This window comes from Mycobacterium sp. NGS11 (assembly GCF_059813315.1).
Window position 1 is genome coordinate 1 of the sequence record NZ_JCALEJ010000003.1, and the last position, 227,832, is coordinate 227,832.

Here is a 227,832-nt window from a genome sequence, read left to right on the forward strand (position 1 = left end):
CCCCGTCCCTGCCAACGCGGTCGGCGAACAGGCCGAAGCCCAGGCCGCCGCCAACGGCGCGGTCACCGAACCGCTCGGCACGAACACCGGCGCGGACCGGCCCGACAGCGACGCCGGTGACGATCCCGAGGCCGACGAGGTCGAGGGGCCGCGCCGGCGCGCCCGCCGGGAGCGGGCCGAACGCCGCGCCGCCCAGGCCCGCGCCACCGCGATCGAAGAGGCGCGCCGCGAGGCGAAGCGCCGGGCCAGCGGGCGGCTGATCAACGAGCCCAAACCCGTTGCGCGGGGCGTTGTTCGGGGCCTGAAGATGCTGCTGGCCACCGTTGCGCTGGTGATCGTCGGCGTCGGGCTGGCGCTGATCCTGTATTTCACGCCCGCGATGGCGGCCCGCAACATCGTCGTCGTCGGCACCGGGGTGGTGACTCGGGAAGAGGTCCTGGATGCGGCGCGGGTGCGGATCGGAACGCCGCTGCTGCAGATCAACACGAGCCAGGTCGCCGACCGGGTGGCCGCGATCCGGCGAGTGGCCAGCGCGCGGGTGCAGCGCCAGTATCCGTCGGCGCTGCGGATCACCATCGTCGAGCGAGTTCCGGTGGCCGTCAAGGACTTTCCCGACGGACCGCATCTCTTCGATCGGGACGGGGTGGACTTCGCGACCGGGCCGCCGCCGCCGGCGCTGCCGTACCTCGACGTCGCCGACCCGGGGCCGAACGACCCGGCCACCAAGGCGGCGCTGCAGGTGTTGACCGCGTTGCGGCCCGAAATCGAGAGCCAGGTCGGCCACGTCGCCGCGCAGTCGGTGGCCTCGATCACGCTGACGCTGGGCGACGGTCGGGTGGTGATCTGGGGGACCACCGACCGCACCGACGAGAAGGCCGAGAAACTGGCCGCGCTGCTGACCCAGCCCGGCAAGGTCTACGACGTGTCCAGCCCCGACCTGCCGACGGTCAAGTAGCGATCTTCGTCACGTCGGCGCGCTCGACGCCGTGGGGACCAGCGCACGCGCCGGGCGCGGCGGAAATTGCCCAAAATTTGCGGGGCGCGTGTCGGCGCGCCTGCGTGGTTAGGGCGCGCCATACCCATACCGTTCTGGTTGCGCGGAACTACTTGACATAACTCTAACTCTATGGTTGAGGTTGAGGGTTTGCCACGAGAGCCGCGAAACGTCCGGAGGAGCCCACCGCCGGGAGAGAGCTGAGCCAAGCCCATCAGGGAGGAAGACGAATGATGACCCCCCCGCACAACTACCTGGCCGTCATCAAGGTCGTGGGTATCGGTGGCGGCGGCGTCAACGCCGTCAACCGGATGATCGAACAAGGCCTCAAAGGCGTGGAGTTCATCGCGATCAACACCGACGCGCAGGCGCTGCTGATGAGTGATGCCGACGTCAAACTCGACGTCGGCCGCGAGTCCACCCGTGGCCTGGGCGCCGGGGCGGACCCGGAAGTCGGCCGCAAGGCCGCCGAGGACGCCAAGGACGAGATCGAAGAGCTGCTGCGCGGGGCCGACATGGTGTTCGTCACCGCCGGCGAGGGCGGCGGCACCGGCACCGGCGGGGCGCCCGTCGTGGCCAGCATCGCCCGCAAGTTGGGCGCGCTGACCGTCGGCGTGGTCACCCGGCCCTTCTCCTTCGAGGGCAAGCGACGCGGCAACCAGGCCGAGAGCGGCATCTCGGCGCTGCGCGAGAGCTGCGACACCCTGATCGTGATCCCCAACGACCGGCTGCTGCAGATGGGTGACGCCGCGGTGTCGCTGATGGACGCCTTCCGCAGCGCCGACGAGGTGCTGCTCAACGGCGTCCAGGGCATCACGGACCTGATCACCACCCCGGGCCTGATCAACGTGGACTTCGCCGACGTCAAGGGCATCATGTCCGGCGCGGGCACCGCCCTGATGGGCATCGGTTCCGCCCGCGGCGAGGGACGTTCGCTCAAGGCCGCCGAGATCGCCATCAACTCCCCGCTGCTGGAGGCCTCGATGGAGGGCGCCCACGGCGTGCTGATGTCGATCGCCGGCGGCAGCGACCTGGGCCTTTTCGAGATCAACGAGGCGGCCTCGCTGGTGCAGGACGCCGCGCATCAGGACGCCAACATCATCTTCGGCACCGTGATCGACGATTCGCTGGGCGACGAGGTGCGCGTCACCGTCATCGCCGCGGGCTTCGACGCCGCAGGCACCGGCCGCAAATCCGTGCTCGGCGGCGGTGCCGACAAGGAAGAAAAGGGCGGTGCGCACCGGATCGAGTCGGCGAAGGCGGGCAAGCTCACCTCGACGCTGTTCGAACCGGTCGACGCCGTCAGCGTGCCGGTTCACACCAACGGATCGACTTTGAATATCGGCGGCGATGACGATGACGTCGACGTGCCGCCGTTCATGCGCCGCTGAGGGTCTCAATTTGCTTGCCAGCGCGCGACAAACAGGCCTCGAAATATACGGGCCGGACGGCGCTGCCCCCTGGCAAGCACACCGCTCCGGATACTGGTCACGTGAGCGTTCGCATCAGGCGGGTCACCACCACCAGGGCCGGTGGGGTCTCGAGGCCGCCCTTCGACACCTTCAACCTCGGCGACCACGTCGGGGACGACCCGGCGGCGGTGGCCGAGAACCGGGCCCGGCTGGCCGCCACCGTCGGCCTGCGTGCGGGGCGCGTGGTGTGGATGAACCAGGTCCACGGTGACCGGGTCGAGGTGGTCGACGGAGCGCGTGACACCGCGGTCGACGACACCGACGCGTTGGTGACTCGCACCGCGCGACTCGCCCTGGCAGTGGTCACCGCCGACTGCGTTCCGGTTTTGATGGCCGATGCGCGCGCCGGCGTTGCCGCGGCAGTGCACGCCGGCCGGGTCGGCGCCCAGCGCGGGGTGGTGACCCGAACGGTGGAGGCGATGCAGAAGCTCGGCGCGCAACCGCAAGACATCTCGGCGCTGCTGGGCCCGGCGGTCAGCGGCCGCAATTACGAAGTGCCCGCGGCCATGGCCGACGAGGTCGAGGCGGCGTTGCCGGGCAGTCGTACCACCACCGCCGCGGGAACTCCCGGCCTCGATCTGCGGGCCGGAATCGCCTGCCAGCTAAGGGATCTGGGCGTGACGGCGATCGATATCGATCCTCGGTGCACGGTGGACGACCCGGCGTTGTTCAGTCATCGGCGGGATGCCCCGACCGGCCGGCTGGCCTCACTGGTCTGGATGGAGTGACTGCGATGGCGGTAGGAATGCACGCCGGTGACAGTCGCAGCGACCGCGACTCGGAATTGACCCACGCTTTGGCATCGGTGCGCTCGCGCCTGGCGGCGGCGGCCGAGGCGGCGGGTCGCAATGTCGGTGAAATCGAAGTTCTACCGATTACCAAATACTTCCCAGCAACCGATGTTGTGACTTTGTCGCGCTTGGGTTGCCGAGTCGTCGGCGAATCTCGCGACCAGGAAGCGAGGGCAAAAGTGGCCGAAGTCACCCGATTGCTGGCGGCATCGGCGCACGGGGACGTGGGAAATCCGCGCTGGCACATGGTCGGTCATATCCAGCGGAACAAGGCCAAATCGGTGGCGGGCTGGGCACACACCGCGCACTCGGTCGACAACGCGCACCTGGTGTCCGCGCTCGACAAGGGCGTGGCGGCGGCGCTGGCCGAGGGCCGCCGCACCGCCCCGATGCGGATCTACGTCCAGGTCAGCCTCGACGGCGACGAGTCCCGTGGCGGCGTCGACATATCGCGGCCGGGCGCCGTTGATCAGGTGTGCGATCAGGTCGAGGACTCCAAGAACCTGGACCTGGTCGGGCTGATGGGGATCCCGCCGCTGGACTCGGACCCCGACGAGGCCTTTGACCGGCTGCAATCGGAGCATCGCCGGGTTCTCGAGTCGCATCGCGACGCGGTCGGGTTGTCCGCGGGCATGTCCAACGACTTCGAAATTGCCGTGAAACACGGTTCGACGTGTGTGCGTGTCGGTACCGCGCTATTGGGCCCGCGGCGGTTACCGTCACCGTAAGTAGTCACTGTAGTAACAGCTTTATCACTGACACCAGTACTCCCAGGGGCTAGAAGGGTCAACGCAATGAGCACACTGCACAAAGTCAAGGCCTATTTCGGTATGGCCCCAATGGACGACTACGAGGACGAGTATTACGACGACCACGCTCCGTCCCGTGGTTTTCCCCGGCCGCGATTTGACGACGGATACGGTCGCTACGAGCAAGACGACTACGACGATCCGCGCCGCGAGCCCGCCGACTACCCGCCGCCCGCCGGTTACCGCGGCGGCTACGGGGACGAGCCCCGCTACGGCGCCGTCCACCCCCGCGAGTTCGACCGGGGCGAGCGGGGCGGCCCGCGCTTCGGGTCGTGGTTGCGCAACTCCACCCGAGGCGCGTTGGCGATGGACCCCCGCCGGATGGCGATGATGTTCGAAGAGGGCCATCCGCTCTCGAAGATCACCACGCTGCGGCCCAAGGACTACAGCGAGGCGCGCACCATCGGTGAGCGCTTCCGCGACGGCACCCCGGTGATCATGGACCTGGTGTCGATGGACAACGCCGACGCAAAGCGCCTCGTCGACTTCGCGGCCGGCCTGGCCTTCGCGCTGCGCGGATCCTTCGACAAGGTCGCGACCAAGGTGTTCCTGTTGTCGCCCGCCGACGTCGACGTGTCCCCGGAGGAGCGCCGCCGAATCGCCGAAACCGGTTTCTACGCTTACCAATAGCCACATCGGCCGCCCGCTGCACAGCGGGAGCTCGGATCCTCGACGGCCGGAAGTGCCCACGTGAGATGAGGCCCCTCGCCCGGAGTCGGTACGCTGGCAGGCGCCGCGCTGGTCGGCGGCGCTTGGCTTCTCACGGGTAAGGTCGGGGCACTTCAGTTGGTGTTGTTCTTTCAGATCCTTGGGTTTGCGCTATTCATTTTCTGGCTGCTGCTCATCGCTCGGGTCGTGGTTGAGTTCATCCGCTCGTTCAGCCGGGACTGGCATCCGACGGGGATCACCGTCGTGGTGCTGGAGATCATCTTGTCGATCACGGATCCGCCGGTGAAACTGCTCCGCAGGCTGATCCCGCAACTCACCATCGGAGCGGTCCGCTTCGACCTCTCGATCATGGTGCTGTTACTCGTCGCGTTCATCGGGATGCAGCTGGCGTTCGGCGCGGCGGCTTAGCTCCCCATGGGGCCCGATGGTGTGACCCATTCCGTCCCGGAGACGGTTCGGCCACGCTTTAGCGTCGGTTTGGTACCCGCGATTTAAAAATTCTAAGGTTTCGGATTTTATTGCCTTCAAAGTTTGAAATTGGTCCTTATTTATTGGGCTAATCGGCAACGGTCGCGCCTGGTGTGACAGGATGGACGGCAGTTGCACTACGGCTACCACTGCGTTCTACACTTTCCAGAACGTTCGAGAAGGAACTTGAGGGGACGAAACAATGCCGCTTACACCAGCCGACGTCCACAATGTGGCGTTCAGTAAGCCACCGATCGGCAAGCGGGGCTATAACGAAGACGAGGTAGACGCCTTCCTCGATCTGGTGGAAGCCGAGCTGACGCGGCTCATCGAAGAGAACAGCGATCTGCGCCAGCGGATCGAGGAACTGGACCACGAGCTGTCCTCCGGTGGTGGCTCGGCCACCCCGGCCGCAGCGGCCGCGCCCACCCAGGCGATTCCCGTCCGCGAGCCCGAGCCCGAGCCGGTCAAGCCGACGCCGGCCGCAACGCCGGCCGCGGGGGCCGCCGCGGCCAACAACGAGGAGCAGGCCATGAAGGCCGCTCGGGTGTTGACGCTGGCGCAGGACACCGCCGACCGCTTGACCACCACGGCCAGGACCGAGTCGGAGAAGATGCTGTCCGACGCCCGCGCCAACGCCGACCAGATCCTCAGCGAGGCGCGCAGCACCGCCGAGACCACGGTCGCCGAGGCCCGGCAGCGCGCCGACGCCATGCTCGCCGACGCGCAGACCCGCTCCGAGACCCAGTTGCGCCAGGCCCAGGAGAAGGCCGACGCCCTGCAGGCAGACGCCGAACGCAAGCACTCCGAGATCATGGGCACCATCAACCAGCAGCGCACCGTGCTGGAAGGCCGCCTCGAGCAGCTCCGTACCTTCGAGCGCGAATACCGCACCCGGCTCAAGACCTACCTGGAGTCTCAGCTGGAGGAGCTCGGTCAGCGTGGGTCCGCCGCGCCCGTGGACTCCAGCGCGGATGCGGGCAGCTTCGACCAGTTCAACCGGGGCAGCAACTAGCCTTTCGGACGTGCCGGTCACTCGCCGAGCTTCGGGGTTGGCACACTTGGTCATGAAACCGCGGTCCCACTCGTCGCTTGGAGGATGACTGATGCTCATCATTGCGCTGGTATTGGCGCTTATCGGGCTCGTCGCGTTGGTGTTCGCGGTCGTCACCAGCAACGAGCTGGTGGCGTGGGTGTGCATCGCCGCGAGCGTGGTGGGTGTGGTGTTGTTGATCCTCGACGCCCTGCGCGAGCGCCAGCGGCCTGACGTGGCAGGCGACGAAACCCCAGCTGCCGACGAAGCCCACGAGGACGACTACGTCGACTACCCCGAGGAAGCCCCGGCCGCGGGCGAACCGGCGACCACCGCGGAAACCGCGCAGACCGAGGAGTCCACTGTCGCGGCCGAGGGCCGCGGCGACGAGCCCGCCAAGTAACTCCTGTTTTTTGGCGGTTCGGCGCTCAGCAAGTCGGCGTGGCGAGCAGTTGGCGGACCTCGTCGTCGCTGATCTGATGAAAGTCGTCGTAGACCTGCCCGACGGCTTCGAATCCCGGCGGTGTGGTCGCGCACACCACGTCGTCGGCCTCTCGTAGGAGCTCGCGGCAGGTCGACTCCGGTCCCACCGGGACGGCGACCACGATGGATTTCGGACCGGCGGCTCGGACGGCGCGTACGGCGGCGAGCATGCTTGCGCCCGTTGCGATTCCGTCGTCGACCAGGATGACAATCCGGTCGCGCAAGTCGGCGATCGGGCGACCACCCCGGTAGGCGTGCTCGCGCCGGAGCAGCTCCGCCGTCTCACTGTCGATCACCTCGCGCACCTGCTCGTCGGTGACATGCAGGCTGGCCACCACGTCCCGGTTCATCACCACGCCACCACCGCTGGCCAAAGCGCCCATCGCCAGTTCCGACCACTGCGGCACCCCGAGCTTGCGGACCAGGAAAACGTCGAGCGGCGCCTCCAGGGCGGTCGCGATCTCCCAGGCAACCGGCACGCCGCCACGGGCCAGCCCGAATACCTGCACATCGCCCCGGCCGCGATACGCGGCCAACCACCGCGCCAGTTCGCGGCCGGCCTCGCGTCGGTCGACGAACGTCTTCGGTGATGTCCGCCGGACAAAACGACTCGATGGGTTCATTCGTTTACGCTCCCGGCTGCTAAGCCTCTTTCCAGGCTACGTGCGTCGGGCCGAGCGCGGTGGCAGAGTTCGGGTTGGCTGCAGGCTCAGGCACGACCGAGAGGATCCGCGAGATGAGACGGCGTTACGGCACCTACACGGCCTACAGCATCGCGTGCGCGATCGTCTGGGCGGTCATCTTGGCGGTGGTTTCGACGACGGGCGACGCCGCCAGCCGGCATACGTTCCTGCTGGTGTGCGGCGGCTGGGCGATCGGGTGGCTGTCGGCGACGATCGCCAGGGGCGTCTACCCGCCACCGAAGCGGCGTCTTCGGCAGTGAGTTACCGGGTGTAATCGCGGCTTCGCCGCTCAACACGCTCCATCGGCTCGGAAATGAACGCGAGCATTCATTCCGTTCGCCTCAATCGTGTGTGCTCGCGGCTTTGCCGCTCAACACGCTCCATCGGCTCGGAAATGAACGCGAGCGTTCATTTCCCTCGCCTCAGTCGTGTGTCCGAGGGGGTCTGTGATTCATTGACATAGAGGACGGATGTCTCCCGACATAGAGGACAGCTCCCCAGCGGCCAGTATCACCGACCTACAAGCACAGCTAGACACCTTCACCGAGTACTACAACACCGTGCGCCCCCACCGCTCCTGCGGTCGCCGCACCCCACACGACGCCTACTGCGCCCGACCCCCCGCCGGGCCCGCCACCACCCCCGCTGGCATCCACTGGCGAGTGCGCACCGACCGCGTCGACAGCTACGGCAAGCTCACCCTGCGCCACGCCGGACGCCTCCACCACATCGGCATCGGCCACCGCTGGGCCAACACCCCCGTGCTCATGCTCATCGCCGACCTCAACATCCGCATCATCGCCACCCCCGGCGGCCAACTCATCCGCCAACTCACCCTCGACACCAACAGCGACTACCAACCCCAACAACAGAAAACACCCCCAGCCAACAACTGAGGGTGTTCACTATGTCGCGAGACATCTGTCCTCGATGTCTCGCGACATCACAGTGTGTCCGAGGGGGGACTTGAACCCCCACGCCCATTAGTAGGGCACTAGCACCTCAAGCTAGCGCGTCTGCCATTCCGCCACTCGGACAAGGCCAAACCAGCATGGGTTGGCAGCTAAGGCTATCGGATCGCGCGCCGCGAGCCCAACCCAGCTCCCCGAGACGGCGCGATGATCGGGCAGCACGCCGCCGAGTCGCGGCAATGGTAGGAAAGGTGGTTGTGACCATCCAGAGCGGGGCGACCGAGGCGCCAACCAACCCGAGCGACGACGTGGTCGAGGTTGTCAGCAAGTTGATCCGGTTCGACACCACCAACACCGGCGAACCGGAAACGACCAAGGGCGAGGCAGATTGCGCGCAATGGATCGCCGAGCAGCTCGCCGAGGTCGGTTACGCGCCGCAGTATGCCGAGTCCGGCGCGCCGGGCCGAGGCAATGTATTCGTCCGCCTGCCCGGCGCCGACAGCTCGCGCGGCGCGTTGCTGATCCACGGGCATCTCGACGTGGTCCCGGCCGAGCCCACCGAATGGAGCGTGCACCCGTTCTCCGGCGCGATCAAAGACGGCTTCGTCTGGGGTCGCGGCGCGGTCGACATGAAGGACATGGTCGGCATGATGATCGTGGTGGCCCGCCACTTGAAGCGGGCGGGCATCGTGCCGCCCCGCGACCTGGTCTTCGCGTTCATCGCCGACGAAGAGCACGGCGGCACCTACGGGGCACAGTGGCTCGTCGATCACCGGCCGGATCTGTTCACCGGCGTCACCGAGGCGATCGGCGAGGTGGGCGGGTTCTCGCTGACCGTGCCCCGCCGCGACGGGGGAGAACGCCGGCTCTACCTGATCGAGACAGCAGAAAAGGGGCTGTCCTGGATGAAGCTCATCGCCCGGGGTCCGGCCGGACACGGCTCGATGGTCCACGACCAGAACGCGGTGACCGCCGTCGCCGAGGCCGTCGCCCGATTGGGCCGCCACCAGTTTCCGCTCGTGGTGACCGACACCGTTGCGCAGTTCCTCGCCGCCGTCAGCGAGGAGACCGGGCTGACCTTCGACACCGAATCGGGCGACCTGCGCGGAATGATCGAAAAGCTGGGCCCGATGGCCCGCATGCTCAAGGCGGTGCTGCACGACACCGCGAACCCGACCATGCTCAAGGCCGGATACAAGGCCAACGTCGTACCGGCGATCGCTGAGGCGGTGGTGGACTGCCGCATCCTGCCGGGCCGCAAGGAGGCGTTCGAGGCCGAGATCGACGAGCTGCTGGGCCCCGACGTGACGCGCGAGTGGATCAAGGATTTCTCGTCGTATGAGACCAGCTTCGACGGCGACCTGGTCGACGCCATGAACGAGGCTGTGCTGGCGCATGACCCGGGCGCCCGTACCGTGCCGTATATGCTTTCCGGCGGTACCGATGCGAAATCGTTCGCGCGCTTAGGTATTCGCTGTTTCGGGTTCAGCCCGCTGCGGTTGCCGCCGGATCTCGATTTCACCGCGCTGTTCCACGGTGTCGATGAGCGGGTACCCATCGATGCGCTGCGGTTCGGCACCGACGTGCTGGCCCACTTCCTGACCCACTGCTAGATCACCAAGCCGATCACACGAGAGGACCACCATGAGCACTGCTCCCGACCCGTACGCATCGTTGCCGGAGCTGCCGACCTTCACGTTGACCTCGCAATCGGTTGGCGACGGCCAGCCGCTGGCTAAAGCGCAAGTCAGCGGAATCATGGGTGCGGGCGGCGAAGACGTCAGCCCCCAGCTGAGCTGGTCGGGATTCCCGGACCAGACCCGCAGTTTCGCCGTCACCGTCTATGACCCCGACGCCCCGACGGCCTCTGGGTTCTGGCACTGGGCGGTGGCCAACCTGCCGGCCGACGTCACCGAGTTGCCCGCGGGCGCCGGCGATGGCAGCAACCTGCCCGGCGATGCGCTGACGCTGGTGAACGACGCCGGGCAGCGCCGCTACATCGGGGCCGCGCCGCCGGCGGGCCACGGCCCGCACCGGTACTACATCGCCGTGCACGCCGTGGACACCGACAAGCTGGATCTGCCAGAGGACGCGAGCCCCGCCTTTCTCGGCTTCAACTTGTTCCAGCACGCGATCGCTCGTGCGGTCATCCACGGCACCTACGAACAGAAGTAGGGCAGGGGCTTCGGTCCGCGGCCCGGGTTCCCGGCGCTCCCGCCCGAAGCGGGGGTGCCCGCTCGAAGAGGCGCCCCGGCCGCCTTCCGCTGAAATCACTTGCGCCACTTTCGTCCCGGTGTTCTCATCTGAGCGGATTCTGTCGGCGGGCGGACGTATCATTCGAACATGCGTTCGAGAAATTGGACAGCGATTCGAGCTGACGTTGACGCCTTGAGCGCTGCCCTCTCCCGCTTCCAGGCGCTTTCCTGGGAGTCGCTGAGTCCCGCCGAGTTCGTTGACGCGCTGGAAAAGTACGTGTTTGTGGTCGGCCGGCTGGATGCACTCACCTATGAGCTGTGGAGTCCGTTCGCGCAGCCGAGTGGGCGGCGCAGATGGCTTTGACCGACCGCGACGACATCCAGGACGACGTAGACGCTCTGCGCGCCATCGTCTCTCGCTTCCGTGAGCATTCGTATGAGGCGCTGACCAACCCGGAGCGGTTGCAGCTGCTGGAGACACTCGAGTGCGAGACACGCAAACTTCAAGCGCCTACCCATCAGCTCATCAATCAGCTTGGTGAGCAAGGGGATTCAGCGGAGTTCGGCGGCAAGCTGTCCTGGGCGTTGGCCGATCGGCTGCATATCACTCGCGCCGAGGCCGGACGGCGGATCGCCGAGGCGGCGGATCTGGGTCCGCGCCGGGCGCTGACCGGCGAGCCGTTGGCGCCGGTGTTGCCCGCGACCGCGGCCGCCCAGCGCGACGGGGCAATCGGTGCCGACCACGTGTCGGTGATCCGGCGGTTCTTCCACCAGTTGCCCGAGTCCGTCGACCTCGAGACCTGTGTGCACGCCGAAAAGCAGCTGGCGGTCAAGGCCACAGAATTCCGCCCCGATCAGCTCGCCAAACTCGCCCGGCGCCTGATGGATTGCCTCAACCCCGACGGCAGCTACACCGACGAAGACCGGGCCCGGATGCGGGGTGTGGTGCTCGGCAATCAGCAGGCCGACGGCATGTCGCGCCTGAGTGGATGGCTGACGCCGGAGGCACGCGCCAGCTGGGAGGCGGTGCTGGCCAAGCTGGCCGCGCCCGGCATGTGCAACCCCGACGACGAGACGCCGATAGTGGACGGGGCCCCGTCGGAGGCGGCGGTGCAGGGCGACACCCGCAGCACCGGGCAGCGCAACCACGACGGCCTCAACGCCGCCCTACGCGCCGTCCTCGCCAGCGGAAACCTCGGTCAGCACAACGGCTTACCGGCCAGCATCATCGTGACCACCACCCTCGCCGACCTCGAAGCCGCGGCCGGAAAGGGTTTGACGGGTGGCGGCACCATCCTGCCGATATCGGACGTCATCCGGCTGGCCCGCCACGCACATCACTATCTGGCGATCTTCGACAAGGGCAAGGCGTTAGCGCTGTATCACACCAAGCGCCTCGCGTCGCCGGGGCAACGAATTGTTCTGTACGCCAAGGACCGTGGCTGTACGCATCCCGGCTGCGACGTCTCCGGCTATAAATGCGAGATTCACCATGTCGAAGATTGGGCCAGGACGTACCGCACCGACATCGACCAACTCGCCATGGCCTGCGGGCCCCACCACCGGCTGCTCGAGAAGGGCTGGACCACCCGACAACGCGCTGATGGCGATACCGAATGGATACCGCCGCCGCATCTCGATCGCGGGCAACCGCGAACCAACACCTTCCATCATCCCGAGGATCTGTTGCGCGAGGAGGAAGACGGCGAAGCCGACGATGCAATGGGTGCAGCGTAAGGCGCCGACTCACATGCGCCCATACGCGACGGCCATGACTAGGCCCAAACCCGCCAGCAACAAAAACATGATGGTCACCGGGTCGATTACTTCGAAGATCATGTAATCACCCGTGACCGAGCGGGGCGGTCGACAATGGCCGAGTGGCCACCGGCGTATGCAAGCTACGGGCCTGCCACGCGTGTTGGACGGCGATGGCCAATTCGCTCTGTAGCCGTTCGTAGCCGCGCGGCGAAATCCAGACCGGTTGTGTGCTGGGCATGTTCATTGCTCTCCTCAAGCCATCGTGGCTGGTCTCCGGGACACTCGCTGAGGTACTTGCGCCGCTGTGACGCAGTGGGCTGTCCGCGACCGCGGGACTTTCGCCAGATGCATTTCATACGGCACGGCCTCGAGCAGCGTCACCGGTCGCCCCGACTCACCGGGAATCGAGTAGATGCGTTGGTCGCCCGGCCGCGCGCCGGCTATTGCGCGGCCCAACGGCGACGCCATCGAGTACACCTTGATGTCGGCGCCCTCGCTGCCGCGTCTGCCCAGCAGGAACCTTTCGGTCTCACCGGTGACGTCGTAGCGGATGGTCAAAACCATGCCCGGTTCGGCGACGGGGCCCGCGGTGGGATCGCTAACGACCGCCCGCGCCAACAGGTTCTCGATCTCGCGGATACGTCGTTGTAGCGCTGAGCGTTTCGCGTCGAAATCCATCATGTCGTCAGGGACTTCAACGATCAGCTCCGACCGCAACGCGTTGAGTGTGTTCCGCAGGCGCGTGTACTGGTGTCGGGTCATGCCCATGGATTTGATACCGGTCAATTTTGAGTCGTGTCCTTCCTTTTCTCGGGGGAGCGTCGTCAGAGGCGGGCCGAAGGAGGCAGCCGCCGCTGACGACTCGGACGCCCACGGCGGGCGAAAATCCGTTGCGGTTGAGTGTTTTTCCCTTGCAGTCGTTAATTCCATGGTGGTTAATTCCAGGTGGTTAATTCCATGGTGGCCTGCGGCGACTCGACCGTGTTTGCCGGAAACCGACAAAGGCGGTTCGATGCGTTGTCACACCTCGACAACGCCGCTGTCGAGGCTGCCGGAATCAACGGGCGGGCGCCGCTTATCGCCGCTCGATGAGGCGGTCGAAGCTCTGCTGCCATCGGTCGTAGCGGAGGCGGTCAAGGGTGATGCGTGCACGCACGACTAAGGCCACTGTCAAGAGGCTCACCGCCCACCAGGTCGCCACTGCAAAGGCGACCGCCTCGTCGCGGGCGGTGTTCAGCGGTCGGGCCACCGGCAGGCCCTCGTCATCGACCCAAATTTCAATAGCGTCGCCAATCTTGGCCTTCAGCGGCGCGGTGACGTCACCGGTGCGTTCGGCCCCCGCGGCAAACCATCGGGCAGTGACCGTCACTGTTGGGCTCTCGAGGCTGCGGCGAGGGTGGCTGTCCCCGGTGACAATCGCGGTCACCGGGTGGCGAGTTCGGGCCTGCTCGGCGTAGAGACGGCTACGAGAATCATGGACCGCGGTGCCCACCGCGGCACTGAAGGGCACGGCGATCAGCGACACCGCGACGGCTAACACCACAATCAGCGCCTCCACCCGGTCGGTGGTGCGTATCAGCGGGTTACGGCCGAACAGACGCGCGAACAGCCTCCGCGGCAGCGGCACGGTGAAGGTCTCCATCGCGGCGTCATCATCAGGTCGCCGGTCGGCGATCGGCTGATGATACGGGTCTGAGGTTGACAACGAACAATTCCTATCGGAAGTCGGCATGGCTCACAGGTCTCGCGCGGCCGGGGGGATACCAGCCGTCACTGGAATCTGCCGGCAACCTTCATGATGGTGCGGATAGCCGCCCCAGGCTTTGCCACAGCCAGACAACGACGCTGTCCCGCTTTGTCGAATTGCGACAGCGGTCAGATGTCAGTGGCGAGTTCTATCATCATCGCCAGCCGCTTTCTGGCATCATCCAACGGCAGATTGGTGATCTCGGCCATCTTGCGCAGCCGGTAACGCACGGTGTTCTCGTGCACTCCCAGCCGGTCACCGGCTTCGGCCGGATCGCCCTGGGCCTCCAGCCATGCGCGCAGCGTGGCCACGTAATCGGTCCCGTTGGCGCGGTCATGACGGCCTAGCTCGGCCACCGGCCCACGCGACGGTGACCGGCCTGAGCGCGCCGCCGTGCGCAACCGCTGCAACAGAATGTCAGCCCATGACTCGTCATAGACCGGAGGCATGACCCCTGGGGAATTCTCTTGCAGCGCAAGACATTCCTCGGCTTCCCGGCGTGCGGCGGCGAGCTCGGTCACCTCAGCGGCGCCACTGATGCCGGCCAGCACCGTCACCTGTTCGGGGAGGGCCGCCCGTAGGCCGGTTACCCAGCGCCGCGCCGTCGCCGCCTGCGCGCCGGGAAGCAGCGTGTAGACGATATTGCCCGCCAAGGCGCTGCGCCCCGGCCGTGACCAGCCAAACCCCGTCGTGGCACGCTCGAACGCCAACAACAGAGCGGCATCGCGTTCATCGCCGATAAACGCCTGCAGCGCAATAACCCTCAACCCTTCGTGCGGCAGACCCAGCCTGCTCGCGACCATGGCGGCATCGGCCGTTCCCTCGAGCAACCGAATCACCAGTTCCGATTCGACTTGGCGCTCCAAATCCGCGCTGGCTCGCGAGCGTAGAAGATGCAGTGCCACCGTGTGCGCCCCATCGGCCAAGGCGGTGCGCGCCGCCCCGTCCAGCGGCGCCGAACACGCCACCCAAACCGATCCGATCAACTCGCCCCCGGAGCGCACGGCCACCACCATGCGCCCGATCAAGCCGTGCTCGGCGTCCTCGGGGACAAACAGCGGCTCGTCGGAGACCCGCAGGTGTGCGAATACGCCCCGCGCATCGAACAATGCGCGCAGCTGCTCCGGTGTCTGTCGCTCCAGGATCGTCTGCACCCGCGCCGGGTCGGCATGTTGCTGCAGTTTCGAATACGCCAGCACGCGCAACAGCCGATCGTGGATGACGACTGAACTGCCGATAGCGTCCGCCAGGCTGTCGGCCAGTGCGAAGAGATCCGTTGGGCCACGACCGGATTCAGTCTCGCGACCCTCCAGCACCAGTCCGTAGACGACCGTAGCCACCTCGCTCCAGGTGACGGTCTCGTCGACCACCATCACCGCGCCGACCTCGGCGTCGGCATCACCGTCGATCGCGATCGGCTCGTCACCGTCGCGTACCAACACCACGACAGCACGCGCTGAAGCTGCCCACTGCACCGCTTCGCGAAACGAGCCGGCACCGACGGCCAGCAGTACATCGCCCACCACCACACGATCCGGCGCGGCTTCGTGGATCACCACGCTGCGCAGCTCAGCCGACCTGGGCACCGACGACCAACGCAACCGGACTCCATAACCACCCAGCACATTCACCAGGCGGTCCAACGTGATCACCAGCCGCTCCTCATGCCGAACTGTTGTCAGCCTAACCAGGAGTCAAGCTCGGCTTGACTCAATCCGGTGTGCGTGCCGCCGAGCCGACGGCATCGCCGAGCGAGGCGAAGCCGCCGTCGTGCAGTCGCAGCGCAATGCCCTCGTGAATCCGCTTGGCCCACAAGCCTCCTCCGTAGATGAAGCCCGTATAACCCTGCAGCAGCGATGCTCCCGCGGTGATCCGCTCCCAGGCATCATCCGCGGTCTCGATGCCCCCGACGCTGATCAGCACCAGGCGGTCGCCGACACGGCTGTACAGCCGGCGCAGCACCTCGACGGCGCGGCGTGCCACCGGCGGCCCGGAGATGCCGCCCGGGCCCAGCTCGTCCACGCCCGGTGTGGTCAACCCGCGCCGCGACACCGTGGTGTTGGTGGCGACGATGCCGGCCAGGCCGAGTTCGACTGCCAGGTCCGCGATGTCGTCCACGTCGGAATCGGAAAGGTCCGGCGCGATCTTCACCAGCACCGGCGTGGACGTCTCGGCCAGCACGGCCGACAGGATTGGTCGCAGCGACTCGACCGCCTGCAGATCACGCAGCCCGGGCGTGTTCGGCGAGCTGACATTGACCACGAGATAGGACGCCAACGGGCCGACCAGCCGGGCGCTCGCCCGGTAATCGTCGACGGCCTGCTCGGCCGGCGTCGCCTTCGTCTTGCCGATGTTGACCCCGATCGGCACCTCGGGCCGCTGCCGCGAAAGCCGCATCGCCAGCGCGCCCGCACCGAGATTGTTGAAGCCCATCCGGTTCAGCAGGGCCCGGTCGGCCGGCAGCCGAAACATCCGCGGGGCGGGATTCCCGGGTTGCGGGTTCGCGGTGACCGTCCCAACCTCGGCATGTCCGAAACCCAGCGCACCCCAGGTGAGCAACCCCAAACCGTCCTTGTCGAAGCCGGCCGCCAGCCCCAGCGGCGCGGGGAAGCGCACCCCGAACACCGTGCTGGCCAGCGCCGGATCGGTCGGGGCTAGTAGCCGGTGCAGCACCCGCCGCGTCCACCCGGCCGCGGTGACGGCGCGCAGCAGAGCGAACACCAGCGTGTGAATTCGTTCGGGCGGGATGACGAAAAGCAGCCGTCGCAGCAGGCCGTACATCCGGTGTTCGCCCTCGCGCGGCCGGGCGGGTGTCACAGTTCCGGCTGGTCGGGCCGTCGCCCCTCGGAGCCCGCGCTGTCCAAACGGGACTTCTTGCGGCGCAACAGAACTCGTCTGCTGCCGTCGGTGTAGAGCCGCACCCTAGTCAGCTCCCAGCCGCGGTATTCGGCCTCGATGGACAACCGGGTGGACGCGCTGACCCGCGTCACGTCCGGCGGCAGGCGCAGCGGCGCCCATTCGTATTCATCGGACATCTCGGTGTCCCAACCCGCGGGCAGGCGGCTGCGCCGCGCCGCGGTCAACGCTTGCCCGCCGCGTGCTCGATGACCTGAACTCCCGCACCCGAACCCGACACCACGTACAGGGTGTCTGACGCCTCGTCGAAGGCCAGCGAGTTCGGTTGCTGCACGGTCGGGTAACGCACCTTTTCGACGGGAATTCCGGTGGACAGATCGTAACCAATGACGATATTGGAAACGGTCTGCGAAACCCAGGCTAACGCGCGCGAGCCGGCCAGGCCGTATGGCGCCTGCGGTACCGGGTAGGCCTGACGCAGGATCAGGGGATCGACGCCGTACACCAGCAGCTGGCCACCGCGGGTATCGGCGACCAGCACCCGACCCGCCTGATCGGCGGCCATGGTGGTGGCGCCCCGGCCCGCGCGCAGCGCCTGCTGGGCGTGGCCATCGGCGTCGATCGTCGTCACCGAAGTCTGCCCACGGTCCAGCACCACCGTCGTATTCCCTTGTGTGGCAAGCCAATCGACGCGCGCGAAGATCTTGGTCTTGTTGGCGACGGCCGCGCTGGTCACTGCGCCGGGCACCGGGGAGGCCGGTGTCGGAGAAGTAAGGGTGTAGACGGCGCCGTCGGCGCTGCCCAGCACCAGCCTGCCGTCGGCCCGCTGGGCCACCGCGGTGAATTCGGTCTGGGGAGCGGCGGCGACGGCCACCTGCGCCGCGCGACCGGTGGCCAGGTCCACCGTGTAGTAGCCGCCGCGGGCGGACAGGTAGGCGGTTCCGTGGCCGTCATCGGCCAAGGCGGTCGCCGGTCCCGGGAGTTCGACGACGCGGGGCGTGACCTGCTCGTGGGCGAAGACCGTGACGCTGGCGGGGGCGGCCGGGTCGGCGCCCGGCGTCAAGGCCACCAGCTGATGAGTGCCGCCATCGAAGGCCGCCGCCGCGGCGTGACCGGCCAGCGGCCGCACCGCCCCGGCCGGCCGCTGCGAGGAGGGCGGCGACACCGCCGCACGCGCCGGTTCGATGGTGCGCAGCGCGGTGTCGAGCGGATTCGATGAACATCCCACGGCAGCTCCCAGCAAAGCCGCCAGACCCAACGCACCGCCCCGAGCTGCCAGCTTGTGACGTGATTGTCGTGACGGCAACTTTTTCCCTCGGGGTGTGACGGCGGAACTCAAATTTTAGGAGACCGTCTCGCGTCCGCCGGGGCCTGCCGCCTTCATCCGACCTTACCGGCGAGGTATGGTCAGCTCATGGCCGTCACCGCTGACCGTCATATGACGCATAGTGGGTTTGCTGTCGAGGACATGTCGACAGGGATTGCCGCAAGCGGATATGGACAAGTCGGTGATGGGCGGAGTTTTTCGTTCCACATCGAGAACCGCTCCCTGGTCGTCGAGATTTACCGACCGCGCCTGTCCGGGCCCGTTCCACAGGCCGACGAGGTCGTTGCGAGGGCGGTCCGCAGCGTGATCGAGCTCGATCTCACCGACGAGCGCAGTCTCAGCGCCGCGGTGCGGGACTCCGTGGCGCACGCGGTACCGGTTTCGCACTAGTCATCACGGACCCGTCCACCGGGTACCGTCGTGGTCGATATGACCGTCATCCTGTTACGGCACGGCCGCTCGAGTTCGAACACGGCGGGCGTTCTCGCCGGTCGCTCCGAGGGCGTCGACCTCGACGACAAGGGCCGCGAACAAGCCGACGGCCTGATCGATCGGATCGGCGATCTGCCGATTCGGGCGTTGGTCAGTTCGCCGCTGCTGCGCTGCCGCCGCACGCTCGAGCCGTTGGCCGACGCGCTCTGCCTGACACCGCTCGTCGACGATCAGCTCGCCGAGGTGGACTACGGGGAATGGACGGGTCGCAAGATCGGCGACTTGGTCAGCGAGCCGTTGTGGAAGGTCGTTCAGGCTCACCCCAGCGCGGCGATATTCCCCGGCGGTGAGGGCCTGGCTCAGGTCCAGGCGCGCGCGGTGTTCGCCGTGCGCGAGCACGATCGCCGACTGGCCGCCGAGCACGGCGGCGATGTGCTGTGGGTCGCTTGCACTCACGGTGATGTCATCAAGGCGGTCATCGCGGATGCGTACGGCATGCACTTGGACGGCTTCCAGCGCGTCACCGCGGACCCGGCGTCGGTGAGTGTGATCCGGTACACCGAGCTGCGTCCGTTTGTGTTGCACGTCAACCACACCGGTGCACGCCTGTCGGCCGCCCTGCGGGCCGGCCCCCCCGCGAAAGAAGAGGCGAAAGACGAGGCCAAAGAACAGGCGAAGGGCGAGGCCGACCCCACCTCCAACGGAGAGCCGCAGGAATCGGCCGCCGCGGTACCGACGAGCGACGCGGTGGTCGGCGGTTCCACGGATTAATTCGGCGGCTACCTCCATCGGATCGCACGGCGGTGGCAACAGCCGGTATTTTGGGAAGTGCCATGGCCCGCGCAATTCATGTCTTCCGCACACCCGACCGCTTCGTGGCCGGGACCGTCGGCCAGCCCGGGAATCGAACGTTCTACATCCAGGCCGTGCACGACGCCCGGGTGGTGTCGGTGATATTGGAGAAGCAGCAGGTGGCGGTGCTCTCCGAACGGATCGGTGCGCTGCTGCTCGAGGTGAATCGCCGGTTCGGCACGCCCGTTCCGCCGGAGCCCGCCGAGATCGAGGACCTCGATCCGTTGGTCACCCCGGTGGACGCCGAGTTCCGGGTCGGAACCATGGGCCTGGGTTGGGATTCGGAGGCCCAGACGGTGGTGGTCGAGTTGCTGGCGGTCACCGACGCCGAGTTCGACGCGTCGGTGGTGCTCGACGACACCGACGAGGGGCCCGACGCGGTGCGGGTGTTCTTGACGCCGGAGTCGGCGCGCCAATTCGCCACCCGCTCCAATCGCGTCATCTCCGCGGGACGTCCGCCGTGTCCCCTGTGCGACGAACCGTTGGACCCGGAGGGCCATATCTGCGCGCGCGCCAACGGATATCGGCGCAGTGCGCTGCTCGGGCCTGACGATGACCCCGAGGTCTGACGACCGTGAGGTGTTACGCGACGGCGAGCTGACGGTCATCGGACGGATCCGCTCCGCCAGCAACGGCACCTTCCTGTGCGAATCGACGCTTGGCGAGTCCAGCGTGCACTGCGTCTACAAGCCGGTGGCCGGGGAGGCGCCGCTGTGGGATTTCCCGGACGGGACGTTGGCCGGCCGCGAACGGGCCGCCTATCTGGTCTCCGCGAAGCTGGGCTGGAATATCGTGCCCTACACGATCATTCGGCACGGGCCGGCGGGGCCGGGCATGTTGCAGCGGTGGGTGCAGCAACCCGGCGACGCGGTGGACACCGAGCCGCGGCCGGGGCCGGATCTGGTCGACCTGTTTCCGGCCGGCACCAGGCAGCCGGGCTACCTGCCGGTGTTGCGCGCCCTCGACTACGCCGGCGACGAGGTCGTCCTGATGCACGCCGACGACATTCGCCTATGGCGGATGGCGGTATTCGACGTGCTGATCAACAACGCCGACCGCAAGGGCGGCCACGTGTTGCGTGACCTCGACGGGCACATCTTCGGGGTCGACCACGGGGTGTGCCTGCATGTCGAGGACAAGCTGCGCACGGTGCTGTGGGGATGGGCCGGAAAGCCGATCGACGATCACACGTGCAAGGCCGTCGCCGGCCTCATCGACGCGATCGACGGCCAGTTCGGCGACGAACTGGCCGAGCAGATCACCCGGGCCGAGATCGCCGCGCTGCGCGGTCGCGCGCACGCGCTGCTGGACAATCCGGTGATGCCCGGACCGAATCGGCATCGCCCCATCCCGTGGCCGGCTTTCTAGCGGTGATCGCAGTTGGGTCGCGGCTATCGGTGCAGGCCGCCGTTCGGCGTCGGCGATACTGAAGCAGTGAGCCCCGCCGACGACGAGACGACCGCCGACGGGATAACCGATGCCGCGTTGGCCGCCGATCTCGCCGCAGACGCGGGGGAGTTGCTGCTGAAGGTCCGCGACGAACTCGGCTTCGGATATCCCTGGGCGCTGGGCGATGCGGGCGACAGCCTGGCGAACGCCCTGATCCTGCGGCGCCTGCGCGAGGAGCGACCCGACGATGCCGTGCTCAGCGAGGAGGCGTACGACGACCTGTCCCGGCTGAACCACGACCGCGTGTGGATCATCGACCCGCTGGACGGCACCCGGGAATTCTCGACCCCGGGCCGCGACGACTGGGCGGTGCACATCGCGTTGTGGCAGCGCTCCAGCAACGGCCAGCGCGAAATCACCGACGCGGCGGTGTCGTTGCCGGCCCGCGGAAACATCGTCTACCGCAGCGACACCGTGACCGCCGACGCCGCGCGTGCCGGCGTCACCGACACCATCCGCATCGCCGTCAGCGCAACCCGTCCGCCCGCGGTGCTACACCGGATGCGGCAGACGCTGCCCATCCAGCCCGTCGCGATCGGCTCGGCCGGCGCGAAGGCGATGGCCATCATCGACGGGGATGTCGACGCCTATGTGCACGCGGGCGGTCAGTGGGAGTGGGATTCGGCGGCCCCGGCCGGGGTGGTGATGGCCGCCGGCATGCACGCGTCGCGGCTCGACGGATCGCCGATGCGCTACAACCAACTCGACCCGTACCTGCCCGACTTCGTGATGTGTCGCGCCGAGCTGGCGCCGATCCTGCTGGGGGCCATCCGCGGCGGGTGACTCGGACGTGCCTCGTCGTCGCGCATAGGCTGATTGCCATGCAGTCGTGGTCGTCCCCACAGGTTCCCGTGTTAACGGGGCGCGGTCCGGAGCTTCGACTGTATGACACCTCTGACCGGCAGGTGCGTCCCGTGGCGGCCGGCTCGACCGCCACGATGTATGTCTGCGGCATCACCCCGTACGACGCGACCCACCTGGGCCATGCCGCGACCTACTTGGCGTTCGACCTGATCTACCGGCAATGGCTCGATCTCGGCCACGACGTCCACTATGTCCAGAACGTGACCGACGTCGACGATCCGCTGTTGGAGCGCGCCGAGCGCGACGGCATCGACTGGCGCGACCTGGCCGAGCGTGAGGTGTCGCTGTACCGCGAGGACATGGCGGCGCTGCGCATCCTGGCACCACGCGAGTACGTCGGGGCGACCGAGGCGATCGCCGAGGTCGTCGAGCTCGTCGAGAAGATGCTGGCGTCGGGAGCCGCCTACGTCGTCGACGGCGAATACCCGGACGTCTACTACCGGGCCGACGCCACGCCGCAGTTCGGGTACGAATCCGGCTACGACCGCGACACCATGCTGCGACTGTTCGCCGAGCGCGGCGGCGACCCGCAACGGCCCGGCAAGACAGATGAGCTCGACGCCCTGCTGTGGCGGGCCGCCCGGCCCGGCGAGCCCAGCTGGCCCTCGCCGTTCGGTCCTGGTCGCCCGGGCTGGCATGTCGAATGCGCGGCGATCGCGCTCAGCCGCATCGGCAGCGGTCTGGACATCCAGGGCGGGGGCAGCGACCTGATCTTCCCGCATCACGAATTCACCGCAGCCCACGCCGAATGTGTCCGCGGCGAGCGGAGATTCGCGCGCCACTACGTGCACGCCGGAATGATCGGTTGGGACGGGCACAAGATGTCCAAGAGCCGCGGCAACCTGGTGCTGGTGTCACAGCTGCGGGCCCGGGGTGTCGAGCCGGCGGCGATTCGGCTGGGGCTGCTGGCCGGCCACTACCGCGGGGACCGGTACTGGAGCGATCAGGTGCTCGACGAGGCCATCGCCCGGTTGAGGCGCTGGCGCGACGCGACCGCGCTGCCGGCCGGCCCGGACGCCGGCGATGTGATCGCGCGGGTGCGCCGATACCTGGCCGATGACCTGAACACTCCCAAAGCGCTTGCCGCACTTGATGGTTGGAGCACGGACGCGCTGGAATACGGCGGCCACGACGCCGAGGCGCCCAACCTGGTGAGAGCGGCCATCGATGCGCTACTGGGAGTGGTCGTCTAGCCGAAGTCGCCCGCAACGCCTACGTTGGCAACCATGCAATCGCTGCAGGACAAAGTCGTTTTCATCACCGGTGGCGCGCGGGGCATCGGGGCCGAGACCGCTCGCCGGCTGCACGCCAAGGGCGCCAAGCTCGTGCTGACCGATCTCAACGAAACGGACCTGAAGTCGCTCGCCGCCGAGCTCGGCGAAGAACGGGTCCTGACGGCGGCCGCCGATGTGCGTGACCTGTCCGCGATGGAAGCCGCCGCCGCCCGCGCCGTCGAGCGTTTCGGCGGCATCGATGTAGTGGTGGCCAACGCCGGCATCGCCAGCTATGGGTCAGTGCTGCAGGTCGACTCCGACGCATTCAGACGGGTGCTCGACATCAACGTGCTCGGCGTCTTCCACACCGTGCGCGCCACCTTGCCGGCGCTGATCGAGCGCCGCGGCTACGTGCTCATCGTGTCTTCGCTGGCCGCCTACACCGCCTGCCCCGGTCTGGCGCCGTACAACGCCTCCAAGGCGGGCGTCGAGTTGCTGGCCAACGCCCTGCGGCTGGAGGTGGCCCACCGGGGCGTCACGGTCGGCTCGGCGCACATGTCCTGGATCGACACCGCCCTGGTCCGTGACACCCAGTCCGACCTTCCCGCGTTCAACCAGTTGCTGGCCAGCTTCCCGTGGCCGCTGAACAAAACCACGACGGTCGACAAGTGCGCGGCCGCTTTCGTCAAGGGCATCGCGCGCCGTCGCACCCGCGTGTACTGCCCGCGCTGGGTGGCAGTGTTCCGTTGGTTCAAGCCGGTGCTGTCCAGTCCGGTCGGAGAGGCGCCCCTGCACAAATCCACCGCCGAGTTACTGCCTCAATTGGACGCCCAGGTCGCCGCGCTGGGCCGCTCCACCAGCGCCTACAACCGAGACCTCGGCACGTCCTAGCGGGCCTGGGCCGCGCGCTCGGACGCGACGGCCGCCACCCGGTTGCGCACCAAGAACCATCCGGCGCTCAGCGCCGGGATGACGACCACCACCGTCGCAATGGTCCAGGTGCCGGTCTCCTTGTCGAAGGCCATCATCACCAGGACGCCGGCCAAAAACGCCAGGGTGAGATAGCCCGAATACGGGGCCCACGGCATCCGGAACCGCGGCCGTTGGACAAGCCCGGCCCTGGCCAGCCGGTAGAACCGCAGCTGACACAGCACGATGGTCGCCCAGCACGCGATGATGCCCGGCGCGACGATGTTGAGCACGATCTCGAAGGCCTGGCCGGGGTTGACGGCGTTCAGCCCGATGCCCAGCAAGCAGATGGCGGCCGCCATCGCGATGCCTACGTAAGGCACCCCGTTCTTGGACATCCGGGTCGCGAACCTGGGCCCGCTGCCGCTGAACGCCATCGAGCGCATGATGCGCCCGGTGGAGTACAGCCCCGCATTGAGGCTGGACAAAGCGGCGGTGAGGACCACCACGTTCATCAGGTCGCCGGCGCCATGGAAGCCGATCTTGGAAAAGAAAGTGACGAAAGGACTTTCGGTGGCCTTGTAGGAGGTGTACGGCAACAGCAGCGCGAGCAGCCCCACCGACCCGACGTAAAAGATTGCGATGCGCGCGATCACCGAATTGATGGCGCGTGGCATCACCCTCTCCGGCTCGGCGGTCTCCCCGGCGGCCGTCCCCACCAATTCGATTGCGGCATAAGCGAACACCACGCCGGAGGTGGTCAGCAGCACCGCCAGCACGCCGGTGGGGAACAGTCCGCCATGGTCGCTCCACAGACTCAGCCCGGCGCTGTGACCGTCGATCCGGTAGCGGCCCGCGAGAAAGACGATCCCGACGACCAGGAAGGCGACGAGCGCGAGGACTTTGACCAGCGCCGCCCAGAATTCCAGCTCACCGAACCACTCCACGGAGATCAGATTCATCGACAGCACGACGACGAGGGCGAGCAGGGCCAGGACCCACTGAGGGATCGATTCGAAGGTCGTCCATCGACGCAGGTAGGTGGCGATGGCGGTGGTGTCGACGATGGCCGTCATCGACCAGCCGAGGAAATACATCCAGCCGATGGCGTAGGCGGCCTTCTCGCCGAAGAATTCGCGGGAGTAGGACACGAATGAGCCGGAAGACGGGCGGTGCAGGACCAATTCGCCCAGCGCTCGCAGGATGAGGAAGACGAAAACGCCGCACACCGCGTAGACCAGGAACATCCCGGGTCCGCCCTTGGCCAGCCGGCCGCCCGCGCCCAGGAACAGCCCGGAGCCGATCGCGCCGCCGATGCCGATCATCTGCACTTGCCGGGCCTTGAGTCCCTTGCGGTAACCGGCGTCCTCGCCGCCCGTGCCAGCCACAGGATCTGCGTCGGCTACAGGATTTGGGTTGCCGTCGCCAGGCAACGCGGCCATGAGACATCCAATCGGTAGGTCGCGAAGCGATGCTTCCGCAATCGATCGGTCGACGGCAAGTTCGCCGACGAGTCGGCGGGTTAGCGCCCGAAGCCGGGACGACGGCGGCGCAGGTAGCGCTCGAACTCGGCCGCCAGCGCGTCGCCGTCGATCTTGCCCAGGGCGTCGTTCATGTCAACCTCGGCGTCGCCGCGTTGCTCGAGCGACAGCACATACTCGGCGAGGTCCTCGTCCTCGGCGGTCATCTCGGTGACCGCCTGCTCCCAGTCCTCGGCGTCCGTCGGCAGGTCGGCCAGTGGCACCTCAATGTCGAGCACGTCCTCGACGCGCCGCAGCAGGGCCACGGTCGCCTTGGGGTTCGGCGGCTGCGAGACGTAGTGCGGCACCGCCGCCCAGAACGTCACCGCAGGGATCCCGGCGGCCACGCAGGAGTCCTGAAACACCCCGGCGATGCCGGTCGGGCCCTCGTAACGGCTTTCCTCGAGGCCGAAGCGTTTCGCCGACTCGGGGGAGTAGGCGGCGCCCGACACCGGGACCGGCCGGGTGTGTGGGGTGTCGGCCAGCAGGGCGCCCAGGATCACCACGGTGTCCACGTTGAGCTTGTCGGCGATGGCCACCAGCTCCGAGCAGAAGGTTCGCCAGCGCATGTTGGGTTCCACCCCGTGCATCAGCACGACATCGCGGTCGCTGCCAGGCGGCCGGCAGTGCGAGATCCGCATGGCCGGCCACACCAGCTCGCGGGTCACCCCGTCCACCTGCCGGATCACCGGGCGATTCACCTGGTAGTCGTAGTACGCCTCGTCGTCGATCTCCAAGATCGGGTCGGCTTCCCAGATGGCCTCGAGGTGTTCCAGGGCGTCGCTGGCCGCGTCACCGGCGTCATTCCAGCCCTCGAACGCAGCCACGACGACGGTCTGGTGCAGTTCGGGCAACGCGGCCTTACCACTAGGCAGGCCAAAGGGGGGGCCGTCGGGCGGGGTCACAGAATTAGCGTACGGCCTTCCGCCCGGCGACGATGCGGACCGCGCGCGGTTGGGTGGGTCCCCCCCGGTCGCGGAAGCCAGTCGGGCAATCGGCCAGATGTTCGGGGCGGGCTGGCCGTGGGACTGTCGGCCGATTCGCGGTCAACCGGGGACTTTACATAGGACGACTATTCTTATGGCGTGACTGCCGGCCTGCCCCGCGACGACTTGCGCCACGGGCGCCGACGCGGTCAGCGCGAAATACGCTCGGCTGCGAACTGGTTAACCTTGGTAAGTACTTCGCCGCTGGTATTCGCGAACTGTGGATCGCGGCGATGAGTTGGGCGTCCAGACGTCGATCGGGTGACGACGTACACTTTTCTGGTCGAGAGGCGTTGCAACGGTTCCGGTTCCCGCCGGTAGCCGCCACGCTCGGCAGAGTCGACGTCGTTGACGAGAAGGACGCCTTCCGCTACGGAAGGAACGTACGTGAACGCCTCTGAGTCGAACCGCTCGGCGTCGAAGACATTCGAGCCACAAATCCGCCCGGACTGCACCGACGAGCTGACGGCAGCTCTGCGCCAGCGGATCATGGTGATCGACGGCGCGATGGGCACGGCGATCCAGCGGGACCGGCCGGACGAGGCCGGCTACCGCGGCGACCGGTTCACCGAGTGGCCGACGGCGCTGCAGGGCAACAACGACCTGCTCACCTTGACGCAGCCGCAGATCATCGAGGGCATCCACCGCGAGTACCTGGACGCGGGCGCCGACATCCTCGAGACCAACACGTTCAACGCGAACGCGATCTCGCTCTCCGACTACGACATGGCCGACCTGGCCTACGAGTTGAACTACGCCGGCGCCGCCCTGGCCCGCAAGGCCGCCGACGAGTTCAGCACCCCGGAGAAGCCCCGCTACGTCGCGGGCGCCATCGGGCCGACGACGCGCACCGCGTCGATCTCGCCGGACGTCAACGACCCCGGGGCCCGCAACGTCTCCTATGACCAGCTGGTGGCCGCCTACCTCGAAGCCGCCAACGGCCTGGTCGACGGCGGCGCCGACCTGCTCATCATCGAGACGATCTTCGACTCGCTGAACGCCAAGGCGGCGGTGTTCGCCGTCGAGACGCTGTTCGAGGAGCGCGGCCGCCGCTGGCCGTTGATCATCTCGGGGACCATCACCGATGCCTCCGGGCGGACGTTGTCCGGTCAGGTCACCGAGGCGTTCTGGAACTCCATCAGGCACGCCAAGCCGATCGCGGTGGGCCTCAACTGCGCCCTGGGTGCGCCGGAGATGCGGCCCTACATCGCCGAGGTGTCGCGGATCGCGGACACCTTTGTCTCCTGTTACCCGAACGCCGGCCTGCCCAACGCCTTCGGCGAATACGACGAGTCCCCGGAGCGTCAGGCCTCCTACATCGCCGACTTCGCCGAGGCCGGCCTGGTCAACCTGGTCGGTGGCTGCTGCGGAACGGCGCCGCCACACATCGCCGAGATCGCCAAGGTCGTCGAGGGCACACCCCCGCGCGAGGTGCCGGAGATCGAGGTGGCCACCCGGCTCTCGGGCCTGGAGCCGCTCAACATCAACGACGAGTCGCTGTTCGTGAACATCGGTGAGCGCACCAACATCACCGGCTCCGCCCGGTTCCGCAACCTGATCAAGGCCGAGGACTACGACACCGCGCTGTCGGTCGCCCTGCAGCAGGTCGAGGTCGGCGCGCAGGTCATCGACATCAACATGGACGAGGGCATGATCGACGGCGTCGCCGCGATGGACCGGTTCACCAAGCTGATCGCGGCCGAGCCGGACATCAGCCGTGTCCCGGTGATGATCGACTCCTCCAAGTGGGAGGTCATCGAGGCGGGCCTGAAGAACGTGCAGGGCAAGCCGATCGTCAACTCGATCTCCATGAAGGAGGGCGAGGAGAAGTTCATCCGCGAGGCACGGCTGTGCCGCAAGTACGGCGCGGCCGTCGTCGTGATGGCCTTCGACGAGCAGGGGCAGGCCGACAACTTAGAGCGCCGCAAACAGATCTGCGGGCGCGCCTACCGGATCCTGACCGAAGAGGTGGGCTTCCCGCCCGAGGACATCATCTTCGACCCGAACTGCTTCGCGCTGGCCACCGGCATCGAGGAGCACGCGACCTACGGGATCGACTTCATCGAGGCCTGCGCCTGGATCAAGGAGAACCTGCCGGGGGTGCACATCTCCGGCGGCATCTCGAACGTGTCGTTCTCGTTCCGGGGCAACAACCCGGTCCGTGAGGCGATCCACGCGGTGTTCCTGTTCCATGCGATCAAGGCCGGCCTGGACATGGGCATCGTCAACGCCGGCGCGCTGGTGCCCTACGACTCGATCGATCCGGAATTGCGGGACCGCATCGAGGACGTCGTGCTGAACCGTCGCGAGGATGCGGCCGAGCGGCTGCTCGAGATCGCCGAGCGGTTCAACAGCAAGGACAAGGGTGAGGACCCGAAGGCGGCCGAGTGGCGCGGCCTGCCCGTCCGGGAGCGGATCACGCACGCGTTGGTCAAGGGCATCGACGCGCACGTCGACGACGACACCGAGGAGTTGCGGGCCGAGATCGACGCCGCGGGTGGCCGCCCGATCGAGGTGATCGAGGGCCCGCTGATGGACGGCATGAACGTCGTCGGCGACCTGTTCGGCTCCGGCAAGATGTTCTTGCCCCAGGTGGTGAAGTCGGCGCGGGTGATGAAGAAAGCCGTCGCGTACCTGCTGCCGTTCATCGAGGCGGAGAAAGAGCAGAACGGCACCGCTGCCGCCAAGGACACCAACGGCACCATCGTGATGGCGACCGTCAAGGGCGACGTCCACGACATCGGCAAGAACATTGTCGGAGTCGTGTTGCAGTGCAACAACTTCGAAGTGATCGACCTCGGCGTGATGGTGCCCGCCCAGAAGATCCTCGACGCGGCGAAGGAGCACGACGCCGACATCATCGGGCTGTCGGGCCTGATCACTCCGTCCCTGGACGAGATGGCCAACTTCGCCGTCGAGATGGAACGCGAGGGCTTGGAGATCCCGCTGCTGATCGGGGGCGCGACCACCTCGCGCGCCCACACGGCCGTGAAGATCTCGCCGCGGCGCAGCGGTCCGGTGGTCTGGGTCAAGGACGCGTCCCGCTCGGTGCCGGTCGCCGCCGCGCTGCTGGACGACAAGCAGCGGCCGGCCCTGCTGGAGGCCACCGAGAAGGACTACGCATCCCTGCGGATGAGGCACTCGCAAAAGAACGAGCGGCCGATGCTGACACTGGAGAAGGCGCGCGCGAACCGGACGCCGATCGAGTGGGACGGGTACACGCCGCCGGTGCCCGTTATCGGCGCGGGAGTACGGGAATTCCAGGACTACGACCTCGCCGAGTTGCGCGAGTACATCGACTGGCAGCCGTTCTTCAACGCCTGGGAGATGAAGGGCCGGTTCCCGGACATCCTCAACAACCCATCCTCGGGCGAGGCCGCCCGCAAGCTGTACGACGACGCCCAGCAGATGCTCGACACCCTGATCAAGGAGAAGTGGCTGACCGCCAACGGGGTGATCGGATTCTTCCCGGCGAACGCGGTCGGTGACGACATCGAGGTGTACACCGACGACACCCGCACCGAAGTGCTGACCACACTGCACAACCTGCGCCAGCAGGGCGAGCACCGGGAGGGCATTCCGAACCGGTCGCTGGGCGACTACATCGCTCCCAAGGACACCGGTCTGGCCGACTACGTGGGCGCCTTCGCCGTCACCGCCGGGCTCGGCAGCCAGGAGAAGATCGCGGAGTTCAAGGCCGCCCTCGACGACTACAGCGCGATCCTGTTGGAGTCGGTCGCCGACCGGCTGGCGGAGGCGTTCGCGGAACGGCTGCACCAACGGGTTCGCAAGGAGTTCTGGGGATTCCAGCCGGACGAGCAGCTGGACAACGAGGCGCTCATCGACGAGAAGTACCGGGGAATCCGCCCTGCCCCCGGCTACCCGGCCTGCCCGGAGCACACCGAGAAGGTGACGCTCTGGAAGTTGCTGGACGTCACTGAGCGGACAGGCATAGAGCTGACCGAGTCGATGGCGATGTGGCCCGGCGCCGCCGTCAGCGGCTGGTACTTCTCCCACCCGCAGTCGCAATACTTCGTGGTCGGCCGGATGGCCCAGGACCAGGTCGCGGACTACGCCAAGCGCAAGGGCTGGACTCTGGCCGAAGCCGAGCGCTGGCTCGCCCCCAACCTCGGTTACAACCCGGAGGACTGAGTTTCGGGCGCTACGAGGTCCGCCGGCCCCTTCCCGGTGCTAAACGCGCATCACCGAACCCAGCGCCGACAGCGGGATGTGGGCCTGCACGGTGCCGCCGTCCATGAACCACTGCGGCAGGCCGGGGGAGAAGTTGATCGGCTCGTCGTGGCCGACCGGATAGTCGGGCATGTAGATGATCAACTCGTCGGGCGTCAGCGCCCACGCCTTATACGCGCCCGAGTACACCTTGTCGGGGGTCCAACGGTCGAGGATGAACGGGTAGGTGCCCGGATCATGCGGTGGCGGAGCCTGATTGAGCGCGGTGTCGATGAATGGCGCAGCCAGCGGCGGGATGGCGGTCAGCGGATTCGACGTCGTCAGATCGGCGAGCTGCACCCGTCTGCCCGCCGCCATGTCGAAGGTGAAGGTCCGATAGGCGTTGTTGGGTTTGGGTCCGTCGGCGTGGTAGTCCTCGTGGAACACGGCGCTGAGCAGGTTGCCGTGCCGGAAGACTTCGAAGTTCTCCTCGCCGTAGCTGTCGGCGGCCATGCTGCCGTTGGCGGTCTCCCAGTTGTTGACCAGCGTGCGCAGATAGTCCCGGATCACCGGACCGGTGGTCGGATTGTCGACCAGATCGTCGGGCACGGCGACCTTGATGTCGCGCACGGCGTTGCGTTCCGAGGTCACCGCGGTGTGGCAGTACTGGCCGTCCCAAGTGCCGCCGAGCTCGCCGCAGAAGGACGGCGCGGACGCGTGCGTGGTGGCAGTGCCGGGAATGGTTGCGGCCGCGGCCAATACGACGGCCGCTGACAGTCGCTTGAGCATGAGAGGGCTCCGCTCGGCTCAGAGAAGTTGGACTTTGCTTGCCCGCCAACGACCGTCGACCTTCTCCATGGTCATCTTGATCCTGCTGCGGTCGATGCGCGGGTCTGGTGCGGCCGTGTTGGTGACGGTCTGGTCGATGAAGAGCAGCACGACGACCCTGTCGGTGGATTCGGACTGAATCGCCGAGTCCACCACCACTCCGTGGGCGGTCGCCTTGTTGTCGATCAACAACTGCCGGAGTTTGACGCTGGACTGGGTGTACATGTCCTTGAATTCGCCGGTCGCGCCGTCGAGCACCTGCTTGAAGTTCTCGTCGACCTTGTTCGAGTCGATGCTCGTCAGCACCTGCGCGTAGGCGATGGCCGCCTGTCGGGCCTGTTCACCCGCCGCCTTCACCTGGTGGTCCTGCCATTGCTGCCACCCGAGATAGCCCGAAACGGCAAGGGAGGCAACGAGTAACGCCGGCAGCACGCTGCGCCGCAGATACCGGCGCCAGGGGCGCTTGGCGCGCCCCGCGGTGCGGCTCTTGCGCTTGAGGAGCCCGCCTTCTTCGTCCTCCTCGTCCTCGGCCTCCTCGTCACCCTCGTCCGTGGTTGCCTCGTCCGTGGTTGCCTCGTCCGTGGTTGCCTCGTCGGCCGAATCCTCGGGCGCCGCGGCGGATTCGTCGGCGCGCGCCTGCTCGACTTCTGCGACTTCGGGCGCATCGGCGCCCGATTCGGTTTCGGCTTTCGGATTCCTCTTGGTGGTCACGACCACGATCATCTCCTAAAGGTCGATGGGTTCAATGCTCAGTGCGGCGGTTCGATCGGCAGCTGTGGGCCGCCGTAGGGGGTGGGAATGGTGTAGCGGCCCCGCGGCGTCGGATCGGTTCGCTGGCCCAGGTTCGCCCCCGGCGGGGGACCGGCGGTGTCGTCGCCCCCCGGGCGGGGCGCGTTTTTGGCGCCGCGGATCGAGACCGCCGGGTCATCATCGCGGCAGTAGGTGTACATGAACGGCTCGTAGTAGTCGGCGGCGGACGGCGCGTGCGACGGCGTCCCGTAGTCGCAGACATAGCGGGGATAGAGGTCGGCCGTCGCCCAGACGCCGCCGTCGTGAAAGGCGCTTGTCACCGCGTCCAATACCGACCCGCGGTAGTCGGGGAACAGCGCGTTGAGCGCCGGCACCCGCAGATAGAACAGGCGCGACATGGTCGCCATGCTGCCCAGCAACTGCACCATGGTGTCGGAGTTGTCCGAGAACAGATTGTCGACCGCCGAAAGGGCGCGCGGCGTCTGCTGAGTCAACCGGCGGTAGCCGGCCTGCATCCGGGCCACTCCGGTCAGCGTCTGGTTGAGTTCGGTTGCGGTGGCGCCCAATCCGATGTTCTTGTCGCTGGCCAGGGTGAGAACGACGCGGCTGGTCTTGATGATGCTGGTGGTCTGGGGCAGCACCGAATCCAGCGTCGAAAGCAGGAACGTGCCGCCGTCGACGATGGCGGTCAGCTTCGCCGGGCCCTCCTTGCTCAGGCTCAATTCCTTCTTGATCAGCTCGATCTTGTGCGGGTCGACCTGGGCCAGCATCCCGTCGGCGTCGCCGAGCAACTGCGCCAGGCTGACCGGCACCGTCGTGTGGTCCAGGGCGATGCGGCTGCCGTCGTGCAGATACGGCCCGGCATCGTTTGCGGCTTCGAAGTTGATGAACTGCTCACCTGCCGGCGAGAGCGCCGACACGCGTGCGACGCTGTTCGCCGGTATCCGCACGTTCGACGTGATACTGGCGACCGCGTTCACCCCGTCGTCGGTGATCTGCAGCGACTCGATGCGGCCGATGCGCACGCCGCGCAGCGCGACGTCCTGATTGGGCAACAGGCCGCCCGACTCCGTCAATTGCACGGTGACCCGGTAGGAAGAGGCGAAGGGCTTCACGCGCAGCGCGCCGATCAGCAGATAGGCGGTCGCCACGACCAGGATGAGCACCAAGCCGGCCACCGAGAGCCAAACCTGTTGCCGGTGGCCCGTGCGCACCGCGCGGACAACGACATTGGCGGAGTTGGCGACGGCGCGCATCACGGCTGCGGTCCTGGCTGCGGTCCGGCCGGCGCTGGGGCCGGAGCCGGCGGTGGCGCGGGGGCGACGTCGATCTGGCCCGGGATGTTCGGGTCGGGGATGACCGGAACCTGCGGCGAATTGGGCCCCCGGCCGACCACGCGTTCCTGCAGGCGCCACAGGGTGTACTTGAGGGTGCCGACGAGCAGGTTCACGTTGTAGTGGTGCGGTCCGTGCAGCCCGATGTCACCGGGGAATCCGATATCGGGCAGCGACCCGAGCATGATCTTGTCCACGCCGACGTTCACCGAAATCGAGTTCCCGGCAGTCGATTTGACCAAGGCGGGGATCAGCCGGTTGATCGACAGCCAGCTGGTATCCGGGCTCATGGCGACGTCGTTGGCGGCCCCGGCGATGGTGTTCAGGTCGCGGATGACGCTGCGGCCGCTGGTGTCGGTGCCGCCGATCGACGGGAACCTGGCCAGCAACCGGGAGGTGTCACCGACCTGTACGGCCAGATTCGAGAGCTGACTGGTGTTGTCGGCCAGGGCCGAAGTGGCCGGTTGAGCGGCCGTCATCAGGTCGCTGATGGCCCGATTCTTGTTGTCGAGTTGGTCTGCCAGCGTTGACAATTGGGTCAGCGCGTGCGAAAGCTGGTCGGACCGGGCATCCAACGTTCCGAGCAGCTCGTTGGACTTGCGGATCATGTCTCCGAACGCCTGGCCCTGGTCGCCGGTCGCCTTGCCGAAACCGTTGATGATGTTGGTGAAATTGCGAACCGCCCCGCCGTTCACCAGAATCGCGGCCGAGCTCAGCACCGACTCGACGGTCGCGGCGGCCGCGGTCGAATCCAGGCCGATGGTGTCGCCGTCGCGCAGCAGCGGCGTGTCCGCGGGATCGTCGACCGTTGGCTTGAGAGCGACGAACACGTCGCCAAGCGGTGTCGCGGTGCGTAATTCGGCGGTGCTTCCCCGCGGAAGTTGCACGCCGTCGCGGATGCGCAGCCGGGTGACCGCGGTGTAGTTGCGTGCGACCATCGATTCGAGCTGCCCGACGTCTGCGCCGGCGAGCTTGACCTTGGCGTTCATCGGCAGGTTCAGCGCGTTGGAGAAGACCGCGTTCAGCGAATAGCCTCCCGAGCCCAGCCCCGGGGCCGGAAGGGGCAGGCTGGCAAGGCCGTTCGTGGCGCAACCCGCTGTGACGACCGCCGCGGCCACCGCAGTCAATATGCCCCGCGCGTCCGTCGTCATTTCTGCCCCATGGCGGCCATGCCGTCGAGCACATAGGTCAGCCCGAAATCGGGGCCGAAGTCCTGGATGGTCCCGGTGCTGCAGCCCAGTTGACGAAGGCCCATCAGGTTGCAGATCTCTTTGGTGTACTGGCTGTCGAAGAGCAACCGATCCGTGAGGAATCGGGCCCGCACGCTGCCGTTGGCCCGGTCGATCATGTTGTAGGCGTTGTCCGCCACCAGGGGAGCAAGATCCAGCAGCTCGGCCAGGCCGCGCCGCTGGTCGGTCACCGTCTTCAGCGCGTCATTGCCGTGCAGCACGGTCTGCTTGACGCTGTCCCGGTTTTCGTCGAGCAGGTCGCCGGCCCGCTGGATCAGCCGGTCGAGTTTGTGTCCGGTACTGCCGCTGCCAAGGTCCTCGTCGGCCATGATCTGATTGACTTGGTGGATGGTGGAGGCGAATTCGCGCAACTTCGTGTCATTGGCCGCGACGGCGTCGAACAGCGTGCTGATGTTTTTGACGATCGTGGTGATCTGTTCGCGGGTCGCCGCGCCACCGTCGCTGGACAGCCGCAGCGCCTTGGACAGCTCACCGAGGGCCGCCTTGATCTTCTCGCCGTTGCCGTTGACCACCTGGGCGCCGCCGCCCAGCACGTCGGCGATCGGTCCGCCACCGTGGCCGTCACCCTCGAGCGACTTGGTCACCTTGTCCAAAACGTTGAGGACACTGCTGAATTCGACCGGCGTCTTGGTCCGGGGCAGCCCGATGGTGTCGTGGTTCTCCAGCGCCGGTCCGCCGTGATAGGGCGGCGTGAGCTCGATCTGCCGGTCGGTGAGGATGGAGGTCGACACCGTGACGGCCTGCGCGGTGGCGGGCACTTTGACGTGCCGGTCGACGGTGAACTCGACTTCGACGTAGGCGCCCTTGGCGTTGATCTTGGTGATCTTCCCCACCGGCATCCCCAACACCGCGACCTCGTTGCCCTCGTAAAGGCCCGAGGCGCTGTCGAATTGGGCGGTCAGGGTGATCGTGTCCGCGTCGGAACTCAGGGCCCACCAGCCGATGCCGACCGCTGCGGCGATGACAGCGACCGCGGCGACGATGGCCAGCGCCCTGGCGCCCAGCCCCTTCACTTGCAGTCCTTGAAGTACTGGATCATGCCGAACTGCTTGGCGCGGCCGCTGATTGCGCACATCCAGGAGTCGATCAGCGGGACGTTGGGGGCGTTGAAGTTGATCGCGTTGCCGTCGCCGGTGAGGTTCGCGGCCTCGCGGAAGAAGATCGGGCTGGTCTGCAGCATGCTGTGCAGCAAGTCGTCGTGTTGGGACATCAGGTTGGTGAAGTCGCGCATGTCCTTGATCAGCGCGTCCAGCCCCGAGCGATCGTTGACCACGACCTCGTTCATGGTGTCGACCAGGTTGGACAAGGACTGCATCATCGCGTGGAAAACGGCGCGCCGCGCGACGAATTGGCCCAATAGGTCTTGCCCCTGGTCCACCAGAGCGCCGATGCCGGCTTGCTGGCGTCGCAGCGTGTTGGTCACCTGCTCGGTGCTGCGGAGCAGCTGTCCCAGCTGGTCGCGTCGTACCGCGATGATCGATGACAGTGTGTTGATGTTCGTGATCGCTTGCGGCACAACGGCGGGCAAGCCTTCCAGCTGCTTGCCCAGCACCGCCAGCGACTGCGCGAACCTGTCGGAGTCCACCTGCTCGAAGGTGGTGGTGGCGTCCTGCAACGCGGCCTGCAGGTCGTAGGGCACCTCGGTGTGCGCCAGGTCGAAGGTGTCGTGGGGCAGGCGTGCCGGGCCGTTCGGGTCCAGCGCGAGGTAGCGCGAACCCAGGATGGTGGTCACCCTGATCTGCGCTCGGGAGTCCTTGCCCAGCTTGATGTCGTCCCGGACCTTCAGACCCGCCTCGACGTGGTCGCCGACGAGTTTCATGCTGGTGACGTTGCCCACCGGGATCCCGGCGACCACGATCGGATTACCCACCCGCAGCGAGGCCGCCTGCAGGAATTCCGCGGTGTAATGCCGATAGCCTGCGCCGATCGCATGCACCAGCAGCATGACCGCAATCACCACCGCGACCACCGCGACGGCGATGAACCCGAGCCAGGTCTTGTTGTAGCTTTCCAGCGGACGCTTCTTGTTCCCCGAAAGCCGTTGCCGTACCGACGCGTCAGCCATCGACCGTGCTCCTGCACCTCGGGGTGTGCCAGGCCCGGTTTCCCGGCGTGGCGGCATTGATGATGATCGGCACCACATCGTTGAGTCCCGGGAAGAACCCCATGAAGTTCACGTCGCACACGTATGCATTGCCGTAGGCGCCCTGATTGCCCACCCGGGTAAGGCCTTTCAACAGCAGCGGAATGTTGTCGCCGAAGAACGCAACCTGCGGCTCGACGTCCATGATGTGTTTGGTGACACCGGGCTGACGATCGATGAATTCACGCAGCTCCGGATAGACGTCCGTCGCCGAGGCCGACAGCCGGTCGGTCACCCGGGCCAGCGAACCGACCGAGGCGACCAGGTCCGGACGCCGCCGGTCGAGATCGCCGACGACGCTGCGGGTCTGCGTGATGACCCCGTCGAGATTGTCGTTCTGCTCAGCGAGGTTGCCCACCACCTTATTGAGATTGGTGATCACGCTGCCGAGCGCCTGATCGCGGCCCGCGAAAGTCTCTGTGAGCGTGGAGGTCTGGCCGACCAGTGTGGTGAGCGATGACGTGTCGCCCTGCAGCGAGGAGATGATGCCCTTGGTGAGGTTGTCGGCGTCATGCGGGTTCAGCAGGCTGAACAACGGTTCGTAGCCGTTGAGCAGGGTGGTCACGTCGAAAGACGGTTCGGTGCGTTCCAGCGGGATCGTGCTGCCGGGGGGGAGCAGCTGCGGACTGCCTTCCCTGCCGATGGACAGTCCGAGGTAGCGCTGCCCGACGATATTCTGATAGGTCACCGACGCGAGCGTGTTTCCGAACAGCCGCTGCTCGGACTGGACGACGAACGAGACCTTCGCCAGTTTTCCGTCGAGCTCGACCTTTTCGACGCGGCCCACCCGAACGCCGGCCATGCGGACGTCGTCGCCTTCGCGAAGCCCGTACACGTCGGTGAACGCCGCCGAATAGCTGGCGGTGCTTCCGGCCACGTCACGCCGCAGGCTCACATACACCAGCCAGGTCAGCGTCAACGAGACGATCATGAACAGAGTCAGCGCGATGAGCGGGCCCCGAAATTTCATTTGCCCTCCCCAGGCGGACGCGTCAGCGACACCGTCGTTCCGCGGGCGACCGGACCCAGCAGCAGCTCGGTGGCTTCGGTCGCGGGGGCGCCGGTGATGACCCCGAGCATGTTTCGTTCGTACTGACTCCCAACGGGTCCCACGTTGCCTCCGAAGGAGGCCTTGAAAGACGATTGCGGAATCCAGGGCGCCTTGGGTGCCACCGGCGCGACCCACGGCTGGTGCTCTTGTGGTGTCGCCGGCGCCCCGGGCTTGGGATTGTCGGGATTCGCGCTGCCGGGCACCGGTGGCGACGGCGTAATCCCTGGGGCCAGCGGCGGATTGGGATCGGTCAAGTTGGGAGTGGGGTTGATCAACGGCGGTCCCACCGCGACCAGGTTTCCGTCCGGGCCGATCACGGTGCCGGGCGGCGGGGCCAGATCCTTGGGCGGGTGATAGTTCTGTGGCAGCAGCACCTCGGGCAAATCGGGGCGCACCGGAATCAGCGGTGCGGTAAAGCAGCTGGGTCCCTTGAGCTCCCCGTAGTGGGGACAGTCGGCGCGGGTGTAGGTGGAACTGGGCGTGAAGGTCAGCATCGCGCGCATGTTGCCCAGGTTCGTGCGCGGGTTCCACACCTGTTCCATGAACTGGTTGGCCAAATTGTCCAGCTTGGTGACGGCGGGCACGAAGTTGTTCGACTTCTGCGCCAAGATGCCGAGCACCGGTGTGAAATCGGCGGTGATCTTGATCAGCTGATCGACGTGGTTGTCGAAGGATTGGCGCGTCGTGCCGACGGTGTAGTCGGCGCCCGACAGCAGCGAGGCCAACTGCCCGCGGGTTTCGGCGAAGGTCCGCATCGGCTCGACGGCCTGATGCAACGCATCGAGGAGATCGGGTGCGGTCTGCGCGAGCCCGGTCGTCGCGTCGAGCAGCGCCGACACCGTCGAGGGTCCGTTGTCGGTGCTGACAATCGAATTGAGTTGGTCGAGAGCGCGATTCAGTTGCGCACCGGCGTTCAGTAGGGTGACGCGGCGGTGGTCGGTGGCGGCACCCAGTGCGGCCAGGATCCCGACCGACCGGTCGTCGCGGCCGCGCCCCGCGGCGGCGAGCAGGTCACGTAGCTTACTGACGGTCGTCTGGAACAGAACGGTCGGCAGCCGCTTGTCCTCCGGGATGTGGTCGCCGGGGCGGATTTTCACGCCGGGGCCGTTCCCCACCAACTGGACCGACGATACGGCGAAAACGTTGCTGGGCACCACGCGTGCGGTCACGCTGGCCGGAATCGACTTGGCGTACTCCTCTTTGAGGTCGATGTGGACGTAGTTGGGCTTGCCGTGCGCCGCTGGGACGACGCCGTTGACCATTCCGACGAGCACGCCGTGGTACTTGACGTCGGACTTCTGCGGGAGGCCATCGCCCACGTTGACCAGGTCGGCTACCACCCGGACGTAATCGTTGAGTCTGCCAGTGGATTTGACCAACATCGCGGTGGTGACCAGGGCGCTGACCACCATCAGCGCAATGCCGATGCCGAACAGCTGCCGGTCCGAGGGGCCGCGACCGTCCAGCTCAAAGGAATTGGGCATGTTCCACCGACCTAGCCACCGAACCTTGCGCCGGAGTCGACGCCCCACAGCGCCATGGTGAGCAGCATGTTCACGATGATCACCACGGTGATGCTGGCCCGCATACCGTGGCCCGCGGCGACCCCGACGCCCTCGGGCCCGCCGCTGGCGTAGTACCCGTAGTAGCACTGGATCGTGGACGCGATCCACACGAAGACGACGGCCTTGATCAACGAATAGACGATGTCCTGGCCCGCCAACATCAGCGTGAAGTAGTGCAGGTAGGAACCGGTCGAGCCGCCGCTGCCGATTTCCACCACGATCTGTGTGCTCAGGTATCCGATCGCCAGGCATGCTGCGTACAGCGGGACGATCGCCACCACCGAAGCGATCAGCCGGGTGGTGACCAGGTAGGGGATCGGGCGTATCGCGATCGATTCCATCGCGTCGATCTCCTCGGCGATGCGCATGGATCCCAACTGCGCGGTGAAGCGGCAGCCACCCTGCATGGCGAACGCGAGCGAGGCCATCAGGGGAGCCAGCTCGCGGGTGTTGACCAACGACGAGACGAACCCGGTGGCGGGCCCGAGCCCGAGCAGGTCCAGGAAGTTGTAGCCCTCGATGCCGACGAGGGCGCCAACGGTCATGCCCAGCACGACGGCCACACCGGCGGTGCCCCCGCCGACCACGATCGAGCCGTTGCCCCAGGTGATGTTCGACAGCAGCCGCAGGAATTCGGCGCTGTACTGGCGCAAAGCGAGGGGAACGGCGACCAGCGCCCGGACGAAGAAGACCAGCAGATGGCCGAGCCGGATGATCGGCACCTTGCCCCGGCGGTAGAGCCGGGCGAGCGGCATCGAGATCGGTGCGAAGGGCTGATAAGCGGAGGCCGTCACGTCACAGTCCCGTCCTGGGTGACAACATGATGTAGAGCTGGCTGATGGCGACGTTGACGATCATCAACAACAGGATCGCCTCGACCACAGCGGCATTCACGGAGTTCGCGACACCGGTCGGCCCGCCCTTGGTGGACAGGCCTTTCTGGCTCGACACGATGGCTACGATCGCGCCGAACACGATGGCTTTGATCAGCGCCAAGATCATGTCGCCGGTCGTGGCGAACGACGCGAACGTCGACACGAAGCTGCCCGGCGCCCCGTTCTGGAAGTACACGTTGAACATGTAGCTCGCGAAGAATCCGGCGAAGCACACGACGCCGGTGAGGGCCACCCCGATCATCACCGCCGCGGCGAAGCGGGGGACAACCAAGCGACGGATCACCGAGACGCCCATCACCTCCATTGCGTCGGTCTCTTCGCGCATCGTCCGCGAACCCAGGTCGGCGGTGATCGCCGACCCGACCGCCGACGCCATGAGGACCGCGGCCACCAGCGATGCCCCCTGCCGGATAACCGCGAGCCCGCTGGCCGCCCCGGCCAGCGACGTGGCACCGACCTGGCCGGCCAGCAACGCGAACTGGATCGAGAGTGTGACGCTGATCGGCAGCGACACCAGGATCGTCGGCAACACGGCGGTGCCCGCCATGAACGCGCCCTGCCGGACGAACTCCTGCCACTGAAATCGCCCGGTCAGCAGGTCGTAGAAGAAATATTGAACCGTTCGCACACCGAGAACGAACTGTTCGCCTACCGTCGTCAGCGAGGCGACCGGGTGACGTCTGACGTATCCGACGGACCAGTCCCGGATGGCGGTAACGCCATCGAGTTGTGTCGTCGTCATAGCGGCGCGACCCGCGGTGCGTCTAGCAAACCCATTGCGCAGGCCATCGCGTACCGGCTACCGCCTTCATCGGCGCTCTTCCCCAACCCCTATGCCGTGAGTGCCGAACGGAGGCCGAGGCTCACCGTCAGCGCTATCCTTATTAAAATAATGTCAATAAGCGCCGGAACTCCGCAGCTCATAAGTGTGTGCCGCATCACACTAGCCTACTTGATAGGGACTTTCAATAGTGTAGAGTCACTCACCTCAGTTGGTCGCTGGACGACGCCTTGTTGTTCGACTGTCGAATTGAGGAAGGTGGTGACATGCCCTCAGCAAACGTATCGTTGCGAGACCGGCGCCGCGCTGAGCTGCTTTCCCACATCCAACAGACCGCGCACCAACTGTTCGCCGAGCGCGGATTCGAGGCGGTGACGACCGAGGACATCGCCTCGGCCGCCGGGATCTCGATCAGCACGTATTTCCGGTACGCGCCCACCAAGGAAGGCTTGTTGGTCGATCCGGTTCGGGAGGCGGCCTCTGAGATCGTGGGAGCTTACAGCGCGCGGCCGCCCCACGAGTCTCCGGTTGAAGCGCTGATCCAACTGTTCGTCACGCGCGCGATGGATGTCAGCGGAGTTGACAACCTCGAGACCTGGCGCCTTGCTGTCGCGACGGCGCCCCATTTGTTGACCAAATCCATGTTGGTCAGCGAAACCGATCACGGCACCCTGATCGAGCAGGTCGCTGCGCGGATGAACGTCGATGCGGCGGTCGATATTCGGCCCGCGCTGATGGTCCACACCAGTTTGGCCACCGTGCAATTCGTCCTCGACGGATGGTTGACTTCCGACATCGCCGAGAACCCGCCTTTTCACGAGCAGTTGGAGGAAGCGCTGCGAATCACGCTCGCCGGATTCGACGGACAAAGCAGCTCGAAAGCCGGCCAGGGCTAAACCGCCGTGACTTCGCCAGCCACCGCGTGAAACAATCGCTGGCCGTGAAGACGTTCGAGGATCTGTTCGCCGAACTGGGTGAGCGTGCCCGTAGTCGGCCGGCCGGCAGCGCGACGGTCGCCGCACTTGACGGTGGCGTCCACGGGCTGGGCAAGAAAATCCTCGAGGAGGCCGGTGAAGTGTGGCTGGCCGCCGAACACGAATCCGACGACGCGCTGGCCGGAGAGATCAGCCAGTTGCTCTACTGGACGCAGGTGTTGATGGTCGCCCGCGGCCTGACCCTCGACGACGTGTATCGGAAGCTGTGACCATGTTGCGGGTTGCGGTGCCCAACAAGGGCACGCTGAGCGAACCGGCCAGCGAGATCCTCGCGGAGGCGGGCTACCGGCGCCGCACCGACTCCAAAGACCTCACCGTCATCGATCCGGCCAACCAGGTTGAATTCTTCTTCCTGCGGCCCAAAGACATTGCCATCTATGTGGGTTCGGGGGAACTGGATTTCGGCATCACCGGCCGGGATCTGGTAGGCGATTCCGACGCACCGGTGCGCGAACGCTTGGCGCTGGGGTTTGGATCATCGAGCTTTCGCTACGCCGGACCGGCGGGGCGCGACTGGAAAATCGCCGATCTGGCCGGCAGGCGGATCGCTACCGCGTACCCGAATCTGGTCCGAAAGGACTTGGCGGGCCGTGGTATTGAGGCAACCGTCATCAGGCTCGACGGTGCGGTAGAGATTTCGATACAACTCGGGGTCGCCGACGCGATCGCCGACGTGGTGGGTTCCGGGCGCACGCTGAGCCTGCACAACCTCGTGGCCTTCGGCGACCCGCTCTGCGATTCCGAAGCGGTGCTGATCGAGAGCGAGCAGGCCAGCAAGCAGGGGACGCAGGCTGCGCGCGATCAATTGGTGGCGCGGATCCAGGGCGTGGTGTTCGGTCAGCAATATTTGATGCTCGACTACGACTGTCCCCGCTCGGTGCAGGACAAGGCCACCGCGATCACGCCGGGGCTGGAGTCGCCCACCATCGCACCCCTGGCCGACCCGGACTGGGTCGCCATCCGCGCGCTGGTGCCCCGTCGGGGCATCAACGAGATCATGGACGAGTTGGCCGCCATCGGCGCCAAGGCGATCCTGGCGTCCGACATCAGGTTTTGCAGGTTCTGATTGCGCGCGCGGTGCACAAGCCGCGGTTGTGTTAGCGTCCGCCTCGGGGGACAGCCCGGGTTGGCGTGTGGGCCGTCCCCGCATTCGTCGCCGGTGTTCGTCTCCCAGGAAGGTCTTCCGTGACACACGCACTTCTTGTCTTGCTGGCTTTGCTGATTGGCGTCGTGGCCGGGCTGCGCTCGCTGACCGCGCCCGCCGTCGTCGCCTGGGCCGCCTTCATCGGCTGGGTCGATTTGCACGGCACGTGGGCTGGCTGGATGGCCAGCCTCATCGCGGTGATCATCTTCACCGTTCTCGCCGTGGGCGAACTGATCAACGACAAGCTGCCCAAGACGCCGGCGCGCACCGCGCCGCCGATCTTCGCGGCGCGGATCGTCACGGGCGGACTCGCGGGCGCGGCCCTTGGCGCCTGGCCGCACTGGACATTTACCGCGCTCGGCGCCGGCGTCATCGGTGGGGTGCTGGGCACCCTCGGCGGCTACCACGCGCGCAAACGGCTGGTCGCCGCGACGGGCGGCAGGGACCTGCCGATCGCGCTGCTGGAGGACGCCGTCGCGATCGTGGGCGGGTTCGCCATCCTCGCGGCGACGGGTCACCTGCTGACCGAGTACCTGCTGACGGCGGTTAAGTGACGGAACATTTCGATGCGATCATCGTTGGCGCCGGCCAGGCCGGCCCGCCGTTGGCAGGCCGGCTGACCGCAGCCGGGCAGCGCGTGGCGGTGGTGGAGCGCAAGCTGATCGGCGGCACCTGCGTCAACACCGGGTGCATCCCCACCAAAACGCTGGTCGCCTCCGCGCATGCCGCGCATCTGGCGCGCCGCGGTGCCGATTACGGCGTAGGGACCGGACCGGTCAGCGTCGACATGGCGAAGGTCAAGGCCCGCAAGGACGAGATCATGCTCGGCGACCGCAAGGGCGTCGAGGATTGGCTCGAGGGAATGAACGGCTGCACCGTGTTTCGCGGTCACGCCGTTTTCCAGGATCCGCATACGATGCGGGTCGGTGACGATGTGCTGCGCGCCGACCGCATCTTTCTCAATGTCGGCGGGCGTGCCGTGGTGCCCGACATCCCGGGCTTGTCCGACGTCGACTTCCTGACCAACGTATCGGTTCTCGAACTCGACACGGTGCCAACACATCTCGTCATACTCGGCGGTAGTTACATCGCGCTGGAGTTTGCGCAGATGTACCGGCGGTTCGGGGCCCGGGTGACCGTCGTCGAACGGGGGCCGCGATTGGCGTCGCGCGAGGACGAGGATGTCTCGGCCTCCGTGACAGACATCCTGCGTGCCGAAGGCATCGATATCATCGTCGGTGCCGACGACGTGCGAATAACCAAGACCGGCAACGGGTTCGAGCTGACTCCTCGCGCGGGTGCCGCCCCCGTCGAAGGAAGCCACCTGCTGCTCGCGGTGGGCCGGCGACCGAACACCGACGACCTGGGCCTGGAAGCCGCCGGCGTGCAGACCGACGCCCGCGGCTTCATCGTGGTCGACGACCGCCTCAAGACGAGCGTCGATCACATCTGGGCGATGGGTGACTGCAATGGGAAGGGCGCGTTCACCCACACCTCCTACAACGACTTCGAGATCGTCGCCGCCAATCTGCTGGACGACGACCCCCGCCTGGTTAGCGACCGCATCACCACCTACGCGCTCTACATCGATCCGCCGCTGGGGCGCGCCGGCATGACCGCCGATCAGGTGCGTTCATCGGGGCGCAAGGCGCTGGTCGGCAAGCGGCCGATGACCAAAGTCGGCCGGGCGGTGGAAAAGGGTGAGACACAAGGCTTCATGAAAGTCGTGGTGGACGCAGACACCCACGAGATTCTGGGGGCCGCGATCCTCGGGGTCGGCGGGGACGAGGCCATCCACGGCATTTTGGACGTGATGTCGGCCAAAGCGCCCTACACCACGCTGTCGCGCACGATGCACATCCATCCGACGGTCAGCGAGCTGATTCCCACGATGCTGCAAGACCTCTCGCCGCTCGATTAGGGGCGATCGGGACTGCGGCCTAGCCGGTCGTTTAGGCCGCCGGCTTGCTAGCGTGCGAATTCGTCTGCGCGGCAAGAGATTCCGGCCAACCCGGGTACGGCGGTGGGGTTCCGCCGAACAGCGGGCAGTGCTGCCGATGGGGACACCAGTCGCACAACCGCGACTGGGTGGGACGGAAATCGCCCGTCTGTCCGGCCGATTGGATCGCCCGCCAGATCGCCATCAGCGTCTTCTCGAACCGCAGCAGCTCGTCTTGGTCCGGCGTGTAGTCCAGCACCTGGCCGTCGGCCAGATAGATGAGCCGCAGCCGGGTGGGCTGCACACCTCGCGACCGCAACAGCGCCACCGCATAGAACTTCATCTGGAACATCGCCTTGAACTCGGCCAGGGCGCGTGCTTCCGGCGGCGCCTTGCCGGTCTTGTAGTCGACCACACGAAGCTCGCCGGTGGCGGCGACGTCGATCCGGTCGATGAAGCCACGCAACAGCGTGCCGTCCGCGAGCTCTACCTCCACTCGCTGTTCGCAGCACTCCGGGTTGAAGCGGGTGGGGTCCTCGAGCCGGTAATACCCGGCGAGCAGCGCTTGCGCCTCGACCAACAGCTGGGAGCGCTGCGCCGGATCCAGCTCGGCGGTCACCCCGGGTGTAGCGGCGACGATCTGCTCCCAAGCCGGCTCCACCAGTGACATCGCGGTGTCGGGGCCACGGTGCTCGGCCGGCAGGCCGTAAAGCTGCTGCAGGGCGGCGTGGACCAGGGACCCGCGCAGCTGCGCGGTCGACGGCGCCTCGGGCAACCGGTCGATGGCCCGGAACCGGTACAGCAGCGGGCACTGCTTGAAGTCCGCCGCACGCGACGGCGACAGGGCCGGGCGGTACACCTGGCCCGCCGGGCGCATCTCCGGCTGGGGCGCCTCCGGCTGGACCATCATGTGGGAAGCCTAGGACCGGGCGCCGACAACCCCCAAGCACCTGCGGCGGCGAGTCGGCTGGCACGCTGGACCGCGTGTCCGTAACCGGCCCGTTCACCGAGGGCGAGCGCGTCCAGCTCACCGACGCCAAGGGTCGGCATTACACGGTGGTGCTCACCGCGGGCGCGGAGTTTCATACGCATCGCGGGTCGATTCCGCACGACGCGCTGATCGGGCTGGAGCAGGGCAGCGTGATCAAGTCCAGCAACAACGCCGTGTACCTGGTGATGCGGCCCCTGCTGATCGACTACGTCATGTCGATGCCGCGCGGACCCCAGGTGATCTACCCCAAGGACGCCGCACAGATCGTGCACGAGGGCGACATCTTCCCGGGCGCGCGGGTGTTGGAGGCCGGCGCCGGCTCCGGCGCGCTGACCTGTTCGCTGCTGCGCGCGGTCGGGCCGGAAGGCCGGGTGACTTCCTATGAACAGCGCGCCGATCACGCCGAGCACGCCGAGCGCAACGTGGCGGTGTTTCATGGCGGCCGGGCGCCCGCCAATTGGGAATTGATCATCAGCGACGTCTCCGACTCCGAACTGCCGGACGGCTCCTTCGACCGGGCCGTGCTCGACATGCTCGCGCCGTGGGAGGTGCTGGAGTCGGTCGCCCGCCTGTTGATCCCGGGCGGCGTACTGATCATTTACGTAGCCACCGTCACCCAGCTGTCGCGCGCGGTCGAGGCGCTGCGGGCGCAGCAGTGCTGGACGGAGCCCCGGTCCTGGGAGACGCTGCAACGCGGTTGGAACGTCGTGGGTCTCGCGGTCCGGCCTCAGCATTCGATGCGGGGACACACGGCCTTCCTGATCTTCACGCGACGGCTCGCGCCCGGCGTCGTCGCTCCCGTGCCGTTGGGCCGCAAGCGGGAGGGCCGCGACGGCTAGCGGCGATCGCAAGCGCGGCGTAGCCGGGCGCAGCGGGTCGTCGCCATCGGCTAGGCGAGATCCTCGCTGCGCACCAGGGAGCGACGCACCGACAGCAGCTCGAACTCGGGATGCGCGGCCACCAATCGTTCGGCCGCGTCCAGGACGTCGACGGCATGGCCTCGGTCGCCGGAGACCGTGGCGACGCCAATGCCCGCTCGCCGGTACAGCTCGTGCGAACCCGTCTCGGCCGCCGAGACGCTGAACTTGCGCTGCAACTCCGCGACGACGGGGCGGATGACCGACCGCTTTTGTTTGAGTGATCGAACGTCGCCGAGCAAGACATCGAACTCGAGCCAGCCGATCCACATGCCGCGGGTCAACCCGGCGGGTTTTGCTGATCGGGCGCGGGCTCCGGAGCGGGGGCGGGCTCGGGAGCCGGGGCCGGCGCGGGGGGCGGAGCGGGAGCCGGCGCCGGCGGAGCGGGCGGCGGCGGAGCGGGTGGCGGTGGCGATGGTGGTGGTGCCGGCGGGGCCGGTGCCGGCGCGGGCTCGGGTGGTGGCGGCGCGGGGGGCGGGCCGGGGGGAGGCGCGGGCGCGGGAGTGGCCGTAGTCGGAGCCGTCGCCGACTTCCCCAAGGCCAACAGCATTTCGGCGGTGTGCCGCGATAGCTGCCAACCGCCCTGGAACGGAGCGAACTCCATTGGGAAGGTGAAGTTCGGGTTGTTGGCCTGAGCGGTGTGAACGGCGACGGTGGCCTTCACGTTCGACGGATTCTTGTCCGACCACGCGATGTCGTTTGCGTTGAAGGTCATTGGTAGATATCCGTTGTCGCGCAGCGCGCCGGTGAACTTGTCCAGGGTGGCCGCGCTTTCGGGCGTCGCACCTTCCACCAGGTTCACCTTGCTCGCGCCCGGAACGTTCGGGTCGGCGAGCCGGGTGAGCACGTCGGTCAGGGCTTCGGGCGGCGGCAGGGGAGCCGTGACCGGCGCGGCCACCTGGCTCGACGAGGCAGGTGGCAACGACGAGGTGGCCGGCGATTCAGTCTTCGGGTGAGGCGACGAACATGCCGCGATGCCGGCCGCCGCCAGGGCGGTGGCGGCGCTCAGCGCTACGCACAGTTGCCGGTTCATCCACTCGGTCGGCCGGCTAGGCGGCTCTGGCCGCTTCGTGGAGGACGAAGATCGCTAAGGTCGGTCCGATGGGCAAAACTGAAGTCACACCGGCGGCGGGGGCTACGGCGGCGATGCGGGCCGAGCCGGTGGCGAGGCTTTTTCCGGTCACGCGGGCCCTTTCGATCATCACGATTAGTGGCCGAGATTACCAGCGTGACGAAAATCTTAACTTTTCGTGGGTATTTGACTACGTACATGAGTCGGCAATGGCCGGTAGCTTTGAAGTATCCGCCGCGCCATTTCGGTGTGGGAAAGGAGCGCAAGATGGGTAGCTCAGAGCGTTCTGAAGCTTTTGGATCCCCCCACGGATCAGACGGGTCCAGCGGCGACGAGGCCGAGTTGGAGCAGCTACGTCGCGAGGCCGCGATGTTGCGCGAGCAGCTCGAGCAGACGGTCGGCTCGCACGGCGGCGCCCGCTCCGCGCGCGATGTCCATCAGCTGGAAGCGCGCATTGACTCCCTTGCGTCGCGGAACTCGAAGTTGATGGAGACCCTCAAAGAGGCCCGCCAGCAACTGCTGGCGCTGCGTGAGGAAGTCGATCGGTTGGGGCAGCCGCCCAGCGGCTACGGCGTTTTGCTCGCCACCCACGAGGACGACACCGTCGACGTGTTCACGTCTGGTCGCAAGATGCGGCTGACCTGCTCGCCGAACATTGAAGTCCCGTTGCTGCGCAAGGGTCAGACGGTGCGCCTCAACGAGGCCCTGACGGTCGTGGAAGCCGGCACGTTCGAATCCGTCGGCGAGATCTCCACGCTGCGTGAGCTCTTGGGCGACGGGCACCGGGCCCTGGTCGTCGGGCATGCCGACGAGGAACGCATCGTGTGGCTCGCCGAGCCGCTGGTCGCCGAGAACCTGCCGGACGGCCACCCCGACGCCCTCAACGACGACACCCGGCCGCGAAAGCTGCGCCCCGGCGACTCGTTGCTGGTCGACACCAAAGCCGGGTATGCCTTCGAGCGCATCCCCAAGGCCGAGGTCGAGGACCTGGTGCTGGAAGAGGTGCCCGATGTCAGCTACCTGGACATCGGTGGACTCACTCGCCAGATCGAGCAGATTCGCGACGCGGTGGAGCTGCCGTTCCTGCACAAGGAGCTGTACCGCGAGTACGCGCTGCGCCCACCCAAAGGTGTGCTGCTCTACGGTCCGCCCGGCTGCGGTAAGACGCTGATCGCCAAGGCCGTTGCCAACTCGCTGGCCAAGAAGATGGCCGAGGTGCGAGGCGACGACGCCCGCGAGGCCAAGTCCTACTTCTTGAACATCAAGGGGCCGGAGCTGCTCAACAAGTTCGTCGGTGAGACCGAGCGGCACATCCGGCTGATCTTCCAGCGAGCCCGTGAGAAGGCTTCGGAAGGCACACCGGTGATCGTGTTCTTCGACGAAATGGACTCGATCTTCCGCACCCGTGGCACCGGGGTGTCCTCGGACGTCGAGACGACCGTGGTTCCGCAGCTGCTCAGCGAGATCGACGGTGTGGAGGGGCTCGAGAACGTCATCGTGATCGGCGCCTCCAACCGCGAGGACATGATCGATCCCGCCATCCTGCGGCCGGGACGTCTCGACGTGAAGATCAAGATCGAGCGGCCGGATGCCGAAGCGGCGCAAGACATCTTCTCGAAGTACCTGATCGAGTCGCTGCCGCTGCATGCGGACGACCTCGCCGAGTTCGACGGCGACCGCTCGGCATGCATCAAGGCGATGATCGAAAAGGTCGTCGAGCGGATGTACGCCGAGATCGACGACAACCGGTTCTTGGAGGTCACCTACGCCAACGGTGACAAGGAAGTCATGTACTTCAAAGACTTCAACTCCGGGGCGATGATTCAGAACGTCGTCGACCGCGCGAAGAAGAACGCGATCAAGTCCGTGCTGGAAACCGGGCAGCCCGGTCTGCGTATCCAGCACCTGCTGGATTCGATCGTCGACGAGTTCGCCGAGAACGAGGACCTGCCCAACACCACCAACCCCGACGACTGGGCGCGGATTTCGGGCAAGAAGGGTGAGCGGATCGTTTACATCCGCACCCTGGTCACCGGGAAGAGCTCGAGCGCCTCGCGGGCCATCGACACCGAATCCAACCTGGGTCAGTACCTGTAGGTGCCTAGGCGCCCTGGTGCTTTGGTGCCTGAAGGCGCCGTGGTGCTTTGAGGCGCCGCCGCGACACTTAAACCACGCACACGACACGCCGGGTGGCGGCGCAACGGTTTAAGTCTCGTGGCGGCTTGGCGGGCAAGTTGGCCCAAGAGTTGGCCCGAAAGTCAGTTGGCCACCAGCGAATAGCTGTTGGTCAGGTTGTCCTGTAACACGTGGGCGGGGCGCTGCGTCGTATCCACCCGCAGTTCGTCGGTGAGCACGCGCGGTTGGTAGGCCCATCCGGCCGGCAGGTCGAGCCGATCGGCAAGGCCCGGTAGGTCGGCCCGCGACAAGGTGCCATCGGCGACCTGGCTCCAGGTTTGCATGATCCAGTGCTGACCCTGCGGATCGATGAGTTCATACACCTCTTGGCCGGCGTTGAAGACGAATACCGTGCGGCGGTTGACCGTGTTGGGGATGTAGGGCGCGGGGTTCATCGACGACAACAGGACGGTGGCCTGCTGGATCATTTCGATCCCGCCGAAGGATTTGGTGATCTGCGGGCCCTGGGCGGTTTTCTCGATGGCGTTCATCAGCCAATACCGGGGACCGTTGAGCAGGGCCGCGGCCGCCCCGTGTTCGGTGGCGATGGCGTGCGCGTCCAGCGCCGACCACAGCTCCTGGGGACAGTCGTTGAGCGGGAAGCTGTTGTACACCGTCGCTTGCGGACCCGCCTCGCCGGGTGTTACGAGCAGCACCTCGCCGTATCGCTTCCCGAACAGGTCGAGTGCGTGCTTACCGACGGCGCGGCCGGATTCGGGGGCGGGCACAGGGTGAAATTAATCACTGGCATCGGTGCCGTCAACACGGCGGACGGTCACCCGGCGGCGCAGTGACAGCGATGAACGCCAGCAAGTCGTGTCCAGCTTCTCGATCAACGGGTCGCGGAACGTGGACGGTATTCCGCGTGGCCGCGGACGCGCTGGGCCGGCCCGCCCGCGCCCCGCCGCGCGGGCCGCTTCGTCTCGCGGCCTACGCTTAGTCCATGCAACGGATTATCGGGACGGAGGTCGAATACGGCATCTCATCGCCATCGGACCCGACAGCCAATCCGATCCTCACATCGACGCAGGCGGTTCTGGCGTACGCGGCCGCAGCGGGCATTCAGCGCGCCAAGCGCACCCGATGGGACTACGAGGTGGAATCGCCGTTGCGGGATGCCCGCGGCTTCGACCTGAGCCGCTCGGCCGGCCCGCCCCCGGTGGTCGACGCCGACGAGGTCGGCGCCGCCAACATGATCTTGACCAACGGCGCGCGGCTCTACGTCGACCACGCGCACCCCGAATACTCCGCGCCCGAGTGCACCGACCCGCTCGACGCGGTGATCTGGGACAAGGCCGGTGAACGGGTGATGGAGGCCGCCGCGCGCCACGTCGCCAGCGTGCCCGGCGCCGCAAAGTTGCAGCTCTACAAGAACAACGTCGACGGCAAGGGGGCGTCCTACGGCTCGCACGAGAACTACCTGATGTCGCGGCAGACGCCGTTCTCGGCGATCATCGCCGGGCTGACCCCGTTCCTGGTCTCCCGGCAGGTGGTCACCGGCTCCGGCCGGGTCGGGATCGGGCCCTCCGGCGACGAGCCCGGCTTTCAGTTGTCTCAGCGCTCGGACTACATCGAGGTCGAGGTCGGGCTGGAGACCACGCTCAAACGCGGCATCATCAATACGCGCGACGAACCACACGCCGACGCCGACCGGTACCGGCGGCTGCACGTGATCATCGGCGACGCCAACCTGGCCGAGACGTCGACGTATCTGAAGCTGGGCACCACGGCGCTGGTGCTGGACCTGATCGAAGATGGCCCGGCGCACGGGATCGATCTGAGCGACCTGGCGCTGGCGCGGCCGGTGCACGCGGTCCACGCGATCAGCCGCGACCCTTCGCTGCGCGCCGCGGTGGCGCTGGCCGACGGCCGCGAGCTGACCGGGCTTGCGCTGCAACGGGTTTACCTCGATCGGGTGGCCAAGCTGGTCGACAGCCGCGACCCCGACCCGCGCGCGTCCGATGTCGTCGAGACCTGGGCGCACGTGCTCGACCAACTCGAGCGCGACCCGATGGAATGCGCCGAAATACTCGACTGGCCGGCCAAACTGCGCCTGCTCGAAGGATTTCGGCAGCGCGAAAACCTGAGCTGGTCGGCGCCGCGGCTGCATCTGGTGGACCTGCAATATTCCGACGTCCGGCTGGACAAGGGCCTGTACAACCGGCTCGTCGCGCGCGGTTCGATGAAGCGTTTGGTGACCGAGCACCAGGTGCTCGAGGCGGTGGACAAACCTCCGACGGACACCCGGGCGTACTTCCGCGGCGAATGCCTGCGCAGGTTCGGCGCCGACATCGCCGCGGCCAGCTGGGACTCGGTGATTTTCGACCTGGGCGGCGATTCTCTGGTCCGCATCCCGACGCTGGAGCCCCTGCGCGGTAGCAAGGCGCACGTCGGGGCGCTGCTGGACTCCGTGGACAGCGCCGCCGAGCTGGTCGAACAACTCACCAGCTAGATGCCGGTTAACCGCAGGATCGTCGGGGTCGACCGGTAGGCTAGGCAGGACGAACGGGCAGTGTGGCTTGATCGGTGAGTAAGCCATTCAAAGGGCCCACACAACGCAGGAGGCGGCGATGGCTCAGGAGCAGACCAAGCGTGGCGGTGGTGGCGGCGACGAAGACGACATCGCCAGCAGCACGGCCGCGGGCCAAGAGCGCCGGGAGAAGCTAGCCGAGGACACCGACGATCTGCTCGACGAGATCGACGACGTCCTCGAGGAAAACGCCGAGGACTTCGTTCGCGCGTATGTCCAAAAGGGCGGACAGTGACCTGGCCTTTCTCAAATCGCCTGTCCACCAACTCCGCACTTCCGGGCCCCGCACTGCCGGGCAATACCGCGATAGACCTCTCGTCGTTTGCTGACCTGTTGCGACGACACGCGCCGGAATTGCTGCCGGCAAGCCTGTCCGGCTCGCAATCGGATGCCGCCACGGGCCAGTTGCCGCACGGCACCACGATCGTCGCGCTGAAGTACCCCGGCGGCGTGGTGCTGGCCGGCGATCGGCGCTCAACGCAGGGCAACATGATCGCCGGGCGCGATGTCAAGAAGGTGTACATCACCGACGACTACACCGCCACCGGCATCGCCGGTACCGCCGCCATCGCCGTGGAGTTCGCCCGTCTGTACGCGGTGGAACTCGAGCACTACGAGAAACTCGAAGGCGTGCCGCTCACGTTCGCCGGCAAGGTGAACCGGCTGGCGATCATGGTCCGCGGCAATCTGGCGGCCGCGATGCAGGGTCTGATCGCCTTGCCGCTGTTGGTGGGCTACGACATCGATGCGCCCGACCCCGAGGGCGCCGGCCGCATCGTGTCGTTCGATGCCGCCGGTGGCTGGAACCTGGAAGAGGAGGGCTACCAGTCGGTGGGGTCGGGCTCGATCTTCGCCAAGTCGTCGATGAAGAAGTTGTACTCGCAGGTCACCGACGCCGATTCAGCGGTGCGTGTCGCGATCGAGGCGCTCTACGACGCGGCCGATGACGACTCCGCCACCGGCGGACCGGATCTGGTGCGAGGCATTTACCCCACCGCGGTCACCATCGGTGCCGACGGAGCGCTCGAAGTGCCGGAGAGCCGCATCGCCGAATTGGCCCGCGAGGTAATCCAAAGCCGTTCGCGCGCTGACACTTTCGGCCCCGATGGTGGTGAGAAGTGAGCTTCCCGTATTTCATCTCGCCCGAGCAGGCGATGCGCGAACGCAGCGAGCTCGCGCGTAAGGGCATCGCGCGTGGCAAGAGTGTGGTCGCCCTGGTCTACGCCGGTGGTGTGCTCTTCGTCGCGGAGAATCCGTCACGGTCGTTGCAGAAGATCAGCGAACTCTACGATCGAGTCGGCTTCGCGGCTGCCGGTAAGTTCAACGAATTCGACAACCTGCGCCGGGGGGGAATTCAATTCGCCGACACCCGGGGCTACGCCTATGACCGTCGCGACGTCACGGGCCGCCAGCTGGCCAACGTTTATGCCCAGACCCTGGGCACCATCTTCACCGAGCAGGCCAAGCCCTACGAGGTGGAATTGTGTGTTGCCGAGGTCGCGCACTACGGCGAGACCAAACCGCCTGAGCTGTACCGGATCACCTATGACGGATCGATCGCCGACGAGCCCCATTTCGTCGTGATGGGTGGGACCACCGAACCGATCACCACGGCGCTCAAGGAGTCCTACGCCGAGAACGCCGATCTGCGTGAGGCCACGCGCATCGCCGTGAAAGCGCTGCGGGCCGGTAGCGAGGCCTCGAATGGCGACCAGTCCACGCTCGAGGTGGGCAGCCTGGAGGTCGCCATCCTGGATGTCAACCGGCCGCGACGGGCCTTCCGGCGGATCAATCGCGCCACGCTGGAGAATTTGCTGCGCGAGCTCGACTCCAACGGCTCGGGCGGCGACGGTGAGCCGTCCGATTCCAACGGAGCGCCCTCCGACTAAGCCCGGACGGCGGCGCGGCTTTCCCTAAGGGCTTATGGTCCGAAAGGTGCTGGTGAGCCAGCGAGGACGCGCCGCGCCGGGACGGGTCGATCCACCGGTACGGCCGCCCCGCGTGGCCACCCGGCAGGTCGATGAAACAGTTCGTCGAAGCGATCCGCGCGGCATGCTCACCGTCCAGGTCGGACAACCAGTACCCTCGATTACGTGCAGAGGCGAATCATGGGCATCGAGACCGAGTTCGGGGTCACCTGCACATTCCACGGCCATCGTCGGCTCAGCCCGGACGAGGTGGCCCGCTACCTGTTCCGCCGCGTCGTGTCTTGGGGCCGAAGCTCCAACGTCTTCCTGCGCAACGGCGCCCGGCTGTACCTCGACGTCGGAAGCCACCCGGAGTACGCCACCGCCGAATGCGACAGCCTGGTGCAGCTGGTCACCCACGACCGCGCCGGGGAATGGGTGCTGGAAGACCTGTTGGTCGACGCCGAACAGCGCCTGGCCGACGAGGGCATCGGCGGCGACATCTACCTGTTCAAGAACAACACCGACTCGGCGGGCAACTCCTACGGCTGCCACGAGAACTACCTGATCGTGCGCGCCGGCGAGTTCTCCCGGATCTCGGACGTTTTGCTCCCCTTCCTGGTCACCCGCCAGTTGATCTGCGGCGCAGGCAAGGTGCTGCAGACCCCGAAGGCCGCGACGTTCTGCCTTTCCCAACGCGCCGAGCACATTTGGGAGGGCGTCTCCTCGGCCACGACTCGCAGCCGGCCGATCATCAACACCCGCGACGAGCCGCACGCCGACGCCGAGAAGTACCGGCGCCTGCACGTGATCGTCGGTGACTCCAACATGTGCGAGACCACCACCATGCTCAAGGTCGGCACCGCCGCGCTGGTGTTGGAGATGATCGAGGCCGGCGTTCCGTTCCGGGACTTCTCGCTGGACAACCCCATCCGCGCCATTCGCGAGGTCAGCCACGACACCACCGGCCGCCGGCCGGTGCGGCTGGCGGGCGGACGTCAGGCCAGCGCGCTCGACATCCAGCGCGAGTACTACAGCCGCGCCGTCGAGCACCTGCAGACCCGGGAACCCAACGCCCAGATCGAGCAGATCGTCGACCTGTGGGGCCGCCAGCTCGATGCGGTCGAGAGCCAGGACTTCGCCAAAGTCGACACCGAGATCGACTGGGTGATCAAGCGCAAGCTCTTCCAGCGCTACCAGGACCGCTACAGCATGGAGCTGTCCGACCCGAAGATCGCCCAGCTGGACCTGGCCTACCACGACATCAAGCGCGGGCGCGGTGTCTTCGACCTGCTGCAGCGCAAAGGCCTGGCCGCGCGGGTCACCACCGACGAGGACATCGCCGAGGCGGTCGACAACCCGCCGCAGACCACCCGGGCGCGGCTGCGTGGGGAGTTCATCAGCGCGGCCCAGGCCGCGGGCCGCGACTTCACCGTCGACTGGGTGCACCTCAAGCTCAACGACCAGGCTCAGCGCACCGTGTTGTGCAAGGACCCCTTCCGGGCCGTCGACGAGCGGGTCAAACGCCTGATCGCGAGCATGTAGCCGCGCGTCGGCTCGTCTTCTTCGACTCGACGCCCAAGCGCCGGCAGCAACTAGCGCGACGCGGAGGGCCGGTGGAAGCGCCAGGCGAGGTGCATCGAATAATCTGGAGCCGATGGCGACGTCAAAAGTCGAGCGGCTGGTAAATCTGGTCATCGCCCTGCTGTCCACCCGCGGCTACATCTCGGCGGAGAAGATCAGGTCGAGCGTGGCGGGTTATTCGGACAGCCCCAGCGCCGAGGCCTTCTCCCGCATGTTCGAGCGGGACAAGAACGAGCTGCGCGACCTCGGCATCCCGCTCGAGGTCGGCCGCGCGTCGGCCTGGGACCCCACCGAGGGCTACCGGATCAACCGCGACGCCTACTCGCTCGCACCGGTCGACCTGACCGCCGACGAGGCCGCCGCGGTAGCCGTGGCGACACAGCTGTGGGAGTCGCCCGAACTCATCACCGCGACCCAGGGCGCGTTGCTCAAACTGCGCGCGGCCGGGGTCGACGTCGATCCGGACGCTCCGGTCGCCATCGCGTCGCCGGCCGGAGTTCCGGGCCTGCGCGGCTCGGAAGACGTCCTCGGAATCCTGTTGTCCGCCATCGACTCCCGGCAGGCGGTGCAGTTTCCGCACCGGCCGTCGCGAGCCGAGCCGTACGCCATCCGCACCGTCGAGCCCTGGGGCGTGGTCACCGAGAAGGGCCGCTGGTATTTAGTGGGCCACGACCGCGATCGCGACGCCACCCGCACCTTCCGGCTCTCCCGGATCGGTTCGGAGGTCACGCCGATCGGTCCGCCGGGCGCCGTCGCCGTGCCGAAAGACGTTGACCTGCGCAAGATCGTGGCCCAGACCGTCACCGAGGTTTCGGCGACGCCGACCGTCGGGCAGGCGAGAGTATGGGTGGCCGACGGTCGGGCCACGGCACTGCGGCGCGCCGGCAGGCGCGTGGACGCGCGCCAACTCGGGGGTCGCGACGGCGAGGTGATCGAACTCGACATCTCCTTCGCCGACCAGCTGGCACGTGACATCGCCGGGTACGGCGCCGACGCTCTGGTGCTCGAGCCACAGTCGTTGCGCGACGACGTGCTCGCCCGGCTGCGCGCGCATGCCGGCGCGGACGCGGTCACCGCCGGACAACCGCCCGGCCGCGGCGGAGTGTCCGCATGACGCGCGCCAGCGACGATGCAGAGCGCAGGGATGTGGGGGCACCTCCCGCTTGCGGGGGAGAGGAGTGGCGCCAATGACTCCGATCTCCACCCGCCTGATCCGGCTGCTGAACATGGTGCCGTATTTCCAGGCCAATCCCCGGGTGACCCGGGTCAAGGCCGCTGCCGACCTCGGGGTATCGGCCAAGCAGCTGGAAGAAGACCTCAACCAGCTGTGGATGTGCGGTCTGCCCGGTTACTTTCCGGGCGACCTCATCGATTTCGAGTTCTCCGGGGACACCATCGAGGTGACGTTCTCCGCGGGGATCGACCGCCCGCTCAAGCTCACCTCGCCCGAGGCCACCGGCCTGCTGGTGGCGTTGCGGGCGCTGGCCGACATCCCCGGAGTCGTCGACCCGGAAGCCGCGCGCAGCGCCATCGCCAAGATCGAGGATGCCGCGGGGGCCGTCGGGCAGGACGCCTCAACGGCGGCGTCGGCCGTCGACGAGCCCGCACCGGTGGAGAACCGGGCCGCCGCCGCGGTGCGCGCGGCCGTCCAGTCCAGGCACGCGCTGGCCATCGACTACTACTCCGCCTCGCACGACACCCTGACCAGCCGGGTCGTCGACCCCATCCGGGTCCTGCTGATCGGCGGCCACAGCTACCTGGAGGGCTGGTCGCGCGAGGCCGAGGGCGTGCGGTTGTTCCGCTTCGACCGGATCGTGGACGCCACCGAGCTCGACGAGCCGGCCGCCCCGCCGGAGCCGGCGCTGCATGCGCCGCCGGACACGTCGCTGTTCGACGGCGATCCGTCGCTGCCGTCGGCCAGGCTGCGGGTGGCGCCCGCGGCGTCCTGGATGTTCGAGTACTACCCGATGCGCGACGTGCGCGAATTGCCCGACGGATCCTGCGAGGCGGTGATGACGTACGCCTCCGAAGATTGGATGACGCGCCTGGTGCTGGGCTTCGGGCACGATGTTCAGGTGCTACAACCTGCGTCCCTGGCGCAGCGGATACGGGATGCCGCGACGGCCGCCGTGACGGCGTATGAAGCCCTGAGCTGATAAAAGTCCAGGCGAAATGGGGCGTGGGGCGGCGCGCGCCCGGCACTGCACGGCGCCACTGCGGTAGCATCGGGGGAACGTCTGGAGGTAATCAAAGTGGGCAGTCTTAGTCCGTGGCACTGGGCGATCCTCGCGGTCGTGGTGATCTTGCTGTTCGGTGCCAAGAAGCTCCCCGATGCGGCGCGTTCGTTGGGCAAGTCGATGCGGATCTTCAAGTCCGAGATCCGCGAAATGCAGACGGAGAACAAAGCGGAAACGTCGGCCCTGGGAACGAACACCGCAAGCCAAAGCGAGGCCTCCGCGGCGAACCCCACGCCCGTGCAGTCGCAGCGGGTCGACGCGCCGGCGCCCAGCGAGCAGGGGCACAGCGAAGCACGTCCGGCGTAGCCGCCATCGCCGTCGCGCTGCCCGAGCGCCACTGACCGAGCATCGTGAAAGTCTTCAAGGTTTCAGCGCGCACTTCCGGCCTGCTGAGGCGCCTCAACCCTCGTAACCGGCGCAGCCGAACCAACCCGGATGCGACCATGTCGCTGGTCGACCATCTGACCGAGCTGCGCACGCGGCTGCTGATCTCCCTGGCCGCCATCCTGCTGACCACGATCTTCGGGTTCGTCTGGTACTCGCATTCGATCTTCGGGCTGGAAAGCCTCGGCGAGTGGCTGCGCCATCCCTACTGTTCGCTGCCCCGGTCGGCGCGCGCCGAGATCAGCCCTAACGGCCAGTGCCGGCTGCTGGCCACCGCGCCGTTCGACCAGTTCATGCTGCGACTCAAGGTCGGGCTGACCGCGGGAGTGGTGCTCGCTTGCCCGGTGTGGTTCTACCAGCTGTGGGCGTTCATCACCCCCGGGTTGTATCGGAAGGAACGCCGCTTCGCGGTCGCGTTCGTGATCCCCGCCGTGGTGCTGTTCGTCGTCGGCGCGGTGCTGGCCTACTTCGTGCTGGCCAAGGCGCTGGGCTTCCTGCTGACCGTCGGCAGCGACGTACAGGTGACCGCGCTGTCCGGCGACCGGTATTTCGGCTTCCTGATCAACCTGCTCATAGTTTTCGGCGTCAGCTTCGAATTTCCGCTGCTCATCGTCATGTTGAACGCCATCGGCATCCTGCCCTACGAGCGGCTCAAGGCGTGGCGGCGCGGACTGATCTTCGCGATGTTCGCGTTCGCGGCGATCTTCACCCCCGGATCCGACCCGTTTTCGATGACCGCGCTCGGGTTGGCGTTGTCGGTCCTCTTGGAGTTCGCCATCCAGATCTCCCGGCTGCACGACCGACGGAAGGCCAAGCGTGAAGCCCAGGCCGTGATTCCCGACGACGAAGCGTCCGTCATCGAACCGCCCACCGCGATACCGGAGCCGTCGTTCACCGCCGGGCAACACGACGATGTCACCTGATCCGTCGCCGCCTCAGGACGTCGCCGAGCTTGTTGAGCTCACCAGGTTCACCACCGAACTTCCCTTCGCGCTCGACGGCTTCCAGCGTCGGGCATGCGCGGCGCTCGAACGGGGCCACGGCGTGCTGGTGTGTGCGCCGACCGGCGCGGGCAAGACGGTGGTCGGCGAATTCGCCGTGCACCTGGCGCTGGCGTCGGGCGGCAAGTGTTTCTACACCACGCCGCTCAAAGCGCTGAGCAACCAGAAGCACACCGACCTCACGGCGCGCTACGGCCGCGACCGCATCGGCCTGCTCACGGGCGACATGTCCGTCAACGCCGACGCGCCCGTGGTGGTCATGACCACCGAGGTGCTGCGCAACATGCTCTACGCGGATTCGCCTGCGCTGCATGGACTTTCGTATGTGGTGATGGATGAGGTGCATTTCCTCGCCGACCGGATGCGGGGTCCGGTGTGGGAGGAGGTGATCCTGCACCTGCCCGACGAGGTCCGGGTGGTCAGCCTCTCGGCGACGGTGAGCAACGCCGAGGAATTCGGCGGCTGGATCCAGACCGTGCGCGGCGACACGACGGTGGTCGTCGACGAGCACCGGCCGGTTCCGCTGTGGCAACACGTCTTGGTGGGCAAGCGCCTGCTGGACCTGTTCGATTACGACAACCACCAGCCGGCCGCCGATCGTCAGCCGCGCGTCAATCCCGAACTGCTGCGCCACATCGCGCACCGCCGCGAGGCGGACCGCATGACCGACTGGCAGCCCCGGCGCCGGGGCAACGCGGGGCGGTCGTCGCGTCCCCGCTTCTACCGGACGCCGTCGCGGCCGGACGTGATTGCCAGTTTGGACGCCGAGGGACTGCTGCCCGCGATCACGTTCGTGTTCTCCCGGGCCGGCTGCGACGCCGCCGTCCAGCAATGCCTGCGCTCATCCCTGCAGTTGACCACCCAGGAGGAGCGCGCACAGATTGCCGAGGTGATCGAGCACCGGTGCGGCGATCTCGCCGACGCCGACCTGAGCGTGCTCGGCTACTACGAATGGCGCGAGGGATTGCTGCGCGGCTTGGCGGCCCACCACGCCGGCATGCTGCCCGTCTTCCGCCACACGGTCGAAGAGCTGTTCACCGCCGGACTCGTCCGAGCGGTGTTCGCCACCGAGACCCTGGCGCTCGGGATCAACATGCCCGCACGCACGGTGGTTCTCGAGCGGTTGGTGAAGTTCAACGGCGAACAGCACGTGCCGCTGACACCGGGGGAGTACACGCAGCTCACCGGGCGCGCCGGGCGGCGCGGCATCGACGTCGAGGGCCACGCGGTGGTGCTGTGGAATCCCACCGAGGAAACCACCGAGCCGTCCGCGGTGGCCGGGCTGGCCTCCACCCGCACCTTCCCGCTGCGCAGCTCGTTCGCCCCGTCGTACAACATGACCATCAACCTGGTCCAGCAGATGGGGCCCGAGCAGGCGCATCGGTTGTTGGAGCAGTCATTCGCGCAGTATCAGGCCGACCGTTCGGTGGTCGGGCTGGTTCGCGGCATCGAGCGGGGCGCCGGGTTGCTCGACGAGATCGCCGGCGAGATAGGCGGACGCAAGGCCCCGATCCTCGAATACGCCCGGATGCGCGCCCGCATAACCGAGATGGAGCGCGCGCAGTCCCGCGCGTCCCGACTGCAGCGACGCCAGGCCGCCAGCGACGCGCTGGCCGCGCTGCGCCGGGGCGACATCATCAACATCACCCACGGCCGGCGCGGTGGTCTGGCCGTGGTGCTGGAATCCGCGCGCGATAGCTCCGACCCGCGACCGCTGGTGCTCACCGAAAACCGTTGGGCGGGCAGGATTTCGTCGGCCGACTATTCGGGTTCCTCCGCACGCGTCGGTTCGATGTCACTGCCCAAACGGGTCGAACACCGTCAGCCGCGGGTCCGGCGCGATCTGGCGTCGGCGCTGCGATCGGCTGCCGCCGGGCTGACCGTCCCGGCCCGGCATCGCGGCGGCCGCGGTGACTCCGACGGCGCCTACGAAGCTTTCCATGACCCGGAGCTGGCGTCGCTGCGCGAACAGCTGCGCCGGCACCCGTCGCACCACACGCCCGGCCTGGAAGAGCAGGTCCGGCAGGCCGAGCGGTACTTGCGGATCGAGCGCGACAACGCGCAGTTGGAGAAAAAGGTTGCGGCCGCCACCAATTCGCTGGCACGGACCTTCGACCGAATCGTCGGCCTGCTCACCGAGCGCGGCTTCATCGAAGGACGCGACGGCGATCCCCGCGTGACCGACGACGGCCGGTTGCTGGCGCGCATCTACAGCGAAAGCGATCTGCTGGTCGCTGAATGTCTGCGCACCGGCGCGTGGTCGGGGTTGAAGCCGGCCGAGCTGGCCGCGGTGGTCTCGGCGGTGCTGTACGAAACCCGGGGTGGCGAGGGGCCGGGCGCGGCCTTTGCGGCCGACGCGCCCACCCAGCAAGTGCGGCAGGCGTTGCAGCAGACGTCGCGGCTGTCGATGGCGCTGCGCGCCGACGAGCAAACGCACCGGATCGCCCCGAGCCGCGAGCCCGACGACGGCTTCGTCAATGTGATCTACCGCTGGGCCAGAACCGGAGATCTGGCCGCCGCACTGGCGGCCGCCGACCCGGCCGGCACCGGATCACCCCTGCTCGCGGGGGATTTCGTGCGCTGGTGCCGCCAGGTTCTCGACCTGCTGGACCAGGTCCGTAACGCCGCTCCGGATTCCGAATTACGGGCCACCGCCAAGCGCGCCATCAATGACATTCGGCGCGGCGTCGTCGCAGTTGACGCCGGGTAGGCTAGGCCGGAGCTACCGTTAAGCGCCGATAGCATGCCAAGAAAACACAGGCTGAGGGAGAGAGATGAGCGGACCGCAGGGATCGGACCAGCAGTGGCAGCCGCCCGGCCAAGGTCAAGGCAGCGACCACTCGTCAGACCCGACCCAGGTGGGACCGACCTGGCAGGAGCAATCGAATCAGGAGACGTCGTGGCAGGCCCCGGCGTACACGCCGCCCGCCGACTACCCGCAGTACCAACAGCCGACTGAGCAGGCCTACCCGCAGCAGTACCCCCAGCAGCAGCCGGGCTACGCGCAGCCCGGCCAATACGGCCAGCCCGGCCAATACGGCCAGCCGGGGCAGTACGGCCAGCCGGGGCAGTATGGCCAGCCGGGGCAGTACCCGCAGCCCGGGCAATACCCCCAGCCCGGCCAGTACGGCCAGCCGGGCCAGTACCCGCAATACCCGGGTTACGAGCAACCGGGCAAGAAGCGGCCGGTCGGGCTCATCGCAGGCGTGGGCGGCGCGATCGCGTTTCTGCTCATCGCGGTCGTGCTGGTGCTGGGCTTCTGGCAGCCCGGATTCTTCGTCACCACCAAGCTGGACGTCAATAAGGCGCAGGCCGGGGTCCAGCAGGTCCTCAGCGACGAAACCAACGGCTACGGCGCCAAGAACGTCCAGAACGTCAAGTGCAACCACGGCCAGAACCCAACGGTCAAGAAGGGCGCCACATTCGACTGCGACGTCAGCATCGACGGCGCGCCCAAGCACGTGACCGTGACGTTCCAGGACAACAAGGGCACCTACGAGGTCGGCCGGCCGCAGTAGCCCGCGGCCCGGTCAGTTCGGCAGGCCGTCCAGCGCCTTTTGCAGGCGGGCGACCGACGAGCCCACACCCAGCTCGGTCGCCAGTTCGGCGGTGCGGCGCGGATGGGCGGCGACCAACGGTATTTCGTCGGTGGCCGTCGACAAGGTGACGGGCGCGTCGGTGGCCACCCGTACCACCTTGCCGGCCGCCTCGATGTAGTCCAGCGCTCCCAGCAGCTTCGTGCGGATACCCTTGGCCATTTTGGACTTCGGGTCGTGGGCGGCGGCCAGGATCCGCTGCAGCGAGCCGTGCTGGGCCAGCAGCGTCGCCGCGGTCTTCTCGCCGACGCCTGGGACGCCGGGCAGGCCGTCGGACGGATCGCCACGCAGCAGCGCGAGTTCGGCGTAGGCGGGGCCGGCCCTATCCGCCGGCACGCCATAGTGCTCGGCCACCTCGGCGGGCCCGAACAACGTGGCCTTGCTCAGCCCGCGGCCGAGGTAGAGCACCCGAACCGGCACGGGGTCGTCCGACACCACCTGCAACAGGTCGCGGTCGCCGCTGACCACCACCACCGGGTCCTTGCGTTCCCGGGCCGCCAGGGTGCCCAGCACGTCGTCGGCCTCGTAGCCCACGGCGCCGGCCGTCGGAATCCCGTATGCGTCAAGGAGTTCGGCGATCATGTCGATCTGGGGTGTCAGGTCGTCCGGGACTTCCTCGACGTCCGGCTCGTCCTGCGGATCCAGCACGGCCACCCGGTGGGCCTTGTAGGACGGGACGAGGTCCACCCGGAACTGGGGACGCCAGTCGAGGTCCAGGCAGACGGCCAGCCGGCTGGGCCGCTGCCGGGTGATCACCACTGCCATGGCGTCGATGAACCCCCGAACGGCGTTGACGGGCCGGCCGTCGGGAGCGGTGATCGAGGACGGCACCCCGAAATACGAGCGGAACCACATGCTGGCGCCGTCGAGCAGGACCAGTGGTCGCATGCCGGTTATCGTCTCACGCCGCCGCGAGGCGATGCGCAATCGAGCACTAGCCTGGCTGCCATGCAGTCTCACCGCTTCGACGCAGCAGTGTACGAACGCCGGCTGGCGACCGCCGCCGCGGCGGCCGGTGACGCAGGCCTGGCCGGGCTGGTCATCACCCCGGGATATGACCTGCGCTACCTAGTCGGGTCGCGCGCACAGACCCTGGAGCGGTTCACCGCGCTGGTGTTGCCCGCCTCGGGCGAGCCGACGGTGGTGGTGCCGCGCCTCGAGCTGGCCTCGCTGAAGGGGTCGGCCATCGCCGAACTCGGCCTGGCGGTGCGGGATTGGGTCGACGGCGACCATCCCTACGATCTGGTGGGTTCCGCGCTGGGCGGCGTCCCCGCCGCGACCGCCGTCACCGATGCCATGCCGGCGTTGCACCTGCTGCCGCTGGCCGAAGTGCTCGGGGTGTTGCCGGTGCTGGCCACCGACGTGTTGCGCACGCTGCGGATGGTCAAGGAGGAATGCGAGGTTGACGCGCTGCGCAAAGCAGGGGCGGCCATCGATCGGGTGCACGCCCGGGTGCCGCAGTTCCTGGTCCCGGGCCGCACCGAGGCCGACGTCGCCGCCGACATCGCGGATGCCATTGTGGCCGAAGGGCATTCGGAGGTGGCGTTCATCATCGTCGGATCCGGGCCACATGGCGCCGACCCGCATCACGGATATTCGGATCGCGAACTGCAGGTCGGAGACATCGTCGTCGTCGACATCGGCGGCTGTTATGAACCCGGCTACAATTCCGACTCCACCCGCACCTACAGCATCGGTGATCCGAATCCGGAAGTGGCTGAACAGTATTCGGTGCTACAACGCGCCCAGCGTGCCGCGTATGACGCGGTACGCCCGGGGGTGACGGCCGAACAGGTCGACGCCGCCGCCCGCGACGTGCTGGCCGCCGAAGGACTCGCCGAGAATTTTGTGCACCGCACAGGACACGGCATCGGGCTGTCGGTGCACGAAGAGCCCTACATCGTCGCCGGAAACGATCTGCCGCTGGCCGAGGGCATGGCCTTTTCGATCGAGCCGGGCATCTACTTCCCGGGCCGGTGGGGTGCGCGCATCGAGGACATCGTCGTCGTCACGCCCGATGGCGCCCTGGCCGTCAACAACCGGCCGCACGAACTGATCGTGGTTCCGGTGGCCTGACCGATGTGTCACCGGGTCCGCGTAGGTTGGGGCGTGATGTCAATCCTGGATCTCCCGCTGCTTCCGATTCGCATCGCCCGCCACGTCCTCGACGCGGTGTTGCGCTCCGACGCACCGGCACCGGCGTCAGCACCGGCATCGGCACCGGCGCCGCCTGCTGAGCTCATCGTGGTCGACGGCATGCCCGAGGGGGTGCCGCCGGCGGCGCGGCGAGCCGAGCCCCAGCTACCCGCGCCTGCGGGATGGCCGTTCGGCGAACAGTTTCCACGCACATGCGGCGCCGGTCGAGTGGCCGACGGTGCCCTGTTCTGGACCGACTTTCTCTACGACGACCATGGCGCGACGGGCATCCCGATCGGTGACCTGAAGATTCAGGCACCGCCGCGCGGAACCTACGTCTATCCCGACGGCCCGGCGGCCGGCAACGGCGCCGACATCTTCCGCGTCGCCATCGGGCTCACCGACACCCACACCTGGTGGCGGGTCGACTGGAATACCCTGCTGGACGCCTCGGTGCCCATCGCGCTGTTCACCTTCGACACCGACCCCGCCCGAACGGCCGACGAGCAGTGGCCCGCCGGAGCCGGCATCCGTTCGAAGGGCATCGACACGGCGCTGCTGATCTCGAAGAGCGGCGCCGCGCTGATCGACCTGACGACCCAGGGCAGGATGCCGGTCGAGCACAGCGTCGACATGCAGTCGCGGTCGTTCGTGGCAAAGATCCCGCGGTCGCTGGCCGAACCCACGCGGAGCTGGACGGTCCGCCTGGCCGCCGGGTTGGCCAACGCGGGCGGGGACGGGTTCGCCGACGTGCCCGCCCTGCACGGTGCGCTGCCCGGCCAGGCCAACGTCTACAACGTGGCATTCCGCACCAACGAGCAGGAACCGCCGCACCTGAATTTCTGGTCGGATGCCGCGCAGGCCGCCGCCTTGACGCATGGCGACGTCTCCGAGTTCGCGCTGACTGTGCCGTGGGCTCAGCTTGCGGCGCGCGAAACCGCTCCCGAGCCGGTGATCACCGGTCCATCCACCCGCTGGTACGTGTCGTCGATCGAACTCGGCCAAGGCCTGCAACAAGGTTGGGCCGCCAACGACATCTTGAGCACCAAGCCCCAATTCCTCGGCCGGGTGCAGCCGTATTCGATCTGTTTGCCGTCGAGCTACGCACCGGGTCGCGCGTTGCCGCTGACCCTGCTGCTGCACTCCCTTTCACTTGGGCAGAGCCAGTTCGCCGCGATCGACCCGCGACTGCTGCACCAGGTGTGCGAGGGCCGCGACTCCGTGGTGGTCACGCCGCTGGCCCGGGGGCCATCGACTTGGTACTTCGACAGCGGCGAACTCGATGTCTGGGAGGTGTGGGCGCGAGTTGCCGAACAATTGGGCACCGATCCCAATCGCACTGTGATCTCGGGCTATTCGATGGGTGGGTATGCGACCTACAAGCTGGGGCTGAGTTACCCGCAGGTGTTCTCGCAAGCGGTGGTGCTGGCGGGGCCGCCGACGTGCGGGGTGCGGCTGCTGCCCCACGTCGACATTCCCGCCGACCTCGACCTGGACTCGTCCTGTGCCCGTGAGGGCGACACGTGGAAGCTGCTGGTGAACGCCCGATGGCTGCCGTACGTCATCGCCCATGGGCTGCTCGACGAACTGGTGCCGTTCGCCTCGGCCGCCGAGCAGGTGCTGGAGCTCGACCGGCTGGGTTACCGCCACCGGTTCGATGTCTACCCGCTCGAAGATCACCTCGCCTGGGTGTTGCAGGACAAGTTCGAGGATCCGATTTCCCACATGGGAACCGCGCTGCGCCAAGCGGATCCGGGACACATCACGTTCGCCTGGTATCCGCAATTGGTGCGCGCCGATCTGGGCATCGGGCCGCACCAGGCGTGGTGGCTGTCGGAACTGGCCGCGGCTCCCGAGGTGACCGCGCGGCGCGGGGCCGTGGCGGAGGTCGACGCGCGCTCCTACGCGCGGCCGGACCCCACCCATACCGTCCGGCACCACCGCGGATTCATCCCACATTTCGAGCCGACGCCCGGGCTGTACAGCGAGCTGGACTGGCAAGCGGGACGGCCCGTCGGCCCGCTGCCGTATCTGACGTTGCGCCTCAACGGCGTTGCCAGTCTGAGGGTCGATGTCGAACGTGCCGGGCTGGCCGCATTGCCGGCGTCGACCATCGCGGTAGCCACCGATGGCCCCGCCCAGATCACGCTCGGTGGCTTGCCCGCCGCGGTTGACGTGCGGCTCGATGGGGAACCGGCCGGGCCGGCGGTCACGGTGTCGCCCGGGCGACACCGGATCACGTTGACCGCGGGCGGGGAGGTGAATGAGTTGTCGCGCTAGGTGATCGGGCCTAGGTTGGCGAAGCGATCACGGGGTGGTATTTACTCGCCGCGGTCCAGAAGATCAGACGACCCCAGCACCCGCTCGATCTGAACCTCGATCACCACGCGTCGCGGATTGGGGCGTGGCGTGCGGTAGCGCTGGGCGTACCGCAGCTCGGCGTCGCGCACCGCGTCGACGTCGTTGTTGACCTTGGACCGGCCCTCCAGCGACAACCATCGCGCGCCGTCGACCTGGCTGAGCACGGCCAGCCCGCCGCGATCGGCATTGACCGCCTTCTGCGAACCCCCGGTGGTGATGACCCGCGCAATATGCGTCTTCGGGTCGAAGGTGAAACCGACCGCCACCACGTGCGGGGAATTGTCGGCTCGCAGCGTGGTCAGCATGGCCAGGTGGCGCTCCGACAGAAACGCCAGTGCGTCGTCGGTGAGCCGGGTAGTGGTATTCGCCATCACCGCCCACGCTAGCGCAGGTGATAATCGCAGCCGTGGATGACACGGGCGCTGGTCCAGTACTGATCCTGGGCGGCCGCAGCGAGATCGGGATCGAGCTGGCGCGACTCCTCGCGCCGGGTGCGACGGTCGTGCTGGCCGCCCGCCAGGCCGATCGACTCGCCGAGCAGGTCAACGCGCTCAAAGCCGCGGGTGCCGCGGCGGTCGACACTCGGGAATTCGATGCCGACGACCTAACCTCGCACGGGCCGCTGGTCGCCTCGATCGTCGCCGACCACGGTCCCATCGGCACCGCGGTGCTGGCGTTCGGCATCCTGGGCGACCAAACCCGCGCCGAAACCGACGCAGCGCACGCGGTCGCCGTCGTGCACACCGATTACGTCGCCCAGGTCAGCCTGCTCACCCATCTGGCCACCGCCATGCGCGAGGCCGGTCGAGGCCGGCTGGTGGTGTTCTCCTCGATCGCCGGAGCACGCGTGCGCCGCGCGAACTACGTCTACGGCTCGGCCAAGGCCGGCCTGGACGGCTTCGCCAGCGGCCTGGCCGACGCGCTGCACGGCACCGGGGTCCGGCTGCTGATCGCCCGGCCGGGATTCGTCATCGGTCGCATGACCGAGGGCATGACGGCCGCGCCGCTGCCGAGCACGCCCGAGCAGGTGGCCGCCGCGACCGCGCGGGCGCTCGCGAAGGGCCGCCGCACCGTGTGGATTCCGTGGGCGCTGGGCCCGGCGGCGGCGGTGATGCGATTGCTGCCGCAGTTCGTCTGGCGCAGGATGCCGCGATGATCCGCACCGCGAGCGTTGCAGTGGGGGCACCTCCCGCTTGCGGGGGACGAAGCGATGCGGAGGAGCGGCGCTCATGATCATCGTGATCGGCATCGGCGCCGACGGCATGGCCGGGCTCGGTGAGGTATCGCGCGCCGAACTCCGAAGGGCCGCAGTCATTTACGGTTCCAAGCGACAACTCGACCTGCTCGACGACACGGTGCGCGCGCCCCGGCGGCAGTGGCCGTCACCGATGTTGCCGGCGCTGGAGACGTTGCTCGACGAGAACACGGGCGACGTGCACGTCGTGGCCAGCGGCGATCCTCTGCTGCACGGCATCGGTGGCACGCTGATCCGCCTGCACGGCCGTGACAACGTCAGGGTTCTCCCGCACGTCTCGTCGGTGACGCTGGCGTGCGCGCGGATGGGCTGGAACGTCCACGACACCGAGGTGATCAGTCTGGTCACCGCGCGGCCGCACACGGCGGTCCGCCGCGGCGGCCAGGCGATCGTACTGTCGCAGAACAGTTCGACCCCACCCGAACTCGCCACGCTTCTCACCACGCACGGCCGCGGCGATTCCGAGTTCACCGTTCTCGAACGACTCGGCGCCCCAGACGAGCGCCGCCGCGACGGCACCGCCCGCGACTGGGCCGGCGACCGAGACCTCGACGACCTGAACGTGGTCGCCGTGCGCTACCTGCCCGACGACCGCGTGTCACCCCTGCCCGACGACGCGTTCACCCACGACGGGCAGATCACCAAGCAGGGCATCCGCGCGGTGACACTGGCGGCCCTGGCGCCACGGCCGGGGGAGCGGTTGTGGGACGTCGGCGCCGGCTCGGGCAGCATCAGTGTCCAATGGTGCCTCAGCGGGCCCGGTTGCAGCGCAGTGGTATTCGAACGCAACCAAGAGCGGCGGGGCAACCTGGAAGCCAACGCCGCGGCTTTCGGCGTCGGCATCGAGGTGCGTGGCGACGCCCCCGAGGCGTTCGACGGCGCCGAGCCACCGTCGGCGATCTTCATCGGCGGCGGACTGACCCAGCCCGGCCTGCTCGACGCCTGCTGGGATAACCTGCCCTCCGGTGGCAGACTGGTCGTCAACGTGGTCACGACCGAGTCGGAAGCCGTTCTGACGCAAGCTCATCAGCGCCTGGGTGGCCAGCTGCACCGCTTCCAGCACTACCACGGCGAACCGCTGGGCGCGTTCACCGGCTGGCGCCCGCAGTATCCGGTCACCCAATGGGCGGTGACCAAGTGACGGTGTATTTCATCGGGGCCGGCCCGGGCGCCGCCGACCTCATCACGGTGCGCGGCCAGCGACTCCTGCAAACGTGCCGGGTTTGCCTGTATGCCGGATCGATCATGCCCGACGATCTGTTGGCGTTGTGCCCGCCGGGCGCGAAAGTCGTTGACACCGGCCCCCTGGCGTTGGAGCAGATAGTCACCGAGATCAGCGAGGCGCACGCCGCCGGCCTGGATGTGGCGCGGCTGCATTCCGGTGATCCGTCGCTGTACAGCGCGCTGGCCGAGCAGTGTCGGCGGCTCGACGCCCTGGGCATCGACTACGAAATCGTGCCCGGGGTGCCGGCATTCGCCGCCGCGGCGGCCGCGCTGAAGCGCGAGCTCACCGTCCCGGGGGTGGCGCAGACGGTGACGCTGACCCGGGTGGCGACCCTGTCGACGGCCATGCCGCCCGGGGAAGACCTGGTGACCCTGGCCCAGTCCGGCGCGACCCTGGTCCTGCACTTGGCCGCCGCCCAGATCGACGCCATCGTCCCGCAGCTTCTCGACGGCGGCTATCGGCCCGAAACACCGGCCGCCGTCGTGGCTTTCGCGAGCTGGCCGCAAGAAGCGGTGTTGCGCGGCACGCTCGCCGACATCGCCGGGCAGATGCATCGGGCCGACATCACCAAGACCGCCGTCATCATCGTCGGCGACGCGTTGACCGCCGGCGGATTCACCGACAGCTACCTGTACTCGACCGGACGCGCCCGGGGGAGCAGGCATTGATGCGCATCCTGCTGCTCGGCGGCACCGGCGAAGCGCGCGCCCTGGCGAAAGCTTTGCACCCGCACATCGAGATCATCAGCTCCCTGGCCGGACGCGTTCCGGATCCCGCGCTGCCGGTCGGCCCCGTGCGCATCGGCGGCTTCGGCGGCCTCGACGGGTTACGACGCTGGCTGCGCGACGAACACATCGGCGCCGTCGTGGATGCCACCCACCCGTTCGCGGCGACCATGACGGCGCATGCCGCCGCCGCATGCGGCGAACTGCGGATCCCGCATCTGATCCTGGCCCGCCCGGCCTGGGATCCCGGCAACGCCATGGTCGTCGAGTCGGACACTGCCGCCGCGCAAACCGTTGCCCAGCAAGGCTATTCGCGGATCTTCCTCACCACCGGGCGCTCGGGCGTGCGGGCCTTCGTCGGCAACGACGCATGGTTTCTCATCCGAGCGGTCACCGACCCGGACGCGACTACACTGCCCCGTCATCACCGGGTGGTGCTCTCCCGCGGACCGTATCGCTACCACGAAGAGTTGGCGCTGTTGCGCGCCCACCGCATCGACGCACTGGTCACCAAGAACAGCGGCGGTGATATGACCCGCGCCAAGCTGGATGCCGCTGCGGCGCTGAATGTTCCGGTGGTGATGGTGGCGCGGCCACCGCTGCCCGCCGGGGTGTTGACCGCCCGCACCGTGCATGAGGCCGCCGAATGGGTTGGGGCGCTAGCCGGTTAGGTGGCTGCTCTCACTGTCGGCCAGCAGCGCATCGCGGGCGCGGGCAACGCGGGAGCGGATGGTGCCCACCGGGCAGCCGCAGACGGCGGCCGCGTCAGCGTAGGGCAGGCCGAGCAGCTGGGTGAGCAGAAGCGCTTCGCGCTGTTCGGCGTTGAGGGTGGCGATCATCGCGGTCACCTCGACCAGGTCCTCGAATCCGCGGGCGTGATGGTTTGCGCGCGCCACGTGTTCAGGATCGGCACCCAGCGCGGCGCGCGGCCGCGACTGAAGGTGGCGAATGTGGTCGGCCACCACCCGGCGTGCGATCGAGAGCAGCCAGGTGCGCGCACTGGAGCGTCCGGAGAACCGCTCGATGGCGCCGATCGCGCGCAGGAAAGTCTCTTGAGTCAGATCGTCGGCGTTGCCGGTATCTGACAGATAGGCGACGAACCGCCACACGTCTTGCTGGGTGGCTTTGATGAAGGACTCGAGCGCTCGCGAGTTTCCGCGTGCGGCTGACAACGCAAGTTCGGTTACGGCCTCGTCGTCACTCGGCGCGGTCATGCCCAACCACCTTCGTTGTGCGGGTTGTCCGATTCTACGACGGCTTGTCGTAGAGGATGCCGTCGGGGCCATGGCCGCGCGATTGATGGGTCTCAGGTGACCGCGCCGCCGAGCGCCGGGTGCGTCCGCCGCCCACGCCGGGACGTCGGCGTCGTCTGAAGCGTCGTTGCCGTGCCGTCGGTGCGAGCCCACCCGTTCCCGCGCCACCAGCAATGCGAACGCCAGGCCCAGCAGCAGGGGCATGTGGCTGGTGATGCGGGTGGCGGTGACCTCGCCGTCGAACGCGTCGACGATCACGTAACTCAGCAGCGCAAGGGAATAGACACCGGTGATCGCCGCGACGCCCGACGCGGAGGCGGGCCAGACGCCGGCGGCGACCATGGCCAGGCCCAACGCCAGCAACCATGCCGTCGACTCGTGCATCAGGTGTTCGCCGGACATCGCGCCGTGCATGTGACCGGACACCATGCCGAAATCGATGCCGCTGATCTGGGCGGCGGCGATCGCGACCTGGAAAAGGCCGACGGCGATCAGGCCCCACCGCCGGTAGTGCGTTCGAAGCCACCGCATCCGCGCCTGGTGTCCGGTCGGTTGGTCGCCGATGCTGGCCATGATTTTGTCGACCAGGTCCGGCCCGTCGCCGGGGGTCACCTTGGCCAGCCGGCGCGTCTGCACTGCCGCACCGATCAGCCAGGAGCGGCAGCCGCGGCAGGATTCGAGGTGGGCGTCGATTTGCTGCGCGAGCACCTGGGGACGCTCGCCGTCCAATCGAGCCGACAGCGCTTCGCGCGCAATCTCACACCGCATCCCTGCATCGTTGCGCATGGCACGGCCGCGCGCAAAGACTCAACCGATTTAGCGTCGGAACGAAATCGTGGGGAACTAACCGGCGCCGGCAACCGACCTCTGCTCGTAAGCATCGCCAGCCCATCCGCATGATTCACCGAGAGGTATTCGTGTCCTTGCCTGAAGGCCCCCGACGATGACCGCCCCGATCTGGATCGCGTTTCCCCCCGAAGTGCACTCGACGTTGCTCAGCAGCGGTCCGGGGCCTGGGCCGCTGCTCGCGGCCGCCGCGACGTGGTCTTCGCTGGGCACCCAGTACGCCGAGGCGGCGGAGGAGCTCAGCGCTCTGTTGGGCGCCACGCAGGGTGGCGCGTGGGACGGGCCGAGCGCCGAGCAGTACGTGGCGGCGCATGCCCCCTATCTGAGCTGGTTACTGGAGAGCTCCACCAAGAGCACGGCCGCCGCGGCGCTGCATGAGACGGCAGCGGGCGCGTACACGGCGGCGCTGGCCGCGATGCCGACGATCCCCGAGCTCGTCGCCAATCACGCGACACACGCGGTGCTGGTCGCGACGAACTTCTTCGGAATCAACACCATCCCCATCGCCGTCAATGAGGCCGATTACGCCCGCATGTGGGTGCAGGCGGCCACGACGATGACCACCTACCAGGCGGTCAGCGGATCAGCGCTGGCGGCGGTTCCGGCGACGACGCCCGCTCCGCAGATAGTCGCGCCGGGCGGCGAAGTCCAGGCGGCGGCAACGAATACCGCTTCCGAGACTCCTACCGCCACCTCATGGCAGGACCAGCTAGCGAAGGCGCTCTCGGACTTCACCCAAAACGTCCTCTGGCCGCTCGGGAAGGAGATATACCCCGACGGCTGGCCCATTGACGCGGTTCCGTTCGCCAACGCGGTGTCCTCTTTCTTCATGCAAATTCCCGGCATGAGCCCCGCGCTGGCCACAGCGTTGGGTTGGTTCATCTTTCACTCGTTGATGCTCGTCTGGCCCCTGGTGCAAGCGGCTCAGCTGGGGGTCATGGTGGCTCCATTCATGATCGCGGCTGTTTCCGCCGCCGCCGCCGCAGGCGTGGCCGCGGCAGTCGCCGGCGCTGTGGGTGCCACCGCCGCCGCTGCCGCCCCGGCGGTGAGCGTGCCGGTGGCAACGGCACCGCCGGCGCCGATGGCTACCACGCCGGCTCCCGCGCCGACCATGACCGCCGGCACCCCGGCACACGCCGGCAGCGCAACGGCTTCCAGCCCGGCGCCGAGTGTGGCCACGGCGTCCGGCGGCGGACCGGTCGGCGGCGGTCCGGGCGTCGGTTTCGGTCCGGGCCTCACGGATGGCATCGGCACCGGCATGACCGACATCCAGTACGCGGTCGGCCTCGCGGGGTTGTCGTCGAGCAGCAGCGCCAGCAGTCGCGCGCGCAAAAAGTCCCAGGAGCCCGGGCTCGACGAGGCCGACGAACCGGCCGCCGCCGCGGCGTCGGCCCCTGCCCGGTTGCGCAGTCGTCGACGTCGCGGGGCCGAAGCCAAAGATCACGCCTACCGCTACGAGTACCTGGACCTCGACTCTGACGAATCCCTTCTGGCGTCCGAGGCGGGTGCCGGGCCGCTCGGATTCGCCGGTGCCGCAACCAAATTCGGTGCCGCGCAAGCCGCCGGCTTGGCGACGCTGGCGCGGGACGGATTGAGCGATGGACCCACCGTGCCGATGATGCCGAGCACCTGGGACCGCGACTGACTCAGGCCCGGTACCGCCGCGGGGTGAAGACGCGGTCGGTGGAATCGTGTGAGTACCACTGGGTTTGCGACGACCCGACGATCAGCAGGCAGCGCATGTCGATCTCGGCGGCGTCCAGGTCAGCCAGCCTGACCACGCGGACGTCCTCGTCGGGGCCGGACACGTTGCGGCCGATCACCACGGGAGTGCCGGGTTCGCGGTGGGCCAGCAAGATGTCACGCATCGCGCCGACCTGCCACGTTCGCGTCTTGGAAGCCGGGTTGTAGATCGCCAGCACCAGGTCGGCGGCGGCGGCGGCCTGCAGTCGCGCGCAGATCACTTCCCACGGCTTGAGGCGATCGGACAGCGAGATCACCGCGTAATCGTGCCCCAGCGGGGCGCCGACCCGGCTGGCCACCGCCTGGGCGGCGGTCATCGCCGGGATGACGCGGACCTGCACACCCGGCCATTCTTTGGCCTCTTCGAGCACCGCGGTCGCCATGGCGAACACGCCCGGGTCACCCGACGACACCACCGCCACGGCACGGCCCCGCTCGGCCAGCGCGCACGCCAACCGGGCCCGTTCGGGCTCGTCGCGGTTGTCGCTGGGGTGGCGCCGCTGGCCGTATTGGACCGGCACGCGGTTCAAGTAGCCGCCGTAGCCGATCAAATCCGTCGCCGCGGCAAGCTCTCGCCGGGTCTGCGGCGTCATCCAGTCCATGTCGCCGGGGCCCAGCCCCACCACCGTGACGCTGCCGGCGGCGGGTGTGCGCCGTCCACGCTGCCCGCCCGGCAATATCGCCAGCGAAAAATACGGAACGCCGGCCTCGTCGACCTCGGCGGCGGGCAGTATGCGTTGCGTGGCGGTGCTGGCCCGCTCCACATAGAACGCCTCCTCGAGCTGTCCGGATGCCGAAAGCGCTTCGCGCACAGCGTGATACGAGCGTCCGAGTTTGAGCACGACGGCGGCGTCGGCGTCGGCGAGGCGACGGGTCAGCTCCTCGACCGGCAGCGTGCCCGGCAGCACCGACAGCACCTCGTCGCCGGCCACCAACGGTGTCGCGATGGCCGCCGAGGCCGCGCTCACCGAGGTCACGCCGGGCACGATGACCGCGTCGAACCGTGCGGTCAGCCGGGTGTGCAGATGCATGTAGGAGCTGTAGAACAGCGGATCGCCCTCGGCCAGCAGGGCCACATTGCGACCGGCGTCGAGGTGCGCCGCGATGCGCTCGGTGGCCTCGATGTAGAAGTCCTCGATGGCACCGGCATAGCCGCCGGGATGGTCGGTGGTCTCGGTAGTGACGGGGTACACCAGGTGCTCTTCGATCTGCCCCGGCCGCAGATACGGTTCGGCGATCCCGCGGGCGATGCTGCGGCCGTGCCGGGCGCTGTGATAAGCCACCACGTCGGCCTCGCCGATCACCCGCGCGGCCTTGACCGTCACCAATTCCGGGTCCCCGGGCCCCAGCCCGACGCCCCACAACGTGCCCCTGTGGGTGCTCATTCGCGCTCGCTGGCAATCGCGTTGACGGCGGCGGCGGCCATCGCGCTGCCCCCGCGACGTCCCCGCACCACCAGATACGACGTTCCGCGCGGGTTGTCGATGAGCTCCTGTTTGGACTGCGCCGATCCCACGAAACCCACCGGCCCGCCGAGCACCCCGGCCGGCGGGGCGACTCCGTCGTCGATCAACTCGAGCAGCCGAAACAGCGCGGTCGGGGCGTTGCCGATCGCCAGCACCGCTCCGGGCAGCCGGTCCGCCCACAGCTCCACGCCGGCCGCCGAGCGAGTGGTCTGCCGGCGTGCGGCCAGCTCGGCAGCCCGCGGATCGGCCACCAGGGACACCACCTGGTTGTCGGCCGGCAGTCGCGCGGCGGTGATCCCGGCGGCCACCATCGACGAATCGCACAGCACCGGAGCGCCGCTGAGCAGGGCTGTGCGGACTCGTTCGACGACGTCGTCCGTGAAGGCGACATGCTCGGCGACGTCGACCTGGCCGCAGGTGTGGATCAACCGGACCACCACTTGTGCCACGTCGGCGGGGAAGCGGGCCAGGTCGGCTTCGGCGCGGATCGTCGCGAACGACTGGCGATAGATCTCCGCCGCGTCGCGAATGTAGTCGAGCACTCGCCCACCCTAAAGCTTGGTGGAGTGACGACCCGCTGCGCCCGGTTACAGCCTGCGGTATCCGTCTGGCGTGGCCATCAGCACCTCACCGGCGAGCGGACTGCCGCAGGCCCGGTCGCAGCCGACGAAGTGCCGGTGCACCGTCGAGGCGGCATCCAGGGATTGCGCCGCGTCGGCCCGCACGTCGGCGGCCGAGCGCGCGCAGCCGGGGCTGCCGGTGCACGCGCTGACGGTCAACCAGGGCGAGTTCTCGTCGAACACCAGGCCCAGGGGCGCCAGTACCCGCAGGGCGGTGTCGGCCACCTCTTCGCTCAGATCACACACCAGCACCGAGCGCCACGGCGTGATCACCAACGGCGCCTCGATCGCGGCCAGGTACTCCGCAACGCGTGCCGGCAGCACCCCCAGCGGCACCGCGGCGCCTAGCGTCACCCGACCTTGCTGACCGGGGCAGTCCTGGCCGATCCAGCCCACCGGCGCCGTGGTGACGGCCGGAAAGGACGTGGCGCGCGGGGCGGCGTCGGGTAGCAGTTGCCGAACGTCATCCAATTCCTGGACGCGCCAAGCCGTTCCGCGGATGTCGACGAACCGTAGGGCCAGGGTCGCCAACGTTTTGACCACTTCGCCGGCCGCCAGCCGGACGCCGGTGTCGCGTCCGGCAAGCAACAACGCACACTCGTCGGCGAATGCGTGGACGCCGATGTCGGCGCGCAGCCCCGATACGTCGGCACGCCCGTCGTCCAGGCCGAACCAGAACCGGCCACCCAGCCCGGCGAGCCTGGGCTCGCGGCAGATCGCGGCGTCCAGCTCTTTGACCCACGGCCGCGCGTCGAGGTTGCCGCCGCAGCGTCCCGACAACGGTGACGCCACGATGTTGCGGACCCGCTCATGCGTCATCGACGGCAACAGGCCCGCGGCAGCCAGCGCCTCGGCGACCGCGGTCACGTCGGTCAGCCCGCGCAACTGCACGTTGCCCCGGGCGGTCAGCTCGAGCGTGCCCGAACCCAACTGGCTGCTTACGGTTGCCAACGCGGCCAGCTGGGCGGCCGTGATCATGCCGCCGGGCAGCCGGACCCGGGCCAGGGCGCCATCGGCCGCCTGGTGCACCTGCAGCGCACCCGGGCATGCGTCCGTGTCGCGCGTCCTGGCCACCCGTCCACGGTACGGCCCGCGCCGAGGGCGACGGCCGGGATTGCCTTCAGCCAGACGTAAACCCTTACTCAAGCCCCTGGTCGCGCCATAGCGTCCGCACGGTGAGCATTGCCACCGCACTCGACGCTGCGTCGAGGTCGAGCAACCCGGGCAGCGCACCAGCCGGTGGGCCGAGCGGAGTATGGGCGCGTCGCAAATGGGAAGTCGTGCGCGTCGTGTCGCCGCTGATGCTGTTGGCGTTGTGGCAGCTGGGCAGCGCGCTCGGTGTGATTCCCGCAGATGTCCTTCCGGCCCCGTCCTTGATCGTCGAGGCCGGCGTGGAGTTGACCCGCAATGGTCAGCTCGCCGACGCGCTGCACATTTCCACCGTCCGGGTTGTCGAGGGGCTGCTGCTGGGCGGGATCATCGGGCTTGTGGCGGGCGCGGCGGTCGGGTTGTCGCGCTGGGTCGAATCGACCTTGGACCCACCGATGCAGATGATCCGGGCACTGCCCCACCTCGGGCTGATCCCGCTGTTCATCCTCTGGTTCGGCATCGGCGAGCTGCCCAAGGTGTTGCTCGTTGCCCTTGGTGTGGTCTTCCCCCTGTACCTGAACACGTTTTCGGCGATCCGGCAGGTCGACCCGAAGATGCTGGAAACCGCTCAGGTGCTGGGTTTTTCGTTTTTTCAGCGGTTCACCCGGATCATCGTGCCCAGCACGGCGCCGCAGGTGCTGGTGGGTTTCCGGCAGTCGCTGGCCATCGCGTGGCTGACGCTGATCGTCGCCGAGCAGATCAACGCCGACAAGGGAATCGGCTTCCTGATCAACAACGCCCGAGATTTCTTGCGCATCGACATCATCATCTTCGGGCTGACCATCTATGCGCTGCTGGGCATCGTCACCGATGCGGTCGTCCGGCTCATCGAGCGTCGCACCCTGCGCTACCGACACTGAAAGGTCCGGGCTTTGACACTCATCGCGGAATCGGACGCCGCTACTCGCGGGGCGACCGGCATCGCCGGGGAACTGCGCCACGTCGGCAAGTGGTACGGCAATCGGCAAGTGCTGAACGACGTTTCGGTGCGGGTGCGTCGCGGTGAGATCGTCGCGCTGATCGGGCGCAGCGGCTCGGGCAAATCGACTGTGCTGCGGGTGCTCGCCGGTCTGTCCGATGACCACAGCGGGCAGCGTGTGGTTGCCGGCGCCCCGGCCCTCGCGTTCCAGGAGCCGCGCCTGTTTCCATGGCGCGACGTGCGGACGAACGCCGGTTACGGCCTGGCCCGCAGCCGCCTGCCGCGGGCGCAAGTCCGGGCTCGCGCCGACCGGGCGCTGGCCGACGTCGGGCTGTCCGACCACGCCGGCGCGTGGCCGCTGACCCTGTCCGGCGGTCAGGCGCAACGGGTTTCGCTGGCCCGGGCGCTGGTCGCCGAACCGCAACTGCTGTTGCTCGACGAGCCGTTCGGCGCGCTGGACGCGCTGACCCGGTTGACCATGCACACGCTGCTGCTGGATCTGTGGCGCCGGCATCGCTTCGGGCTGTTGCTGATCACCCATGATGTCGACGAAGCCGTGGCGCTGGCCGACCGCGTGCTGGTGCTCGAGGAAGGCCGCGTCATCCACACGCTGTCCATCGACGAGCCTCGCCGCGCACCCGGCGATCCGGGTGCCCACAACGACCAGCATCGCGTCGAGCTGCTGGATCGTCTTGGCGTGCGGCTTTGATGCGCGGATTCATCGCGCTGGTGCTTGCGCTCGCACTGCTGTTGACCGGATGCGTTTCGCGCAGCGCCAGTCTGGGGCCCAAGCCGCCGCCGGCCGCGGTGCCCGTCTCGGAGTTGTCGGGTCTCACGCTGCAGGTGGGGGATCAGAAGGGCGGTACCGAAGCGCTGCTGCGCGCCGCCGGGCAGTTGGAAAACCTGCCCTATCGGGTCGCGTTCTCGACGTTCACCTCCGGGCCGCCACAAGTCGAGGCCGCCACCGCGGGCAAGATCGACTTCGCGATCACCGGTAACACGCCGCCGATCTTCGGGGCCGCCAGCAACGCGAAGATCAAGGCGGTCTCCGCATACGGTGGCGGTGGTGTGGGCAATCGTGTTCTGGTGCACGCGGATTCGCCGATCACGTCGGTCTCCGAGTTGCGCGGTAAGGCAGTCGCCGTCGCCAAGGGCAGCTCGTCGCACGCCAACCTGCTGGCCCAGCTGGACAAGGCCGGGCTCAAACCCGCCGAGGTGAAATTCGTATTCCTGCAGCCCGCCGATGCGCTGTCCGCGTTCAGTCAGCACCAGGCCGACGCGTGGGCCATCTGGGATCCGTACACGGCCCAGGCCGAGCAGCAGATCCCGGTGCGCAGCATCGCCGAGGCGCAGGGCGTCACCAATGGCGACTGGGTCGGTGTCGCGTCCGACCAGGCGCTGGACGACCCGAGACGCAACACCGCGCTGTCCGACCTGCTGGTGCGTTTCGAGAAGGCCGTGCAGTGGGCCAGGGCTCATCCGCAGGAATGGGCTCAAAGCTATTCCGCAGCAGTGGGTTTGGATCCAAAGGTGGCGACGGTCGCGGCGACGCGCAGCCTGCGGCTGCCGACCGAACTCGGTGACGACGTGGTCGCCTCCGAGCAGAAACTGGCCGACTTGTTCGCGGCCGCCGGCCAGCTCGCATCGTCACCCAGGTTCGCCAACTGGGTCGACCGCCGATTCAACGAGGCGCTGCGGCCCGGCCTCGCCAGCTGATCAGCCCGTGGGGTTGAAAAGGCCCCGGCGCGGGCATCCTCGTGGCCGTGAGAACGGTGGAATATGCCCCGGGCCGCATGGCCGACGTCTTCGGCGAGCCTGCGCCGTTCACGATCTTGCTGTGGCATGGCGCGCAAACCGATGCCCGTGCCGCCGTCGGCCCACTGGCCGGGATGCTGGCCGAGCGTGGCGCCGCGGTGGTCGCCCCGGACTGGAACTCCCATGCCCAGGACGGCGGGCGGGCAGATCTGCTGGCGTCGCTGACGTTCGCCCGCAACCTCGCCACCGACGCCGAGCGCATCCTGCTGGTCGGATGGTCGATGGGCGGTGCCGCGGCGGCGGGTGCCACGTTGCACGCGGGGCGGCTCGACTTCGCTCCCGCACACACGGTCTGCCTGGCCGGAGCTTTCATGGTCCCCGATCCCATCTTCGGTGCGGCGCTGACCGACGGGCTCAGCGGTGCCGATATCGGTTCGCCGTTCACCTTGCTGCACGGCCTCGACGACGACGTCGTCCCCGTGCACGCGAGCAGAGACTTCGCCGCCCGCCTGGAACGCGTCGGCTGGCCGGTGGAGGTGGTCGAACTGGCCGCCGATCACGGCTCGATCGCCGGCGCCGACTACGACGCCCTCGCCGACCGCTACGAACCGGGCACGAGCAAGGAGGCGCTGCGGGGGGCCGAGGAGGTCGCCGCTCGGATCGCGGCGACACTGCGGTACGAATGATGGGTGGCTGAGCCGACCATCCTGCTGCTGTCGACATCCGACACGGACCTGATCAGCGCCCGATCCAGCGGGAAGAACTTTCGGTGGGCCAACCCGTCGCGGCTCTCGGAAGACGAATTGCCCGACCTGCTGGCCGGCGCCGCCATCGTGGTGGTGCGGATCCTCGGCGGCTATCGGGCCTGGCAAAGCGGCATCGACACGGTGATCGCCAGCGGGGTGCCGGCGGTCTTGGTCAGCGGCGAGCAGGCCGCCGACGCCGAACTGACCGGTCTGTCCACGCTGGCCGCCGGGATCGCGGTGCAGGCGCACATCTATCTGGCCCACGGCGGCGTGGACAACCTGCGTCAGCTGCACGCCTTCCTCTCGGACACCGTGCTGATGACCGGGTTCGGGTTCACCCCGCCGGTCGTGACGCCGACGTGGGGAGAGCTGCCGACGCCGAACGTCGCCGATACGGACGGCCCGACGATTGCGGTGCTGTACTACCGCGCGCAGCACCTGGCCGGCAACACCGGCTACGTCGAGGCGTTGTGCCGGGCCATCGAGGACGCCGGCGCGCGGCCGATGCCGGTCTACTGCGCGTCGCTGCGCACCGCCGAACCCGAGCTGCTGCGACGACTCGGCGACGCCGACGCCATGGTGGTGACCGTGCTGGCGGCCGGGGGACTGAAGCCGGCCACGGTCTCCGCCGGCGGCGACGACGACAGCTGGAACGTCGAACATCTTGCCGCCCTGGATATCCCGATCCTGCAAGGGCTGTGCCTGACCAGCCCGCGGGCCCAATGGCGCGCGAACGATGACGGCCTGAATCCGCTCGACGTGGCCAGCCAGGTGGCGGTGCCCGAGTTCGACGGCCGCATCATCACGGTCCCGTTCTCCTTCAAAGAGATCGACTCCGACGGGCTGATCTCCTATGTCGCCGACCCGGAACGCTGCGCCCGGGTCGCCGGACTGGCGGTGCGCCACGCGCGGCTGCGCCACGTCGCACCGGCGGATAAGCGGGTGGCCCTGGTGTTCTCGGCCTATCCCACCAAGCACGCCCGCATCGGCAACGCGGTCGGATTGGACACGCCGGCAAGCGCCATCGCGCTGCTGCAGGCGATGCGCGCTCACGGCTACCGGGTGGGTGAACTGCCGGGCGTCGAGGCCGGCGACGGTGACGCCCTGATCCACGCTCTGATCGAACGGGGCGGCCAGGACCCCGACTGGCTCACCGAAGGCCAGCTCGCCGGCAACCCGATCCGGGTGTCCGCCAAGGATTACCGCGAATGGTTCGCCACCCTGCCCCCCGAATTCACCGACGCGGTGACGGAGCACTGGGGCCCGGCGCCCGGAAATCTCTTCGTGGACCGCAGCCGCGATCCCGACGGCGAAATCGTCATCGCCGCAATGCAATCCGAGAACCTGGTGCTGATGGTGCAGCCGCCCCGCGGGTTCGGCGAAAACCCGGTCGCGATCTACCACGACCCGGATCTGCCGCCCAGCCACCACTACCTGGCCGCGTATCACTGGCTGGACGCCGGCTTCGGGTCGCACGCGGTGGTGCATCTGGGCAAGCACGGCAACCTGGAATGGTTGCCCGGCAAGACGCTGGGCATGTCGGCGGCCTGCGGCCCGGATGCCGCGCTGGGCGATCTGCCGATGATCTACCCGTTCCTGGTCAACGATCCCGGTGAGGGCACACAGGCCAAAAGGCGCGCGCACGCCGTTCTGGTCGACCACCTCATCCCGCCGATGGCGCGCGCCGAAACCTACGGTGACATCGCCCGTTTGGAGCAGTTGCTCGACGAGCACGCCAACGTCGCCGCCCTGGATCCGGGCAAGCTACCCGCGATCCGCCAGCAGATCTGGACGCTGATGCGGGCCGCGAAGATGGACCACGACCTGGGTCTGACCGAGCGGCCCGAAGAAGACTCATTCGACGACATGCTGCTGCACGTCGACGGGTGGCTGTGCGAGATCAAGGATGTCCAGATTCGCGACGGCTTGCACATCCTGGGGCAAAAGCCAACGGGCGACGCCGAACTGGACCTGGTGCTGGCGATCCTGCGGGCACGCCAACTGTTCGGCGGCGAGCACACCCTGCCCGGATTGCGTCAGGCGCTGGGCCTGGCCGAGGACGGCACCGACGACCGGACCACGGTCGATCGAACAGAGGCGGCGGCCCGCGAGCTCGTCGCCGCTTTACAGGCGACGGGCTGGGATGCCGATGCGGCCGAACGGATCACCGACAACGCCGACGTCGCGGCGGTGCTGCGATTCGCGGCCACCGAAGTGGTGCCACGGCTCGCCGGCACCGCCGCCGAGATCGAGCAGGTGCTGCGCGCCCTCAATGGCCGATTCATCCCGGCCGGCCCGTCCGGCTCGCCGCTGCGCGGCCTGGTCAACGTGCTGCCCACCGGTCGCAACTTCTACTCCGTCGACCCCAAGGCCGTGCCATCTCGCCTGGCCTGGGAAGCCGGTGTCGCGCTTGCCGATTCACTGTTGACCCGGTACCGCGACGACCACGGGCGATGGCCGCAATCCGTCGGGCTCTCGGTGTGGGGCACCTCGGCCATGCGCACCGCCGGTGACGACATCGCCGAAGTCCTTGCGCTGCTCGGTGTCCGGCCGGCGTGGGACGACGCCTCGCGGCGGGTCGTCGACCTGGCGCCGATCCCGCTCGCTGAGCTTGGCCGTCCGCGCATCGACGTGACGGTCCGCATCTCCGGTTTCTTCCGGGATGCCTTCCCGCACGTCGTGACGATGCTCGACGACGCTGTGCGGCTGGTCGCCGACCTCGACGAACCCGCCGAGCAGAACTACGTCCGCGCGCACGCCCAGGCCGACCTGGCTCAGCACGGCGATCAACGCCGCTCCACCACAAGGATTTTCGGATCCAAGCCGGGCACCTATGGCGCCGGCCTGTTGCAGCTCATCGACAGCCGCAACTGGCGTGACGACGCCGACCTCGCCGCCGTGTACACCGCCTGGGGTGGCTTCGCCTACGGCCGCGACCTGGACGGCCGCGAGGCCGTCGACGACATGAACCGGCAGTACCGGCGTATCGCGGTGGCCGCCAAGAACACCGATACCCGCGAACACGACATCGCCGACTCCGACGACTATTTTCAGTACCACGGCGGCATGGTGGCCACGGTGCGCGCGCTGACCGGGCAGGCCCCGGCCGCCTACATCGGCGACAACACCCGCCCCGATGCCATACGCACCCGCACGCTGTCGGAGGAGACCACCCGGGTGTTCCGCGCGCGCGTCGTCAATCCGCGCTGGATGTCGGCGATGCGGCGGCATGGATACAAGGGCGCGTTCGAGATGGCGGCGACCGTGGACTACCTGTTCGGCTACGACGCGACGGCCGGGGTGATGGCCGACTGGATGTACGAACAGCTCACCGAGCGCTACGTGCTGGACCCGGAGAACCGCAAGTTCATGTCGGAATCGAATCCCTGGGCGCTGCACGGCATGGCCGAACGGCTCCTGGAGGCCGCGGGCCGCGGCATGTGGGCGCAGCCGCAACCGGAAACGCTCGACGGGCTGCGCCAGGCGCTGCTGGAAACCGAAGGCGATCTCGAGGGCTAATTTTTTCTGCCGCGAGCAGACGCGAAAGTGCCAAAATCCTCGGCGTGTCGGGCACTTTCGCGTCTGCTCGCCGAACCACAGCTACACAAAATCGGAGCCGCCGTCCACGTTGACGGTGGCCCCGGTGACATAGCCGTTGCGCCGCGACGCCAGGTAGGCGGTCAGGGAGGCGACCTCTTCGGGCAGCCCGGCGCGGCCGAGGTCGCAGGGTTGGTGAAAGTTGTTGTCGATCCAGGTCATGACGTCGACGGGATTGGTCGCGTCCAGGCCGTCGGCGGCGAGAATGTCCTTGAGGTTCTCGGTGAAGCTGGCGGTGACGATGGTTCCCGGGCACACGCAGTTGACCAGAATGCCATCGGTGGCAAGGCTTTTCGATAAATTCTTGGTGACGCTGGCCAACGCCGCCTTGGACGCCGTGTACGCGACGATCCGCGGGTTTTGCCGCTGGATCGAGTGTGCCGCAAAGGTGACGATGCGGGCCCATTCCGCCGCGCGCAGCAGCGGTAACGCCCCGCGGATCGCCCGCACCCCTGACATGGTGCCGAGCGCGAACGTGTCGTCCCACCCCGCGTCGTCGAGCTGCTCGAAATAGCCGTCGCCCGGCCCGATCGTGTGGACCAGCGCGTTGAGCCGCCCCCAACGCTCGGCCACCGCGGCGAATCCGTCGGCGATCGACTGTGCGTCGGTCATGTCGACGCTGATCCCGACGGCGTCCGGCGCGCCGGCCTCGCGCAACGCCGTCACGGCGGCGTCGAGGGCTGCACGGCCACGGGCCATCACCGCCACGCTGGCGCCTTCGGCGGCAAGGGTTTCGGCGATCGCCAGCCCCATGCCCTTGCTGCCGCCGGTGACCACGGCCGTCGATCCACCGAAACCGAGATCCATCGCTAGTCTCCTTTCAGCCCGCGCAGACAAAAACGCAATATGCGTTCGCGCAACACGTTGCGGTCGCAGTCACCCGTCGCCCACTGCTCGTTGATGCCCGCCCACACCACGCCGTGGACGAACTGGGCGTCGCTGACCGGGTCGATGTCGCGGAACACCCCGGCCTGCTGTCCACGCGCGAGCGCATCGCGCAGCGGCTTGAGCATCTCGGCGTAGGCGGGCTGCACCAGGCCGGGGGACTGCGATTGAGCTTCCAGCGACAGGCGGCGCAGATCGGATCCAATGCCGTCGTCGAATGCCAGGTCCAGTCGGCCGTCGATCCACGCGATCACCGACTCGATGTCCGTTGTGGCAGCGGCCATCCGGCGGCGTAGCCGTCGCGTTTCTCCCCGCGCGCTCTCCAGAAAGACCGCGGCGACGAGTTCTTCCTTGGAGCCGAAATGGCGATAGAACGCGCGGGTGCTCAGTCCGGCCCGCTCAAGCACCGCCGCGATGCCGAGTCCGCCAACGCCCTGCTCGCGCAACACGGTTGACGCGGCGGCGAGGATCTCGCGGCCCACCGCCGCGTCCGGGCCGAGTTTTTCGCGTCGCCGCGTGCGGGGTGCTTTCACGTCAGGCCGTCGCATCGTAGGCGGCGAGATAGTTCGCAAACCGCTCGCGAACGCCTTCGGGCGTTAGGCCGTAGTCGGCCAGGTCATAGTCATGCGCGCCGCGGGAGCCGGGCCGGTGATCCGCGGCCCAACGCGTGACCGCGCCGAGGCTGTCATCGGTGAAGGTCAAGCCCAAGGCGGCGTAGCTGGATTGCAGCGTGCCGACCGGATCCGTCTGAAGGTCCGCGAACGAGACGTCGGCGAATCGGTCGTCGCCCATCCGGCCGCGGAAATCCATTGCCCGCCGGATGCCTTCGACCCAGCTGTCGACCTGCTCGGCGCCGAGTTCCCTGGCGTCGTCCCGATCGCTGCTCCAGCTGCGCACATACCGGATCAGGCTGCAGACCGAACCCATCACTTTGGCCGGATCGCGGTGACTCCACAGGAATTTGGCGCCGGGATATGCCTCGACGAGCGCGTCGAGGGCGAACATGTGCACGGGTGTCTTGAGGTGCCACAGCACCGGGGGGCAGTGCCATTGCAACAACCGGAGAACTCGCCGATGAAAGACGTAGGTTTCGCGCATGTCGCAACCCATCAGCCACGCGAGATACCCGGGCGCGCGCACGGCGCCGTCAAAGTGGAAGGTGCGAAAGCTCATTCCCATCAGGTCCTGGCATTCGGTCGGCGCCGTGGCCTCGGAGTTGTACAAGGTTTTCATCAGCGGGAACATCTCGTCGAGCATCTTCAGGCCGGCCTCGGCCTGCGCGATCCGCGGGTCGTTGTGTTCGGTGGCGGCCTCCGGTGGCGGGGTGGGCGCTTGCGATTCCCACATGCGCAGCGATCGGAATTGGGGATCGGCGGCCACCAGCTGGCTCAGCGCGGTGGTTCCGGTGCGGGGCAGGCCGATGACGAAGACGGGGCCCCCGACGGCCTGGTCGTCGATCTCGGGATGCTGCCGGTAGGTGTCCTCGACCTTCAGGCGTTGGATGAGGGCGTTGCTGATGGTGGCGTGCTGGATGACCCGCCCGATGTCATTGAGGTCCGCCTCGTGGTTCAGCGCGTCGACGATGCGTTCGAGTCCCTCGCGGTAGTAGGGCGATCCGAAATCGTCGAGGCCGGTTGCGGTTCGGGCACCATCCTCTAACTCGTCAGCATCGAAGGTCACCGTCCGAACCTTTCGTGCACCGCGCGGCGCCTGGCCGCGAGGATTCCTGCGCGCTCTTCGGGGGTGACTTGCGCTGTGCCCGAAGGCAACTCGGTGTGGACATCGTCGAACGGCACCACCCGTGTCGTCGGCGTGGGCGCCGTTTCGGTGCGCACGCAGCGCAGGATGATCGGACCGTTGCTGTGGCCCGCGGTGTCGAGCCAGTTGGCGATGCCGGGGTCGCGATCGCACAACACCACACGGACCAATCCATCGGAATCCACTGCGGCCTGATGGGCATTCAGGCTGGACTGGTGGCGGCCGTAATGGATCGTCTCCCACCACGGGTTGCCGATCGAAAAGCTCCAATAAATGCCCTGTGGTGGCTCCACTTCGACGATGAGGGCCTCGCCCGGGCGCAGTTCCCACCGGCCGATCACCGGCCGGTTCTCCGCGGCGGCCCCCATGTCGGTGCGATCGATCGGGGGCAGGAAGCCGTTGGGTGGTGCGGCGGACCCGAACTGCAAAAAGAACGCCAGGTTGTCCGCGACGAAGTCGCCGAGCGCCGCCAGTTGCCTGGTCACCGCCGAGTGGGGGTGGACCGCACCGGGGGTGGCCCGGGCCGGGTCGCCGAGTCGCTCGATGCGCAGCGACGATGCCACCTCGGCATCCCAGTCGTAGAAGAAGTGCCGCACCGTCAACGTGGGATGCTCACCTTCGATTCGCATCCAATTGCCCTCTTGCCCCGGCTGTTTCGAGGGCGACAGCACCACCTCGAAGTTGCCGTCGGGATCCGCTTCGAGCTCGTCGACCAACTCGTTGGCGGTGGCGGTGATGCCGTTCATCGTCTGCAGCCCGACGTAGCGGGCGGTGCCGCGGTTGCCGTACAGCCGATAGCTCTGCCCGCCGCGCAGCGCGGCGCGGGTGTAGAGGCAGTCCGGGCACTCCATTCCCCAGCTCACGATGTCATCGGTGCTGGTGCGTTGGACACGCAGTGCCGGATCCGGATCGAACCGCAGCGCCTCGTCGATACCCGCGGCGAGCAGCACCAGCAGGTGCCGGATTCCGGCGGCGGCATCGGTCCGGTTGCGGCTCGCCGGCTCGGATTCGACCGTCCGCGCGGCTTCGTCGAGCCGGCTCAAGAGCTGTGACCACGCCGCAAACAGGTCGGGATCGCTCGTCTCGCCAGAGGATGCCAAGGCCGCCTCGGCGATCGTGAACGGCAACCACGCCAGCGGCTTTTTCGGATCGCTCATGATTGCCCACTTCGATCGGTGCTCTGCGGCCTTAATTGAAAATAGCGTTTTCAGTTAAGCTGTCATGACTATCGCAGCCGAGCGCCGAGAATGTCAACGCCCCCACCGCGCGGCGGTACGTTGTCCTGGTGACACCGACCTTCGCCGATCTCGCCAAGGCGCAATACATCCTGCTGACCACGTTCACCAAGGACGGCAAGCCCAATCCGACGCCCATCTGGGCCGCCCTGGACAAACAACGTGGGGACCGGCTGCTGGTCATCACCCAGGAGAAGTCGTGGAAGGTCAAGCGAATCCGCAATACTCCGCGCGTCACGCTGGCCACCTGCACCATGAACGGCCGCCCGACCAGCGAGGCCGTCGAGGGCACGGCGGCCATTCTCGACAAGTCGGCGACGGCCTCCGTTTACGACGCCATCGGAGAGCGCTACGGGGTGCTGGGCAAGGTGTTCAACTTCTTCAGCAAGCTGCGCGGCGGCATGGACAACAACGTCGGCCTCGAACTGAAAGCGGCCTGACCGCCGAGGCGCCGTGGGCACCGTTCTCATCCCGATCCCGGACCGCGACTTCGACCCGACCGAGGTCGCCGTCAGCTGGTCGGTGTTGACGCGAAACGGCCACCGGGTGGTCTTCGCGACCGAAAGCGGCACGCCCGGGGCGGCCGACGACATCATGCTGACGGGCCGCGGACTGGACGCCTGGTCCCCGCTGCCGCTGCTCGGCGCCATCCCGCTGATCGGACTGACGCTACGCGCGAACAAGACCGGGCGTCGTGCGTATCGGGACATGGTGCGCTCCAACGAATTTCAGCATCCGGTCAGCTGGGAGCACGCCACCCTCGACGACGTGGACGGGCTGCTGTTGCCGGGTGGGCACCGCGCCCGGGGAATGCGCGGCTACATCGACAGCGACATCCTGCACCGGCTGGTCGTGGACGCCTTCGCGCACGAGCTGGTGGTGGCCGCCATTTGTCACGGGGTGCTCCTCGCCGCGCGCAGCACCGATCCCACGACCGGCCGGTCCATCCTCTACGGCCGCAAGACCACGGCGTTGACGTGGGCCATGGAGCGGTTGGCCTGGCGCCTCACCCGATTCACCCGGTTCTGGGATCGCGACTACTACCGGACCTATACCGAGGAACCCGGCCAACCCGGCGGGTACATGTCGGTGCAGTCGGAAGTCACCCGCGCGCTTGAAGATCCAGCGGATTTTTGCGACGTCGCCCGCGGATCGCCGCACTGGCGGCTGAAAACCTCAGGAATGGCGCGCGATACGCCGACCGACTCGAGGCCCGCCTTCGTCGTCGACGACGGCGGCTACGTGTCGGCGCGCTGGCCCGGCGACACCCACACTTTCGCAACGGTGTTGTCGCAGAAGCTGAACGCCGCGCACTAGCCCGCTACGTCGCGGAGCCCGTTCCCAGATGCTCGCCGAAGAACGCGAACACCCGCCGCCACGCATCCTCGGTGGCGTTCGCGTCGTAGCCGAAACCCGCTATGCGAAGCAGCGGCTGGGCCGGCAGCTCGTTGGCGAAGCTGTGCCCGACGCCCGGATAGGTCTTCACATCGGCGGTGATGTTTTTGGCCGCGATGGTCTTGTTCAGCTTCTCGGGCGCGCCACGGCCCAGCGGGTCGCGGGCGCCGAAGCTGGCCACCACCGGGCACGCGCCGTCGAGCGTTTTGTCGAGGTTGCGGGGCAGGGGGGCGCCATAAAACGGCGCGGAGGCGCCAAAGCCTTTGGGCGACATGACAAGAGCGAACTGACCGCCCATGCAGAAGCCCGCGATGCCGACCTGGCCGTTGCATTCCGGCATGGCCTTCAGGTGATCGCGCGCGGCCAGGATGTCGTCGAGGGCGCGGCCACGCTGCGTTTGCAGCTCCTTCATGACGCGGGTGATGCAGCGGATGCGGCCGCCGCGGGCATACATGTTCGGGGTTATCGCCAGATAGCCCGCCGCCGCGATGCGGTCATTGATCGACTGCTTGTCCCGGCCGTAACCGAATGCATCGTGGATCACCACCACACCCGGCCACGGACCCTGTCCGGGCGGGGTGCTCAGTAACGCATCGATCGGTCCGTCGGGGGTATCGATGTGAATCGTCGTCATAGCGTCATCTAACTGCAACCACGCCGGCGAGCACCACGGGAACTCAGGTGTGGTCCACGGGCGTTGGTCTGGCATGGTGTCGCGGCTGTTGCTGATCTACGCCGTCGTCGAACTCGCGGTGATCTTCGCGTTTGTGTTGACGATCGGATGGGGCTGGACCCTGCTGGCGCTGTTGGCCACCTTCCTGCTCGGCTGGGGGATCGTGGCCCCGCTGGCGGGTTCGCACCTGATCCGCCGAATCGGGCAGCTGCGCTCGGGCCTGGCCGCACGACGCGCCGCGGCCGGTGACGGCGCGCTGGTCAGCCTGGCGGTGCTGCTCGTTCTCGTGCCCGGCCTGGCGAGCACGGCGGTGGGCTTGTTGCTGCTCATCCCGCCGGTACGATCGGGCGTCGGCCCCGGGCTGACCGCAGTAGCGATGCGCAAGTTGCAGCGGCGGACGCGGGGACTCAGTTACGCGGGCGCGTTCGGCGGCGATCCGTACCCGGCCTCGTACGCCCGTGGGGCCTACCCGGACGCTGGCGGCCACGGCGACTACATCGACGGCGAGGTCATCGATGTCCGCGACGTCGAGGCGCCGGCGCGGCCGCAACGATTCGACGGCCGCTGACGCGGCGTTGTGACCGTCTGAGCATCGTTATCGCCATTCGGACCGGTGCACGTAGTTTTGGGCTGTGACCGCTAGATCCGCACCGGTAACCCTGCTGGTCAACGGTCGCGTGCACAGCCCGGCCCAGCCCGGCGCGACCGCGATGGCGGTTCGCGACGGCCTCGTGGCATGGCTGGGCGCCGACGCGGTCGCGCGCCGCATGTTTCCCGACGCCGATGTCGAAGACCTTCAGGGCGGTTTCGTGGCGCCGGGATTCGTGGACAGCCACATCCACCTCACCGCGACCGGGCTCACGCTCAGCGGGCTGGACCTGCGGTCGGCAGCCTCGTTCGCCCAGTGCCTGCAGATGGTCGCCGACTATGCCGCCGCGCACCCCGGCCAGTCGGTGTGGGGGCACGGCTGGGATGAAACGTCGTGGCCGGAGAACGCCCCGCCGGCCACCGGCGACCTGGACGCCGTTGTCGGTGACCGGCCCGCCTACCTGGCGCGCGTGGACGTGCATTCCGCGCTCGCGTCGACGGGCCTGCGGCGGCTGGTCGGCGACCTTCCGGCGGCGGCGGGTTTCAGCGCCGAGGGGCCGCTGGTCGGCGACGCGCACCACCTGGTGCGGGCCGCTGCGCGGGACCGGCTGACCGCCGACCAGCTCGCCGAAGCCCGTGCCGCGGCCCTGCGTGCCGCCGCCGCGGCGGGCATCGTCGCGGTGCACGAATGCGCCGGGCCCGAGATCGGCGGGATCGACGACTGGCTGCAATTGCGGGCCCTCGACCATGGCGTTGAGGTGATCGGTTATTGGGGTGAGCCGGTGAGCAGCCCCGCCCAGGCGCTCGAGCTGATGGCGGCGACCGGAGCCCGCGGGCTGGCCGGCGACCTGTTCGTCGACGGGGCATTGGGGTCGCGCACCGCCTGGCTGCGCGAGCCGTACGCGGATGCGTCGCATCGCACCGGAACCTGCTATCTCGATTGCGATGCCGTCGAGAAACACCTGCGGGCATGCACCCAGGCCGAAGTCACCGCGGGGTTCCACGTCATCGGGGACGCGGCGGTCGAGACGGTGGTGAGTGCGCTCGAGCGCGTCGTCGCCGACCTCGGGCCGGTCGCGGTCGCACGCTGCGGACACCGCCTCGAGCATGTCGAGATGGTCAGCGCCGATCAGGCCGCCAAGCTGGGCCAGTGGGGTGTCATCGCCAGCGTGCAGCCCAATTTCGATGCGCTGTGGGGCGGCGCCGACGGCATGTACGCGCGGCGGCTCGGCGCCCAGCGAGCCAGTCGGCTCAACCCTTTTGCGCTGTTAGCATCCCAAGGCGTGCCCCTCGCGCTAGGTTCCGACGCTCCGGTCACCGATTTCGACCCGTGGGTGAGCGTGCGCGCAGCTGTCAACCACCGCACCCCGGGCAGCGGGATCTCGGCGCGGGCGGCGTTCGCGGCCGCCACCCGCGGCGGCTGGCGGGCGGCCGGCGTCCGCGACGACAACGCGGGCACCCTGGTGCCGGGGGCGGCGGCCTCATACGCCATCTGGGATGCCGGAGACCTGGCGGTGCACGCCCCGCAAGACGCCGTCCAGCGCTGGTCGACCGACCCGCGTTCCCGCGTGCCCGCGCTGCCACGATTAGGCCCGGGCGACGCCCTACCGCGGTGCCGCCGAACGGTGCATCGGGGCGCTGTGATCCATGGCTAGGGATCGGTCGGGCGGCGACCAACCCGCGGACCGAACCGATGCGGTGGACACGAACCTGCCGCAGCCGCCGGATTCCGACCCGATCAGCGATGAGGCCGAGTCGGACCGCGACGATCAGCCCGTCGACGTCCACGCCGAGCCCGACCCGCACGACCGGGACGAGGACGCCGCACCGGCCGAGGAACGCGCGCCGGCGGCCGGTCGGCGGGGGACCGCGGCGCGGGGCGCGGTAACGGGGTTGCTCGCCGCGGTGACCGCGCGGCTGCCCGCCGCCCAGGCCGCGATGCTGCCCCGCCTGACCCGGCTGAGTTGCGCCGTGGTGGGCGGTCTGCTGTTCTGCGCCAGTTTCCCGTCCCTCAACTGGTGGTGGGGCGCCGTTGTGGCCGCCGCGCTGCTGGCGTGGGTGTTGACGCACCCCGCGACCAAGCCGGCGGGCGGCCTGGGTTACGGCTTCCTTTTCGGGCTGGCGTTCTACCTGCCACTACTGCCGTGGGTCGGGCTCCTGGTCGGCCCCATCCCGTGGATCGCGCTCGCCACCGTGTCGGCGCTGTTTCCCGCCCTGTTCGGCCTCTGCGCCGTCATCGTGCGCCGGCTGCCCGGCTGGCCCCTCTGGTTCGCGTTGCTGTGGGCGGCCCAGGAGTGGCTCAAGTCGATCGGTCCGTTCGGCGGCTTTCCCTGGGGATCGGCAGCATTCGGCCAGACGCAGGGCCCGTTCCTGCCCCTGGCCCAGCTCGGCGGTGTCGCGCTGCTGTCGATGGCGATCATGCTGGTGGGCTTCAGCGCGACGGCCATCGCGCTCGAGATCGTGAAGTGGTGGCACTCGGGTCATCCGGCGACCCGGGCGGCCGACGACGGACGCGCCGACGACCCCGATCAGGCGCCGCCCGCGGTGGTGCTGCCCGGCGTGTGCATCTGCCTGGTGCTGTTCGCGTCGCTCATCGTCTGGCCGCAGGTGCGCCACGCCGGCACCGGATCGGGTGGCGAGCCGTCGGTCACCGTGGCGGCCATCCAGGGCAATGTGCCGAGGCTGGGCTTCGAGTTCAACGAACAGCGGCGCGCGGTGCTGGACAACCACGTCCAGGAAACCCTGCGGCTGGCGGAGGACGTGCGTTCGGGCGCCGCCCCGCAACCGCAATTCGTGATCTGGCCGGAAGACTCGTCGGACATCGACCCGCTGGTCAACAATGACGCGGCGCTGGAGATCTCGCAGGCCGCGGCGGCCATCGGCGCTCCGATCCTGATCGGCAGCGTGCTCGACGTGCCGGGGCGCCCGCCGCAGGATCCGAACTACACCAACACCATGATCGTGTGGAATCCTGCCACCGGCCCGGCCGATCGCCACGACAAGGAGATCGTGCAGCCCTTCGGCGAATACCTGCCGATGCCGTGGTTGTTCAAGCACCTGTCCGGGTACGCCGACCGCGCCGGAAGCTTCGTGCCCCGACCGGGCTCCGACGTGGTGCATATCGCGGGGGTGCCCGTCGGCGTCGCCACCTGCTGGGAAGTGATCTTCGACCGGGTGCCGAGGAAAGCGGTGCTCGGCGGCGCCCAGCTGCTGGCCGTGCCGGCCAACAACGCGACGTTCAACAAGAGGATGAGCGAGCAGCAGCTTGCCTTCGCCAAGGTCCGGGCGGTCGAGCACGACCGGTACGTGGTGGTGGCCGGCACCACGGGGATCAGCGCGGTGGTGGCCCCCGACGGCGGCGAGCTGGCCCGCACCGAGTTCTTCCAGCCCGCCTATCTGGACATGCAGGTGCGCCTCAAGACCAGGCTGACCCCTGCGACGCGATGGGGGCCGCTGCTGCAATGGGTCATGGTCCTGGCGGCCGGAGCGGTGATCCTGGCCGGGATACGGCACAATGGATGGTTCCCGCGTTCGATACGTCTGCCGTCCACACGCCAATCGAAAGGGGCCGGTGCAACACCCGGCAAGCCCCGTCCGACGAGCACGACTAAAGACACTGCGCCCGACCCCCGGGACCGCACGCCGGCAGACGACGGCGACTGACCACATCCCGTCCGACCAGGACGGCCGACACTGCACTCGATCTCGGGCGACACAGAGGAGCTACATGACCACCGGCCAGCCGGCGCCCCAAACCCCCGGCAATCGTCCCAGCCAGCGCGTCTTGGTGATCATCCCTACCTACAACGAGCTGGAGAACCTCCCGGTCATCCACCGGCGGCTCAAGGACGCTTGCCCGCACGTGCACCTGCTCGTCGTGGACGACAGCAGCCCCGACGGCACCGGCCGGCTCGCCGACGAGCTGGCGGCGGCCGACGCCGGCCGCACGCACGTCATGCACCGCACCGCCAAGGACGGCCTGGGCGCGGCATACCTGGCCGGTTTCGCGTGGGGGCTGAGCCGTGACTACTCGGTGCTGGTCGAAATGGACGCCGACGGCAGCCACGCGCCCGAACAGCTGAACCGCCTCCTGGACGCCGTGGACGCCGGCGCCGATCTGGCCATCGGGTCGCGCTACGTCGAGGGCGGCGCGGTTCGCAACTGGCCGAAGCGGCGCTGGGCCCTGTCCTGGACGGCCAACACCTACGCCCGGGTGGCGCTGGGCATCGGTGTGCACGACATCACCGCCGGCTACCGCGCGTATCGCCGCGAAGTGCTCGAAGCGATCGACCTCGCCGGGGTGGACTCCAAGGGCTACTGCTTCCAGATCGATCTGACCTGGCGCACGATCTGCAACGGGTTCACCATCGCCGAGGTGCCCATCACCTTCACAGAGCGCGAACTCGGCGTGTCCAAGATGAGCGGATCCAACATCCGCGAGGCCCTGGTCAAGGTCACCCGCTGGGGTATCCAGGGCCGGCGGTCGGGTGCCAGGGCCACCAGGGCCGACAACCGCACCTAGGTGCGGCCGCCCCGGCTCGGTCCGCGGGTCAGCCCCGCCGGCGGGTCTTGATGATCTCGAGGCGCTCCTTGAGCAGCTCCTCGAGCTCCTCGACCGAGCGGCGCTCCAGCAACATGTCCCAGTGCGTGCGCGGCGGCTTCACCTTCTTCGGCTCGGGCAGGTCGCCCTCGATCAGGGTGCCTTCCAGGCCGTTGCGGCACAGCCAGGTGCCAGGAATCTCGGCGTCGTCGGCGAAGGGGACCTCGAACTCCTCGCCGTTCTCCGTCCGGTACTTCGCGAGCTGGCGCGGCGCAAGGTCGTGGTTGCGGTCCGTCTCGTAGCTCACGGCTCCGAGGCGACTGCCTCTCAGTACACGATCAGCCATGGCTGCTACTCCTTCAGGTCTTCTCGGAGCTCCGCGGCTCCTAAGTCTTCGTTGAGAATAAGTCTTCACTGAGCAAACGCTGCGGCCGTCTGCGCAGTTCCCCGGCCGGAGCCGGCGTACGCGACGCGACCATCAATGATACCGGGATCACCGAGAAAACCCGACTAAAGTCGGCAAGCGTGAGCCGCCGTACCCACCCGCAGCCCTGTCGCTGGTGCGGCCGAGACGTCACCGATGCGGGGATGGGGCGCCGCCGCCAGTACTGCCGGCAGTCGTGCCGGCAACGCGCTTACGAACAGCGGGCCTCGCTGAACCGCCACGGCGCGACAGCGGTGGCCGACGACGCGGTGGTGCTGTCGGCCGAGGATGCCGCAGACCTGTCGGATCGCGTCTACCAGGTGCGGTGCGCGGCCGAGGACGTCGCCACGGCGGTCGAGGAAGGCGCCGGGGCCACCGAGCTACGCCAGTTATGTGATGCGCTGATCCAAGCCGCCCGGGCCGCCGACGGATGGCGCCGAGCGGGTGTGTGACCGCGTCGTTCGCTTCTGGCCGGCGGCCTCGAGGCTGCGCGACATGTGCCTGACCACCGGCTATGGTCAGCCGGGTACAGTCGCGCCATGGACGTCGGGCCATGTCTACAGCGCACCGCGGTCCAGCGGACACACCGGGCACCCGGAGTGACACTTTCTTTGCGCGGCGCGGCGCACCTGTCCAGGCCGGTCCTCCCGTAGTAGCCGGGAGCAGCGGACGTTTTGAAATTCGGTCGGAGTTGGACATACTCACCAGCAATATTCTTGGGTCGGAGAGCAGCACGGCGCTGGTCGAACGGGAAACGGCGTCGCCTCGTGCAGCAAATTTCCGTCACTCGGCGAAAACCGCATCCGGCGGTGAAAGACGGCCGCATGTCGTTAGGTGAGGGTTAGGCGAGGTTTGTGATGGTTGATCAACTCCAGCACGCGACCGAAGCGCTCCGTAAAGCGCTGGTCCAGGTTGAGCGCCTGAAGCGCACCAACCGTGCGCTGCTGGAGCGGTCCAACGAGCCGATCGCGATCGTCGGTATGTCGTGCCGCTTCCCGGGTGGCGTGGACAGCCCGGAGGCGCTGTGGCAGATGGTGGCCGACGGCCGCGATGTGATCTCGGAGTTTCCCACCGACCGTGGCTGGGACGTCGCCAGCCTGTACGACCCCGACCCCGACGCGCGGCACAAGTGCTACGTGAACACCGGGGGCTTCGTCGACGGGGTGGCGGACTTCGACCCGGCCTTCTTCGGCATCGCGCCGAGCGAGGCGCTGGCGATGGATCCGCAGCATCGAATGCTGCTCGAGCTGTCGTGGGAAGCGTTGGAGCGGGCCGGGATTGACCCCAGCGGGTTGCGCGGCAGCGCCACCGGAGTGTTCGCCGGGCTCATCGTTCAGGGTTACGGCATGCTCGCCGAGGAGATCGAGGGCTACCGGCTGACGGGGATGACCTCCAGCGTCGCCTCGGGGCGGGTGTCCTACGTGCTGGGGCTGGAGGGCCCGGCGGTTTCGGTGGACACGGCCTGTTCGTCGTCGCTGGTGGCCTTGCACATGGCCGTGCAGTCGCTGCGGTCGGGGGAGTGCGACCTCGCCCTGGCCGGCGGCGCGACGGTGAACGCCACGCCGACGGTCTTCGTCGAGTTCAGCCGGCACCGCGGATTGGCGCCGGACGGACGATGCAAGGCCTACGCGGGCGCGGCCGACGGCGTCGGCTGGTCCGAGGGCGGCGCCATGCTGGTGGTGGAGCGCTTGTCGGACGCGCAGCGGCTAGGGCATCCGGTGTTGGCCGTGGTGCGCGGCTCGGCGGTCAATCAGGACGGCGCCTCCAACGGGCTGACCGCGCCCAACGGTCCCTCGCAACAGCGGGTGGTGCGTGCGGCGCTGGCCAACGCCGGGCTGTCCCCTGCCGACGTGGACGTCGTCGAGGGCCACGGCACCGGAACCACATTGGGCGACCCCATCGAGGCGCAGGCCCTGCTGGCCACCTACGGGCAGGATCGCAGCGAACCGCTGTGGCTGGGGTCGATCAAGTCGAACATGGGTCACACGCAGGCCGCCGCCGGGGCGGCCGGCGTCATCAAGATGGTGCAGGCGATGCGCCACGAGACGTTGCCGGCGACGCTGCACGTGGACGCTCCGAGTCCGCACGTCGACTGGTCGGCGGGCTCGGTGTCGTTGCTGACCGACGCGCAGGCCTGGCCCGGCGACCGTCCGCGTCGGGCGGGAGTGTCGTCCTTCGGCATCAGCGGCACCAACGCGCACGTCATCGTCGAAGCCGCTCCCGCCGAGCCTGCGCGTGCGGCCGGACCGGTGCGGGCGGTGGTTCCGTGGGCGGTGTCGGCGAAATCGCCGTCGGCGTTGGCGGCGCAGGCGGCGCGGTTGGCCGAATACGTTCGCGCGCACAGTGATCTCGACATCGCCGATGTCGGGTGGTCGTTGGCGGGCCGCGCGACGTTTGAGCACCGGGCGGTCGTCGTCGGCGATGACCGCGACCGGCTGCTGGCCGGGTTGGACGAGTTGGCCAACGACGATCCCACCGGATCGGTCATCCGGGGCATCGCGACGCCAACGGGCAAAACCGTGTTCGTCTTCCCGGGCCAGGGCTCCCAATGGCTGGGCATGGCCATCGAATTGCTGGACACCGCGCCGGTATTCGCGCAACAGATCCGCGACTGCGAAGACGCCTTCGCCGAGTTCGTCGAGTGGTCGCTGATCGATGTGTTGCGCGGCGCACCCGATGCGCCGGGACTGGACCGGGTCGATGTCGTGCAGCCGGTGCTCTTCGCCGTGATGGTGTCACTGGCCGAACTGTGGAAGTCGGTCGGGGTGAACCCGGATGCGGTGATCGGCCATTCGCAGGGTGAAATCGCCGCCGCTTACGTCGCCGGCGCGCTGTCGTTACACGACGCGGCCCGGGTGGTCACACTGCGCAGCAAGCTGCTGACGGCGCTGGCCGGCCCCGGCGGGATGCTGTCCATCGCGTGCAGCACCGAACGGGCCCGGGAGTTGTTGGCGCCCTACGGCAATCGAGCCGGCATCGCCGCGGTCAACGGCCGCTCGGCCGTCGTGGTGTCGGGCGAGGTGGCCGCGCTCGACGAGCTCGTCGGCTTCTGCGCCGACCTCGAGCTGCGGACCCGGCGGATCGACGTGGACTACGCCTCGCACTCGGTCGAGGTCGAGGCGATCCGCGCGGATCTCGCGGAGGTGCTCTCCGGCATCGAGCCGCGCTCCTCGCGCATTGCGTTCTTCTCCACGGTGACCGGAACCCGTTTGGACACAGCCGGATTGGACGCCGACTACTGGTATCGCAACATCCGGCAGACCGTGCAGTTCGACCAGGCGGTGCGCAGCGCCTGCGAGCACGGGTACCGGACCTTCATCGAATCCAGTCCGCACCCGGCGCTGGTCGCCGGCATCGAGGACACCGCCAACGACAGTTTGCCGGGCGACACCGAGGCCGCTGACGTCACAGTCATCCCCACCCTGGGCCGCGACGACGGCGGACTCGACAGATTCCTGACGTCGGCCGCGACCGCGTTCGTCGCCGGGGTGAGCGTGCGCTGGCGCGGTGCGCTGGACGGCGCCGGCTTCGTCGAGTTGCCGACGTATGCCTTTGACCGGCGCCGGTTTTGGCTGTCCGGGGAGGGCATCGCGGCGGACGCCTCGGGACTGGGCCTGGGCACCAGCGAGCACCCGCTGCTGAGCGCGGTCGTCGAGCTCCCGGCTTCGGGCGGGGTGGTGCTGACCGGCCGCCTGTCGCCGAGCCTGCAGGGCTGGCTGACCGATCACGCCGTGTCCGGCACGGCCGTGTTCCCCGGATCCGGCTTCGTGGAGCTGGCGATCCGCGCCGGCGACGAGGTCGGTTGCTCGACGGTCGACGAACTGACGCTGCAGGCGCCGTTGATGTTGCCGGCCAAGGATTCCGGGTCGGCGTGGGTCGCCGTGCAAGTGGTGGTCGGCTCCGCCGAAGACTCCGGCCAACGCCCGGTGTCGATATTCTCGCGCCCCGACACCGGTGCCGGCTGGGTGTGCCACGCCGAAGGAACGTTGAGTCCCGGCCCGGTCGAGCCGGGAGCGGATCTGTCCGCCTGGCCGCCGGCGGGAGCCGTCAAGGTCGACGCGGCCGACGGCTACGAGCAGTTGGCGGCACGAGGCTACGGCTACGGCCCGGCGTTCCAGGGCCTGACCGCGGCGTGGGTGCGCGACGACGAGGTGTTCGCCGAGGTGCGGCTGCCCGACGCCGCCGGCGGCGTCAACGGTTTCGGGGTGCACCCGGCCTTGCTGGATGCGGCAATGCACGCACTGATCGTCAGCCAGCACGTCGCCGGCCAGCCCGACGAGGTCGTGTTGCCGTTCTCGTGGCAGGGCGTGTCGTTGCACGCGGCTGGCGCGTCGGCGGTACGTGTGCGCATCGCGCCGGCATCGGCGTCGGCGGGCGCCGCGGCGTCCAGGGCGGTGTCGATCGAGCTGGCCGACGGACTCGGGTTGCCGGTGCTATCGGTGCGCGCGATGGTGGCGCGCCCGGTGAGCGAGCGGCAGCTGCGCGCGGCGATGTCGGCTTCGGGTCCCGACCGGCTGTTCGAGGTGGTCTGGTCACCCGCCACGGCGACGGCCAGTGATGCCGAGCCGCCGGTACACGAGGTCTTCGAATCCATTGCGGCCGGCGAAGATCCGGTGTCTGGAACCTACGAGCGGACGCATCGTGCGCTGGCGGCCGTGCAGTCGTGGCTCACCGAACACGACTCCGGGGTGCTGATCGTCGCGACCCGCGGCGCGATGGGGTTGGCGGGGGAGGACGTCCCCGATCTGGCCGGCGCGGCGGTATGGGGGCTGGTGCGGTCGGCGCAGACCGAGCACCCCGGCCGCATAGTCCTGGTGGATTCCGATGCGGCGCTTGACGATAGCGCGATCGCGACCGTTCTGGCGGTCGGCGAGCCCGCGGTGTTGCTGCGCGGCGGCACGGCCTACATCGCGCGGGTGCACGGCAGCCGCGCCGTCGACGGCATCATGACGCCTCCGGCGGACGGTCCATGGCGGCTCGGCATCAGCAGTGCGGGCACCTTCGAAAACCTGCAACTGGAGCCGGTTCCCAACGCCGGTGCCGCCCTGGAACCGGGGCAGGTTCGGGTGGCGCTGTGCGCCATCGCCACCAACTTCCGCGACGTCATGATCACCCTGGGCATGTTCACCCACGACGCCCTGCTCGGTGGTGAAGGCGCGGGCGTGGTGGTCGAAGTCGGGCCGGGGGTCACCGAGTTCGCGGTCGGCGATTCGGTGTACGGCTTCTTCCCCGACGGCAGCGGCACGCTGGTGCCCGGCGACGTCCGCCTGCTGCAGCGCAAGCCCGCCGACTGGTCTTATGCCGAAGCGGCCGGCATTTCAGCGGTTTTCACCACCGCCTACATGGCATTCATCCACCTGGCCGACGTCAAGCCCGGGCAGCGGGTGCTGGTGCACGCAGCCGCGGGTGGTGTGGGCATGGCCGCGGTGCAGCTGGGCAGGCACCTGGGCCTGGAGGTGTTCGCGACCGCGAGCCGTGGCAAGTGGGACACGTTGCGGGCCATGGGGTTCGACGATGATCACATCTCGGATTCGCGCAGCCTGGAGTTCGAGGAGAAGTTCCGCTCGGCCACCGGCGGCCGGGGCATGGATGTGGTGCTGGACTCGCTGGCCGGCGAATTCGTCGACGCCTCACTCCGGCTCGTCGCCCCCGGCGGCGTGTTCCTGGAGATGGGTAAGACCGACATCCGCGACCCGGGCGTGGTGGCCCAGGAGTACCCGGGTGTCCGCTACCGCGCCTTCGACCTGTTCGAGCCGGGCCGTCCGCGGATGCATCAGTGGATGCAGGAGCTCGCCGGGCTGTTCGACGCCGGCGTACTGGAACCGTTGCCCGTCACCACCTTTGACGTGCGACGCGCGCGCACCGCGCTGCGGTATCTGAGCCAGGCGAAGCACACCGGCAAGGTCGTCATGACTTTGCCTTCTGCCCTGGCCTCGGGCACGGTGCTGATCACCGGTGGGACGGGCATGGCGGGGTCCACGCTGGCCCGTCACCTGGTGGCGCACCACGGTGTCGAGGACTTGGTGTTGCTGAGCCGGCGCGGTCCGGACGCACCCGGGTCCGCCGAGTTGATCGCCGAGTTGCAAACCGCGGGTGCCCGGGCGCGCGTGGTGGCGTGCGACGCGGCCGACCGGGCGGCACTGGCGCAGGTGATCGACGACATTGCGGCGCAGCGGCCGATGTCGGGCGTGATCCACGCGACGGGCGTGCTGGACGACGCGATGGTCACCTCGCTGACGCCCGAGCGTGTCGACGCCGTGTTGCGGGCCAAGGTGGACGCCGCGTGGAACCTGCACGAGTTGACCCGCGAGATGAATCTGTCCGCCTTCGTGATGTTTTCGTCGATGGCCGGGCTGGTCGGCTCGTCGGGCCAGGGCAACTACGGGGCGGCGAACTCGTTCCTGGACGGGCTGGCCGCGCACCGACGATCGCACGGTTTGCCGGCGATCTCCCTGGCCTGGGGGCTGTGGGACCAGGCCAGCGCCATGACCGGCGGGCTGGACGCCGCCGACCTGGCCCGGCTGGGCCGCGACGGGATCTTGGCGCTGTCCTCCGGCGAGGCGATGGAACTCTTCGACACCGCGCTGATCGTCGACCAACCATTCCTGGCGCCCGCCCGCATCGATCTTGGCGCCCTGCGCGCGCACGCGGTCGCGGTGCCACCGATGTTCACCGACCTGGTCAACGCCCCGACACGCCGCCGGGTCGATGATTCGCTGGCGGCGGCGAAATCGAAATCGGCGCTCGCGCATCGCCTGGACGGGCTGTCGGAACCCGAGCAGCACGCCGTGCTCCTGGATCTGGTGCGTTCGCACATCGCCACGGTGTTGGGGAACGCGACCGCCGAGGCCATCGACCCGGACAAGGCGTTCCAGGAGTTGGGCTTCGACTCGCTGACCGCGGTCGAGATGCGCAACCGGCTCAAAACCGCTACCGGACTGGCGCTTTCGCCCACCCTGATCTTCGACTACCCGACGCCCAACGGCCTGGCCGGCTACATTCGCACCCAGCTCGCCGGAGTGCCGCAAGAGATCAAGCACGCTCCGGTCGCTCGCGCCATCGACGACGATCCGATCGTGATCGTCGGCATGGCGTGCCGCTATCCGGGCGGGGTGAATTCCCCCGACGACCTGTGGGAGATGCTGACCGAGGGCCGCGACGTGCTCTCCGAGTTCCCGACCGATCGCGGCTGGGACCTGGCCGGTGTCTACAACCCGGACCCCGATGTGCCTGGCACCTGCTACACCCGCACCGGCGGCTTCGTGGACGGTGTGGCAGATTTCGACCCGGCCTTCTTCGGCATCGCGCCCAGCGAGGCGCTGTCCATGGACCCCCAGCAGCGCATGTTCCTCGAGCTGTCCTGGGAAGCGTTGGAGCGGGCGGGAATTGAGCCCGGTAAGTTGCGCGGCAGCGCCACCGGCATGTTCGCCGGGGTGTACACGCAGGGCTACGGCATGGGCGCGGCTCCGACCGCGGAGGGCTTCCGGCTGACCGGACAGTCGTCGAGTGTGGCCTCGGGCCGGGTGTCCTATGTGCTGGGGCTGGAGGGCCCGGCGGTGTCGGTGGACACGGCGTGTTCGTCGTCGTTGGTGGCGTTGCACATGGCCGTGCAGTCGCTGCGGTCGGGGGAGTGCGACCTGGCCCTGGCCGGCGGCGTCACCGTCAACGCCACGCCCGACATCTTCGTGGAGTTCAGCCGCATGCGCGGGCTGTCCGAGGACGGCCGGTGCAAGGCGTACGCCGGCGCGGCCGATGGCACCGGATTCTCCGAGGGCGGCGGCATGCTGGTGGTGGAGCGCCTGTCGGACGCGCAGCGGCTGGGGCATCCGGTGTTGGCCGTGGTGCGCGGCTCGGCGGTCAATCAGGACGGCGCCTCCAACGGGCTGACCGCGCCCAACGGTCCCTCCCAGCAGCGGGTGGTGCGGGCCGCGTTGGCCAGCGCCGGATTGACGGCGTCGGAGGTGGACGTCGTCGAGGGCCACGGCACCGGAACCACATTGGGCGACCCCATCGAGGCGCAGGCCCTGCTGGCCACCTACGGGCAGGATCGCAGCGAGCCGCTGTGGTTGGGGTCGATCAAGTCGAACATGGGTCACACGCAGGCCGCCGCCGGGGTGGCCGGCGTGATCAAGATGGTCCTGGCGATGCGCCACGAGATGTTGCCCGCGACACTGCATGTCGACGAGCCCAGTCCGCACGTCGACTGGTCGGCGGGCTCGGTGTCGTTGCTCACCGAGGCGCGGGCCTGGCCGGGCGACCGTCCGCGTCGGGCGGGCGTGTCGTCGTTCGGCATCAGCGGCACCAACGCACACGTCATCGTCGAGGCGCTGCCGGCCGCGTCGCCGCGCGTCGTGGACGGCCCGAAGGCGCCCGTGGTGCCGTGGCCGGTCTCGGCGAAATCGCTGTCGGCGTTGCACTCTCAGGCCGCGCGGCTGGCGGCCCACCTGCGCGCCCACCCGGATCTGGACATCGCCGACGTGGGATGGTCGCTGGCGGGCAGGTCGGCCTTCGAGCAGCGGGCCGTCATCGTCGGCGGTGACCGCGACCGGCTGTTGGCCGGGCTGGACGAGCTTGCCGGTGACGACCTGGGCGGCTCGGTCATTCGCGGCGCGGTGACCGCCGGCAAGACGGTCTTCGTGTTCCCGGGCCAGGGCTCCCAAGTATTGGGCATGGGAATGGGATTGCACGCCGGCTACCCGGTGTTCGCCGAGGCGTTCAACACCGTCGTCGCCGAACTGGACCGGCACCTGCTTCGTCCGCTGCGCGAGGTGATGTGGGGGCACGACGAAAACCTGTTGAACAGCACCGAATTCGCCCAACCGGCGCTGTTCGCGGTGGAAGTCGCGCTGTTCCGGCTGCTCGAATCCTGGGGCGTGCGGCCCGACTTCGTCATGGGCCACTCGATCGGGGAGTTGGCGGCCGCCCACGTCGCCGGTGTGCTGTCCCTGGAGAACGCCGCGGTGCTGGTGGCGGCCCGCGGTCGATTCATGCAGGCGCTGCCCGAGGGCGGCGCGATGGTCGCGGTCCAGGCCACCGAAGAACAGGTGCGGCCGCTGCTGGCGACCTCCGAGCAGGCCGGCGTGGACATCGCCGCGGTCAATGCGCCGACGTCGGTGGTGATTTCGGGTGCACGAGAAGCAGTGGCCGCGGTGGCCGATCAGCTCCGCGCCGACGGCCACCGCGTGCATCAGCTTTCCGTGTCGCACGCCTTCCACTCCCCGTTGATGGATCCGATGATCGGCGAATTCGGCACCGTCGCCGCCGGACTGGCCGTCGGCAAGCCCAGCATTCCGATCGTGTCCAACGTGACCGGACAGCTGGCCGGAGCTGACTTCGCCTCGGCGGCGTACTGGAAGCGACACGTACGAGAGGCGGTGCGATTCGCCGACAGCGTGCGTTTCGTGCACTCGGCCGGCGGCAACCGCTTCCTCGAAGTCGGCCCGGGCAGCGGCCTGACCGCATCGATCGAAGAAACACTGGCTTCCGATCCGACGGCGGCCCCGGTGACCACCATGTCCGCGCTGCGCAAGGACCGCCCCGAGCCGCTCGCCTTGCTCAGCGCCGTCGCGCAGGGATACGTCGCCGGGATGGAAGTGGACTGGCGCGGTGCCCTCGGCGACGCCGGCCTGGTCGAGTTGCCGACGTATGCCTTTGACCGGCGGCGCTTTTGGCTTGCCGCCGACGGCGCCCCGGCCGACGCCGCGGGCCTGGGCCTTGCCGCCAGCGAGCATGCCCTGTTGGGCGCGGTGGTGGAACTGCCGGCCACCGGCGGAGTGGTGCTGACCGGCCGGCTGTCGCCTGGAACGCAGGGTTGGTTGGCCGATCACGCCGTCGGCGGTGTCGTGTTGTTCCCCGGCGCGGGATTCGTCGAGTTGGCGATTCGCGCGGGCGACGAGGTGGGCTGCGGAGTCGTCGACGAGCTGAATCTGGCGGCGCCGCTGGTGTTGCCGGCCGGTGGTTCGGTCGCCGTCCAGGTCGTGGTCGGCGGTCCCGACGATGCGGGTGCCCGTGCGGTGTCGGTGTTTTCGCGGGCCGAAGCGGGCTCCGGCTGGTCGCTGCATGCCGAAGGTGTGCTGCGGGCGGGATCGGTGCAGCCGAGCGCGGATCTGTCGGCGTGGCCGCCGGTGGGTGCGGTCCCGGTGGACGTGGGCGACGGTTACGAGCATTTGGCGCAGCGCGGTTACGGCTACGGCCCCGCGTTCCGCGGCCTGACGTCGATGTGGCGCCGCGGCGACGAAGTTTTCGCCGAAGTGTCGCTGCCCACCGACGCCGGGGTATCGCCGGCCGGGTTCGGCGTCCACCCGGCGATGCTCGACGCGGCACTGCACGCGGTCATGCTGTCCTCCGACCGCGAGGAACTGCCCGAAGGCTCGATGCTGGTGCCGTTCTCCTGGCAGCAGGTGTCGTTGCACGCCGCGGGGGCGGTCGCGGTGCGTGCGCGGATCGCGCCGGTCGGCTCGTCCGCGGTGTCCATCGAATTGGCCGACGGGCTGGGGTTGCCGGTGCTCTCGGTGGCATCGATGGTGGCGCGCCCGGTGACCGACAAGCAGCTGCTGGCCGCGGTGTCGAATTCGGGACCGGACCGGCTCTTCGAGGTCATCTGGTCGGCGCAGCCGCCGGCGGCGGTGCAGCCCGTCTCGCTATCCGCCTGGGGCGCACCGGAATTGAACGACGCCGAGGCCGACCGGTCGGCGGCGCTGTTCGAATCGCAGCCGGTGGCCGGCGACGTGATCACCGAGGTGTATGCGGCGACGCGGGCGGTGCTGCCCGTGCTGCAGTCCTGGTTGTCCCGCGACGGCGCCGGAACCCTGGTGGTGGCGACCCGGGGCGCGATGACGCTGCCGGGCGAGGACGTCACCGATTTGGCCGGTGCGGCGGTCTGGGGGTTGGTGCGGTCGGCGCAGACCGAGCATCCCGGACGAATCGTGCTCGTCGACGCGGATGAGCCCCTGGGATCCGAGGCGGTGGCTGCGGTCCTGGCGCTCAGCGAGCCGCAGGCGATAGTGCGCAAGGGAACGGTCTACACCGCGCGAGTCCTCGGTAGCCGCGCCGTCGGTTCTCTGTTGCTGCCACCCGACGAGGGACCATGGCGACTCGGCATGAGCAGCTACGGGACGATCGAGAATCTGCGCATAGAGCGGATTCCCGACGCCGACGCGCCGTTGGGTCCCGGCCAGGTGCGGGTCGAGCTGTCGGCCATCGCGGCCAATTTCCGGGACGTCATGATCGCGTTGGGCCTCTATCCCGACCCCGAGGCGATCATGGGCATCGAGGCCGCAGGCGTGGTCGTCGAAATTGGCCCCGAAACCGCCTCGCGCGATGGGCGTTTCGAGGTCGGCGACCGAGTGATGGGGCTGTTCCCGGACGGCACCGGAACCGTCGCCAAGACCGACGAGCGCCTGCTCGTCAAGGTGCCGGCCGGCTGGTCACATACCGCAGCCGCGACGGCGTCGGTCGTGTTCGCGACGGCAAACTACGCGCTGGTGGACCTGGCCGGCGCCAAGCCCGGTCAGCGCGTGCTGGTGCACGCGGCGGCCGGTGGGGTCGGGATGGCCGCGGTCCAGTTGGCCCGCCACATCGGCCTGGAAGTGTTCGCGACCGCCAGCCGCGGCAAGTGGGACACCCTGCGGGACATGGGCTTTGACGACGATCACATCGCCGACTCGCGCAGCCTGGAATTCGAGGAGAAGTTCCGGGCGGTCACCGGCGGGCGCGGCGTGGACATCGTCGTGGACTCGCTGTCCGGCGATTTCGTCGACGCTTCATTGCGCCTGATGACACCCGGGGGAGTCTTCCTGGAGATGGGCAAGACCGACATCCGCGACCCCGAGGTGGTCGCACGGGACCACTCGGGTGTGCGCTACCGCGCCTTCGATCTCTTCGAAGCCGGTCCGGACCGCATCGCGCAGATGCTCGACGAGCTGGCCGGCATGTTCGGCGAAGACGTGTTGCGGCCGTTGCCGGTCACCAGATTCGACGTGCGACGCGCACCCGCCGCGCTGCGCTACCTGAGCCAGGCGCGCCACGTCGGCAAGGTCGTGATGACCATGCCCGGCGCGTGGACGGCCGGCACGGTGCTGATCACCGGCGCCACCGGCATGGCGGGCTCGGCGGTCGCCCGACACGTCGTATCCCGCCACGGCGCACGCAACCTGGTGCTGGTCAGCCGCCGCGGCCTGGACGCACCGGGTGCGGCCGAGCTGGTCGCCGAGCTGAGCGCGGCCGGCGCAAACGTGGAGGCGGTAGCCTGCGATGCCGCCGATCGCGAGGCCCTGGCCAAGGTGATCGCCGAAATCCCGATGCAGCGCCCGCTGACCGGGGTGATTCACGCCGCCGGGGTCCTGCACGACGCGGTGGTGACGTCCTTGACCCCCGACCGGATCGAATCCGTGTTGCGGTCCAAGGTCGACGCGGCGTGGAACCTGCACGAATTGACCCGCGATCTGGACGTGTCGGCGTTCGTGATGTTCTCGTCGATCGCCGGGCTCGCGGGTGCGTCGGGTCAAGCCAACTACGCGGCCGGCAACTCGTTCCTGGATGGGTTGGCCGCGCACCGACGGGCGCATGGGCTGCCGGCGATTTCGCTGGGCTGGGGCCTGTGGGATCAGGCCAGCGCCATGACCGGTGGATTGGGCGCCGCCGACCGTGCCCGGTTCGGCCGGGACGGGATCGTCGCAATGTCCTCGGACCAGGCGCTGGAACTGATGGACACCGCGCTGATCGTCGACGAGCCGTTCATGCTGCCCGCCCACATCGACCTCGCCGCGTTGCGGGTGAAGTTCGACGCGGGCACGTTGCCGCCGATGTTCGTCGATCTGATCAATGCGCCGACGCGGCGTCAGGTCGATGACTCACTGGCCGCTGCTAAGTCGAAATCCGCTCTGCTGCAACGCCTCGAAGGGCTGCCCGAGGACGAGCAGCAGGCGGTCTTGCTGGACTTGGTGCGAGCGAACATCGCCACCGTGCTGGGCAGCTCCAGCCCGGAGGCGATCCATCCGGATCGGGCGTTCCAGGAGCTCGGGTTCGACTCGCTGACGGCCGTCGAGATGCGCAACCGGCTCAAAGCCGCGACTGGGCTGGCCCTTTCGCCGACGCTGATCTTCGACTACCCGAACTCCGCCGCGCTGGCCGGCTACATGTATCGCGAATTGGTCGGATCGTCGGACCAGCCCGCGGCGGCAGCCGCACCGGGCGAAGCCGAGATACAACGCGTCGTCGGATCCATCCCCGTCAAGCGCCTTCGCCAGGCCGGCGTGCTGGAGCTGCTGCTGGCCTTGGCCAACGAATCGTCCAGCGAGAACGCGCCGTCCGCGGTATCCACGGAGAAGGACATCGCCGACATGGACCTCGACGACCTGGTCAACGCCGCGCTGCTGGACGACGATGAATAGCCATGAGCCGCGCCGTCGACGATGCAGAGCGCAGCGATGAGGAGGAGCGGCGCAATTGAGTGAGGGCGTTTTGTGAGAATCGCGGTCACCGGGGCCAGCGGAGTACTCGGCCGCGGCCTCGCCACGCGGCTGCTCAGCCAGGGCCACGATGTCGCGGGGATCGCCCGACATCGTCCCGAAAGCTGGCCGAGCGCAGCGAATTTCGTCGCGGCCGACATCCGTGACGCCGGCGCTGTCCGACGCGCCGTGGCCGGCGCGGATGTGGTCGCGCACTGCGCGTGGGCGAATGGTTCCGGGAACGACGACGAGGTCAATATCGGCGGCACCCGCAACGTGCTCGACGCGATGGCCGAGACCGGCTCCAGGAGAATCGTTTTCGTGTCGTCGGCCCATGTGTACGGTGGGATGGACGCGCCTAGGGCCGAACACGAGGTACCGACTCCGGCCAGTGCCGAAGGCCGGCTCAAAGCCAGGGCCGAACAGCTGCTTGCGGAATCGGGTGCGGAATGGGTAGCGATCCGTTCGGCGCTGATTTTGGGACGAAGCGTCGATAATTGGGTGCGCCGCGCACTGGCATTGCCGGTGTTCCCCGGCGGGTCGGGAGATGGCCACATCCAAGTCGTCCACCTCGACGACGCGCTTGGGCTGTTCAACCGCGCCATCGTGGAGGCCGAAATCGCCGGCGGCCCGGTGAATCTCGCCGCCCCGGGCGAGCTGACCTTCCGGCAAATCGCCGCTGCGCTGCGCCGCCCACTCGTGCGCCTGGGCCCCGAGCCGGCGGAGCTGCGCCTGATGCGGGGGGCTGCGCTGATGGACACCTCGCGGCTGCAAGAAGAATGGGCTTTCCGGCCGGCGTGGGAATCCGGCGAATGTGTCCAGGATTTCGCGCTGGCGGTGCGTGGCCGGGTGACCGTGGGCAAACGGGTGGTATCGCTGCCGTGGCGGCTGGCCAACATCCAAGATCTACCTTCGGTCGACGCGCCGAGCGACGATGGCGTCAAGCCCATTTGGGCAGGCGCGGCGGGGGATAACGGGGAATTCGACACGCCGATCGATCCGCGTTTTCCCACCTTCCTGGCCACGAATCTGTCCGAGGCGCTGCCCGGTCCCTTTTCGCCGGCGTCGGCATCGGCGACGGTTCGCGGGCTGCGGGCCAGCGCCGTGTGCGTCGCCGAGCGGCTGCGGCCCGGCGGCACGATCCAGCGCGAGATCGCGATGCGCATGGTCGCGGTGTTCGCCCACCGGTTGTACGGCGCTATCACGACCGCGCACTTCATGGCCGAGACGGTGCCGTTCGTGAAACCCACGACGGTGGTGAGCAACAGCGGTTTCTTCGGTCCCAGCATGGCGGCCCTGCCGATCTTCGGTGAGGATCATCCGCATTCGGACACTGGCCGGATTCGCAAGCAGCTGCGGACCGTCCGCAACATCGGGGTCTTCGGCGTCAACCTGATCGGCCTGTCGGCGGGCGCGCGGTTGGACACCCGCGAGTTCGTCGCCGACGTGGATCGCCTGGAACGCTTGACCGATGGCAACCTCGCCGCGCTGGACGATCGTCGGTTGTTGAGTCTGATCTCGCTGGCCCGCGACCAGGTGGTGCACGGGTGGGTGCTGGCGGCGGGCTCGTTCCTGCTGTGCGCGGCGTTCAACGTGTTGCTGCGTGGGTTGTGCGGGCGAGACATCGCCGCGCCCGGTGGGCCGGAATTGGTCAGCGCGCGTTCGGTCGAGGCGATGCAGCGGTTGGTGGTTGCCGCCCAGCGCGATCCGAAGGTGACGGCGCTGCTGGCCGAACCGGGGGACCGGCTGGACAAGCTCGCCGTCGAGGCACCGGAATTCCATGCCGCGCTGCGCGACGAGCTGGCGCTCATCGGGCACCGCGGTCCGGCCGAGCTCGAGATGCGCTCCACCAGCTATGCCGACGATCCCGAGTTGCTGGTTCGGATGGTGACCAAAGCGATGAGCGCGCCACCGGCGCCGCAGGCCCGGCAGCCCCGGATTCCGTTGCACGCCAAGCCCATCGCGGCCATGGCTACCCAGCAACTTCGTGACCGCGAGGTCCGCCGCGACAAGGTGGTGCGGGCTAACTGGTTGCTACGCACGCTACTTCGCGAGTATGGGCGCAGGTCGGTCGAGGCGGGGATTCTCGCCGCCGCCGATGACGTCTTCTATCTGCTTGTCGATGAACTCGACGCGCTCCCTGCGGATGTGGGCGCGCTGGTGGCCCGGCGCCGGGCCGAACAACGCCGGCTGGTCGCGGTGGCGCCGCCGACGGTCTTCAGCGGAAGCTGGCAGCCCACCGCCAGCTCGTCGGACGCGCTGGCCAGCGGGGACACCCTGCGTGGAGTCGGCGTGTGCGGGGGGCGGGTGCGCGGCCGGGTACGGATCGTGCGGCCCGAGACGATCGACGACCTGCAACCCGGCGAGATCCTTGTCGCGGAGGTCACCGACGTCGGGTACACAGCGGCGTTCTGCTACGCCGCCGCCGTCGTGACCGAACTCGGCGGTCCGATGTCGCACGCCGCGGTGGTGGCCCGCGAATTCGGGTTTCCTTGTGTCGTCGACGTTCAGGGCGCGACCAAGGCGCTGAAGCAGGGAGCGATGGTGGAGGTCGACGGTGCCACCGGCGAGATCCGGGTGCTCGAGCTCGCCGCGGACGACGCGCTGAGTTAGTCGAACTCCATCTCCAGCGCGGCCGGCCCACTCAAGCCCAGCATTGGCTTCCACCGCGCCGTCGCAACGCGACGCGGGTTGGTCATGCGCCGGGCGAGGACCTTGAGGGCTCCGGCGAGCTCCGTTCGGGCGAGGTTCGCGCCCAGGCAATAGTGCGCGCCACCGCCGAACGTCAAGATGGGCGGCGGGTCCTCGCGGGTGATGTCGAACCGGTCCGGGTGCGCATAGACCTCTGGATCGCAGTTTGCGGCAAAGGTATTCACCGAGATGAAGGTTCCCGCCGGAAAGCCGTAGCCGGCGAAGGTGACGTCGTCGAGGACGGTGCGCAGGGTGGTGCAGACCGCCGGCGAATGGCGCATGCATTCCTCGACGGCCGACATCGCGAGGCCGGGATTGTCGCGGAGCATCGTCAGTTGAGCGGGGTGATCACACAGGGCGTGCATGCACGCGGCCAGTTGATTGCGGGTGGTGTCGGTGCCGGCGGACAGGATGCTGAACGCCAGCATGCGCATCTCCGCGTTGCTCAGCCGGTCACCGTCGTCCTGGGCGCGGATCAGTTCGGAGATCAAGTCGTCGGTCAACCGGGTTCGCCGTTCGGCGATCATGTCGTCGATGTAGGCGTCGAACTCGTCCCACGCCCGCATCACGATGTGCTGCTCGTTCGCCAGGTCGGAGTCGAGCCGCACGATCTTGAAAATGTCCTCGGCCCAGAGGGAGAACTGCTCCCAGTCCTGGGAAGGCGCGCCCAGCAGCGCGCAGATGATCGGGATCGGGTAGGGCCGGGCGATGTCGGCGACGAAATCGCATCGTCCGGCACCGACGACCCGGTCGATCAACTCGTTGATCACCGCGTCGATGGTGTCCTCCATGCGCGCGGACGCCCGCGGCGTGAACGCCTTGGACACCAGACCGCGCAGCCTTCGATGTTCCTCGCCTTCCATGCCCAGGATGGTGCCGAGCACCCGGTCATACAGCGGGCCGGACGTTATCCCGCGGGCCGTCATGTGCATGCCGGGCGGGAAAACGAACCGGGGGTCGCGAAGTATCCCGCGGGCGAGTTCGTAGCCGAGTACCTCGGGTCCCAGTGGCCCGATGGCGATCGGCGACCGCTTGCGCACCTCGTGAATCCGTGGGGCGACGTGGTGCACGGTGTCGGTGATGTCGTAGTCCAGCGGCGGGAGGTCGGCGTCGAAAACGCTTGGCATCGCCGCGTTTACGGTCATGTCGTCTCCGGTCACGGAATGTTGGATCGCGAGGAATGTCAGCGGCAGGCCCAGGATCGACACGTCGTTTTCGTCGAGGTAGGTGCCCTCACCCTCCATGTGTTGGCGGAATCGTGTTGTCGCGCCGTAACGTTCGGCGACGGCGTCGCCGGCGGCGGCGTCCGGGACTCCGATGACCACGGTGAACACGCCGTCGCCGTGCCGCTCTAGGAACTCGGTCACCGAAACGGCGACCTCGCCGGTGGATCCCGGGATCGGGCTGATCAGCTCGATGCCCCGGGTCCAGTCCAAATGGATGTCGAGGCCGAGCTCGACCAGCTGCAAGGACTCGAAGACGAATCCGAGATCGCCGAACATCTGCGCCGCGGCGGCATGTCGTTCCGGCGCGACGGCGAACACGACGTGGTGGAGCGAGGGTTCTTCGGGCATCGGGGCCTTCCTATCGTGAATCGACGCGCAGCACGCCGCGCGGCAGAAGCAGCGGCAGGTCGTTGTAGGTGACGATGCCGGGAGGGGCAGCGACGACGGCGGGTATCGCGGTGATCGCCGGCATCGCGGTGATGGTGAGCCCCAGCATGATGTAGGCGTCCAGCTTCTGGTCCGCAAAGTCCGGCGGCGGAAGGAAACTCAGCGTGGTTTTGATCGTCGGCTGCCCCTGCACCTCGATGGTGTAACCCATGTCCAACGGCCAGTCCGGATCCAGCGACTGACCCTTGCGCCAGCGTCCGCGGATCTCGATGACCTCCCGGTTTCCGCGAGCAGCATGTCCACGTCGTTGCTGGCGTTGATATCCAGCGGTTCGATCCCGCACAGCTCGCCGACATCGCGCCCGGCCTTCTCCTGCGACCAGGCATAGCATCCGACCAGCTCCAGCGTCGGGTTCGCAACGATCGCTTTCACCGAGCTTTTGCCGACGTTACCCGTCGTCCACTGGACGACCCGATACGTCAAGGCGCCAAACCGATCATGGGTGCGACGCCGCGTGCTGGCGGGCCAGTCGCTCGTCGTGAATCTTGACGAGTTCGCGGAATCCCAGCCGGTGATACTTCGGTATCGGCTGGATGCCCCACACATCCTGCGCGGTCGCCTTGCCCTCGGCTCCCTCGGGCGGACCAAACGGCGGGTAGGGGTACTTGCACTCCAGCGTGTCGTTGGAGTACCGGATCTTGAGCAGCTCGCTGCAAATCTGGGTGAGGCTCAGTGTCGGGTATCCGTAATAGACGGCCATGAACGGCAACGTGAAGGCGCCCTCGATCACCAGGGCAACCAGGCACACCAATACCGCCCGCTTGATCCATTGGTGCATTCGCGCGTAGTACGGCGTGGTCCCCGGCTCGAGACCGGCGGCCGGGTCTTTGTCGTCGGTGGTTGTCGGTGCGGACGGGCTAGTCATGGCACGGCTCCTTGCTAGTCGGAGAAGATTTCGCGATTGACGGTGTGCAGGTAGGGGATGGCGAGGAAGGGGGTGATGTAGAAGATGTCGTAGAGCCACCAGCCGATGACGGGGAAGACGACACCGGCATATCGCACGTCGGCGAACATGGTCATGTTGACCACGTAGGCCGACCAGATCACCACGCCCATCCAGCACGTGACGACCATCCACTGGTGACCCCAGCGCTTCATCTGTAAGAAGCCGATCGCCGCGGCTACCCGCATCGAGAAGACCGTCAGGATCAGACCGGCGACATAGGCCTTCTCGCCCGGCCCCGCGGCGCCCCCGACCCACAATTCGTTGTAATGCCAGAAATAGCCGGCGTCGAACATGTTGCCCCACCCGACCATCAGCACGCGGTTGATCAGCGTGTGGTTGGCCACCAGGTCCAGGGCCCAGCCGAGGCTGTTGAGCATGCCGTCGACGAGTACCAGGTAACCGATCAGCGTGACGATCATGGGCCGGACCGACAGGCCCGCGCGCAGCGCCTGGCGCTGCAGCCACACTCCGCGCATGAAAATGGGGAATCCGATCAAGCCGGGCGCCCACATGCCCATCAGCGCGGCGCCGACGATCATCCACTTGTCGGCGTGCCGCTGGGCGCGGCGGGATTCGTCGTGGTGATCGTCGAGGCCGACCGAACTCGCCTGCGCGGCATCAAGAGTCACAGATCCCACCACCCGCGGGCGAACGACATGTACAGCTGGACGCCGAACATCGCCAGCAGGTAGCCGTAGATGAAGATCTGAAAGACGATGAGCGCCCTCTTGCGCTTCTGCTCCTGTCGGTCCATGCCGGTTGCTCCTTTCTAACGACTGCTGGAGGCATTCGAGGGGGCCAGGCTGGCCGCCGCGACTTCACGTAGACCGTCGGTGACCGCGCCATCGGTACTCAGCGGCGCGAGTATGCACGCGTTGGCCGCGTCCAATTCGGTTGCGCCGGCGGCGATCAACTGTGCGGCCGTGACCAGCACCCTGGTCGACGGCGGTTCGAAGTGAAAGGCCTCGTCGGCGGTGCGGATTGCGACCGCGCATCCGACCAGCCGCGTCGCGGCCGTCAGGGGGATTCCGGATTCGGCGACGATCACCTCGGCCTCGCGGTCGGGCGGCAGATAGTTCATCGCCAGCGTGGCGAACCGCTGGCGGAACGAGGGTTTGAGCTCTTTGAGTGAGCTGCGGTATGCCGGGTTGTACGAGCACACCAGCATGAATTCCTCCGGTGCCTTCACCACCTCGCCGGCTCGGTCGAGGTAGAGCGAGCGCCGGTGATCGGTGAGCGAATGCAGGATCGCCAGTGAGTCGTGCCGGGCTTCGACGACCTCGTCCAGGTAGCAGATCGCGCCGGCCTTGACGGCCCGGGTCAGTGGGCCGTCGGTCCACACCACGTCGCCGCCGGTCACCATGAAACGGCCGACCAGATCGGAGCTGGTGAGGTCGTCGTGGCAGCTGATGGTGACCACGGGTCGTTGCAGCAGTGAGCCCATGTGTTCGACGAAGCGCGTTTTTCCACACCCGGTCGGGCCCGTGAGCATCACCGGAATCCGTTGACGGAAGGCCTGTTCGAACAACTGGACTTCGCTGCCGTTTGCGAAATACGTCTCGGTGGTCATCTCTTCCTCACCAGGCCGGCGCTCACGCGGCGACCAGTTCACGGTGGACATGGGCCAGTACCCGGGGCAGCTCCTCGATACGCCGGATGCGTTGCGACCGACGCGGACCGAACACCTCCGGCAGGGGATCGACGCGGGTGGGCCCCACCCCCACGTAGTAGATCGACACCCCGGCATCGTTGGCCTCCTCGACGGCGTGCGCGGCGTCGGCCCAGGCGTAACGACCCTCGTAACCTTCGTCGGAGATCAGGCCGTCGCCGATGACGATCAGCAGCCGCCGCTCGGAGGCCTGGGCCAGCAGCCGGCTCGTCAAATGACGTAGTGGCGCACCGAGTCTGGTGTATCCCCGGGTTGAGAGCCCCAGCCGGCTGGGCGGGACGAACCGGCGGTCTTCGAAGTCCTTCAGGCATCGCACTTCGACGCGATGACGGGTGTTGCCGGTGAAGACAAAAACGCCGTGACGTTCGCGCGCCAGCGTCATGGCCCGCGAAAGCGCGTCAGCGCAGGCCAATTCGAGCTGGAACACGCGGCCGCCATGCACCCCCAGCGACGAGCTGCCGTCGAGCAGCAGCGCGGTGGTCACATCGCGGCTGCTGGGCAGCAGGTCGCGGAATACCCTCGGCTCCTTGGCCGCACCGGCCGACAGGTCGATGTAGTGGTTGACGTATTGGTCGACGTCCAGGTCGGCGCCGTCCTCGAGGCGGTTGGTCATCGCGCGGTGGGTGTGCTCTTCGAACCACTTGCGTACGTCGACGGCCACCGGAACGGCCCGGCGGGTCCCCGGGCCGTCAGCATGCTCGGCGCGCTCAATCAGGGCGACGTGGTCGCGCATGAATCGCTGCGTCCACATGTTCCATTCGGGATAGGGAATCCCGGGCCGGTGTTCCGGCGTGATGTCGAGATCGTTGTCCTGCGGGCGGTTCGGTGGCGGCAGGTTCGGGTTGCGGACGCCGCCGTCGCCGCCGACGGGAACCGAGTACGGCCGCGGAATTCGCTTCTGTGTTGTGGTCCAGGGCATCCTGCCGAAGCTGCGCCGCAGCTTGTCTGCCAGCCCATGCGGGGCGGTGTATGCCACGGGTAACGAGCCCAGCAGCGGATGAATCGGCAATGCCTGGCCGCTGGCCGCCAATGCTATTGCGCGATCGAGTATCTCGGCGCCGTCGAGGTCGCCGGCCTCGGCGTGCAGGTCGGGGAGGAGCCGTTGAATATCGGGGAGCAGGCCGGGCCATCGCGACGCTATCCAGCCTAGCGCCACGCCGGCCTCGATCAGCGTGAGGGCACACAGCTCGCGGGCGGCCAGCTCGTTGAGGCGGTAGCCGGTGACGCGTTCCTTCGATGGTGAACATTGCAGGGCCACACCGCAGGTCAGCACCCGGCGTGTCCAGTCGGGCGGCACGGGATAGGGGACGTGGACGAAGGTGAGCGCCGCGTTCAAACCGAAGCTGCGCCGCTGGCCCGTGACGAGCCGTGCGCCTTCGCGACGCTGCTCGCTCAGCGCGACCGCCGTTACGGCGCAACTGCGTTCCAGCGCCATCGCGTGCGCATCGGATTGGTCAGCCATTGCAAGAATCCCGTGCGTCCCGCCTAGCCGGCCCCCCGCTCAGAACGTGCCGATGTTGGAAAACAGCCAGTACCAGAACCAGATGATCAGGCCGGTGCCACCCCACGCGGCGACGTAGCGAAGGATCTCCCACAGATAACCCATGATGTGACTTCCTCTGTAACGTAGTGGATTTCGGCTCGCGCATTTCAGTCGGAGAAGAGCTCGCGGTTGACGGTGTGCAGGTAGGGGATGGCGAGGAAGGGGGTGATGTAGAAGATGTCGTAGAGCCACCAGCCGACGACCGGCAGCACGACGCCGGCGAAGCGCACGTCGGCGAACATGGTCATGTTGAAGACGTAGGTGATCCAGATGACCACGCCCATCCAGCAGGTGATGACCATCCACTGGTGCCCCCAGCGCTTCATCTGCAGGAAACCGATGGCCGCGGCGATGCGCATCGTGAAGACGGTCAGGATCAGGCCGACTTCCAAGGCCTTCTCGCCCGGGCCGGCCGCACCGCCGACCCACAGCTCGTTGTAGTGCCAGAAGTAGCCGGCATCGAACATGTTGCCCCAGCCGTTGAGCAGCACGCGGGCCAGGATGGTGTGATTCGCCACCAGGTCGAGCGCCCATCCGACGGTGTTGATCGCTGCGTCGATGATCACGAGGTAGCCGAGCAACGTGACCAGCATGGGCCGCACCGAGAGGCCTTCGCGTTGGGCGCGGCGCAGCAACCGCACTCCCCAGAGGAACAGCGGTAGGCCGAAGATGCCGAGGGCCGCGGTGCCGATCAGCAGACTGCCGGAGATCAGCCATCTGTCGGCCCGGCGCTGCGCGAGTTGCGAGCGCTCCATGTGCTCGTCGATGGTCGGGGCCGTCTGCGCGGCGCGGGTTGACTCGAGCTTCGGCAGATTCACGAACCCTCCGGTGATTGGATCGGCGTGTGCACTATAACAGGCTGACTGTAGTCAGCAGAAGACTGCGGGCAAGCCCGCGCCCGCTGCTTGATGCGACATTGGCAGCACTGTCGAACTGTGCAGCAAAAGTCGCTGCTGTGGGCGCCTTCTGCTGACAAAAGTCAGCTCTGGATCGTTGACATGGAGTTCCGGCGATGCCTACGCTCAGCGAGCGCTGAGCCCTTCCGGTCCCCGAAGGAGTAGCAATGACGCTCGAATCGCCGGCTGACAAGAAGTATCGCGTGATCCAGTGGGGCGTAGGCAATGTCGGGACGATCGCACTGCGCCATTTTGCGCACAACCCCGCCTACGAGGTGGTCGGGGTCCTCTGCAACCGCCCGGAGAAGGTGGGCAAGGACGCCGGCGAGCTGGTCGGTGTCGCGCCCATCGGGGTGCTCGCCACCACCGACAAGGCGGAAATCGAAGCGCTCGACGCCGATTGCGTGTTCTACGCGCCCTTGTGGTCGGATCCCGACGAGGTCTGCCGCCTGCTGCGCTCGGGCAAAAACGTCGTCGCGTCCGGGGGCGCCTGGTGGTTTCGCACCGAGCACAGCCAGGCCGACATCGACAAGATCGATGCGGCGTGCCACGAGGGCGGGACGTCTTTCCACGCAGGGGGCGTCAACCCGGGTTTTGCCGGTGACCTACTGGTTCTGACGCTGGCTCGCATCGTGAGCCGAATCGACTCCATCCACATCTACGAGGTGGTGAACTTCGGCAAGGACACGCTGAAGTATCTGCACGAGATGGGGATGGGGAGTACTCCCGAAGAGTTCAGGGCGGGACCGAATCTGTTGGGCAACGCCTGGCCGCTCTTCGCGCAATCGATGGCCATGGTGGTCGACGGCCTAGGGAAGACGGTCGACAAATACACGACGGACGTCGAACTGGGAACGGCGATTCGCGACATCCCGTATGAGGGCGGGCCGTCCAGCGACATGCCGGGCTTCAAGGGCACGATCAAGAAAGGCACCGTCGCCTCGCAACATCACCAGTGGACGACGTGGGTCGACAACAAGCCCCTCATCACCTTCCACGAGATGTACACCATGGACTCTTACGACGCCATCGAACCGCAGCCGGATTGGGGCGGGCACTACCACTACCGCATCGTGATCGACGGCGACGAACCCACCGAGCTGATCCTGCAGGCGCCGGCCGACCCACAGGGCAACTACCCCAAGCCGGGCTACACGTGGACCGCGATGGGTCCGGCGAACACGGTTCCCGCCGTCTGCGATGCCGCGCCGGGCTTTCTCACCCACAAGGAACTCGGCCTCGTGCCGTTGCTCGGCGTGGTGCGCTAAACACGAAAGGCGTTGCGGGTCAGGGCTTCAAGCTGCGCAATGTCCTCGCCACGTAGTCTTCCAGCAGGGCGTGGCCCGTCGGCCAGTGGTTGGTGGTGATCAACAGGGCGTAGAGACCCAACAAAAAGAACACCGCACTGTTCATGGGGTTCACATCCGGATACGTCTCGCCGCGCTCCTGGGCCTGCGCGATCTCCTGCGCGACCAGCACGATCAGCGGGTGATCCCGGCCGTCTTCGGTCTGCGGTCGGGTCTGGGAGAAATGCAGCGCGAGAAAGTCATTGAAGAGCCGATCGCCCAGTCTGCGTTCCAACCCGACCACCAGGCGGACCGCCTCATTCAACGCGGAAGCCAGATCGTGCTTGGACTTCAAGGATTGTGCGAACTGCTTGGCAATGCGGTCCTCTTCGCGACGCTCCAGCTCGAGCAGCACATGTTCCTTGGTGGGGAAGTGAAAGAAAAAGGTTCCGTGGGCGACGCCCGCCGCGGCCACGATCGCGGCCACGTCGGCTTCGGCCATGCCGGCGCGCGCGAACTCCGCGATCGCGGCGCCCATCAAACGCTCCCGGGTCTGCAGGCGCTTAGCTTCCCGCGCCGACAGCCGATCCGTCACAGCCATTTCTTTCCTCACGGTTGACCTGGCTCATGTAAGAGCTTTGAGGCTAACTCGACCAGTATGCCGTGTCTCGGCCAGAAAGGCTTGCACAACTTGAGCATTCTCGGACCGTCGTGACGGTAACAGATGTCTGGCAAAGGCTGATCATTGACTTTAGTCAGCAAGCTTCATAAATTGAACGGCGCACACATCTGATCGAGGGAGCCCGGCATGGCATTGGAGCAATTCCGGCTCGACGGGCAAGTCGCGATCGTCACGGGCGCCGGCAAGGGTGTCGGAGCGGGCATCGCGCGCGTGTTGGCGGAGGCGGGCGCCACGATCGTCGGGACCGCGCGTACCGAGGCGGATATCGTTGGCACGATTGAGGGTATCGAGACCGCGGGCGGCAAGGGTCTGGCGCTCGTAGCGGATGCGATGAGCCGTCCGGATTCGGAGCGCGTGGTGAACAGCGCCATGGATCGGTTCGGCCGCATCGACATCCTGGTCAACAATGTCGGTGGTGCCACCTACGCGCGATTCCTGGATATCACCGACGAAGATTTCCGCCATACGTTCGACTGGTGCGTGACGTCGGCCTTCATCATGAGTCAGCTCGCGGCCCCGCACATGCTCAGTGCGGGGCACGGCTCAATCATCAACATCTCGTCGGGATCGGCGCGGTTCGGCATCCGGGCATTGGCCGCCTATTGCGTCGCGAAGGGCGGCCTCGAGGCGCTCACCCGCGCCATGGCGCAAGAACTCGCGCCCAAAATCCGCGTCAACGCCATTGCTTTGGGTTCTTTCGCCACCGACGGTCTGAAGGGCAGCCTGGACCTGATGCCGGGGTCGCTGGAGAAGATGCAAGAGGCCACACCGTTGCATCGGCTGGGCGACGTCGAGGACCTCGGACGGCTCGCGGTATATCTGTGCACCCGCGACTGCTACGCGACCAACGCGACTTTTCACGTCGACGGCGGCATCGACTCGAACAATTCTCCGCTGCCGATACCCGACTACTGATCTGCGCTTTTCAGTGAACGCGCCATGATGGGTCTTCACCCACCGCCGGAAGGACGAGGGTAATGCGCAGAGTCATTCAATTCTCCACCGGAAACGTCGGCCGGCATTCGTTGCGAGCCGTCATCGGCAGACCAGACCTCGAACTGGTCGGAGTGCACGCCTCCAGCGCGGCGAAGGTCGGTCAGGACGCGGCGCAGTTGTGCGGACTGCACGAACCGACCGGCATCGTCGCCACCGACGACATCGACGCGTTGGTAGGCCTGGGCGCCGACTGCGTGGTTTACACCTCGCAGGGCGAAACGCGCCAGATGGAAGCCATCGAGCAGATGGCCAAGTTCCTCGCGGCGGGCACGAATGTGGTCGGTACATCGATGGTCTGGCTGGTCACGCCCCGCCACTGCGACGATTGGTTACGCGAGCCCCTGGAGCGTGCCTGCGCGGCCGGCAACGCCTCGCTGTATGTCAACGGCATCGACCCCGGATTCTCCGGCGATACGCTGGTGCACTCCGCGGTCAGCCTGACCACCCGGGTGTCATCGATCACCGTGCAGGAGATCTTCGACTACGGCAATTACGACGATGCCGAATTCACCGGCGCCGCAATGGGATTCGGCACCACCCCGGATGACGACTCGCCGATGATGTTCTTGCCCGGGGTGATCGTGTCGATGTGGGGCGGTCAGGTCCGCAGTCTGGCGGACAACCTCGACATCAAGCTCGACGACCTGCGCCAGCGTGTCGAACCTTGGTACACCCGGGAGCGCATCGAGTGCACCATGATGACGGTGCAGCCGGGGCAGATGGCCGCCGTCCGGTTCGCCACCGAAGGCGTCCGCGACGGCGAGCCGGTCATCACCCTCGAGCACGTCACCAGGCTCACCCAGGCCGCCGCGCCCGACTGGGAATTTCCGCCCCAGGGTCATACCGGTGTGCATCGCGTCGTCGTGGAAGGCGAACCCCGGGTCGAAATCAACACCCACGTTTCCCACCCTGTGTTCGATTCCACTGATGCCGGCTGCATTTCGACGGCCGGCCGCGTCGTCAACGCGATCGACTGGGTGTGCCGTGCGCCCCAGGGGCTCATCGGTGTCGAGGACATCCCGCTGTCCGCGACGATGCGCGGGCTGATGTGGACCGAACGGTAGCCGGATCCCTGGTATGTCGACATCGCCCTCGGGACGCGTTGTAGGAAAACGCATTCTGATCACCGGCGCCGCCCGCGGCATGGGGCGCAGCCACGCACTGCGGCTTGCGCAAGAGGGCGCCGATCTGATCTTGGTCGACATCTGCCGATCCCTGCCGCAGATCGAATATCCGCTGGCCACAAAGGAAGATCTCGCCGAAACGGTACAGCTGGTGAGGGGATTGGGCCGGCGGTGCGTAAGTCATATCGTCGACGTCCGCGACGATGTCGCGTTGCGCAAGGCCGTCGATGATGGCGTCAGCGAATTGGGCGGCCTGGACGGCGCGGTGGCCAATGCCGGTGTGTTGACCGTCGGGCCTTGGAACACCACAACTCCCGACGACTGGCGCACGGTCGTCGATGTCAACCTGATCGGAACCTGGAACACGTGTGCGGCGGCGATCCCGCATGTGCTCGACCAAGGTGGCGGCAGCCTGGTGAATATCAGCTCCGCGGGCGCCATCAAAGGCTTTCCACTGCAGCATCCTTACACCGCTGCCAAGCACGGTGTCGTGGGCCTGACGTTGGCGTTGGCCAACGAGTTGGCCGCGAAGAGCGTGCGCGTCAATTCCGTGCACCCCACCGGGTGCCCGACCGGCATGATCCCCCCGTCGATCGGAGCCGTCTTCTCCGAGGAACGACCCGACCTGATTCCCACCTTTGTCAACGCGATGCCCACACCGGCCATCGAACCGGTGGACGTCAGCCACGCGGTGCTGTTCCTGCTGTCGGATGAGTCCAGGTACGTAACGGGCCTGCAGTTCAAAATCGACGCGGGCGTGACCATCAGCTAGGACTCCGAACAACGAAGTCACGCCGCTGGCAAACGCGTGCGCTTACCCCAGCTCGCGTCATGCCCATAGGCTGGGCTGCAGATGACATTCGTTCGTCGAAGGAATTTCGTGTGTCGCGCTGATTACGCGTCCGGTAAGGGATACAAATAGCTGACTTCTCAAAGGAGAGCCTTATGAATACGGTGCGGGCGTCCGCCCTTGGCATGACGGCTACCGCGGTGTTGATCAGCGCGACGGTGGTGGGCTGCGGCGGGGACAAGAACACCACGGCACCATCGGGTTCGGCCTCGTCGCCGGCCACCTCGTTCAGCTCCTCGGCGAGCGCGCCGGCATCGCCGGGAGCGCCGGCGGACTACAGCCACCTGCTGATCAAGCCCAGCGACATCGGCCCCAACGCCACGGCCGACGGGCCGCCGAGCCAGAATCCCAGCGGCATCACCGGCGTGGGACAGGTTTTCAAAAACCCCGACGGCAAGCGCACCATCATCGACACCATCGCGGTTTTTCCCGACGCGGGCACGGCCAACCAGACGGCGGCGAACATGCGCGATGTCGTCGGCAAGAAGGTCAACGGGGAGCAGCAGCCGATCGACGTCGGCACCAAGGGGTTTTTGGTGATCGGCCAGGGGACCGACCCGGCCAACCCGATGGAGATCTCCGAGGCGGTCTTCGTCGTGGGCCGGGCCATGGTCGACCTGGAGTCCGACTGCGTCATCGGCAATCCCACACCGGCCGATGTCATGCTCGATCTCGCGCGCAAGCAAGAGGCCGCGGTCAAAGCGGGCTTGCCGGCCGGCTGAGCTCCCGACCGGTTACAGGGGCCAACTGTCCGGCCGCACCTCATAACGCAGGGCGGCGGCGGGAGGCAGCGGCCGCCGATCGTTGACCGATATCGCGTCGATGACGAGCGCGACATACCGTCGCCAACCGTCGCTGTCCGCATCCATGGTCGACAGCACGCTGAAGAGCATCGCGACCAGGCGGGGCAGATCGTCGGTGACGAGGTCGCCGCGGACGCTGCCGGCTCGCTGGCCCGCTCGGGCGAGCTCGCCGAGAGCGGCGTTGAGCGACACCGAGATGTCGGACGTGAGTGACCCGGCCCGGCGCGCGGCGGTCAGCAGGTGGTGTTCGCGCGCCCCCAGCGAGATCGCCGCTTCGATCAGTCGGGTCAGACCCAGCAGCGGGTCCTTGGCGAGGCGGGCGCTGTCGATCACCGGGGTGAGGTCCTCGGCGATGCTCTGATCCAGGGCGGCGCGGACCAGGTCGGCCTTTGCCGGAAATCTGCGGTAGAGGGTCCGCTCACCTACGCCGGCGCGACGCGCGACGGCCTCGACCGGCGCGTCGGGTCCCAACTCTGCGTACACCTCGCGTGCCGCACGCAGGATGCGCTCGACGTTGCGCGCCGCGTCGGCCCGCAACGGCCGATCCTCAACCGCGGTCATGGTGCCCAGCGTAACTGACGGTTGACTGCCAACTAGGCTGGCTTTACGCTCGATAACTGGCAGTCAGGTGACACTTAAGAGGAAATGCGGTTCATGTCAACAACTTCGGAAGTGTGCCCCGACGCCGGCCTACCCGCACTGCCCATCCCGCGGCCAGCGACCTGCCCGCTCGCGCCCCCGCCCGAGTTCCAGGAATGGCGAGACGGTCCCGGGCTACGACGGGCGATGTTCCAGGGAAACCCGGTGTGGGTGGTCAGCCGCTACCGGGACATCAGGGCGGCGCTTGTCGATCCTCGCCTGTCCGCGAAGACCATTCCGGACTCGATCATGCCGAAGGACGACGACAACAAGGTCCCGGTGATGTTCGCGCGGACCGACGATCCCGAGCATCACCGACTGCGGCGCATGATGACCAGCAACTTCACCTTCCGGCGTTGCGAGTCGATGCGGCCGCAGATCCAGGAATGGGTCGACCACTACCTCGGCCAGATGATTGAGCATGGCGCCCCGGCCGACCTGGTGCGCGAATTCGCCTTACCGGTCCCGTCGATGGTGATCGCGCTGCTGCTGGGAGTACCACCGGAAGATCTTGAACTCTTCCAGTTCAACACCACGAAGGGGCTCGACCAGAGGTCCACCGATGCGGAAAAGGGACAGGCCTTCGGCGCCATGTACGCCTACATCGAGGAGTTGGTGGAACGTAAGGCCCGCGAACCCGGCGACGACCTGATCAGCCGCCTGGTCACCGAATACGTGGCGACGGGTCAGCTCAACCGCGCCACCACGGCCATGACCGGCGTGATCATGATGCAGGCCGGCCACGAGACCACCGCCAACATGATCTCGCTGGGAACGGTTGCGCTGCTGGAACATCCCGATGTCTTCGAGCGCCTGGGCCACACCGAGGACCCTGCCGTCATCGCGAACGTCGTCGAAGAGCTCATGCGCTACCTGTCCATCGTGCACAGCCAGGTCGATCGGGTGGCGACCGAAGACCTGATGATCGGCGGTCAGCTGATTCGCGCCGGGGAGTATGTGATGATGAGCTTGCTCGCCGGGAACTGGGACGCGGAGTTCGTCGCCAATCCCGAATCCTTCGACGCCGACCGAAACACCCGCGGGCACTTGGGCTTCGGCTACGGCGTCCATCAGTGCATCGGAGCGAATCTCGCCCGCGTCGAAATGCAGGTCGCGTTCGCGACGCTGGCACGCCGACTGCCCGGCCTCGAACTGGCGGTGGCGCCGGAGCGGTTGAGCTTCAAAGACGCCAACATCTATGGCATGAAAGAACTTCCGGTGCGCTGGTGAGCGGCGAACTGCGGTTTGACGACCAGGTCGCCGTCATCACCGGCGCAGGTGGCGGTCTGGGCAGGCAATACGCCCTGCTGCTTGCCTCGCGGGGCGCGCGCGTCGTCGTCAACGATATCGGCGGCTCGGTGACCGGGCAGGGATCCGACGCCGCGGCGGCGGGCGCCGTGGTCGACGAGATCCGCAACCGGGGCGGCGCGGCCGTCGCCGACAACCACAGCGTCACCAATCCCGAAGGCGGTCAGGCGATCGTCGACACCGCCCTGAGCGCATGGGGACGAATCGACATCGTGATCAACAACGCCGGAATCGTGCGGGACGCGCCCTTCGAGGACATGACCGCCGACCGCTTCGAACCGCTATTGGATGTGCATCTGAAGGGCGCCTGCTACGTGACGAGGCCAGCGTGGAAAGCGATGTGCGAGCAAGGTTATGGCCGCATTCTCAACACCTGTTCGGCTGCCGGAATCTTGGGGGCCGCCGGTATGAGCAACTACGGCTCGGCGAAGGCCGGATTGATCGGCCTGACCCGAGTACTGGCCGCCGAAGCCGCCGGTCGCGACATCAAGGTCAACGCCATCGCCCCGATCGCCCACACGCGGATGCTGGTGCACTCCCTGGACGGTGCCGCGCAGCCCGACGGTCCCGCCGCGCAAGCGGTACTGGATGACCTGGTGGGTCCATACCTACGGCGACTGGATCCCGCGTCGGTGGCTCCCGTGGCGGCCTACCTGACCCACCGGGATTGTGCGGTGTCGGGAGAGATCTATACCGTTGGGGCAGGCCAAGTTTCACGGTTCTTCATCGGCAGGACCAAGGGTTTCTACCGCCCCGGATTGTCCATCGAGGACGTGCGCGACCATCTCGACGAGATCCGCGACGAAGCCGGCTACACCGTGCCGGGCGGAGCCGCCGACGAGATGAGCGAGCTCTTCGCGACCTTGACGGCCGGCTTCAGCAGCTGAACGCGGTGCCGACACCATCCGGTGGTGGCGCCGACTTCAGACAGCCGAACGGCTCGATGCCGGCGGGGCTGAATTTGACCGCCGACTGGTGCGCGTAGTTGACGCAGTACAGGCCCGCTTGGTCGGCGCGGCACCGGTAATCACCGAAGGACAGCGAATCTCCGTTCGCCAGTTCCGGTCCGTTGCCGTTGATGAATGGACCGGGATCGGCTCGCGCGGATCCGACTTGCAGGTTCATCCCGTCGAAGCCGATCCAACCGCCCTGCCATTGGCCATACGCCGTCGCGGGAGCCGGTGGCGGATTGGTCAGACTCACCAGGCAGGCCAGCGCACCACCGGTGTGTTTCGCATCGGTCATGCAGGAGACCTTGCCCGCCATCGCCGTCAGTGCGATGTCGTTGCCCAGCGGCGTGGTGACCCCGTCGCGGGTGGCCGCGTGGAAACGGCTCGGATCGGCGGCGTGACCGGCCTCGACCCAGGCGATGACGTCGGAGATCGCCGCACCCGCGGCCGGCGCGGCGGATGGGCCCGGTGAGGTGTTCCCCGGCGCCCCGGTGGATGACTTGTCGGTGCTTCCGGTGGGCCCCGAATGGCCGCCCGTGCCGTGTGTGCATCCGGCGACCAGTAATGCCGCGGCGATCATCGCAGCTATCCGCATTCAGTCAGGCTAACCGCCGCGCCGGGCAAATAAGGCGCTGTGCGCGCGTTACGGCCGTCATGTCGGTTACCGTCGGGTTATGCATCACCGCACTGTCCGCGCACGCACGGCCATCGGCACGGTCGAGGGCTTCACCCGCGACGGGGTCACTCGGTGGCGGTCGATCCCTTATGCCCGTCCACCCGTGGGAAGCCTGCGGTTTCGGGCGCCGCAGCCGGCCCAGCCGTGGTCGGGTGTCCGGCACTGCCACGGCTTCGGCAATTGCGCGCCCCAACAGCGCCGCTACACCCTGCTCGGCATGTCGCGGTTGGGCGGGCGCTATCAGCCGATGAGCGAGGACTGCCTCACCCTCAACGTCGTGGCCCCCGAGCGCGCTGCCGAGGGACCGCTGCCCGTCATGGTGTTCATCCACGGTGGCGGCTATTTCATGGGCAGCTCGGCGACACCGTTGTACGACGGGGCGGCCCTGGCACGCCGGGGATGCGTGTACGTATCCGTGAACTACCGGCTGGGCGCGCTGGGGTGCGTGGACTTTTCGTCGCTGTCGACGCCGGAGATCACCATCGACAGCAACCTGTATCTGCGCGACCTGGTGCTGGCGCTGCAGTGGATTCGCGACAACATCGCGGGCTTCGGCGGCGACCCGGACAACGTCACCATCTTCGGCGAGAGCGCGGGCGCGTGCATCACCGCCTCACTGCTGGCGGTGCCCGCCGCCGAGGGATTGTTCGCGCGGGCGATCTCGGAAAGCCCGGCCTCGGGCCTGGTGCGGTCGAAAGAGGTTGCGGCAGAGTTCGCGAATCGCTTCGCCAACCTGCTCGGGGTGCGCAGACAGGATGCCGCCGACGCACTGATGCAAGTATCCGCGGCCCAGCTGGTGGAAACCCAGCACCGATTGATCGACGAAGGCATGCAAGACAGGCTGGGCGCCTTTCCGATCGGCCCCGTCTTCGGTGACGACATCCTGCCGATGGACCCGGTCGAGGCGATGCGGCGGGGCGCGGCCCACAAGGTTCCTTTGATTGTGGGCACGAATGCCGAAGAGGGCCGATTGTTCACCCGGTTCCTGACGATGCTGCCGACCAACGAAACGATGGTCGAAGAGCTGCTGGCCGAGGCGGAACCCGCTATCCGCGAACGCATTACCGCTGCATATCCCGACTATCCCGGCCGGAATGCCTGCATCCAGCTCGGCGGTGACTTCGCCTTCGCCTCGGCGGCATGGCAGATCGCCGAGGCCCACAGCGGCCATGCCCCGACGTACCTCTACCGGTATGACTACGCCCCGCGCACGCTGCGCTGGTCCGGTTTCGGTGCCACCCACGCCACGGAGTTGCTCGCGGTCTTCGACGTCTACCGGACCAGGTTCGGCGCGTTGTTGACCGCGGCGGCGGACCAGCGGGCCGCGTTGCGGGTCAGCAACCAGGTGCAGCGCCGGTGGCGCGCGTTCAGCCGCACCGGGGTGCCGGGGGAGGGCTGGCCCCTCTACACCGCCGAAGACCGCGCCGTGATGGTGTTCGACCGCAAGTCCCGCGTCGAGTTCGATCCACACCCACATCGCCGAATGGCATGGGACGGCTTCTCATTGGCCCGGTGAACTGGCACCCTGACCCCATGCACGCCGAGACCGAGCAAGTCATCGAACGACCCAGTGATCTCACCGCCTCCTGGCTGGCCGCGGTCATCGGCACCGGACCGATCGCCGATTTCTCGGTGGAGCGCATCGGTACCGGCCAGATGAGCGAGTGCTATCGCGTCCGGCTCAGTTATGCCGAAAGATCCGCGGAGGGGCCCGAGTCGGTGGTGCTGAAGGTCGCGGCCACCGATCCGGTCAGCCGGCAGACCGGCCTGGCGCTTGGGCTCTACGAGCGGGAGGTGCGCTTCTACGGCGAGATCGCGCCTCGTCTGGGCGGACCCGTCGCGCCCTGCTATCACGCCGCGGTCGACACCTCGACAGGCGTGTTCGATCTGTTGCTGGCGGACGCCGGCCCGGCGGTCGTGGGCGACGAAATCGCCGGCGCCACAGTGGAACAGGCCCACCTCGGGGCCGTCGAACTGGGTCGGCTGCACGGGCCGCTGCTCGGCGACGTCTCGCTGGCCGACGCGCCGTGGCTCAACCGCGCGGCTCCGCTGAACCAGGCCATGATCACCCCGTTGTATGCGGGTTTCGTCGACCGCTACGGCGACCAGATCGCGCCGGAGCACCGCGTGGTGTGCGAGCGCCTGATTGCCGCGTTCGACGGCTACCTGGCCTTGGAAAAGGAGGGCGCGGCGGAGGCGTCCGGGCGCGGGCGCGTCCAGGGCCTGGTGCACGGCGACTACCGCCTGGACAACATGCTGTTCGGCACCGACGGCGCCGACCGCGCACTGACGGTGGTCGACTGGCAGACCGTGTCCTGGGGCCCGGCCCTGACCGACCTCGCCTACTTCCTCGGTTGCGCGCTGCCCACCGAGGACCGCCGACAGCACTACGACACGCTGCTGCGGGCCTACCACGAGGCGCTCGGTCCGCGGGCGCCACTCAGCCTGGCCGACGTCGCCGACGGTGTACGGCGGCAGAGCTTCTTCGGGGTGATGATGGCGATCGTCTCGTCGATGCTGGTCGAGCGCACCGACCGCGGCGACCAGATGTTCATGACGATGCTGCGCCGGCACTGCGACCACGTCCTCGACATCGATGCGCTGTCGACGCTGCCCGAAGCGGTAGCGCCCGAGCCGTTGCGGCCGTCGGCCGCGGACGAACTCGCCCACGATCCCACCGCCGAACCGCTGTGGAGTGAGAGCTGGTACGCCGATTTCGCCGATGCGGCACAGGGATTGGGCGGCTGGTTCCGGCTCGGCAGGGTGGCCAACGAGCACACCGCGTGGGTGCACGTGCTGTTGTGCGGACCCGACATGCCCACCGTCGCCGTCGACGCGCAAGTGCCGCTGCCGTCGGACCCATGGACCCTGCGCACCGACGACCTCGAGCTCGGCCACTCCGCCGACGTGCCCCTGCAGAGCTACCGCGTCGACGTGCGGGCGCGGGCCCAGTCCTATGCGGATCCGTCGGCGTTGTTGCGGGGCGAGCCCGGAACCCCGGCCGAGCTGACCATGAGCCTGGTCTGGGCCACCGACGGCACGCCGTACAAGTACGGCCTGACCACGCGTTACGAAATCCCGTGCACCGTCTCGGGTGGCGTCACGATCGACGACCGCCACTACCGCGTGGAATCCGTTGCGGGCCAACGTGATCACTCGTGGGGGGTGCGCGATTGGTGGGGCATGGATTGGCTGTGGAGCGCGCTGCACCTGGACGACGGCACCCACCTGCACGGCGTGAATATCCGGATCCCCGGGGCGCCCGCGTTCAGCATCGGCTACACCCAGGGTGCCGACGGCAAGGTCACCGAATTGCAGACCGTCGACTCACGGGAGTCGTTCGCCGACAACGGATTACCGCTGGACGCGACACTGGCGCTGGAGCCGGGGCAGATCACCGCGACCGTGGACGTGCGCGGTCAGGCCCCGGTCCGGCTCGTCGCGACGGACGGGCGGGCCAGCCAGTTTCCGCGCGTCTGGGCGACGATCAGCACCGCCGACGGGCGTAGCGGTGTCGGCTGGCTGGAGTGGAACCGCAACCTCGGCGAGCAGACTTAAGTGAGCGAACCGGCTCCCGTTGTGGTGATGGGCGTTTCCGGATCGGGCAAATCGACGGTGGGCGCGGCGCTCGCGCGGCGCCTGCGGGTCCCGTTCGTCGACGCGGACACCCTGCATCCGCCGGCCAACATCGCCAAGATGACGGCCGGCGAACCGCTCGACGACGACGACCGCTATCCCTGGTTGGAGCGGGTCGGCGACTGGTTGGCCGCCCACCGCGACGGCGGCGTGGCCAGTTGTTCAGCGCTGAAAAGGGCATATCGCGACCAGCTGCGCGCGCACTGCCCAGGGGTAACGTTCCTGCACCTTTCCGGTTCGGCGGAACTGATCGGCGGCCGGCTGGCCGCCCGCACCGCCCACTTCATGCCGGCCGCGCTACTGCGCTCCCAACTGGACACCCTGGAACCCCTCGGTCCCGACGAGGCCGGCATGATCCTCGACATCGGCCCCGACGTCGACGCGATCGTGGATATCGTGGTGAAGCGTCGCGACTAGCTGGGGCGGAGCCGTCCGTGTAGCATTATGCTACAGCTTGTCGCAAAATGTTGCATTGGAGGACGTCATGGCCGGGGCCGTCGATCGTGTGACGCGGGTTGCGTCCGACCTGATGGACAGCGCGGCGGCCGAGGGTGCCCGCCAAAGCCGCTCGGCAAAGCAGCAACTCGACCACTGGGCGCGGGTCGGGCGAGCGGTGTCCAGCCAGCACACCGCGTCGCGGCGACGGGTCGAAGCCGCACTCGCCGGCCACCTGGCGACCAGCGAACTCACGGTCGAGGAGGGCGTGGTGTTCAACGCCGAGGTCTCCGCGGCCATCGAAGAAAGCCTGGGGCGCGCCGACTACGGGGCGACGCTTGCCGGGCAGGGGGTGACCACCGTGGCCCTCAACGACGACGGCGAGATCGTCGAGCACCGCCCGGACGGCGCCGCGGTGGTGCTCGTGGCCGGGCGCTGACCCGGCGTTCGTCGGCGGTCCGGCGGTCCGATGGATCGACTTGATCTGGTGGTCGGGCCGAACGGCGCCGGTAAGTCCACGTTCATCGCGTTCACCCTGGCCCCACTGTTGCCCGGAAGCCTCGTGGTCAACGCCGACGAGATCGCGAGGCAACGCTGGCCGAACGATCCGGCGTCGCACGCCTACGAGGCCGCGCGCATCGCCGCGGACACCCGGACAAAGCTGATCGAACTGGGCCGGTCCTTCATCGCCGAAACGGTGTTTTCCCATCCGTCCAAGCTGGACCTCATCCACGAAGCCCGCGGCGCGGGCTTCACCGTCGCGCTGCATGTGCTGCTCATCCCGGAAGGCCTTGCAGTGGAACGCGTCCGGCACCGCGTGGCGGCGGGCGGACACGACGTGCCGGAAGCCAAGATTCGGCAGCGCCATCGCCGGCTGTGGATACCGGTCGCCGAGGCCATCGCCCTGTCCGACCTCGCCACGGTCTACGACAACAGCAGACTTCGCGGCCCGCGTATCGTGGCGCGACTCAACGGCGGCCTTACTGCCGGCGCGCCCCAATGGCCCACGTGGGCGCCGGAGAATCTGCGGGCGCGCTGGCCCGACTAACCGGCCTGCCCGCTCCGGTGGCTACCAGGACAGCTTGCGGCGGCCGGTGTCTACCTGACTGCCGACCCGCTCGCGAGCGCTGTCGGCCAGGTCGGTGCCGCGCTGACGGGCGGTTTCGGCTAACTCCTCGCCGCGCGCTCGCGCCGTGCCGGCCAGCTTCTCGCTGCGCTTGCGGGCCTTCTTGGCCAGTTTCTCGCTGCGTTTGCGGGCCTTCTTGGCCAGCGGCGCGGCGCGGTCGGCGGCGTCATCGGCGAGGTCTTCGCCGCGCTTACGCGCCTTCTCCGCCAGATATGCGGCGCGGTCGGCGGCCTCGTCGGCCCATTGCTCCCCGCGCTTGCGGGCCTTCTTCGCCAACGGCCTGCCGCGTTCCGCCGCGGTGCTGGCCAGTTCTCGGCCGCGTTCGAGTGCGGCTTCGGCGTAGGGCGCGCCGCGTTCCGCCGCGGTGCTGGCCAGTTCACGGCCGCGTTCGAGTGCGGCTTCGGCGTAGGGCGCGCCGCGCTCTGCGGCGGTGCTGGCCAGTTCGCGGCCCCGTTCGGCGCCGACCTGCAAGCCGTGGGCGATCCGATCACCCAGCTCGGAGAAATCGGCGTCGTCGGAACCGGGCCACGCCGACGACACCCGCTCCGAGAGCCGTTCGGCCGCTCGCCGGCCACGCCAGCCGAGCGAGGGCTTGCCAGCGGTGTCGGCGGAGGCGATCAACAGTCCCCCCACCAGGCTGAGGTCGGTGAGGAACTGCTGGCGTTTCTGGGCTTTGGCCACCGGGTCACTTTCGTTCCAGAACGAATGCGTCCCGAGGTTGGCGGGCAACACCGTCACCGCGAGCGCCGCCGACGCGATGCGGGGGAGTTTGCCGGTGGCAAGCAGCAGGCCGCCGCCGATCTGAACGGCCGCGGTGATCTGCGCGACCGTCTCCGGGTCGCTGGGGATGCTGCTGCTCACCGAATCCGGCAGCGCCTGAAGGCCGTCCACTGCCGGCGCGGCGGCCTCCGCCGCCGATTTGGGATTGAGCAGCGAATTGACTCCTTGCCCGATGAATGCCACTGATAACAGGGGTCGCGCGATTCTCCTGAGCACCATGGCCCGTGTATTACCCGGCTGTCTGTCGAGCAAACCGCGGCGGCAATATCCCCAGCTAGACCCGCATCGACATCACGGTGCACACCGATAGGGTGGAGCGCGTGCGAGCGTTGATCATCGTCGACGTGCAAAACGATTTCTGCGAGGGCGGCTCGGTGCCGACGGCCCGCGGCGCCGAGTTGGCGCCGGCGATCAACACCTATCTTTCCGGTGACCCGGGCTACCACTACGTCGTGGCGACCCAGGACTTCCACATCGACCCGGGTGATCATTTCTCCGAACACCCGGACTATTCATCCTCCTGGCCCGTGCACTGCGTCGCCGGAAGCGCGGGCGCGGATCTTCGCCCGGACCTCGACATCCGCCACCTCGACGCAGTCTTTCGCAAGGGCGCTCACGCCGCTGCCTACAGCGGTTTCGAGGGCGTCGACGAGCACGGGACGACACTGCTGAGGTGGTTGCGGCGGCGGGGGGTCGACGAGGTCGACGTCGTCGGCATCGCCACCGACTTCTGCGTGCGACGGACCGCCGAGGACGCGGCGGCGGCAGGCCTGACCACCAGGGTGCTGCTGGACCTGACCGCGGCCGCCGCCGCGGACTCGGCTGCCGAGGCGCTGGCAGAAATGCGCTCCGCCGGCATCGAGCTGGTTGGGGGACCCTAATGGTGGTGCCGCTGGATCGGCAAGGTCTGCTCGCCGCCGTGGAGCGTTCGCCGCAGGCGGCCGCCGCGCACGATCGCGCCGGGTGGGTGGGACTGTTCACCGGTGACGGCCGGATCGAGGACCCGGTGGGCTCGCGACCGCATGTGGGGCACGAGCAGATCGGGCGCTTCTACGACACCTTCATCGGTCCGCGTGACATCAAGTTCCATCGCGATCTCGACATCGTCGTGGGCACGACGGTGCTGCGCGACCTCGAGCTCGAGGTGGCGATGGGTTCGGCCGTGACGATGTACATTCCCGCCTTCCTGCGCTACGACCTCCGAGAAGCCAACGGCGAGTGGAAGATTGGCGAATTGCGCGCCTACTGGGAGCTTCCCGCCATGATGTTGCAGTTCCTGCGCACGGGTTCGGGTGCCCTGCGGCCCGCCCTGAACCTGTCCAAGGGGCTGTTGAGCAATCAAGGCTGGCGTGGCACCGCGGGTTTCGCGGCCGGATTCCGGCGGGTGGGAGCGCGCCACCAGCGGCTGCTGACGACGTTCCTCGACGCAGTCGCGCGGAAAGACAGCTTCTCCGCGGCGCGAGTGCTGTCCTCGGATGCCGCAATAACTTTGGGCGATCGTGACCCGCTCGAGCTGGCCGAACTGATGGAGCAACTGGACGGGGTCGGCGCAACCAAGATGAACAGCGCCGGCCCCACCGTGGCCGTCTCACTCAACTCGGGTCACGGGCGCGCCATCGTGTTCGCCGACATGGCTTGGCGCGGCAACGCCATCAACCGGATCAGGTATTTTCCCGCCTGATCCACCGGTTTCAGGCTTGTCGCACGACCACCATCAACGCCAGCGATGCCGCGGACAGGCACAGGTACGCGCCCGGAAACGCGATGTTGTACAGGACGTGCGCCCTCAGGTGGGTCGCCACCGCCCCGACGAAAAATGCAACGAGGCCCGCGGCGGCCGCCACGCCCAACTGCCACGGACCCACGAGGCCGACAACGATGCCGGCGGCTCCGGCCAACTTCGCCGCGCCAAGCGCCGGTAACCACGACCGCGGCACCCCGACCTCGGCAGAGTTCGCGAGCACGAATCGCGCCGGAACGAAGTCGGCGATGGCGATCGCGGCGGTGATCGCGGCGGTGATCAGCGTGATCACGACAAGTGCGGTGTTCATCTGGGCCAATCCTTTGTCGCGCAGCAAATTCCGCACCGGCGGGTCGGGTGCGCACGCTGCGCGCCACGGCGCACAATCGGTAAGGTCATGGTGCTTGTCTCCTTTGCCACAGGAAGTCCGTTGGACGCGGTCACCTTCTTGACGGCTTTCGCGCGGAAAAGGTGACCCATGAGCGCAACAAGGGATTTGGCGGATCTGGCGGCGCGTTTCGACGCCGACCGACGACATCTGAGGTCGGTCGCGTTCCAGCTGCTGGGCTCGGTGGCCGACGCCGAGGACGCCGTGCAGTCGGCGTGGCTCAAGGCTAGTCGTGCCGACTTCGACGCCGTGGAGAATCTCACGGGCTGGTTCACGACGATCACCGCGCGCGAGGCGTTCGACCACCTTCGGGTGCGCAAGCGTCGCGCCGAACAACCCCTCGCCGGGCCCGACGAACTGGACCGGCTGGCCCAGACGGCGTCGGCGCCGGCCGACGAGGACGCGCTGCTGACGGAGTCGGTGAGCAGCGCGCTGCTCGTCGTGCTCGACCGGCTGTCCCCGGCGCAGCGTGTCGCCTTCGTGCTGCACGACGTTTTCGCGATGCCGTTCGAACAGATCGCCGCGGTGATGCATCGGTCACCGGACGCAGCCAAGAAGCTGGCCAGCAGGGCGCGCGGCCGGGTGCACGCGCGGCCGGCCGCCCCTGCGCGCCGCACGGCCCACCACCTCGAGGTGGTGGAGGCGTTCCTGGCGGCCTCCCGCGGCGGTGATATCGCCGGCCTGCTCGAACTGCTGGCTCCCGAGGTGGTGCGCACGGTTGATCCGGCCCTCGTCCCGGCCGACGTGCCAACGACGTTGCGCGGTGCCCCCGAGGTCGCCAACGAGACTCGCCGGTTCGCGCAGCGGGCGCGCGCTGGTGCTGTCATGCTCATCGACGGGGCACCGGGCATCGTGCTCGCGGCCCACGGGCACGCGCAGGTCCTGCTGGTGATCGGCATCGGCGCCGACGGTCGCATCCACACGATCGACATCACCGGCAATGCCGAGCGGATCCGTCGGACCGCGCTGACGCTGCCCCGGTGGCCGATCCACGAACGTCACGATCTGATCGGGTAATAAGGACGTCAGACACAGCCGGCCGGGAAGCCGGGCGCGGGGCAAGACCGGGAGAGTCATGCTCGATAGGCCGTTCGGACGGCGCAACCTGCTGCGGGGCGCCGGCGCGCTTTCTGCCGCCGCGCTGGCACCGTGGCCGGCCGGGTGCGCCCCCGAAGACGACGCCCTCACCTTCTTCTTCGCGGCCAACCCGGACGAGCGCGACGCCAGGATGCGCATCGTCGACGAATTCACGCGCCGTCATCCCGATATCAAGGTTCGGGCGGTGCAATCCGGTCCCGGCGTCATGCAACAGCTTTCAACGTTTTGCGTCGGCGGCAGATGCCCCGACGTGCTCATGGCGTGGGAACTGACCTACGCCGAACTCGCCGACCGCGGTGTGCTGCTGGACATGAACACGCTGTTGGCGCGGGACAAGGCGTTCGCCGACCAGCTCAAGGCGGACAGCATCCCGGCGCTGTACGAAACCTTCACATTCAACGAAAAGCAGTACGCGCTGCCCGAACAGTGGTCGGGCAACTACATGTTCTACAACAAGCGGCTCTTCGCCGAGGCCGGGGTGCCGGCGCCGCCCAAGACGTGGGAGCAGCCTTGGGATTTCACCGAATTCCTGGACACGGCGCGCGCCCTGACCAAGCGTGACGCCGCCGGGCGGGCGTCGCAATACGGTTTCGTCAACACCTGGGGTTCTTACTATTCAGCCGGCCTTTTCGCGATGAACAACGGCGTCGCCTGGTCCAGCCCGCGGCTCAATCCGCCCCACCTCAACTTCGACGACGCGGCGTTTCAAGAAGCGGTGCAGTTCTACGCCGATCTGGCTAACACATACCGGGTTGCGCCCAACGCGTCTGAGACGCAGTCGATGTCGACACCCAATCTTTTCGCGGTCGGACGGGCGGCGATCGCGCTCGGCGGGCATTGGCGCTACCAGACCTACATCCGGGCCGAGGATCTGGATTTCGATGTCGCGCCGTTGCCGGTAGGCCCGGCGCTGGGAAAGGGTCACGCCGCGTGTTCCGATATCGGCGCCACCGGACTGGCCATCTCGGCGAGCAGCCCCCGCAAAGAGCAGGCGTGGGAATTCGTGAAGTTCGCGACCGGTCCCGTCGGGCAAGCGTTGATCGGTGAATCCCTTTTGTTTGTTCCCGTGCTGCGCTCAGCGCTGCAGTCGGACGGATTCGCCGAGGCTCATCGACGGCTCGGCAATCTCGGTGTGCTCACCGAAGGGCCGGCGTTTTCACAGGGCCTGCCGATCACACCGGCGTGGGAGAAGGTCAATGCCTTGATGGACCGCAACTTCGGGCCCGTCCTGCGCGGCAACCGGCCGGCCACGTCGTTGAGCGGATTGTCCCGCTCCGTAGACGAAGTGCTGCGCAGCCCATGACCTCGACGGGCGCACCTGGCGCGACAGCTCCGGCCGGCCGGGCGAAAACGACGCATAAGGACCCGAGCCCGTGGCGCCGGCACGCGTGGGCGGGCCGGTTGTTGGTGGCACCCAACATGGCGGCGGTCGCCGTGTTCATGCTCTTTCCGCTGGGTTTCTCGCTGTACATGAGCTTGCAGCAGTGGGATGTGTTCACCCCACCGAAATTCGTGGGCCTGAAGAACTTCGGAGAGCTGTTCACCTCCGATCCTCTCTTCGTGATCGCGATCCGCAACACGGTGATCTTCACCCTCGGAACGGTCGGGCCGACGGTCCTCATCAGCCTGGCCGTCGCCGGGGTGCTCAACCAGAAGGTCAGGGGCATCGGCGTCTTCCGCACGATCGTCTTCCTGCCGCTGGCTATTTCATCGGTCGTGATGGCGGTGGTGTGGCAGTTCGTTTTCAATACCGACAACGGCTTGCTCAACATCATGCTCGGCTGGGTCGGGCTTGGTCCGGTCCCGTGGTTGGTGGATCCCCATTGGGCCATGGCCTCACTGTGCATCGTCAGCGTCTGGCGCAGCGTGCCCTTCGCCACCGTCGTCTTGCTGGCGGCGATGCAAGGCGTTCCGGGAACGGTCTACGAGGCGGCCAAGATCGACGGCGCCGGCGAGATAAGGCAATTCGTCTCCATTACCGTCCCGTTGATCCGGGGGTCGATCTCGTTCGTGATCATCATCTCGGTGATCCACGCCTTCCAGGCGTTTGACATGGTCTATGTCCTCAACGGACCCAGCGGCGGGCCGGAATCGGCGACCTACGTCCTGGGCATCATGCTGTTCCAGCACGCGTTCTCCTTCCTCGAATTCGGATACGCCTCCGCGCTGGCGTGGGTGATGTTCGCCGTCTTGCTGGTGCTGACCGTGGTGCAGCTGCGCGTCAGCCATCGACGATCTTTGGAGACTTCGCGTGGGCTTAAGTGAGGGTGTCATCAGGCGCACCGTGGTGCGCGGCGGCATCGTGTATGGCGCGTTGCTCGCCGTCGCCTGGTGCGCGCTGTTCCCGATCGCGTGGGCGGTGTCGGGCTCGCTGAAAACCGAAGGCGAGGTCAGCGAGCCCACGCTGTTGCCGGCTCACCCGCGGTGGTCCAACTACACCGAGGTGTTCACGCTGATGCCGTTCGGACGAATGTTTTTCAACACCGTGCTGTACGCGGGCTGCGTCACCGCGGGACACGTCTTCTTTTGCTCGCTGGCCGGATATGCCTTCGCGCGGCTGGATTTCCGTGGCCGCGACGCGCTGTTCGTCGTGTATCTCGGCACGTTGATGGTGCCCCTGACGGTCACCGTGATCCCGCAGTTTCTGGTGATGCGAACCCTGGGCTGGGTCGATACGCCGTGGGCCATGATCGTGCCGGGTTTCTTCGGCAGCGCATTCGGCACGTACCTGATGCGGCAGTTCTTTCGCACCCTGCCCACCGATCTGGAGGAGGCGGCGATACTCGACGGTTGTTCGCCATGGCAGGTCTACTGGCGGGTCCTGCTGCCCCACGCGCGCCCGGCGGTGATGGTGCTCGCCGTGCTCACGTGGGTCAACGTCTGGAACGACTTCCTGTGGCCGCTGCTGATGATTCAGCGCGACAGCCTGGCCACCCTGACCCTGGGCCTGGTCCGGATGAAGGGCGAGTATGTTGCCCGGTGGCCGGTCCTGATGGCAACCTCGATGCTCATCATGCTGCCCCTGGTCGCCATCTACGCGGTGGCGCAACGCTCCTTCGTCCGGGGAATCGCCGTCACCGGGATGGGCGGCTAGCCATGGCCTCGGTGACATTCGAGCAAGCGACCCGGCGCTACCCGGGAGCGGACCGGCCCGCCCTGGACAACCTCGACCTCGTCGTCGACGACGGCGAATTCGTCGTCCTGGTAGGGCCGTCCGGGTGCGGCAAGACGACGTCGCTGCGAATGGTGGCCGGGCTGGAAGCCGTGGACTCCGGGCATATCCGGATCGGCGGGCGAGACGTCACCAACGTCGATCCCAAGGATCGCGACGTTGCGATGGTTTTTCAGAACTATGCCCTCTACCCACACATGACGGTGGCCCAGAACATGGGCTTTGCCATGAAGATCGCTAAGACGCCGAAGGGCGAGATTCGTCAGCGGGTGCTGGACGCGGCGAAATTGCTTGACCTGCAACCCTATCTGGATCGCAAGCCGAAGGACCTGTCCGGCGGCCAACGCCAGCGAGTGGCGATGGGCCGCGCGATCGTCCGCCGGCCCCGGGTGTTCCTGATGGACGAACCGCTGTCCAACCTCGACGCCAAACTCCGGGTGCAGACCCGTAACCAGATCGCCGCATTGCAACGGCGGTTGGGCACTACCACCGTCTACGTCACCCACGACCAGGTCGAGGCCATGACCATGGGCGATCGTGTAGCCGTCCTGCGCGACGGCGTGCTGCAGCAGTTCGCACCACCCCGCGAGCTCTACCGAAACCCGGACAACGTCTTCGTGGCGGGTTTCATCGGATCGCCGGCAATGAACCTGTTCACCCTTCCCATCGTGGATTCCACTGTGGCGTTGGGCGATTGGCCCATAACCCTGCCCCGGGACATCGCCAGCGCCGCAGGCGAGGTCGTGGTCGGGGTTCGTCCCGAACATTTCGAGCTGGGTGGTCTCGGCGTCGAGATGGAGGTCGACGTGGTGGAGGAACTGGGGGCGGATGCCTACCTGTATGGGCGAATCACCGGGTCCGGCAAGGTAATCGATGCGCCTATCGTCGCGCGGGTCGACGGACGCAACCCACCACAGAAGGGCAGCAGGGTGCGTCTGCACCCGGAGCCCGGGCACCTGCACTTCTTCGGTGTGGATGGCCGCCGAATCCGTTGATCCACTGGGTTGGGTCGAGGTACCTACCCGCGGGAGCAGCGGAGTGCATGAACGCGACGCTGGACGCGCGCGACGTCGTCGGGGGAGGGCAGCTGGTTGGTGATGCGGGTGATCTCCACGCCGATGTCGATGGAGCTTATGGGCCAGAGCCGGCGCGCGATGAGATCCCTTGCGATGGTGGTGATGTCGTCACCGCAGACCCGTCGGCGCGTCAACGCCACCAATGGCACATGCCGGGCGGCCGGCATGCCCGAGGGATAGCCGGCCCGCACGAAAGCCACGATGCTCGTCACCCAATGGGACAGGTCCATGTGTCCACCTCGCTAACCGCCGCAAGTTGCGCGTGAGCGGCAGTGCTTGCTTGTAGCAACGTACCATCGGCAATGTCATCAGCTGAGTAACGCCACACAGTTAAACGCATTTTTTATGGCCGGGGAAATTGGCGCATCGAGAGTGACTTCGGTGACGATTCGCCGAACGTGGCGCGCCGTAACGGTCTTTGGCCGCAAGGCTTTCTAGTATTGCCGCGTGGTGGATCGCTATGGAACCGATGTCCTCGCCGCGGGACGACGTAAGCCTCGCTCGACCGAGCATCCTGCCGAACCGGGCCTGGTGGTCGAGGACGTGGCGACGGGATACGTCGGCGCGGTGGTGCGGGTCGAATACGGGCGAGTGGACCTCGAAGACCGGCGTGGTCACGTGCGTGGGTTCCCTTTGGGCCCTGGGTATTTGCTTGAGGGGCGGCCCGTCATCCTCACCGAGCCGCGCCGGCCGGGACCGACCGCCGCGGGCAGGACCGCTTCGGGTTCGGTCGCCGTGTCCGGTGTCCGCGCGCGCGTCGCCCGGGCCAGCCGCATCTACGTTGAAGGTCGCCACGACGCCGAGCTCATCGCGCAGGTGTGGGGTGAGGACTTGCGAATCGAAGGCGTCGTCGTCGAGCAACTCGGTGGCGTCGACGACCTGGAGGAGATCGTCGCCGAGTTCGCCCCGGGGCCGGGGCGCCGGCTGGGGGTACTCGTCGATCACCTTGTCGCGGGTTCCAAGGAGGCGCGCATCGCCGATGCGGTGCGGCGGGGCCCGGGCGGCACCGACACCCTGGTCGTCGGTCATCCCTACGTCGATATCTGGCAGGCCGTGAAACCGCAGCGGCTGGGTCTGGACGCCTGGCCCACTGTGCCGCGGCAGGTGGAGTGGAAGCACGGCGTGTGCCAGGCGCTCGGTCTGCCGCACAACGGTCAGGCGGACATCGCCAGGGCCTGGCGGCACATCCGTTCGCGGGTGCGCGACTGGAACGATCTCGAGCCGGCACTGATCAGCCGGGTCGAAGAACTCATCGACTTCGTCACGGCGCCGGTCGCCTGATACCGCGGCCGGCGGACCAGGGCTGAAGCCCGTCGGGTTAGTTAGGCTACGCTGGCCGATGTCCCGACCGGCGGGACGGAAACAGGGCGTATGCAGGGCATATTCGGCGTATTCATCGGCACATTCCTCATCGGTCTTCGTGAAGGCCTAGAGGCGTCGCTCATCGTGAGCATCGTCGCTGCCTTCCTCAAGCGGAACGGCTCGACGGTCCGGCCGATGTTTGCCGGTGTCGCCGTGGCGGTGCTGCTGAGCGTCGGCGTGGGCGTCGGCCTCGACCTGTTCGCCGCCAGCCTGCCGCAGGCCCAGCAAGAGATGATGGAAACCGTCATCAACGCCATCGCGGTGGTGTTCGTGACGTCGATGATCATCTGGATGAACGGCAACGCCGCGCAGCTCAAGGGGGAACTCGAGCGCGAGGCCCGTCAGGCGGTCAACCGCGGTGGCGCGTTCGCCCTGGCTGCGATGGCGTTCCTTGCCGTCCTCAAGGAGGGCTTCGAGACGTCGGTGTTCTTGCTGGCCGCCGCCGAGACGTCGCATGGCAATCGGTGGTTCGCCGTGCTGGGCGGCGCCGTGGGCATCCTGACCTCGGTCGGGCTCGGCGTGGGCCTGTATTACGGCGGCTTGCGGATCAACCTCGGCCGATTCTTCCGGGTCACCGGGGTGTTTCTGGTGCTGATCGCCGCCGGGCTGGTGCTCGGCGCGCTGCGCACCGCGCACGAGGCCGGTTGGGTGAGCATCGGCCAGCAACAGGTGCTAGACCTGTCCGGCTTGATACCCAGCAATTCGGTGCTGGGTGCGGCGACGACCGGGGTGTTCGGCATCCCCGCCGACCCACGGCTCATCGAGGTGCTGGGCTGGCTGCTGTATGCCGTGCCCGTTCTGGTCGTTTTCCTCTGGCCCACCCGGCTCGCGGCCGCGCCGCGAGCCCGCGCCCGGCTGTTGGCGGCGACGTCGGCGGTGCTACTCGTGGTCGGGGCGGTGCTGGTGATCATGACGCCGGCCGCCGCCTCGCCGCCGACGCCGGGGGCGCGCACCGTCACCGACCGCTCCGGCCACGCCGCCGCGGTGTCGATAGTCACGGGACCGCACGGCCGCGAGCTGAGCGTCGTCCCCCAGGGCACCTCGACCGTCCACAACATCGTGCTCGTCCCGGCAGACGACCAGACGGTGGACGGCGTGCCGGTACAGGTATGGCAGGTTTCCGAGGCCGCCGGGGCCGACGGTGCGCCGGAAGTCACGCTGGATCAGTTGCTGACCATGACGGGGGGCCGGCTGCCGGTCGGCCTCGCGGCGGGACGCACCCCGGGGCCGTTTCAGGGTCAGTGGTCGACGACCACGGTCTATACCGTGTTCGCGCGAGGCGATTCCGTGGTCAGTGCGCACGCGACGAGCAACCGCACGGCGCTGTTGACCGGCGGAGGGTTGACGGGCGCCAAAACCGTCAGCCTTGGCGGGCTGGCGACCGACTGGTCCACGTCCGCTGCCGAAGACCACTCGACACTCGCCGAGATCGTGGCCAGCGAGCGTCGTCACGGCGAGCGGCAGCTCTGGAATGTGTGGCTTCCACTGGTATTGGCGGGTTTTGCGTTGGCTTGCGCACTGGCGGCGGTAGCCTCGCTGCGCGCGGACCGCCGGCAAGATTATGAGAGGAAATCGGTTGATGGTGAGTCGCATCGCCTGGGCAGCGTCCCGGTCTCGTGAATACTGGTTGACTGCAACGGCTCTTGTTGCGGTGGCGGTGTTGCCGGTGACCGCATGCAGCCACTTGGGCGACAACTCGAGTCATGCCCAGCCGGCGAAGCCGGGGGCTACCAACGCGGTCAAGGTCACGATGGCGAACAACGGTGGTCAGGACGGCTGCACGCTGGACACTACCAGCGTGCCCGCCGGGCCGGTGACCTTCACCGTCGCCAACACGAACGCACCCGGAATCAACGAGGTCGAATTGCTCAGGGACCAGCGCATTGTGGGCGAGAAGGAGAACCTTGCACCCGGCCTGGACCCGGTGTCGTTCACGGTCTCGCTGGACGGCGGCGCCTACCAGCTGTACTGCCCGGGGGCGAGCACCGAATACCAGACCCTGACGGTGTCGGGCAAAGCGCCGGCGACGCCGACGGGCACCGTGGCCAGCGTCCTCGGGCAGGGCACCAAGGATTACGCGGCCTACATCGTCAACCAGATCGGCCAGCTCAACGACGGCGTGAAGGCGCTCGATGCCGCCGTGCAGTCGGGCAACGTCGACGCGGCGAAGGCGGCCTACGCCAAGGCCCGGTTGTTCTGGGAGCGTTCGGAATCCACGGTGGAGGGTTTCGTGCTGCCGGGCTTCGCGGTCGGCGACAACGCCGGCAACCTGGATTATCTGATCGACATGCGTGAGTCGACGCCGGTCGACGCCAAGGTTGGCTGGAAAGGCTTTCACGCCGTCGAGCGCGATCTGTGGCAGGGCGGCGCTATCACGCCCGGAACGAAGGCGCTCAGCACCGAATTGGTCGGCAACGTCGGCAAATTGAACGGCATTGTGGCGAGCCTGCAGTACAAACCCGAAGACCTGGCCAACGGTGCCAGCGACCTGATCGAAGAGATCCAGAACACCAAGATCACCGGAGAGGAAGAGGCCTTCAGTCACATTGACTTGGTGGACTTCTCGGGCAACGTCGAAGGCGCCCAGCAGGCGTACGCCTCGTTACGGCCGGGCCTGGAGAAGATCGACGCCAACCTGGTTCACCAGATCGATCAGCAGTTCCAGACCGTGCTCGCCACCTTGGACGGGTATCGCGACCCAGCCGCGCTCGGCGGCTACAAGACCTATACCCCGGCGCTGAAGGCCAGCGACGCTCCCAAGTTGACCGCGGTGATCCAGCCGCTGCACCAGAGCCTGTCCACCGTCGCCCAAAAAGTCGTCACGGCAGGCTGATCATGACCGACGACATCACCAAACCCTCCGACGGCGACCCGAAAGACGCTGGGGCACCGGCGGACTCCACAGCGGTGTCGCGCCGGCGCGCGCTGGGCGGTGCCATGCTGGCCGGCCTCGGCGGCGCCGCCATCGGTGCCATCGGCGGCGGGTTCGCCGGTCACGCCATGGCCGCGGAACAACGTGGCGACGACGACGACACCGTCGATCTGCGCCGCAGTTACCCCTTCTACGGGCAGCCCCACCAGGGCGGAATCGAAACGCCCCCACAGCGTTACGCCATGTTCATGTCGTTCTCGCTGGCCGGCGGAGCGGGCCGGACCGAGCTGCAGACGCTCTTGGCGCGCTGGTCGGCCGCCGCCGCGATCCTGCAGCAGGGTAAGCCGGTCGGGACGGTGCAACCCCAGGTCGAGGTGCAGCCTCCCGCCGACACCGGGGAGGCGTACGGGTTGAGCCCCGCCAGCCTCACCGTCACGATCGGGCTGGGCCCGTCGCTGTTCGGCGATCGCTTCGGGCTGGCGGCCCGGCGACCGGCCGTATTCACCGACCTGCCGCCGCTGAATGGGGACAATTTGGATCCGCGTTTGCATGGTGGCGACCTGTCCGTGCAGGCGTGCGCCGACGATCCCCAGGTGTGCTACCACGCGGTGCGCAACCTGGCCCGCCTCGGCCGCAACATCGTCTCGCCGTTCTGGGCGGTGCTCGGGTTCGGCCGGGCCTCCGCCGGCCCGGGCCAGCACACGCCACGAAACCTGTTGGGATTCAAGGACGGAACCCGCAATATCGCCACCGATGCGGAGTACGAAAAGTATGTCTGGGTCACCAACGGCGACCAGCCCTGGATGAACGGGGGGACTTACCAAGTCGTCCGCAAGATCCGGATGTTGATGGAGACGTGGGATGTCGACCGGATCGGCAATCAGCAAAAGATCTTCGGGCGTACCAAAGAGGAAGGGGCGCCGCTGAGCGGCAAGCACGAATTCGATACGCCGGACTTCGCGGCCAAAGGCGCCGACGGCGACCCGCTCATCGATCCGAAGTCGCACGTCGGCCTTGCCGCCCGGGAAAACAATGACGGCATCATGATCCGCCGACGGTCGTATAACTACACCGACGGCCTGGACGCCAACGGCCAACTCAACGCCGGTCTGCTTTTCGTCTCGTATCAAAAAGATCCCCAAGATTTTATTCGTCTGCAGAACCGCCTGGGCGCCCACGACCTGCTCAACGAATACATCCGGCACATCGGATCAGCTATCTTCGCGGTGCCGCCGGCGCCCGCTGAAGGCCACTACATCGCTCAGAGCCTGTTCAGCTGAGCAAATCTCGTCGCCGGGCAGCGGTCCGGCTGGGGCGCCGCGTTTCGCGCCCGTGAAGTCTTGTGTCGGACCGGTGAATCAAGCGCACCCGCCGTCACGCATCGCCGCCCGGCGCGCACTAACTCCGTGAACCCGCACAATCAGCGAGAAACGGAGAAGTCACATGACCGACGCGCTCGTCATCGACGCCGAAGGCCTGGACCGGCTGTCGTGTAACGCCAAGAGCCAGCCCGAAACGGGCAGGAAGACGCTCAAAGCGAAGACCGTGTGCCACACGGGCTTCCGCAACCTGACCTACGTCCGGGATCTGGCGCCGATGCTGGTGGGCGAGCCGCCCGCGCTGCTGGGCGACGACTCGGCGCCCAATCCCTCAGAGACCGCGTTGGCTGCGCTGGGTTCGTGCGTCTCGGTGGGTCTGCTGGCCAACGCGACGCATCGCGGCGTGACGCTGACCAAGATCGAGGTCGAGATGCAGGGCGACATCGACATTTCCGCGGTGTGGGGCGTCGGGGACACCCCGGAGGGCAAGTACCTGGGGTTCAGCGCCGTTCGCTGCACGGTGAGCCTGGCCGGCGACGCCGACGAAGCCACGCTCAAGGAGATCCACGACAACGCCATCGCCTGGTCGCCGGTGGTGAACACGTTTCGCAACCCGGTGACCGTCGACTCCACTCTGGTCACCGAATGAGCACCGTAGCGCAAAACCGAACCGGAGCACGAAGACCGACCAACACGAAGGCGGCGAGATGACGACGACCACGGACGCAGTGGCCGGCCAGGTGGAGGTCGAACTGCTGGAGGACATTCGGGGTCACGCCGCGGCGTTGGACCGCGGCGAGGGCCACTCCCGTCGCAGCTTCGCCGCCCTGGGAAAGGCGGGCCTACTGGGCATTGGCGCCCCGGGCAACGTCGACGGCCGGCTCCCAGTGATGGCCGAGGTGATCCGATCGATTTCCGGAGCCTGCATGAGCACGGGGTTCTCGTTGTGGGCGCATCGCATGACGGTCGAGTATCTGCTCACCGCCGCAACCGGATTCAGCAGCGCAGCGGTCGAGCCGCTCCTAGCGGGAGCGGTGCCGGGCGTCACCGGCATGGCCGCGGCGTTCAAGGAGGCGGCGGGCTGCGGCAGCGTGGAGTTGACGGCCACATCCGTGCCCGGCGGTTACCGGGTGTCCGGTCCGATCAGGTGGGCCAGCAACCTGTATCCCGACTCCACGATGGTGACCGCTGTGCGCACCGATACCGGCGAGAAGCTGATCGTCGCGCTGCCGCTGAACACGCCCGGGGTGAACGTGGGTGAGCATTTCGATCTGCTGGCCATGGCAAGCACCGCCTCGTCCTACCTGAACCTGGATGACGCGCACGTTCCTGCCGGGCAGGTGCTGTCGCGCGACTTCGAGGGCTTCCTGCAGTCGGTGCGCCCGACATTCCTTGTCCTGCAGTCGGCGATGTGCCTGGGACTGGCCCGGACGGCCCTGGACCAGGCTCGCGAGGGGCTCGGCGGCGTCAACGCCGTGTTCGCCGACGACGTCGACCGGGTCGCGGACCGGCTGGTTGCCGCCGAGGCCACACTGGTGAACCTGGCCGCGGCCGTCGGAGGAGCCGAGCCGCCGACCAAGGAGGCGTTGCTGTCGCTGCGCCTCACCGCCGCCGAGTTGTCAAGCGCCAGCGCCGACTTGGAGGTGCGGACCGCAGGCGGAAAAGGGTATGCGAGCCGAACACCGGCAAGCCGGCGCTATCGAGAGGCGGCGTTCATCCCCGTCCAGTCGCCGTCCGAAGGGCAGCTGCGCTGGGAACTGGCCAGATGCGTCTGAGCGCGGATCGATGGTGACGCCGGTGGCGGTGCCGCCGGAGGGCACCGAATCCGAATACCTGGTCGGCGGGGTTCCGCTGGCCAGCTTGGTGCGTGACTTTCACGCGCCGATGGTGAAATTCGCTCGCACCATGGTGGATTCGGCGACGGTCGCCGAAGAAGCCGTGCAAGAGGCGTGGGTACAGGTGCTGCAGTCCTCGGATTCGTTTCAGGGGCGCTCGTCGGTGAGCACCTGGCTGTTCGGCATCGTCAAACACACCGCCTCCCGGCACCGGCGCCGGGAATCGCGGATCCGCCACCACGAGGTGCTGGCCGCCGACGCCGAAGGCGACGGCCCGCTGTCGGGTCGCATGCACCCCGTCGGTCACCCCGACGCAGGCCACTGGAGCCTCCCGCCGTCGCGTCGATTTCTCCCCGAAGACCAGACGGTCGAAAGCGAACTGCTCGGCTACGTGCGGTCGGCGCTGGACGCGTTGCCCGAACGCCAACGGCAACTGGTCATCCTGCGCGACATCGTCGGAACATCGGCCGACGAGGCGGCCGAGCTTCTCGAACTGTCCGCCGAGGCGCAGCGGGCACTGCTCTACCGCGCCAGGGGAAACCTCAGAACAGAATTGGAAAAGCGGTATCAACGATGACCGTTCATGACAACGCAGTCCCCGCCATCGATTGCGTCGACTTCGTCCGCCTCGTCGACGATCTCGTCGACTCCGACCCGCAGCAGTGGGGACCGATCGTGGCCAAGCACCTCGACGAATGCCCGCCGTGTCTGGTCTATCTGCAACAGATGCTCGACCTCAAGCTCCTGCTCAGCCACGTCTTCGACGGTCAGCAGCTCAGCGAGGACGACGTTGCGGGTGTCATCAACGCGATCAACACCATGAGGAAGGACGAACCACGATGACGATCAACGCTGAAGCGCCGCAGCTTCGAAGCGATGCTGTGGTTGCGGACAACGTGACCGTGTTGCCCTCTTGCGTCAGGGCCGGCGCCGTGCCCGAGGATCCGTTCGAACCACTGTCGGTGGGCGCCATGGTGGATCGGGTAGCGGCCATGGCAGTGGAAAAGGCCGCGCATCCGTGGGCATTCCTGATGCGATCCCTGGTAGGCGGTGTGATGGTGGCCTTCGGCGCGCTACTGGCCCTGGTGGTGAGCACCGGGGTCAAAACACCCGGTGTGGCAAGCCTTTTGATGGGCTTGGCCTTCGGCATGTCCTTCGTCTTGATCCTGGTGTCGGGCATGTCTTTGATCACCGCGGACATGGCCGCGGGCTTTCTCGCCGTGCTCAAGCGCACGCTGAGCCTGCGCGGCTATGTCGCGTTGGTGACCGTCGGACTCATCGGCAACATCGTCGGCGCGCTGGTGTTCGTCACGGTGTGCGCTGCGGCGGGCGGGCCTTACCTCGGCGCGTTCGCCGAGCGAGCGGCCGCCGTCGGCACGCTGAAGGCCGGCCAGCCCTTCTGGACGGCACTGCTGCTGGCCGTGGTGTGCACGTGGTTCCTGCAGACCTCGATGTGCATGTTCTTCAAGGCCCGCAGCGACGTAGCACGGATGGCGTTCGCGTTCTACGGACCGTTCGCGTTCGTCATCGGGGGCACCCAGCACGTGATCGCCAATGTCGGATTTCTGGGGCTTCCCTTGCTGCTCAACCTCTTCCACCCGGTGGCGCCGCGCGGCGCGATCGGCTGGGGCTTCGGCCAGCACGGGCTGCTCACCAACATCGGCATCACCTCCGTGGGAAACCTTGTCGGTGGCACGGTATTCGTGGCGTTGCCGTTCTGGATCATCGCGCAACTGCAGCGGCGCAAGGTCTAGGCGGGGGGCTCACGCAGTATTCCGGTCGTCCAGGCGCACAGCGCCGCGACGTCGCGTCCGGCCCGGCCGACGGTCCGGTCGGGGCGCACGACAGCGGCGTTGGCGCGTCCCCGACGCAACCACGTCGCCAGGGCATCGTCGGGTTGGGGGATCAGGACGACGACACCGCGGCGCCGCAGGGCTGCTTCGTCGGTGGCCGTCGGGCGAACCGTCGTGATCAGTGCGAAGCCAGTGCCGAGCACATTATCGAGGCGTTGACCATCACGCAGCGTGGGATTCGGGCAGAGCCTCCCGCCGAGCCGGCGCGGCAGTCGCGAATTGCGCACGAGCGCAGACGAATGCAGTGCCGGCGTGGTGGAGTCGACGATCCTGCGGCGCAGACCGGGGAGGAAGCGCAGCCGCGGCAGCACCAACCTACGTGCGGCATCGCCCGCGCGGCCGCCGCCGGTCATGGCCCGTCCGACACCCAGCGCCAGCCGGATCATCTGCCGGGTATGCGGCGCGCGTTCCTGTTCGTAGCTGTCCAGTACACCCTTCGCCATGGCCCCGCGATGGACCGCGGCGATCTTCCACGCCAAGTTGGCTGCGTCCCGAATCCCTGCCCCCATGCCCTGGCCGATGAACGGGGGAGTCAGGTGTGCCGCGTCGCCGAGAATAAACACGCTGCCGCGTCGCCATCGGTCGGCGATCTGAGCGCGGAAGGTGTACTCGGCGACGCGCAGCAGGGTCAGCTCGCTGTCGGCGACCGTTCCCACCCAGGGCCCGATCAACGGTCGCAGTGCGGCCAACGTGCCGAAGTCCTCGGTGGTTTCGCCGGCCAACAGCTGGAATTCCCATCGGTAGCGGGCTTCTCCGATGCGCATGTAGGTTCCGGCACGCACCGGGTGGCATACCTGGTGGACGCCGTCCCACTGGCTCAGGGCGGCATCGGTGGCGACGTCGACGACCAGCCAGCGTTGCTGAAAGTTCAAGTCCCGCATCGCGGAACCGATGTGGGCGCGCACTATGCTGTTGGCGCCGTCGCATCCCAGGACATAATCAGCGTCTACGTGGTGGGCGTGGCCGTCGGAGCGGTCGGTGAACGTGACGCGGGCGCTCTCGGCGCCGTTGGTGATTTCGGTGACCTCGGCGTTCCCGCGCAATTGTGCGGTGGGGTAGCGCTTGAGGTTGGAGCGCAGCAGCGTCTCCAGCTCCGGCTGGTCAAACATGTTGGCCTGCGGAAAGCCGTTCGCGTCGCGCGTCTGGCCTCGGTCGAACTGGGCGAGGACCCCGAAATCGGCGCCCAGCAATCGCAAACCCAGCGTGGGCCTGGAGATCGACGCGAACTCGTCGGCGATGCCCATGCGGGCGATGATGCGGTAGATCTCGTCGTCGAGGTGCACGGCGCGTGGCTGGCGGTACACGGCGGACCAGCGGTCGAGCACCAGGCAATCCACGTCGTATTGCGCCAGCAGGGTGGCGGCGGTGATGCCGGTCGGTCCGGCGCCGACTACGACAACCGAACGACGTGGAATGCCCTCGCTATTCACGAGAATCGCACTGTGGCGCGCTGTGTTCCGAGATCGATGGCGCCGTCGTCGGTGCCGATCGACGCCTCGACGATGTCGCCGTCTTGCAGGTAGTTCGTGTTGTCGGCCTGGCGCGAGAAGAAGACCTTCCATTTCAGGGTGGGGGGCAACAGGTTTCCGATGACCTGCAGCGGCTTCGGCGGAGCGCTCAAGGCGGTGCCGGCCGGGGTTCCGGTGAGCACCAAATCGCCGGGCGCGAGTTCCTGGAATTGGGTGAGTGACTGCAGCGCCTGCAGCGGACGATAGAGCATGTCGCGATCGACGAGCGCGTTCTGGCGCTCGTCGCCGTTGACGCTCAACCGCAGCCGCAGATCGCCGAACCGCTTGAGTTCGTCCGCGTTGAGCAGCACCAGCTCCGGGCCGACCGGGGTGAACGTCGGATAGGACTTGGCCTCGTAGAACTGGGTTTGGGGAAGCTGGACGTCGCGCGCCGAGACGTCGTTGGTGACGACCAGCCCGGCGATGAGGTCGCCGAGGTTCGCTTCGGAAATACTGGTGCCGACCGGGATCGTGCTCCCGATGACCAGACCGATCTCCACCTCGTAGTCGAGGAGTTTGACGTGTGGCGGTTTGACGATGTCGTCGAACGGGCCGTTGATCGATGCCGACGCCTTGCGGAAGAACGTCAGTGGCACCGACGACGGGTCCATACCGGCGTCTTTGACGTGCGATTCGAAGTTGGTCATCTGGGCTATCACCCGGCAAGGCCTGGTCACCGGCGAGACGAATCGCAAACCGTCCAGTTCCACGGTGTCGGTATTGTCGGCGGCCGCTTCAATGGCGGCCCGGTCGGCCAGCAGTTCCGCGGTGCTGGTGGCGGCGGTGTCGATCTTCGCGGCGCCCCGCGCGGTTTTGAGCCACCAGGCGTCGGCGGTGTGCAGGACGGAAACAGTCATGAGGTAGGCACTTTCAGTAGTCCGGCTAGGCGGCCGATATCGAATTCGTTATGTCTGCGCAGGGCGGTAGTGATCGAAAACAGTTCATGGCGGGCGGATTTGAGGTCGGTGCCGAGGAAGTCCCTGCTCGCCGGTGGTCCCCATTGGGCCAATCCGGATGCGGTGAACGGCGCCCATCCCGGTTCGAGCGTGTTGTCGAACAGGTCGCCGTCGGCGAAGTGCTCGAACAAGTACCCGTCGGGATCGCGCCAGTAGTCGAAAATCTGGCTGCCCTGAATGTGTCTGCCGATTCCCCAGGAGCGGAAATAGCCACGCTCGCGCAGGTATTCGCCGCCGGCGGCCAGGGCGTCGAGGTCACTGACCTGATACGCCGAGTGGACGTAGCGGTTGGCCGGACCCAGTGCGAGCGCTAGCGTGTGGTGGTCGGTCGGGGTCAGGCCGCGATCGCAGCGGATGAAACTCATCGCCGGTCCTCGGTCGCGCTGGCCGGGAAAGTACAAGAAATCGCTGACGATCATCCCCAGGTTGTCCAGGTACCAGTTCAGCGTTTCGACGTACTTCGTCGACTGCATGACCAGATGTCCCAGCCGCTGCACACGCGCGGGCGCGCGCCGAGGACGCTGGGTTTCGTTGATGCGCCGCGGGTCGGCTCCGAAATTGAGCGGAAGCGGTTGCTGCGCCGGAAGTTCCGGTAATTCGGTCATACCGGCGACCACGCGTACCGGCATGCGACTGGGGTCGACCAGCTCGACCGAGAGGCCGCCGAGGCCATCGGGCAGCGGGCGCGTCGGCGCGCCTTGCGCACCGGCCAACCTCAGCACGTCCGCCTCGTCGCACGCCCGGAACGCCGCACCGGCGAATCGTCGCCTCGGCCCGCGGCGCAGGATAACGCACGGTCCGCCGGGCAGGGTGCCGCGCAACCGCACTTCATCCGGACCTTTGCGGGCCGTCTGAAATCCGAAGGCCCGCGCGAACGCCTCGGCGCGCGTCAGGTCCGGTCGCTCAAACTCCAGCCAGGCGAGATCGACGACCTTGATCACCGGATTGCGTGATCGGCCGGTGTGCTCGCCGGGTAGCGCGCCGTGCGGACTGTGTCCGTCCCGCTGGGCGCCCTTAGTCATGTCCATGGCCATCTCCGTCACTAACTGACGAAATCGTCACATGCGAGTCAACGTTCAGTCAAGCTTTCTGACGGAATCCTCATAACTGATGCATACTGCTGAAGATGAGCGCGATGCCCGATAGTCAGACGCCCAACCGCTTGGAGCGGCGCAAACGGCGCACCCGAGCTGCTCTGATTGGCGCCGCACAGCGGCTGATCGCCGAGGGCAAGGTCAACGTGCCCGTCCTGGAGATCACCCAAGCGGCCGACGTCGGGATGGGTTCTTTCTACAACCACTTCGACAGCAAGGAGCAACTGTTCGATGCGGCCGTCGCCGACGTACTCGACGCGTATGGGGCGATGCTGGACAGGCTCACCGAATCGATCGAGGACCCGGCGGAGACGTTCGCCACCAGCTTCCGGCTGACCGGCCGGCTGTTCCGGCGCCGCCCGCGGGAGAGCCAGATTCTGCTTGCGAACGGGCTGGCGCTGTTGTCGTCGCCCAACGGTCTGGCACCGCGCGCATTGCGCGACATCAAGGCCGGTGTCGAGGCCGGCAGGTTCACGGTGGAAGACCCTGAACTTGCCCTCGCCATGGCCGGGGGCGCGCTGCTGGGGCTGGGCAACCTATTGCGGGATCACCCGGACCGCGACGACGCGCATGCCGCCGACACGGTCACCGAGAGCGTTCTGCGGTTGTTTGGGCTCAGCGCCGCCGAGGCGGGCGCGATATGCCGCCGTCCGTTGCCCGACAGCGCCTTTGACTAGGCGGGGCAGCGTTACACCCTTTCCGCGTGCTGCCGAGCGGGGCGAAACGCGGCCAGCAGCGCTCCGGCGGCGAAGATCGCTGCGGTCAGCCACGGAAATCGCCCGTCGGGGGCGAAGCCCTCGGCGGCGATCAGCGACAGAGCATAAGCCGCCATCGCGGCGCCGGCGAGCATCGCGGTTTCCGCCCAGCGCTCCGTGAGCGGGACGCCGAGCAGGGGCAGGGGGGCAGCGAAAAGTCTTCGCGCCCAGAACAGCAGCGCTATTTCCACCGCGGTCACGACGCCGAGGACGGCCACCCATTCCAGCCGGGCCAGCCACCACTCCGCGCTCCCTTCGGGCGGCTGCGGCAAGAGCCCGGCCGGGTAGCCGACGATCGCCACGATCACGACGGGAATCATGTGCCACAAGTAAAGAGCCATGATGTTGTTGTTGGCGATGGACAGTGCGCGCTCGACGCGCACGGCGCGCAGCGCACGGTTGAGCGCGGGGGCCACTGCTATGGCGATTCCGGCTTGCGCACAGCCGAACGCCAACAGGGCCACGGTCGGTGGCGTCGTGTTGTCGATGGTCTGTCCGGGAACTCCGATCATGCTGACCGGATAAATGTTCAGCCAAACCAGCACCGCCAGCGCTACCGCACAAACGCCGGCCAGCAGCCAAGGCCTGTGGCCGCCCAATGACCGCCCGTGCCAAGCGATTCCGAGCTGATACAGAGTGCCCCAACCCAACAGATAATTCACCCAGTTGAGGTAGGGCACGTGCCCGGCGAGCCGGGCGGCATCTACCACCGCGACCGCCAGCGCCAGGACAAGCGGCACCAGCAGCCCCCAACGGCGTTGTGCGGCAACAGCAATCGGCGTCATCGACACGACCACCAGATACACCGCCAGGAACCAGAGGTGCATCGCGACCGCCCAGCCTGCGTACTCGAGGATCGAGCCGGCCACACCGCAGGCAGCCAGGACCACCACGGCCACCGACACCAGCCCGGCGTAGACCGCCGTTGGCCCAAGTACCCGGGCCACCCGACGCTGCACCCAGGTTCGACGCGAAACTCCGCCGGTGTCGTGGTGATGGGTCCAGGACACGGCCGCGGCGTAGCCGGCAACCAGGAAGAACGCCGGGACGGCCTGGAAGGGCCAGGTCAGCCATTGGGTCCAGGGCAGGTCGACGAGCGGGTTCTGCCGGCCGAACTGTCCGTCGCGATAGGTCACCGATCCGGCCAGCCAGTGGCCCAGCACGATCAGCACCACACCCGATACCCGGTAGTAGTCGACCGCCAGATTGCGTTGCGGGTTGTTTGCGCGGTCCATCAGTTCGGGGGAAGCTCGACGCGGTACACAGCGCCACGCTACCGTTCAGCACTCAGCGGGGTCTCGCTCAACCGTAGGACAGGAGACATCCCCATGAAACAGGCACAACTCGGCGAGCTACAGGTCGGTCGCCTCGGGCTGGGTGCGATGGGGATGTCGGTGGCCTATGCCGGTGCTGGCAGTGACGATGCGGAATCGATCCGCACCGTTCATCGCGCCATCGACGTGGGTGTCACGCTGATCGACACCGCCGAGGTGTACGGCCCGTACGTCAACGAGGAACTTCTGGCCCGTGCGTTGCAGGGCCGACGCGATCAAGTGGTCCTGGCAACAAAATTCGGCCTGATCTCGCACACTGGCCGCGAGGGTCTCGACAGCAGCCCCGCCAACATTCGGATCGCCGTGGACGGTTCGCTGCAACGGTTGGCGACCGATCACATCGACCTGTACTACCAACACCGACTCGACCGCCAGACCCCGATCGAAGACACGATCGGCGCGCTGGCCGAGCTGGTCGCCGCCGGGAAAATCCGGCACGTCGGTCTGTCCGAAGTCGGCGTGGACACCATTCGTCGCGCCCACGCCGTACACCCCATCACGGCGGTCCAATCCGAGTACTCGCTGTGGACGCGCGATCAGGAAGACGAAATCCTGCCGCTGCTACGCGAATTGGGCATCGGATTCGTCGCCTACTCGCCCTTGGGCCGTGGCTTCCTCACCGGGGCCATCCGCTCCGCACAGGAGTTGCCCGACACCGACTACCGCAAGACGAACCCGCGGTTCTTCGAGGGCAACTTCGAGCACAACCTGCGGTGCGCGGACGAGGTCCGCGACATCAGCTCGGACGTCGGTGCCACGCCGGCTCAGGTCGCCTTGGCCTGGCTGCTGGCGAAAGGTCCTGACATCGTGCCCATTCCGGGAACCAAACGCGTCACCCGCCTGGAAGAAAACGTCGGTGCGGACGCGGTAGAACTGACGGCCGACCAGCTCGCCAGGCTCGACAGCCTCACCCCTCCCGTGGGAGGGCATCACGCCGAGGCGCAAATGGCCTGGATCGACCGCTAGCGGCTGGTGCGGGTACGCGCTAGTCGACGCTGGCCAAAGCCGCTGTGCCATATTTCTTTTCGATCAGCGACCACGGGTCGGCGTAGGGACCGCGCCCCTCGAGCCGGCGCTGAACGAAAAAAATGGCGCGCAGCGCCGGCCGTAACAGTGGCGCAAGCAGCCGCACCACGATGCGCACGCGGCCCTGCGATTCGGCGATCCACTCCAGCGTCTGATTCCAGTCGTGCTCTTGAAAGTCCAGCAGCGCCTGCGCTTCGGTCGTGTCGTACCAGCCGGTGAAACTCCAGCCGCGGTCGTCGGCCGGGTCGCCGGGCAGGCCAGCCGACGGGCCGAGCCGGCCCAGCCCGGCGGCGCTCATCAGGTCGTCCTGCAGGTTGTGCTGCAGCAGCACGTACGTTTCGTTGCCGCCGATGAGCACGACCTTGCCGGAAATCGATGCCGCGCGATCGACGCCGTTGGCGAACGCCAGCGCCACGTCGCGCGCGTCCACCGCGTGTATGCGATTGTCGCTGGGCATCGAACGCATCAGGACGAGGTAGTCGCCGTTGATACTGGCCTGCGTGTCCGGCGAGATGACCCCCGCGAGGCGAAAAAGCGCATAGGGCAAGCCACTACCCCGGATCGCCGCCTCGGCGAGCACCTTGTCCTGACCGTATTGATCGATGGGGTTCACCGGGGTGTCCGGCGTGATCCGCTCGGGCTGACGGTAGGGGTTGCGCGATCCGTACACCGCCGCGCTGGAGGCGATAAGAAATAGCGGCGGGTGGGGGAGCGCCGAGCAGGCCGTCAAGAGGTTCTCGGTGCCACCGACGTTGACGCGCCGGGCCAGTCCGGGGTTGCGGTATGACGGCGGGGACACGATGGCGGCCAGGTGGACGATGGCCCCGGGCTGATGGGCGGCGATGAGCTCGCTCACCGCCTCGGCATCCAACAGATCGGTGTACGCCGGAATCAACGTCCCCGGGTGCCCACCGCCGGAGAGTTGCCTTTCGACGGCGACGGTGTTGTCGTTGCGCAGATCCATCGCGACGACGGTTCGTCCCCGTTCCAGCAGTATCTGCGTGCAGCGCTTACCGACCTGTCCAAATGCGCCGGTGACCAATACGGTGTCGACGGTCATGGCCGCCTCACTGCTCCATCAGCCGGCCGGCGATCTTGCCGATCGCGGTGCGGACTCGGGCAGAGACATAGATCGAGAAGAACGGCGTCACGATGTCCTCGCGGAGCCGAGTTAGTTTGGAGCTCTTGATAAACCACTGGCCGGCGACGCTCTGGTAGGTCTCGTGGTAGTGGCCATAGCCGACCAGGGTGACGCCGGGCCCGAATCGGACAACGTCTTGCAGAGCCCATATCCCGCGCGCGGTCGTCGACGAGGTGATCTCGATTTCGGGGGTGTGGACCTGGTGGGCGGTGGGTTGCGTCGGGCGGCCAAGGGCGCGACGGGTGAAGGCCACGAAGTCGTCGGCGCCGGAGATCACCTTGCCACCGGCTTCGGACGTGTCGCTGACGAAGTCGTCGGTGAAGAGGGTCCGCCAGGCCGCCCAGTCCTTGGTGTCCAGGTAGCGGCAGTAGCGGGCCTTGAGTTGCTTGATCGATTCGATCGCCGGCAGCGTGTCGTCGATCAGGCCTTCCGGCGTCATTGCGGCTCGATTCTTTCGGTACGCGTCCTCGCGTGACGTTTCACTGGCGAAGTGTAAACCCGTCACCCTTTGAAGTAGACGATCTGATGTGTGGTGGCCAGCAGCCCGCCGTCGCGCGCCCACACTTTGGCGCTCTGGTCGAAATAGCCGCGGGAGAAGCGGTTGGCGTGGGCGGTGGCCAGCACGAAGTCGCTCGCGACCGCGTCGAGTTGGGACTGATCGGCATGAAAATACGTGGTCAACGAGATGGTGCCGGACGGGAGGAAGCCGCCGCGACGCAGGAACACCCGCGGATAGAAGATGTCACACAGCGCCGCGAGGGCCGGATAGTCGACCGGGCGCCCCGCGCCGTCACGGACCCACAGCGTGGAGGTCGACGACGCGCTGGGCTCCGCGCCTTTCGGCGGCATCGCACCTTCGACGTAGCGCATGTCGTAGAGGCTGGTCCATCGGACGAGGCCCGGATCGACCGCAGGCACCTGTTCGGGGCCCGGCGCGCTGGGCGGGTGGCCCTCGGTGTCGGCCCAACTCTCGCGCCCGAGCGCGAAGATCGCGGTCGCCGTCGTCTTGACCACATCGTCCTGGCTGAGCTCGACGATCCAGTGCTGATTGGTGCGGTTGGTCCGCGCCGCCCGCACGGTGACGTCGAAATCACCCTCGGCGATGGGGGCCGCGTAGTTGACGGTCAGGGCCAGCGGGTCCCCGATGCGGTCGGGGTGTCCCTCGACGGCCCGCAGCATGACGGCGGCGGTGATCCCACCGAACGGGCCGACCATGTTGGCCCACTCCGGGTGGGTGCGGCCGCGGCAGACGCCCGCGCCGATCGCGTCGAGCTCGAGGGCTTCGTCGAAGGGATGTGCGCCGGTCATAGTGATCGACCGCAGATTACTGGCGGGCGGCCTCACTGCCGAACACGGGGTCGTGACATGTGGTCCGCAGCGACCTCCATCGGTTGATTCACTCTGACGGCGCTCATTCGCGCGGCGGTGAAGTTGGGCGGCTCTAAAGGCGCCGACCTATACACCCGCAAGGCGGTGCTGTACAGTCGCCCAGCACAAGGTCGACGCTCGAATGAGAGGCCAGCCGGTGACTGCCGAGTCGATCGAGGAATTTCGGAGCCGGGCCAGGGCCTGGCTGGCCGCGACCATGCCGCGACTCGACCCGGCCAAGGCGGCGCTGCTGGAGCGCGATGAGCTGCCGTCGTGGCACCGGGCTCGAGAATTGCAAAAGCTGCTGTGGCAAGGCGGATTCGCCGGGATCTGTTTTCCGCGCGAGTATGGCGGCCTCGGCCTGAGCTACGAATACAAGAAGGCGTTCGACATCGAGTCGCAGGCGTATGAGACTCCGCTGCTGCTCAACGTCCCATCGTTCGCCATCTGCTGCGCAACCATTCTCGACATGGGCAGCGAACAGCAGAAGCGCGCGCACATTGCGGCCGCGCTGCGCGGCGACGAGGTGCTGGTGCAGCTGCTGTCGGAGCCCAACTGGGGATCGGACCTGGCGGGCGTCATCACGCGCGCCGAGCGCAGGGGCGGACGGTGGATCATCAACGGCGCCAAGACCTGGAGCACGTGGGCGTTCGCCGCCGACTACGGTCTGTGCCTGGCCCGCACCAACTGGGAAGTCCCCAAACACGACGGGCTGACCATGTTTCTGGTGCCGCTGCACCATCCCGGCGTCACCATCAACCGGATCAAGCAGGTCAACGGCTCCATCGAATTCTGCGAAGAATTCTTCGACGACGTCGATGTGGGCGACGACGCCGTGATCGGTGAACCGGGCAAAGGATGGGACGTCGCATCCCGGCAGCTGTACCACGAGCGGCGCACGATGGGCGACGGCTCGGAATATACCAGCGGCCCGGGAATCGCTGAGGCCCATGATGTTTCGGTGGATCTGATGTCGCTGCTCGAAAAGACGAACCAGGCTGGGAACCAACGGCTTCAGCAGATGGTAGGCCGGGCGCTGGTGCACCGGGCGGTGCATGGCCAACTCAGCGAGCACGTCTTCCACGCCGTGGCCGGCGGGTCCCTCCCGCCCGCCGCGGGATCCATCATCCGCCTCGATATGGCCGAGGTGCACGACGTCGAGACCGATACCGCGCTGGCGGTTGCGGGTTCGGCGGCCGTGGTGGACGACGGCGGCGGGTTGGTCGACATCGGGACGCGCTATCTGGGCCGTCAGACCGCCAGCATCGGTGGCGGCACCACCGAGATGGCGCGCAACGTGATCGGCGAACGGGTGCTGAACTTCCCGCGCGAGCGCGCCGACGACCGGGGCGTGCCGTTCAACCAGGTGCGACGCGGCAAAAGTTAAGGAGGCGAGCGGAATTGAGCGGTCAGCTTCGTGACATCCGAGAGTTGATGGGAGACTCCGACGCCTACCGGGACGAACTGTACCGGCGTTGGACGGGCCTGCTGAGCTACCGCTACATCGGCCGCAAACACTCGGCGATGAACCTGGGGGAGACCGACGACACCGTCACCATCCGCCGTGACATGCGCAACGAAGCGGGCGGGATCATGGTGGCGCCGTTGGCGATTTCCTCACCGGAGGGCTGTCAGACCGACATGGTCGCCGTGCCCAATCCGGTCATCGCTTCGGTGCAGATCGTCGATCCGGGCTACGACGTCAACAGGATCGAGATCGTCGGTTCGGGCATCGTGCACCAGGGCCGCACCATGGGCTACGGGCGGTGCACCATCGTCGACGCCGACCACCCGAGCCGGGTCATCGCCTTCAACGAAGGTCAGGGCGCGATCATCGGCATCCCGCCGGAAGGCCTGGACCGCATGGATGTTTCGGGCACCGAGCTGGTGATCGAGGACTCTCCCGATCTGCCCCCGCTGTGGCAGGCGTTCGGCGCCAGCCGCCGGGGCGACGGTCACTGGATACTGCCCGAGTTGAGCACCGAACTCGCGTCGCCGGATGCCGCGCTACACATCGGACCCCAGCACGTCGTCCTCGAGACCGCGGCGATCGACCTCGCCGCCGAAGTCGCCGGGACAAAAAAGCTGCAGGTCGTCAGCTGGCATGTCATGTTCATGTCGCGGGGCAAGGTGGGGCCGTTCCGGGTCGAGGGCTCCGCGCATCCGGGCAGCACCGGACGCGTCGGCGTGCGCATGCTGCTGCACGACGAGGGCAACGCCGACAAGGCGGTCACCTCCGCCGCGGCCGTCTTCGACATCGTCGGCTGAGCACGGTTCCCAACCCGCCTGCGGGCATAGTTGCCAACGGCCGGGCGGTTGGCGATAACGTTTCCACCGCGGGGGCGATGCGAAGGAGCGTGACGGTCATGCAGGTTTCTATGTTCGGGCAACTCAGCGGATCGGGCAGCCAATCGCCGATCGACGCGACGATCGCCAACCTCACGACGCTTCGCGATGAAGGCTTCACGCGAGTGTGGATGAGCCAATTGCCTTACGAGCCAGACCTTCTCATGATCCTGGCCATCGCTTTGCACGAGGTCGACACGGTCGAGGTGGCCAGCGGTGTTGTGCCCATCCAAAATCAGCATCCGATGCAGATGGCGCAACGTGCCCTCACGCTGAGCCTCGCCTCCGGTGGCCGGTTCACGCTCGGGCTCGGTATGACCCACCAGGCCGTCACCGAGGGGATGTGGGGCATCCCGTGGGACAAGCCGGTGCGCAGGCTGAACGAATACCTCGACGGGCTTTTGCCCCTGCTGGCCGGTGAACGTGCCGACGCGACCGGGCAGACGGTGACCACTCGCGGCGCGCTGATGATCTCGGGCGCGCCGCGGCCCGACGTCTACATCGCGGCGCTGGGTCCGCAGATGCTCAAGCTCGCCGGGCGGCGCACGTCGGGCACCTGCACCTGGATGACCGGACCCAAAACGCTGGCCGACCACGTCGGGCCGACGCTGCGCCAGGCCGCCGCCGACGCCGGCCGCGAGGACGGGGTGCGCGTCGCCGCGTCGCTGCCCGTCAGCGTCACCGATGACGTCGACGCCGCCCGCAAGCAAGCGGCCGAACAGTTCGCCATCTACGGCCAGCTGCCGTCGTACCGCGCGATGCTCGACCGCGAGGGCTACGCGGGGCCGCAGGATGCCGCCATCATCGGCGACGAGGACACTGTCCGCGGTCGGCTCGACGAACTGCGCGCCGCGGGCGTCGACGAGTACGTCGCCGCGGCATTCGACCCGTCGCCGGAGGGCCGGGCACGCACGAGGGCGCTGCTGCGCGCGTACGACTCCTGACCACATCGCGCCCGGTCATTTGGCTATGGCCATACATAGCCAACGGTACGTATGGTGCATAGACGAACCCACCCGAGGAGGAGAAGCGCAGTGGCAGAACGGTTGGCGGGGAAGGTCGCCCTCATCAGCGGGGGCGCAAGGGGGATGGGTGCATCGCACGTGCGGTCGCTGGTCGCCGAGGGAGCAAAGGTGGTCTTCGGTGACATTCTCGACGACGAGGGCAAGGCGGTGGCGGCGGAGGTCGGTGACTCGGTCCGGTACCTACACCTGGACGTGACCAAGCCCGAGGATTGGGATGCGGCAGTGGCGACCGCGCTGGCGGAGTTCGGCCGCATCGACGTGCTGGTCAACAACGCGGGCATCATCAACATCGGTACTTTGGAGGATTACGCGCTGTCGGAGTGGCAGCGAATCCTCGACATCAATTTGACCGGTGTATTTCTCGGTATCCGCGCCGTGGTCAAACCGATGAAGGAAGCGGGCCGGGGGTCGATCATCAACATTTCGTCGATCGAGGGCATGGCCGGCACGATCGCCTGCCACGGCTACACCGCAACCAAATTCGCCGTGCGCGGACTGACCAAGTCGGCCGCGCTCGAACTGGGCCCGAGCGGAATCCGGGTCAACTCAATCCATCCCGGCCTGATCAAGACGCCGATGACCGACTGGGTTCCCGAGGACATCTTCCAGACCGCGCTGGGCCGCGTGGCCCAACCGGTCGAGGTATCCAACCTCGTGGTCTACCTGGCCAGCGACGAGTCCAGCTACTCCACCGGCTCGGAGTTCGTCGTCGACGGCGGCACCACGGCCGGCCTAGGACACAAGGACTTCTCCAACGTCGAGACCGACGCGCAGCCGGACTGGGTTACGTAGCGGCGCTTACCGATTCGGGTTGCTTGTCCGGCTGGGGCCAGGGCGACGGAACCGGGCGCTGGCGAACCCGTTGCGGCCACCAGAACCACTTGCCCAGCAGCGCGGCGATGGACGGTGTCATCAGCGACCGCACGATCAAGGTGTCGAACAGCAGACCCAATCCGATCGTGGTGCCGACCTGACCGATGACCGTCAGCTCGCTGACCGCCATCGTCATCATCGTGAAGGCGAATACCAGCCCCGCCGACGTCACCACCGAACCGGTGCCGCCCATCGAACGGATGATGCCGGTGTTCAGGCCGGCGTGGATCTCTTCTTTGAACCGCGCCACCAGCAACAGGTTGTAGTCGGCGCCCACGGCCAGCAGGATGATGACCGACATCGCCAGCACCATCCAGTGCAGCTCGATGCCGATCAGGTGCTGCCAGATCAGCACCGAGAGCCCGAAGGACGCGCCCAGCGAAAGCAAAACCGTCCCCACGATCACCGCCGATGCCACCACGCCTCGCGTGATGATCAGCATGATGATGAAAATCAGGCACAGCGAAGAGATCCCGGCGATCAGCAGGTCATAGGTGTTGCCGTCGCTGAGGTCTTTGTAGATCGACGCGGTACCGGCCAGATAGATCTTCGAGCCCTCCAGCGGCGTGCCCTTCAACGCTTCGTAGGCGGCCTTCTTGATCAGCGGAATGTGCGAAATGCCTTCCTGCGACATCGGATCGCCGTCATGGCTGATGATGAACCGCACGGCGTGCCCGTCGGGGGAGATGAAGTTCTTCATGCCCTTCTTGAACTCGGCATTGTTGAACGTCTCCGGCGGCAGGTAGAACGAGTCGTCGTTCTTTGAGGCGTCGAACGCCTTGCCCATGGCGTTGGAGTTCTTCTGCGCCTCGTTCTGCTGGTCCTGCAGACCCTTCTGGGTCGAATACATGGTCAGCATCGTGGTTTTCATCGCCTTCATGTTTTCGATCATGGACGGCATCAGCGCCACCATCTGGGGCATCAGCGTGTCTAGGTGATCCATGATCGGCAACAGGCTCTCGATGTCGTCGGTCATCGTGTCGATGCCGTCCAGGCCGTCGAAGACCGAGCGCAGCGACCAGCACACCGGAATGTCGTAGCAGTGCTTCTCCCAGTACAGGTAGCTGCGGATCGGGCGGAAGAAGTCCTCGAAATCGGCCATGTGGTCGCGCAATTCGTTGATGTCGATCGTCATGTCGTGCATCTTCTTGACCATCTGATGCATGTCATTGGTCATTTGCGCCGTGATGCTCTGCATCTTCTGCATGCTGTCGATGGTCGTCTGCATCATGTCGGCCTGGTGCAGCATGTCGGCCATCTGGTCTTCTTGGTACTTCTGATTCATCTGCTGGGTGACGCCCTGCATGCTGATCTGGAACGGGATCGAGGTGTGCTCGATCGGGGTGCCCTGCGGGCGGGTGATGGCTTGCACGCGACCGATTCCAGGCACCCGGAAGACGGTCTTGGCGATTTTGTCGATGACCAGGAAGTCCGCGGAGTTCCGCAGGTCGTGATCGCTTTCGATCATCAACACTTCCGGATTCATTCGCGCTTGCGAGAAGTGCCGGTCGGCGGCCGCGTAACCCTCGTTCGCGGGCAGATCGGCGGGCAGGTAATTGCGGTCGTTGTAGTTGGTGCGGTAGCCCGGCAGGGTCAGCAAGCCCACCAGCGCGATCCCGATCGTCATAACCAGGATCGGACCGGGCCAGCGGACGACCAGGGCGCCGATCTTGCGCCACCCGCGAATCCGTTGGGTGCGTTTGGGTTCGAGGGTCTTGCCGAACCGCGTGGCCACCGCGATGACGGCGGCACCGAGCGTCAACGCCGCTGCGACCACGACCACCATGCCGATGGCCAGCGGAATACCCAACGTCTGAAAATACGGCAGGTTGGTGAAGTGCAGGCAGAAGGTCGCGCCGGCGATGGTCATGCCGGACCCGAGCACCACGTGGGCGGTGCCCTTGTACATGGTGTAATACGCCTCTTCGCGGGTCTCGCCGAGAGCGCGGGCTTCCTGATACCGGCCGATCAAGAAGATCGCGTAGTCGGTGGCGGCCGCGATTCCCAACGTGACCAACAGGTTCGTGGCGAAGGTCGAAAGCCCAATGAGCTTGAAGTAACCGAGGAAAGCCACCATGCCGCGCGCGGCCGATAGCTCGAGCACCACCATCACCAGCGTCAGCAGCACGGTGATGACCGAGCGATACACCAACAGCAGCATGCCGATGATCACGGTGAAGGTGGCCAATGTGATGAGCTGCAAGCTGCGGTCGCCGGCCTCGTTCTGGTCCGCCGACAACGCCGCGGGGCCGGTGACGTAGGCCTTGACGCCCTTGGGTGGCTGCACGCTCTTGACAATGTTCTGGACGGATTCCACCGACTCGTTGGCCAGCGCCTCGCCCTGGTTGCCGGCGAGGTAGACCTGGACGTAGGCGGCCTTGCCGTCGTTGCTCTGCGCGCCGGCCCCGGTCAGTGGATCGCTCCACATATCCTGAACGTGCTCAACGTGTTTGGTGTCGGCGTCGAGCTTCTTGACCATCTGGTCGTAGTAGGCGTGCGAGTCGGCGCCGAGGGGATTCTGACCCTCGAGGACGATCATCACCGAGCTGTTGGACTTGTACTCGTTGAAAATCGCACCCATGCGCTTGGTAGCGACCACCGATTGCGCGTCGTCGGGCGCCATCGACACCGAACGCATCTTGCCGACCTCGTCCAGCTGGGGGACGACGACGTTGAGCACCGCGATGATGGCGATCCAGCCCAGGATGATCGGTACGGCGAGCGTGCGGATGATGCGCGGGATCTTGTCGTGCACGGGTTCTTTGACGACGGGGATGGCGTCGGTGCGGGTGTCGTCGATCGTTGTGCTCATGCGGATTTCACCAAGCAGAAGGTCAGGGCGTGCACGCCTTGGGTCATGTTCTCGGCCTTGACTTCGTCGTCGATGGTGATGCGGCAGCCGAGGGAATTGCCGTCGCTCTGCGCCGAAAGATTCGGGAAGACCGACGGGGCGGTGGTGCTGAGAACCAACGTCCACGGCAGCGGCGCTCCGTCGATACGTCTCGGATCGGCCGACAAGTCCAGATAATTCACGTTGGCCTGGCTGGCCGAGCCAAAGACCTCGTACTTGACGACCTTGGGCTTGAACGGCTTCGAATCATCGAGCCGCGGGCTGCTCATGATTCCGGTGTCGTGGGCGCCGAAAAACGATTTGACCCGAACGACCGCGAAGCCGCCGACCACCACGACCGCCGCGATCAACAGCGGCAGCCAGGCGTTGCGCACAAGTCTCGATATCTGCACCTAGGTGGTCCCTTCCCCATCACGCGGTCGCGACGCGGATCAGCGTTTGCGCGACCGGAGGGCGTGGACGGGTGAGCGCCCACAAAGTCGCATTGCTCAACAGCGAAGTACGTCGATTGCTACGGTTCGCCCGCGCTGGGCCATCAAGCGCGGTGAATGCTGCCCACCCACACCGGCTGACGTCCCCGGCATCGGCACCCGGCTCGCCTTGTTGCTGAAGCCTTACCGGGTACCGCCACCAGCGCATAGTACATGATGTGCATATCTTGCAGTGCATGCAACATTTGCTGCTGGTGTTTCAGGTCACTTTGTGAAAATGCTGTTCACCAGCGCCGCGGCACGCTCAACATAGGGCATCGGCGTGTCGGCGGTGTCACTCGCCGCGCCGCCGGCCCACTTCTCGATGCCGGACCGCACCGCCGTCAGCGCCAGCGCGGAGATCAGCGCCGCCATCTCGTCGTCGGGCTGCATCGCCTGTCGACGCACGATGATGTCGGTCAACTGCTTTTGAAACCGCTCCAAGTCGGCGAGGAACGCCGCCAGCACGGCGGGCGAGGTCTTGGCGAGTTCCAGCATGTGGGCCGCGTGTTCGCGCTGCGGCGGCACGTCGCGGAGGTGGTGGGCGGCCAGGGTGATCAGCTCCGCCAGCACCACCGAGTAGGGGGCCGGCCCAGCGGCGACGAAATCGGCCACCAGCTCGGGTGGTATGTCCGAGGGGCCGTAGGCGAGGGCGGATTCCTTGTTGGGGAAGTAGTTGAAGAACGTACGCGTGGCGATTCCGGCCTCGGCGCAGATCTCGTCGACCGTGACCTTGTCGAATCCGCGTTCCAGCGTGAGGCGCACCGCGGCGTCGCGGATGTCGGCGCTCGTCTGGCGGCGACGGCGCTCTCGTAGCCCTACCGGATTGGCCATACCCATATAGTTGCACGTTGTGCACACTTTGCAGTCAAAAGTGCCGCGTTCGAGGTCGAGGGGCGATATGCGTCGTGTTCCTCAGCAAATGTGTCCGATCAAGCTGAAGTAAGCATGGCGCTGTGCAGATTGCGAACGTCGCGGGGATACGACATTCCTTCACAACGTGATTCGATCATCCGTGACGAATGACGCGCCGGTTGGTGGCGGTCATCCGCTGGCCGCCAGCGCACACCGCAAATAGTCACATTGGCTTTCGAAGAACTTGCTCGATATCGCCGCCTTGTCGGCGATCTGATCGAACGCATGGAACGCGCCCGGGACGATTTCCTCGTGCACCGGCACGCCCGCCGCACGCAGGCGCCGCGCGTATTCGAGGCTCTCCTCATAGAAGAGGTCCAGCGTTCCGACCCCGATCCAGGCGGGCGGCAGGCCCGACAAATCCGCTCGGCGGGCCGGTGCGGCTTCTTGGGGATCGGCCCCGTTGAGATACCACTGCCAGGCGAGCTGATTGTCGGATTCGGTCCACATGATGCGCCTGGGGCCGTCGCGCTTGGCGCCGGTGCGATCGTCGAGCATCGGATAGACCAGCATTTGGAAGGTGATGTGGACGTCGTTGCGGTCGTGTGCCCGCTGGGCGACCGCGGCCGCGAAATGCCCTCCGGCACTGGCCCCGCCGATGGCGACTCGACGCGGGTCCACCCACGGCTGCCGGGCCAGCCAGAGCAGGGCCGCGTAACAATCCTCGACAGGTATCGGATAGGGATGTTCGGGAGCCAAGCGGTGCTCTACCGCGGCGATTGCGAACCCGGTGCGGTCGGACAACTTGCGCAAGAACTTATCGTCCTGGGCGGCGTGCCCCATGATGGTTCCGCCGCCGTGGATCCACAGCAGCGCGGGTGCGCGGTCGGGAAGGCCGGCCGGCCGATGCAGACGGACACTGACGTATTCGTTGACGGCGGCGACTGGCACGGTGCGGATACGTCCCGCATTGCCCATCAGATTCATGACGGCGCGCTGAAACTTCAGGCCCCGGTGCAAGGCGTAGCCGCGAGGCACGAATCGCGCTGCCTTGCGAAGGCCGGGATCCAATATCTGGGGAGAAGTGAAGGCGTTGTCGGGGAGCCTGTTCGCCATCCGATGCCCTCTGTTCTTACGCCGGCAGACATCGCTGACCATACAGGAACCGACTCAGTGTCCATGAGCAGTTATTGCGACCCGCCCTGCTGATCGACTAGCGCGCGGACAGCGTTTTCGAACATGGTCTGTTTGATCGCGCCGAGCGTGCCCGAATCTTTGCCCTGCAGCGGGCGCAGCATGTCGATCGCGGTGTCGGTGACCGCACCCTCGGCGCAGGTGGCGTCCACGATGCCGAACTGTTCTGCCTCGGGACCGCTGAAGCGTCGGCCGGTGGTCATCGAGGCGATGGCGGCGCGCGGCGTGAGTTTGGACTGGATGAGCGCCGCCATACCGGGATTGAACGGGATGCGGATGTCTACCTCGGGAAAGCAGAAGTACCCGCGGTCGGCGCGCATCACGCGAAAGTCATGCGCGATGGCCAGCATCGCTCCGGCGCCGAATGCGTGGCCCACCACCGCGGCGGCGGTGGGGACGGGCAGGGTCAGCACGCGTGCCAGCAGCTGGTGCACCCGGCCGATGTACCACTGCCCCTGATCGGTGTGGGCGCCCAACCATTCCAGATCCAGGCCGTTGGAGTAGAACTTTCCGGCGGCCGTTGTGATCAGCCCTTGGGCGCCAGCTGAGACGGCTTGGCTGAGCGCATCATCGATGTCATCCAGAAACGCAGGGGAGAAACGGTTCTCGTCCTCGCCCAGGCGGACGATGGCGATTTTGTCGGCGTAGTCCAATGTGACTGTCATGTGTCTCCTCGTGAGTTGGGCTTGTAGTTGCGAAGTTTCGCGGTCGCGGGTCCTACGGCCAGCACGGCGCGTACGGCCGCGTGCAACTGCGCGCGTGCCGTGGCACTTCCAAGCCGGCCACGGCGCAGCAGGAGAGCGGTGGGCAGGTCAACGACGCAGCTGGTTATCGCGTCGACCGCCGCCGCGTCCTTGCGGTCCCAGACCGCGATGGCAAGCCGCACCATCAAGGCGACGAGCAGCTTGTCGAGTTGTCGTAAGTCATTGGCAACAACGTCGGGAACGTCGTCGGCGAGTACTTCCTCGCGACGCACGCGCAGCACGAGCGCTGACGACCCGGGATACTGCTCAGTGAACGCCACCGCCGCGTTGGCGGCGGCCACCACGGCCTCGGTCGGGCCGTCGCTGGCCAGTGCTTCGTCGACCAGCGAAGTCTGCACGGCCAAGAATCGCTGACCCGCCCGCAGCCAGGCTTGGCCCATCAGGCCGCCCCGCGATGTAAACGTGTGGTACACAGCGCCGTTGGACACGCCGACCGCGGCCCTGATGGCTCGGATGGTCACCGCGGTCGGGCCGGATTGCGCCACCAGGTGCTCGACGGCATCGAGTACGGCGTCGGGATCATGCATGCGTGGACGAGGCACCAGGCAACTATAACGGAGCGAGTGCTCTGTTATAGTTCCGGCCGCTGGGCTGGTGTCCGGCCGGTTTGGCGAGCGCGGACCGAAGGTGGTGCACTGGTCGGCGCCGGGGGACTGACGCGACTAAGACGCGGCCTCGATCGAATACGGCCCTGTCAACCAGACGCAGAGGTCAACGCCGCGGCGGCTAGGATCGGATGTCCGGACGTCGACGTGGAAGGCAAAGCTTGGCTGCAATACCCGTCATCGCACTCACGGGCCATCTCGGAGCCGGCAAGACGACGCTCCTCAACCATCTATTGCGCCATCCCGGTACACGAATCGGTGTGATAGTCAACGACTTCGGCGACGTCAACATCGACGCCGGCTTGGTGGCGGGCCAGGTCGACGAGCCGGCCTCGATCGCCGGGGGCTGCATCTGCTGCCTGCCCGACGGCGGCGGCCTTGAGGAGGCACTGGTCAAGCTCGCCGACCCGGCTCGCCGCCTCGATGCCATCGTCGTCGAGGCGAGCGGCCTGGCCGACCCGGTGGCGATCGCGCGGATCATCGGCTTCAGTGACATCCGCGGCGTCCGGGCGGGTGGGCTTGTCGACGTCGTCGATGCGGTGAACCACTTCGATACCATCGACCGCGGCAGTGTGCCGCCGGTGCGCTATGGTGCGGCGTCACTGATTGTGGTCAACAAGCTGGACCAGGTGCCCGAGGCGGAACGGTCGGCTGTGGTGCAACGCGTCACAGAGCGTGCGGCCCAACGCAACCCGCGGATACACGTCGTGGGCACGACGGCCGGCCGGATAGACCCAAAGCTGCTCTTCGACGCGTCCGCCACCTCCGGACGGGTGGGGCAACTCTCGTTTCTGGACTTGGCGCCCGAGCACGACCACGACCACGTCCACGCCGATGCCGTCACCGTAGGTAGCTCTGGTTGCATCGACCCCGATGCCCTGCTCGATCTTCTCGAAGACCCACCGCCGCAGGTGTTCCGGCTGAAAGGCGTTGTGGCAGTGCGGCATCGCAGGATCGCGCACGACTATGTCGTCAACCTGGTCGGCGGCGCAATCCACATCCGGAAGGCGCCGCCCGGGGCCACCGCCAACTGCCTGGTGGCGATCGGCATGCATCTGGACACCCGCACCGTCCGTGCAAGGCTCGACCACGCGCTGCAGCCGGCATCGGGGCCGGCGTCGGCGCACGCGCTGCGGCGGCTACAGGTATACCGGCGCAGCAGCGCGTGAGACGCGATCCGGCAAGATACGTCGGTGATGTCATCTTCGCTTGGCGACGTGCTCGCCACCCTGGAGCTCGAGAGGGTCGACCCGTGGCTCTTCGTCGGGCAGCAACTGCCTGCGCCCGCCAACCATATTCTGGGCGGACATATCTCGGCGCAGGCTTTGTTGGCGGCCAGCCACACCGCGCCGGGTCGGTCACCGCACAGCGTCCATACGTACTTTCTTCGGCCTGGCGATTCGCGTCGGCCGGTCGATTTCGAAGTGGTCGACCTCCAAGAAGGCCGGACGTTTTCCGCGCGACGGGTCACGGCGCGCCAAGACGGCAAGATTTTGATGGAGGCGATGTCCTCGTTCAAAGTCGCCGATCCCGCATCCGCTCAGGTCGTCTACCAACCACCCATGCCCGAGGCTGCGAGCCCGGCGTCCCTGCCATGGGTCGCGCCGCACCTGGCGGAGTCCGACGAGAGCACCCGCGGGCAGTGGTCGAGCCTGCGCTGGTTCGAGCGCCGAACAATCGACACCCAGGACGCTCCACCAGCCCGGGCGCTGATGTGGTGGCGACCCGACGGCGAGGTTCCCGACGATCCAGTGCTGACCGCGAGCCTGGTGGCCTACCTGTCGGCGGTGACGTTGACCGAACCGGCATATGTCGCACGCGGTGGTGCCGGGGCATCAGCGCAGCGTGACCATTCGGTGTGGTTCCACGCACCGGCGGACTTGTCGGATTGGCTTCTTTACGACAGGTCGTCACCGAGCGGCGCCGGTTCGCTGGCGCTGGCGAGTGGGACGATGTTCGATCGCAACGGCGAACTGGTGTGCACGGTAAAGCAAGAGATGTACTTCCCGCCGCGCCCGGTTTGAGGCCGGGTCCGCCGTGTCGACGTTAAACGCCTGCGGTGCAAGGATATTCGTCACAGTGACGGATTGCGGGCGACGGGCGAGAAGGGGAAAGGGGAGGGGCCTCGGGCCGGTGTGGCGGCGTGCGGCATCCCGCGATCGCGCCGTCGCCGTCATCTCGACGTGCGGTGAACCGGCCGTCGGTGGCGCTGGTGCCCGCGCGGACTGTGACGAACCTCAACTAAGACAAGTGACGCAAGTCATAGCGTGACAGGCGTCGGTTAGGGAATCCTAACCGTTCGTTTGCATATCTATCTAACGGCTGGGAGCGAGATGGCCGACCTCGAGTTTGCCTATGACCTGACCCTCGACGAGGCGCGTAGGCGCAGCGCCGTGCTCGAAGCAATCGGCGATGACTGGGACCCCATCGCAGTGCTCGCCGAGGAGCAGAAGGCCTACGACATGCTTTACTCCGATCTGGACGACGAGCAGCAGCGGGTCTATGACGAGTTGGTCCGCGCGGGTGTGCTTCCAGAACGGACGACTGCTCGTGTTTCCGATTGATCCGACTGCCGACCGCAGCCGCCGCGCATGGCTGCCGTGCCCGTGCTGCGATCACGGCACCAAATGTGTTGAATGCCGAAGCAGCCGAAACTGCGACACGCACTGGCAGTATCTGCTGAGCAACCGGGGCACGCTGGTGCACCTGCAGTGCGCGGATTGCGGCTACCTCTGGTCAACCGACACGCATCGCCGCGCGCGCTCCAAGCGGTAGGGGCACACGCCGGACCAACACCCGGCGGCCTCGTGTTCCAATCTCCGTGCCCTGCAGGGCTATTCGTCACAGTGACGTATGGGCGGCGATGGGCAGGGAGGGGGCAGCAGGGCTCGGAGGGGTCTTCATCGCCCGCCGGCCCGCGTCATCGCCTCGTATGTCGTCAGCGGATCGTGAAGCTCGGCGTACTTGATGACAAGCGTGCCGAAAGGACGCACGGGCCAATGTAATTCGTCACTGTGACATATTGAGGTCGTTGCGGCGCCGGGAAGGCGGAAGGGGTAAACGGCCTCTTGCTTGCACGTGCGCGGCGGTGGAATGGCGAGTCCGCTCGGGCGCGCATCGCTAGTTTGTAACCAGCTTGGGCTTTGCAGCCGAGGGTGTACGGCGCGCCGAGCCGCGCGGCGTCAGCGAGCCGAGGCCATGCTTTCCTGAACTCTCAGCTATGACCTTTTACCGATAAGCGACATTATGTCAACTAATGTCGGTCCCGCTGACATGCTCTGACCATGACGACGACTCGTCCTGATCTGGAGTTGATTCGCTGCTCTCCCACCTACGGGTGCGGTCAACTCAAACCGCGCAGTCGGATGGCGTGAAGTGCTTCCAATCGGCGGGGTGGTCAGTGTGCCGCGCCGCCATCGAGAATCAGCGTCGCTCCCGTGAGGTAGCCCCCGTCGTTGCCCGCGAGGTAGACCACCAGGCCGCCTGCGTCGCGTTCGGGGTCGCCGAGCCGGCCCATCGGCAGGCTTTGCACCAGTGTTTCCAGATGGTCTTTCTCGTGGTGGGCCAACGCTTCGGTGAGGATGGCCGGCAAGATGCAGTTCACGGTGATTTGGTGGGGCGCCAGTTCATGAGCTGCGGTCAAGGTGAGGCTCCGGATCGCTTCTTTGGTCACGTTGTAAGGAGCCAACAACGGCTGCGCCGATAAGGCGACAGGCGATCCGAAGTTGATGATCCGTCCGCTTCGTTGCCGTTTCATGTGCGGCAGCGCCGCTTTCATGGCATACAGGGTTCCGTAGAACCCTGACCGGAAGGTCAGGTCCCATTCCGCGGCGGTGACATCCTCGAAGGGCGTCTTGGGCGGCGAGATGGATTTGATGTCCGGCCTGCCCCAGGACTGGGCGGCGTTGACGAGGATGTCGACCGTCCCGAACGTCTCTACGGTCTGCTCCACCGCAGCGTTAACCTGTTCTTCCTCGGCGACATCGAGGGTGGCGCCGATCGCCGTGCCACCCTGCCCCGTGATCTCGGCGACGACGTCGCGCACGGTACTTTCGGTTCTCGACGCGACCATGACATGCGCTCCCTCCTTGGCAAGCCGTACAGCAATACCGCGGCCAATTCCGCGGCCCGCGCCCGTTACGATCGCTACTTTTCCGCTCAACGCTGTCATGAGATCACCTATCGTGGAATCGATTTCGGCCATGCCGTGGTCAACGCGATTGCTAGTACAGGGCCAGTGGATTGGGTGGTTGCGCCGGTGCGAATTCGCCTCGCCACGCTCGCTCGTGAATGTCCCAAGGGGTTGCCCCCGCCTCGCGTGCTTGCACCAAGAGTGCCGGGTCGACGAACTGGCCCAGTGGACGATCAGCGAATTCGGGTGAGTGCTGTAAGTGTTCGCTGGCCGTGAGGTTACTGCCGTAGTTGTTGACGTTGAGTTCGACACTGTTTTGGTCGGGGTCGAGGTAGTAAAACGCTGTTTGAAGGCCTTCGTCGGCGGCAAGGACCGGGGTGATTCCAGCGTCGGACAGTCGTACCCATGAGCCGAGTAGTTCGTCGAGGGTCTGGTATTCGAATGCGAAGTGTTGCACGCGCGGGTGTGCGGACCGTTGCGGGTCGTCGCTGAGTCCGGGCAGGCTCAGGATGGCCATCCGGTGGTGGATTTCGTCATTGGTGAGCCAGATGGCAACGACACCGGGGTTGTGGGCGTGGTCGGCCCCAGTGGGATTCTCGTTGCGGTGCATCAGGCGCATTCCCAACACGGTGCGGTACCACGCGACCATCTCGTCAGGTCGAGAGGATGTGAGTGCGATGTGCTGCAGACGGGGATGAACGATGGTTTTGGTGTTCAGCATGTGAAGCCTCCTAAGAGAGTTAGTTCAAAGTCCAACGGGTCTCGGCATGGCCGAGCACTTTTGTGCCTGGTGGCCGGGTTATGCCTGACCTTGCGCGCCGTCAACGAACAGTTCACCGCCGGAGACGAAGCTAGCCCGGTCGGAGGCAAGGAACACCATTGCTTCGGCAACCTCGTTCGGTTGCCCAATGCGCCCGAGCGGCACACGAGCGGCCTCAGCCTCGAGCACGCGTTGAACGTCTTCAGGGCCGGCTGCCTGCTTCTTGAGCGCTGCGGTCTCGATCGGACCGGGATTGACTGTGTTGACGCGAATCCCGCGTGGCCCCAGTTCCACGGCCCACACCCGGACGAACTGCCGCAGCGCGGCTTTGGACGCCGAATACGCGCCGAAGGATGCCGTTCCCCGGGTCGTCGCGGTCGAACCGGTCACAATAATCGAGGCGCCCTTGTTCAGGAGCGGCAGTGACTTCTGCACGGCAAAAACGATGCCACGTAGGTAGCCGACGAACGTTTCCTCAAAATGTTCCAGCGTCAGATCTCGCAACGGTGCCAACGAGCCGCCGACCGCGGTGGTCACTACGACGTCCAGCCCAGCCTGCCGCGCGCGGATCGCGTCGAATACTCCATCGAGCTCTTCGACTTTGGTGACATCATTGCGAATCGCGGTAACCGCATCGCCGTATTCAGCAGTGAGCGCGTCCAATTCAGCCTGTCGGCGACCAGTGACAAAAACATGGGCCCCTTCGGCGACGAACCGGTCCGCCGTCTGCCGCCCGATGCCTGAAGTCGCCCCGATCACCAACGCCGTCTTGCCGGCGAGTTCACTCATAGTTTCGTCTCCATCTCCATGCGTAGGCCACCGTTGGCGCCTACCGAATCGGTTTGCTGTGATTGGGCGCGTCCTCCCCTGGGCTACGCGGCGCCATCATGTGATGTCCGCTAGACCATCGGAGTTCCGTCCATCGTTGCCGCCGGGATCTTCTGCGCTACGTCCCAGTGCTCCACGATGCGGCCATGCTCTAGGCGAACAATGTCCACGAGCGCGTATCGCGAGTGTCCATGATCGGCTGAGTTCGCTGCAATGTTCTCGGTGCCGTCTAGGGTGAGACTGACCCCGCTCAGTTCGGAATGGACGATAACGTAATCGCCCTCGGCGAAGGCACGTTTGATATCGAGGCGCATGTCCGGGAACTGGGCGAACAACGTTGCGGTAGTGGCTTTGAGCGCCTTGGGACCATTCGCGACCGCGGCGTTGTGCTGCACGTAATCGCTGGCCTGGTAGCGGTTCACCGCCTCGTCGATGCGTCGTTGGTTGAACAGCAGCTCGAAGTACTCCACCACGATTTGCTTGTTCTGCTCCGGGGTCGACATCTGATTCCTCACTTCCACAACTGGAGCCCGCTTTCCACTTAGCGTACAGTAAGTGGAAAGGTCTTTCCAGTTAACCTGGTGATGCACGGATGAAGGAGTCAGGTCGATGAGATGCACGGTGTTCGGCGCGACCGGAGGTATCGGTCGCCTGGTCGTCGACCAGTTGTTGGCGGCAGGGCATGACGTGACGGCCTATGTTCGGGCCCCGCAGAAGTTGGGAATCACCCACGAAAGGTTGACCGTGTTGGGCGGTGAATTGTCTGACCACGCGGCGGTTACCAAGGCGATTGCCGGCGCCGACGTCGTGATCAGCGCCCTCGGCCCTTCCCTGGATCGCCGTGTCGGCGGATCAGCATTGTCTGAGGGCACCCGGGCCATCGTCGCGGCCATGCGGGCCGCCGAGGCGCGCCGACTGATCGCGCTGGCCACCCCCTCGGTGACCGATCCGCGCGACCGTCCGACATTTCGGGGCCGGATCATCCCGGCAATCGCCCGTGTGTTGTTCCCGAACGGGTTCGCCGAGATCGTTTCGATGACCCAGGCCATCACCGGTTCGGATCTGGATTGGACTGTCGCGCGTATCATCCGCCCGACCGACAAAGCGGCCAAAGGGACGGCCCGCTCCGGTTTCCTCGGCGTCGACCAGGTGGGCTGGACGATGACCCGGGCAGACATCGCGGCATTCATGGTCGCCCAGATCGCCGACAGACGCTATGTGCGAGCCCTTCCGGCCATCAGCAACTAAACACGCTGTGCAACAACGCAACACATTCGCGAACAGGAAAGTACCGTGATATGCCAGCGCTGCTACCGCCGGCGACGACAGTATTCGAGACAGGACTAGGAATGACTACTCAGATCTCGGCGCCGATTCGCGTATCGCCCTCGACGACGCCAGCCACCGCAGAGTACTGCCTTAAGGTGAGGCCGTGACAGCCTTGCCCGGCCCGACCGAGTCGCCGAACCTGCGACGCGACGCCGCCCGCAACCGTGGCGCCGTCCTGCTTGCCGCTCGGCGGGTTTTCGCCGAACAAGGTCTTGATGTCGCGATGGCCGAGATCGCCCGGCAAGCCGGAGTCGGTATCGCCACCCTCTTTCGCCACTTCCCGACCCGCGATGACCTGATTACCGCCGTGTTCGACGAGAAGATGGCGGCGTACCTCGATGCGGTGGAGACGGCATTGCGCGACCCCGACCCATGGCACGGATTCTGCGGTTTCGTCGAGCACGTATGTGCAATGCAATGCCAGGACCGTGGATTCAACCACGTGCTGACAATGACGTTCCCCAACGCATGCGCGTTCGAGGCCACACGGTCAGCCGCCTATCGAGGGTTCAAAACCCTCATCTCCAAAGCCAAATCGACCGGACGCCTGCGCAGTGACTTCCGACATCAGGACCTCGTGGTCTTCCTGATGGCCAATGCAGGAGTCGTCTCCAGCACCTATGAGCTCGCCCCCGTGACCTCGGCGCGGCTGGTCAGCTATCTGATCGCCGCCTGCGACACCACCCACCACCACAGTCTCGCACCGGCCCCCAACGCTAACGCTGTCCAAGAAGCTATGCGGCGCAACATCTCTGATTGAGCCGATCAATAACCGCTCTGCAGCCCAACGGGTTCTCGCCTATCGCCACGGCTCGTCAGTTGATGATCTCGCCTCGTTCGTCGGCGCGGATCGAGGCAAGCCGGTCGGTCCACATTTGTAATGCCTGCGGCGTCAGCCGCGTCCAGTCGGTCACTTCGCGCACCACACGAAGCGGAGCTTCGCTCCGGAACGACCGTGTGGGGTTGCCCGGAAACTTCTTATCCGTGACGTTCGGATCGTTCTCGAAGGGTCCGGTGGGCACGACTTCGTAGACGTGTGGCGTGGAGCCGTCCAACGCTGCGATCTCGGCCGCGAGTCCAGCCCCGTCGCGCAGAGCAGTGAAATAGATGTGATTCATGACGATCTCGGGCCGATAGTTCGAGTTGAATCCGGCTGTCAGTAGGTCGCCGGGACGCAACGCTGCCTTGGTGCCATGAAAGAACGGGCCCTCGTCAAGCACTTCACCCACGGCCTCGACTCTACCGATCGTGCCGCCACAACCCGGACGGTACAACCTTGCCTTCGACCGTCGCCTGCGTCTCCCCGGCCTTGTTGTCCTGGATCTTGCCGTGCTCGAAGGTGGACACGAACAGATCGCCGACGCCGTTCACATCGCGCACACTAGGAACGCATCCGATGCCATGGAAGGACTAATGCCGGAATGAGTCCGATTGCCGAATTCGACTTCATCATCGTCGGAGCAGGCAGCGCAGGCTGCCTGCTCGCCAACCGGCTCACTGCGGACCCTGATCGTCGCGTGCTCTTGATTGAGGCCGGCGGCAATGATGATTGGTTCTGGATCAAGGTGCCGGTCGGCTATCTGTACACGATCGCCAACCCCCGCACCGACTGGTGCTTCACAACCGAGCCCGACCCCGGCCTCGCCGGCCGCAGCATTCACTACGCGCGGGGCCGGGTGATCGGCGGCTGCTCGTCGATCAACGCCATGATCCACATGCGCGGGCAAGCAAGTGATTACGAGCTCTGGGCACAGGCCACCGGTGACGAGCGCTGGCTTTGGGGTGGCCCGGACAGTCCCGGCGAGACACTGGCGATCTTTCGGAAGTTGGAGAACTACTTCGGCGGAGCCGACGACTGGCACGGCGCCGGTGGTGAGATCCGCGTCGAGCTACCGCGGGTGCGATGGAAGATCCTGGACGCCTGGCAGGCCGCCGCCGCCCAGGTGGGCATCTCCCCGATCGAGGAATTCAACCAGGGCGACAACGCCGGCTGTGCATATTTCCACGTCAACCAACGGCGCGGCCGCCGCTGGTCGATGGCCGATGCCTTCCTACATCCCATCGCTCGTCGGCCGAATCTCACCGTCTACACGCAAACTCAGGCCTTGCGGCTTTTGCTGGACGACGAGGTCTACGAGGATCAGCGTCGCGGCGCCTGGACCACGGCGCAGCACCGCGTCGCCGGTGTGCGCCTGCTCAAAGGCGGCCACATCGTCGACGTCCGGGCACGCCGGGAGGTGATCCTGAGCGCCGGAGCTATCGGGTCGCCGCACCTGATGCAGGTCTCTGGTCTGGGCCCCGCGGGCCTGCTGAACCAGCATCAGGTGCCGGTGGCCGTCGATCTGCCGGGAGTGGGCGAAAATCTGCAAGACCACTTGCAGATCCGAACGATCTACCGGATCCGCGGCGCCCCGACCGTCAATACGCTGTACCGGAATTGGATCAGCCGTGCGGGCATGGGACTGCAGTACCTGCTGTTTCGATCGGGGCCCATGACCATGCCGCCTTCCACGCTCGGGGCTTTCGCCAAAAGTGACCCCGCGCTGGCCAGTTCGGATTTGGAGTGGCATGTGCAGCCTCTGTCGTTGCCGAAGTTCGGCGAACCCCTGCACCCGTTCGGAGCGATCACTCCCTCGGTGTGCAATCTGCGACCCACCTCGCGTGGCCATGTGCGCATGGCCAGTGCGGATCCACTGACCTACCCAAAGATCTCTTGCAATTACCTGTCGACTGACGCCGATCGTCAAATCGCCGTGCGAGGCCTCCGGATGACCCGGCAGATCATGGCGGCGCCGGCGCTCGCCCGCTACCGTCCGCAGGAGTTGCTTCCCGGCCCCCAACTGGTGAGCGACAGCGAACTGCAGAAGGCGGCCGGCGAACTGGGTACGACGATTTTCCACCCGGTGGGTACCTGCGCGATGGGCGCCTTCGACGCCCACGGTCGGCCGCGAGCGTCCACCACGGTGCTCGACACCGATTGCCGCGTCTATCGCGTCGCCGGCCTGCGAGTCGTCGATGCGTCGGCCATACCCACCATCATTTCCGGCAACACCAACGCGCCGACCATGCTCATCGCCGAGCGCGCGGCGCAGGCGATCGTGGGGTAAGCCGTTCCCTCGCATGTCCTTTCGTGGTCATAGCCGAACGGTAACCGTTCGGTATCCATTTGGGGATGCAACCGCGTTTCGGCTAGCGCGGGCCTATCGGGAACAACAGTCACATCGTTAACATCGCGCGATGCACTGTGCGCTCCCCCCGGCCGGCGATGCGCGGCTGCCAGCGGTCTCCCGCCGCAACGCGCTGCGCTACGCTGCTGCGCTGGCCGGTCTGGGCGCCGCATCAGTGGCCTGCGGCATGCCCACGGCGGCCGCCGTCGCTCCTCCCCAACTGATCGACTTCGCCGCGCGCCAGATTCCTGCGCAGCAGATCCGAGCCGCCGGCTATAGCGGGGTGGTCAATTACGTTTCGGAGTCGCGTCCTGGGTCATCGTTTGGCGCCAAGCCGATCACTCGGCCTTACGCCGACTCATTGAAAGCCGCGGGCCTCGTGATCGTCAGTAACTATCAATACGGCAAGCCGGGTGGGTCAGTCCCGTCGGACTTCACGCGGGGTTACGCCGGCGGTATCGCGGACGCACGCACCGCCTGGCAGCTGCACACCGCCGCGGGCGGCGGCCAGGGTGCGCCGATCTTCTTCACCATCGACGAGGACATCAATCGCGACACCTGGAATCACACTGCGCTGCAGTGGTTTCGCGGAATCAACTCGATTCTTGGGGTGCAACGCACGGGGGTCTATGGAGGCCTCAGGGTGTGCCAATGGGCCGCGGCCGACGGCGTTGTCGGGTCTTCGAGCACGCCTGGCCGCCGCTGGGTCTGGCAAACGCGAGCCTGGTCAGGCAATCAGGTCCACCCCGCCGCTGTTCTCTACCAGCGCGTCGTGAGCACCTCGTCCAATCCCGGGCCGAAGGTCGGTGGACTCGAAGTCGACGTCAACGACGTCCTGGCTTCCGATTGCGGCCAGTGGAATCTCCATGTCGGCCAGCCAAGTGGCGATGTGCGGTAGTGAATCAGTCGCTCCTGCGCTGCGTCCGATCCTGCCGGTGGACTGCGCGATGTTTCTGCGCGCCGCTTCGGGGTCATCTGCTCACTACTGCAGCGGTGAGTGGAAGTACCAGAGCTGGCCTTCCAAGTCTCGGGCACCCCATTCCCGGACTCCGTAGGGCTGATTTATCGGCTCCTCGATAACGTCGGCGCCCGCCGCTTGGCATCGGCGGTAGTGGGCATCAGCATCATCGACGTTGATGACGGTCATCCCGGTCGCAGCCCCCACGGTCTTGGGCGACAGGTGGTCCGACCCCGGGGGGTGCAACCAGATCACATGGCTACCTGCACTGACCTCCCCGTGAAAGTACCGGTTCTGCTCGTCGTGATGCAGTGGCCCGGGGGTAAGCCCGAACACGCGCACCAAGTAGCCATGCGCGGTCGGCAAATCGTCGTAGACGAGCAGGGCCGTAGTGCCGCGAACGGTGGGCTCCAACTTCATCATCTCCTCAATTGTTGCGAACAATTCATTGGCGGTTGGCAGGTCGACCTCGTCCAGCGCGCTCGACATTCTCGACAACCGGGTAGCCAGCTCGGCCGCTGACGCCGCCCTCCGGCGGGTGTCCTCCAGATGCCGCTGCATCGTTTGCTTGATCTGCCATTGCGGGTCGTCGAGAACATCAGCGACCTGCTCAAGCGAGAACCCCAGTCGCCGCAGCACACAGATCCGGTACAGCCTCGCGACATCGGTGCCGTCATAGAGCCGGTGACCCGACCTCGACCGCCGCGACGGCACCAGCAGGCCGATGTGGTCGTAATGATGCAACGCCCGCACCGTCAGCCCGGTCAACTCCGCAACAGCACCGACTTTCCACACCTGATCGCCCGGTCCCGCGCGTTCGAAATCATCCACAAATCACAACGTTAGAACCTCACCTGGCGTCAGGATCAATCCCTGCGCGCGATCTCGACTCGAGCCGCCTCCCCGGACTCCATCCGAATTGACATTCGCAATGGCCCCGTGTTGGTCAGGGCTTTACAGATGGTGGAAAAAGGGCATTGGCCTAGCATTCTCACAATGAGCGACGAAAAAGATGAGCTAGCAGCAGTTCTGCAATATCTCGAAGAAGACGAGCGAACAGCCCGCGAGAATGGACGCGACGATCTGGCGGACCGGATCGCCGCCCAACGAGGCAAGCTCGCCGGTCCACCGCCGACTGATCTGGCTCAACTGTTCAACGACATTGCCGACGGGCTGGAAACAAGCATCAAAGCAGCGGGGGTCGATGACATTCTCACCGGCGACACAATCACCTTCATCCGCAAAACCGCCGAGGAGATCGACCGCCACGACCGATGACGCCAGCGCTTAGCTCACTGAAAGCCACGCGACACGACGCGCGTCAAAACCACACTTTGCGGCCAGCGACGGGGCGCCCCACCGCGCCCAGGATCCACAAGATAATGCCGACGACGACGAGAATCCCGCCAATCGTGTACAGGATGCTGAGCCCGGTGAAATAGCCGATAACGAGAAGGATGATGCCGAGGACAATCACGGTCGCTCCGATCTACGGGTTACCGCGGCAGATGCCACTCCCCTGCGCATACCCGTCGCGCCACTCCTCGAATCCTCGACTCGCCTCATCTGCCGCGCCGCCGATTCAAGCGCCCCGTTCGGGCTACAGCCCGGACGGCACGGCCTTGCCGTTCACGGTCACCTCGACTTGGCCGGACTTCGGGTTGTATTCGATCTTGCCGTGCTCGAAGTTCGACACCAGTAGATCGCCGACGGCGTTCTGGTCGGTGACCGGTAAGCCCAGCGGCCCAGCCGAGCCGTTAGAGCCGGTGACTGCAGGCGCGCCGGCCGGGTCGCGTGGGACGTTCCAGGCCTCCCGGATCTTGCCCAGGACGATATATGCGGGCGTGCCAGCCGCGTCGTTCTTGGCGACGATCGCGCCGCCCTGGAACTGCTGGAATACCACGCCGCTCTCCCGCTTTCCCGCGTTGCGGTCACCCGTCAGGGGCTTGCCGAGCGCCTTCTTCTGTTCTTCGGTTGCCGAGGAATATTTGACGGCGATCGGGCCGGTCAGGGTCACCTCCACGTCGCGTTCCCCAATGAGCTTCACCTCGGTGGGCTGCGCTGGGGTTGTAGACGTGGTGTTCATCCCGGCCTGAGGCGGTGCGGACGCATCCACACGCTTGCCATTGCTGCAGCCGGCGGTTATCAGCGCGACGGCAGCCAGGCCGACGGCTGCCGCGCGGCGGTATGCGATCGTTCTCATGGGCTTCTCTCGCGCCTTCCTGTGGTGTGCGTCAAGCCGCGGCCGACTCAGCGCCTGGCCCGGGACGATAACCGAACCAGTGAGTGCGCAGGCGATCGCGGTCTTCGTAGCCCGAGTGAACTTACAACGCGGTCGTAGCCGGCGAGCCCGGTACCTCCCTTGAGGATCACCGGTGCCCGATTGAGCGCCCGCTCAGAATCGGCCAGTCTTATTCAGCAAACATCAGGTTTGAAACTCCCAGCCGTGGATACACCTTCGAGCTAACTGCCGCGCCTGAACGGTCGGCACATGACGAAGGGAGCCCGAAATGGCGTTCTCACACATCGCATCGAAAACGACGGCAGCAACCGCTGCACTGGCGGCGGCCGGACTCTTCGCGGCGACACCGGCATTCGCCGATCCGCAAGTGCTGCAGTTCGGCCAGATGGCCGAGATTTCCAGTATGGGCGGCACCATCGACTACACGGTGAGCAATTTGCAGCCCAGCGGCCACAACGACGGCGTGTGGTACTCCGACGTCACGGCAAAAGGCGTGAGCGGGAACGCAACCCCGAACATCGCCGACTTCAACGCTAGGGCCGTCAACAGCTCCACGTTCGCGGTGATGAAGGGCAACCAGACCGACGGCCTTCCCGAGGGGCCACTCCCCTTGGGAAGCCCTGTGACAGGGCGCATTTACTTCGACGTTCGCAACGGGACGAACCCCGACAGCGTCGTCTACCGGGACGCCGGCGGCACGGACAAGGTCGTCTGGAAAGGCTAGCAGCTCTCGCCTTTTCGTCGCTGGCGCGCCGTTCGTGCGCTACCCACGGGGTCTAACCGATCGCAACGGGCGGCCAGATCACCGATCTGATTCGGATGTGCTGCGGCTCGTCACGATAACGGATTCAGCTCGGCGTGGACCGTGCGACCGAATTTCGAGCGCATGAGCCGGTGCGCCGACGGCACCAATACGCCGTGCAGAAACGGATATTTCTGCCGCAGCAGGCGTGCGGCCTTCAGATTTTCAGGGCCCTCTAACAGGCGCACGCGGCCGGATTGGGTATATCCCGTTGGTTTGCCCGATGCCGTGGCGGGGCCGAATTCGACCATGGGATTACGCCGCATTCGGCGCACTTTGACCGCCTGCTCGAAACTCCGAAAGTATGCGCGGTCTCCGTCCACAACGATGCTCACCGGGCTAGAACCTGGCCTGCCATCCTTACGAAAGGTGGTGAGGCTGATGGTTTTTTGCCGCACGAACGGCGCCAACGCCGAATTGGTCGCCGTGCCAACGGCGCCCACAACATAGCCGAGTTGGCGCAAGCGCAGCATGAACGCCAGTGACAGCGCAACCGACACCGCTCCGAGAACCCACGCTTGCGCGGCCGAGCCCCCCTCGTCGAGGTCCACAATGTGGTTCACCGTGTGCACGGTGTTGGCCACGATGAAGCCGGCGAGCGCGGTGGCCAGCGCATCACCCCAAATTAGTGCGAGCAGCAGGATGACGCCCAGGCCGAGCTGGAACGCTCCGACGTCATGCAGGAAGTGCCGGTGTGCGCCAAATCCGACGGCATCGGCGAATGAAGACGGGTCAATCAGGCACCAGATTCCGATCCCGGCGGTGGCCCCTCCCACACCCGATGTCATCGCGACCAGGTACAGCCGCGCTAGCGTATTCCAGCGATTCATCATGCCGCCCTTCCGACAGAGGTCTTGTTCTCTTAGTCGCTAGACGGAGTGTGTTGTCGATATGTGACGTCAGGCTCGACGCCATTGGCCTCCCCGCGCCGCAGCCGATTCATGCCGGCTGGTGTGCGTGGACGGGCTCAGACATGCAGGGTGGGCCGGTAGACGAGCTCTTGGATATTGCCGTCGAGCGTTCGGCTTTCGATCAGCTCGAGGTCGAAGTCGGCCGCGCCCCGGAATATCGGGTCATCACCGGTCTGACCGGTGATCACGGGAAAGAGCGTCACCTGGACCCGGTCGACCAGGCCGGCGGCCATCAGCGCCCGGTTCATCGACAGGCTGCCGTGCGAGCGCAGCGGGACCTCGGACTCCTTTTTGAGTCGGGCGACGACATCGACGGCGTCGCCGCTCACAACGGCCGCGTCAGGCCAGTCCAGAGGCCCATCCAGGGTGGTTGACACCACCGTCGCCGGCAGCTGCCTCATCCGCGTGACCCACGGGTCACGCACGTCGGAATCCTCGGAGCTGTCGGCCAGCATTTGCGTGAACAGCCGATATGTGTTGGCGCCGAAGACCATTCGCTGCTTACCGCCATACAGCCCGAGGCGGCGGTCGAGTAATTCGGGGCCCTGCTTGCCCCAATAACCGCCCCAGTCGCCGCCGTTCACGCCGCCGAAGCCGTCGAGGCTGGAAAAGACGTCGAAGGTATAGGTGGCAGTCATTGCTGGTCTCCTCGAGTGCGATCGATGGCGTTTGGCGATACAGACTGAAAGCCATGGCGAAACTAATCGCGTCCAGCTGGTCGCGGTCCCTGCTGCAAGGCAGGCCCTGGTTTCGGCGGAATCATGTGCGGGCATTCGCAGGCATGAGCTCGCTACGATCCATCTGGTCTCTCGCTGCCGCCGTCGTAACGGCCTGGGCGGGGATGATCTGCGCACCCGCCCCCGCGGCCTCCGCCGAGCCATGTCCCAACGTCGAAGTGGTGTTTGCCCGCGGTACCGGCGAGCCGCCTGGGGTTGGCGGGATCGGGCAGGCGTTCGTCGATGCGCTCGGGTCGCGAGTGGGCGGCAAATCGGTCGGGGTCTATCCGGTCAATTACCAGGCCAGTAGCGACTTCAACGGCGGCCTAGCTTTCGCCAGAACCGTTGTGGACGGGATCAGGGACGCCGGCACTCATATCGAGTCCACGGCGTCGAGCTGCCCGAACACCAAAGTGGTGCTTGGCGGGTATTCGCAGGGCGCTGCCGTGGCGGGCTTCGTCACTTCGGCCGCAGTGCCCAAGGAAGTGCCGCAGGAGTTCGCGTCCTATGTACCGCAACCGCTGCCTCCCTCGGTGGCTGATCATGTGGCCGCGGTCGTCCTTTTCGGGACACCTTCCAACGAGTTCCTGCGCGGCGGCGGCGCGCCGCCCATCACGATCGGCCCCCTCTATGCCAGCAAGACGATCAAGCTGTGCGCCGCCGATGACAACATCTGTGATGGCGCACCTCCGGGGCCGCCGGGACTGGCGCACACTCTCTACGCGGCGAACGGCATGGTTGATCAGGGCGCGGATTTCGCTGCGCAACGTCTGTAGCGCGCGTCGTTTCCCACCCGAGTCGGGCGCGGGTCATCGTAGGCTTTGGCAATGCGTTCGTATCGTCGCGCCGCCGGGTTGATCGTCAGCATCGTTCTGGTCGGCGTCGCCCCGACGGCGTGCACCAAGAGCACTACCGGACAAGCGGTACATACTACTAGCGGCGGGGGGACCACCCCACCGATCGCGACGTCGTCACCACCGGCGTCAACGTCCACGGCGCCTACCGGCCAGCCGGTCGGCACGGCGGTCATGAAGGTCAGCGGCGGCAGCGCGCCGGTGACCATTCGTTACCGGATCAACGGAGGTCCAGAGCAGACCGAGTCCAATGTGCCACTGCCGTGGGAAAAGCAGTACCCCGTCTACAACGAGGTCGAGTCACAGGTTAGCGCCGACGGCGGTGACGCCGCCCTGACCTGCACGATAATCATGGATGGCGACAAGCTCGTGTCCCTGAAGAGTGAGCCGCGGCCCACCTGTAGCTTCGCCTACTGGGGTTAGCCGGCAACGCTATCGGGCTGCTCGCCGTCAGCAGGCCGCTCGTGGGCGGTTGACGGCGGCGGCGCAACCGGTGGCAGTCCGCCCTGATATATATCGAGATACGGTGCGGCGTAAGGGTTTTTCCATGGCTGCACGCCGGCTCGACGTCTTCGCACGTAAGTCACCGTCAGTGCGCCGCAGGCCACGATGAGAAACCCGAGCAGTAACGCCTTGGCGACCAGCAGCGCAGTCATGGAGCGAATCCTAGCCTTCGGCGGGCGCACGCGGCCTGCCGCCGCGACGCATCAGTGAGGCATGTGCAGCGACCACTGAGGCTCGAGAGATGCCTGAGACCACTGTGACCGACTAACCCAAACCATCCCGCGACACCCCGCCCACTGAACGCCGGTTGTCTCCCCCGTGCCATATCTTGGATCGTCGCGAGACGCGATCGATCGAGACGGAGGGCATGTGCTGGACGACGACACCACGCTGTCGCCTGCCGACCTGCTCGAACTCAATCGTGGCCTTCAGGGCTCGCCGACGGTCCGCCTGCTGGCCGCGCTGAACCTCAACCTCTACGCCACCCTGATGGAGCGCCAGCTCAGCGGCGGCGTGGTCGCCGAGACCGACCTCGTCGTCCGCCTCGAACGCGACCTCGCCGAGATCGATCAGGCCGGCGAGCAGTCCGGCCTGGCCCTGATCAAGTCTTGGGCCAGCCAGGGCTGGCTGCACCGGGTCGCCGACCAGCGCTCCGGCGTCGAACGCAACCTGTGTTACCTGACTCAGGAGGCGCGCCGGGCACTCGACTTCCTCCGGGGCATGCGCCGGCAGGACACCATCGCGACCGGCGGCTCGATCAACGGCATCGCCGCCCGCCTCAAGCAGGTCGCGTTGCGGGTCGGAAATGACCGCGACCGCATCCGCGCCGGCCTTGAGGCCGAAATCGTCGCGCTACAAACCGAACTCGACGCGCTCGACGACGCCGGCCCGACGGACGACCATGACGTCGACCTCACCGACGCCTATGACGAAGCCCACGCCATCGCGTTGCAGATGGAACGTCTGATCACCGACATCGGCCAGTACGGGACGATGATCGAACGCGCCACCGCAGCCCTCGACGAGCCGATCGACAGCAACGCCGAGTACCGCGACCGGCAGCGCCGCATGTACGCCGACTACGAGGCCGCCTGGGACTCCCAGGGCCGTGACTCGCACCGCGCGTTCCTGCGCATGATCAACGATCCCGATCAGCGTGCGGAGTTCGAGGCCGACGTCGCCGCGGTCGCCGCGGCTCTCCCCGCCCTCGACCCGGCGCTGCGCAAGGTGATGGCCGGCTTCTTCGAACTTGTCGGTCACCAGATCGACGAAGTGGAACGCATTCAACAGCGCTGCGCGCAGCGCGTCAAACGGTTCACCGCGTTCGGCACCCTCGAACAGAGCCGCGGCGTGGCCCGTCAGCTCAACGAAGCCATCGGCGCCGCCCGCAACCTGCTCAAGACATCGCTGACCGATTCCCGGCTGGACATCGAACTCCCGCTGGCTCGCCACGCGTTCAGTTCGGTTGGCGCACTGAGCTTTCGAATCGGCGACCTGTCCAACCCCAAACCTGCCCACATCGCCGAGGCCGACGTCGACCTGAGCAGTTTCGCCGCGTTGACCACCCAAGTCGACGCCCCGGCGATGTCCGAAATGATCAACGCCGCGATCAGCTCCGGGACGAAACTATCCTTGCCCGACGCAGTCGCGATGCTCGATTCCGCCTACCTCGGGCACGTCATCGTGCTGTGGTCCTGGGCGCTCAAACAACCGGAGTCCGGACAGGTCTCCGAGTCGGTCACGGTCCGCTTTCAGTCCTTGGACGGACGAGACCGCGAAATGGAGGTTCCGTACTTGAGTTTCACCGAACCGGTCTCCAGCCTGATGGAAGCAACCGCGTGACCGTCGAAGAGGCCTTTCAAGACATCGCGGACTACAGCGGGTTCTCCGCACTCCCCCAGGTCGACCAGACCGCCCGGCCCCCGCACCAACGCCGGCCCCGATTCGACGGCGACGTGTCCGAGCTGCCCGATCGGGCCTGCTGGGCGCTGCAACAGCTGCTGACCCGCCGCTACATCAGCGCCGAGACCGACCGCGACATCTACACCTGGGTGCTCGAATACCGCGCCCAGCTGTCGGTCAGACTTTCCGAACTGGACCTGTTGCTGCGGGTCGTCGCGGGCGCCTTCGAGACTGACGGGGTCGCGTTCGTCGAACAGGCCCGCTACGAATCCGCCCGGGGCGTAAAGCTTTTGCGCCGTGAACCACTCGGCACCTACGACTCGATCCTGGCGCTACACCTGGCTCAGATGATGCGCGCCTCGGGCGATCAGGCCGTCGTGATCAGCCGCGACGAGATGCACGGGCTGTTCTCCGGTGTCCTCAACGATGTCGACCGCGACGCCGTCACGTTCACCGCACGCATCGACGGCGCGGTCGCCCGGTTGGCGTCGTTGGAGATCCTGCGCAAGACCCGCGACGACGAGGACAGCTACACCGTCAGCCCGGTCATCAACGCCGTCATGACAGCCTCGGTAATCACCGAGCTGCAGCAGCAATTCGAAATCCTCCTGCGCGGCGGCGCTGCCCAAGAACAAGTCGCAGCCGACGAGGAGGACCGCCGGGATGACTGAACAGTTCCACTTGTCGCGCCTGCAGGTCATCAACTGGGGTGTCTTCGACGGGTATCACTCCATCGGATTCAGCGAGGGTGGCGCACTGATAGCCGGCGCCTCTGGCAGCGGCAAATCCTCACTGCTGGATGCTATTTCGCTGGGCTTCCTGCCGTTCAACCGGCGTAACTTCAACGCCTCCGGTGACACCACCGCCGCCGGGTCGAGCGCGGGCCGGCGGACCGTCGACAAATACGTTCGCGGCGCTTGGGGACAGCGCAGCGATGGCGGCACCAGCAAGGTCATGTACCTGCGCGGTGACGGCACCGCCTGGTCGGCGATCGCGGTCACCTACCGCAGCAACGCGGGCCGCACCGTCACCGGCCTGGTACTCAAATGGCTCACCGGCGAATCGCGGTCGGATTCCTCGAGCCGGTTCGTGCTCGCCGATGGTGACCGCGACATCGAGAGCGTCTGCAACCGCTGGGCCGCCGGCCGCTTCGACGCGGCCGTGTTCAAAGACGACTGGCGATTCTCCACCAAGGTGGAATCGCAGTACCTCGCCCAGCTGTATGCGACCATCGGCATCCGTGCGTCCGACGCCGCGCAGCAGCTGCTCGGCAAGGCCAAATCGCTGAAAAGCGTTGGTGGGCTTGAGCAATTCGTCCGGGAGTTCATGCTCGACGAGCCCAGCAGCCTGACCCGGCTGCCCGAGGCGCTCAAGCAGATCGACCCGCTGGTCGACGCTCGCGAACTGCTGGCCGTCGCGCAACGCAAACGCAAGATCCTGGGCGACATCGAGAAGCTCCAGCAGCGCTACGCCTCGGAGTCCTCCGACTTGGGCATCATCGATCTCGTCGACCAACCGATGGTGCGCGCCTACACCGATCACGTTCGGCTCGCACAATGCCCGGCGCAGATCGAATCGCTCGACGCCACCATCGATCAGCTGGGCAACGAATACGAGGACGTCACCCGCCAGCTCAATCTCGCCAAGGCCGAAGGCGATTCGCTCAACGCGCAGATCAGCGGATCCAGCACCAGCTTGGGCCAGCTGCAGTCGCAGGTAGCCGGCGCCGAGGCGCACGCCGAGCAGGTATCGCGCCGGCGCACCGCCTACGAAGCGATGCTCAACACGCACGGCCTCGAAATCCCGGACACCGCCGAGGAATTCTGGAATCTGCGCGAGGAACTCAGCACGCGGGCCACCCAGCTGTTGGCCAAACTGGACCGCGGGCGGGAAGCGTCGACCGATGCCGAGTACGCCCAAAAAGTCGCCCGCATCGCCCGCGACGACGCCGCCCGGGAACTCAAACGGGTCGAGCGCGTCGGTTCGGCGCTTCCGGAGTTCGCGCTCACCATGCGCGAACGCATCTGCGCCGCTGTGGGTATCGACCCCCGTCAGCTGCCATACATAGCCGAGCTGATGGATTTGCGGCCAGAGCAGAGCCGGTGGCGCGTCGCAGTTGAAAAGGTGCTGCGCGGTGTGGGTCTGCGCCTGCTCGTGCCGGACAGTCAGTACGCGGCGGTGCTGCGGTTCGTCAACGAGACCAACATGGGTGGCCGGCTGCAGCTGCATCACGTCCGCGCCAGGTTCGTCGGCGCTGAGGTCACCGAGGCGGACCCGAACACGTTGGCCGGCAAGCTGTTCGTCGTCGACCCGACCCATGACTGCGCTGCCGAGGCCGCGGACGTCGTCGCCGCCGCCGGTGATCACATCTGCGTCGACACCCCCGACGTGTTTCCTCGCTTCCGCCGCGCCGTCACCGACACCGGCCTGTACAAGGATTCCGAGCGGCTGGCCGTCAAGGACGATCGCCGGCCGCTCAAGCAGGCCGACTACATCTACCAGGGCGACGTCGCCGCCAAAGTCGACGCGCTGACCGTTGATTTGGCCAACGCCGAAGAAGCGTTTCGCTGGGCCCGCAGCGTCGCCGACGATATCGCCGCCGAACGCCAGCAGTGGCGGGACCGGGCCGCGGCTTTCAAGGCGATCTGCGATCAGTTCGAGCAGTGGACGCACGTCGACACCGACACCGCCGACGGGCACGCCGACCGGCTGCGCGAGCAGTTCGAGATGCTGCTGGCCGACAACCCCGATGTCGAGGCGCTCACCGCCCGCGCCGAGGAGTGCTGGGAACAGATCCAAACCCTGATGACCCGTCGCGGCGCCATCCAGACCCGCCGCGACGACCTCGACGGCCGTCGCACTCGGCTGCTTGAGCTGCAGGAACGGCTCGCCCCGGCATTCGTGTCCGAACCGCTGACCGACCTGTTGAACCGGTACGCCGCCGACGTGCCGGTTCCGCTGGACATGCTCGACCCCGAACCCCACCGCGACGCGGTGTTCACCGCGATCCGGCGCGAACGCGAACAACTGCGCGAAAGCCGCAGGCGCTCTTACGATGAACTCGCGCGCATCCTGAACACGTTCGACACCGCGTTCCCCGACGCGATCCCCAACGACAGCGACGTGTTCGACGAACGCGTGCACGATTACGTCGCGTTGTGCCGCCATATCGACGAGCGGGAACTGCCCGAGGCCTACGAGCGCATGATGCGACTGGTCACCGAGCAGGCGCCCGACGCCATCCTCACCCTGCACCGGGTCGCCGAGCAGGAGGCGCGGCGGATCAGCGAGCAGATCGAACGGGTCAACACCGGCCTGGGCGCGGTCGAGTTCAACCGCGGTACCCGGCTGACACTGCGTGCCACCCCGCGCAGCCTGACCGCGGTTGCCGAACTCACCGAGATCGTCCGGGCCATCTCACGGCGCATCGCCGAAGTCGGACTCGGCGACAAGCAGGCAATTTTGGACCAGTACGCCGACATCCTGCGCCTGCGCAATCGACTTGCGTCGACGGCACCCGAAGACAAGGCCTGGACCCGGGACGCCCTCGATGTCCGCAACCGGTTCACGTTCGACTGCGCCGAGTGGGATGTCGGCAGCGATGAGCTGATTCGCACACACAGCAACGCCGGCGACAACTCCGGTGGTGAGCAGGAGAAGCTGATGGCCTTCTGTCTGGCCGGCGCGTTGAGCTTCAACCTTGCGAACCCCGAAAGTGCTGACAACAGACCGGTTTTCGCCCAGTTGATGTTGGATGAAGCGTTCTCCAAGTCCGACCCGCAGTTCGCTCAGCAGGCTTTGCAGGCGTTCCGAAAATTCGGCTTCCAGCTCGTCATCGTGGCCACCGTGCAGAACGCCACCACCATCCAGCCCTACATCGACAGTGTGGTGATGGTGTCCAAGCGCGAAGCCACCGGCCGCAACGCCCGCCCGGTGGCGACGGTGAGCACCAAGACGATCACGGATTTCACCGCGCTGCGCCACGAGATGCGGACCTCTGCCGCGCTGGTCCCAGCAGGGGTGTGAGGCTACCCGCCGCGAACGCACCTTGGGATCGGTAGCCGGGCCAAAACGCAAAACTTTCGCAAGCTTTCGGCGTTGAATAGCAGAGCGAAAGGACAATGCCATGCTCACGACCCGAACCCTGAAGAAAGTAGTGGCCGCGACCGCATTGTCGGGCGGCCTCGCGGTGCCCGGAATGTTGCTCGCCGTGGGTAGTGCCGAGGCGCAGCGCGGCCCGGTGGCGCCAACCCACGGCTTCGTTCCAGAAGACGGGCCGGTACCACCCGGCGCGAGCGGGCCATACACCTGTTGCCCGGAAGACCAGAAGACCGGGCTTCATCCACAGACCGGCCGCGGATGTCCGGGGACGGAAGTCAACTGGGACGCGAGTCAGTGCCACACCTGGTACGGCGTCTATTGGGGCCATGGAAACGCCGCCCCCGGGGTTTGGGAGGGTGGTCCGCCTCCGCCGGAGGCGTTGCAGAAGCCCTGGTGCGGTTTTCCTTTCATGTGTTCAGGAACCCCGTGACCTGACGCAGACGGTCGTTTCGGGTCCTCAATGCGCGGGAGACGAGCACTTGCGCGCTCGAGCGCACCGGTTCGGCCAGCTGCCGATGATTTTCGGGCGGTCCACGAGTCAGACTGTCAAACGGGCAAATCGAGAGCGAAGGTGGTGCCATGTCGTCCCGAATCACGGCCCTGCCGCCGGTGGTAGATCACCAAACCTGGCGGGCAGCGCTCGACGAATTACGCAAGCGCGAGAAGGCCGCCACCCGCGAACTGGACGCGGTCGCCGCCCAGCGGCGGCGGTTACCGATGGTCGAAGTGGCTGATTACACCCTGGTCGGCGCCGACGGTCCAATCCGCCTGGCCGACGTTTTCGGCGGCCGATCGCAGCTGATCGTCTATCACCACATGTGGTCCGACGGCGCGGAGTGGCAGTGCGGCGGTTGCACAGGCTTTACCTCGCAATTCACCCGACTGGAGTTCCTCGACAATTACGATGCCCGGTTCGTCATCGTCACCAACGGACCGATCGAGGAAGCGCTCGCCTACAAGCACAAAGTCGGCAATCGGATGGACTGGTATTCGTCATCGCAGAGCACGTTCGGCGCCGACATGGACGCGCCGCCGGGCGGTGGTTTCGGTGTCAACGTGTTCCTGCGCGCCGGCCAGACGGTGTACCGCACATGGCATACGAACGGGCGGGGCACCGAGCAACTCAGTCACTCGTTCGGGTTGATCGACACTTTGCCGTGGGGTCGTCAAGAAGAGTGGCTCGATTCGCCAGAAGGCTGGCCCTCGCGGCCAACCTACTCGGGGTGGCTCGACTCCCCCGCTATTGCCGCGGCTTACGGACCCACCGGGAACGAGGACAACCCATGAGCGCCAACCCCGAACGCTACGTCATCACCCGCACCATCGCCGCCGCCCCCGCCGAGATTTTCGCCGTCCTCGCCGACCCGTCCCGCCATAGGAACACCGAGCCCACCGATTGGGTCCGCGACGCGGTGGACACCGTACCGATCACCGCCGCGGGACAGATGTTCGCGATGAACATGTACCTGACCCGAGCGGGCGGCGATTACATCACGCACAACCTGGTCAATGTGTTCGAGCCGGACCGCGCCATCGGCTGGATGCCGGGGGTGCTCGATGACACGGGCAACCACTCTGCGGGCGGCTGGTTCTGGCGTTACGACCTCGCCCCGAAAGGTGATCGGACCGACGTCACCCTCACGTACGACTGGAGCGGCACGCCGCAGGCGTTTCGTGATCGCGTCGGCGAGATGCCCATCTTCGGCGAGGACTACCTCGTCGCGTCGCTGACCGAGCTGGAGCGCTCGATCGCGAGCTGAACACGTCATTCGGCGTCGGCACCGCTGAGGCGTTGGAGCGCGCGAACGAAGACATTGCGTTCGTCGGCCGTCAATTGGGACAGCCAACGTTCCTCGCCGCGTTGAATCTCGACCTGCACCAGGTTCTTGACTTTGCGTCCGGTCGGCGTGATCTCGAGTAGTCGGACCCGGCGGTCTTCGGGGTCGGGACGACGCTCGATGAATCCCCGGTGTTGAAGCTCGTCGAGTGTGCCGATGATTCTTGTCTTATCGGCGCCAATGGCTTCGGCGAGAGCGGCTTGCGTCCGCATCGGCGATTTGTCCAACGCGTTGAGGACGACGTATCCCCACATGCTCACGTCGTGAGCCGCGAGGATCGGCAGTTCGGCCGTTACGAGGTCTCTGAGCAGCGGATGCAACATCGCCGCAAGGTCGTCCCGCCGGGGCTTCGGTGGCATCTCGTCATGGTAAGCGTTGCGATAACATAAACGTGTACATATGATAAGCATATGAATACGAATTTCCCCGACCTGCGGCCCTTCCATCGAATCGCCGTGCTGAACTCCATCGCCCTCGTCAACTCCGTCCAGGTTGCCGATCTCCACGCACCCACCCCTTGCGTGGGCTGGAACCTGGCCGAACTGCTCGCTCACATGACCGCCCAGCATCGTGGCTTCGCCGCCGCTGCAAGGGGATTCGGAGCGCGATCCGACGTGTGGCGAGCCGACGCCGTGGCGGGTGCGATCACTGTCGACCCCGGCGGCACGTACGCGGAGGCGGCCCGCGACGTCCTGGCCGCCTTCGACGACGACGGGATACTCGAGGCGTCGTTTGCGCTTCCCGAATTCGGGCCGAACGCGACGTTCCCCGGAGCCCTCGCCATCGGTTTCCACTTCGTCGACTACGTGGTACATGGCTGGGACGTCGCCGAAGCGCTGGGCGTGGCCTACAGCCTCCCCGATGACGTGGTTGACGCCGCGTTGCCCTTGGCCCTTGCCGTACCCGAGGGCGACTACCGCGAGACAACCGACGCACCGTTTACGCATGCCGTTGATGCGCCCAGCTCGACGAATCTCGACCGCATTCTGCACCATCTCGGCCGCACTCCCGAATGGCTTCAGGCGCGGTCGCGGCTTGCGAACTAGGGTGAACTTCCCTGGCCTGTCGATGTAGAACTCGCTCACCACCGCGCCACGGCTATCGTTGTCCAGCGGCGAAGCCGACCTAATCGACTGCCGAGCAATGCAATAGGCATTTCGTGGTTCCGTTGGGCGGTGCCGGGGTACAGACTGGTGCAATGGATGAAAGTGTCCAGGAATCGACGTGTGGGGGGCAGACGTGACGGCGCCCGAAACGCGCCGGACGTTGAACGGCCTCTCGGACATCCGCGCGTTCTTTCACACGAACAAGGTGCCGCTCTACTTCATCTCGCCCACCCCGTTCAACCTGCTCGGCGTTGACCGCTGGATACGAAACTTCTTCTACCTGACCTACTTTGACTCTTTCGAGGGCACCCACTCGCGGGTGTTCGTGCCGCGGCGGCGCGACCGTCGTGACTTCGAGTCGATGGACGAGGTGTGCAGCCACCTGCTGTCCGATCCCGAAACGGTCGAGTTCATCGCCGGTAAAGGACCGGGCGGCAAGTGCTGCTTTGTGATGCTCAACGAGGAAATCCAGGCTCTGGCGCGGTCGGCGGGCCTCGAGGTGATGCATCCGCCGATCGAGGTGCGTCAGCGCTTGGGCTCCAAGATCGTCATGACGCGCCTGGCCAACGAGGCGGGTATACCGAGCGTGCCACACACGATCGGACGGGCCGGCTCCTACGACGAGCTTCTGCAGCTCGCGCAGAGCGCCGGATTAGGCGATGACCTGGTCATCTCGGTGGCCTACGGCAACGCCGGCAGCGGGACCTTCTTTGTGCACGGTCAGCGCGACTGGGATGAGCACGCCGGTGACCTGACCTCGCAGCAGGAAATCAAGGTCATGAATCGCATACGCAACGTCGAAGTGTGCCTCGAGGGCGCCGTGACCCGTCACGGTACGGTCGTCGGTCCCGCCATGACGAGCCTCGTCGGTTATTCGGAACTGACCCCGAGCCGGGGTAGCTGGTGTGGAAACGACATCTGGCGCGAGGTGTTGCCGCCCGCCCAGACTCACGCCGCCCGAGAGATGGTGGCAAAGCTGGGTGACGTGATGCGCCGCGAGGGTTACCGCGGCTACTTCGAGGTGGACCTTCTGCACGACCTCGACTCCGACCAGCTCTACCTCGGCGAGGTGAACCCGCGCCTGAGCGGGGCCAGCCCGATGACGAACTTGACCACCGAGGCGTACGCGGACATGCCGTTGTTCCTCTTTCATCTGCTCGAGTACATGGACGTGGACTACGAGCTCGATATCGATGAGATCAACTCCCGCTGGGAGCGGGGTTACGGCGAAGACGAAGTCTGGGGTCAGGTGATCATCACGGAGACTTCGCCGGATATCGAGCTGTTCACCGCGACGCCACGCACCGGCGTGTGGCGCATCGACGACGACGGTCGGGTCTCCTTTTCGCGGACCGCCAACGACTGGGCCACGCTGCTCGACGGCTCTGAGGCCTTTTACATGCGGGTCGCGGCGCCCGGCGACTTGCGTTCGCAGGGCGCCCAACTCGGCGTGCTCGTCACTCGCTCACACCTGCAGACGGACGACTACCGGCTCAGCGAGCGCTGCCAGCGCTGGGTCAAGGGTATGAAGGCGAAGTTCGTCTCGACTCCCCTGACACCGGCCGCGCCGATCGTTTCCCGGCTCGTCGCACGAGCGTGAAAGGCGCCCCGGCCGGTCTCGCTTTGGACAACTGGCTCTCGGCGCCCTACGCGCATTGGTCCTTCCAGCACGTCGAGGACTTCGTGCCCACTGAGGTGATCTCGCGCGGGACCGGACCGGTCGCGGCGTTGCCGGCAGCCACTTCTCCCGTGTCCGCCATCCCCGTGACGGGCACCGGTGGCGCGGCCACCACGGTGGGGGCGGTGATGGCCGGCACCGCCACCGACGGATGGGCCGTCGCCCACCGCGGTGAGATGGTGGCCGAGGAGTATTTCGGTGGCATGGGACCGCAGACCCGGCACCTGCTGTTCTCGGTGAGCAAGTCACTGGTGGGAGCGGTGGTCGGCGCGCTGCACGGGGCCGGCGCGATCGCACTCGATGCGCCGGTGACGGATTACGTTCCCGCACTGGCGAAGTGCGGCTATGCGGGCGCGACGGTGCGTCATCTGCTGGACATGAGGTCGGGCGTCGCCTTTTCGGAGAGCTACGACGACCCAGCCGCGGAGATACATCTGCTCGACCAGGCGATGGGCTGGGCACCCAAGCGCAGTGCGGATGCTCCCGCCACGCTGCAAGAGTTCCTGTTGACTCTGCGCCAGAAGTCCGCTCATGGCGGCCCGTTCGAATACCGTTCGTGTGAAACCGATGTACTGGGCTGGATCTGCGAAGTCGCCGGCGGCCGGCGAATGCCCCAGCTGATGTCGGAATTGCTGTGGAGCCGCATCGGGGCCCAACGAGACGCGACGATCGGTGTAGATGCTTGCGGCACAGGGTTTTTCGATGGTGGTATCAGCGCGTGTCTCACCGACATGATCCGGTTCGGTTCGCTGTTCCTGCGCGACGGTGTCTCGATGACCGGCCAACAAGTCGTGCCGACGACGTGGATCGCGGACACTCTGGACGGCGGTCCCGACTCGCGTCAGGCGTTCGCCGCCAGCCCCGACGACAACGAAATGCCCGGCGGGATGTACCGCAACCAGATGTGGATTCCCTATCCCGGCAAGGACGTCGTGCTGTGTCAGGGCATGTGCGGTCAGATGATCTACGTCAATCGCCGCGCGGAGCTGGTCGTCGCCAAGTTGTCCACCCACATGGCCTCTCATGAGCCGCACATGTTCGACACGTTGCTCGCATTCGATGCGGTAGCACGCGACTTGGCGTGAATCACGGGCCAGTGCGCCGGCGCATGCGGAGAATTGGGCGAGCCGCTTTTGAACATTGGGCTATTCTGCTGTCTGTCTTGCTTTGCAGCGGCACAGTTTTGACGGGTCTCTCGCGCCGCAGGGATTGGAAGGGAATCAAATGCCTTCACCTCGCAGGCTGGCGACAATCGCCGCCCCGGTCATCGTTGCCGCGACAGTTGTGGGCAGCCCAGGCAATGCGGCCGCGACCCCCCAAGACGACGCGTACCTCGCGCAGTTGCGCGCCGTCGGCCTCACGTGGCCGCCGAAGACGGAAGAGGCTTTGATCGCGGAGGCGCACGACGTCTGCTACGACCTCACTTGGGGCTGGACGCCGCAACAGATCGCCGACGACCTGCATGCCCGCTTGGACACGAAGGGCGTGTCGTTGCTCGACGTCGGAAGCCTGGTCAACGCCGCTCACTCGGTTTATTGCCCTGGCAATGTGTGCGACGCCCCCAGCCTGTGCACCTGAGAAGCCAGGGCAGGACCTATCGGTGGGCAATGCCAGAACTGGCTGTAGCGTGTCGGCCGTGAAGTCCTTCCGGATGTACTCCTCCGTCGCGCTTGCGGCTTCTGTCGCAGCAACCGCCATGACGCTCGCTGCCGCGGGACCGGCCACCGCGGCCGGCTCCTGCCCTACCACGGCACCGCAGAACGGCGGAACGCCCGACTGGACGCTGAGCGGCACCACGGGCAGCGTTGCGGTCACCGGGTCCACGGATACGACCGCTCCGCTGGTGAACGTCACCGCACCGTTCAGCGTGAGCCAAACCCAGGTGCACACACTGCATGCCGGAGATGGGCCGGTGGTCTCCAGCACCGCGCGGGTCTCCGTCTGCTACATGGGCGTCAACGGACGTGACGGGTCCGTCTTCGACAGCAGCTATCAGCGCGGCGCACCGGTCGACTTCCCGCTCACCGGAGTCGTTCCGGGCTTCCAGAAGGCCATCGCGGGGCAAAAAGGCGGGTCCACGGTCGCCGTCGCGATGGTCCCCGCCGATGGCTACCCCGAAGGTCAGCCCAGCGCCGGGATCCAGCCCGGCGACTCGCTTGTCTTTGCCATCAAGATCCTCAACGCCGCGGGATAACGCCGCCGTCAAACCCGTTGTGCCGTAGCTCATTCGCTCAACGGCGCGAACATGAGCGCGGGATCTATCCGGAGTTGTTGCGCGACGTGAGTGGTGTCCCAATACTCGCGCCAGTGCGTGATCGCGCCGTCGCGAAGCTCGAACAGCGCTGTGACGTGGAATGTGACCGCGACGCCGTTCATGGCGTTCACGTCCATGCTCGACGATGACGGTGTCGTCATCGGACACGATCGTGCGGATCTCACTCCCCTCGATCATGCCCGTCGACAGGGTGTTGTGCTTCTCGAGTTCGGCTCGCGCCGCGTCGCGTCCACGAACTACCGGTGATAGTGGCACGTGAAGTCGCCAGACGAAGTCGTCGGCCATGAGTGCGGTCATGGCGTCGATGTCCATGCTCTGGCCGTAAGCGGCATGTATGAAATCGACGACAATCTTCTCGTTGTCGTTTTTGGGCGCAACACTTTTCGCCATCTCACGTCCTTGGTGGTTGCGGTTCGCTAGGTTTCGAACTGTAGATGACCGCGACCGGTTTGGGCACCGATACACGAAGCGCTTAACGAGAGCTCAGGGGCGGCGCAGCGTGATGATGGTGACGTCGTCGTCGGTATGGCCCGATGCCATCGCCGTCCAGATCTGGGTCGCCGCCGAATCATGCGCGCGGCCGAGGATTTCGGCCAGAAGATCGAGCCCGTCGTCGATCGATTCGCCCCGGCGTTCCACGAGTCCGTCGGAGAACAGGACCAAGCCGTGTCCGGGTTCGATGGTGAAAGCGCTGGGGGCGTAGCTGACACCTTTGACGCCGATGGGCGGCGAGAGCTTGATCGGTGCCGGGACCGCCGGCGCGCGGGAGTTCGTCAGGTAAGGCATCAGGTGACCGGCGGACGCCGCCTCCACCCGACCCGAGCCGAGATCGACCCGCGCGGCAATGACGGTGGCGAAGGCTCCGCGCAGCATGTGCACGCAGAAGTCGTTGAGCTGTTGTAGCGCCTCGGCAGGTGTGGCGCCGGCGAACAACTGGGCGCGTAGGGCGTTGCGCAGCGCCGCCATGGTGCCGGCCGCGGCGATGCCATGCCCTGCCACGTCGCCGATCAACACGATCAGCCGGCCGTCGCGCAGCTCGAACGCGTCGTACCAGTCGCCCCCGACGTTGTCCCCTGAGGCGGGCTCGTAGTGGGCGGACAGTTCCCAATTTTCGAGTGCCGGGATGGACTCGGGCAGCAGGCTGCGCTGCAGCGTCTCGGCCACGCGCAGCGCTCCCCGCGTGCGGCGGTACAGCGACTCGACCAGGTGGCGCCGCAACGACACCGCGGAATCGGTCTCGCTCTGCGACCACGGCTCGCTGCGCTGGTGGACGATCTCGCGCCAGCGGTCGAACGATTTGCGCGGGCTGAGCCGAAGTTGGTCATCCTCGCTGCCCGCGATCGCCTTGTTGTATGGGTCGCCGCCCCAATCGACCGAGCGCAGCACTTCCCGCCGGAACCAGATGGCGTATTGCCCGTCAGGCAGGTTGAGCACCAGCGCCCCGGCGGCCACCTGGGGATCGAGATCGAGTTCGGGCAGCGCGCCCGACAGGCACTCGCTGCTCGCGATGTCGTCGTCCACGTCACGCGCCCAGGCGGCGACGGCCGCCACGATGTCCGGTGGTGGAACCGAGCCACGCATCCGCAGATCGCCCCCGATGTCGATGACCACGCCGTCGGCGGGCACGAGGTCGAGCAGGTCGGGCGCGCCGAGCAGCGCCTCCGACAGCGGTTCGCCATCGTCCAGCGTGGCGGCGAGGAGCTTGGCGACGACGGCCTGCGCGGCCAGCCGCTTGTGTAGTTGTTCGTCCTCGAATCGGTCGACGAGTCGCAGCGACAGGGTCGAGCCGAGGAACTCGGCCGCCACCCGCGTGCCGAACGGCGGCAGGTGCGGACCTGCGTAATGGTGACAGGCGATCAGCCCCCACAGCCGCCCCTGCCGCAGCAACGAGATCGACATCGATGCGTGCACGCCCATGTTCTGCAGATACTCGATGTGAATAGGCGAAACGCTGCGCAACGTGGCATACGTCAGGTCCAGCGGCGCGTCGGTCACCGGGTCGACGCTCGGCACCAGCGGTGCCGGCGTGTAGCCGACGTCGGAAATCAGCCGTATCCAGTTCTTCTCGTACAGTGCGCGCGCCTGCGCCGGAATATCGGTCGACGGGTAGTGCAGGCCGAGGAAGGAGTTGAGGTCGTCGCGCTTGGACTCGGCCACGACCTCGCCGTTGTTCTCCTCGTCATAGCGGTAGACCATCACCCGGTCGAAGCCGGTCAGGTCGCGGACGGCGCGCGCGGCGGTGGCGTACAGCTCGGTCAGCGTGGCGGCCCGATTCAACTCCTCCACCGCACCGCGGACCGCCTGATACGTGTTCGGGAACGAGAACGGCCGCTCCCCGTAAGCGATCTCGAGTTCCACCAACAGCACGCCGCCCGGCTCACGGTGCAGGATCGCGTCGAAGGCCCGCGACTCCCCGGCGACCTCGATCGTCAACTCGTGCGGGTTGTGCTGGCGCAGACTGCCGAAGGTCGCCGCGGCCTGCTCGACGCGGGCCGCTTGCTCGGAACCGATCAGTTCGGACAGGTGCCGGCCCAGCACGGTCTCGACGGGACGGCCGAGCAGGTCGACGACGTTGGCGCTGACCTGACGCACCTCGAACGCCGGCTCGTGCACCACCGCGAGCACACCGCGCGGCTGGATGCTGCCGGGGATGTGGATCGGCTCACGCGCACAGTTGTCCAGGTCGATCGGGGTGCCGACCGGCACGAGACCCTCGATCGGCTGATTCGCGGGCACCGATGGCCGGACGAGCCGCTCGTCGCTGGTCACGCGAGCGGCTTGATCGGATTTGCGAGGGGTGGCAGCCAGACCTCCACGCTATCAATGTGTGTCGCGATTGTGGCGCGCGCCGATTCGCATCCGCCGCTGTAACCGCCGCCGCCGCGATCACCAATGTAATCTGGGCAGGTCATGCGCTCGATCGCCGTCCCAACAAGCCGCCGCCTGTCGGTCGCGATGAAGGAGGGCTCGGCGGCCGAACACGACGCCGCCGAGCAGAGCCCGTTCATGTCCGAACTACTCGCCGGCCGGATCGCCGCGGCGGGATATTCCGACTACTTGCTGCGATTGCGCGTGGTGTACGCGGCCCTGGAGGAAGCCGTGCGGGCCCGCCGCGAGGATTCCATGGTGGCCGCCGTGTACGACCCGGCCTTGGAGCGCCTGACGGCTCTCGATGCCGACCTCGAACACTGGCTGCCCCAAGGTGCCGAACAGGAAGTCGACTCGCCCGCTGCGGTGGCCTACGCCGAGCGGCTCGGTGCTCTCACGTGGGGCGGTGCGCTGGTCGCACACCACTACACGCGCTATCTCGGGGACCTCTCCGGAGGCCGGGGTATCGGCAAAATCCTGGACCGGACGTTCGGGCTGCGCGGCGCCGGCCTGGCGTTCTACGAATTTCCGGTGCGGCCCAAACCGTATAAGGACGCTTACCGGGCTCGCCTCGACGCACTCAGCACCGACGCCGCCGAAATCGATCGCATCGTCGCCGAGGTGAAGTTCGCCTTCGGCCTGAACCAGGCGCTCTTCGATGAATTGGCCGGCGCCATCGTGGACCATCAGCGCTGACGCACGTCGATGCGCGAGCCCAGCGGACGCATCAAACTTGATTGAACCCGCCGTCGGCGGTCACGGTTGATCCAGTGCTGAAGCTGGACAGATCGCTGGCCAAAAACACTGCGGCATTGGCGATCTCGGTCGGATCGGCGAAGCGGCCCAGCGGAATCGTGGCGATGCGCCCGGCGCGGAATTCTTCGACCGACGCCTCGGGATCGGTCTGCGCTGCCAGTGCGTCGCTTCCGGGGGTGGCGGTGGACCCGGCCACGATGACGTTGACCCGGATGCTGCGGTCGGCGAGTTCGTTGGCCCAGGCACGCGCCAGTGACCGCACGGCCGCCTTCGTGGCGGCGTAGATACTCAGTCCGGCGCGGCCGCGATCGGCGGTGGTAGAGCCGGTCAGGATGACGGAGGCGCCGTCGTTGAGCAGTGGCAGCGCCTTCTGGACGGTGTAGACGACTCCCTTGACGTTGGTGGTCAACAGCGCGTCGAGGTCGTCGTCGGTGATCTCCCCCAGCCGCGCCACCCTCGTCGAACCGGCGTTGGCCATCACGATGTCGAGGCCCTTACCGGCGGCCGCAACCTCGGCGTACAGCCGATCGAGATCTTCCGGCGATCCGACATCACCGGTCACTGCGGTGGCGCGCGGCCCCAATTGCTTTGCCGCATCATTGAGTTCGGGCTCGCGTCGGCCCGTGATGAAAACCCGATCGGCGCCTTCGGCGAGAAACCGCCGAGCGGTGGCCAGGCCGATGCCCGAGTTGGCACCGGTGATGACCGCGGTCTTGTGGTCGAGCAATCCCATTCAGTTCTCCTGAGCTCGGCGCGACGGGCGGCGTTCGGTCATCCGAAGCCTGCTTACTTTACTTACCCGCCAGGCTATTTGGCCGGCTTCGCGCGCCCGCGCCCCGCCATCTTGTGATGTCACCGCTTGACTGCGAACGGGCAGCCTCAGCGGGCGACTCCTCACTCGAACTAGAGTCTGCACCATGATCGCCGCTTCGATCTCGTGGTCAGCGAGCGGCCGGTTGCCGGCCGCCGGGGAATCCGCAGGCTAGGGCCGGTACAGACGCGTGGCGGCTCTGGCATTGGCACTTGCCGGATTGGCGCTTCTCGACTCGCTGAACGTGCTCAACCTGGGAGTGGTCTCGGCCGTCATCTTCGACAGCCGACTGGGTCGTCGGTCACCAATTCCCGGCGCCCTGAGTTACATCGCGGGCGTGTTCGCGGTGACGACCGCGTTCGGCATGTGCACCGTGCTGGGCATCGGCTTCATCACCGAGATGCTTGACTTTCACCTGACACCGGCGATTCGCTTCCGTGGCGAACTGCTGCTGGGGATCGTGTTGATCGGATTGGCCTATTTCCCGCTGACCGCCCAATCCTCGGCACCGGGGTGGGCGCTGGCCGCAATGCGGCAACGGCCGTGGCTGCTGGGATTTTTGGGGTTAGCGGTGGGTAGCGGCCAAGCACCGACCGCGGTGCCCTACCTCACCGGGCTGGCAATGATCGCCGCGCTGCACCCCAGACCGCCGCTCTGGCCGCTGGTCGTCATCGCCTATTGGGCGATCGCCTTATCGCCGCCGCTGCTGATCCTCATCCTGTCGATGAGAAAAACCATGCGAGCCAAGCGTATTCAGCGCGCGATCGTGCGTGGCCTCACCCGCTATGGCCCGATGTCGGTGCGGCTGTTGTTCCTGGTGTTCGGAACCGGGCTCATCGCCGATGCGCTGGTCAATCACAGCGCGCTCTGGTGACGCACGGCGACTTCTGATGTCTCACAGAGCGATTCTTCTTCCGCCGTAAACCCGATCAAGCTCCACTTCGGGATGACAGGCAAGTTCCTCTGAGGCGAGTCATAGCGCTCCAACACCTCTTCTGGTCCTGCACGCTGTCAAGTAGTGCGATGATGCACCGAGGCCAAGAGCGCGCGGGAGGTGGATGTGTCGTGGCGGTCGATGTTGGAGGTGCAGTCTCGACGGCTTCGGTCGTTGTCGCCGCAGCGGTGGCCGTGCTCGGCGTGGTCGGTTACCAGAACCGTAGGGCGAAGCTGTCGGCCATCCGTTCTGCGTTCACTCACGTCATCGGTCTTCTCGCTGCCCAGGATGCAGAGCGCCGACTTGCCGGTGCCATTTTCCTACGCCGGTTCTTGGACCCGTCGAGCGAATTCGGTATCCGGGACGGCCTGTTCCGGCGCCGCGCACCGTACGCCAGGGAGGCCCAGAACGTCATGGCGGCGGTCCTTCGCGGTGTCCCACGAGGCAATCTGCAGAAGCTCCTAGCCGATGGGCTGGCCCACGCCAAAACGCTCGATGAGGAGGACTTACAGCGGACGAACCTGCAAGATGCATACCTGGGAGAGGGCGGCCCTCTTAAGCCAAAGGGACACGGCGGCTCACTCAAGGGGGCAGACTTTTACCGTGCTGATCTCAGCGAAGCATCGCTGAGGGGCGTTAAGGCCCAAGGCGCCAAGTTTTATCAGGCGCGGCTTCAAGGAACCGTGCTTCGGGACGCGGAGCTTCAAGGCGCGACCTTTTTCGAAGCGGACCTTTTTGGCGCGAATTTCAAGGGTGCTTTACTGCACGGTGCATCTTTTGCCGGTGCCCGCAACATCCCCGAAGAGCTGATGCCTTACCTCGCAAACGAAGAAACGAAATTCGACTCGAAGGAACCGGCACCAGCGCCTGCAAAACCCGCAGCCAAGCGTCCGCATGTTTTTCTTAGCGCGCCATCGGACCGAAACCCGGCGCAAGTTTCGGTGTGCGAGCGCCTCGCCGAGCTATTCGCCCGCGAGGGTCTGCTCCTCGAGGCCCTGCCACGTCACGACTACCCACCGTCGTCAGCCCTAGCCGAGATCGCCCGCCGCTTGGATGGGTGCGCCGGCATGGTGGTGCTTGGACTCCGGCACAGTGGCGCCGATCCTGATGGGGCATCAGCGGGCACCACCCCATGGACACACGTGGAAGCGGGTATGGCTTACGGCAAGGGATTGCCGCTCCTGCTGCTACGCGAACCTGGTGTTAGCACAGGTGTATTCGACCATGCGGTCGACGGCCATCACACTCACGTCGTCGATCTTGAGGATCGCTGGAGCGAGGAGAGCATGCGGAGCGCATTGCGGCCGTGGATCTTTGAGGTTTCGAAATCCCTGGATCCCGACCGTCCCAACGACTCAGGCCTTCTTGAGGCTGACTAAGTTTGGCGAAGCTGCAATTCCTAGCGCTCGATGACGAGTCACCACGGCATAGGCGAGATGTGATCCAAAGTTGCGATCATGGTCGCCGGCAACGTCGGCAACTCGACGTACCTGCGGACGAGAATCGTCTGGGCGCAGATGTGCCGCCTCAGGCCTGCGGTCCCTCCGGCGGCCAGTGTGTCCCGGGCGAAGCGTCGCCGGGGCTCTCGAAATCGCCGCGGGACAGCGGCACCCACCGCTCGCTGGGTGCGGGCTGTTCTGACGAGGGGAAGTCGCGCAGGCTGCCGCTGGGCTTGGCGTCCCACTTGGCGAACGTCAACGGGGTCTGCAGCCACGCATGCAGCAGGTGGTACGCCGCCTCCAGCGAATCGATGTGGGTCCGTTCCCAACCATGGCTGCCGTCGACGCCGAAGCCCACCAGCGCGGCCCGGGTATTGGCCCCGGCCTCGATAGCCGCCGCGGCGTCGGACCGGTAGTAGCGAAAAACGTCGCGGGCGAACGGAATTCCCCGCTCATGTGCGAGCCGGCAGAGTTTTCGGGTCAGGTGATAGTCGAACGGGCCGTGCATGTCGGCCATCGGGATCGTCACGCCGTCCTCAAGCGAGTGCTGGCCGGGCGCGCACACCGCGTTGTCCACCGAGACGAGCTCGGCGACATCCGCGGGCAGGCCGTGGCTGGCTCCGTGACCGACCTCTTCGGTGATGGTGACCATGATCGTGGTGCGGTGCGGCAGCACCACTTTGTTCTCGGAGAAGTTCTTGGCCAAGGCGAGCGCGATCGCGACGCCCGCCTTCCCGTCGAGGTGGCGAGAGACGATGAAGCCGTCGGCGGTGAGCTCGGGGCTGGTGATCAGCGCCACGAAGTCACCGATTTGCAGGCCGAGCCGAACCAGATCTTCGCGCGTGGACACCTTGCGGTCGATACGGACCTCGACGTGCTCCCAGTTCGTGGGTTGCGTGTCGATCTCGTCGCCGAACGCATGCCCACTCGCCTTGAGCGGCAGGACCGTGCCGGTGATGAACTCGTCGGGGTCGTCGATGAAGATGCGCACCCGGGCGCCGGCGGCGAAGCGCGCCGAAAAGGTGCCGACCGGGACCAATTCGAGGCGGCCGTTGTCCTTGAGCTCGCTGACCATGCAGCCGATGGTGTCGGAGTGCACGACGAGTGCCCGGTCGATCGTCGCCGACTCGCCCGGCAGTTCGGCGGTCAGTGCGCCGCGCCGGGTCAGCGTGAACGGCACCCCGAAGTCATCGAAGATGTCGCCGATCACCTGCATCACCGCGTCCGTGCGTCCCGCGGGACTCGGGGTCTGCAGTAGCGCGAGCAGCGTGTCGATCATCCACGCGCGGTCGGCCTCGGCCATGGCCACGGACTGGCCCACGTCATCTCCTCTCGAGTCGTCGGGACGCGTTCAACCTACCGTGTGGCCGGCCCCGAATGCCCGTCGCGGGCTGCCGTCACCCACCCGTAGTGACGCATCCGACATGTGCATCGCGCTAGGAGGCGGCTTCCAGCTCGGAGATCAGATCCGCGAGGGTGAGGATTCGCTGGGCGTCGCGCACGTGCAGGCTCTCGATCATGCGGCCATCCACCGTGATCACGCTCGTTCCGGCGGCCTGCGCCTGCTCGTAGGCCGAGACGACCTTGCGGGCGTCGCCCACCTCCGTAGCGGACGGACCGAAGAGCTCGTTGGCGGGGCCGATCTGCGACGGGTGGATCAGGGTCTTGCCGTCGAATCCCATCTCGCGCCCCTGCCGGGCCTCGGCCCGGAATGCGGCCTCGTCGGTGATGTCGTTGAACACCCCGTCCAGGATCACCTTTCGGGCCGCCCTGGCTCCCAACAAGGCCAGGCCGAGGGCGGGCACGGCGGGAGCGCGCCCGGGGACGTGCAGGCCGTGCAGCTCGTTGACCAGGTCGTTGGTGCCCACCACCAATCCGGCCAGGCGATCGCTGGCCGACGCGACCTCCTCGGCCCGCAGAAAGGCCCGGGGTGTTTCGATCATCACCCACAGCTGCAACGACTTCCGCGCCCCCAGGGCGTCGAGCGCATCAGCCAGCACTTGAACCTGTTGACCTGTCTCGACTTTCGGCACCAGCACGCCGTCGGCCGTCGACGCGGCCACGGCGGCCAGGTCGTCGTCATGCCAATCGGTGTCCAAGGCGTTGATACGCACGAGGACCTCGCGGGGCCGGTAGCTCTCCGACGAGATCGCCTCGCACACCGTTGTCCGCGACTCGGCTTTCGCGTCTGGTCCCACCGCGTCCTCGAGGTCGAAGATCAGCACGTCCGCCGGCAGCGATCTGCCCTTCTCCAGCGCGCGGGGCTTGTTGCCGGGCAGGTACAGGGCGGATCGGCGCGGGCGCAGGGTAGGTGTCATTGGTGCGCGTGGCATAGCCAGAAAGTACCCTTCGGTACCGGTGGTGTAGTTGCCGGTGGTGAGCGGCGTCGAGGGCGAATTGGTCGACGCGGCGGGTGAATTGCGGAAGGGGAAGCGGATGTCATCGTTTGGCTCGGCGCGCAGCGAGGGCGACAGCTGGGACCTGGCCTCCAGCGTGGGGGCGACCGCGACGATGGTGGCGGCCTCCCGGGCGCTGGCGTCCCGAGAGCCGGACGCCCTGCTTGACGACCGGTTCGCCGAGCCGTTGGTGCGGGCGGTCGGGCATCCGTTCTTCACCCGCATGCTGGATGGCCAGATCCCGCTCGACACCGACGACATGCCGATGACGCTGCAGCAGCGACGCGAGCAGATTACGGTGCGGACCAGATTCTTCGATGACTTCTTCGGCGCCGCCACCGCCGCCGGAATCCGGCAGGCCGTCATTTTGGCCGCCGGGCTGGACGCGCGGGCCTATCGGTTGCCATGGCCTTCCGGCACCGTGGTGTTCGAGGTAGACCAGCCCGAGGTCATCGCCTTCAAGTCCGACACACTTGCCCAGATCGGTGCCGAACCGACCGCCGAGCGCCGGACCGTCGCTGTCGATCTTCGCGATGACTGGCCAACGGCGCTGCGCGACAGCGGCTTTGACGCCAACACCCCTACCGCCTGGATCGCCGAGGGCTTGCTGCCCTATTTGCCGCCCGAAGCCCAGGACCGCTTGCTGGACAACATCACCGCGCTCAGTGCCCCGGGCAGCCGGCTGGCCACCGAGAACATCACCGACATGAGCGTCTTCACCGACGAACGAGCACGGGCGATGCGCAGCGCCTGGCGGCAGCACGGACTGGACATCGACGTCGCCGAGCTCGTCTGGCTCGGGGAGCGCCGCCCGGCCGCTGAGCACCTGGCCGCCACCGGCTGGAACGTCACGCGCCGACCGACCGAACAGGTGTACGCCGACTACGGATTCGTGTTGCCCGACAACGAAATCCTGAAGCGATTCCGTCACGCGATCAGTTACCTCAGCGCCGAATCAGCCTGAGGCCGCGGGTCGTCGAGCGCTTTCGCTACGACTTGGCTTCGCGCCACTCGCGCTCGAACGGCAGCCGCCACGCGTTGGGTGCGATCAATTGGTGAATGGCGTTCGGACCCCAGGTACCCGGCTGATACAGCTTGGCCGGCGGCGGGTCGGTGAGCAGATCTTCCGAACGCTCCCACAATGATTCGATGCCTTCCGCGGTGTTGAACAGCGTGTGGTCGCCCCGCATCGCATCGAGAATCAAACGCTCGTAGGCCTCCAGCACGTCCGCGACCGTGTCGATCTCCTGCGAAGAAAACTGCATGGACAGCTTGTCCAGTTTCATGCCCGGCCCGGGCCGCTTGCCATAGAAGGACAGCGAAACCTTCGAGTTGTCGGCAAGGTCGAACGTGAGGTGATCGGGGCCCTGGGTGCCCACGCCGGATCCGGGCGGGAACATCGTTCGCGGGGCCTCCTTGAACGCGATCGAAACGACGCGGATGCCCTCTGCCATCTTCTTGCCGGTGCGCAAGTAGATGGGCACTCCGGCCCATCGCCAGTTGTCGATCCCCACCTTGAGCGCGATGAACGTCTCGGTGTCGGAATCCTTTGCCACGCCGTCCTCGTCGCGGTAACCGCTGTACTGACCGCGCACCACGTTGGAGGGCTTGACCGGCAGCATCGACCGAAAGACCTTGTTCTTCTCCTCGCTGATGGCGAACGGTTCGAGCGCCGTCGGCGGCTCCATCACGGTGAACGCCATCACCTGGAACAGGTGGGTCACCACCATGTCCTTATAGGCGCCGGTCTCTTCGTAAAAGTTCGCCCGCTGATCCAAACCCAGGGCCTCGGGAATGTCGATTTGAATGTGGTCGATGAAGTTGCGGTTCCAGATCGGCTCGAACAGGCCGTTGGCGAAGCGGAACGCCAGAATGTTCTGCGCGGCTTCCTTGCCCAAGAAGTGGTCGATACGGAAGATCTGGGATTCTTCGAATGTCTCGTGGACGAAGTCGTTCAGCGCCACCGCGCTGGCCAGGTCGGTGCCGAAGGGCTTCTCCATCACCACCCGGGAGCGTTCGACGAGCTTGGCGTCGCGCAGCATGGTGATCACGTCGCGCGCCGCTTTGGGGGGGACCGACAAGTAGTGCAGCCGCCGCACATCGTGGCCCAGATTGTCTTCGGCTTCGGCGACCGCCTCGGCGAGGGCTTCCGGTCCCGCGCCCTGCGGCACGTAACAGATGATCTTTGCGAAGCTGGCCCACTGCTCAGACGTGAGCTTGTGCGTGCCGAACTCGTCAATCGCGTTCTTGGCGAGCTCGCGGAATTCGTCGCTGCTGATGTCTTCAAGCGACGTCGCGATGATTTGGATGTCGGGCGCCAACTCGGATTGATTCAGGTAGGCCAGCCCGGGGATCAGCTTTCGCTTCGCCAGATCGCCCGTCGCACCGAAAAGGACAATGACGTGCGGGTCGAGCCGATCGGGCTGGTGACGACGTTTGCGGGCGTCGGCAGCGGGATAAGCGATGGTCTGAGGTTTCTCGGTAGCCACTCTTGCGATGATTCCACCGCGGCGGCGCTGTGTCTCGTATGTTCTGACTGCTCCCGCATCTGGTTAGCGAACGCGTGATCGGGTATGGAATAGCGGGGGCGCCCGGCGCCGGAGCCCATCCCCCACCCAGGCCAATGGAAAGCGACATGACCAAACCCGACAAAGACCCGCTGAGCCGCGCTCAGGAGCTGGAAAACATCGTCGATGAGCTCGAGGAGAAGGTTACCGAGGAAAGCGAAGCCGAAGGTGTTCCCGGCAACCGCAGCGACCGGGAACAAGCGGCTACCCACGGCACCACCAGCGAGCCGCCGGACTAGCGGGTCGCAGACCCGGCTCCCATGCACATCGTCATTCGCTCGCTAGGTCGATGGCGTGGGCCTTCAGCGTCGCCAGCATCTCGGCCTTCGGCCATTCGTCGGCCCGGTAGCGGACCGGGTTGATTCCCGCGACGGGAAGAATGCCCACTGCATCGACCACGGTCGGGAACGGCACGGTGAACTTGTCGGACACATTCGACGGGTCACCGACCAAAAACGTCACGTAATCGGTTTGCGGCAGCTCCCACGGAATGCCCTGGCCCCACACCGCCGTGGTGCGCCGGCCCCACGCCGTCTCGATGATCTGCGCGTCGCCGACGTACCGCGGGAACAACTCGCGCTCATAATGCTCCCGCAAGAACTCGGTCTGGTGGTTGTATTCCTTTGCGGCCAAGAGGGTTCGAGCTCTCAACGCCAGATCGCGCAACGGGTGCGGGCCGGCCTGGTCGAATGGCGCGATGACGCTGCCCTCGATCGTGTAGCCCTGCGGCGAGATGGGCTGCTCGGCGTCGAGGTACATCTGCTCGGCGACCTCGAAGAGATCCGCGGCATTGTCGGGCGCGTCGGTGCCCAGTATCAACACGCCGTCGCCCGGGAAAAAGACCAGTGGACGGGGGCCGTCCGCCACCGCGAGTGACGCCAGCCAACCGGTCGCCAGGATCATCGAATCGACATACGTGCCGCCGTCGGCGTCTTTCAACAGGAACTTCTCGCCCGGCTGCAAGGCCTGCCGATGCGCGGAAAGGTTCTCCCTGGCCGCCGCGAAGGCCTGATCGCCGCTGATGCCCCACGCGTCCGTCTCCGCCGGGGTCACCATGGCCCGCACCGTAGGCAGGTCGACCACGACCATCTCGTTGATGAAGGGGAACACAGGCCGGACCCAGGGCAGCGCCCCGGTGTTGACCAAATGGTTGACGTAGCTTTGCGGACGCAGTACCGGCCGCAGCAAGGGACCGGCCTCGGCCCAATCCATGGGCGGGGTCGGCGGTTGGTCGGTTGCCATGTTCAGCTGCTTCCTGATCTCGAACAGCGAACACGCACGTTACACGCTGCGTCGGCCGATACAAGTCACCGTTTCCGCTGTGAAAGTTGGCCATGCGTCGGGGCGCCTGCCCCGACCCAGGTGGCAAGCGCGTCGCGCAGCGGCGGGTCGGTGTCGGCGCCGACCCAGGCGACGTGGCCGTCCGGCCGGATCAACACGGCGGGCGGCTCGCTGACCGCGCCAAGCACCGGAAGCACGTATGGGGCAATGCTTTTCCCGGATACGACCCGGATCCGGTCGCCCCAGGGCTCGATGTCGATGCCGTCGGTGTTCCCGAAGTCCAGCAGCAGCGCGCGGGCGTCTCGCAGCAGCTCGAATACGCGCAGCGGCCCGTCGGCGGTGACCAGGTCCAGGTCGGGCATCCTGCGGCCCACCAGTGGGTGTCCCCCACCCAGGTCGTAAGCGATATCCAGGCCGGACATCATCGCGGCGAAGCATGCGCGCGGTTCGTCCATGCCGAGAAGGTCGGACACGGTGTCGCGCAGTGCCTTGGTGCGTTCGTCGGGGCGAAGAAGCGTCATCTGCGCCAACGCATTGCGCAGCACGCGCTGGGCAACCGGGTGCCGTTCGGCGTGGTAGCTGTCCGGTTGAAAGTGGCGGGGAAAACAATCACCAACGGTCGCGCACCGCGTCGATTGCGCGGTGAATCCGCTGCTCGCTGACCGGACGCGGCGTGCCCAGTTGCTGGGCCCACAGGCTCACCCGGAGTTCCTCGATCTGCCGGGCGATATCGCGAACATCTGCGGCAGCCTTCGCCGGCTGCGGCAACTCCCGCACCAGTTCGTCGTAGGCGACCTGCACGGCGTGCACCCGTTGCATGCGCTCCCGATCGGCCCCGAGGGCGTGGGGCAGCCCCTCGAGGCGGCGACGGATCCCAAGTAGGTAGCGGTGGAGGTCGGCGAGGTGCGCGGGCCCCGTGGCGGTGACGAAACCGGCCGGCAACAGCCGATCCAGCTGCGCACGGATGTCGGCGACCGCGTCGATCTGGGCGGGCGAAGGATTCGCGGGCATCAACAGTTGCACCTCCTGAGCGGCGGCGAGCACCTTTTCGACGCGGCCCACGATCTCGAGGGTGGTGGGCAGCAGGGACTTTCCGGCCCGCTGCTGCAGCGCGACGAACTCCGCGCGCGTCCACACCGGCGCCGAGACGATAGCGTCGGTCGCCGCGTCGGCGCAGTCGTCCAACAGCGCGGACAGGTCACCATCCGGATTGCCGCCGAGAGCCAGCCGGGTACGTGGATCAAGCTGCCGCGCAATGGCTTTCACCGGTGAGGCGACGCTGAGCCGCATCAGCCGCCGGATGCCGGGTCCCATCGCCTCGTCCTGCTCGGCCGGCGTGGCGAACACGCGAAGGTCGACGGCGCCGCCCACGTCGACGAATGCGGGATAGCCCCGCACGGTGCGTCCGTCAATCGAGCGTTCGACGACGCGGGGAAGTTCGTCGACGTCGTCGGGCCAGCCGCGCACGCCCGCCCGCTCCAGCTCGCCCGCGACCGCGTGCGCGACGGCTCGGCGGGTCGGGGCGGTGAGCCGTTCCTGCAGCGCCCGCAGATCCTTGCCGCGGGCCACCTCGGTGCCGTCCCCGGCCTCGATCGCGAACGTCACCCGCAGGTGCGGCGGCAGCTTGTCCAGTTCGAAGGCGTCGGTCGGCACCAGAATTCCACTGCGACGGCGCAATTCGCGTTGCAGTGCCGGCAGCACCGGCTCACCGGTCGGGTCGATTGCCGCCAGCACCGCACGGGCAGTGTCGGGTGCGGGAACGAAGTTGCGGCGCAAGTCTTTCGGCAGTGACCGGATGAGCGCGGTGACCAGCTCCTCGCGCAGCGCCGGCACCTGCCAGGCGAACTCGTCGCCGCCCAACCGCGCCAGCACGTCGATCGGCACGTGGACCGTGACCCCGTCGTCGGCGGCACCGGGCTCAAACCGGTAGGTCAGGGGCAGCGCGACATCGCCCGTTCGCCACGTGTTCGGTCGATCCCTGCCTGCGGTGTCGTCGGTACGCAGCAAGTCGGCACGGGTGAAGGTCAGCAGGTCTGGTGTCTTGTGTCGCTGCTTTTTCCACCACGCGTCGAAGTGCCGGGTGGAAACGACATCGGCGGGAATGCGGGCGTCATAGAGCGCGTAAACCTCGTCGTCGCCGATCAGCAGGTCGCGGCGGCGGGCTCGCTCCTCCAACTCCTCGAGTTCGGCCCGCAGCCTCGCGTTGTCGCGAAAGAAATGGTGGCGGGTCTGCCAGTCGCCCTCGACGAGCGCGTGCCTGATGAACAGGTCGCGCGCCACCGCCGGTTCGACTCGGGCGTATCCCACCCGGCGACGCGCGACCAGCGGCAGCCCGTACAGCGTCACCCGCTCGTAGGCCAGCACCTCGCCGCGTTTGGCGTCCCAGTGCGGTTCGCTGTAGGTGCGCTGCACCAACTCGCCGGCGACCCGCTCGACGACCTCGGGCTGAATGCGGGCGGCGGTTCGCCCGTACAGCCGGCTGGTCTCGACCAGCTCCGCCACAACTACCCAGCGAGGCGGCCGTTTGGTGAGAACCGAGCCGGGCGCCAGCACGAAATGCGAGTTGCGCGCGCCGAGATACTCGCGGGTGTCTTCGCGGCGCATGCCGACATGCGACAAGAGCCCGGCGAGTACTGCCGCGTGCACCCGACCGGGATCCGCCGGCTCCTTCGACGCGGCGTCTTCGACGATGCCCAAGTCACGCGCGACGCTGCGCAGCTGCCCCACCAGATCCTGCCATTCGCGGATCCGCAGATAGTGCAGGAATTCAGAACGGCACATCCTGCGAAAGGCATTGCCGGACAGCGACTTGCGCTGCTCGCGCAGATAACGCCATAGATTGAGGTAGGACATGAAATCGGAGTGCTCGTCGGCGAACCGGGCGTGCTTGGCGCGCGCCGCCTCCTCGCGGTCGCTGGGCCGTTCCCTCGGGTCTGGAATCGTCAGCGCCGCGGCCAACACCAGCATCTCGCGCACGCACCCTTCGGCCTGGGCCTGCAGAATCATCCGGCCCAGCCTCGGGTCGACGGGCAGCCGCGCCAGGCGACGGCCCAGGTCGGTGATGGCGCCATGCCGGTCGAACGCGCCGAGTTCGACCAGCAGCTGGACGCCGTCGCGGACGTTGCGGCGGTCCGGCGGGTCGAGGAACGGGAACTCCTCGATGTCACCCAGCTGCAGGGCCGCCATCTGCAACAGGACGGCGGCCAGGTTCGTCCGCAGGATCTCGGGCTCGGTGTAGCGCGGACGCGCCGCGAAATCCTGTTCGGAGTAGAGCCGGATGCACACGCCGGGCGCGACTCGGCCGCACCGGCCGGCGCGCTGCGCGGCCGACGCCTGCGAGATGGGCTCGATCGGCAGCCGCTGCACCTTCAGGCGCCGGCTGTAGCGGGATATGCGGGCGTTGCCAGGGTCGATGACGTAGCGGATCCCGGGCACCGTCAGCGACGTTTCGGCGACGTTGGTCGCCAGCACGACGCGGCGCCCGGCATGAGGCGCGAACACCTTCTGCTGCTTCGCGGTGGGTAGCCGCGCGTACAGCGGGAGCACCTCGGTGTGCTCGAGCCCACCCAAAGCCTCTGCGGTATCGCGGATTTCGCGTTCCCCCGACAGGAAGACGAGGACGTCGCCCGGCGGCTCGGCCTCGAGTTCGGCGATGGCGTCGACGATCGCCTCGACCTCGTCGCGGGTCTCGGTCCGCACGATCTCGTGGTCCGGGTCGTCGGGGTCGTCATCGGCGGCCGAAAGCACGACAACCTCCAGCGGCCGATAGCGCACCTCGACCGGATACGTCCGCCCGGACACCTCGATGATCGGAGCGTTGCAGAAGTGCGCCGCGAAGCGCTGCGGCTCGATCGTCGCCGAGGTGATGATCACCTTCAAATCGGGGCGTCGAGGCAGCAACTCCCGCAGGTAGCCGAGCAGGAAGTCGATGTTGAGACTGCGCTCGTGGGCCTCGTCGAGGATCAGCGTGTCGTAGCGCAGCAGGCGGCGGTCGCGCTGGATCTCGGCGAGCAGGATGCCGTCGGTCATCAGCTTGATCAGCGTGCGGTCGCTGACCTGATCGGTGAACCGCACGGCATAGCCGACTATGTCGCCCAGCGGGGCGCCCAGCTCGTCGGCGATGCGCTGGGCCACCGTGCGGGCGGCCAGCCGCCGGGGCTGGGTATGCCCGATGGTTCCGCGGATCCCGCGGCCGGCCTCGAGACAGATCTTGGGCAGCTGGGTGGTCTTTCCCGAACCGGTTTCCCCGGCGATCACCACCACCTGATGCGCCCGTATCGCCTCGGCGATTTCCTGCCGCCGTTCGCTGACCGGCAGGTCGGGATAGCTGATGGTCGGCACGGCGGCTTGACGGGCGGCGACCACGTCCTGCGCCGCGGCGATCTGGTCGGCCAGCAGCCGCAGTTTCTCGGGTGAGGCGCCTCGCAGGTTCTTCAGGCGCCGGCCGAATCGGGCGGCATCGCGCAGCGTCACTCCGTCGAGCTGTGTGCGCAACTGCGCCGCAGACGGTTCGGCCACTCCGCACAGAATAGGCATCCACTCGGCCGTATACCGCAACGCGTCGCCTCACGGGCCGGGTTGATGGCAGCCGAATACGGGTATCAGGTGGCGAGTGCATCGAATTGGATGCCGGCTTGCGGGGGAAGTGATCGGCGATGGTCGGTTGGCTGGACAGGCTGCAGCGACGGAATCGAGTCGTCGGCGTGATCGTCGGTGTCGTCTACAAATACAACGACGATCAGGGCGGTTACCTCGCCGCCCTGATCACCTACTACGGGCTGGTGTCGCTGTTTCCGCTGTTGCTGCTGTTGACCACCGGTTTGGGGGTGGTGCTGGCCGGCCGGCCGGATCTGCAGGCACAGGTGCTGCGCAGCACCCTGAGTCAGTTCCCGGTAATCGGCGACCAGCTGCACCACCCCCAGGGCCTCAGCGGCGGAGTGGTGGGCGTGGCCGTGGGCCTACTCGGCGCGCTCTACGGCGGTCTGGGCGTCGGACAGGCGGTGCAAAACGCGATGGACACGGTGTGGGCGGTGCCGAAGCACAAGCGCCCCAACCCTATTCGATCCCGGTTGCGCAGCCTGCTGTTGCTGCTGGTGCTGGGCTCGGCCGCGATCGCGGCGACCGTGTTGGCTGCGGCGGGCCACGCCACCACAGCGCTGGGAGTCTTCAGCAAGATCGGCCTGGTATTGGCCGCGGTGGCGATCAACGCAGTGATCTGCCTCGTTGCCTTCCGCGTGACGACCGCGCGCGCCCTGACGTACCGGCAAGTGCTGCCGGGAGCGGTTGCCGCAGCGCTCATTTGGCAGATGCTGCAGTGGTTCGGGGCCGGCTATGTGGCGCACACCGTGAAAAGGGCCAGCGCCACCAACAGTGTGTTCGCACTGGTGTTGGGGGCGTTGGCGTTCCTGTTCCTCGCGTCGGTGGCGCTGGTGATGTGCGCCGAGGTCAATGTCGTCTTGGTGGAGCGGCTCTACCCGCGCGCGCTGCTCGGGGCGTTCAGCGACGACGCGGATCTGACGACGGCGGATCGGCGGACCTACACCAAAAAGGTCAAAGCCGAGCGCGTCAAAGCCTTCGAGCGGGTCAGCGTGCGGTTCGACGATATCAGGCGGGTGCCCGCGAAAACCGTTGAGCGCCTTGAGGCATTCCACGACTCTCACCGCCCCCGCACACCCTGAGAACGGGTTTTTCACCGGCTTACGGAGTAGGCCGTGGGCACGGCGCAATAGTCTGCAGTGATGAGTCTGGTCACCTATGAGCTGCAAGACCACGTTGCCACCATCACCCTGAACCGCCCCGAGGCGCGCAACGCCATCAACGGCGCGCTTCGCCAAGACCTGAACGCCGCCTGGGATCGCTTCCGCGACGACCTGGACGCGTGGGTGGGGATCCTGACGGCCAACGGCGGCGTCTTCTGTGCCGGCGGTGACCTCAAGGACGGCGAAGGATCGGTTGGCACGTTCGGCGGCACCTTTTGGGAGAAGCCGACCATCAACTCCTTCGAATCCGGCATGGAGCTGTTCAAGCCGACCATCGCCGCCGTGCACGGTCCGTGCATCGGCTACGGAGTGACCGGGGTGCTGTTCTGCGACTTCGTCATCGCCAGCACCGAGGCCACGTTCTGCTTCCCCGAGGTATCGATCGGGGTGCCCACCATCGTCGGAGCCATCCGTCTGCCGCGTCGGGTGGGCTGGGCCAACGCCATGGAGTTGCTGCTGACCGGAAAGCCCATGAGCGCCGAACGGGCCAAGGAAATCGGTCTGGTGTGGAAGCTGGTCGAGCCCGACCAACTGCAGGGCGAAGCCCAAGCGTGGGCCCGCACCCTCACCGAGGCCGCACCGCTGGCGCAGCGGGCGACCAAAGAAGTGGCGTGGCGAACCGCCGACATGGGCTGGATCGAATCCGTGCGCTTCGGCGAGACCATGCGCAAGGTCGCCGGCGCGACCGAAGACGTCGCCGAGGGGCTTCGGGCCTGGGCCGAGAAGCGCAAACCGCAATGGCGCGGCCGGTGACGGCCGATCGGAGTGTCAGAACGCGTAGCGCAGCCGGCAGCCCGGCAGCGTGACCGCGAGCAGGTCGGTCAGGTCCTGCACCCAGCGGCCCTTCCACGGGCTCTTGTAGCGCACGTTCCACTGTCCGCTCTGGCTTCGCTTGAGCTGTTGCAGATCCGGCCGCCAGAGCAACTCCTCCCCCTTCGGGTGCCAGCCGAGGTTCACGTCGTGCAGGCCCTGGTTGTGCGTCAGGAAGATGACCTCGGCCGCGAGTTGCCGCTTGGTGCGCTCGCTGGTGTTGTCGGCCACCTGCTGCAGCAGCTCGGCCCAGTCGTCGCGCCAGCCGTCGTAGACGATGACCGGGCTGAGGTTCAGATGCACTTCGTAGCCGGCCTCGACGAAGTCGTCGATGGCGGCGATGCGGTCGGCGACCTTGGAGGTGCGGATGTCGACCAGCCGCGACGCCTCCGCCGGCATCAGGCTGAAGCGCACGCGAGTGCCGCCCTGCGGGTCGTAGTTCAGCAGGTCGCGGTTGACCAGCTTGGTCGCGAAGCTGGCCTTGGCATTGGGGATGCGTGCGAACAGCTCGACGAGGTCGCGCACGTTGTCGGACACCATCGCATCGACCGAGCAATCGCTGTTCTCGCCGATGTCGTAGACCCAGTCGACCGGGTCGCACTGATTGGGTTCGGTTTTGACCCCCTGTCGGGCGGCGTGCCGTTCGAGGTATCCGGTGATCTTCTCGATGTTCGCGAACACGGTGATCGGGTTGGCGTAGCCCTTACGGCGCGGCACATAGCAGTAAGAGCACGCCATCGCGCAGCCGTTGGCCGTCGACGGCGCGATCCAATCGCTGGACCGCTCGTTGCGTCGCGCCGAGAGACTCTTCTTCTCACCCAGGACGAGCACTTCCCGTTTGATGCGAACCCAGTCCTCCACGTTTCCCTCGTTGCCGTACAGGCCAGGTATCGCCTGGTGCGAGGCGACCTGGATGCGTTCGGCGTCGGGGAATCGGTCCAGCACCTGACGCGCGCGGGCAAACCGGTCGATGTCGGGCTCGTGGTAGATCCGCTTGATGTCGAGGAGCCGATCGGCGAGATCGGCCGGCACTCGGTGCGCCGGATGCGCGTCATTTGCAAGAGTGGGCGGCATGCTCATTCAACGACTGCGCGCCGGGCGCGGTTCCAAGTGGCGAACCGGCGGCGCCGTGGCCTTCACTGGTGGGGTGGGCGAACGATTGCGTGCCGAGTTGGGGCGGGTGTCAAGCGGTGGCGGCCGAGGCGCCGAGCATGCCGAGATCGCCCTCGGCGACGGGCCGATGAGACAGCGGCTCGAGTCGTCGATCCGCGCGCTGGTCGAGCATCGTGGCCCGAAGAGCAGCATCTGCCCGTCGGACGCCGCCCGTGCGGTAGGCGGCGACAATTGGCGCGAACTGATGGACGACGCGCGGCAGGCCGCCCGCCGGCTCGCCCGATCGGGCGACGTGGAGATCACGCAACGCGGCAACGTCGTCGACCCCGACGGCGAATGGACTGGCGCCATTCGCATCCGGCGCGCCGGGCCTTGACTATGACTGGTTGCGCCAACCGCCGGGACCGCCGCCGCCGACGATATGACAGGATCTCGGCATGAGTGCACGCAGATTTGCTCGCTGGGTTGGTATGTCGGTTGCGACGACGTGGGCGCTGCTGAGTGCACCCTTCGCGATCCCCACCGCCGTCGCCGATGGGTGCTCGGATGTGTCGGTGGTTTTCGCCCGCGGCACCCATCAGGAGCCCGGCCTCGGCAACATCGGACAGGCGTTCGTCGACTCGCTGACGTCGCAGCTCCCCGGTAAGTCCGTCGATGTGTACGCGGTCAACTACCCCGCCAACGACGACTACCACAACAGCGCCAACGCCGGGTCCGCCGACGCGAGCGCGCACATCCAGAACGTCGTGGCCACCTGCCCGAATTCGCGAATCGTGCTCGGCGGCTACTCGCAGGGCTCGACGGTGATCGACCTGGCCACCAACGCGATGCCGCCCTCGGTGGCCGATCATGTCGCCGCCGTCGCCCTCTTCGGAGAGCCGACCAGCCAGTTCTCCAGCATGCTCTGGGGCGGCCAGCCGCTGCCGACGATCAACCCGGCCTATGGCGCCAAGGTCACCAGCGTGTGCGCCCCCGACGATCCGATCTGCTCGGGCGGCGGCAACATCATCGCGCATGTGACTTACATCGACACCGGGATGACCGCGCAGGCCGCGACATTTGCGGCCGACAAGGTCAACCAGGGTGCGCCGCGCGCCTGACAGCGCTCGCTCCTCTCGCCGTTGCCGCTCTCCCCTTCGGCTAACGTCGACCGTATGTCCAAAGCCTCCGGCAATGACCCGATCGACGACGTCGCCCCCGGCGACATCATTTCCGTGGACCGCGGCTTCGGTGAACGGCCCTACAAAGTCGTCTTCAAGGATCCCAGCGACGCGGGGTATCTCATCACGTTCGAGACCGACGGCGGCGAGACCTTTCAGCTCGAGCTGGCGGCCGGTACCCCGGTGAAACGATCACTCGAGGCGAAGTGGGAATCTGCGCAAAGCCCTACGCCGAACTCGGAGAACTAGCGGCGCCGCCGTAGGCGCCGAGCCGGAAGTCGTTGACGCACAACGCTTTCGATGGCCAGCGCATCCGTCGCCCCGAACAGACCCCGGCGAACCGGTTGCTGACACCGCTGATTCCGCGAATGGCGACGTCAACCTCCTTGCCCAGCTGCCGTTTGGGTGGCATGTAGGCGGGTACCGCAATGCTCCAACGGAGGGAGCGTGCGGTGAGCTATGTGAAGACCGCGAAGAACCAAGTGCTGGGCGTGGTGAACAAGATCATCGACATGCCGCCCCGCAACGTCGGGGCACAAACGGTGACCATCGCTTGTCCTTTGGAGCGGATCGAGCAGTTCTGGCGCGATCCCGGCCAGCTATCCGTGGTCCTCGGTGACATCGCGAAAATCGACGCCGACGGACGCGGCCGCTATCGCTGGCGGCTATCGGCGGAACCCGATGTGGCCTGGGACTCGACGTTGGTCGCAGAGGCCGACGGGGTTCGCTTCGTCGGCGACGGCAACGAAATCGTCGTCCGCTATCGGCCCGCTCCGCACGACCTCGGCACCGAGGTCACCCTGTGCCTGAAATCGCCCGCGCCCGCGCTGTTGTCCGGCGCGGCGGCCTTCAAGATCCTTTACCGGTCACGCGCCCTGCTGCAAACCGGCGAGGTTCCGACCATCCAGTCCAACCCGAGCGCGCGGAATTGCGCGCGGTAAGCGAAAGGCCGAGCATGCGCGCACTGTGCTGGAACGGCGTCAACGACCTCTCCGTGGAAACCGTCGACGACCCCAAGATCCTCAATCCGCACGACGTCATCGTCGAAGTCCGGCTCACCACCACCTGCGGCTCGGACTTGCACTTCATCGACGGGTATTTGCCCGGCATGCGGGCCGGTGATGTGTTCGGCCACGAATTCATGGGTGTGGTGGCGGAGACGGGTCCGCAGGTGCGGGAGATCCACGCCGGCGACCGAGTCGTGGTGCCGTCCTTCATCGCCTGCGACCGGTGCTGGTATTGCGACCATGAGTTGTACTCATGCTGCGACACAACGAATCCCAACGCCGAATTGCAACAACCGTTGTTAGGATATCCGTCCGGCGGTATCTACGGTTATACGCATCCGTTCGGCGGCTACGCGGGTTCGCACGCCCAATACGTTCGGGTGCCCTTCGCCGACACGAATTGCTTTGTGATTCCGGGTGATATCACCGATGAGCAGGCACTGTTCTTATCCGACGCGGTGCCCACCGGCTTCATGGGTGCCGATTTCTGCGACATCGCCGGCGGCGACACGGTCGCGGTCTGGGGGGCCGGCGGTGTCGGGTTGATGGCTGCGCGCAGCGCCCTGCTGCTGGGCGCCGAGCGGGCCGTTGTCGTCGACCGCATACCGGAGCGGTTAGCGTTGGCGCGCAATGAGTTCGGACTGGAAACGATCGACTACAAGGCCGTCGACAGCGTGCACGAGTCGCTGAGGGAGATGACCGGCGGGCGGGGGCCCGACGCCTGCATCGACGCGGTCGGCATGGAGGGCCACGGCACCGGAGTGCAGCAACTCTACGACCGGGCCAAGCAACTGCTGCGAATGGAGACAGATCGCGCCACCGCGCTACGACAGGCGATTCTGGCTTGCCGCAAGGGCGGAGTGGTGTCGGTACTCGGGGTGTACGGCTTGACCGACAAGTTCCCGACTGGCGTATTGACCAACAAGGGTTTGACCCTGAAAACGGCTCAGCAACACGGACAACGCTACATAACACGGCTCTTCGACTACGTCCAGCAGGGCGATCTCGATCCCGCCAAGTTGATCACCCACGATGTGTCCCTCGAGGAGGGAGTGCGGGCCTACGACCTATTCAAGAACAAGAAGGACGACTGCATCCGGGTGGCGATGCGACCGAATGCTTCCACCGTCGCCCGCGACGAACAGGCCGGTGTCGATTATGACCGCGCAACCTCCCGATCCTGATCCGATACAAACTCCCGGGCTGGAGCCCGGAGGAGGTGCCGCACCGGGCACCACTCCCCCGGCCGCGCCCCAAACCTCCGGTGTGTCTGAGCCACAACCGCCGAATACTCGGCGGTTCACTCCCAGTTCCGCCCTCACGGTCCTCGCGGTGTGCATTTTCGCCGTCGCGTTCATCGCGGTGGCAGTCCTATTGGTGATGAAGATCGTCGGGGTGGGTGGCTGACATGCCGGAACCATCACTTGCTGATTATGTTGGCTCGGTTGTGGGCATAGCCACATGCATGGTCGACGATGCCGCGCAGGCGCCACAGGAGAATCCGGAGAAGGACACGTCGCAGTGGGTGACGGGCGACGAGCCCATGACCGGCCCGCAGCGTAGCTACCTGAACACGCTGGCGCAGGAAGCGGGCCAGGAGATCCCGGAGAATCTGACGAAGGCCCAGGCCTCCCGGCTAATCGATGAGTTGCAACAACGAACCGGGCGGGGTGGCTCGTGACCATCGGCGCCGAGGACGTGCGACAGTTGCTGGCCAGCCCGGAGCCGGACGCCGCGCTGGTGGTGATTCAGGGGCGCGCCGCGGTCGTCACGCCGGCGGATCTAAACTCAGACGAATACCGAGGCGCCCTGCAGCTTGCGACGCGCCAGGAATTGGTGCAGCGGGTTGGACATGCGGAGTTGTCCGACCGCGAGTTGGCCGAGCAAGCGGAAGACCTCGACACGGCGGTGCGCAATCTGGGTGGGTGACGCTGCTTCGATGCGTTGCCGCGGAAGCGGTTACGGTCCGACGGTGACCTGGTCACCGACCCGGATGACGCCCTTGGTGACCACCGCGAGGTAGACGCCGGCGCAGGGTTGCGCACCGTGACCGCCTGTGTTCAAGCGGTTTTCGGCCGCCGGTATGCGAAGGGCCTGCGGAGCCCGCGGCAGCGGGCCATGTTCGAGGGTGGGAACCACGCAGCGTGACGTCGCCGTGAGGACGCGCAGCCGCGTCTCACCGATGACGAGTTCGCCGCCCACCCAATCGTTTTCGGCATACGGGGGGTGGCCGGGTGGTGTCGTGATCACCAGATTCGGCCGGTACCGCAGCGCCTCCACGCCGATGTGCTCCAGGGTGGCCGTCGTGATCGCGTGCAATGGAGCTTCGTCGGTGAACGAGTCGCCGGGGGTGGCCGCAGCGATCCGCAGAATGCGACCGTCCACCTCGGTGTCCAGACCCAATTCCAGCAGCTTCTCCGGATCGGGACGCACCAGTGTCGCCCCCTCGGGGCGTTGAGTGACCAACCTGACCCGTCGACCGGTCAGCCGCGACATCAGCTCGTCGACGCCGGGATCATCGGCGGCCACGTCGGCTCCGTCGGGCATGCTGATCCGCACCCCCTGGGCATCGGCGTGGGCGGTGCAGGTCAACAGGTAGCGCCACAGCCGGGGATTCTTGGCGCTGGCCACGTGCCCGGTTTCAGCGTCGAGGAGCGCGAGCCGCCGGTCGCCCTCGGCGCCGCGCTCGTCGACCGGCAGGCGATCGAGGGTTTCGCCGAGCATCGACTTCACCGGATACCGAAGCAGCGCCTGCACCCGCATCGGCACGGGCGCGGGAGTATGGGCGGTCGAGTTGTCCATGCGGCGCCTTCACTGCAGAGTTCGTCAAT

213 protein-coding genes, 1 tRNA gene and 9 pseudogenes are annotated in these 227,832 nt (G+C 67.0%); 132 read left to right on the top strand and 91 right to left on the bottom strand.

All coding sequences use genetic code 11. From position 1 onward, the window contains the following. The 8 genes from AC5Y4T_RS04905 to AC5Y4T_RS04940 all read left to right on the top strand — a co-directional run. Positions 1-955, top strand: a 955-nt coding sequence (locus AC5Y4T_RS04905) for a cell division protein FtsQ/DivIB (RefSeq protein ID WP_499952342.1), incomplete at its 5' end; no start/stop codon positions are given. Positions 956-1,227: 272 nt separating this feature from the next. Next, positions 1,228-2,385 (top strand): cell division protein FtsZ, encoded by a 1,158-nt coding sequence (gene ftsZ, locus AC5Y4T_RS04910; RefSeq protein WP_499916747.1) that lies wholly within the window; start codon positions 1,228-1,230, stop codon positions 2,383-2,385. A 101-nt stretch (positions 2,386-2,486) separates the two neighbouring features. After that, positions 2,487-3,194: a peptidoglycan editing factor PgeF gene (gene pgeF / locus AC5Y4T_RS04915; RefSeq protein WP_499952343.1), complete on the top strand. Its 708-nt coding sequence runs from the start codon at positions 2,487-2,489 to the stop codon at positions 3,192-3,194. A 5-nt stretch (positions 3,195-3,199) separates the two neighbouring features. After that, a complete protein-coding gene (locus tag AC5Y4T_RS04920; RefSeq protein WP_499952344.1) occupies positions 3,200-3,985 on the top strand; it encodes a YggS family pyridoxal phosphate-dependent enzyme in 786 nt (261 codons plus the stop codon). Between the two features lie 66 nt (positions 3,986-4,051). Further along, entirely contained in the window at positions 4,052-4,696 is a 645-nt protein-coding gene (locus AC5Y4T_RS04925) for a cell division protein SepF (RefSeq protein WP_007770769.1), read from the top strand. A 156-nt stretch (positions 4,697-4,852) separates the two neighbouring features. Next, positions 4,853-5,143, top strand: a complete 291-nt coding sequence (locus AC5Y4T_RS04930; protein ID WP_007770770.1) for a YggT family protein — start codon at positions 4,853-4,855, stop codon at positions 5,141-5,143. Positions 5,144-5,405: 262 nt separating this feature from the next. After that, complete coding sequence (gene wag31 / locus AC5Y4T_RS04935) at positions 5,406-6,218, top strand: DivIVA-like cell division protein Wag31 (RefSeq protein ID WP_499916017.1); 813 nt, start codon at positions 5,406-5,408, stop codon at positions 6,216-6,218. A 91-nt stretch (positions 6,219-6,309) separates the two neighbouring features. Then, positions 6,310-6,639: a hypothetical protein gene (locus AC5Y4T_RS04940; protein WP_499916019.1), complete on the top strand. Its 330-nt coding sequence runs from the start codon at positions 6,310-6,312 to the stop codon at positions 6,637-6,639. A 25-nt stretch (positions 6,640-6,664) separates the two neighbouring features. Here AC5Y4T_RS04940 and AC5Y4T_RS04945 read toward each other — a convergent pair. Further along, positions 6,665-7,354, bottom strand: a pseudogene (locus AC5Y4T_RS04945) (phosphoribosyltransferase); the annotation flags it as partial. Positions 7,355-7,455: 101 nt separating this feature from the next. Here AC5Y4T_RS04945 and AC5Y4T_RS04950 point away from each other — a divergent pair. Both AC5Y4T_RS04950 and AC5Y4T_RS04955 read left to right on the top strand, forming a co-directional pair. Then, positions 7,456-7,662 carry a hypothetical protein gene (locus AC5Y4T_RS04950; protein WP_499916021.1) on the top strand — a complete coding sequence of 69 codons (207 nt, stop codon included), beginning with the start codon at positions 7,456-7,458 and terminating at the stop codon, positions 7,660-7,662. 210 nt (positions 7,663-7,872) lie between these two features. Next, entirely contained in the window at positions 7,873-8,298 is a 426-nt protein-coding gene (locus tag AC5Y4T_RS04955) for an integrase core domain-containing protein (RefSeq protein ID WP_499916023.1), read from the top strand. A 55-nt stretch (positions 8,299-8,353) separates the two neighbouring features. On the opposite strand, the gene AC5Y4T_RS04960 is transcribed toward AC5Y4T_RS04955, so the two are convergent. After that, a tRNA-Leu gene (locus AC5Y4T_RS04960) sits at positions 8,354-8,439 on the bottom strand. A 113-nt stretch (positions 8,440-8,552) separates the two neighbouring features. Here AC5Y4T_RS04960 and AC5Y4T_RS04965 point away from each other — a divergent pair. The 4 genes from AC5Y4T_RS04965 to AC5Y4T_RS04980 all read left to right on the top strand — a co-directional run bounded on the left by AC5Y4T_RS04965 (position 8,553) and on the right by AC5Y4T_RS04980 (position 12,245). Further along, positions 8,553-9,926 carry a M20/M25/M40 family metallo-hydrolase gene (locus tag AC5Y4T_RS04965; RefSeq protein WP_499952345.1) on the top strand — a complete coding sequence of 458 codons (1,374 nt, stop codon included), beginning with the start codon at positions 8,553-8,555 and terminating at the stop codon, positions 9,924-9,926. Between the two features lie 31 nt (positions 9,927-9,957). Further along, positions 9,958-10,488, top strand: a complete 531-nt coding sequence (locus AC5Y4T_RS04970; RefSeq protein ID WP_499952346.1) for a YbhB/YbcL family Raf kinase inhibitor-like protein — start codon at positions 9,958-9,960, stop codon at positions 10,486-10,488. 213 nt (positions 10,489-10,701) lie between these two features. Beyond that, on the top strand, positions 10,702-10,872 hold the full coding sequence (locus AC5Y4T_RS04975) for a hypothetical protein (protein WP_499952347.1): 171 nt from the start codon (positions 10,702-10,704) through the stop codon (positions 10,870-10,872). Then, positions 10,863-12,245 carry an HNH endonuclease signature motif containing protein gene (locus tag AC5Y4T_RS04980; protein WP_499952348.1) on the top strand — a complete coding sequence of 461 codons (1,383 nt, stop codon included), beginning with the start codon at positions 10,863-10,865 and terminating at the stop codon, positions 12,243-12,245. Before AC5Y4T_RS04975 ends, AC5Y4T_RS04980 begins: the two co-directional genes overlap by 10 nt. Positions 12,246-12,521: 276 nt before the next feature. On the opposite strand, the gene AC5Y4T_RS04985 is transcribed toward AC5Y4T_RS04980, so the two are convergent. From AC5Y4T_RS04985 to AC5Y4T_RS05010, 6 genes are all read right to left on the bottom strand, one after another. After that, positions 12,522-13,031 carry a GreA/GreB family elongation factor gene (locus tag AC5Y4T_RS04985; protein ID WP_499952349.1) on the bottom strand — a complete coding sequence of 170 codons (510 nt, stop codon included), beginning with the start codon at positions 13,029-13,031 and terminating at the stop codon, positions 12,522-12,524. A 313-nt stretch (positions 13,032-13,344) separates the two neighbouring features. Next, positions 13,345-13,911 carry an Rv1733c family protein gene (locus tag AC5Y4T_RS04990; protein WP_499952350.1) on the bottom strand — a complete coding sequence of 189 codons (567 nt, stop codon included), beginning with the start codon at positions 13,909-13,911 and terminating at the stop codon, positions 13,345-13,347. 233 nt (positions 13,912-14,144) lie between these two features. Continuing rightward, the gene (locus AC5Y4T_RS04995; protein ID WP_499952351.1) at positions 14,145-15,668 is read right to left on the bottom strand and encodes a PucR family transcriptional regulator; all 1,524 of its coding nucleotides are present in this window, start codon (positions 15,666-15,668) and stop codon (positions 14,145-14,147) included. 58 nt (positions 15,669-15,726) lie between these two features. Further along, positions 15,727-16,797, bottom strand: a complete 1,071-nt coding sequence (locus tag AC5Y4T_RS05000) for a quinone-dependent dihydroorotate dehydrogenase (protein ID WP_499952481.1) — start codon at positions 16,795-16,797, stop codon at positions 15,727-15,729. Positions 16,798-16,829: 32 nt separating this feature from the next. Further along, on the bottom strand, positions 16,830-17,099 hold the full coding sequence (locus tag AC5Y4T_RS05005; protein ID WP_499916038.1) for a DUF5703 family protein: 270 nt from the start codon (positions 17,097-17,099) through the stop codon (positions 16,830-16,832). Then, on the bottom strand, positions 17,096-18,178 hold the full coding sequence (locus AC5Y4T_RS05010; RefSeq protein ID WP_499952352.1) for a YncE family protein: 1,083 nt from the start codon (positions 18,176-18,178) through the stop codon (positions 17,096-17,098). The genes AC5Y4T_RS05005 and AC5Y4T_RS05010 overlap by 4 nt, the downstream gene beginning before the upstream one ends. A 108-nt stretch (positions 18,179-18,286) precedes the next feature. Here AC5Y4T_RS05010 and AC5Y4T_RS05015 point away from each other — a divergent pair, with 108 nt between their 5' ends. From AC5Y4T_RS05015 to AC5Y4T_RS05045, 7 genes are all read left to right on the top strand, one after another. Continuing rightward, positions 18,287-18,589 carry a hypothetical protein gene (locus AC5Y4T_RS05015; RefSeq protein ID WP_499952353.1) on the top strand — a complete coding sequence of 101 codons (303 nt, stop codon included), beginning with the start codon at positions 18,287-18,289 and terminating at the stop codon, positions 18,587-18,589. Between the two features lie 39 nt (positions 18,590-18,628). After that, complete coding sequence (locus AC5Y4T_RS05020) at positions 18,629-19,402, top strand: histidine phosphatase family protein (RefSeq protein WP_499952354.1); 774 nt, start codon at positions 18,629-18,631, stop codon at positions 19,400-19,402. Positions 19,403-19,464: 62 nt separating this feature from the next. After that, positions 19,465-20,052: a DUF3090 domain-containing protein gene (locus tag AC5Y4T_RS05025; protein WP_499916043.1), complete on the top strand. Its 588-nt coding sequence runs from the start codon at positions 19,465-19,467 to the stop codon at positions 20,050-20,052. Next, on the top strand, positions 20,036-20,851 hold the full coding sequence (locus tag AC5Y4T_RS05030; RefSeq protein ID WP_499952355.1) for an SCO1664 family protein: 816 nt from the start codon (positions 20,036-20,038) through the stop codon (positions 20,849-20,851). Before AC5Y4T_RS05025 ends, AC5Y4T_RS05030 begins: the two co-directional genes overlap by 17 nt. Positions 20,852-20,917: 66 nt before the next feature. Continuing rightward, on the top strand, positions 20,918-21,715 hold the full coding sequence (locus tag AC5Y4T_RS05035) for a 3'(2'),5'-bisphosphate nucleotidase CysQ (protein WP_499916045.1): 798 nt from the start codon (positions 20,918-20,920) through the stop codon (positions 21,713-21,715). 38 nt (positions 21,716-21,753) lie between these two features. After that, the gene (mshC, locus tag AC5Y4T_RS05040; protein ID WP_499952356.1) at positions 21,754-22,989 is read left to right on the top strand and encodes a cysteine--1-D-myo-inosityl 2-amino-2-deoxy-alpha-D-glucopyranoside ligase; all 1,236 of its coding nucleotides are present in this window, start codon (positions 21,754-21,756) and stop codon (positions 22,987-22,989) included. A gap of 33 nt (positions 22,990-23,022) precedes the next feature. Then, a complete protein-coding gene (locus AC5Y4T_RS05045) occupies positions 23,023-23,901 on the top strand; it encodes an SDR family oxidoreductase (protein ID WP_499949832.1) in 879 nt (292 codons plus the stop codon). On the opposite strand, the gene AC5Y4T_RS05050 is transcribed toward AC5Y4T_RS05045, so the two are convergent. Both AC5Y4T_RS05050 and AC5Y4T_RS05055 read right to left on the bottom strand, forming a co-directional pair. Further along, the gene (locus AC5Y4T_RS05050) at positions 23,898-25,361 is read right to left on the bottom strand and encodes an amino acid permease (RefSeq protein ID WP_499952357.1); all 1,464 of its coding nucleotides are present in this window, start codon (positions 25,359-25,361) and stop codon (positions 23,898-23,900) included. The genes AC5Y4T_RS05045 and AC5Y4T_RS05050 overlap by 4 nt on opposite strands. A gap of 80 nt (positions 25,362-25,441) precedes the next feature. Then, positions 25,442-26,344: a PAC2 family protein gene (locus AC5Y4T_RS05055; RefSeq protein WP_499916053.1), complete on the bottom strand. Its 903-nt coding sequence runs from the start codon at positions 26,342-26,344 to the stop codon at positions 25,442-25,444. A 468-nt stretch (positions 26,345-26,812) separates the two neighbouring features. On the opposite strand from AC5Y4T_RS05055, the gene metH reads away from it, so the two are divergent. After that, the gene (gene metH, locus AC5Y4T_RS05060) at positions 26,813-30,577 is read left to right on the top strand and encodes a methionine synthase (protein ID WP_499952358.1); all 3,765 of its coding nucleotides are present in this window, start codon (positions 26,813-26,815) and stop codon (positions 30,575-30,577) included. 39 nt (positions 30,578-30,616) lie between these two features. On the opposite strand, the gene AC5Y4T_RS05065 is transcribed toward metH, so the two are convergent. From AC5Y4T_RS05065 to AC5Y4T_RS05110, 10 genes are read right to left on the bottom strand one after another with little or no spacing between them, the layout of a single operon-like run. Beyond that, positions 30,617-31,384, bottom strand: coding sequence for a mannan-binding family protein (locus tag AC5Y4T_RS05065; protein WP_499952359.1), 768 nt, complete (start codon positions 31,382-31,384; stop codon positions 30,617-30,619). 18 nt (positions 31,385-31,402) lie between these two features. Then, the gene (locus AC5Y4T_RS05070) at positions 31,403-32,146 is read right to left on the bottom strand and encodes an Rv1363c family protein (RefSeq protein WP_499952360.1); all 744 of its coding nucleotides are present in this window, start codon (positions 32,144-32,146) and stop codon (positions 31,403-31,405) included. Positions 32,147-32,172: 26 nt separating this feature from the next. Continuing rightward, positions 32,173-33,432 (bottom strand): MlaD family protein, encoded by a 1,260-nt coding sequence (locus AC5Y4T_RS05075; protein WP_499952361.1) that lies wholly within the window; start codon positions 33,430-33,432, stop codon positions 32,173-32,175. Beyond that, on the bottom strand, positions 33,429-34,658 hold the full coding sequence (locus AC5Y4T_RS05080) for an MlaD family protein (protein WP_499952362.1): 1,230 nt from the start codon (positions 34,656-34,658) through the stop codon (positions 33,429-33,431). The genes AC5Y4T_RS05075 and AC5Y4T_RS05080 overlap by 4 nt, the downstream gene beginning before the upstream one ends. Continuing rightward, on the bottom strand, positions 34,655-35,776 hold the full coding sequence (locus AC5Y4T_RS05085; RefSeq protein WP_499952482.1) for an MCE family protein: 1,122 nt from the start codon (positions 35,774-35,776) through the stop codon (positions 34,655-34,657). Before AC5Y4T_RS05085 ends, AC5Y4T_RS05080 begins: the two co-directional genes overlap by 4 nt. After that, positions 35,767-36,822 (bottom strand): MCE family protein, encoded by a 1,056-nt coding sequence (locus AC5Y4T_RS05090; protein WP_499952363.1) that lies wholly within the window; start codon positions 36,820-36,822, stop codon positions 35,767-35,769. The genes AC5Y4T_RS05085 and AC5Y4T_RS05090 overlap by 10 nt, the downstream gene beginning before the upstream one ends. Then, entirely contained in the window at positions 36,815-37,870 is a 1,056-nt protein-coding gene (locus AC5Y4T_RS05095; RefSeq protein WP_499952364.1) for an MlaD family protein, read from the bottom strand. Before AC5Y4T_RS05095 ends, AC5Y4T_RS05090 begins: the two co-directional genes overlap by 8 nt. Continuing rightward, a complete protein-coding gene (locus AC5Y4T_RS05100) occupies positions 37,867-39,435 on the bottom strand; it encodes an MlaD family protein (RefSeq protein ID WP_499952365.1) in 1,569 nt (522 codons plus the stop codon). The genes AC5Y4T_RS05095 and AC5Y4T_RS05100 overlap by 4 nt, the downstream gene beginning before the upstream one ends. A gap of 11 nt (positions 39,436-39,446) precedes the next feature. After that, complete coding sequence (locus AC5Y4T_RS05105; RefSeq protein ID WP_499916071.1) at positions 39,447-40,310, bottom strand: ABC transporter permease; 864 nt, start codon at positions 40,308-40,310, stop codon at positions 39,447-39,449. Position 40,311: 1 nt separating this feature from the next. Further along, positions 40,312-41,154: an MlaE family ABC transporter permease gene (locus AC5Y4T_RS05110; protein ID WP_499916073.1), complete on the bottom strand. Its 843-nt coding sequence runs from the start codon at positions 41,152-41,154 to the stop codon at positions 40,312-40,314. A 305-nt stretch (positions 41,155-41,459) separates the two neighbouring features. Here AC5Y4T_RS05110 and AC5Y4T_RS05115 point away from each other — a divergent pair, with 305 nt between their 5' ends. The 5 genes from AC5Y4T_RS05115 (at position 41,460) to AC5Y4T_RS05135 (ending at position 45,253) form a co-directional block, all read left to right on the top strand. After that, the gene (locus AC5Y4T_RS05115; RefSeq protein ID WP_499916075.1) at positions 41,460-42,089 is read left to right on the top strand and encodes a TetR family transcriptional regulator; all 630 of its coding nucleotides are present in this window, start codon (positions 41,460-41,462) and stop codon (positions 42,087-42,089) included. 26 nt (positions 42,090-42,115) lie between these two features. After that, the gene (locus AC5Y4T_RS05120) at positions 42,116-42,397 is read left to right on the top strand and encodes a phosphoribosyl-ATP diphosphatase (RefSeq protein ID WP_499916077.1); all 282 of its coding nucleotides are present in this window, start codon (positions 42,116-42,118) and stop codon (positions 42,395-42,397) included. Between the two features lie 2 nt (positions 42,398-42,399). Beyond that, on the top strand, positions 42,400-43,254 hold the full coding sequence (hisG, locus tag AC5Y4T_RS05125; protein WP_499916079.1) for an ATP phosphoribosyltransferase: 855 nt from the start codon (positions 42,400-42,402) through the stop codon (positions 43,252-43,254). A 119-nt stretch (positions 43,255-43,373) separates the two neighbouring features. Then, positions 43,374-43,886, top strand: a complete 513-nt coding sequence (locus tag AC5Y4T_RS05130; RefSeq protein ID WP_499916081.1) for a DUF4126 domain-containing protein — start codon at positions 43,374-43,376, stop codon at positions 43,884-43,886. Further along, a complete protein-coding gene (locus AC5Y4T_RS05135) occupies positions 43,883-45,253 on the top strand; it encodes an FAD-containing oxidoreductase (protein WP_499952366.1) in 1,371 nt (456 codons plus the stop codon). The genes AC5Y4T_RS05130 and AC5Y4T_RS05135 overlap by 4 nt, the downstream gene beginning before the upstream one ends. A gap of 31 nt (positions 45,254-45,284) precedes the next feature. Here AC5Y4T_RS05135 and AC5Y4T_RS05140 read toward each other — a convergent pair whose 3' ends face one another. Then, positions 45,285-46,181 carry a RecB family exonuclease gene (locus AC5Y4T_RS05140; RefSeq protein ID WP_499952367.1) on the bottom strand — a complete coding sequence of 299 codons (897 nt, stop codon included), beginning with the start codon at positions 46,179-46,181 and terminating at the stop codon, positions 45,285-45,287. Between the two features lie 74 nt (positions 46,182-46,255). On the opposite strand from AC5Y4T_RS05140, the gene trmI reads away from it, so the two are divergent. Continuing rightward, complete coding sequence (gene trmI, locus AC5Y4T_RS05145; RefSeq protein ID WP_499952368.1) at positions 46,256-47,101, top strand: tRNA (adenine(58)-N(1))-methyltransferase TrmI; 846 nt, start codon at positions 46,256-46,258, stop codon at positions 47,099-47,101. 50 nt (positions 47,102-47,151) lie between these two features. Here trmI and AC5Y4T_RS05150 read toward each other — a convergent pair whose 3' ends face one another. Both AC5Y4T_RS05150 and lppK read right to left on the bottom strand, forming a co-directional pair. After that, positions 47,152-47,451: a DUF503 domain-containing protein gene (locus tag AC5Y4T_RS05150; RefSeq protein WP_007770839.1), complete on the bottom strand. Its 300-nt coding sequence runs from the start codon at positions 47,449-47,451 to the stop codon at positions 47,152-47,154. 155 nt (positions 47,452-47,606) lie between these two features. Then, positions 47,607-48,212, bottom strand: a pseudogene (gene lppK, locus AC5Y4T_RS05155) (lipoprotein LppK); the annotation flags it as partial. 306 nt (positions 48,213-48,518) lie between these two features. On the opposite strand from lppK, the gene arc reads away from it, so the two are divergent. Beyond that, entirely contained in the window at positions 48,519-50,348 is a 1,830-nt protein-coding gene (gene arc / locus AC5Y4T_RS05160) for a proteasome ATPase (RefSeq protein WP_499916089.1), read from the top strand. Positions 50,349-50,509: 161 nt separating this feature from the next. Here arc and AC5Y4T_RS05165 read toward each other — a convergent pair whose 3' ends face one another. Next, entirely contained in the window at positions 50,510-51,154 is a 645-nt protein-coding gene (locus tag AC5Y4T_RS05165) for a hypothetical protein (RefSeq protein WP_499916091.1), read from the bottom strand. Positions 51,155-51,369: 215 nt separating this feature from the next. Here AC5Y4T_RS05165 and dop point away from each other — a divergent pair, with 215 nt between their 5' ends. The 11 genes from dop (at position 51,370) to AC5Y4T_RS05220 (ending at position 63,587) form a co-directional block, all read left to right on the top strand. Continuing rightward, positions 51,370-52,878, top strand: a complete 1,509-nt coding sequence (gene dop, locus AC5Y4T_RS05170; RefSeq protein ID WP_499916093.1) for a pup deamidase/depupylase — start codon at positions 51,370-51,372, stop codon at positions 52,876-52,878. Positions 52,879-52,996: 118 nt separating this feature from the next. Beyond that, positions 52,997-53,191, top strand: coding sequence for a ubiquitin-like protein Pup (locus AC5Y4T_RS05175; RefSeq protein ID WP_067352126.1), 195 nt, complete (start codon positions 52,997-52,999; stop codon positions 53,189-53,191). Then, complete coding sequence (prcB, locus tag AC5Y4T_RS05180; RefSeq protein ID WP_499916094.1) at positions 53,188-54,078, top strand: proteasome subunit beta; 891 nt, start codon at positions 53,188-53,190, stop codon at positions 54,076-54,078. The genes AC5Y4T_RS05175 and prcB overlap by 4 nt, the downstream gene beginning before the upstream one ends. Then, entirely contained in the window at positions 54,075-54,845 is a 771-nt protein-coding gene (prcA, locus tag AC5Y4T_RS05185) for a proteasome subunit alpha (protein ID WP_499916096.1), read from the top strand. Before prcB ends, prcA begins: the two co-directional genes overlap by 4 nt. A gap of 204 nt (positions 54,846-55,049) precedes the next feature. Then, positions 55,050-56,408, top strand: coding sequence for a Pup--protein ligase (gene pafA, locus AC5Y4T_RS05190; RefSeq protein WP_156656176.1), 1,359 nt, complete (start codon positions 55,050-55,052; stop codon positions 56,406-56,408). A 112-nt stretch (positions 56,409-56,520) separates the two neighbouring features. Next, on the top strand, positions 56,521-57,561 hold the full coding sequence (locus AC5Y4T_RS05195; protein ID WP_499916098.1) for a helix-turn-helix transcriptional regulator: 1,041 nt from the start codon (positions 56,521-56,523) through the stop codon (positions 57,559-57,561). Positions 57,562-57,634: 73 nt separating this feature from the next. Next, positions 57,635-58,603 (top strand): helix-turn-helix transcriptional regulator, encoded by a 969-nt coding sequence (locus tag AC5Y4T_RS05200; RefSeq protein ID WP_499916100.1) that lies wholly within the window; start codon positions 57,635-57,637, stop codon positions 58,601-58,603. 96 nt (positions 58,604-58,699) lie between these two features. Next, the gene (gene tatA / locus AC5Y4T_RS05205) at positions 58,700-58,990 is read left to right on the top strand and encodes a Sec-independent protein translocase subunit TatA (RefSeq protein ID WP_499916102.1); all 291 of its coding nucleotides are present in this window, start codon (positions 58,700-58,702) and stop codon (positions 58,988-58,990) included. Positions 58,991-59,034: 44 nt separating this feature from the next. Further along, positions 59,035-59,991, top strand: a complete 957-nt coding sequence (gene tatC / locus AC5Y4T_RS05210) for a twin-arginine translocase subunit TatC (protein WP_499916104.1) — start codon at positions 59,035-59,037, stop codon at positions 59,989-59,991. Further along, positions 59,981-62,779, top strand: a complete 2,799-nt coding sequence (locus AC5Y4T_RS05215; RefSeq protein ID WP_499916106.1) for a DEAD/DEAH box helicase — start codon at positions 59,981-59,983, stop codon at positions 62,777-62,779. The genes tatC and AC5Y4T_RS05215 overlap by 11 nt, the downstream gene beginning before the upstream one ends. 64 nt (positions 62,780-62,843) lie before the next feature. Next, positions 62,844-63,587: a DUF4333 domain-containing protein gene (locus AC5Y4T_RS05220; RefSeq protein WP_499916108.1), complete on the top strand. Its 744-nt coding sequence runs from the start codon at positions 62,844-62,846 to the stop codon at positions 63,585-63,587. A gap of 12 nt (positions 63,588-63,599) precedes the next feature. Here AC5Y4T_RS05220 and AC5Y4T_RS05225 read toward each other — a convergent pair whose 3' ends face one another. Next, a complete protein-coding gene (locus AC5Y4T_RS05225; RefSeq protein WP_499916110.1) occupies positions 63,600-64,553 on the bottom strand; it encodes a 5'-3' exonuclease in 954 nt (317 codons plus the stop codon). A 60-nt stretch (positions 64,554-64,613) separates the two neighbouring features. Between AC5Y4T_RS05225 and AC5Y4T_RS05230 the strand changes: the two genes are divergently transcribed. Together AC5Y4T_RS05230 and AC5Y4T_RS05235 are read left to right on the top strand one after the other, a co-directional pair. Beyond that, positions 64,614-65,741, top strand: a complete 1,128-nt coding sequence (locus AC5Y4T_RS05230; RefSeq protein WP_499916112.1) for a M24 family metallopeptidase — start codon at positions 64,614-64,616, stop codon at positions 65,739-65,741. A 36-nt stretch (positions 65,742-65,777) separates the two neighbouring features. Then, on the top strand, positions 65,778-68,081 hold the full coding sequence (locus AC5Y4T_RS05235; protein WP_499916114.1) for an alpha/beta hydrolase-fold protein: 2,304 nt from the start codon (positions 65,778-65,780) through the stop codon (positions 68,079-68,081). A 41-nt stretch (positions 68,082-68,122) separates the two neighbouring features. On the opposite strand, the gene AC5Y4T_RS05240 is transcribed toward AC5Y4T_RS05235, so the two are convergent. Further along, entirely contained in the window at positions 68,123-68,533 is a 411-nt protein-coding gene (locus AC5Y4T_RS05240) for a F420-dependent biliverdin reductase (RefSeq protein WP_064954310.1), read from the bottom strand. A 35-nt stretch (positions 68,534-68,568) separates the two neighbouring features. Between AC5Y4T_RS05240 and dprE2 the strand changes: the two genes are divergently transcribed. The 4 genes from dprE2 (at position 68,569) to AC5Y4T_RS05260 (ending at position 72,038) form a co-directional block, all read left to right on the top strand. Then, entirely contained in the window at positions 68,569-69,318 is a 750-nt protein-coding gene (gene dprE2 / locus AC5Y4T_RS05245) for a decaprenylphospho-beta-D-erythro-pentofuranosid-2-ulose 2-reductase (protein WP_499952369.1), read from the top strand. 73 nt (positions 69,319-69,391) lie between these two features. Next, the gene (gene cbiE, locus AC5Y4T_RS05250; RefSeq protein WP_499916118.1) at positions 69,392-70,558 is read left to right on the top strand and encodes a precorrin-6y C5,15-methyltransferase (decarboxylating) subunit CbiE; all 1,167 of its coding nucleotides are present in this window, start codon (positions 69,392-69,394) and stop codon (positions 70,556-70,558) included. Next, a complete protein-coding gene (gene cobM / locus AC5Y4T_RS05255; protein WP_499916755.1) occupies positions 70,555-71,310 on the top strand; it encodes a precorrin-4 C(11)-methyltransferase in 756 nt (251 codons plus the stop codon). The genes cbiE and cobM overlap by 4 nt, the downstream gene beginning before the upstream one ends. Continuing rightward, positions 71,310-72,038 (top strand): cobalt-precorrin-6A reductase, encoded by a 729-nt coding sequence (locus tag AC5Y4T_RS05260; protein WP_499916120.1) that lies wholly within the window; start codon positions 71,310-71,312, stop codon positions 72,036-72,038. The genes cobM and AC5Y4T_RS05260 overlap by 1 nt, the downstream gene beginning before the upstream one ends. On the opposite strand, the gene sigC is transcribed toward AC5Y4T_RS05260, so the two are convergent. Both sigC and AC5Y4T_RS05270 read right to left on the bottom strand, forming a co-directional pair. Continuing rightward, positions 72,027-72,581: an RNA polymerase sigma factor SigC gene (gene sigC / locus AC5Y4T_RS05265; protein WP_499916757.1), complete on the bottom strand. Its 555-nt coding sequence runs from the start codon at positions 72,579-72,581 to the stop codon at positions 72,027-72,029. The two genes, AC5Y4T_RS05260 and sigC, sit on opposite strands and share 12 nt — an antisense overlap. Before the next feature lie 114 nt (positions 72,582-72,695). After that, positions 72,696-73,406: pseudogene (locus AC5Y4T_RS05270) on the bottom strand (DUF2275 domain-containing protein); the annotation flags it as partial. A gap of 157 nt (positions 73,407-73,563) precedes the next feature. Here AC5Y4T_RS05270 and AC5Y4T_RS05275 point away from each other — a divergent pair. Beyond that, the gene (locus AC5Y4T_RS05275; protein WP_499916121.1) at positions 73,564-75,111 is read left to right on the top strand and encodes a PPE family protein; all 1,548 of its coding nucleotides are present in this window, start codon (positions 73,564-73,566) and stop codon (positions 75,109-75,111) included. Between the two features lies 1 nt (position 75,112). Here the strand turns inward: AC5Y4T_RS05275 and AC5Y4T_RS05280 are convergent, their stop codons facing one another. Genes AC5Y4T_RS05280 through cobG form a run of 3 tightly spaced genes read right to left on the bottom strand, consistent with a single transcriptional unit; the run spans position 75,113 to position 78,369 of the window. After that, complete coding sequence (locus AC5Y4T_RS05280) at positions 75,113-76,594, bottom strand: precorrin-2 C(20)-methyltransferase (RefSeq protein WP_499916122.1); 1,482 nt, start codon at positions 76,592-76,594, stop codon at positions 75,113-75,115. Beyond that, the gene (locus AC5Y4T_RS05285; RefSeq protein ID WP_499916124.1) at positions 76,591-77,217 is read right to left on the bottom strand and encodes a precorrin-8X methylmutase; all 627 of its coding nucleotides are present in this window, start codon (positions 77,215-77,217) and stop codon (positions 76,591-76,593) included. The genes AC5Y4T_RS05280 and AC5Y4T_RS05285 overlap by 4 nt, the downstream gene beginning before the upstream one ends. A 45-nt stretch (positions 77,218-77,262) precedes the next feature. Next, entirely contained in the window at positions 77,263-78,369 is a 1,107-nt protein-coding gene (gene cobG / locus AC5Y4T_RS05290; protein ID WP_499916126.1) for a precorrin-3B synthase, read from the bottom strand. A gap of 101 nt (positions 78,370-78,470) precedes the next feature. On the opposite strand from cobG, the gene AC5Y4T_RS05295 reads away from it, so the two are divergent. From AC5Y4T_RS05295 to cobN, 5 genes are read left to right on the top strand one after another with little or no spacing between them, the layout of a single operon-like run. Beyond that, a complete protein-coding gene (locus AC5Y4T_RS05295; protein WP_499916128.1) occupies positions 78,471-79,304 on the top strand; it encodes an ABC transporter permease in 834 nt (277 codons plus the stop codon). A 12-nt stretch (positions 79,305-79,316) separates the two neighbouring features. Continuing rightward, positions 79,317-80,072, top strand: a complete 756-nt coding sequence (locus AC5Y4T_RS05300) for an ABC transporter ATP-binding protein (protein ID WP_499916130.1) — start codon at positions 79,317-79,319, stop codon at positions 80,070-80,072. Beyond that, complete coding sequence (locus AC5Y4T_RS05305) at positions 80,069-81,079, top strand: ABC transporter substrate-binding protein (protein ID WP_499916132.1); 1,011 nt, start codon at positions 80,069-80,071, stop codon at positions 81,077-81,079. The genes AC5Y4T_RS05300 and AC5Y4T_RS05305 overlap by 4 nt, the downstream gene beginning before the upstream one ends. 47 nt (positions 81,080-81,126) lie before the next feature. Further along, positions 81,127-81,804 carry an alpha/beta hydrolase family protein gene (locus tag AC5Y4T_RS05310; RefSeq protein WP_499916134.1) on the top strand — a complete coding sequence of 226 codons (678 nt, stop codon included), beginning with the start codon at positions 81,127-81,129 and terminating at the stop codon, positions 81,802-81,804. Between the two features lie 3 nt (positions 81,805-81,807). Further along, a complete protein-coding gene (gene cobN, locus AC5Y4T_RS05315) occupies positions 81,808-85,383 on the top strand; it encodes a cobaltochelatase subunit CobN (RefSeq protein WP_499916136.1) in 3,576 nt (1,191 codons plus the stop codon). A gap of 81 nt (positions 85,384-85,464) precedes the next feature. Here the strand turns inward: cobN and AC5Y4T_RS05320 are convergent, their stop codons facing one another. The 4 genes from AC5Y4T_RS05320 to AC5Y4T_RS05335 are packed head-to-tail and all read right to left on the bottom strand — an operon-like array spanning position 85,465 to position 89,261. Continuing rightward, complete coding sequence (locus tag AC5Y4T_RS05320; RefSeq protein ID WP_499916138.1) at positions 85,465-86,268, bottom strand: SDR family NAD(P)-dependent oxidoreductase; 804 nt, start codon at positions 86,266-86,268, stop codon at positions 85,465-85,467. A gap of 2 nt (positions 86,269-86,270) precedes the next feature. Then, entirely contained in the window at positions 86,271-86,879 is a 609-nt protein-coding gene (locus AC5Y4T_RS05325; protein WP_499916140.1) for a TetR/AcrR family transcriptional regulator, read from the bottom strand. A gap of 1 nt (position 86,880) precedes the next feature. Continuing rightward, positions 86,881-88,026, bottom strand: coding sequence for a sulfotransferase family protein (locus AC5Y4T_RS05330; protein ID WP_499952370.1), 1,146 nt, complete (start codon positions 88,024-88,026; stop codon positions 86,881-86,883). Beyond that, entirely contained in the window at positions 88,023-89,261 is a 1,239-nt protein-coding gene (locus tag AC5Y4T_RS05335; protein ID WP_499952371.1) for a DUF1214 domain-containing protein, read from the bottom strand. The genes AC5Y4T_RS05330 and AC5Y4T_RS05335 overlap by 4 nt, the downstream gene beginning before the upstream one ends. Before the next feature lie 128 nt (positions 89,262-89,389). Between AC5Y4T_RS05335 and AC5Y4T_RS05340 the strand changes: the two genes are divergently transcribed. Beyond that, complete coding sequence (locus tag AC5Y4T_RS05340; protein WP_499952372.1) at positions 89,390-89,779, top strand: PPOX class F420-dependent oxidoreductase; 390 nt, start codon at positions 89,390-89,392, stop codon at positions 89,777-89,779. A gap of 13 nt (positions 89,780-89,792) precedes the next feature. Beyond that, positions 89,793-90,656, top strand: a complete 864-nt coding sequence (locus AC5Y4T_RS05345) for a type 1 glutamine amidotransferase domain-containing protein (RefSeq protein ID WP_499952373.1) — start codon at positions 89,793-89,795, stop codon at positions 90,654-90,656. Between the two features lie 4 nt (positions 90,657-90,660). Here AC5Y4T_RS05345 and AC5Y4T_RS05350 read toward each other — a convergent pair whose 3' ends face one another. Then, positions 90,661-91,368 (bottom strand): dienelactone hydrolase family protein, encoded by a 708-nt coding sequence (locus AC5Y4T_RS05350; protein WP_499949886.1) that lies wholly within the window; start codon positions 91,366-91,368, stop codon positions 90,661-90,663. Between the two features lie 73 nt (positions 91,369-91,441). Here AC5Y4T_RS05350 and AC5Y4T_RS05355 point away from each other — a divergent pair, with 73 nt between their 5' ends. From AC5Y4T_RS05355 to AC5Y4T_RS05370, 4 genes and pseudogenes are all read left to right on the top strand, one after another. Beyond that, entirely contained in the window at positions 91,442-91,975 is a 534-nt protein-coding gene (locus AC5Y4T_RS05355) for an FxsA family protein (protein ID WP_499952374.1), read from the top strand. 142 nt (positions 91,976-92,117) lie between these two features. After that, entirely contained in the window at positions 92,118-93,650 is a 1,533-nt protein-coding gene (locus tag AC5Y4T_RS05360; protein WP_499952483.1) for an amidohydrolase, read from the top strand. A gap of 283 nt (positions 93,651-93,933) precedes the next feature. Then, on the top strand, positions 93,934-95,658 hold the full coding sequence (lnt, locus tag AC5Y4T_RS05365; protein WP_499952484.1) for an apolipoprotein N-acyltransferase: 1,725 nt from the start codon (positions 93,934-93,936) through the stop codon (positions 95,656-95,658). Positions 95,659-95,671: 13 nt separating this feature from the next. Further along, positions 95,672-96,517: pseudogene (locus tag AC5Y4T_RS05370) on the top strand (polyprenol monophosphomannose synthase); the annotation flags it as partial. Between the two features lie 28 nt (positions 96,518-96,545). On the opposite strand, the gene AC5Y4T_RS05375 reads toward AC5Y4T_RS05370, so the two are convergent. Beyond that, positions 96,546-96,881: an RNA polymerase-binding protein RbpA gene (locus AC5Y4T_RS05375; RefSeq protein ID WP_007770897.1), complete on the bottom strand. Its 336-nt coding sequence runs from the start codon at positions 96,879-96,881 to the stop codon at positions 96,546-96,548. Between the two features lie 179 nt (positions 96,882-97,060). On the opposite strand from AC5Y4T_RS05375, the gene AC5Y4T_RS05380 reads away from it, so the two are divergent. The 3 genes from AC5Y4T_RS05380 to AC5Y4T_RS05390 all read left to right on the top strand — a co-directional run bounded on the left by AC5Y4T_RS05380 (position 97,061) and on the right by AC5Y4T_RS05390 (position 113,020). Further along, entirely contained in the window at positions 97,061-97,411 is a 351-nt protein-coding gene (locus AC5Y4T_RS05380) for a hypothetical protein (protein ID WP_499916152.1), read from the top strand. A 405-nt stretch (positions 97,412-97,816) separates the two neighbouring features. Further along, a complete protein-coding gene (locus AC5Y4T_RS05385) occupies positions 97,817-110,350 on the top strand; it encodes a type I polyketide synthase (protein WP_499952375.1) in 12,534 nt (4,177 codons plus the stop codon). A 72-nt stretch (positions 110,351-110,422) separates the two neighbouring features. Then, on the top strand, positions 110,423-113,020 hold the full coding sequence (locus tag AC5Y4T_RS05390; RefSeq protein WP_499952376.1) for a sugar epimerase family protein: 2,598 nt from the start codon (positions 110,423-110,425) through the stop codon (positions 113,018-113,020). Here the strand turns inward: AC5Y4T_RS05390 and AC5Y4T_RS05395 are convergent. The 9 genes and pseudogenes from AC5Y4T_RS05395 to AC5Y4T_RS05435 form a co-directional block, all read right to left on the bottom strand. Next, positions 113,017-114,243, bottom strand: a complete 1,227-nt coding sequence (locus tag AC5Y4T_RS05395; RefSeq protein ID WP_499952485.1) for a cytochrome P450 — start codon at positions 114,241-114,243, stop codon at positions 113,017-113,019. The genes AC5Y4T_RS05390 and AC5Y4T_RS05395 overlap by 4 nt on opposite strands. A 439-nt stretch (positions 114,244-114,682) precedes the next feature. Continuing rightward, the gene (locus AC5Y4T_RS05400; protein ID WP_499952496.1) at positions 114,683-115,054 is read right to left on the bottom strand and encodes a hypothetical protein; all 372 of its coding nucleotides are present in this window, start codon (positions 115,052-115,054) and stop codon (positions 114,683-114,685) included. Next, positions 114,997-115,194: pseudogene (locus AC5Y4T_RS05405) on the bottom strand (dihydrodipicolinate reductase); the annotation flags it as partial. The pseudogene AC5Y4T_RS05405 and the gene AC5Y4T_RS05400, both read right to left, overlap by 58 nt. A 13-nt stretch (positions 115,195-115,207) precedes the next feature. Further along, entirely contained in the window at positions 115,208-115,636 is a 429-nt protein-coding gene (locus tag AC5Y4T_RS05410) for a hypothetical protein (protein ID WP_499952377.1), read from the bottom strand. Between the two features lie 14 nt (positions 115,637-115,650). Continuing rightward, positions 115,651-116,346: a hypothetical protein gene (locus tag AC5Y4T_RS05415; RefSeq protein ID WP_499952378.1), complete on the bottom strand. Its 696-nt coding sequence runs from the start codon at positions 116,344-116,346 to the stop codon at positions 115,651-115,653. Continuing rightward, positions 116,343-116,471 (bottom strand): hypothetical protein, encoded by a 129-nt coding sequence (locus AC5Y4T_RS05420; protein ID WP_011724800.1) that lies wholly within the window; start codon positions 116,469-116,471, stop codon positions 116,343-116,345. Before AC5Y4T_RS05420 ends, AC5Y4T_RS05415 begins: the two co-directional genes overlap by 4 nt. Before the next feature lie 15 nt (positions 116,472-116,486). Then, positions 116,487-117,287 (bottom strand): CbbQ/NirQ/NorQ/GpvN family protein, encoded by an 801-nt coding sequence (locus AC5Y4T_RS05425; RefSeq protein ID WP_499952486.1) that lies wholly within the window; start codon positions 117,285-117,287, stop codon positions 116,487-116,489. 22 nt (positions 117,288-117,309) lie between these two features. Beyond that, complete coding sequence (locus tag AC5Y4T_RS05430) at positions 117,310-118,848, bottom strand: nitric oxide reductase activation protein NorD (RefSeq protein ID WP_499952379.1); 1,539 nt, start codon at positions 118,846-118,848, stop codon at positions 117,310-117,312. 188 nt (positions 118,849-119,036) lie between these two features. Then, the gene (locus tag AC5Y4T_RS05435; RefSeq protein WP_499916765.1) at positions 119,037-119,684 is read right to left on the bottom strand and encodes a hypothetical protein; all 648 of its coding nucleotides are present in this window, start codon (positions 119,682-119,684) and stop codon (positions 119,037-119,039) included. Between the two features lie 308 nt (positions 119,685-119,992). On the opposite strand from AC5Y4T_RS05435, the gene AC5Y4T_RS05440 reads away from it, so the two are divergent. Further along, entirely contained in the window at positions 119,993-121,093 is a 1,101-nt protein-coding gene (locus tag AC5Y4T_RS05440; protein ID WP_499949900.1) for an NAD(P)H-dependent amine dehydrogenase family protein, read from the top strand. Between the two features lie 19 nt (positions 121,094-121,112). Here AC5Y4T_RS05440 and AC5Y4T_RS05445 read toward each other — a convergent pair whose 3' ends face one another. After that, positions 121,113-121,712 (bottom strand): TetR family transcriptional regulator, encoded by a 600-nt coding sequence (locus tag AC5Y4T_RS05445; protein ID WP_499949901.1) that lies wholly within the window; start codon positions 121,710-121,712, stop codon positions 121,113-121,115. 207 nt (positions 121,713-121,919) lie between these two features. Between AC5Y4T_RS05445 and AC5Y4T_RS05450 the strand changes: the two genes are divergently transcribed. From AC5Y4T_RS05450 to AC5Y4T_RS05465, 4 genes are all read left to right on the top strand, one after another. After that, positions 121,920-122,708 (top strand): SDR family NAD(P)-dependent oxidoreductase, encoded by a 789-nt coding sequence (locus tag AC5Y4T_RS05450; protein WP_499916172.1) that lies wholly within the window; start codon positions 121,920-121,922, stop codon positions 122,706-122,708. A gap of 62 nt (positions 122,709-122,770) precedes the next feature. Beyond that, positions 122,771-123,853: an NAD(P)H-dependent amine dehydrogenase family protein gene (locus AC5Y4T_RS05455; protein WP_499952380.1), complete on the top strand. Its 1,083-nt coding sequence runs from the start codon at positions 122,771-122,773 to the stop codon at positions 123,851-123,853. A 13-nt stretch (positions 123,854-123,866) separates the two neighbouring features. Further along, positions 123,867-124,685: a mycofactocin-coupled SDR family oxidoreductase gene (locus AC5Y4T_RS05460; RefSeq protein ID WP_499952381.1), complete on the top strand. Its 819-nt coding sequence runs from the start codon at positions 123,867-123,869 to the stop codon at positions 124,683-124,685. Positions 124,686-124,858: 173 nt separating this feature from the next. Further along, positions 124,859-125,485 carry a hypothetical protein gene (locus AC5Y4T_RS05465; protein WP_499916178.1) on the top strand — a complete coding sequence of 209 codons (627 nt, stop codon included), beginning with the start codon at positions 124,859-124,861 and terminating at the stop codon, positions 125,483-125,485. Positions 125,486-125,497: 12 nt separating this feature from the next. Here the strand turns inward: AC5Y4T_RS05465 and AC5Y4T_RS05470 are convergent, their stop codons facing one another. Further along, complete coding sequence (locus AC5Y4T_RS05470) at positions 125,498-126,127, bottom strand: TetR/AcrR family transcriptional regulator (protein ID WP_499916180.1); 630 nt, start codon at positions 126,125-126,127, stop codon at positions 125,498-125,500. Positions 126,128-126,220: 93 nt separating this feature from the next. Between AC5Y4T_RS05470 and AC5Y4T_RS05475 the strand changes: the two genes are divergently transcribed. Together AC5Y4T_RS05475 and AC5Y4T_RS05480 are read left to right on the top strand one after the other, a co-directional pair. Beyond that, positions 126,221-127,435: a cytochrome P450 gene (locus AC5Y4T_RS05475; protein ID WP_499916181.1), complete on the top strand. Its 1,215-nt coding sequence runs from the start codon at positions 126,221-126,223 to the stop codon at positions 127,433-127,435. After that, entirely contained in the window at positions 127,432-128,400 is a 969-nt protein-coding gene (locus AC5Y4T_RS05480; RefSeq protein ID WP_499916183.1) for an SDR family NAD(P)-dependent oxidoreductase, read from the top strand. The genes AC5Y4T_RS05475 and AC5Y4T_RS05480 overlap by 4 nt, the downstream gene beginning before the upstream one ends. On the opposite strand, the gene AC5Y4T_RS05485 is transcribed toward AC5Y4T_RS05480, so the two are convergent. After that, positions 128,390-129,058 (bottom strand): hypothetical protein, encoded by a 669-nt coding sequence (locus tag AC5Y4T_RS05485; RefSeq protein ID WP_499916185.1) that lies wholly within the window; start codon positions 129,056-129,058, stop codon positions 128,390-128,392. The genes AC5Y4T_RS05480 and AC5Y4T_RS05485 overlap by 11 nt on opposite strands. 79 nt (positions 129,059-129,137) lie before the next feature. On the opposite strand from AC5Y4T_RS05485, the gene AC5Y4T_RS05490 reads away from it, so the two are divergent. The 5 genes from AC5Y4T_RS05490 (at position 129,138) to AC5Y4T_RS05510 (ending at position 134,258) form a co-directional block, all read left to right on the top strand. Next, positions 129,138-130,655, top strand: a complete 1,518-nt coding sequence (locus AC5Y4T_RS05490; protein ID WP_499916187.1) for a carboxylesterase/lipase family protein — start codon at positions 129,138-129,140, stop codon at positions 130,653-130,655. Between the two features lie 17 nt (positions 130,656-130,672). Continuing rightward, entirely contained in the window at positions 130,673-132,697 is a 2,025-nt protein-coding gene (locus AC5Y4T_RS05495) for a DUF7064 domain-containing protein (RefSeq protein WP_499952382.1), read from the top strand. Further along, positions 132,698-133,192 (top strand): gluconokinase, encoded by a 495-nt coding sequence (locus AC5Y4T_RS05500; protein ID WP_499916190.1) that lies wholly within the window; start codon positions 132,698-132,700, stop codon positions 133,190-133,192. Positions 133,193-133,259: 67 nt separating this feature from the next. Continuing rightward, positions 133,260-133,649, top strand: coding sequence for a TA system antitoxin ParD family protein (locus AC5Y4T_RS05505; protein ID WP_499916767.1), 390 nt, complete (start codon positions 133,260-133,262; stop codon positions 133,647-133,649). A gap of 30 nt (positions 133,650-133,679) precedes the next feature. Next, positions 133,680-134,258, top strand: coding sequence for an ATPase (locus AC5Y4T_RS05510; protein ID WP_499916192.1), 579 nt, complete (start codon positions 133,680-133,682; stop codon positions 134,256-134,258). A 21-nt stretch (positions 134,259-134,279) separates the two neighbouring features. On the opposite strand, the gene AC5Y4T_RS05515 is transcribed toward AC5Y4T_RS05510, so the two are convergent. Further along, on the bottom strand, positions 134,280-135,335 hold the full coding sequence (locus AC5Y4T_RS05515) for a DoxX family protein (RefSeq protein WP_499916194.1): 1,056 nt from the start codon (positions 135,333-135,335) through the stop codon (positions 134,280-134,282). Positions 135,336-135,436: 101 nt separating this feature from the next. Here AC5Y4T_RS05515 and pncA point away from each other — a divergent pair, with 101 nt between their 5' ends. Beyond that, on the top strand, positions 135,437-135,997 hold the full coding sequence (pncA, locus tag AC5Y4T_RS05520; protein ID WP_499916196.1) for a pyrazinamidase PncA: 561 nt from the start codon (positions 135,437-135,439) through the stop codon (positions 135,995-135,997). Further along, a complete protein-coding gene (locus AC5Y4T_RS05525; RefSeq protein WP_499916197.1) occupies positions 135,997-136,797 on the top strand; it encodes a ketosteroid isomerase family protein in 801 nt (266 codons plus the stop codon). Before pncA ends, AC5Y4T_RS05525 begins: the two co-directional genes overlap by 1 nt. A gap of 10 nt (positions 136,798-136,807) precedes the next feature. Here AC5Y4T_RS05525 and AC5Y4T_RS05530 read toward each other — a convergent pair whose 3' ends face one another. Then, complete coding sequence (locus tag AC5Y4T_RS05530) at positions 136,808-137,167, bottom strand: DoxX family protein (protein WP_499916198.1); 360 nt, start codon at positions 137,165-137,167, stop codon at positions 136,808-136,810. Positions 137,168-137,335: 168 nt separating this feature from the next. On the opposite strand from AC5Y4T_RS05530, the pseudogene AC5Y4T_RS05535 reads away from it, so the two are divergent. The 5 genes and pseudogenes from AC5Y4T_RS05535 to AC5Y4T_RS05555 all read left to right on the top strand — a co-directional run. Next, positions 137,336-138,259 (top strand): annotated as a pseudogene (locus AC5Y4T_RS05535) (sigma-70 family RNA polymerase sigma factor); the annotation flags it as partial. Positions 138,260-138,320: 61 nt separating this feature from the next. Continuing rightward, positions 138,321-139,646, top strand: coding sequence for an ABC transporter substrate-binding protein (locus AC5Y4T_RS05540; RefSeq protein ID WP_499916200.1), 1,326 nt, complete (start codon positions 138,321-138,323; stop codon positions 139,644-139,646). 54 nt (positions 139,647-139,700) lie between these two features. Continuing rightward, a pseudogene (locus tag AC5Y4T_RS05545) lies at positions 139,701-140,608 on the top strand (carbohydrate ABC transporter permease). Positions 140,609-140,615: 7 nt separating this feature from the next. Next, positions 140,616-141,437, top strand: coding sequence for a carbohydrate ABC transporter permease (locus AC5Y4T_RS05550; RefSeq protein WP_499916769.1), 822 nt, complete (start codon positions 140,616-140,618; stop codon positions 141,435-141,437). Positions 141,438-141,439: 2 nt separating this feature from the next. Then, entirely contained in the window at positions 141,440-142,510 is a 1,071-nt protein-coding gene (locus tag AC5Y4T_RS05555) for an ABC transporter ATP-binding protein (RefSeq protein ID WP_499952383.1), read from the top strand. A 23-nt stretch (positions 142,511-142,533) separates the two neighbouring features. On the opposite strand, the gene AC5Y4T_RS05560 is transcribed toward AC5Y4T_RS05555, so the two are convergent. After that, positions 142,534-142,821, bottom strand: coding sequence for a DUF3349 domain-containing protein (locus AC5Y4T_RS05560; protein ID WP_499916205.1), 288 nt, complete (start codon positions 142,819-142,821; stop codon positions 142,534-142,536). A 217-nt stretch (positions 142,822-143,038) separates the two neighbouring features. On the opposite strand from AC5Y4T_RS05560, the gene AC5Y4T_RS05565 reads away from it, so the two are divergent. The 9 genes from AC5Y4T_RS05565 (at position 143,039) to AC5Y4T_RS05605 (ending at position 151,733) form a co-directional block, all read left to right on the top strand. Beyond that, the gene (locus AC5Y4T_RS05565) at positions 143,039-143,872 is read left to right on the top strand and encodes a DUF3097 domain-containing protein (RefSeq protein WP_499916207.1); all 834 of its coding nucleotides are present in this window, start codon (positions 143,039-143,041) and stop codon (positions 143,870-143,872) included. Positions 143,873-143,962: 90 nt separating this feature from the next. After that, the gene (efeU, locus tag AC5Y4T_RS05570; RefSeq protein ID WP_499952384.1) at positions 143,963-145,573 is read left to right on the top strand and encodes an iron uptake transporter permease EfeU; all 1,611 of its coding nucleotides are present in this window, start codon (positions 143,963-143,965) and stop codon (positions 145,571-145,573) included. Positions 145,574-145,610: 37 nt separating this feature from the next. Then, on the top strand, positions 145,611-146,786 hold the full coding sequence (efeO, locus tag AC5Y4T_RS05575) for an iron uptake system protein EfeO (protein ID WP_499916771.1): 1,176 nt from the start codon (positions 145,611-145,613) through the stop codon (positions 146,784-146,786). 2 nt (positions 146,787-146,788) lie between these two features. Continuing rightward, on the top strand, positions 146,789-148,105 hold the full coding sequence (gene efeB / locus AC5Y4T_RS05580; protein ID WP_499916210.1) for an iron uptake transporter deferrochelatase/peroxidase subunit: 1,317 nt from the start codon (positions 146,789-146,791) through the stop codon (positions 148,103-148,105). A 163-nt stretch (positions 148,106-148,268) separates the two neighbouring features. Then, positions 148,269-148,793 (top strand): OsmC family protein, encoded by a 525-nt coding sequence (locus AC5Y4T_RS05585; RefSeq protein WP_499916212.1) that lies wholly within the window; start codon positions 148,269-148,271, stop codon positions 148,791-148,793. A 58-nt stretch (positions 148,794-148,851) separates the two neighbouring features. Further along, positions 148,852-149,919, top strand: a complete 1,068-nt coding sequence (locus tag AC5Y4T_RS05590; protein ID WP_499916214.1) for an acyl-CoA dehydrogenase family protein — start codon at positions 148,852-148,854, stop codon at positions 149,917-149,919. Between the two features lie 10 nt (positions 149,920-149,929). Continuing rightward, positions 149,930-150,556 (top strand): RNA polymerase sigma factor, encoded by a 627-nt coding sequence (locus tag AC5Y4T_RS05595; RefSeq protein ID WP_499916216.1) that lies wholly within the window; start codon positions 149,930-149,932, stop codon positions 150,554-150,556. After that, positions 150,553-150,822 carry a hypothetical protein gene (locus AC5Y4T_RS05600; RefSeq protein WP_499916218.1) on the top strand — a complete coding sequence of 90 codons (270 nt, stop codon included), beginning with the start codon at positions 150,553-150,555 and terminating at the stop codon, positions 150,820-150,822. The genes AC5Y4T_RS05595 and AC5Y4T_RS05600 overlap by 4 nt, the downstream gene beginning before the upstream one ends. After that, entirely contained in the window at positions 150,819-151,733 is a 915-nt protein-coding gene (locus tag AC5Y4T_RS05605) for a formate/nitrite transporter family protein (RefSeq protein WP_499916220.1), read from the top strand. The genes AC5Y4T_RS05600 and AC5Y4T_RS05605 overlap by 4 nt, the downstream gene beginning before the upstream one ends. Here AC5Y4T_RS05605 and mhpA read toward each other — a convergent pair. The 3 genes from mhpA to AC5Y4T_RS05620 are packed head-to-tail and all read right to left on the bottom strand — an operon-like array spanning position 151,730 to position 155,324. Then, positions 151,730-153,262 (bottom strand): bifunctional 3-(3-hydroxy-phenyl)propionate/3-hydroxycinnamic acid hydroxylase MhpA, encoded by a 1,533-nt coding sequence (gene mhpA / locus AC5Y4T_RS05610; protein ID WP_499916222.1) that lies wholly within the window; start codon positions 153,260-153,262, stop codon positions 151,730-151,732. The genes AC5Y4T_RS05605 and mhpA overlap by 4 nt on opposite strands. Continuing rightward, positions 153,259-154,197, bottom strand: a complete 939-nt coding sequence (locus tag AC5Y4T_RS05615; RefSeq protein ID WP_499916224.1) for a fumarylacetoacetate hydrolase family protein — start codon at positions 154,195-154,197, stop codon at positions 153,259-153,261. The genes mhpA and AC5Y4T_RS05615 overlap by 4 nt, the downstream gene beginning before the upstream one ends. Then, complete coding sequence (locus tag AC5Y4T_RS05620) at positions 154,194-155,324, bottom strand: VOC family protein (protein ID WP_499916226.1); 1,131 nt, start codon at positions 155,322-155,324, stop codon at positions 154,194-154,196. Before AC5Y4T_RS05620 ends, AC5Y4T_RS05615 begins: the two co-directional genes overlap by 4 nt. Positions 155,325-155,422: 98 nt before the next feature. Between AC5Y4T_RS05620 and AC5Y4T_RS05625 the strand changes: the two genes are divergently transcribed. Further along, positions 155,423-156,067, top strand: coding sequence for a TetR/AcrR family transcriptional regulator (locus AC5Y4T_RS05625; RefSeq protein ID WP_499916228.1), 645 nt, complete (start codon positions 155,423-155,425; stop codon positions 156,065-156,067). Between the two features lie 11 nt (positions 156,068-156,078). Here AC5Y4T_RS05625 and AC5Y4T_RS05630 read toward each other — a convergent pair whose 3' ends face one another. Next, a complete protein-coding gene (locus AC5Y4T_RS05630; protein ID WP_499952385.1) occupies positions 156,079-157,380 on the bottom strand; it encodes an acyltransferase family protein in 1,302 nt (433 codons plus the stop codon). 93 nt (positions 157,381-157,473) lie between these two features. Between AC5Y4T_RS05630 and AC5Y4T_RS05635 the strand changes: the two genes are divergently transcribed. Then, positions 157,474-158,445 (top strand): aldo/keto reductase, encoded by a 972-nt coding sequence (locus AC5Y4T_RS05635; RefSeq protein WP_499916232.1) that lies wholly within the window; start codon positions 157,474-157,476, stop codon positions 158,443-158,445. 19 nt (positions 158,446-158,464) lie between these two features. Here AC5Y4T_RS05635 and AC5Y4T_RS05640 read toward each other — a convergent pair whose 3' ends face one another. The 3 genes from AC5Y4T_RS05640 to AC5Y4T_RS05650 all read right to left on the bottom strand — a co-directional run bounded on the left by AC5Y4T_RS05640 (position 158,465) and on the right by AC5Y4T_RS05650 (position 160,954). Then, positions 158,465-159,565 carry an NAD-dependent epimerase/dehydratase family protein gene (locus tag AC5Y4T_RS05640; RefSeq protein WP_499916234.1) on the bottom strand — a complete coding sequence of 367 codons (1,101 nt, stop codon included), beginning with the start codon at positions 159,563-159,565 and terminating at the stop codon, positions 158,465-158,467. A 7-nt stretch (positions 159,566-159,572) separates the two neighbouring features. Continuing rightward, positions 159,573-160,085, bottom strand: a complete 513-nt coding sequence (locus AC5Y4T_RS05645; RefSeq protein ID WP_499916236.1) for a nuclear transport factor 2 family protein — start codon at positions 160,083-160,085, stop codon at positions 159,573-159,575. Positions 160,086-160,147: 62 nt separating this feature from the next. Then, positions 160,148-160,954 (bottom strand): acyl-CoA thioesterase, encoded by an 807-nt coding sequence (locus AC5Y4T_RS05650; RefSeq protein WP_499916237.1) that lies wholly within the window; start codon positions 160,952-160,954, stop codon positions 160,148-160,150. Positions 160,955-161,171: 217 nt separating this feature from the next. Here AC5Y4T_RS05650 and AC5Y4T_RS05655 point away from each other — a divergent pair, with 217 nt between their 5' ends. The 4 genes from AC5Y4T_RS05655 to AC5Y4T_RS05670 all read left to right on the top strand — a co-directional run bounded on the left by AC5Y4T_RS05655 (position 161,172) and on the right by AC5Y4T_RS05670 (position 165,177). Beyond that, positions 161,172-162,401 carry an acyl-CoA dehydrogenase family protein gene (locus AC5Y4T_RS05655; RefSeq protein ID WP_499952386.1) on the top strand — a complete coding sequence of 410 codons (1,230 nt, stop codon included), beginning with the start codon at positions 161,172-161,174 and terminating at the stop codon, positions 162,399-162,401. A 14-nt stretch (positions 162,402-162,415) separates the two neighbouring features. Then, positions 162,416-163,282 (top strand): hypothetical protein, encoded by an 867-nt coding sequence (locus tag AC5Y4T_RS05660; protein WP_499916240.1) that lies wholly within the window; start codon positions 162,416-162,418, stop codon positions 163,280-163,282. 98 nt (positions 163,283-163,380) lie between these two features. Further along, on the top strand, positions 163,381-164,304 hold the full coding sequence (locus AC5Y4T_RS05665) for a TIGR03564 family F420-dependent LLM class oxidoreductase (protein ID WP_499916241.1): 924 nt from the start codon (positions 163,381-163,383) through the stop codon (positions 164,302-164,304). Positions 164,305-164,394: 90 nt separating this feature from the next. Next, the gene (locus tag AC5Y4T_RS05670; RefSeq protein WP_499916243.1) at positions 164,395-165,177 is read left to right on the top strand and encodes an SDR family oxidoreductase; all 783 of its coding nucleotides are present in this window, start codon (positions 164,395-164,397) and stop codon (positions 165,175-165,177) included. On the opposite strand, the gene AC5Y4T_RS05675 is transcribed toward AC5Y4T_RS05670, so the two are convergent. The 6 genes from AC5Y4T_RS05675 to AC5Y4T_RS05700 form a co-directional block, all read right to left on the bottom strand. Next, a complete protein-coding gene (locus AC5Y4T_RS05675) occupies positions 165,170-168,070 on the bottom strand; it encodes an MMPL/RND family transporter (RefSeq protein ID WP_499916245.1) in 2,901 nt (966 codons plus the stop codon). The genes AC5Y4T_RS05670 and AC5Y4T_RS05675 overlap by 8 nt on opposite strands. Continuing rightward, entirely contained in the window at positions 168,067-168,501 is a 435-nt protein-coding gene (locus AC5Y4T_RS05680; protein ID WP_499916247.1) for an MmpS family transport accessory protein, read from the bottom strand. Before AC5Y4T_RS05680 ends, AC5Y4T_RS05675 begins: the two co-directional genes overlap by 4 nt. A 303-nt stretch (positions 168,502-168,804) precedes the next feature. Next, positions 168,805-169,413 carry a TetR family transcriptional regulator gene (locus AC5Y4T_RS05685; RefSeq protein WP_499916249.1) on the bottom strand — a complete coding sequence of 203 codons (609 nt, stop codon included), beginning with the start codon at positions 169,411-169,413 and terminating at the stop codon, positions 168,805-168,807. 210 nt (positions 169,414-169,623) lie between these two features. Then, positions 169,624-170,550 carry an alpha/beta hydrolase gene (locus AC5Y4T_RS05690; RefSeq protein WP_499916251.1) on the bottom strand — a complete coding sequence of 309 codons (927 nt, stop codon included), beginning with the start codon at positions 170,548-170,550 and terminating at the stop codon, positions 169,624-169,626. A 71-nt stretch (positions 170,551-170,621) separates the two neighbouring features. Continuing rightward, the gene (locus AC5Y4T_RS05695) at positions 170,622-171,293 is read right to left on the bottom strand and encodes an enoyl-CoA hydratase-related protein (protein ID WP_499916253.1); all 672 of its coding nucleotides are present in this window, start codon (positions 171,291-171,293) and stop codon (positions 170,622-170,624) included. Then, complete coding sequence (locus AC5Y4T_RS05700) at positions 171,290-171,934, bottom strand: TetR/AcrR family transcriptional regulator (protein WP_499916255.1); 645 nt, start codon at positions 171,932-171,934, stop codon at positions 171,290-171,292. The genes AC5Y4T_RS05695 and AC5Y4T_RS05700 overlap by 4 nt, the downstream gene beginning before the upstream one ends. A gap of 224 nt (positions 171,935-172,158) precedes the next feature. Between AC5Y4T_RS05700 and AC5Y4T_RS05705 the strand changes: the two genes are divergently transcribed. The 3 genes from AC5Y4T_RS05705 to AC5Y4T_RS05715 all read left to right on the top strand — a co-directional run bounded on the left by AC5Y4T_RS05705 (position 172,159) and on the right by AC5Y4T_RS05715 (position 174,561). Beyond that, positions 172,159-173,166, top strand: coding sequence for a CobW family GTP-binding protein (locus AC5Y4T_RS05705; RefSeq protein WP_499916257.1), 1,008 nt, complete (start codon positions 172,159-172,161; stop codon positions 173,164-173,166). Positions 173,167-173,193: 27 nt separating this feature from the next. Beyond that, entirely contained in the window at positions 173,194-174,021 is an 828-nt protein-coding gene (locus AC5Y4T_RS05710; RefSeq protein WP_499916259.1) for an acyl-CoA thioesterase, read from the top strand. A 309-nt stretch (positions 174,022-174,330) separates the two neighbouring features. Next, positions 174,331-174,561 carry a DUF6400 family protein gene (locus tag AC5Y4T_RS05715; protein WP_499916261.1) on the top strand — a complete coding sequence of 77 codons (231 nt, stop codon included), beginning with the start codon at positions 174,331-174,333 and terminating at the stop codon, positions 174,559-174,561. Positions 174,562-175,394: 833 nt separating this feature from the next. Here the strand turns inward: AC5Y4T_RS05715 and AC5Y4T_RS05720 are convergent. The 4 genes from AC5Y4T_RS05720 to AC5Y4T_RS05735 form a co-directional block, all read right to left on the bottom strand. After that, positions 175,395-176,168 (bottom strand): SDR family NAD(P)-dependent oxidoreductase, encoded by a 774-nt coding sequence (locus tag AC5Y4T_RS05720; RefSeq protein WP_499952387.1) that lies wholly within the window; start codon positions 176,166-176,168, stop codon positions 175,395-175,397. A 52-nt stretch (positions 176,169-176,220) separates the two neighbouring features. Continuing rightward, entirely contained in the window at positions 176,221-176,850 is a 630-nt protein-coding gene (locus AC5Y4T_RS05725) for a VOC family protein (RefSeq protein WP_499952388.1), read from the bottom strand. A gap of 78 nt (positions 176,851-176,928) precedes the next feature. Then, on the bottom strand, positions 176,929-177,678 hold the full coding sequence (locus AC5Y4T_RS05730; RefSeq protein WP_499952389.1) for an SDR family NAD(P)-dependent oxidoreductase: 750 nt from the start codon (positions 177,676-177,678) through the stop codon (positions 176,929-176,931). 110 nt (positions 177,679-177,788) lie between these two features. Continuing rightward, positions 177,789-178,220: a nuclear transport factor 2 family protein gene (locus tag AC5Y4T_RS05735; RefSeq protein WP_499952390.1), complete on the bottom strand. Its 432-nt coding sequence runs from the start codon at positions 178,218-178,220 to the stop codon at positions 177,789-177,791. A 106-nt stretch (positions 178,221-178,326) separates the two neighbouring features. Here AC5Y4T_RS05735 and AC5Y4T_RS05740 point away from each other — a divergent pair, with 106 nt between their 5' ends. Next, positions 178,327-178,965 carry an NAD(P)-dependent oxidoreductase gene (locus tag AC5Y4T_RS05740; RefSeq protein WP_499952391.1) on the top strand — a complete coding sequence of 213 codons (639 nt, stop codon included), beginning with the start codon at positions 178,327-178,329 and terminating at the stop codon, positions 178,963-178,965. 109 nt (positions 178,966-179,074) lie between these two features. On the opposite strand, the gene AC5Y4T_RS05745 is transcribed toward AC5Y4T_RS05740, so the two are convergent. Continuing rightward, a complete protein-coding gene (locus AC5Y4T_RS05745; RefSeq protein WP_499952392.1) occupies positions 179,075-179,290 on the bottom strand; it encodes a hypothetical protein in 216 nt (71 codons plus the stop codon). Here AC5Y4T_RS05745 and AC5Y4T_RS05750 point away from each other — a divergent pair. Beyond that, the gene (locus AC5Y4T_RS05750) at positions 179,270-179,806 is read left to right on the top strand and encodes a TetR/AcrR family transcriptional regulator (RefSeq protein ID WP_499952393.1); all 537 of its coding nucleotides are present in this window, start codon (positions 179,270-179,272) and stop codon (positions 179,804-179,806) included. The two genes, AC5Y4T_RS05745 and AC5Y4T_RS05750, sit on opposite strands and share 21 nt — an antisense overlap. 55 nt (positions 179,807-179,861) lie before the next feature. Here the strand turns inward: AC5Y4T_RS05750 and arr are convergent, their stop codons facing one another. After that, a complete protein-coding gene (arr, locus tag AC5Y4T_RS05755; RefSeq protein ID WP_499916274.1) occupies positions 179,862-180,275 on the bottom strand; it encodes an NAD(+)--rifampin ADP-ribosyltransferase in 414 nt (137 codons plus the stop codon). A gap of 10 nt (positions 180,276-180,285) precedes the next feature. Next, positions 180,286-180,417: a hypothetical protein gene (locus AC5Y4T_RS05760; protein WP_499952497.1), complete on the bottom strand. Its 132-nt coding sequence runs from the start codon at positions 180,415-180,417 to the stop codon at positions 180,286-180,288. 50 nt (positions 180,418-180,467) lie between these two features. Here AC5Y4T_RS05760 and AC5Y4T_RS05765 point away from each other — a divergent pair, with 50 nt between their 5' ends. Together AC5Y4T_RS05765 and AC5Y4T_RS05770 are read left to right on the top strand one after the other, a co-directional pair. Continuing rightward, positions 180,468-182,153 carry a GMC family oxidoreductase gene (locus AC5Y4T_RS05765; protein WP_499952394.1) on the top strand — a complete coding sequence of 562 codons (1,686 nt, stop codon included), beginning with the start codon at positions 180,468-180,470 and terminating at the stop codon, positions 182,151-182,153. Between the two features lie 130 nt (positions 182,154-182,283). After that, complete coding sequence (locus tag AC5Y4T_RS05770) at positions 182,284-183,111, top strand: DUF1906 domain-containing protein (protein WP_499949960.1); 828 nt, start codon at positions 182,284-182,286, stop codon at positions 183,109-183,111. A gap of 84 nt (positions 183,112-183,195) precedes the next feature. On the opposite strand, the gene AC5Y4T_RS05775 is transcribed toward AC5Y4T_RS05770, so the two are convergent. Then, the gene (locus tag AC5Y4T_RS05775) at positions 183,196-184,002 is read right to left on the bottom strand and encodes a MerR family transcriptional regulator (RefSeq protein WP_499952395.1); all 807 of its coding nucleotides are present in this window, start codon (positions 184,000-184,002) and stop codon (positions 183,196-183,198) included. A 165-nt stretch (positions 184,003-184,167) separates the two neighbouring features. Here AC5Y4T_RS05775 and AC5Y4T_RS05780 point away from each other — a divergent pair, with 165 nt between their 5' ends. Further along, positions 184,168-184,449 (top strand): hypothetical protein, encoded by a 282-nt coding sequence (locus AC5Y4T_RS05780; RefSeq protein WP_499916283.1) that lies wholly within the window; start codon positions 184,168-184,170, stop codon positions 184,447-184,449. Positions 184,450-184,492: 43 nt separating this feature from the next. Here the strand turns inward: AC5Y4T_RS05780 and AC5Y4T_RS05785 are convergent, their stop codons facing one another. Beyond that, positions 184,493-184,648, bottom strand: coding sequence for a hypothetical protein (locus tag AC5Y4T_RS05785; RefSeq protein ID WP_499916285.1), 156 nt, complete (start codon positions 184,646-184,648; stop codon positions 184,493-184,495). A gap of 123 nt (positions 184,649-184,771) precedes the next feature. After that, positions 184,772-185,374: an LGFP repeat-containing protein gene (locus tag AC5Y4T_RS05790; RefSeq protein WP_499952396.1), complete on the bottom strand. Its 603-nt coding sequence runs from the start codon at positions 185,372-185,374 to the stop codon at positions 184,772-184,774. A 307-nt stretch (positions 185,375-185,681) separates the two neighbouring features. Here AC5Y4T_RS05790 and AC5Y4T_RS05795 point away from each other — a divergent pair, with 307 nt between their 5' ends. Then, positions 185,682-186,137 (top strand): MPT63 family protein, encoded by a 456-nt coding sequence (locus tag AC5Y4T_RS05795; RefSeq protein ID WP_499916289.1) that lies wholly within the window; start codon positions 185,682-185,684, stop codon positions 186,135-186,137. A 110-nt stretch (positions 186,138-186,247) separates the two neighbouring features. On the opposite strand, the gene AC5Y4T_RS05800 is transcribed toward AC5Y4T_RS05795, so the two are convergent. Together AC5Y4T_RS05800 and AC5Y4T_RS05805 are read right to left on the bottom strand one after the other, a co-directional pair. Then, positions 186,248-187,048, bottom strand: coding sequence for a PPOX class F420-dependent oxidoreductase (locus AC5Y4T_RS05800; protein WP_499952397.1), 801 nt, complete (start codon positions 187,046-187,048; stop codon positions 186,248-186,250). 134 nt (positions 187,049-187,182) lie between these two features. Further along, a complete protein-coding gene (locus AC5Y4T_RS05805; protein ID WP_499952398.1) occupies positions 187,183-187,764 on the bottom strand; it encodes a dihydrofolate reductase family protein in 582 nt (193 codons plus the stop codon). A 143-nt stretch (positions 187,765-187,907) separates the two neighbouring features. On the opposite strand from AC5Y4T_RS05805, the gene AC5Y4T_RS05810 reads away from it, so the two are divergent. Both AC5Y4T_RS05810 and AC5Y4T_RS05815 read left to right on the top strand, forming a co-directional pair. Next, positions 187,908-188,618 carry a cutinase family protein gene (locus AC5Y4T_RS05810; protein WP_499916773.1) on the top strand — a complete coding sequence of 237 codons (711 nt, stop codon included), beginning with the start codon at positions 187,908-187,910 and terminating at the stop codon, positions 188,616-188,618. Positions 188,619-188,669: 51 nt separating this feature from the next. After that, positions 188,670-189,119 (top strand): hypothetical protein, encoded by a 450-nt coding sequence (locus tag AC5Y4T_RS05815; RefSeq protein ID WP_499949968.1) that lies wholly within the window; start codon positions 188,670-188,672, stop codon positions 189,117-189,119. On the opposite strand, the gene AC5Y4T_RS05820 is transcribed toward AC5Y4T_RS05815, so the two are convergent. Then, positions 189,116-189,352 carry a hypothetical protein gene (locus AC5Y4T_RS05820; RefSeq protein WP_499952399.1) on the bottom strand — a complete coding sequence of 79 codons (237 nt, stop codon included), beginning with the start codon at positions 189,350-189,352 and terminating at the stop codon, positions 189,116-189,118. The two genes, AC5Y4T_RS05815 and AC5Y4T_RS05820, sit on opposite strands and share 4 nt — an antisense overlap. A gap of 220 nt (positions 189,353-189,572) precedes the next feature. Here AC5Y4T_RS05820 and AC5Y4T_RS05825 point away from each other — a divergent pair, with 220 nt between their 5' ends. The 6 genes from AC5Y4T_RS05825 to AC5Y4T_RS05850 all read left to right on the top strand — a co-directional run bounded on the left by AC5Y4T_RS05825 (position 189,573) and on the right by AC5Y4T_RS05850 (position 196,963). Continuing rightward, on the top strand, positions 189,573-191,042 hold the full coding sequence (locus AC5Y4T_RS05825; protein WP_499952487.1) for a DUF3375 family protein: 1,470 nt from the start codon (positions 189,573-189,575) through the stop codon (positions 191,040-191,042). Then, complete coding sequence (locus AC5Y4T_RS05830; RefSeq protein ID WP_499952400.1) at positions 191,039-191,773, top strand: DUF4194 domain-containing protein; 735 nt, start codon at positions 191,039-191,041, stop codon at positions 191,771-191,773. The genes AC5Y4T_RS05825 and AC5Y4T_RS05830 overlap by 4 nt, the downstream gene beginning before the upstream one ends. Beyond that, positions 191,766-195,128, top strand: a complete 3,363-nt coding sequence (locus tag AC5Y4T_RS05835; protein WP_499952401.1) for an ATP-binding protein — start codon at positions 191,766-191,768, stop codon at positions 195,126-195,128. The genes AC5Y4T_RS05830 and AC5Y4T_RS05835 overlap by 8 nt, the downstream gene beginning before the upstream one ends. Before the next feature lie 100 nt (positions 195,129-195,228). Beyond that, complete coding sequence (locus AC5Y4T_RS05840) at positions 195,229-195,633, top strand: hypothetical protein (protein ID WP_499952402.1); 405 nt, start codon at positions 195,229-195,231, stop codon at positions 195,631-195,633. Positions 195,634-195,782: 149 nt separating this feature from the next. Next, the gene (locus AC5Y4T_RS05845; protein ID WP_499952403.1) at positions 195,783-196,490 is read left to right on the top strand and encodes a DUF899 domain-containing protein; all 708 of its coding nucleotides are present in this window, start codon (positions 195,783-195,785) and stop codon (positions 196,488-196,490) included. Then, positions 196,487-196,963 (top strand): SRPBCC family protein, encoded by a 477-nt coding sequence (locus tag AC5Y4T_RS05850; RefSeq protein ID WP_499952404.1) that lies wholly within the window; start codon positions 196,487-196,489, stop codon positions 196,961-196,963. Before AC5Y4T_RS05845 ends, AC5Y4T_RS05850 begins: the two co-directional genes overlap by 4 nt. Before the next feature lie 5 nt (positions 196,964-196,968). Here AC5Y4T_RS05850 and AC5Y4T_RS05855 read toward each other — a convergent pair whose 3' ends face one another. Next, complete coding sequence (locus AC5Y4T_RS05855) at positions 196,969-197,400, bottom strand: MarR family winged helix-turn-helix transcriptional regulator (protein WP_499952405.1); 432 nt, start codon at positions 197,398-197,400, stop codon at positions 196,969-196,971. 51 nt (positions 197,401-197,451) lie between these two features. Between AC5Y4T_RS05855 and AC5Y4T_RS05860 the strand changes: the two genes are divergently transcribed. From AC5Y4T_RS05860 to AC5Y4T_RS05880, 5 genes are all read left to right on the top strand, one after another. Then, on the top strand, positions 197,452-198,087 hold the full coding sequence (locus AC5Y4T_RS05860; RefSeq protein WP_499952406.1) for a TIGR03086 family metal-binding protein: 636 nt from the start codon (positions 197,452-197,454) through the stop codon (positions 198,085-198,087). Between the two features lie 178 nt (positions 198,088-198,265). Then, a complete protein-coding gene (locus AC5Y4T_RS05865; RefSeq protein WP_499952407.1) occupies positions 198,266-199,747 on the top strand; it encodes a biotin carboxylase in 1,482 nt (493 codons plus the stop codon). Next, positions 199,744-200,910, top strand: coding sequence for a serine hydrolase domain-containing protein (locus AC5Y4T_RS05870; RefSeq protein ID WP_499952408.1), 1,167 nt, complete (start codon positions 199,744-199,746; stop codon positions 200,908-200,910). Before AC5Y4T_RS05865 ends, AC5Y4T_RS05870 begins: the two co-directional genes overlap by 4 nt. A 139-nt stretch (positions 200,911-201,049) precedes the next feature. Then, positions 201,050-201,403 (top strand): DUF732 domain-containing protein, encoded by a 354-nt coding sequence (locus tag AC5Y4T_RS05875; protein ID WP_499952409.1) that lies wholly within the window; start codon positions 201,050-201,052, stop codon positions 201,401-201,403. Between the two features lie 73 nt (positions 201,404-201,476). Continuing rightward, positions 201,477-202,019 (top strand): FKBP-type peptidyl-prolyl cis-trans isomerase, encoded by a 543-nt coding sequence (locus AC5Y4T_RS05880; protein ID WP_499952488.1) that lies wholly within the window; start codon positions 201,477-201,479, stop codon positions 202,017-202,019. Positions 202,020-202,048: 29 nt separating this feature from the next. Here the strand turns inward: AC5Y4T_RS05880 and AC5Y4T_RS05885 are convergent, their stop codons facing one another. The 3 genes and pseudogenes from AC5Y4T_RS05885 to AC5Y4T_RS05895 all read right to left on the bottom strand — a co-directional run bounded on the left by AC5Y4T_RS05885 (position 202,049) and on the right by AC5Y4T_RS05895 (position 204,869). Beyond that, the gene (locus tag AC5Y4T_RS05885; RefSeq protein ID WP_499952410.1) at positions 202,049-202,240 is read right to left on the bottom strand and encodes a limonene-1,2-epoxide hydrolase family protein; all 192 of its coding nucleotides are present in this window, start codon (positions 202,238-202,240) and stop codon (positions 202,049-202,051) included. A gap of 10 nt (positions 202,241-202,250) precedes the next feature. After that, positions 202,251-202,490: pseudogene (locus AC5Y4T_RS05890) on the bottom strand (nuclear transport factor 2 family protein); the annotation flags it as partial. A gap of 93 nt (positions 202,491-202,583) precedes the next feature. Next, entirely contained in the window at positions 202,584-204,869 is a 2,286-nt protein-coding gene (locus AC5Y4T_RS05895) for a SpoIIE family protein phosphatase (RefSeq protein ID WP_499916319.1), read from the bottom strand. A 141-nt stretch (positions 204,870-205,010) separates the two neighbouring features. Here AC5Y4T_RS05895 and AC5Y4T_RS05900 point away from each other — a divergent pair, with 141 nt between their 5' ends. Continuing rightward, entirely contained in the window at positions 205,011-205,664 is a 654-nt protein-coding gene (locus AC5Y4T_RS05900; RefSeq protein WP_499916321.1) for a biliverdin-producing heme oxygenase, read from the top strand. Between the two features lie 31 nt (positions 205,665-205,695). On the opposite strand, the gene AC5Y4T_RS05905 is transcribed toward AC5Y4T_RS05900, so the two are convergent. After that, on the bottom strand, positions 205,696-206,457 hold the full coding sequence (locus tag AC5Y4T_RS05905; protein WP_499916323.1) for an SDR family NAD(P)-dependent oxidoreductase: 762 nt from the start codon (positions 206,455-206,457) through the stop codon (positions 205,696-205,698). Positions 206,458-206,725: 268 nt separating this feature from the next. On the opposite strand from AC5Y4T_RS05905, the gene AC5Y4T_RS05910 reads away from it, so the two are divergent. Beyond that, entirely contained in the window at positions 206,726-207,409 is a 684-nt protein-coding gene (locus tag AC5Y4T_RS05910) for a GAP family protein (RefSeq protein WP_499916325.1), read from the top strand. Positions 207,410-207,600: 191 nt separating this feature from the next. Continuing rightward, positions 207,601-208,848 (top strand): pentapeptide repeat-containing protein, encoded by a 1,248-nt coding sequence (locus tag AC5Y4T_RS05915; protein WP_499916327.1) that lies wholly within the window; start codon positions 207,601-207,603, stop codon positions 208,846-208,848. A gap of 148 nt (positions 208,849-208,996) precedes the next feature. Here AC5Y4T_RS05915 and AC5Y4T_RS05920 read toward each other — a convergent pair whose 3' ends face one another. Together AC5Y4T_RS05920 and AC5Y4T_RS05925 are read right to left on the bottom strand one after the other, a co-directional pair. Next, complete coding sequence (locus AC5Y4T_RS05920; RefSeq protein ID WP_499916329.1) at positions 208,997-210,229, bottom strand: osmoprotectant NAGGN system M42 family peptidase; 1,233 nt, start codon at positions 210,227-210,229, stop codon at positions 208,997-208,999. A gap of 115 nt (positions 210,230-210,344) precedes the next feature. Then, a complete protein-coding gene (locus tag AC5Y4T_RS05925; protein ID WP_499916778.1) occupies positions 210,345-211,226 on the bottom strand; it encodes an HpcH/HpaI aldolase/citrate lyase family protein in 882 nt (293 codons plus the stop codon). 118 nt (positions 211,227-211,344) lie between these two features. Here AC5Y4T_RS05925 and AC5Y4T_RS05930 point away from each other — a divergent pair, with 118 nt between their 5' ends. Beyond that, entirely contained in the window at positions 211,345-212,268 is a 924-nt protein-coding gene (locus tag AC5Y4T_RS05930; protein ID WP_499916780.1) for a class I SAM-dependent methyltransferase, read from the top strand. A 25-nt stretch (positions 212,269-212,293) separates the two neighbouring features. On the opposite strand, the gene zwf is transcribed toward AC5Y4T_RS05930, so the two are convergent. Further along, positions 212,294-213,793 carry a glucose-6-phosphate dehydrogenase gene (gene zwf / locus AC5Y4T_RS05935; RefSeq protein ID WP_499916331.1) on the bottom strand — a complete coding sequence of 500 codons (1,500 nt, stop codon included), beginning with the start codon at positions 213,791-213,793 and terminating at the stop codon, positions 212,294-212,296. A gap of 134 nt (positions 213,794-213,927) precedes the next feature. On the opposite strand from zwf, the gene AC5Y4T_RS05940 reads away from it, so the two are divergent. Next, positions 213,928-214,110 carry a hypothetical protein gene (locus AC5Y4T_RS05940; protein ID WP_499916333.1) on the top strand — a complete coding sequence of 61 codons (183 nt, stop codon included), beginning with the start codon at positions 213,928-213,930 and terminating at the stop codon, positions 214,108-214,110. 31 nt (positions 214,111-214,141) lie between these two features. Here AC5Y4T_RS05940 and AC5Y4T_RS05945 read toward each other — a convergent pair whose 3' ends face one another. The 3 genes and pseudogenes from AC5Y4T_RS05945 to hrpA all read right to left on the bottom strand — a co-directional run bounded on the left by AC5Y4T_RS05945 (position 214,142) and on the right by hrpA (position 219,688). After that, on the bottom strand, positions 214,142-215,119 hold the full coding sequence (locus AC5Y4T_RS05945; protein ID WP_499952489.1) for a DUF1444 domain-containing protein: 978 nt from the start codon (positions 215,117-215,119) through the stop codon (positions 214,142-214,144). 59 nt (positions 215,120-215,178) lie between these two features. Beyond that, positions 215,179-215,736 (bottom strand): annotated as a pseudogene (locus AC5Y4T_RS05950) (aromatic-ring hydroxylase C-terminal domain-containing protein); the annotation flags it as partial. Positions 215,737-215,761: 25 nt separating this feature from the next. Then, positions 215,762-219,688 (bottom strand): ATP-dependent RNA helicase HrpA, encoded by a 3,927-nt coding sequence (gene hrpA / locus AC5Y4T_RS05955; protein WP_499916335.1) that lies wholly within the window; start codon positions 219,686-219,688, stop codon positions 215,762-215,764. Between the two features lie 119 nt (positions 219,689-219,807). Here hrpA and AC5Y4T_RS05960 point away from each other — a divergent pair, with 119 nt between their 5' ends. After that, positions 219,808-220,830: a YhjD/YihY/BrkB family envelope integrity protein gene (locus AC5Y4T_RS05960; RefSeq protein ID WP_499916337.1), complete on the top strand. Its 1,023-nt coding sequence runs from the start codon at positions 219,808-219,810 to the stop codon at positions 220,828-220,830. A 60-nt stretch (positions 220,831-220,890) separates the two neighbouring features. Then, on the top strand, positions 220,891-221,664 hold the full coding sequence (locus tag AC5Y4T_RS05965) for an enoyl-CoA hydratase/isomerase family protein (RefSeq protein ID WP_499916339.1): 774 nt from the start codon (positions 220,891-220,893) through the stop codon (positions 221,662-221,664). Between the two features lie 15 nt (positions 221,665-221,679). On the opposite strand, the gene AC5Y4T_RS05970 is transcribed toward AC5Y4T_RS05965, so the two are convergent. After that, complete coding sequence (locus tag AC5Y4T_RS05970; RefSeq protein ID WP_499952411.1) at positions 221,680-222,753, bottom strand: spore photoproduct lyase family protein; 1,074 nt, start codon at positions 222,751-222,753, stop codon at positions 221,680-221,682. 40 nt (positions 222,754-222,793) lie between these two features. Here AC5Y4T_RS05970 and AC5Y4T_RS05975 point away from each other — a divergent pair, with 40 nt between their 5' ends. The 8 genes from AC5Y4T_RS05975 (at position 222,794) to AC5Y4T_RS06010 (ending at position 226,930) form a co-directional block, all read left to right on the top strand. Beyond that, positions 222,794-223,210 carry a DUF3253 domain-containing protein gene (locus tag AC5Y4T_RS05975; protein WP_499952412.1) on the top strand — a complete coding sequence of 139 codons (417 nt, stop codon included), beginning with the start codon at positions 222,794-222,796 and terminating at the stop codon, positions 223,208-223,210. A gap of 61 nt (positions 223,211-223,271) precedes the next feature. Then, a complete protein-coding gene (locus AC5Y4T_RS05980) occupies positions 223,272-223,934 on the top strand; it encodes a cutinase family protein (protein ID WP_499916345.1) in 663 nt (220 codons plus the stop codon). Between the two features lie 54 nt (positions 223,935-223,988). Then, positions 223,989-224,243 carry a hypothetical protein gene (locus AC5Y4T_RS05985; RefSeq protein ID WP_499916347.1) on the top strand — a complete coding sequence of 85 codons (255 nt, stop codon included), beginning with the start codon at positions 223,989-223,991 and terminating at the stop codon, positions 224,241-224,243. Positions 224,244-224,446: 203 nt separating this feature from the next. Then, entirely contained in the window at positions 224,447-224,935 is a 489-nt protein-coding gene (locus AC5Y4T_RS05990; protein WP_499952413.1) for a hypothetical protein, read from the top strand. A gap of 14 nt (positions 224,936-224,949) precedes the next feature. Continuing rightward, complete coding sequence (locus AC5Y4T_RS05995; protein ID WP_499952414.1) at positions 224,950-226,185, top strand: zinc-dependent alcohol dehydrogenase; 1,236 nt, start codon at positions 224,950-224,952, stop codon at positions 226,183-226,185. Beyond that, positions 226,160-226,408, top strand: a complete 249-nt coding sequence (locus AC5Y4T_RS06000; protein ID WP_499952415.1) for a DUF6480 family protein — start codon at positions 226,160-226,162, stop codon at positions 226,406-226,408. Before AC5Y4T_RS05995 ends, AC5Y4T_RS06000 begins: the two co-directional genes overlap by 26 nt. Before the next feature lie 58 nt (positions 226,409-226,466). Further along, complete coding sequence (locus tag AC5Y4T_RS06005; protein WP_499952416.1) at positions 226,467-226,682, top strand: DUF3072 domain-containing protein; 216 nt, start codon at positions 226,467-226,469, stop codon at positions 226,680-226,682. Then, entirely contained in the window at positions 226,679-226,930 is a 252-nt protein-coding gene (locus tag AC5Y4T_RS06010) for a hypothetical protein (protein ID WP_499952417.1), read from the top strand. The genes AC5Y4T_RS06005 and AC5Y4T_RS06010 overlap by 4 nt, the downstream gene beginning before the upstream one ends. A gap of 30 nt (positions 226,931-226,960) precedes the next feature. Here the strand turns inward: AC5Y4T_RS06010 and AC5Y4T_RS06015 are convergent, their stop codons facing one another. Then, a complete protein-coding gene (locus AC5Y4T_RS06015) occupies positions 226,961-227,803 on the bottom strand; it encodes an MOSC domain-containing protein (protein WP_499952418.1) in 843 nt (280 codons plus the stop codon). Between the last annotated feature and the right edge of the window lie 29 nt (positions 227,804-227,832).

Bases quoted from the DNA above. Each gene is read 5' to 3' on its own strand.
- AC5Y4T_RS05960 (WP_499916337.1), top strand. From the start codon at position 219,808: ATGGTCGGTTGGCTGGACAGGCTGCAGCGACGGAATCGAGTCGTCGGC.
- AC5Y4T_RS05880 (WP_499952488.1), top strand. From the start codon at position 201,477: ATGTACTCCTCCGTCGCGCTTGCGGCTTCTGTCGCAGCAACCGCCATG.
- AC5Y4T_RS05850 (WP_499952404.1), top strand. From the start codon at position 196,487: ATGAGCGCCAACCCCGAACGCTACGTCATCACCCGCACCATCGCCGCC.
- AC5Y4T_RS05685 (WP_499916249.1), bottom strand. From the start codon at position 169,413: ATGGCCAATCCGGTAGGGCTACGAGAGCGCCGTCGCCGCCAGACGAGC.
- AC5Y4T_RS05625 (WP_499916228.1), top strand. From the start codon at position 155,423: ATGAGCGCGATGCCCGATAGTCAGACGCCCAACCGCTTGGAGCGGCGC.
- AC5Y4T_RS05425 (WP_499952486.1), bottom strand. From the start codon at position 117,287: ATGACCACCGAGACGTATTTCGCAAACGGCAGCGAAGTCCAGTTGTTC.
- AC5Y4T_RS05200 (WP_499916100.1), top strand. From the start codon at position 57,635: ATGACTCCGATCTCCACCCGCCTGATCCGGCTGCTGAACATGGTGCCG.
- AC5Y4T_RS05485 (WP_499916185.1), bottom strand. From the start codon at position 129,058: ATGCGGATAGCTGCGATGATCGCCGCGGCATTACTGGTCGCCGGATGC.
- AC5Y4T_RS05800 (WP_499952397.1), bottom strand. From the start codon at position 187,048: ATGATGAATCGCTGGAATACGCTAGCGCGGCTGTACCTGGTCGCGATG.
- AC5Y4T_RS04965 (WP_499952345.1), top strand. From the start codon at position 8,553: ATGGTAGGAAAGGTGGTTGTGACCATCCAGAGCGGGGCGACCGAGGCG.
- AC5Y4T_RS04985 (WP_499952349.1), bottom strand. From the start codon at position 13,031: ATGACCCGACACCAGTACACGCGCCTGCGGAACACACTCAACGCGTTG.
- AC5Y4T_RS05600 (WP_499916218.1), top strand. From the start codon at position 150,553: ATGACCGTTCATGACAACGCAGTCCCCGCCATCGATTGCGTCGACTTC.
- AC5Y4T_RS05240 (WP_064954310.1), bottom strand. From the start codon at position 68,533: ATGGCGAATACCACTACCCGGCTCACCGACGACGCACTGGCGTTTCTG.
- AC5Y4T_RS05505 (WP_499916767.1), top strand. From the start codon at position 133,260: ATGGCCGGGGCCGTCGATCGTGTGACGCGGGTTGCGTCCGACCTGATG.
- AC5Y4T_RS05115 (WP_499916075.1), top strand. From the start codon at position 41,460: ATGCCCTCAGCAAACGTATCGTTGCGAGACCGGCGCCGCGCTGAGCTG.
- AC5Y4T_RS04980 (WP_499952348.1), top strand. From the start codon at position 10,863: ATGGCTTTGACCGACCGCGACGACATCCAGGACGACGTAGACGCTCTG.
- mshC (WP_499952356.1), top strand. From the start codon at position 21,754: ATGCAGTCGTGGTCGTCCCCACAGGTTCCCGTGTTAACGGGGCGCGGT.
- AC5Y4T_RS05455 (WP_499952380.1), top strand. From the start codon at position 122,771: ATGCGCAGAGTCATTCAATTCTCCACCGGAAACGTCGGCCGGCATTCG.
- AC5Y4T_RS06015 (WP_499952418.1), bottom strand. From the start codon at position 227,803: ATGGACAACTCGACCGCCCATACTCCCGCGCCCGTGCCGATGCGGGTG.
- AC5Y4T_RS05630 (WP_499952385.1), bottom strand. From the start codon at position 157,380: ATGGACCGCGCAAACAACCCGCAACGCAATCTGGCGGTCGACTACTAC.
- AC5Y4T_RS05070 (WP_499952360.1), bottom strand. From the start codon at position 32,146: ATGATCGTGGTCGTGACCACCAAGAGGAATCCGAAAGCCGAAACCGAA.
- AC5Y4T_RS04925 (WP_007770769.1), top strand. From the start codon at position 4,052: ATGAGCACACTGCACAAAGTCAAGGCCTATTTCGGTATGGCCCCAATG.
- AC5Y4T_RS04940 (WP_499916019.1), top strand. From the start codon at position 6,310: ATGCTCATCATTGCGCTGGTATTGGCGCTTATCGGGCTCGTCGCGTTG.
- AC5Y4T_RS05350 (WP_499949886.1), bottom strand. From the start codon at position 91,368: ATGACGACGATTCACATCGATACCCCCGACGGACCGATCGATGCGTTA.
- sigC (WP_499916757.1), bottom strand. From the start codon at position 72,581: ATGACCGCGCCGAGTGACGACGAGGCCGTAACCGAACTTGCGTTGTCA.
- AC5Y4T_RS05720 (WP_499952387.1), bottom strand. From the start codon at position 176,168: ATGACAGCGTTGAGCGGAAAAGTAGCGATCGTAACGGGCGCGGGCCGC.
- AC5Y4T_RS05925 (WP_499916778.1), bottom strand. From the start codon at position 211,226: ATGACACCTACCCTGCGCCCGCGCCGATCCGCCCTGTACCTGCCCGGC.
- AC5Y4T_RS05555 (WP_499952383.1), top strand. From the start codon at position 141,440: ATGGCCTCGGTGACATTCGAGCAAGCGACCCGGCGCTACCCGGGAGCG.
- AC5Y4T_RS05435 (WP_499916765.1), bottom strand. From the start codon at position 119,684: ATGGAGCGCTCGCAACTCGCGCAGCGCCGGGCCGACAGATGGCTGATC.
- AC5Y4T_RS05840 (WP_499952402.1), top strand. From the start codon at position 195,229: ATGCTCACGACCCGAACCCTGAAGAAAGTAGTGGCCGCGACCGCATTG.
- AC5Y4T_RS05215 (WP_499916106.1), top strand. From the start codon at position 59,981: ATGTCACCTGATCCGTCGCCGCCTCAGGACGTCGCCGAGCTTGTTGAG.
- AC5Y4T_RS05770 (WP_499949960.1), top strand. From the start codon at position 182,284: ATGCACTGTGCGCTCCCCCCGGCCGGCGATGCGCGGCTGCCAGCGGTC.
- AC5Y4T_RS05385 (WP_499952375.1), top strand. From the start codon at position 97,817: ATGGTTGATCAACTCCAGCACGCGACCGAAGCGCTCCGTAAAGCGCTG.
- AC5Y4T_RS05595 (WP_499916216.1), top strand. From the start codon at position 149,930: ATGGTGACGCCGGTGGCGGTGCCGCCGGAGGGCACCGAATCCGAATAC.
- AC5Y4T_RS05540 (WP_499916200.1), top strand. From the start codon at position 138,321: ATGCTCGATAGGCCGTTCGGACGGCGCAACCTGCTGCGGGGCGCCGGC.
- AC5Y4T_RS05590 (WP_499916214.1), top strand. From the start codon at position 148,852: ATGACGACGACCACGGACGCAGTGGCCGGCCAGGTGGAGGTCGAACTG.
- AC5Y4T_RS05280 (WP_499916122.1), bottom strand. From the start codon at position 76,594: ATGAGCACCCACAGGGGCACGTTGTGGGGCGTCGGGCTGGGGCCCGGG.
- AC5Y4T_RS05965 (WP_499916339.1), top strand. From the start codon at position 220,891: ATGAGTCTGGTCACCTATGAGCTGCAAGACCACGTTGCCACCATCACC.
- AC5Y4T_RS05275 (WP_499916121.1), top strand. From the start codon at position 73,564: ATGACCGCCCCGATCTGGATCGCGTTTCCCCCCGAAGTGCACTCGACG.
- AC5Y4T_RS05665 (WP_499916241.1), top strand. From the start codon at position 163,381: ATGCAGGTTTCTATGTTCGGGCAACTCAGCGGATCGGGCAGCCAATCG.
- AC5Y4T_RS05355 (WP_499952374.1), top strand. From the start codon at position 91,442: ATGGTGTCGCGGCTGTTGCTGATCTACGCCGTCGTCGAACTCGCGGTG.
- AC5Y4T_RS05230 (WP_499916112.1), top strand. From the start codon at position 64,614: ATGCAGTCTCACCGCTTCGACGCAGCAGTGTACGAACGCCGGCTGGCG.
- AC5Y4T_RS05335 (WP_499952371.1), bottom strand. From the start codon at position 89,261: ATGAGCGATCCGAAAAAGCCGCTGGCGTGGTTGCCGTTCACGATCGCC.
- AC5Y4T_RS05150 (WP_007770839.1), bottom strand. From the start codon at position 47,451: ATGTGGATCGGCTGGCTCGAGTTCGATGTCTTGCTCGGCGACGTTCGA.
- AC5Y4T_RS05975 (WP_499952412.1), top strand. From the start codon at position 222,794: ATGCTCATTCAACGACTGCGCGCCGGGCGCGGTTCCAAGTGGCGAACC.
- AC5Y4T_RS05470 (WP_499916180.1), bottom strand. From the start codon at position 126,127: ATGACCGCGGTTGAGGATCGGCCGTTGCGGGCCGACGCGGCGCGCAAC.
- AC5Y4T_RS05015 (WP_499952353.1), top strand. From the start codon at position 18,287: ATGGCCGTCACCGCTGACCGTCATATGACGCATAGTGGGTTTGCTGTC.
- AC5Y4T_RS05360 (WP_499952483.1), top strand. From the start codon at position 92,118: ATGGCGGTTCGCGACGGCCTCGTGGCATGGCTGGGCGCCGACGCGGTC.
- AC5Y4T_RS05615 (WP_499916224.1), bottom strand. From the start codon at position 154,197: ATGACTGTTTCCGTCCTGCACACCGCCGACGCCTGGTGGCTCAAAACC.
- AC5Y4T_RS05790 (WP_499952396.1), bottom strand. From the start codon at position 185,374: ATGAGAACGATCGCATACCGCCGCGCGGCAGCCGTCGGCCTGGCTGCC.
- AC5Y4T_RS05045 (WP_499949832.1), top strand. From the start codon at position 23,023: ATGCAATCGCTGCAGGACAAAGTCGTTTTCATCACCGGTGGCGCGCGG.
- AC5Y4T_RS05065 (WP_499952359.1), bottom strand. From the start codon at position 31,384: ATGCTCAAGCGACTGTCAGCGGCCGTCGTATTGGCCGCGGCCGCAACC.
- AC5Y4T_RS05475 (WP_499916181.1), top strand. From the start codon at position 126,221: ATGTCAACAACTTCGGAAGTGTGCCCCGACGCCGGCCTACCCGCACTG.
- AC5Y4T_RS05195 (WP_499916098.1), top strand. From the start codon at position 56,521: ATGGCGACGTCAAAAGTCGAGCGGCTGGTAAATCTGGTCATCGCCCTG.
- AC5Y4T_RS05645 (WP_499916236.1), bottom strand. From the start codon at position 160,085: ATGACGCCGGAAGGCCTGATCGACGACACGCTGCCGGCGATCGAATCG.
- dop (WP_499916093.1), top strand. From the start codon at position 51,370: ATGCAACGGATTATCGGGACGGAGGTCGAATACGGCATCTCATCGCCA.
- AC5Y4T_RS05885 (WP_499952410.1), bottom strand. From the start codon at position 202,240: ATGACGACACCGTCATCGTCGAGCATGGACGTGAACGCCATGAACGGC.
- AC5Y4T_RS05450 (WP_499916172.1), top strand. From the start codon at position 121,920: ATGGCATTGGAGCAATTCCGGCTCGACGGGCAAGTCGCGATCGTCACG.
- AC5Y4T_RS05620 (WP_499916226.1), bottom strand. From the start codon at position 155,324: ATGGACATGACTAAGGGCGCCCAGCGGGACGGACACAGTCCGCACGGC.
- AC5Y4T_RS05490 (WP_499916187.1), top strand. From the start codon at position 129,138: ATGCATCACCGCACTGTCCGCGCACGCACGGCCATCGGCACGGTCGAG.
- AC5Y4T_RS05735 (WP_499952390.1), bottom strand. From the start codon at position 178,220: ATGTCGACCCCGGAGCAGAACAAGCAAATCGTGGTGGAGTACTTCGAG.
- AC5Y4T_RS05320 (WP_499916138.1), bottom strand. From the start codon at position 86,268: ATGGATCTCGGTTTCGGTGGATCGACGGCCGTGGTCACCGGCGGCAGC.
- AC5Y4T_RS05525 (WP_499916197.1), top strand. From the start codon at position 135,997: ATGGTGGTGCCGCTGGATCGGCAAGGTCTGCTCGCCGCCGTGGAGCGT.
- AC5Y4T_RS05260 (WP_499916120.1), top strand. From the start codon at position 71,310: ATGCGCATCCTGCTGCTCGGCGGCACCGGCGAAGCGCGCGCCCTGGCG.
- AC5Y4T_RS05980 (WP_499916345.1), top strand. From the start codon at position 223,272: ATGAGTGCACGCAGATTTGCTCGCTGGGTTGGTATGTCGGTTGCGACG.
- AC5Y4T_RS05080 (WP_499952362.1), bottom strand. From the start codon at position 34,658: ATGACGACGGACGCGCGGGGCATATTGACTGCGGTGGCCGCGGCGGTC.
- AC5Y4T_RS05090 (WP_499952363.1), bottom strand. From the start codon at position 36,822: ATGGCTGACGCGTCGGTACGGCAACGGCTTTCGGGGAACAAGAAGCGT.
- AC5Y4T_RS05845 (WP_499952403.1), top strand. From the start codon at position 195,783: ATGTCGTCCCGAATCACGGCCCTGCCGCCGGTGGTAGATCACCAAACC.
- AC5Y4T_RS05805 (WP_499952398.1), bottom strand. From the start codon at position 187,764: ATGACTGCCACCTATACCTTCGACGTCTTTTCCAGCCTCGACGGCTTC.
- AC5Y4T_RS05440 (WP_499949900.1), top strand. From the start codon at position 119,993: ATGACGCTCGAATCGCCGGCTGACAAGAAGTATCGCGTGATCCAGTGG.
- arc (WP_499916089.1), top strand. From the start codon at position 48,519: ATGGGTAGCTCAGAGCGTTCTGAAGCTTTTGGATCCCCCCACGGATCA.
- AC5Y4T_RS05395 (WP_499952485.1), bottom strand. From the start codon at position 114,243: ATGACCGTAAACGCGGCGATGCCAAGCGTTTTCGACGCCGACCTCCCG.
- AC5Y4T_RS05715 (WP_499916261.1), top strand. From the start codon at position 174,331: ATGGCCGACCTCGAGTTTGCCTATGACCTGACCCTCGACGAGGCGCGT.
- AC5Y4T_RS06005 (WP_499952416.1), top strand. From the start codon at position 226,467: ATGGTCGACGATGCCGCGCAGGCGCCACAGGAGAATCCGGAGAAGGAC.
- AC5Y4T_RS06000 (WP_499952415.1), top strand. From the start codon at position 226,160: ATGACCGCGCAACCTCCCGATCCTGATCCGATACAAACTCCCGGGCTG.
- AC5Y4T_RS05225 (WP_499916110.1), bottom strand. From the start codon at position 64,553: ATGCGACCACTGGTCCTGCTCGACGGCGCCAGCATGTGGTTCCGCTCG.
- AC5Y4T_RS05710 (WP_499916259.1), top strand. From the start codon at position 173,194: ATGTCATCTTCGCTTGGCGACGTGCTCGCCACCCTGGAGCTCGAGAGG.
- AC5Y4T_RS05560 (WP_499916205.1), bottom strand. From the start codon at position 142,821: ATGGACCTGTCCCATTGGGTGACGAGCATCGTGGCTTTCGTGCGGGCC.
- AC5Y4T_RS05235 (WP_499916114.1), top strand. From the start codon at position 65,778: ATGTCAATCCTGGATCTCCCGCTGCTTCCGATTCGCATCGCCCGCCAC.
- AC5Y4T_RS05820 (WP_499952399.1), bottom strand. From the start codon at position 189,352: ATGACTGCGCTGCTGGTCGCCAAGGCGTTACTGCTCGGGTTTCTCATC.
- AC5Y4T_RS05220 (WP_499916108.1), top strand. From the start codon at position 62,844: ATGAGCGGACCGCAGGGATCGGACCAGCAGTGGCAGCCGCCCGGCCAA.
- AC5Y4T_RS04955 (WP_499916023.1), top strand. From the start codon at position 7,873: ATGTCTCCCGACATAGAGGACAGCTCCCCAGCGGCCAGTATCACCGAC.
- AC5Y4T_RS05725 (WP_499952388.1), bottom strand. From the start codon at position 176,850: ATGCTGAACACCAAAACCATCGTTCATCCCCGTCTGCAGCACATCGCA.
- AC5Y4T_RS05375 (WP_007770897.1), bottom strand. From the start codon at position 96,881: ATGGCTGATCGTGTACTGAGAGGCAGTCGCCTCGGAGCCGTGAGCTAC.
- AC5Y4T_RS05605 (WP_499916220.1), top strand. From the start codon at position 150,819: ATGACGATCAACGCTGAAGCGCCGCAGCTTCGAAGCGATGCTGTGGTT.
- AC5Y4T_RS05780 (WP_499916283.1), top strand. From the start codon at position 184,168: ATGAGCGACGAAAAAGATGAGCTAGCAGCAGTTCTGCAATATCTCGAA.
- AC5Y4T_RS05030 (WP_499952355.1), top strand. From the start codon at position 20,036: ATGACCCCGAGGTCTGACGACCGTGAGGTGTTACGCGACGGCGAGCTG.
- AC5Y4T_RS05050 (WP_499952357.1), bottom strand. From the start codon at position 25,361: ATGGCCGCGTTGCCTGGCGACGGCAACCCAAATCCTGTAGCCGACGCA.
- AC5Y4T_RS05585 (WP_499916212.1), top strand. From the start codon at position 148,269: ATGACCGACGCGCTCGTCATCGACGCCGAAGGCCTGGACCGGCTGTCG.
- AC5Y4T_RS04990 (WP_499952350.1), bottom strand. From the start codon at position 13,911: ATGGAGACCTTCACCGTGCCGCTGCCGCGGAGGCTGTTCGCGCGTCTG.
- AC5Y4T_RS05100 (WP_499952365.1), bottom strand. From the start codon at position 39,435: ATGCCCAATTCCTTTGAGCTGGACGGTCGCGGCCCCTCGGACCGGCAG.
- AC5Y4T_RS05110 (WP_499916073.1), bottom strand. From the start codon at position 41,154: ATGACGACGACACAACTCGATGGCGTTACCGCCATCCGGGACTGGTCC.
- AC5Y4T_RS05690 (WP_499916251.1), bottom strand. From the start codon at position 170,550: ATGGCGAACAGGCTCCCCGACAACGCCTTCACTTCTCCCCAGATATTG.
- AC5Y4T_RS05795 (WP_499916289.1), top strand. From the start codon at position 185,682: ATGGCGTTCTCACACATCGCATCGAAAACGACGGCAGCAACCGCTGCA.
- cbiE (WP_499916118.1), top strand. From the start codon at position 69,392: ATGATCATCGTGATCGGCATCGGCGCCGACGGCATGGCCGGGCTCGGT.
- AC5Y4T_RS05020 (WP_499952354.1), top strand. From the start codon at position 18,629: ATGACCGTCATCCTGTTACGGCACGGCCGCTCGAGTTCGAACACGGCG.
- AC5Y4T_RS05095 (WP_499952364.1), bottom strand. From the start codon at position 37,870: ATGAAATTTCGGGGCCCGCTCATCGCGCTGACTCTGTTCATGATCGTC.
- AC5Y4T_RS05860 (WP_499952406.1), top strand. From the start codon at position 197,452: ATGAATACGAATTTCCCCGACCTGCGGCCCTTCCATCGAATCGCCGTG.
- AC5Y4T_RS05640 (WP_499916234.1), bottom strand. From the start codon at position 159,565: ATGACCGTCGACACCGTATTGGTCACCGGCGCATTTGGACAGGTCGGT.
- AC5Y4T_RS05430 (WP_499952379.1), bottom strand. From the start codon at position 118,848: ATGGCTGACCAATCCGATGCGCACGCGATGGCGCTGGAACGCAGTTGC.
- efeU (WP_499952384.1), top strand. From the start codon at position 143,963: ATGCAGGGCATATTCGGCGTATTCATCGGCACATTCCTCATCGGTCTT.
- AC5Y4T_RS05855 (WP_499952405.1), bottom strand. From the start codon at position 197,400: ATGCCACCGAAGCCCCGGCGGGACGACCTTGCGGCGATGTTGCATCCG.
- AC5Y4T_RS05815 (WP_499949968.1), top strand. From the start codon at position 188,670: ATGCGTTCGTATCGTCGCGCCGCCGGGTTGATCGTCAGCATCGTTCTG.
- AC5Y4T_RS05515 (WP_499916194.1), bottom strand. From the start codon at position 135,335: ATGGTGCTCAGGAGAATCGCGCGACCCCTGTTATCAGTGGCATTCATC.
- AC5Y4T_RS05140 (WP_499952367.1), bottom strand. From the start codon at position 46,181: ATGATGGTCCAGCCGGAGGCGCCCCAGCCGGAGATGCGCCCGGCGGGC.
- AC5Y4T_RS05740 (WP_499952391.1), top strand. From the start codon at position 178,327: ATGAGATGCACGGTGTTCGGCGCGACCGGAGGTATCGGTCGCCTGGTC.
- AC5Y4T_RS05930 (WP_499916780.1), top strand. From the start codon at position 211,345: ATGTCATCGTTTGGCTCGGCGCGCAGCGAGGGCGACAGCTGGGACCTG.
- AC5Y4T_RS05465 (WP_499916178.1), top strand. From the start codon at position 124,859: ATGAATACGGTGCGGGCGTCCGCCCTTGGCATGACGGCTACCGCGGTG.
- AC5Y4T_RS05835 (WP_499952401.1), top strand. From the start codon at position 191,766: ATGACTGAACAGTTCCACTTGTCGCGCCTGCAGGTCATCAACTGGGGT.
- AC5Y4T_RS04970 (WP_499952346.1), top strand. From the start codon at position 9,958: ATGAGCACTGCTCCCGACCCGTACGCATCGTTGCCGGAGCTGCCGACC.
- efeB (WP_499916210.1), top strand. From the start codon at position 146,789: ATGACCGACGACATCACCAAACCCTCCGACGGCGACCCGAAAGACGCT.
- AC5Y4T_RS05445 (WP_499949901.1), bottom strand. From the start codon at position 121,712: ATGGCTGTGACGGATCGGCTGTCGGCGCGGGAAGCTAAGCGCCTGCAG.
- AC5Y4T_RS05900 (WP_499916321.1), top strand. From the start codon at position 205,011: ATGCGCTCGATCGCCGTCCCAACAAGCCGCCGCCTGTCGGTCGCGATG.
- AC5Y4T_RS04950 (WP_499916021.1), top strand. From the start codon at position 7,456: ATGAGACGGCGTTACGGCACCTACACGGCCTACAGCATCGCGTGCGCG.
- AC5Y4T_RS05940 (WP_499916333.1), top strand. From the start codon at position 213,928: ATGGAAAGCGACATGACCAAACCCGACAAAGACCCGCTGAGCCGCGCT.
- AC5Y4T_RS04920 (WP_499952344.1), top strand. From the start codon at position 3,200: ATGGCGGTAGGAATGCACGCCGGTGACAGTCGCAGCGACCGCGACTCG.
- AC5Y4T_RS05000 (WP_499952481.1), bottom strand. From the start codon at position 16,797: ATGTACGGCCTGCTGCGACGGCTGCTTTTCGTCATCCCGCCCGAACGA.
- AC5Y4T_RS05905 (WP_499916323.1), bottom strand. From the start codon at position 206,457: ATGGGATTGCTCGACCACAAGACCGCGGTCATCACCGGTGCCAACTCG.
- AC5Y4T_RS05675 (WP_499916245.1), bottom strand. From the start codon at position 168,070: ATGAGCACAACGATCGACGACACCCGCACCGACGCCATCCCCGTCGTC.
- AC5Y4T_RS05995 (WP_499952414.1), top strand. From the start codon at position 224,950: ATGCGCGCACTGTGCTGGAACGGCGTCAACGACCTCTCCGTGGAAACC.
- AC5Y4T_RS05410 (WP_499952377.1), bottom strand. From the start codon at position 115,636: ATGACTAGCCCGTCCGCACCGACAACCACCGACGACAAAGACCCGGCC.
- AC5Y4T_RS05765 (WP_499952394.1), top strand. From the start codon at position 180,468: ATGAGTCCGATTGCCGAATTCGACTTCATCATCGTCGGAGCAGGCAGC.
- AC5Y4T_RS05635 (WP_499916232.1), top strand. From the start codon at position 157,474: ATGAAACAGGCACAACTCGGCGAGCTACAGGTCGGTCGCCTCGGGCTG.
- AC5Y4T_RS05730 (WP_499952389.1), bottom strand. From the start codon at position 177,678: ATGAGTGAACTCGCCGGCAAGACGGCGTTGGTGATCGGGGCGACTTCA.
- AC5Y4T_RS05460 (WP_499952381.1), top strand. From the start codon at position 123,867: ATGTCGACATCGCCCTCGGGACGCGTTGTAGGAAAACGCATTCTGATC.
- AC5Y4T_RS05875 (WP_499952409.1), top strand. From the start codon at position 201,050: ATGCCTTCACCTCGCAGGCTGGCGACAATCGCCGCCCCGGTCATCGTT.
- lnt (WP_499952484.1), top strand. From the start codon at position 93,934: ATGCTGCCCCGCCTGACCCGGCTGAGTTGCGCCGTGGTGGGCGGTCTG.
- AC5Y4T_RS05985 (WP_499916347.1), top strand. From the start codon at position 223,989: ATGTCCAAAGCCTCCGGCAATGACCCGATCGACGACGTCGCCCCCGGC.
- wag31 (WP_499916017.1), top strand. From the start codon at position 5,406: ATGCCGCTTACACCAGCCGACGTCCACAATGTGGCGTTCAGTAAGCCA.
- AC5Y4T_RS05175 (WP_067352126.1), top strand. From the start codon at position 52,997: ATGGCTCAGGAGCAGACCAAGCGTGGCGGTGGTGGCGGCGACGAAGAC.
- ftsZ (WP_499916747.1), top strand. From the start codon at position 1,228: ATGACCCCCCCGCACAACTACCTGGCCGTCATCAAGGTCGTGGGTATC.
- AC5Y4T_RS05495 (WP_499952382.1), top strand. From the start codon at position 130,673: ATGCACGCCGAGACCGAGCAAGTCATCGAACGACCCAGTGATCTCACC.
- AC5Y4T_RS05750 (WP_499952393.1), top strand. From the start codon at position 179,270: ATGGCCGAGATCGCCCGGCAAGCCGGAGTCGGTATCGCCACCCTCTTT.
- AC5Y4T_RS05810 (WP_499916773.1), top strand. From the start codon at position 187,908: ATGAGCTCGCTACGATCCATCTGGTCTCTCGCTGCCGCCGTCGTAACG.
- AC5Y4T_RS05650 (WP_499916237.1), bottom strand. From the start codon at position 160,954: ATGACCGGCGCACATCCCTTCGACGAAGCCCTCGAGCTCGACGCGATC.
- hisG (WP_499916079.1), top strand. From the start codon at position 42,400: ATGTTGCGGGTTGCGGTGCCCAACAAGGGCACGCTGAGCGAACCGGCC.
- AC5Y4T_RS05695 (WP_499916253.1), bottom strand. From the start codon at position 171,293: ATGACAGTCACATTGGACTACGCCGACAAAATCGCCATCGTCCGCCTG.
- AC5Y4T_RS05510 (WP_499916192.1), top strand. From the start codon at position 133,680: ATGGATCGACTTGATCTGGTGGTCGGGCCGAACGGCGCCGGTAAGTCC.
- hrpA (WP_499916335.1), bottom strand. From the start codon at position 219,688: ATGCCTATTCTGTGCGGAGTGGCCGAACCGTCTGCGGCGCAGTTGCGC.
- AC5Y4T_RS05025 (WP_499916043.1), top strand. From the start codon at position 19,465: ATGGCCCGCGCAATTCATGTCTTCCGCACACCCGACCGCTTCGTGGCC.
- AC5Y4T_RS05530 (WP_499916198.1), bottom strand. From the start codon at position 137,167: ATGAACACCGCACTTGTCGTGATCACGCTGATCACCGCCGCGATCACC.
- AC5Y4T_RS05420 (WP_011724800.1), bottom strand. From the start codon at position 116,471: ATGGACCGACAGGAGCAGAAGCGCAAGAGGGCGCTCATCGTCTTTCAG.